Origin of the sequence: Mycolicibacterium lacusdiani (assembly GCF_021916785.1) — a bacterium.
GTDB lineage: Bacteria > Actinomycetota > Actinomycetes > Mycobacteriales > Mycobacteriaceae > Mycobacterium > Mycobacterium lacusdiani.
This window is the reverse complement of the sequence record NZ_JAKCFC010000003.1, coordinates 169,330-400,015: the sequence shown is the minus strand read 5'-3', so window position 1 is coordinate 400,015 and position 230,686 is coordinate 169,330. Positions and strand designations below refer to the sequence as shown.

Here is a 230,686-nt window from a genome sequence, read left to right as displayed (position 1 = left end):
CGTAGCGTTTAGCGGGTCGGGGTGACTCGGAGCGACCACTCCGGACTAGGGAGACTAGGGAGCAGTAACCATGAATCTCAAGAAAGCCGTTGCAGGCGTTGCCCTCGCAGGCGGAATGGGGCTGGCTTCGATCGCCGGCAGTTCGGGGGTCGCAATAGCGGCACCCGGAGGTGGTGGTGGAGGGTGCCAGCCGCCGTTCTGTGCCGGAGGACCGGGCCCTGGCGGGCCAGGTGGACCGGGTGGACAGCAGGGACCCCGTGGGCCAGGTGGACCTGGCGGCCCTGGTGGCCCAGGTGACTTCCGCGGTCCGGGTGGACCCGGCAACGACCGCGGACCCGGCGGTCCAGGCGGACCCGGCGGGCCCGGCGGCCCGGGTGATTTCCGCGGTCCAGGTGGACCCGGCAACGACCGCGGCCCCGGCGGCGCCGGCGGACCCGGCGAAGGCCGTGGACCCGAGAACACCCGCGGGCCGGATGGTCGCGACTGGGGACCACGACCCCCGAACGCGTTCAGCGGTTGGCGCGACGCCCCGTGGGGCGGCGGGCCCGCACCGTGGGGCTGGGGAGCACCGCCGCGGTTCAACTGGGATCGGCCGCTTCCGCCTCCCGGCGGGTACTGGAACTACGGCCCCATCAACTACTGGGGTTACGACCAGACGCCGATCTGGAACCCGGGCTTCAACGGCTGGGGCTTCTACTTCTTCGGAATCTGGATCCCGATCTTCAGCGTCTGACGAATGAGCAGCCGCCTCGCGACTATGCGAGGCGGCTGCTTCGTTCTGTGGCGTGCGCGGGCTACCGGCTCACGAACCGGAGGTCGCAGCGTCGATGGCGCTGAACTCCTCGTCGCTGAGTTCGATCCCGGCGGCGGCGACGTTCGGTTCGAGGTGGTCGACCCGCGAGGTGCCGGGAATCGGCACGATCACCGGCGAGCGCTTGAGCAGCCAGGCCAGCGCGAGCTGTGACGGGCTGGCGCCGTGGTCGGATGCCAGCGATCCGAGTGGGCCGTCGGTGTTGGCGAGCGGGCCGGCTGCCAAGGGGAACCATGGAATGAACGCGATGCCCTGCTTCTCGGCTTCGTCGAGCAGCGGTTCGGCGGTACGGGTCGTCAGGTTGTAGAGGTTCTGCACCGAGACGATCGGCGCCACCTTATGGGCCGCCGTGAGTTGGTCGACGTCGACCTCGGAGAGTCCGATGTGTCGAATCTTGCCCTCCTGCTGCAACTTCGCGAGTTCGCCGACCTGGTCCTCGAGCGGGAAGTTCGGGTCGATGCGGTGCAGCTGATGCAGGTCGATGCGGTCGACCCCGAGCCGCCGGAGGCTCATTTCGACCTCTTGGCGTAGGTAGCTGGGGTTGCCGAGCGGCACCCAGACGTCCGGCCCGGTGCGCAACAGCCCGGCTTTGGTGGCGATGACGACGTCGTCGGCGTAGGGGTGCAGCGCTTCCCGGATCAGCTCCTCGGCGACGTAGGGGCCGTAGGAGTCGGCGGTGTCGATGAAGTTGACGCCCAGTTCGACGGCGCGGCGCAGGACGCGGATGGATTCATCGTGGTCGTCGGGCGGACCCCAGACGCCCTTGCCGGTGAGCCGCATCGACCCGAAGCCGAGTCGGTTCACGGTGAGGTCGCCGATCGTGATGGTGCCGGCTGCCGCCGCGCTGGTTGCGTCTGTCATGGTGCTCCGTTTCCTCGGGTTCGGTCCACATCGAGCGTGGCACCGGTGTGTGCGGCTGTCCATGCTTGCGGCACGCACGAGTGGAAGGCGAGATGGGCTCCGCCGCGCGATGCTGCGTCAGAACTCACCCAGCAGCGCGTCGCAGTGCACGGGTAGGTCCCGCACCCGGATACCGGTGGCGTGGTGGATCGCGTTGACCACCGCGGCGGCCGAGCCCACGATGCCGATCTCACCGGCGCCGCGCGAACCCATCGGGTTGGCGTGCACGTCGGCGTCGTCGTCGAGCCAGATGGCCTCTAGAGCGGGCACGTCGGCGTGGCTGGCGAAGTGGTAGCTCGCGAGGTCCTGGGTCACGATGTGGCCGAAGCGGTGGTCGCGCACGCTCTCCTCGTGCAGCGCCATGGACAGGCCCATGGTCATGCCGCCGATCAGCTGTGAGCGCAGCGTCGTCGGGTTGATCGCCCGGCCGATGGAGAACACCCCGAGCATGCGGGACACGTGGACTTCGCCGGTGTACCGGTTGACCCGCGCCTCGACGAAGTGCGCGCCGAAGGAGTACATCCCGTACTTCTCGTCGGCGTCGTTCTCCGGTGGTTCGGCCGTGGTCGCGGCGCCCACTGCCGGGTTGTCGCCGTGGTCCTCTCGAAAGCGTTGTACGGCGGCGTGAATGGTGGCACCCCACGAACTCAGCCCCGAGGAACCGCCGGAGACGGACGCCGGTGGTAGGTCGGTGTCGCCGATCTGCAGGTCGACGGCATCGGTCTCGCAGCCGAGCATGTCGGCGGCGATCTGCGTCAGCGCGGTCCAGGTGCCGGTGCCGATGTCGGTGGCGCCGATCTGCACGGCGTAGCGACCGGGCGCGACGCACTCGATGCGGGCGGCGTTGCCGGGCATGACCATCGCGGGATAGACGGCGGACGCGACGCCGGTGCCGACCAGCCACTCGCCGTCGCGCTGAGTGCCCGGCTCGGGATCGCGTCCCTCCCAGCCGAACCGTTCGGCGCCGGTGCGCAGGCACTCGAGGAGGCGGCGATTCGACCACGGGTTGCCGGTTTCGGGGTCGACGTCGGGTTCGTTGCGGACGCGCAGTTCGATCGGGTCGAGGTCGCACGCGACGGCCAACTCGTCCATCGCGACCTCGAGGGCGAACATGCCGGGACATTCGCCGGGTGCGCGCATCCAGAACGGCACGGCGACATCGAGTTCGGCGAGCCGATGCGACGTCTTGCGGGCGTCGGCGTCGTACATCATGCGCGTTGGCGTGGCGGTCTGCTCGGCGTACTCCTTGACGGTGGCGGTCTGCTCGACGACCTCATGGCTGATCGCCGTCAGCCTCCCGTCGGCGCTCGCACCGAGTCGCAGGTGCTGGATCGTCGGGGTGCGGTAGCCGACCATGGCGAACATCTGCTGCCGCGTGAGCGCCAGCTTCACCGGATGGCCGGGAACGCGTTGCGCGGCCATGACGGCGAGGACGTTGTGCGAGTGCGGTGCACCCTTGGAGCCGAATCCGCCGCCGACGTTCTTGGCGACGACGCGAATCTGCTCGGGCTCGAGGCCGAACGTCTGCGCCAGCGTCTTGCGGACGACGTGCACGCCCTGGGTGGAGTCGTACAGCGTCAGCGCCGGCCCGTCGGGGTCCCAGGTGGCGATGGTGGCGTGCGGCTCCATCGGGTTGTTGTGCTCGTGCGGCGTGGTGTAGGTCTGGTCGACGGTGACCGCGGCCGCGGCGAGTGCGGCGTCGACGTCGCCCTCGGAGGTGTCGGTGGGGTAGTCGGGGTTGACCTGCTCGGGTGCGTAGAGGCTGGGGTGGTCGGTGCGCAGCGCGGTGTCGTGGTCGGCCTCGTCGTACGTGACGGTGACGAGAGCGGCCGCCTGGCGGGCGGTTTCGGCGGTGTCGGCGATGACGCCGCCGATGAGCTGGCCGCGGTAGTGCACCTGGTCGTCCTGCAGGACGGTGAGGTCACCGTCGTCGGCGTCCGCCAGGGCCGGCGCATTGAACACGGTCAGGACGGCATGGACACCGTCGAGGGCGTCGGCTGCCGAGGTGTCCATCGCGGTGATGGTGCCCTTGGCGATCGTGGCCTGGACGGGGTGCAGGTACAGCGGGGCGTCGACCTGGTACTCGAACGCGTAGGCCGCGGTGCCGGTGACCTTGGCGGGTCCGTCGAGGCGGGTGAGCTTGCTGCCGATGGCGTGGGGTTCGACGAGGGTCATCGCTGCCGTCCTTCCGCGAGGGTGGTCAGGGTGGCGACGATGGTGCGCTTGGTCAGCTCGACCTTGAACTCGTTGCCCTCCTGCGGTTCGGCCTGCGCCAGTTCGGCGTCGGCGGCCGAGCGGAACGAGGCCTCGGTGGCGGGCTGGCCGATCAGCGCCTGCTCGGCACGCGTTGCGCGCCAGGGCTTGTGGGCCACCCCGCCCAGCGCGATGCGGGCGCCGCTCACGGTGCCGTCGTCGACGACGAGTTCAGCGGCCACGGAGGTGACGGCGAAGGCGTAGGAGGCGCGGTCGCGGACCTTGCGGTAGGTGGATCGCGCGCCGTCGGGTGCCGGTGGGATCTCGACGGCGGTGATGAGCGCACCCCGGGGCAGGTTGGTGTCGACGTCGGGCCGGTCACCTGGTAGGCGGTGAAAGTCGGTGAGCGGCATGCGGTGTTCGCCATCCGCGTCGACGTAGACGACGTCGGCGTCGAGCACGGCCATCGCGACGGCCATGTCCGAGGGGTGGGCGGCGATGCACTGTTCGGAGGCGCCGAGGATGGCGTGGTAGCGGGTGTAGCCGCCGATGGCCGAGCAGCCGGCGCCGGGGGTGCGCTTGTTGCAAGGAGTGGTGAGGTCCTGGAAGTAGACGCAGCGGGTGCGTTGCAGGAGGTTGCCTGCGGTGGTGGCGAGGTTGCGTAGTTGACCGGAGGCGGCGGAGAGCAGCGCGCGGGCGAGCACGGGGTAGTGGCTGCGGACGAGTGGGTGGGCGGCGAGGTCGCTGTTGCGGACGTCGGCGCCGATGAGCAGGGTGCCGTCGGGCAGGCGTTCGACGTCGGTGAGGGGGAGGTGACCGACGTCGACGACGAGGCCGGGCTCGGCGATGCCGAGCTTCATGTGGTCGACGAGATTGGTGCCGCCGGCGAGGAAGACGGCGTCGGTGCGGTCGGCGACGGCGGTGACGGCGTCTTGCACGCTGGTGGCGCGGTGGTACTCGAAGGGGATCATCGGGCGGCCTGCTGGATCGCGTCGACGATGTTCGGGTAGGCGGCGCAGCGACAGAGGTTGCCGCTCATGCGTTCTCGGATCTCGGCGTCGGTGAGTTCGGGGCTGTCCTCGAGGTCGTCGCTGACGTGGCTGGGTGAGCCGGACTTGACCTCGTCGAGCATGCCGACCGCGGAGCAGATCTGGCCGGGGGTGCAGTAGCCGCACTGGAAGCCGTCGTGGTCGAGGAAGGCCTGGGCGACGGGGTGCAGGTTGTCGGGCTCGCCGAGGCCGGCGGCCGTGACGATCTCGGCGCCGTCGTGGGCGACCGCGAAGCCGAGGCAGGTAGTGGCGCGCCGGCCGTCGAGCAGCACGGTGCACGACCCGCACTGGCCGTGGTCGCACCCCTTCTTCGGGGCGGTGACGCCGAGGTGCTCGCGCAGCAGGTCGAGGAGGGTGATGCGGTTGTCGATGTGGACGGTGTGGTCGGTGCCGTCAACGCGCAGCGTGACGTCGGTGAAGTGGGCTGACTCCATGGGTGCGGCTTACCCCAGGGTGAGGTGGTGAAACCGGGGGCGAGGTGACACTGAAGTTGGGCCTCGGCGACCGCCTCAAATCGGTGTGCGTGACCATGCGGGCCCTACGGCAGAATGCATAAGGAGTGCGGAGGAGTGGCGACGTGCCGTTGTCGGTTGATACGGGTGGCTTGAGGCAGGGTGCTGGGACGAGCGCTGCCATCGCCACTAATCTCAGGGTGCACGACAACACCGTCTCGGGTGCTGGCAGTCAGCCAAGCCATGCTGGGGTAACGGCGCTCAATGCCGCCATTAGTAGCGTGCGCACACGTCAGGCGCATCGTGTCGAATATTCGGCATCCAAGATGCAGGCCGGCGCCGAAGCATATGACTCCTCTGACGAGCAGGCGAGCGGACGGCTCGCAGGTTCGCTGTGAGTGCGGCGGCGTCGCCGCTTCCGACCAAGTCTCAGCTCGAGCGGTGGCAGACCAGCCACCTTGTCGAAGCCGCGGCGCTGTGGCGTCAGTCTGCTGCCCGATCCGACGAACTTTTCGAGCAGCACCGCTTAACCGTCGCCTCGCCTGGTGGTACTGAGTGGACAGGAGACGCCAAAGACGCGGCGTTGAGACAAGCTGTTGCAGACATGGTTGTGGTCAGTCGGCAAGGGTCTGTCGAGCGTGACGCAGCCAAAATCGCGGACTCGGGCGCACATGACATCCGTTCGGCGCAGCAGGCTGTTACGGACGCGATCGCCGACGCCGAGGCGGACGGCTTTGACGTCGGCGAGGACCTAGCTGTGACTGATAGCGGCACATTCGATTCGGATACCGCTGCGGCCCGGGGTGCGGCCGCTGCTGAGCATGCCGAGTACATCCGGTGGCATGCGGAGCAGCTCGTTCAGACTGACACATTGGTCGGTAGGCAGCTCTCGGAAAAAGCTGCCGAACTTGAAGGCATTCGATTCGACGGAGAGGACGAGGGGCGCGTCGCCGACGGCGTCATCAAGGCGGTCGACTTCAAACAGGGGCCGCCCGGGCAAGTCGAGTCCGAGGCCGATCGACGCCAGAATGAGAAGGATGCCTTCAAAGAGGTATTCGGGCGTGAACCGGTTTCAGCAGCAGATTGGACGACCGCGGCGGCGCTCGATCCGAACAGCTACGACCCCAATACGCTGGGCCTTGGCCCAGAGATCAAGGTTGTGCGGATCGAACCCGTGCCGGGGCAAGGGGTAGTGCGCGCATCGCAATGGATTGAGCAGCGGGACGTCATCAGCGGGCCTTTCAAGCGCGATTTTGGTAACACGCGGGTGGCCGACCCAAACTTCGACCCTGCGGATACCAAGGTCACCACCTATATCGATTACGAAAATGGATTGCTCGTCATGCGGCAGAATCCGTCGATCGAGTTGAACGAGTCCGGGGGTCCTGGCCAGGTGAAGGTCGGTATCCCAGACGCCGTCGTACAACAGAGCAGCGATGGTGCGGTGCGCATCAAGTACGAGGCAGGCAATCCCTTCGCGCCCGGGATCGCGCAGGATCCGCCGTGGCCGCTCGATAAGAACCCGTGGACGGTCAACGGTGATCTCGTGTTCACTCCTAACGCGGACGGTGTCCGCGTCGACGGCACCCGGACCAATTACCCTTCAATGGAGGTTTACCAAGATCTGCCCGATGGTTCCACGCGGACCGTACTAATCGATCCGGCAGTGGCCGGTAACTCGACAGGCCCGATGGTCAACCTGCCAGAGCACCATGACGTCGGCATGGGTGGACGTGCCTTTGAACCGTTCGACACTGGAGCTTGGAATCCAAAGTACGATGTTCAGGTCCCTCTACCGGCTGCGGAGGCTGGGCCGGTAGACAGCCCGCCGGCAGTACCGCAAGCGCCTCGCCAAGGCACCCAGGTCTGACTAGAGAGTCGGGTAGCTACTCGGATGACATCTTCGCGGATGCGTGATTCGGATGCTTCGCTGTGGTCAGCGGCCACATGGGCGGCGCCCTTCGTCGTTCAGATTGTCGTGGGTATGGCTATCGCCTTTTCTTGGCTTGCCGGTAGGTACGTCCCTGAGGTGCATGGCTTCGCTCAATACCTCAGCGGTGCGGCCGCCACCCTCGTGCTTGCGGCTGCAGTGGGCGGCTTGTTGCTCGTGTCGACATCGTCACGAGGGCGCGGTATTGCCATCAGCATTTTCGGATCGCTTGCCGTCACCCTCATCGGCGGCCTCCTCTACGGATTTTGGGTCATCGGATGGTGACTGCGAGCGATGTGACTTCGACGAAGCGGCATGGCCCGTACGGGTTTTCGGCTGCGATGGTCAACATTCTTCTCATCGAATTCACTACCCTGGCGCTCCTGCCGTGGGTGTACCTCACCGTGTTCGTGGTTCCACTTCTGCTGTTGGACGTCGCCGTCTCGGTATATCTCAGAGGTCGTCCGGGCACGCTCGGAGAGATCGGCCGCGGAATGCTGATCGGCTGCATCGCCGGGCCGGCCGCTTTGGCCTTCTTCATCCCGCTGTACTTCCTCGCCGCGGCGACCGGCCTGATCTGAGTCTCGGCTGGGCGGCGTCATCAAATGTTGACGCCATCCAGCCGACAAGCGCCGTTCGGCTGCCCGTCCGCAAGCCGCGCACGACACAATCACCGGTATGACCGATGACGCACGCCGCGGCTTCCTGCGGTCGATCCGCAAGGAGGTGCCGCAGGCGCTGACGGGTGGGCCGGTCGACGGGCACGCCGAGGTCGCCGCGATGCTGCGGGAATTGGGCATCGCGCTGATCGAGTGCGAGCAGCCCACGCACCTGGTCGAGGCGCGGCTGTTGGCGATTGCGAAGAACTACACCGACGAGACCGTCCGCGTCGTCGTGTTCCCAACCGCGCTGGTGGTGCAGGTCGGCACTGTGGCCTATGAGGTCTCAACGGTCGTGAAGCCGACGACGCAGCTGGATCTCGCCGGCCGCGTCGACGCGATCGCCGAACTCGCCGAGGTCGGGGCCATCACCGCCGCCGACGCTGCGCGTGAGGCTGCCGAAGCCCGGACCATGCCGCCACGGTTCGGGCCGGTCGTCACGGTCATCGGCTACACGATCACGACGCTGGGGTTTGGCATGGTGATCAACCCGACGTGGGCGTCGCTGTGGGGGTACGTGTTCCTCGGGGCGGTGGTCGGCGCGATCGTCATGCTGGGCCGGCCCTTCCCGACGCTCGGCGCGGTGTTGCCGACCCTGGCCGCGGCAGTGGTCACGCTCCTGGCGACGTGGTTCGTCGCCGATGCTGCGAATGACGGGTTGCTGGCGGTGATCAGTCCGCCGCTGGTGGCCATGCTGCCGGGACTAGCGCTGACGATCGGCGCGATGGAGTTGGCCAGCTCGCAGATGATCAGCGGTGCGACCCGGCTGATCTACGGCGTGACCCAGCTGGCCTTGCTGGTCTTCGGCGTCGGCCTGGGCATCCATCTCGGCGACGACCTGGAGCCGCAGCAGCCGTCGGCGCAGATGGGCAGCTGGTCGCTGTACCTCGCCATCCTGGTCATCGCGGTCGGGCTGTACGTCTACCTGTCGGCGCCGAAGGGCTCGTTCGTGTGGCTGATCCTGGCCGTCGGGGTGGCGCTGATCGGCCAAAAGGTGGGTGGGCTGTTCCTGTCGCCAACGCACTCGGGGGCCGTCGGGGCGTTCCTGATGGTGCCGTTCTCGATGCTGGCGGCGCGGATCAAGACGTCGCCACCAGCGATCGTGATGATGCTGTCAGCGTTCTGGGCGCTGGTGCCCGGAGCGCTCAGCTTCGAGACGCTCGGCGAGGCCGTGGCGGGCGAGGGCGACGTGATGACGTTGGGCACGACCGCCGCGGCGATCTTCTCGATTGCGCTCGGCACGCTGATCGGGTGGAGTGTGTTCGCGACGATCAACGCGAGGTTGCCGCGCTGGCGATGAAAACGGTGCCGATGTCGTAGTTGCTGAGTACCGTTTGCTTCATGCCGTTAGGGGACGGCGCGAGGTTTGCGGGCTACACGATCGAGCGGCAGCTTGGCGCAGGGGGAATGGGCGAGGTCTACCTCGCCCATCACCCGAGGCTGCCCCGACACGACGCGATCAAGGTTCTCAAGACCGGCATCTCGTCCGACCCGGACTACATCGAGCGCTTCAACCGGGAAGCCGATCTGGCGTCGAAACTGTGGCACCCGCACATCGTCGGGATCCTCGACCGCGGCAAGTACCGCGGGCGGCTATGGATTTCGATGGACTTCGTCGACGGCACCGACGTCAGTCGCCTGCTGCAGGGCCACCCCGATGGGATGCCGGTCGACGAAGCGCTCGAGATCGTCAGGGCAGTGGCGTCGGCGTTGGACTACTCACACTCGAAGGGCCTACTGCACCGCGACGTCAAGCCCGCCAACATCCTGGTCGCCGACGTAGAGCACGGCGAGCGCCGAATCCTGCTCGGCGACTTCGGCGTTGCGCGCGACCTGTCGGACAGCACCTCGGGCGGGCTGACGGCGACGAACATGACCGTCGGCACCGCCGCCTACGCCGCGCCCGAGCAGCTGATGGGCCTGGCGCTCGACGGTACGGCCGATCAGTACTCGCTGGCGGCGACCGCCTATCACCTGCTGACTGGCAAGCAGCTGTTCCAGGAGTCGAACCCGGCTGTCGTCATCGGCAAGCACCTCAACGCCGAGCCGCCGTCGTTGGGTCGATCCGAACTCGCCGGGATGGACGCGGTGCTGTCCCGAGCGCTCGCCAAGGAACCCAAGGATCGATTCGCGACATGCGCTGAGTTCGTGGACGCGTTGGAAGCGTCCCTCGAAGCCCCCGACGAGTCGGCGACGACGCCGACCATCCACACCGCCGACACGATGCAGGCGCCGGTGGCGGCACCCGTCGTCCGTGAACCGGAGCCGCCGGCGCGACGTAGCCGCGGTCGGTTGGTCGCCATCGCGACGGGGGCGGCTGCGGTCGTTATTGCAATAGCTGTGGTGGCCTACCTCGCGCTGCAGCCCGCCGAGGCGCCGCCGTCCGGTGAGCCGTTCACGCTCGCGGGCACGTTGAAGGTGGTTGGCAACAACGTCAAGACCGTCGGGCTGCCCGCCGGCTACAAGTGCGCTGGCGCCAAGGAGTTCGGCGACATCGCGCCGGACGCGCCGATCACGATCGAGGACGAGTCGGGCACGCTGCTGGCCAAGGGAGCCTTCGAAGGCAGCACCAGCGGTCCCGACGGCTGTCGCATGGAGTTCCAGGTCGGTGACGTGCCGTCGGGCGCGCGGTTCTATCGCGTGCAGGTCGGCGAGGGCCACGAGCGGAACTTCACGGAGTCCGAGGCCAAGTCCGGCGTTGAGTTCCTGATGGGGACGGTCGACGATCCCACCACCACGCGGCCGAAGCCGGCACCGACGCCAACACCGACGCGCACGGTCACCGTCGCGCCCACCCCGGACATGGAGAAGGTCAGTCTGACGCGGCTGCAAAACATCGCCGACGGTGACCGCTCCGACGTGGCGGTATACCTCGCCGATCGCTGGATTCCGCAGATCAGCTCGAAGCGGGTGGGGCTCGTAGCGAAGGGCATCACCTGGGACAACCGGGCGATCCTCGACGAACACCTGCGGCTGCGCAGCATCTTTCCGGACGTGAAGCTGCTGTGGTCGGGTGATTGGTCGACGTACGACGGTCCCAATTTCTGGGTCACGGTCGTGGGTCTGCAGTCCTACAACCCGTACGACGTGCTCGACTGGTGCACGGAGCAGGGCTTCGACCGGGACAACTGCATCGCGAAGCTCGTCAGCACGACGCATCCGATCGAGGGCAGCACGAAGCTGAACCCCTGACGGTCAGGCGGGCGTTAGCCGGATCGCCGCGATCTTCAGCCGCTTGGTCGCCTCCAGGAACTCCTCGACCGACGGAACGGTGTCAGTGCCGAACTTGAGGCCCATCGAGCGCTGCGCCTTCTTCGCCCCATAGCCCTTAGCAAGGCGGTGCACAATGTCGGCGACGGCTCCGGGTTCCTTGATGAGCAGGCCGTGCATCGAGGTCTTCTTGCCGGCGTGCAGGACGGTGGCGGGCGCCCCGTCGGTGAAGTTGTGCTTCCAGCCGGCCGCGAGGATGACGTAGAGGTCGCCGTCGAGGTGGTGCGCGCTGACGGGCACGGAGAAGTGCCGACCCGACTTGCGACCGGTGAACTCGACGACCACGAAGTCCTTGAGCGACGAACCAAGCCCGGGAACGCGCAGAGCGAACCGCAGGGCGGGGTTGACGGCGCTCAGCAGCGCCTGCGGCGGATGAGACATCTCGATGGTGGTGACCATGTGGTCACAGTAGGCGCGGCGTGCGGTCCGGAAAGCGGTTCGGACGACGAAAGCGCAGGTGAGGCCGTCAGCCGATTGATCAAGGTGGAACGTGTACCGTGGCATGCGAGCAATTGGCTTGTGCTGCTGCGACTTCGGTGTCGCGGTGCGCCGCCTGCCGCGGGGGTGCGGGTTGAGCGCCTAGACATGCGGGAACACCGTCAGCGTCGACGGCGTGACCTGCGCCGTCACCAGAATCGCAGCGAAAGGGCGGAGGGATCGGACATGGGCTCGTCAGGGGTCAGCTCGCGTCTGGGCTCGCGCTTCGGGCCCTACGAGCTGCAGTCGGTAATCGGCATTGGCGGGATGGGCGAGGTCTACCGCGCCTACGACACCGTGCGCGAGCGCATGGTCGCGCTGAAGGTGCTGCGGCCCGACGTGGCCGCCGATCCCGTCTTCCAGGACAGGTTCCGCCGAGAGTCGCGGATCGCAGCGCGACTGCAGGAGCCACACGTCATCCCGGTGCACGACTTCGGCGAGATCGACGGTGCGCTGTTCATCGACATGCGCCTGGTCGAGGGCTCCAGCGTGAAGGAGGAGCTGCGGCATCACGGGTCGCTCCCGCCGGGTCGGGCGGTGTCGATCGTCGGTCAGGTGGCCTCGGCGCTGGACGCCGCGCACGCCAACGGGCTGGTGCATCGCGACATCAAGCCGGAGAACGTGCTGCTGACGACGGAGGACTTCGCCTATTTGGTGGACTTCGGCATTGCTCACGGCGGTGGTGAGGCGACGGTGACGAGGACGGGCCTGGTCATCGGGTCGGCTGCGTACATGGCGCCGGAGCGGTTGAACGGCGAGCCGGGTGGCCCGCCGTCGGACGTGTACTCGCTGGCGTGCCTGCTGTTCGAGAGCCTGACCGGTCGGGCGCCGTTCGAGGCGGGTGACTTGCGGCAGGTGATGAGTGCGCACCTGTTCTCGCCGCCGCCGCGGCCGAGCATCATGCGCCGCGGCGTTCCGGCGGCGTTCGACGACGTGGTCGCCAGGGGCATGGCGAAGAACCCGGCTGAGCGATACGGGTCGGCGGGGGAGTTGGCCCGCGCTGCGTTGGCGGCGTCGTCGGGACGGATGGCGCCTGTTGCTCCGCCGGTGCCACCTCCGGTCGGTCCGCCGCCGACGCGGCAGTTCGCGACGCCCGATCCGCGCCCGGCGTACGCGTCGCACCCGTCGCTGCCGGTGCCGCCGCCGGCGCGCAAGGCCGGGTTGAGCCGGACACAGAAGGCGCTGTTGCTCGGGACGTTCGCGATGTTCGCCCTGGCGGCGGTGCTGGCCGCGGTGGTGGTGGCGAGCGGCGGGGGTTCGGATGACTCGCCGGCACGGACGCCTTTGGCGGTGCCGCCGTCGACCGCGCCGTCCGCGGCGCCGACGACGACATCGGAGACGACGACGAGTACGTCTCCCTCCACGACGTCGTCCACTACTACTTCCACATCGCCGTCGACCACGACGTCACCGACGACGAGTGGGGCGCCGATCGCGGGAGTGTCCGGCGCGGACGCGCAGGGCTTCGTCGGTCACTCGGCGCGCTGTGACGCGGGGAGTTCACCGGCGGCGATGATCAGAACGGCGAACTCGCTGGCGATCGTGTGCGAGACGGGGTCGGGGAGCTACTACTACCGCGGCGAGCGGTTGAGCGACGGGGCGCAGCTAGTGCTGCAGAACGCGACGCCGGCTGGCGGTGGGTTCGACGTGGTGAACCCTGCGGACGGCTCGCGGTACCAGGTGCGGCCTGATCAGCTGACGATCTCGAGCAGTCGTGGGTCTGAGTCGGATCCTGCGTTGGAGTATGGGGCGCGGTAGAGGCGGCAGGGTTGTTCGCTGATGGCGGCACCGACGCGCAGGGGTCCGCCGGCAAGAGTCGTCTAACCCGGTGAGGGGCGGTTGCAGACAGCCGTGAGAGCCCCGAAAAACGCTCTGGCGAGGGATTGCAGAGGGCATGTCGGCCTGCGTGCTAAATCCCGTCGACTATCCGCAGGTAGGCGGCGCGGCGACCGAGATGGCTGCTCATTCGTTCCGGCATTTTGTGGCCGCCAAGCTGGGGTCAGTCGGAACCGCATGTACTGCAGCTAGGTGAGGCGGAGCGAACCTCCTCGAGCATGCCGATCTCCGAGCAGGTCTGGCCGGGCGCGCGATGCCCGCACCGAGATCCGACGCGGTGAAGGAGAGCTTGAGCGACGGAATCAGGTGGTTTGGCGCGTTCGTCTCCGCGGAGTAGGGGGGTTCGCCCCCGGTTCTGGAGTTGACGATCTTCAGGATGCTGGGCGGGATACCTCCCATTACGAACGCGGTGCCATCTCTTTACCGGTCCCGCACGTCCTCCAAGCGTGCCATCGCAGCCGTGACGTCTAAGTCCGGTGTTCCGATCCGGCCAATGTACCGCCCGAGCTTCTGCACTAATGCTTCAGCGTACGGACTGTCGAGCGTCGCGAGCCGTTCGTACTTGTCGCTGTCCGCGTGTGTCAAGTGTATGATTTGCTGTAAATCCACTACCAGGTCTGGAATGTTCCATGCGCTTGGTAAATAGAAGTCTCGGTCGGCATTGCGGCCCGACCTCTGTCTATTACGCATCGTGTTCTCAAGCTGTTTCCGCTGAGTCTGGTCGTTGTGGCGGTCGGCGTCACGCCACGCAGCGTACTCCCCGGTTTCAACCAAGGGAATGCAACGGGCTAAAACGACGAACTCAGCTTTCAGGCGCTCGGTAACGAGATCACACGCAGGCGTGAGTACTACATACCAACTATCTGGTCGTACGTCGCCATCCGCGTTGTTTTGAAACCCTATCAATGGTCCGTGAATGATGTCGCCGGTTGTCAACGATCCAACTGGTGGCATCACGTAGAACCGCATAGGATGCACTGAGTCAGTTTGCAGTTCTACACCGGGTATGTCGTTAAGCTTGCCATCGAGAAGTTCGCCTCCGCTAGCGAGCGACAAAGCCAGCCGCCGGAGCAGCAGATGCGCCACATCGCCCTTACGGGGCGGGCTTGCAAGGTCGTGCCAGTGGTGCTCGACGAATTCCATCATGAAATCCCGCATCACTCCTTCGACATGAGACAGTAATTCGGCGTGTAGGAGAGGCAGGGTCGAATCAAAGACGTCACGAACTTTGTTGCGTAGCTCTTCAGGCTCAGCTTGCTTGGAGATAATATCAACGAACGGCGAGCGGACAAGATCCTCGGCCAAATTTGGAACTGCCGTGTAGAAAACTACGGGAATAAACTTGCGAGATCGAACCTGTTGAAACACATCGAGTCCGAGGTCTCCAGCCGTCGAGTCATCATTATCTCGAACGTCTCCCAGAGGTTCGACCGCTGACTCGTCTCGTATATCTAGGACAACCAAGTCGTAACGCTGATCTTCAAGTCGTGTCAGCGCATCGGCGAAGCTCGTCGTGTAGTCGACGCTCGCCTTCTCGCCACGCGAAGAGATGGTGCCGCTCCGTAGCAGTTCCGCAGTTTGACTAGCAATGGTCTCTTCGTCGTCTACCACTAGGATGCGAAACAGCGTCACTGTTCGACCCGCTTCCTCAATGTTGCTCTAAAGTTGGCGCCGCCAAGGCTACCCGGCGGAAGTAGTTCAAGTGTTCCGCCGTAAAAGTCCTCTACTATTTCGCCTGCGATTGAGAGGCCCAAGCCAACACCACCCTCCCTAGTCGTGAAGTACGGCTCAAAAATGTGGTCTCGGGCTTCGTGATCGACGCCAGGTCCTGAGTCCTCCACCGACAGCGACACGCTGCCGTTTGAATTTCGCGCAACGTCAATTGCGATATGCCGATTTCCTTTAGGTACCCGCCGGATCCAGTGAAGGCTGTTCTTGAGAAGGTTGACAATTACTTCCTGGAGTTCCGTACCGTCGACGGTAACAGTTGTCGAACCTTCGGGCAGACTGACTGTTGCGCCAATAGTGTCCATTTCGCTTTGCAAGAGCCCGACCGCGTTCGCGACAGCGTCTTCGACCTTAAATTTGGGGGGTCTGCCGCGGCGACGACCCCCAAACGGCTCGACCCGACGCAACACATCTCCGGCAGCCTTCATCTGACCTCTGATGAGAGATAAGCGAGCCCGCACATCTTCGATATCCGCCTGACCGGCCAGCTCTGAACGGTCGATCCTCTCGATAGCTAGAGCTGCGGCTTGTCGCGCCGCAACAAGCGGCTGAGAGAGTTCATGAACGATGCGGTCTACTAGTTGGCCCAGGGTCGCCAAGCGATGATACCGGGCCAGCACTTCGCCGACTTGATCTTGCCGCTGATCCAGTTCCCGTTGTAGGTCGGTAATCATCACAGCGACTTTGTCGTCGCTAGGAATCCTTGCTGAGATCGCCGTCGACAACTCCGAAAGGTCAACACGGTCTAGGAGTCCCCCACGGCGTCGCTTCTCCCGTCGCGGCCGCTTGTTGTAACGAGCATTTTCGAGTTTCAAGAGAAGTTGCAGAACGGTGGTACGCAGGTCTTGGAGCGCAGGCCCATCGACCAAGCCCTCACGGTTGGTCTGGTCGATTAGCATGGGATTCGTATCCCGGCCGATCTGCAGGTAGCCGACGACCTGATTGTTTGAGAGTCTCTGCGTCGGCGAATTGACACGCCGTAGGTCTAGGCCCAGCCAATCATCTCCCTGCTCTCCGTACGGGAGGACGCGAAAGCCGTCGCGATAGATGCTGACGCCAGAAGCGGTATCCAAAATTGACCGAACCGAGCTGGGCGGTAGATCGCCGGCGATCTCCCGCAGGGATGCGACATCGCGATCCCAAGCGCGGAGACGAATAGTATACGGGCCGCACTTGAGCTGTTCATGATCCGATGGAACGTTGGATCCGGCGTCAACGAGCTGGGCATCGAAATCCATGGGTTCGTCGTCTTTCAACCTCATGGAGCCGACGGCGTGGCCAAGTGTGTCGACCGTTGCTTCGAGGGTGTAGTGAGGTGTCTTCAACTGCTCAGGCGGCTCGATCACTCCACTGAGACCCAGTTCGGGCGGGACTTCCAAGACGATAGTGAAGTCTGCATTGACGTCTCGGTCTAATGCGAAAGGACTCACTAGGCGCGACAGTGTGGTCTGCAGTTCGGCTACCGTCTCGGCGGTCCAATCAATGCGAGAGCTTTCCATGCGAAGAAGAGTTCCGTGTGTGGCCGTTGGTTGACTTGCAGGATCCGCCTCCTCCGAACCGCCAAGGTAGTCTGCGACTACTTGGCGCCATAGGTCCGCCACCTCACCTGTGCGGGTGAACAGCTTGGGTGGCATCTGCACCCAGTCGACGGCGATTTCGTCTAGGTATTTGTCCTCGTCCGCAAAATCAGTCCAATCGAGTTGCACCCGAACCTCAGAAGCATTCCCGGCACGGGAGGTTAGTTCCAGCTTCTCGGCTAATTTTGCCGCAGCGAATCGACCAACGCCCTTTTCGCCGAGCATTCTGCGGCCGCGGTTGCTTTGAGTGTGACGGCGACGACTCGAAGTGGCTGGCTCCAGCCATGTGCTGACGATCGTCTCCGAAGACATTCCAACTCCGTCGTCGAGCACCTCGATCATTCCGTTGCCCGCTTTGATCCGATTGCCTGATGCAGTTCCACTCAACCGAACTAGAACAAAATCCGCGTCGGCATCAAACGAGTTCTTCACGAGTTCAGTGACCGCGACGGTATCGCTGCTGATCAATTCCAGTCCGATAGTGAGCATTAAGCGGGCGCGCGGACGCATTCTCGCTGAAGTGTCGCCTCCGTCGGCGTTCATGTTTGGTTCCTCCTGGGCCTAGCATCATAAACGTAAATGTAGAAATGCTCCTCGCAACCCGTGGAACACGCCTGTGTCGCGCGATGCAGGTTGGGATGCAGACCTACGTCGAGCGCATAAACGTGGATATCCTATTCGGACAAATGGGCTTTATTCAGCGCGACGGGTGGCTCGAGGTAGCGCCTCACTGACCAGACTATGTCGTCGTTATCGTCGTGTTCCCAGAACCGCAACACCGTCCAACCTCGTTGCAGCAGGATGTCGGTGACCCGCCGGTCCCTGGCCCGGTTAGTTTGGATCTTGTTCTGCCACCACGCCGTGTTCGATTTCGGTGCGGTGTAGTGAGCGGGACACCCGTGCCAAAAGCAACCGTCGAGAAATACGACAAGCCGTCGGCCCGTCCATACAATGTCGCCGCGGAACGTGTGGTCAGCCAGCAGTTTCCGGTCAACGCGATAGCGGTAGCCGAGGGCGTGAAGCTGGCGCCGAACCCGCATCTCGAAATCGGTGCCTGCGGCCTTTTGCGCCTTCATCCGTTGCCGGACCTGCTCGGTCGGGGGTTTGACCGCTGTGGCAGGGCGTGAGTCTGCGTGGATTCGTGGGAGTGCTCTGTTGGGCGGCGAGCCTCGACTAGGCGTCACACACCTATCATAGTCTTGCCGCATGACGAAGGATGTGCACGCCGCCGCGACCGTCAGCTACGCCGTCAAGCAGATCCGAGGCCCGTTGCTGACGCTGTCGGCTCATGCCGCGCACACCGTCTCGGACAAGGGGCTCGCCGACCTGTGTTCCGAGTTGCGCGGCCTCGGCGTTCCCTTGGCCGCCGATCTCTTCAGCGGAGCTGGCGGAATGAGCCTCGGGTTGGAGGATGCCGGGTTCCGGGTTGTTCTGGGAGTCGACCACTATGGCTTCGCCGTGGAGACTCACAGGCACCATTTCGCCGGGATGTCTGTTTTGGAGGACCTGTCGGATCCCGCTACCGTGACACGTATCGCGAAATTGCTGAAACGCAACAAAGTCGAACTGCTAGCGGGTGGCCCGCCATGTCAGCCATTCTCGCGAGCGGGAAGATCGAAGATTCGGAACCGCGTTCTGACCGGGGCGGCCGATCCCCATGATGAACGACGTGACTTGTGGCGGTCATTCCTCGAGGTCGTACAGTTGTGCCGCCCGAAGGCGGTAGTGATGGAGAACGTGCCGGATATGGCCCTAGATCGCGAGATGTTCATTCTGCGCAGCATGACCGAAGAGCTTGAGCAGATCGGGTACTCGGTGTCCGCACGAGTGATTGACACATGGCGCTATGGTGTCCCGCAGATGCGGCAGCGTCTGTTGTTGGTAGCGCTCAAGGGCGCGATCAAGTTCAGGTGGCCGGATGAGTCACCTCGGCGGGTCACCCTTTGGAACGCAATCGGAGATATGCCTCCGGTGGAGGGGGGCTGGCGTCCAAAGGGCGGCGCGTTCGGATGGGCCGATTACGGCGGACCTCGAACCGAATATCAACGGTGGTTACGACGTCGAGTGTCGGAAGACGACGCCGAGCGGTTGTTCGACCACATCACTAGGCCGGTGCGCGAGGATGACCGAGCGGCCTTTGAATCGATGACGCACAAGACCAAGTACACCGATCTTGCACCGGAATTTCAACGTTATCGCAAGGACATCTTCGACGACAAATACAAAAAGCTCGACGAGAACGATCTATCGCGGACCATCACGGCCCACATCGCCAAGGACGGCTATTGGTACATCCACCCACGGCAGCCGCGAACACTGACTGTGCGGGAAGCGGCTCGGATTCAAACGTTCCCTGATGACTTCCGGTTCGCTGGTCCACCGTCGGTAGCTTTCAAGCAGATTGGCAACGCCGTACCTCCACTTATTGGGCAGGTGATCGGCGAGGCGGTGCGGTCGTCGTTCAATTCGGGGGTGAAGGAGAGGACATCGACCCGACAGGTCTCTGCGGAGCTGGCTCGTTGGTTCTCCGAACAGCCCACCATCGGCCCAATGCCTTGGTTGAAGACTACAAGCCGGTGGAAATTCGTTCTGGGCGAGATGTTGCTCGACCGCGCTACCCCCACGGTCATGAGTGCGGTCTGGAAAGTGATCGACACTGCCCAGGGCGACGTGTGCGCCAGTAACCCCCCACCGAAGGCAGGAATCGATCTGCTAGACGAGCTGATGTCAGGGATTGGCCGAGGGCAGCGGATGTCGGCCGTGCACCAGCTGGCTGAGCAGATGGCAGTCGCCCCGACTGCGCTTTGGCAGCCGAGCATCGACCGCGCTGCTCTGTCCGCCTTGCCGGCGGCTCTCTGCGACTTGGTGGAACTGGCGTTGCCCACCACAGCGGACGAGAAAGACACGGAAGAGCCTGTATTGATCACGAAGGGTGTTCTCCGCGTCGCGAGCCGGTTCCGAGGTAGTGATGCCGACAAGAGGAACGTGCAGACGGACGGTCGGATCGCAGTAGCCGGCATGGTTGGGCTCGGGGACCACTCTCGATCTGCACACCTAGCGCTGATCGCTCTGGCGGCCGCAACTTGCCTAGTGGACAGGCCCAAGTGTGGGGACTGCCCGTTGAATCGGTGGTGTACGGCTGCGCAGCCCTAGAAACCTAGTCCTCGAGCCAAGTCGGGGTGCTGCTCACTCATGACCCTCATGACGCTGCGGAACCCGTCGTATTCGCCGGACTGAATCGCCGCCGATTTCAGAGCCAAGCCGACCTCCGCTAGCGCGCCGCTGACCGGTGCTTTTTCATCGCGCTCAGCCACGTCGTCGTCAGCTTTATCGCCGACGTCGGCGTCTTGGCGTCGGTAAACCCGATCGGCAAGGATGCACAGCTCGCTGACCGGACGGTCAAGCATCTGCTTGAGCTGCGCGGGTACGGATACCCGCATCTTCGCGACGTTGATGTTGAACACTTCGTCGAGGTTGCTGTCGAAGTCAAGGCTCGCGCGTGCCAGCTTCGTATGCTCGTCGATGCCGCGGGTGCCTGCCCAACTGCCCCACTGCACCAGCCGATTCTCGCGGTAGATATAGAGACCTTGTTGTCTGTTCCAATTCAGAGGTCCCGCGGCTTCGTCGAATGCACTGAGGGTGCTGAACGTTTTCTTGCCGGGGAGAATGTAACGACGGAGTTCCACCGCCCCAACGCCCGTGGCACTCTCTAGCTCGAACTGCTGGTTGGTCAGCTGCTGGGTGCCTGGTTCGTGTCGGACGAACGGGTCCCATGCGTGCACTTTGTCGCCGTTGACGCGCATGGAGATTCTTGGAGCGCCACTCTCACCCGTGAGAAACCGGTGAAACACCATGGCGAGATGCTGTTTCGTCTTGTCCGCGAGGACCTCGAAACGCCGTTTTGCCCAACCTCCGTGGGCGCCAGAGGCGGGAAGCACTCGATCGAGGTTTTGCCAGACTACGACTGTGCCGGTGCCGGTACCGAGCATCTCCTCGCTCTTTTCGACGGCGTGGTCGCGGGGGTTCTCGGCTAGAACCCATTCGTCGAGTTGCGCGATCAGATCCAAGTCCAGAGATCGCCATAGTGGACGCTTGCGGTCGGCGGGCCTTGATACAACCGTCACGCATCTAGCCTGGGACAGCGATGCCGTTTTGAGACCGAGACCGTAGCGACCCAGATCGCCGGACCCGTAGGTGCGGCGGCTACCAAAACGCAGTGCCTCCATCATGCCGCGGGCGTTGAGGCCGGAGCCGTTGTCGGCGACATAGACCGCTGAGTCCGGGCCCGCGAACTCGATCTCCACTGCCACGTCGGTTGCGCCTGCCGAGATGCTGTTGTCGATCAGGTCGGCGACCGCGCTGACGAAGTCATAGCCGATGTCCCGCAGGGAGGACGTGAGCCGAGCCGCCGACGGGGCCGCAGTGGAAAGTTTCATTGCAGCAACGCTTTCAGTTCAGTGCTATTGATGGGCTCAAGTTAAGCAGCATGCTCGGACAATTACTGGCCGACTCGCGGCCACAGAGCCCTGCGCGGCCCGGTGCGTAAATTTGCAGCTGAAACCCGACGTCAAGCACTTCCAGGCATCAGAACGGTAGCCCGCATCGGCGGTGCGACAGCGCTTGGGGCCCTACCCGCCGTAGCCTCGCCCTGTGGATGGGGACACATCTGGGGATAACTTCGATCTCGCCGCGCCGGACCCGGCCGCCTTGGTGGAGTCACTGCGGGCGTTCGGCTACACGCCGCAAACTGCCGTGGCCGATCTGATCGACAACAGCATCACCGCGACGGCGGACCGGATCTGGATCGAATTCGACTGGGACGGTGCTGACAGCCGGATCGCTATCGGGGACAACGGCCTAGGCATGACCGAGGCCGAGCTGAAACAGGCGATGCGACCAGGCAGCATGAGCCCGCAGGAGAAGCGGGCCGTAGACGACCTCGGCCGGTTCGGACTCGGACTGAAGACTGCGTCCTTCTCGCAGTGCCGAGAGCTGACTGTGATCACGAAGACGAAGGCGGATGGCGTTCACGCTCGCCAGTGGGACCTAGATACCGTGGTGGCGACCCACGAATGGCGCCTTTTGCACGGCTATCCCGAGAACTGCGCCGACCTCGCCGAGCGCTTGGACGCGCAGCCTCGGGGGACGGTGGTTGTCTGGCAACATCTGGACAGGATCGTGGGTACTGCGGATGTCGACGACGAGGACGCACACCGAAGATTCCTGGAGTTGGCCAGGTCTGTGCGATCGCACCTGTCGATGACATTTCACCGTTTTCTGGCGCCGCGCGAGGGCCGGACCGTGACGGTCAACGACCATGAGGTCCCGCCCTGGGATCCATTTCTATCGCGTAGCAGGGCTCGTCAGGTTCTGGCGGCCGAGGAACTTCCGCTCGCGGGCGGCAAGGTGGTGGTCCAGCCCGTCGTGCTGCCTCACCGCTCGAAGCTGACCGCCGAGGAATTCGAACTTGCCAGCGGGGAGCGTGGCTGGAACAGCCTGCAAGGGTTCTACGTCTACCGGAACAAGCGCCTTCTAGTGGCTGGGGACTGGCTTGGGTTGGGTTTCCAGAAGGAGGAGCACTACAAACTCGCTCGGATCCAGGTCGACATCGCCAACGAAATGGATGCGCTCTGGCAGATCGACGTCCGCAAGTCGATGGCTCAGCCGCCAGGCGTGCTGCGCGCTGAGCTGCGCCGTGTTGCAAAAGTGACCCGGGTGCGCGCGGTGGAGGTGTACCGGCATCGCGGCAAGATCCTGACAAGGCAGAAGGAAAAAGGCCTAAGCCCGGCGTGGTTACAACTGGTGATGCACGGCAAGGTTTCCTACCAGGTGAATCGGGACCATCCCGCAGTGGTCGAGGCAATTGAACATCCGTCGGCGCAGAACGTGCGCAATCTGCTGAAGATCGTCGAGGGGACTATCCCGATTCCGTTGATCTCGATCGCCAGCGCCGAGCGGCCTGAGGAGCAGGCCGGACCCTTCGAGGGCGTTTCCTCGAATGAGGTATCCACTCTGGCGACCGCGCTGTACAAATCATTGCGTGGGCGCGGCGAAGACCATGTGGCGGCCCGCGACCGGGTGCTGACGACCGACCCGTTCCAATACTTCCCGGAGCTTTACGAGGTCTTGGACACCCATGACGAACAGGAGGCCGGTGCGTGAGTTTGACACCGTTGCAGATGGCTAGGCGGATGGCCGTGATGCTGTTGGCGCCTGTCGACCCGGTCACGAACGCGGCGGTGGTCGACGCCGTGGACCAAGTGCTCGCGATGGAGCCCATGAGTACGGTGCGACCAGAACGCGACCAGCTGATCCGCGAGGTTGAGTCGGACTGCAACGTCTATATCGCCGACTCCGGCGTCCTCGAGGGTCGGGAGGAGGATCACCTGGACTGGCTAGCCAACAGGCGCGGCGACATACGCTGGCCGCTCTGGCAGCGCTATCAGCGTTACCTGGAGGACGAGAAGGGCTGGATCGCGCGATCGACTGCCAGCCTTGGCAAAGTGACCGATCAGATCCTGGGTCAGCTGGAGGACCCTCACCGCCCCGGCAGGTGGGACCGGCGCGGAATGGTGGTCGGACAGGTCCAGTCCGGCAAGACCGCCAACTACACGGGATTGATCTGCAAGGCCGCCGACGCCGGTTACAAGCTGGTTGTCGTGCTGGCCGGTATTGACGACAGCCTGCGCAGTCAGACCCAGTTGCGATTGGATGAGGGCTTCCTCGGCTACGACACCCAGAAGCGAATGTTGTTCGACACATCTAACACCCGCCTGGGTGTGGGTCTGCTACCGGGGATCGAGTTCTACCTTGTGAACACGCTTACCAACAGCGCCCAGCGGGGCGACTTCAAGAAGAACATCGCCGAGAACGCCGGCATCAACGTGGGCGGCTCCGAGCCGCTGTTGCTGGTGGTCAAGAAGAACAAGAGCATCCTGGATAACCTCATCGCTTGGGCCACCACGACCCAACAGGTGCTGCAAAATGGAGAGACCAAGCCCAGGGTTCCCAATGTTCCGCTGCTGGTCATCGATGACGAGTGCGACCACGCATCGGTCAACACCCGGGACACGTTCGACACGCGGACCGGCGCATTCGACCCCGACACCGACCCGACGGCGATCAACGGGTGCATCCGAAAACTGCTGGACGGTTTCGAGCAGAGCGCCTACATCGGCTACACCGCCACCCCGTTCGCCAACATCTTCATCTATAGGAAAGCCAAGACGGCGGAGCACGGCGAGGATCTGTTCCCGCGAAGCTTCCTAGTGAGTCTGAAGGAGCCGTCGGACTACATCGGCGCGACCAAGGTTTTTGGGCTCACAGGTGACCCGGACGCCAACATCGAGGCAGTCGAACCCTATCCGATCACGCGCACCCTCGACGACGCCGACACCTGGATGCCCGCCAACCACAAGAACGGACACCAGGTACCTCCGAAGCTGCCGGGCTCGCTGCGTAAGGCCATCCTCAGCTTCGTATTGGTTTGTGCAGCACGCAGCGCGCGCGGTCAGTCGACCGAGCACAACTCAATGTTGGTGCACGTGACCCGGTTTAACGATGTACAGCAACAGGTGGCGGATGTGATCGGCTCCGAGCTGGCCTACATCACGAATCTGTTGGATTTCGGAGATACGCGTAAGAAGAACAATCTCGTCGATGAACTCAAGGGGTTGTGGGAGAAGGACTTCGTCACGACCAGTGCTGCGTTCGCCCACGACAAGAAGCTAGTTCAAGTCAGCTGGGACCAGGTGCACGCGGCGCTGCGCAAGGCCGCGTTGAAAATCGAGATCAAGATCATCAACGGCACCGCCAAAGACGCGCTGGACTACTTCGCCAAGCCCAACGGCGTGAGCGTCATCGCGATCGGCGGGAATAAGCTCTCCCGAGGCCTCACCTTGGAGGGACTGAGCGTCAGTTACTACCTGCGCGCCTCCAAGATGTACGACACGCTGCTTCAGATGGGTCGCTGGTTCGGTTACCGGCCTGGCTACCAGGACTTGTGCCGTCTATACACGACGGCGGAACTTCAACGATGGTACAAAAATATCGCCCTGGCAAACCAGGAGTTGCTGCTGCAGTTCGACGAAATGGCGCTGATCGGGGGAACGCCGGACGACTTCGGGCTGCGGGTGCGCCAGTCCCCGGACAACCTGATGGTGACCGCGGCGGCCAAAATGCGCACCGGTACGCCGATGAAACTGTCCTACTCAGGAAGCATCAGCGAGACGATCCTCTACAGCCGCGACGCGGCGGTCATCGCCGGCAATTTTGAGCGGACAAAACAACTGACCGCCCTGTTGCAGAACTCGGCGGTACGTCGCCCCGTCGACAGGAAGAACAACAACGTCGTGTGGGACGACGTGGACGGTCACATCGTGGCCAACTTCCTGGGTGCTTTCGAAACTCACCGAGGCGCTACCAAGGCGCAGTCTCGCGTAATGGCCGATTACATCCGAAAGCGGCTGCAGGATGACCCGGCGGAGCTGAGCTCGTGGACCGTGGCGCTGATGTCCAATCCTGGTCCGAAGCGGAACTGGCCCGGCTTTAATATTGGCTGTACGAAGCGGGCGAAGTTTCCGCTGAAGGATCCGTTAGGCGAGGAGTACGTCCTTCGCCCGGGCGAGGAGTACGTCATCCGTCGCCTGGTCAGCCCCTCGGACGAGAAGATCGACCTCAACAAGGGTGAACTGGCATCTGCGCTTCAACGCACCCGGCTGCTGTGGGACAAGGGGCTCACCAGAGGCACGACCCGGCCCGACACACCGAACGGCCCGTCGATCCGGGCGGCCCGGCCGCGCGGGCGGGGTCTGCTGCTGATCTATCTGCTTGATCCGGCGTTCGCCGAACTCGATGCCGACTCGGACCCGATAGTCGGGATCGCCGCAAGCTTCCCTAACAGCGACAACGCCGAGCCCATCGAGTACGTAATCAACAATGTCTACTGGGAGCAGGAGTTGGCGTCGGGGTGAACGTCTCACAGATCTGGGCGGAGCTGGACGCCGAGGCTGCGGCGGAGGGCCGGTTCAGGCGTCGTATCCATCAGGAGTCCGTCGCTGACCTCTACTTGGTCGTAGAGAAGCCCTCTAACACACGCGCGTTACTTATCGACGTCGACCTGTCCGGTGTTGAACTGGGAGAGCTACCCAGCGGCCGCGGGGTGGACCTATGCCGGGTGCCTGCAACGGCCAACGGTCAAGCGCTCGAGCTGGTGCTATCGAAACCGTCCTTCGCCGACCTATTTGACACGTTAGTCATCGACGTCGCCAAGGCCGCGGCAGCTGGGGTCGACAAGGCTGATGTGGCGGCCCGCGTCACCGAGCGTGTGCGGCGGTGGCAACGGTTCCTGCGCGGGAGCAGTGCCGGTCTTACACCGGAACGCCAGCGCGGGTTGTTTGGCGAGTTGTTCTTCCTGCGCACCATCCTGCTGGGTGCTGTACCGGCCTTTACTGCGGTGCAGGCGTGGGTGGGTCCACATGGGAGGCCGCAGGATTTTTCCTTCGGCGATGCTGCGGTCGAGGTCAAGACGACTATCGGTGCGCAGCCGCAGCTGCTGCGCATTGCCAGCGAACGGCAGCTCGACACGACGGCGTTGAAAAACCTTGCCTTATACCAACTTTCGCTAGACGCCCGCGAGGGGGCGGGGCAGACGCTACCCGACATGATCGCAGAGATCCGGAAGCGGTTGCAGGACCCAATGGCGACTGCCATGTTCGAGGATCGACTGTTCGATGCCGGCTACTTGGACGCCCAAGCGGGGCTTTACCGGGATGGTTACACGGTGCGCGCGGCAGGCATCTTCCTGATCGGTGATGGTTTCCCTCGACTGGTGGAGGCGGACTGCCCTCACGGAGTGGGTGATGTTGAATACAGCATCTCGGTCAGCGCACTAGGCCCGTTCATGGTGGACGCCTCTGCGTTGGTGCCGATCATTCGGGAGGCCACGGGTGCCTAACGACATCGATCAGTTTGCCGAAGATCTGCGTCAGGAGGTGCTCAGTGAGTCTCTGCTGGAGGGTGCGGAGATGCTGCGGGTGGAGACATTCACCGCCAGAATCATCCAAGAACTAACTGAGATAGGCGAACTCGATGACGGGCAGGTTGCGTACTTCCAAGACCGCGGGATGCGGGTCGGGGGATATTCGCTAGCTGACGAGGACCGCCGCTTGGACCTCATTTTGCCGATCTATACCCAGAGCGTCCCACCGCAGACGGTGCCGCGCGACCAAGTGGAAACCGGGTTCACCCGGATGCTTACATTCTTCGACAGGGCTAGGGGCGATCTGGTCCTGTCCATCGAGGAGAGCACCGCACAATTCGACATGGTGCTCAGCATCCGTGAGATGGCCGGACTCGAGAAAGTCCGGCTTTTCGTGGTGACGGACGGCAAGACCACAGTCAAGCAGCGTCCCCCAGAGACGCACGGCGGTTTGCAGGTCTCCTTCCATGTCTGGGACATCAGACGGTTGCACCGTGCGGTGACCTCAGGTCAACAGCAGGAGTCCATCAATATTGACTTCGTCCGCCGTTTCGGCGAACCGCTGCCGTGCCTAGTGGTACCGCACGAATGGAGCGACTATGCCGCGCACTTGGCGGTTGTCCCGGGATCAGTTCTTGCAGACATCTACGACGAGTACGGCACCCGGTTACTAGAGCGCAATGTCCGTGCGTTTCTACAGACCCGCGGGAAAGTAAACCAAGGAATCAGGAAGACTATTCTTAACGAGCCAAATCGATTCTTGGCCTACAACAACGGTCTATCGGCGACAGCGTCGGCAGTGAAGGTTGTCCCAATGGACAACGGAGGGTTCGGTATCGCCTCTGTGAAGGACCTCCAAATCGTGAACGGCGGGCAGACAACCGCTTCCATTCATGACGTGGCAAAGCGCACGAAGGCCGACATATCCCATATACAGGTTCCGGTGAAGTTGACCGTGGTTGCAGAGAACCAGCTGAGCGAGATCGTTCCACTCATCTCGCGATACGCGAATAGTCAGAACAAGGTCAACGAAGCAGATTTCGAAGCTAATGACCCCTTCCACGTCCAGATCGAGAAGTGGTCGCGTTCGGTGTGGGCACCAGCCGTCGGAGGCAGTCAGGTGCAAACCCGCTGGTTCTACGAGCGCGCACGTGGCCAGTATCAGGACGCGCTTGCACAGGAGAGCACCCCAGCACGTAAGCGCATGTTCAAGACGGTGAATCCAACTAGCCAGAAGTTCACCAAAACCGATCTCGCGAAGTTCGAAAACTCATGGGATCAGGTGCCTCATCTTGTGAGTCTGGGCGCCGAAAAGAACTTCAACCACTTCACGGTGCGACTCGCGCAACGTGGGCGCGCTCAGGCTACACAAGAATACTTTGAGCGTCTTGTGGCTATGGCGATCCTGTTCCGGCGGACCGAGCGGATCGTCTCCGATCAGCAGTTCGGAGGTTATCGCGCCAACATCGTCACATACACAATCGCTTACCTTGCGCACCGAACATCGCAACAAATTGATCTCGACCGTATCTGGTTGAATCAGAACATCTCTGACGCGCTGGCGCAGGCCATTGAGTCGACCTGCATTGCGGTCCGCGATGTTCTCATAGACGCACCTGGCAGCGGAAATGTGACGGAATGGTGCAAGAAGGCGGCCTGCTGGCAGCGGGTGCGGGAACTGAATCTTCCATTGCCGCGCAGGTTGACTCGCGAACTTACGGACGCCGTCCACGACGCCGGACGTATGGTGGAGTTAGTGTCGGATGCCCTCGGCGAGTCGACGCAACCGCTGGGTAAGCGGGAGATCTTAGACAGAACGGGCATTCCGGAGGAAATCTGGACCCAGACCATTCGCACGCTGCTGGCGCAGGGGCGAGTTGAGCAGTTTGGAAGCCGACGCCACGCCACATACGGGCTGACGGAAGTATCGACGGAAGCCTCTGCCTGATAGTTCGTATAAGGGCGAGCATGTCTTCGCGCCTTTATTCGGCTTGCCGTTCACAGCAGAACATTCATTCTAGGTCGTGCAGTGTCAGGATGCAGTATTTATTCTTCGACCCGTGGTCCAAGCCACGGATCTCAGGCGGAACAAGTGAGTCGAGCACCAATGGATCGGCGCGCCGGTATTTGGCGGCCACCGAAACTTCCAGCTCGAGGTACCCTCCGGAACAATGGATACGATGTGTGTACCCTGCCGCGATGAAGTATTTACAAGAGGTCGCGACACATCAAATCCCCGATGCTCTGATACGAAACTGTCACCCTGGTCCTGAGACATCACACGCATCACCGCCCCTCCCGCACCGCCAAGTAGTGCTCCGACACCGCCTCACCCTCGATCACCCTCTCCACGGCCTCCTCGATCAACCGGTCCTGCCCCGTGAGTCGTATGTAGTGCTGGTGCATGTGCTCGCCCCAGGACCGCACGATGAACGTCTCCACGAACGTCGACTCGTGTTCGATGCTGCGGAACAGCCGCCACTGCGACGCCCCGGTGCGTTGACGCGATCGTCCCAGTACCGCCATCGCCGACAGGAACGCCTCCTCGTCGGACGGCGCGACGCGATAGGACGTCAGCACCAGCACCGGGCCATCCAGCGGTTCGGGCTCGAACACCAGCGACGGCTCGGGCCAGTGCGAGGACGGCGACAGGTCCAGATCGCTGGTCTTCGCATGCAACGGCCACCACAGCGACGACAACCCGCACACCACCAGCAGCGCCGCGGCCACCAACAGGCTCGTCGAACTCGACGTCGCCCCGGCGAGCACGCCCCACACCACCGACCCGATGGCTTGTCCACCCATGAAGATCAGCTGGTACACCGACAGACCGCGGGCGCGCACCCACGCCGGCAAGCTCAGCTGCATCGACGCGTTGAGCGTCGACAGTGACATCAACCAGGACGCACCGCCCACCACCAGGGCCAGGAACACCGCCATGACGTTCGGCACCACCGCCAACACCACCGAGGCAACCGCGAAACCCGCTGCGCCGGCGGTCAGCAGCACGTTCTGCCCGAACCGCGCCCGCAGCCGTCCCAGCAGGAACGCCCCGGACACCGCGCCCAAACCGAGCGCACCCAGCAGCAGCCCGTAGCCCGCCGACGACAACCCCAGGTTGTTCGCCGCGATCACCGGAAGCAGCCCCCAGATCGCGCTGCCGGGTGCGATGAACAACGCCGCCCGCAGCAGGATCCGCCGCACGATCGGCGAGCTGCGGATGAACCGACCACCCGCACTCAGCGCGGCCAGCGCCCGCTCGGGCGGATAGTCGCTCACGACGCGCGGGCGGCGCCACCAGACGAGCACGAACACGATCCCGATGAACGACACCGCGTTGAGCGCAAACACCAGCGTCGGCCCCGACAGCGACACCAGCACGCCTGCGATCGCCGGCCCGATCGCCCGGGCACCGTTAATGCTCATGCTGCCCAGCGCAGCTGCGGCCGGGATCTGATCGGCTGGAACGAGATCCGGCTGGATGGCCTGCCACGCCGGCGCCGTCAAAGCTTGCCCGCAGCCGATGACGAACAACAACATCAGCAGCACAGCCGGCGTCGTCAACCCGAACCCGGTCAACGTCGCGAGCAGCCCCACCCCGGCGGCCATCGCCCCCTGCGTCGCGATCAGCAGTCGGCGCCGGTCGATCAGGTCGGCCAGCACCCCCGAGGGCAACGCCAGCAGCATCACCGGCAGCGTCGTCGCGGTCTGCACCAGCGGCACCAGCACCGCCGCGCGAGGATCGCCGACCAGCATCCACTGCGCCCCGACGGTTTGCATCCAGGTGCCAAGGTTGGAGACCAATTGCGCAATCCACAGCGCCCGATAGACCGGCGACCGCAGCGGCGCCCACGTCGAGGTGGACCGAGTCGCTTCGCCCGCCGATGTCATCCGCTGCTCCCGTGTCTGGCCCTCGGGCCACTCTAGGAGCCGTGGCCTCGTTCTGCGTCTGACCGCTCGGCGCCGCCTGAAACATCCGGTCGCGACAGGCTACGAACGACCACCATCCGTGCCACGATGAAAACCATGTCCGACGACGACGTCATGACCTCCGAGCGCGAGTTCAACAGGCGCAACATCGCGGAGTTCCGCGCCAACGACGGGAAGGTGGGCGGCCAGTTCGAGGGCTTCCCACTCCTGATCATGACCTCGACGGGCGCCAAGAGCGGCGAACCCCGCGAGAACCTGATCGGCTACTTCGACATCGACGACACGATCTACGTCGTCGGCTCGGCAGCCGGCCGCGACGCCAGCCCCGCCTGGGTGTTCAACCTGCGCGCCGACCCCACCGTCACGGTCGAGATCGGACCCAACCCGCCGACCCAGATGGTCGCCCGGGAACTGCCGAAGGCGGACCGGGACAACGTGTATGCGCGCATCGTCGAACTCGCTCCCGGCTTCGGCGAGTACGAGAAGCGGACCGACCGCGTCATCCCCGTCTTCTCGCTGACACCGAGCGCCTGACGTCCGCGTGACCCGGCCCTAGGCGAAGTGGCTCTTCGCGATCTGCGCGTGCACGCCGACGGTCTTGTCCACCACCTGGCTGATGGTGAAGTTCGCGGCGGCAGAAAGATAGGCGTATGCGGTGGGGCGGTCCATTCCGCGGTCGTCTTCGAGGAAGTTCAAGGCGTTGACGACTGCGCGTCGCATCGCGGCGTTCAGATCGCTGCCCTGGCCGTTGACCGCGCCGTCGGGATCTGACAGGCCGATCGGGATCCACGAGTCCTGGTTCTCGGCGAACGGATACATGTACGCGACGGAGGGAGCGTCGCCGCTGCCCTTCTTGCAGACCGTCAACCGGAACGTGCCGCGCAACGACCCCTCCATGGCCGTGAGGGCGACCTCGCCGTCGCCCATCGCCATGTGCGGATCTCCGACGTAGAACAACGCACCGTCGGCGAACACCGGCAGGTAGAACGTCGAACCCGGTCCCAGCAGCCCGATGTCGATGTTGCCGCCGCCCAGGGTGGGCGGGATCGAGTTGGCGTTCGGTGACGTCAGACCTGGAGCGTTCGCATACGCCACACCCATCATCCCCATGAACGGCCGCAGCGGAAACCGCACGGCGGCATTGCCGAACGGCATGACGCCATGTCCGTCCTCGACGGCGGTGAAGGTGGAGACGTTGCCGTACTTGGCCGGATCCTTCGTGTCCCTGCCGTCCGTCGCGCGAGGCGGCATCACCTCGTCCAGAGCTATCCCTGCCGGCGCCTCGCCCTGGGCGGTCACTCCGAGCGCACCCTTGCCGTGCCGGCTGGACACCACGCCGTAGGGGACGCGCGGCGTGGCTTCGAGCGTCTCGATCTTCAGGACGTCGCCGGACTGGGCGCCTTCGACGAAGATCGGGCCCGTGACGACGTGCGGCCCGTCGACGTCGAAGTTGCGCGGAGTGCGGTTGTATTCAGCCGCGATGTCCACCGCATCCTGCAGCACGTCCGATTCGGCGACGCCGTGAGAACCGAAGTACTCCCGGGGGTTTCGTCCCTGATCCTCCAGGATCCCCTCGTGGGACACCGCGTCGATGGTGACGGTTTGTCCCGAGCCCATGCGAAGCACCGACTGCGATTCGACTGTCGGGACGTAGCCCCACAACACCTGGTCCGGTTCGGAACTCAGGTAGTGGTCCCCGGGTCGGTCGCCCGTGCCCGGCTGCAGGATCGCGCCAGCACCCGGTATCGGAGTGCCCGACGACGTGGCACCGCTGCCGCCGCCTCCCGGTGAGGAGCACGCTGCCGTGCCGGCGATGCCGAGGCCCACCACACCGGCCACTGCCTGAGCGAACCCCCTGCGTCCGATGCCGCGGGCAAGGGTCTCGGCGGCGTGTTCGGCAAGCGGTTGTGACATGGTGCTCCCAGTTCGTTCGATGGACGGGACGTCGACCCGACCCCGCTGGGATTCCCGGAATGCATTTCTGACAGATTGCTGTGACGTAAAGGTTGCCGGCCCGGCCAGGCATCCCTGAAACCGGGACAACGATGAGTTTGGCCTGCCGCTCGGGTCTGCCTGACGTCATCACCCGTACCTTCGAAATGGAGCCCACCGTGCCCCGCACCAACCTCTCGATGTCGATCTCGGCCGACGGCTACGTCGCCGGCCCGAACCAGAGCGAGGAGCATCCGCTCGGCGTCGGCGGCCAGCTGCTGCACGGCTGGCACATGGGCCCCGACGCGGAGCACCCGGTCAACCGGCAGGTGATGTCGGAGATGCTCGACGGCATGGGCGCGACGATCATGGGCCGCAACATGTTCGGGCCGGTGCGCGGTGACTGGGGCGACTCGGACTGGACCGGCTGGTGGGGTGACGAACCGCCGTACCACTGCCCGGTGTTCGTCCTAACCCACCACGCCCACGACCCCATCGTGCTCGAGGGGACGACGTTCCACTTCGTCACCGACGGCATCGAGTCGGCCTACGCCCAGGCCGCCGAGGTGGCGGGGGATCGACCGATCAGCATCGCAGGCGGGGCGTCGTGCGGCCGCCAGGCGATCCAGGCAGGGGTGGTCGACGAGATCGATCTGCAAGTGAGCCCGGTGATCCTCGGGTCGGGGGAGCGGTTGTTCGAGGGCTTCGACGCGGGCACCCCGCGGCTGGAACTCGAGCGCGTGCTGGAGGCGCCCGGGGTGGCCCACCTGCGGTACCGCGTGCTGCGCTAGGCCGCCGGAGCCTCGCGAGGTCTACACCACGGTCGTGGCCACGCCCCGATTCACGACGCTGGTGTAGATCTCGCGAGATGCGCCCCAGATGCCGGCAACCTCCTGCCCAGCTGAGACTATTTTGCCGTGTCGGTCGTGGTCCGCCCTATGCCAGGATGGATGCCGTGGAGGGGGTGGGTCGTTGAGCGAGCTGCAGGTTTCTGAATCCGTGGTTATTGGGGTGGCGCAAGAGCTGCGCACGGTCGTGGACGACACCAGGTCGGGTCTGACGAACTTGGACGGGGAGCTGGGCCGACTCCTCGGCTCCGACTGGACCGGCGAGGCCGGCTCGGCCTTCGGCGAAGTGTGGAAGCGTTGGCACGACGGCGCCGAGAACCTGGTGAAGGGCTTGGAGTCGATGTCCTCGGCATTGGAGCAGGCGGCCCAGGGGTACGCCAGCGCTGACGCCGCGGGGCGCTCGGCGGTCGACTCGGCAGGAATGTAATGGCAGAGTTCTCGGTGGATCTCGACTCGCTGCTGACCGGTGTCGACCAGATGTCGGCCTTTCACTCCACACTCGAGCAGACGTTGGCGACGGTGCAGTCGTCGATGACCGCGCTAGGACTGAGCTGGCACGGCGACGCGGCGTCGGCGCAGGAAGTGGCGCAGCAGCAGTGGGACACGGGGGCCCAGCAGCTGCGCGAAGCGTTGGGGCAGTTGCGCGACATCGCCGAGCATGCCCACTCCAACTACTCGAACGCGGTCGCCACGAATCAACGCATGTGGGGCTGAGTTGGCGTGACGCGCATCGACGTCGACCCAGAGGCGCTGGCCGCAGCGGCACGGGCTGTCACCGGTATTGGTGACGAGTTCGCGGCAGCGGTAGGGACACTGTCGTCGGCCGTGAGCGCCGGTGCGCCCAGCGGGTTCGATCCCGCCGGGGTGGCTTTCGGCATGGTCTATCAGAAATCTGCGCAGGCGCTGCTGGATGCCGGCGCGGCGATGGTCAACGCATCCCGCAACGTCGGTTTCGGAATCGGCATGTCGGCGACGAACTACTCGCAGGCCAATGCGGCGTCGACCGTCGGGGGCGGCGCGGCACCCCTGCCCACACCCGAGAAGCCGGTGGAGTTCGATACCCCGTCGTGCCCGTCGTCGCTGGGCGGCGGCGTGATGCCGCCGTTCCTGTGGTCGCTATTGCAGACGTTCATCCCCGACACGTGGCCCGACGGCAATGCGGCACGGCTGCGCGCCTCGGCCGGGGCCTGGCAGACGTTCGCATCTGCGATTAGTGGTATCGCCGGTGAGCTGAGCGGGCCGTCCGGTGTCGTCGGCGCACAGCGGATTCCTGAGGGCGGCGCGATCAGTTCAGCGATGTCCGAACTGACGCAGTCTCTGTCGGATGTGGCGACCGAAGCCGGGAACCTTGCGACGCAGACCCGTGAGTTCGCCGACGACGTGCAGGCCACCCAGGACGCCATCCGCGATCTCTGCGACCGAATTTCGCCGTCGGGCGTCTTCGACGGCATCAAGGCGGTGTTCAGCGGTGACGCGCTCGACGAGATCAAGGAGGTCGCCGACGACGTCAAGCAGGTGCTGGAGAACTTCGGCCGGCAGGTCGACGGCCGCATCGCGTTAATGCAGGCGCTGATCACCGCACTCGATGGCGCGGTGGTGTCGTTGCAGCAGCGTGCGCGCCGCGAGTTCACGCACTACCTGGGCGAGGACGTTGGCGGTGCGCTGGCCACAGCCCTCGAGGTCCCATCGAATGTAAGCGAAGGCGTCGTCAAGGCGGGTTTGAACGGCATCATCGGCATTCAGCAACTCGACCCCACTCGCTTCGCCTCTGATCCCGAGGGGGCCGGGGCTGCGTGGGGTGGGATCCTCGACACTCTCAAGTACGCAACCCCGACCGGCGCGGCCATGGATCCGATCGGAGCGTTCGAGCATGGCAAGAACGTGCTCGGAGGCATTGCGCACGTTGAGGATTGGCGTGCCGACCGACCAGGACTGGGACTCGGCGGTGTCCTCTTCGAGGCTGGCTCCGCCGCAACCGGGATCGGGGCGGCGAGAACCGGGCTGCGGGGCGCGAGCGCGGCCGCGGAAGCAGGCGACGCTGGTCCCGCAATGCGCGCAGCAGGTAGTGCGGCGGAGGCCACCGCACCCATTGCCGGTCGGGCGTCTGAGATCGCCGCCAAACTGGACGACCTCACCACGCTTGCCGACGACATCCCCTCCGGTGCCGCGCCCGGCAGTCAAGGGCCGACATTGCCGACATTGCTCGCCGAGCCGAATGTTCCGAGGGTGCCGGAGGCGCCGCGGGTCCCAGAAATGTCGACATCGCAGGCTGTTCCGGACGGGGCTGGTCCGCGGTCGGAGTCGGACGCGCCCACCCCACACGTTGCGGATGTGCCCAGTCCGAATAGAACGGAGACCCATCCGTCTTACGGCCCTGACGACAGCCCATCACCTGTGCCGACATCAAGCGTTCCTGACGCCAGTGGACAAGGTGTGCCGACAACTTCAGCGAACACTTCACCGGACAGCGCACCGACGACAGTCTCCTCGTCGGACGGTGCAGGATCTCCGACTTGGTCGACGTCCGATCCTGAACCCACGATGCACGGGTCAGGCTCTGGCGCGACACCCGTCGGGGAGGTGCCATCGGCAGCCTCGAACGGTCCGTCGAGTAACTCGGCTTCCGCAGAGCCGGTGCATCCGAGATCGGACACGCCGCAGCCCCCCTCGGTCGGACCCCACGAGACGCAGCAGTCGGGCCACGGCGGTTCGCACACCGGTAGCGACACTGCCCCCTCGTCTTCGTCGGATGCTCACGGCGCTGATGACAGCCACGTTCCCCGTGAGTCGCTACTTCCGGGTGATACCGCCGGGGTTCCTGACCACGGTGCAACACTCAGGACCGACGACCTCGACCACCCGAATGCTGACTTGCTCGACGCTTCAGAATTAGATGCTGCGCGGGATAATCCGACGCGGTTGACCGACGCTTTGGCCGAAGGCTTGCCTAGTTCAGACCCCAGAGTGATGGACCTCGTTCCCGAGGATTTCGACAAGTACGGGGGCCTCGGCAAGGACGAATGGGAGAGGCGGTACTGGCCATCAGGCGAACTGGATGCCCACGGTAATCCGAAGTTGAACTGGCCGAATCCTGACCGCCACCCGGAAGGGTTCCTATCTCCTGAAGATCGACGGCCCGCGGTGCTTGAACCTGGGACGTCATTCGATCGGTTCGGCCCAGGGTTTGGTCGATTCGTCTCGCCTGAAGGCACCCCGTTCCCAGAACGGGGACTGCCCTTCCATAGCCTTGACGACGGGTATCACCAGTACGAAGTCGTTCGAGAACTTCCGGTGTGGGAAGGTCCGATCGCGCCTGCGATGGGGCAGTCCGGTGGCGGGATCCAGTACTACCTACCGTATTCAGTGGTCGACCTACTCATTGCCGGATATATCCGAGAGGTGACGTAATGAAGATGAACTTGGCAGAACTTGGTAAGGCGCTGGAGATGGTCGGCATGCCACCCCGTGTGCTCGCATTAGGAGGCGAAGCGGAAAACAGCTGGTGCGTCAATCAGGCCTCCGACGGGTTATGGGAAGTCTTCTGGATGGAACGCGGTAACAAGATCGATCTGGTTCGTTTGGCGACGGAGTCCGACGCCTGCTTCCAGCTCTTGGGCAGACTTGCGTACACCCAGCTTGCCGCGGGAGCGATTGGACGGCTGTAACGATCACGTCGATCGAGATGGCATGTTCTGGATACGAGTATCGAAAGGTGCTGGGCGGCGAGAGTTGCGAACTCACACATAGAGGTTGGTTCTAGCGCGTTGTGAGCATTGGGCGTGCATAGCAGTCGTTTCATTCGCTAGGCCGAGCCGACCGTGGATCTCAACAAACGCTGCTGCGACGCACCCTCAGTCCCCAACCCCCGCACCCCGCCGCAGCAACGCCATCGACCGCCCCATCGTCGCGCGCGTACGCGCCTGGTCGCCGACGTGGACGTGTTCGAGCACCGCCATGGCGAAGGCGCCGTAGTAAGCCTGCTCCAACGCCGCCGCGTCACCAGCGTCAGCCAGCGAACCGTCACTCACGGCATCCCGCACGATCCGCCGCAGCCGCGCCCGCAGCTCGACCACCTCGGGGAACGTCGACGTCGGATACCGCAGCAGCAGGCCGTAATACGCACCGACGTTGTCGACGTCGTCGAAGAACATCGTCAGGCAGTCGTCGTAGAACGCCTCGACGCGATTCAGCGGCGGCTCGCCCTCGGACGCTACGAGGAACGAATCCCAGCGCGCAGACAGTCGCTCGCCGAACACCCGCAGCAGCAGCTCGTCCTTGTTGGAGGCGTAGAGGAAGATCGTGCCCAGCGCAACCCCGGCCCGCTCGGCCACCTGCCGCATCGTGACCGCCGAGAAGCCCTGCGCCGCAACGAGGTCCCACGTCGCGGCGAACACAGCCTCCCGCCGGCGCCGGCTCTCATCCTGGCGGACCGCCATCGGCCGAGCTAGATCCGGTTGACCGGGTAGCGCGGCGCCTCGCCGCGCAGCACGCGGGCCACCTCGGCGAAGCTCTTGGTCATCGTCTCACCGAGCGACTCCCTGCTCCAATGCGCAGCATGCGGCGAGAGCAGGATTCCGTCCACCCCGAGCAGCGGACTGTCGGCCGGCAGCGGCTCCGTCTCGAACGTATCGAGCGCCGCGCCCCCGAGGTGCTTCGCGGCGATGGACTCAGCCAACGCCCCCTCGTCGATCAGGCCGCCCCGCGACACGTTGACGACGAACGCGCCGTGCTTCATCCGGGCCAGCGCGTCGGCGTCGATCAGGTGATGCGTGGCATCAGTCAGCGGAACGTGCAGGGAGAGAACGTCGGCCGCGGCGATCACCTCGTCGGCGTCCATCAGCGTCACGTCCAGCGCCGCGGCGTCCTCGGCCGAGACCGCCGGGTCGTAGGCGACGACGGAAAAGCCCACGGCCCGCGCCGCGACCGCCACCCGTCGGCCGATGCGGCCCAGCCCGATCAACCCGACCGTCTGCACGTCGGGCCGGTGCAGTGACATCCCCAGCCGCCCGTCGCCAAACCTGCCCGCGCGCACGCCGGCGTCCCACGCGACGAGGCGTCGGGTCAGGGCGAGGATGAACGCCATCGCGTGCGCGGCGACCTCGTGGAAGTTGGCATCCGGCACGTTGGTCACCTGGATGCCCGCTCGGGTGGCCGCCTCCACGTCCACGACGTCGACTCCGATGCCGCAGCGGTGAATCAGCTTGCACTGGGCCAACTCTGCGATCAGCGGCTCGCGAATCGGTTCGACGGCGACGATCAGCGCGTCGGCGTCGCGGGCGGCCTCGAGGAGTGCCTCGGGCGATCCGTCGGACACGGTGACGATGTCGGCGACCTCCCGCAGCGGCGCGGTGACCTCGTCCGGCGGCGTCATCGACGGGTTGGTGATCAGCGCCTTCACGAGTCGACCTCCGCAGTCAGTTCGTCGGTGAGCTTGCGCGCGGCCTTAGCGCCAGCGGCCAGCCACTGCCCGTCGGAGCCGTAGACCTGCAGCCGCACCCCCGCGCGGGTCATCGCACGGGCGTGATCGGGGGTAAAGACCGCGCCCGCGAGCACCTTGCCATGCGTGCTTGCTGCGGCTGCGACGGTGTCCACTGCGGCAAGAGTCTCCGAAGCACCGATTCCCTTGAGCACGTTGCCGTCCGGGACGGCGCCGATGCCCAGCGCGAGGTCGATGGGCCCGACGAACAGTCCGTCGACGCCCGGGGTCGCGGCGATCGCGTCGACCTCCGCCAGCCCCTGAGCGGTCTCGATCATGACGAGCAGCAGCGGTCCGTCACCGGGGGTGAAGCCGGCGCCGGGGGAGGGCCACACCGGTCCGTAGGACCGTTCGCCGTGCGGCGGGTAGAGCATCGCCGACGCGGCGATCGCGGCCTCGGCCGCGGTGTTGACCATCGGCACGATGACGCCGGCGGCGCCGAGGTCGAGCACGCGCATGATCTGCCACGGCTCGTTGGCGGGGACGCGGACGAGGACGGGCTTGTCGTGCAGGGCGGCGGCGCGCAGCATCGGGAGCAGAGCGCCGAGATCGGCCGAGCCGTGCTGACAGTCGATGACGAGGTAGTCCAAGTCGAGTTTCGCGAGCCCCTCCATGGCGTGCGGGTCGGCGAAGGTGACCCACGGCCCGGTGGTGACGGTGCGTTCAGCCAGCGCACGTCGGACCGGCGACTTGGGTTGTGGCCGTTCAGGTGTGGTCATCGGTGCGCTCCTTCGGGAGGGGTGTCGCGCACGCCAGCAGACGGGCCGGGGTGTCGACGAGGATCTGGTGCAGGTGGTCGTCGGAGACACCGGCCTCGCGCAGTGCGGGCACGACGGTGGTGGGGACGAAGGTCGGATCCCAGTCGGGGAACGCCGCGGTGTACCCGTCGTCGAGCCAGTCGGTGTGCAGCATCGCGTCGTGGGACACCACGATGCGGTCGGCGTAGCCCTGGTTGCACAGGTCGGCGATGACGGCGACGCGTTCCTGCGTCGTCGCCGTACCCGGCAGCGCGTAGCCGAATCGGTCCGAGGCGATCGTCGCGCCGGTGTCCATGACGGCTTTGAGGTAGTCGAGGTCGGTGGTGTCGCCGCTGTGGCCGATCACCACCCGGGTGAGATCGGTTCCCTCGGTGGCGAACAGCTCGAGTTGTTCGAGCCCGCCTCGCGTATGGGGGTCCGAGTGCGTGGTGATCGGCACGCCGGTCTCACGGGCGGCGATCGCGGCGGCGCGCAGCAGGCCCTTGGATCCGCGGGTTAGGCCAGCAGCGCCGGTGACGCACTTGATGATCCCGGCGCGGACGCCGGTGGTGCCGATGCCGTCGACGATGTCGGCCACGAACACGTCGACGAAGAAGTTCCCGCCGCGCTGCCGGGCCAGGGCCTGACGGATCTCGAAGGTCTTCGACGGCAAGTCCTCGGTGTAGAACCCGGTGGCGACGACGATGTTCAGGTCGACGCGCTCGTTGATGCGAACGAGGCTGGGGATGTCGCGGTCGTGGCCGAACACGGTGACGTCGACGATGGTGTTGATGCCGGCGTCCTTGACCCGTTGCAGTCGCGCGACGGCGTCGTCGAGTGCGGCGTGCTTGCCGTCGGGGAAGGCAATCTCGGGGCGGTCGTTGGCCAGCGCCGCGGACACCGCGAACACGTGCTCGTGCATCAGCGTGCGCCCGAGGTTGTCGCTGGACCGCTCACCCCGGACGGTGGCTACGGTCCCCGTGGTCACGACGGTTCCGCCGGTCGGCGGATGCGGACGGGCAGGACGTCCCAGCCCTTCTGGAAGCTGGAGGCGCTGCGTACCGCGGCGTCCTCGTCGAAGTCGAATTCGTCGACGGCGCTGAGGAATTCCTGCAGGATCACCCGGCCCTCCATCTTCGCAAGGTGGATGCCCATGCAGAAGTGGCCGCCGTGGCCGAAGGACAGCGTCCGCTTCATCCGCCGGTCCCACCGGAACGCGTCGGGGTCGGGGAACTCGCGTGGGTCACGCTGAGCGGACTGGATGAGGAAGATGATGCGCTGCCCCGGCGTCAGGTGGTGGCCGAGGACGTCGACGGGTGCGGTGACGGTTCGCGAGAACCATTGCGCGGGCCCGCAATAGCGGGACATCTCGTCGAACGCGACGGGCGTGTTGGCCGTCAGGTCGGCGCGGACGGCGGCGAGCTGGTCGGGGTTCTTGGTCAGCTCCCACAGCCCGTGGGAGGTCACCTTGGGCACGGTCTCGACGCCGCCGATCAGGGGGACCACGAGCTGGGCCGCGGCCTCGCGGTCGGACAGCGGACGTCCCTCGAACGATGCGTTGATGACCCTGTCGACGAGCGGGTGGGCCCCGTCGGCGCCGGCGTCGCGCCGGGTCGTGACGGCGAGGCGAGCGGCACGGCTGATTCGCTTGAGACCGTCGAGCGGGTCCAGGCCGAGCGCGGGGTCGCCGATGGCGGCCGAGGACTCGTTGATCGCGTCGCGCAGATCAGCCGCCATCTCGGCGGGCAAGCCCGCGAGGTGGCACATGGTGCGGGCCGTCCAAAGCCCAAAGACTGCAGGCAGATTGAACTCGCCCTGGGCGAGCACGCCGGGCAGGTCGGCGCGCACCATGTCGCGAAACCAGCCCTCCAGCGCCGACACAGAACGGGGCCGGAACGGCTGATTCAGGAACCCACGCAGTCGGCCCTGGTGGGGCTGATCCATGCGGGTGAATCCTGCGACGGGGTTCAGCGGGAGGGGCGGCACCGGGCCGTCGTTGCGCGCAAGCATCTCGGCGCGGGTCGGCACCGTGCCCTCGCGGGCCTCGAACGGCAGCTCCGGGTCGCCGAGCATGTCGTAGACGTCCTGGAACCGCGACACCACCCACATGTCGTAGTCCTCGACGTAGTACAGCGGGTGCTCGTCGCGCAACCACGCGTAGTACGGGTAGGGGTCGTCGAGGCACTCGGGTGAGAACGGGTCGTAGTGCGTGATCGCGGCACCGGCTGCGCGCATCGACGTCGACCTCCGTTTCACTGAACGTGTTCAGTGGAGTGTGTCGGACCCTGTCGGGCGAGTCAACCCCGAGCCTCGTCGGCGCGACCCGTCGTCGTCCTATCTAGTCCGGCTAGGTACCGTGTGACGGGTGACCACCGCCATGAAGCACGGAATCCTCGCTCTCGGGAGTGCGCTGGCGCTGGTGTCCGCGCCGGTGATCTTCGCGTCGTCCGCATCGGCCCAGACCTGCCCGAGTGGCACGTCACCCACCAGGTGGGAAGGCGTGTGCGCCAAGAGTGGCTCCAACGCGCCTGCGTTCCTCCCGCCGGGATCGACACCGGGTGGCGGTGTCGTGCAGCGACCCAATGAGCTGCCGTCGGTGGGCGGCATCCCCTGCACGCCGGAGCATTACGGCACGTGCCTCGCCCTGCAGCAGAACGGGGCGTAGACGTCCCCGACGGCATCGCCCCGCGCTGAACCCCATCGGCGATAGTCAACGTCCGCCGCCGCGTCGGTACCCCGCGCTAACCTCCCCGAGGGGTTGTTTGCAAGGGGGAGGACTCGAGTTCGGCCATGACCATCACCGTCACTGAGACGCCGCGTCTCAACAGTTCGGAGCGCAGCACCTGGCAGACGCTCGTCGCCCAGCTCGAACCCAATGACCTGCTCGTCCCGGGGCAGCGCGTCACCGACCACCTCAAGGACCACGAGGTCGACTTCGTCGTCGGCATCGAAGGCGCGGGAATCGTCTGCCTCGAGGTCAAGGGCGGCGACGTCTGGCACGACGGCGAGCGCTGGTGGCAGAAGCGGGGCGGCCGCGACAAGAAGATCCATCCGGTCCGCCAGGCCCGCGAGGCCTGCTACGCGCTGCGGGACTACGTCGAGAAGGACCCGCGCTGGACGCAGGAGCGGCAGCGCTGGGATCACGTCGTCGTGCTGCCCCACACCGAGTTGCCCGCCGACTTCGACCTGCCCGATTGCCCGCGCTGGAAGGTCATCGACCGCACCGATCTGCCGCATCTCGTCGACCGGCTGCGCGAGATCCTCGTCAGGCAGGAGCAGGACCGCCCGCTGCTGACCGACGATGGAGTGAGGCAACTCGCAACTGCGTTGAGCGGCAGGGGGTTACCGCAACGCGACGTCGTCGCTCGCGCACTGGCCAACAATGACGCCGCCGACGCGCTGACCGAGCATCAGGCCGTCATCCTCGACGCGATCCGTTTGCTCAACCGCGTCGAGGTCCGCGGCGGTGCGGGGAGCGGCAAGACGTTCCTTGCGATGGAGCAGGCCCGCCGGCTTGCGCAGCGCGGGCAGCGGGTCGCGCTGGTCTGTTACTCGCACGGTCTGGCGTCCTACCTCGAGCGCATCGCCGCCACGTGGCCGCGCAACCATCAGCCGGCGTACGTGGGCGAGTTCCACGATCTCGGCAAGAAGTGGGGCGCACCCGCAGGACCCGACGAGGCCCTGCGCACCGAGGACACCGTCAAGTTCTGGGAGCACGACCTCCCTCTCCAAATGGCAGAGCTGGCAGCGGGACTGGCCGTCGGCCACCGCTTCGACTCCATCGTCGTCGACGAGGCGCAGGACTTCGCCGACGCGTGGTGGGACCCGCTGCTCGCGGCGCTCAAGGACCCCGTTGAGGGTGGGCTGTACGTCTTCACCGACGAGGGGCAGCGCGTCTTCAACCGCCATGGCGCCCCGCCCGTGCCACTGGTCCCGCTCATCCTCGACCACAATCTCCGCAACACCCGCCAGATCGCGAACGCGTTCCAGCCGCTCGTCGACCATCCAATGCGCTTCCTCGGCGGCGAGGGCCCAGCCGTCACGTTCGTCGCCTGCGACCGCGACGACGCCATGGGGGAGGGCGACGACCAGATCGAGCTGCTGCTCGAACAAGGTTGGCGGCCAGAGGATCTCGCGCTGCTCACCACCGGCAGTCGGCATCCCGAGCAGGCCGAGCGGCAGAAGGACGGGCACAAGGCCTACTGGGACACGTTCTGGGATACCGACCAGGTGTTCTACGGCCACGTGCTGGGCTTCAAGGGCCTGGAGCGCCGCGCGGTCGTGGTCGTCGTCAACGAGGGAAGCAAGTTCGAGCGCTCCCGCGAACGGCTGTACGTCGGACTGTCGAGGGCTCGCGATCAACTCGTCGTGTGCGGTGACCCGGACTTCATCCGCGAGGTGGGTGGGCCGGATCTGGCGAGACGGCTGGGAGTGACCGCGCCGTAACGGCCGGCACGGGCTGTCATCAAATGATGACGGACCCCAGCGAAGACCGGCGCCGCAGAACGGTCGGCGGACGTCGGCGGGCCGCGCTAACATCGAAAACAGCTTCATGAGACACCGTCGCCAAGCTCCGACTTGACGGTGCGCCAACCCCACGCTCGTGGGTGGCTCGGATGACGAAGTGGCCGACGTCGACCGACGCCGGCAAGAGCGCCTCCCGCAGTGGAGGCCGGCGTGAGGACCGGACCATGACTGACGATGCGAAGCTGGTGCCCTTGTACTGGGGGCCGGGTGGGCCGCCGAGGATCAGAGAACTCGTCGACTCATGGACGCCAGGACGTGGTGACGATGCGACCTGGGGCCCGTACCACGCGGTGCTGTTTCCGCCGCGGCGGACGACGCCGTGGATCAACTACAAGATCATGAGTACCGGCCGTAACGTCGCGAGACGGCTCTGGGAGGAGCGCGAGGACAAGCGGCGCGAGTACGAGGCCGTGCACGCCGCCGAACCAGAGTTCTGGCCCACGCGTCATCCCGGGGTCGTCCTCGAGTCGGTGCTGTGGGTGGCGCACTCGGCATGCCTGGGCTGCCGGTGGCTGGATCGCAAGGGTACTCACATGAGGATCGACGGGTGGCGTGCGTTGGCTGCGGAAGTGGCACTCGGTCATCAGGAGTCGCCGCTATAGACAGGGACCTGCCCCTGTTCTCGGAGCGGCCCGTCCCCAAGCGCTGGGCGCAGCCCCCACCACTCGCATAAGCTTCTTTGGTCAACTCCTACCGTCTTCCAGGGTTCGGAACGGCGCAGACAACGAAGGATGCACTGAGCCCGTGGCAATCACCGATGTCGCCGAGTACGCCCATCTGAGTACTGCCGACGTCGACCGCCTCGGCGACGAACTCGACGCGATCCGCCGCGACGTCGAGGGATCCCTCGGTGAGCGCGATGCCGCCTACATCCGGCGGGTGATCAAGTTCCAGCGGATCCTCGACCTCAGCGCGCGTCTCCTCATCGGCGGCAGCCGCTCGCGGGCCGGCTGGTGGTCGGGCACGCTGGCGCTGACCTACGCGAAGTGCGTCGAGAACATGGAGCTCGGCCACAACATCGGCCACGGCCAGTGGGACTGGATGAACGACCCCGAGATCCACTCGACCACGTGGGAGTGGGACATGGTGGGGCCGTCGCACCAATGGCGGTACTCGCACAACTACCGCCATCACGTGAACAGCAACATCATCGGCGTCGACGACGACCTCGGCTTCGGCGTGATGCGGGTGACCCGCGATCAGCCGTGGCAGCGCCAGCACCTCTTCCAGCCGCTGCGAAACGTGTTGCTGGCAGCCACGTTCGAGTGGGGCATTGCGCTGCACGACTTCTACTCGGAGCGGGACCGCCGCGAGACCGCCGCAGAGAAGTCCACCGAGCGCAAGCTGCTGATCGCCAAGATCCTCCGCCAGACCGCCAAGGACTACGTGCTGATCCCCGCTCTGAGCGGCCGCCGCTGGCGCAGGACTCTCGGCGCCAACGTGACCGCGAACCTGCTGCGCAACGTCTGGACGAACGTCGTGATCCTCTGCGGCCACTTTCCCGACGGAGCGGAGAAGTTCGGCCCCGAGGTGCTCGACGACGAGACCCGCGGCGAGTGGTACCTCCGGCAAATGCTCGGTGCCGCCAACTTCAACGCAGGCCGCCTGTTGGCGCTCTCGACCGGGAGCCTGTGCTACCAGATCGAGCATCACCTCTTTCCTGACCTGCCCAGCAACCACTACCCCGAGATCGCGGAGCGCGTACGGGGGCTGTGCGAGAAGTACGATCTGCCCTACACCACCGGTCCGCTTGCGTTGCAGTACCTTTCGACACTGCGAGTCATTCACCAGCTGGCACTGCCGGACGACTTCCTGAGCGCGAAGCTGGGCAGTCGCTGGCGACGCCGGTCGGCTTAATCCGGAGAAGCCGCCGGCCACCCGACGAGCGCCATGTCCGCCACGGCGTGCAGGTCGGCGCGGCTGGCACCGCTGCGGGCCTGGATCGCGATGCCCTGGCACACGGCCGCGACCCAGCGGGCCAGCAGCAGGGGGTCGACCCCCGTCAGCTCGGGCGCCGCCTCGAAGCGCTCGGCCAGTTGGTGCACGGTCGCGTCGCGCATCTCGGGCAGCCCCGGGGCTTCTCCGACCGTCAGGCACCCGCGGATCTCGCCGCTAACCGTGTCCGCCGCTCCGTGCATCATCGCCTCGGCGACCTCGCGCGCGGTGGGTCGGGCCAAGGCGTCGTGCAGGTAGCCGCCGGGGCCGGCGAGGTAACGCCGCATCGCTCGTTCGAACAGCTGCTCCTTGGATCCGAACTCGTCGTAGACGCTGCGACGGTTCACGCCCGCCGCGGCGGTGACGTCGGAGATCGACACCCCGTCGAAGCCGCGTTCCCAGAACAGTTTCATCGCCGCGTCCTCGACCTGGGCGGGGTCGAATTCCCGTGGCCGTCCGACCGTCATCGCAGGCCGCCTTCCATGTGATGCCGGTCACAACTGGAATGCATTCAGCGCGACACGGCTTGACCTGAGCGTACTTAGTAACAAATCGGTTCGTAATTACGAGGAGGCCAAGCAGTGAGCACAGCACCCCTGACCGGACGTCGAGCAATCGTCACCGGAGGTTCCCGCGGCATCGGGGCGGAGATCGTCCGGCGCCTGACCGCAGAGGGTGCCGCGGTGGCGTTCACCTATTCGGCCTCAGGCGCTGATGCGGATAAGCTCGTCGCCGACGTCACCGCCAACGGCGCCAAGGTGGTCGCCATCCAGGCCGACGCGGCCGACCCGGCCCAAACTGCGAGCGCGGTCGATCGGGCCGTCGCCGAACTCGGCGGCCTGGACATCGTGGTCAACAACGCCGCGGTCGCGCACATGGCACCGATCGGCGAATTCCCCGGCGAACAGTTCGACCGGCTCGTCGCCATCAACGTCGGCGGCATGTTCTGGACGACCCGCAGCGCGATCAAGCACCTGGGCGAGGGCGCGCGAATCATCAACATCGGCAGCATCAACGCCGACCGGGTTCCCGGGCCCGGGGTCTCGGTGTACGCGATGACCAAGGGCGCGGTGTCCTCGTTCACCCGCGGGCTGGCCCGCGAACTCGGCCCGCAGGGCATTACGGTCAACAACGTGCAGCCGGGTCCAATCGACACCGACGCGAACCCCGACCACGGTGACTTCGCCGAGAGTCTCAAGCTCGTCACTGCGCAGGGCCGCTATGGACACACCACCGACGTTGCGTCCTTCGTGGCCTTCTTGGCCGGCCCAGAGGCCGGATACATCACCGGCGCCAACCTCAACGTCGACGGCGGCTTCACCGTCTAATCGCAGCACCCAAGTCATCACATCGAACTACTCAGGGAGACAACGAACATGACCACTACCAATCTGGCGGGACGGCGAGCACTGGTCACCGGAGGATCGCGCGGCATCGGCGCGGAGATCGTCCGCCGACTGACCGCAGACGGCGCCGCAGTGGCCTTCACCTACTCCGCCTCGGCGACGTACGCCGAGAAGCTCGTCGCCGAATTGAGCGCGACCGGAGCGACGGTCGTGGCCATTCAGGCTGACGCCGCCGACGCGGCTCAGACCGCGGCCGCGGTGGACCGGGCCGCAGCCGAACTCGGCGGTTTGGACGTCCTGGTCAACAACGCCGGCACTGCCACCCTGGCCCCGATCGACGAGTTCACCGCCGACCAATTCGACCGCATGGTCGCGATAAACATCGGTGGGGTCTTCTGGGCGACCCACAGCGCGATCGCGCACCTGGGCGAAGGGGCTCGGATCATCAACATCGGAAGCATCAACGCCGACCGAGTACCTGGGCCCGGGGTGTCGGTGTACGCCATGACGAAGGGGGCGGTGTCGTCGTTCTCCCGTGGCCTCGCCCGCGAACTCGGCCCGCGCGGTATCACCGTCAACAACGTGCAGCCGGGCCCAATCAACACCGACATGAATCCCGACGAAGGTGATTTCGCCGAGAGTCTGAAGGCGATCGTCCCGCTGGGTCGCTACGGGCGCACCAGCGACATCTCCGCACTGGTGAGCTTCCTGGCCGGCCCGGAGTCCGGCTACATCACCGGCGCCAACCTCAACGTCGACGGCGGTTTCACCGTCTGACGTCGACTGGCCGGTTGCAGGGTGATGACTCACTGGCACCGGGTTCGGATACGAGTAGACGGCGTGACCAGGATCGCGACTACCGGCTGATCGCGTCCAACCGCTTCGTCAGATGGGATACGCCCTTGATGTCGAGATCCAGTGCGAGTGAACCCAGATGGATGTCACCCTCGGCATGTCGAAGAAACCTCGGCAGCGCCTCGACCACGTCGACCAGCTCGGCGATGAAGTCGCGGTAGCCCAGCAGCAGGCGGTTGATCACCCGCGCGCACTCCGCGACGACGTCACGGTAATAGGAAGACGGAGTGACGCTTCGGCAGCGTTCCGACAACTCGAGTAGCCGGTCGTGGTAGTCCATCAATCGGTTGGCGACGTGCTCGATGGCCTCGGCGTCCCCGCCGTGCTCACCGCCGGGATTCAGCGTCGCCATGAATGCAGGTGCGGCCATGAAGTCGTCGATCTGCTGGGCTGTCGACAGCATCTCGTCGACGAACCCGAAGAGCATTCGGGCCAGTTCCGTCCCCGAGTACACGGGCAGCCCGGCTGATGGGCTGAACCCCAGCTCGCTATCTCGTAGGCGTGGCAGTACGGCGTTGCGCCGCTGAGCCAAGATCGACGCGAACAGCGCCCACGTCCACCCCGACGGCTTCTCCATCACCAGCGTTGCGAGTTCATCGGCGGTCGTGGCCATCGTCGCGACCGCGACCGAATCGTCGTCAGGGCCTTCGTCGGACTCCGGCAGCGTTGTTGGTGGCGACAGCGCGTGGGTGGCAGTTGCGCCCTCGGGCCCGTACACGGCGCGGCTGTCTCCGCTCATCGTCCACCGCATGTGACGGTCTGCCCGCAGGTTGAGTTCGACCTCGCGGGCGGCGGCCAACTCCCGGCGCTCCTCGGCCTGCCGGACGAGGGCTCGGCCGACGAAGAACAGCCCGACCAAGGCCGCGGCGCCAACGATCCACCAGATGTAGGTGACGACGAATCCAATCACCAGCATCAGTAGGAACACCGCAGCGAACCCGCTGCCGGAATCGGACTTCCCCCTTGCCATGGAGAGACGGTACGAGGGGGCACCGACAACGAGGCTGGCGCGGAGCAACCCTGGTGCTTGAGGTGGTCCATCGTTCGCGGATGCGGAGGGCACGTGTGTTCACTGCAAGTGTCACACGAGTCACTCCAGCCCCTGGCGGGATGGACGCAGACGATCGCCGAATGTTCCATCTGGCGCGCGAATTGAGCTGCGAACAGCGTCGCCCCACGACCAATTCGCTCGTCAGACGGGACACTTCGTGTACGGCCACGCGCTTCGTTCTAGCGACGCCTGTGGCTACAGTGACTTGCGCCCACCTGGTCCGCAGAACTGATTGACTCTGCTCATGGATCCACGGCACCGGATGCACAGCCCCGTCGCGCGCATGACGGGTAGTGCGCTCGTCGGGCTCGCGGCCACGGGCGTCGCCGCCTCGATGGACCTCCGCTGGTTCTCCCTGCTCATCGGGTGGGACATGCTCGCGGTGACGTACATGGTGTGGACGTGGGCGGTGGTCTGGCCGTTCAACGCAGCGCAGACTGCCTTGCACGCCGAGCACGAGGAGCCGGGGCGTCAGACGGTATTCGCGCTGATCCTCTCCGGCGCACTGGCCAGCCTCGTCGGCATCGGACTGCTGCTCACCAAGGCGCGACCGGACGACTTGGGCGTCATCGCGCCTGCCGTGGCCGTGGCCAGTGTCGTCATCTCCTGGCTCGCCGTGCATACGCTGTACGCGCTCACCTACGCCAAGGCCTACTTTCAGGAAAAGCCGGTCGGCGGAATCGATTTCAACACCGAGGAACCACCCCGCTACAGCGACTTCGCCTACGTCGCCTACACCGTCGGCATGAGCTTCGCGATCTCGGACACCAACCTGACGTCGTCGAGGATGCGGGCGATCGCCATCAAGCACGGTCTGTTGTCGTACGTGTTCGGGTCGGTCATCGTGGCTACGGTGGTCAACCTGATCGCGTCAGGTGTGTAGGCGGGTCTGAAAACGCCGAGTCGCAGTATGACGACGGCGGGCAAGATTCCTTTGGCAAATAGTGCGGGTGCTGGGCCAAATTGATTCATCGACATCGTCAATAATCGGCGGTACATTTCGGCTATGGCCTGCGAGAACGCCGATGTGCCCGCCGTGTTGCTGTCGCAGTCTCAAGCCGAGGCTGCCGTGCTCTGTCTCATCAACGAGCGTCGCGCCGATGAAGGCGTCCCGTCTTTGACCTTGAATCTGGCGCTCCGTACCGCCGCCCGCGAACACGCCACCGCCGCAGCGGCGATCAAGTGGTGGGACGGGGGAGGGTCCGTAATACACACCAATCCCGTAACGGGTAAGAACGAGCAGGAGCGCATCAGGGAGGCGGGATACTGCCCATTGAATCCCGATGGGGTGCCAAGGAACGAAAACGGTTACACCTCTTGGTATACCGGAGGTCAAGCTTATGCGGGCGACACCTCACCCGCAGCTGCGGTCGAATGGTGGATGAGCAGTCCTGGGCACCGTCAGACACTGCTTGACCCCCAGTATCGAGAGACCGGCGTCGGGATCATCCGCGGCACTGCGGTGTCCAGCGCACCCCCGGACGCAGACGGGGCGATCTTCGTTCAAACCTTTGGAGGATGCGACAAGACGGATCCACTCGTCGACACCGAGCTGTGGGGGTTCGGTGGGAACGGCCGCGGTCAAGTGGGCGACGGAAGTGGTGCACCCGAACACGATCGGCCGGTACACCCCGCCGACTTCGAGGAATTCATTGCCGTCGCCGCATCTCGCCACAGCGTCGGCCTGAAGGCCGACGGCACCGTGTGGACCTGGGGACCGCGCGAGAACAAGGGTCCCTTCCCGGGAGGGAGCGACGTACCCGTGCAAGTTCCCGGACTCAGCCAAGTTACGGCCATTGCAGCGGGATACGAACACAACCTGGCCATCACGAGCGACACCCGGGTATGGGCGTGGGGCGACAACAGGTACGGCCAGTTGGGCGACAACTCGGGCCAAGACCAAGAGACCCCGGTTCGCGTCCGCGGTCTGACCGGTGCAGTGTCCGTGGCGGCCGGTTGGGGCCACAGCATCGCACTCACTCATGACGGACGTTTGTGGGGATGGGGAGGGAATTATCACGGCCAGCTCGGCATCGGCTCGTACGACAACCAAAAGCTCGCAGTGCCGATACCGCATGTCTTCAACGCTCCCATCGCGTCGATCGCCTGCGGCGACGACCACACGCTGGCTATCGAACGTGGAACCGGCCAGCTGTGGTTGTGGGGCTGGAACAACAGCGGGTGCTTGGGCACCGGCACGCTGGCGATGATGGACAGCAAGGTGCCCCTTCAACCGGGGGCGATCGGCGAGTTCAGCGGTGAAGGCATCGTGTCCGCCGGCGGCGGTTTTGGCACGAGTTACGCCGTCGATTCCTCCGGCCGTGTATTTGCTTGGGGCGGAAACTGGTTCGACCAACTGGGCCCCGGCCACAGTCACATACTCGAGGATCCATCCGCTTATCGGATCGCTCGAATAGACGACGCGATCAGTCTGTCTGCGGGCAGTTTTCACTGCCTAGTGCTGCGGAGGGACAAGACGTTGTGGGGATGGGGCAGCAACTCGGTCGGCCAACTCGGGCAGGGGGTGCAAACTGGCCCCTCGCGACCACCCGGCCGTGTGGTGCAACTGAAGAACGTCACGGCCTACTCGGGTGGCTACGTGCACTCCCTCGCCATCGGTCAGGACGAGAACAAGGAGTGATGTCCGCGAGGGCTGTGCTTCTGCCGCGTCGGAAAAACCGGTAACCGAGTTCAGGTCAAAGCCGGGGTCTGACGACGCCGAACATGCCATCCTTCGGCCGGAGGCCGGTGCGGTGCATCGGCGAAATCTTGATGAGAAGGTTGTCGCGTGCGAGAAGCGCCGCCATTGCGGACTGTGTCGGCCGATCCATCGACGACTCGGAGTCGCCCCGTCGAATACGTCGGAGTGTTGTTGGGCTCCGCAGCAGCCGCGCTGATCTTCGGCGCAGGCGTCGCTCACGCCGACGAGAACGCTTCCACGCCGTCCGACCGAAGCAGCGAGTCGAGCGAGCAATCTGACACGTCGACGGCCACCGGACCGAGTGCGACGCAGAACGACACCACCTCGCCGATCGCAGCGTCAGACGACAGCTCGAAGACCGACGTCAGCGAGACGTCGCCCGCCGTCCGGAAGGACGATGACGAAGGCACCGGCAATGGCCGGACCCTGCAGAACCAAGCCCCGTCCGTCGACCAGCTGGACGCAACGCCAGCATCTCCGGCGCAGTCAACCGACGACGACACCACCGGCGCCCCCGAGGCCGAGCTGAAAGCGCCCGAAACCCCTGCCGCAGAACCCAAGTCGGAGCCCACGACCCCCAAGGTCCCGCAGCCGCCGACGCCCGTGGTCGCCCCCGCGGGCCGCCAGGAAGACGACGCCGACGTGCGCGCGCCGGCGCTGGCGCAGCCCGTGCCCTCGCGTTCAACGACAGCCACGGCCGTCCCACTAACGACGGTTGCCGCGCTCCCGCCCCTTCCGAACCTCCCGCAGTTGGTTCGGCAGCTCACCGGCCTCACGGTCGACGCTGCGGCGTTCAGCGCCTCGCTGGTTAGCGCCGTCGCCTATCAGGTCGCGCAGACGCTCGGCCCGAATTTCCTGGGCGGCGGGCCGCACTACGCCGCGCTGACCATCGCCAACTTCGCCGCCGACATCAGCAGGCAGGTCACCGGAACGCCACCGACCGCGGCGGCAGGTCCGTTCCCGGTGAACTACGGGGTGTTCAACCCGCTGGCGTGGCTCAACCCGTATGCCATTCCGCCCGGCGCCAACGATCCGACCATCACCGTCACCCCGGCCCACCCGCTGCCGATCATCCTCGTCAACGGCACGACGGAGACACAGGCCTACAACTGGAGCGTCGGGGCGCCGGTGCTCGCCAACGCCGGTTACAAGGTGTACTCGTTCGCCTACGGTGCCTCGACGACCATCCCGGGCTTCCCGTTCGGCGGCGTCGCCGACATCGCGCAGTCGGCCCAGCAGCTGTCCGCGCAGATCGACGCCGTCCTCGCCGAGACCGGCGCCTCGCAGGTCATCCTGGTCGGCCACTCACAGGGCGGCGGGATCCTGCCGGCGTACTACATGAACGTCCTCGGCGGCGCCGACAAGGTGTCGCAGCTGATCGGCATCGCCCCGAGCAACCACGGCACCGACGTCAACTACGCGGCATACGCGTTGACGCTCCCCATCCTGGGGTCGCTGCTCACCGGGCTCTTGAGCGCGACACTGCCTGCCCTCGAGCAGCAGAGCATCACGTCGCCGTTCCAGCAGATCGTCTACGGCAACGGGGACACCAGGCCCGGCGTTCTCTACACCACGATCGTGTCGACCTACGACGAGGTCTTGACGCCGTACACGCAGCAGTTCCTCGACGGCCCGAGCGTCACGAACATCGTCATCCAGGATCAGCATCCCGGGTTCATGGGTGGCCACCTGAGCGTGCTCGTCAACCCCGCGGTGTGGTCGTACGTGCTGGATGCGCTCGAAGCGAACCCGGCAGCCAATCCGCTGCTGGCGCCGCTGGCACAGATCGCCGTCTGAGCGACCAGCCCTACCGCTTGACCAGCGTGAACTGCCCCAACTCGCTGATCCCACGCTTGAAGAAGTCGCTGCACCCGGTCAGGTACTTCATGTAGCGCTCGTAGACCTCCTGCGACGTCGCGGCGACCGCTTCGTCGTGGTGGGCTTCGAGCGCCTCGGCCCAGATGTCGAGCGTCTTCACGTAGTGCTCGTCGAGCAGTTGCTTCTCCTCAAGCGAGAAGCCCGCGTCGGCCGAGAGCGAGATGATGTCCTCGTCGCACGGCACCGATCCGCCGGGGAAGATCTCCTTGGCGATGAACCGCATGAACCGCAGGTCGGTCATCACGATCGGGATGCCCATCTCCGGCCAGCGCTTCAGCGGGTGCCCCAGGATCGCCTGGATCAGCATCCGGCCGCCGCTGGGCAGGATGCTGCTGCAGAAGTGGAAGAACGGTGCGTACCGCTCCTGCGGGAACGCCTCGATCGCCTCGAGGCTGATGATGCGGTCGACGGGCTCGTCGAACTGCTCCCAGCCCATCAGCAGCACCCGACGCGACCGCTCGGTGTCGATGCCGTCCAGCAGCTCCTGAGCGAACTTGGCCTGGTTCTTGCTCAGCGTCAGCCCGATGACGTTGACGTCGTACTTCTCGAGGGCACGCTGCATGACCGAACCCCACCCGCAGCCGATGTCGAGCAGTGTCATGCCCGGCTCCAGGTTGAGCTTGCCCAGCGCGAGATCGATCTTGGCCATCTGCGCCTCTTCGAGCGACATGTCGTCTCGCTCGAAGTAGGCGCAGCTGTAGGTCCGCGAGGGATCCTGGAACAGCCCGAAGAAGTCATCGGAGAGGTCGTAGTGAGCCTGCACCTCTTCGAAGTGCGGCTCCATCTCCTTGCGCGCCTGTGGCGGCTTCACAGTGCTCTCAACCATTTCCCCGACCAACTTCCGTCCGACTTCTTCGGACTCTTCGTCTCTCGCGTGTCCTGCGTATGCGTGAAAGTTATTACAGCCCGGCTGATTACGCCTTCTCGAGCGTGAACTGCACGACGTCGGTGTAGCCCTGCCGGAACAGATCGGCGCAACCGTCGAGGTACTTCAGGAAGCGTTCGTAGATCTCCTCGTTCGTGATGGCAATCGCCTCGTCCTTCTTGGACTCGAGATTGCGCGCCCACGTGTCGAGGGTCTTGACGTAGTGCGGCTGCAGGTGCTGCTCACGGGTGACCGTGTAGCCGGCCTTGACCGCGTGGTCCTTGACCATCGACGCCAGCGGCAGACGGCCGCCGGGGTAGATCTCGTCCATGATGAACTTGATGAAGCGAACCCGCGACATCGTCAGCGGCAGCTTCTTTGCCTTGATCTCCTCATCCTCGGGGATGGTGATCGTGTGCAGCATTTGCACGCCGTCGTCGGGCATCCAGTCGAAGGTGTTCTTGAAGTAGTCGTCGTACTTGTTGAAACCGAAGTGCTCGAACGCGCCGATCGACACGATCCGGTCGACCTTGCCGCTGAAGTCCTCCCACGGCTGCAGCCGGACTTCCATCGTCCGGTCGCCCTTGTAGTTGGCGAGCCAGTGCTGCTCGATGTGCCGCTTCTGGTTCTCCGACAGCGTCAGGCCGATGACGTTGACGTCGTACTTCTCGACCGCGCGATTGATCGTGGCGCCCCAGCCGCAGCCGATGTCGAGCAGCGTCATGCCGGGCTCGAGACCCAGCTTGCCCAGCGAGAGGTCGATCTTCGCCATCTGCGCCTGTTCGAGGTTGTAGTCATCCTTCTCGAAGTACGCACAGCTGTAGACCTGGTTCGGGTCCTGCCACAGCTTGAAGAAGTCGTTTGAGATGTCGTAGTGGAACTGGACTTCCTTCTTGTCCGATCCGCGGGTCTGCGACGCAGACTTCGACAGCCACGCGGACTGCGCAGTCGGCGTTTCGGGCGTCGAGGACGTCGTGTCACTTGGAGTATTCATCCATCCCAACCTGTCGGCGATTCGTCGTTCTCATGGCCAATCAGCGGCTTCTTGACCGAGCCAGCATCCCGACCCTACAACTTGAACCACGCGTCGTTCGAGCGCTCCGGCGCGACGCTGCGGCGAGTCGTCAGCACCTCGTCGGGACCCAACTTAGCTGATCTTGAAAATTCCCGGTCGAGTCTGTCGGGGAGAGCCGCTCCAGCGGCTTTGCCAGCGCCTTCGGGTGTAAGCTGGCACTCGGTGGTACACCCAGCTAGGACGTATTGGACCAGCCTTCGTCGCTGATCTCCGACTAGCCGCTCACGCCGGATACGCCGGTGGCAACCGCCAGTCTGGATTACCTTGAATGCTCCGCCGATCGTTCAGTCATTGATTGCTCCCTTTGGGGTGCAACACTTCAACTACACCCCCCGCATGGGGATTCTGAGCACTTTCCCGCCTACGCCATGTGGCATCGCAACCTTCAGCGAAGCCCTGGCCAACGGTCTGAGAGCCCGCGGAACGACGGTCGACATCGTCCGCATCGCCGACGGTGAGGCATGCGACCGTGACAGCGTCATCGGTGAACTCGTCAACGACTCCGCGGCGTCGGTCGCCGCGGCGTCGGATCTGCTCAACCGCAGCGACGTGGCCGTTATCCAGCACGAGTACGGCATCTACGGCGGCACCGACGGCGACGAGGTCGTCGACGTCATGAAGGGCCTGCGCGTCCCGATCCTCGTCATCGCCCACACCGTGCCGAAAGAGCCGACGGCACACCAACGTTCGGTCCTCGAAGAGGTCGTAGCGCTGGCCGATCAGGTAGTCGTGATGTCCGACGTCGCCCGTCAGCGGCTGTGCGAGCACTTCACCGTCGACGCAACCAAGGTGGCAACCATCTCGCACGGCGCAGCGCTGCCCGCCGCCGAGGCCCCGCAGCCCGCCGGTCGGCCCACGATCCTGACGTGGGGGCTGCTCGGCCCAGGCAAGGGCATCGAGCGCGTCATAAACGCGATGATCTCGCTGCGCAACCTGCCCACCAAGCCCCGCTACCTCGTTGCCGGCCGCACCCACCCGAAGGTCCTCGCCCACAGCGGCGAGTCCTACCGCGAGGGACTGTTCGCCCAGGCCGGGCGCCTCGGCGTCGGCGATTCGGTGTCCTTCGACGCGGTCTACCGCGATTCCGGGGCACTGGCAGAACTCGTCCAATCCGCCGCCGTCGTGGTCCTGCCGTACGACTCGAAGGAGCAGGTCACGTCGGGTGTCTTGGTCGACTCGATCGCCAGCGGACGACCCGTCGTTGCCACCGCATTCCCGCACGCCGTCGAGCTGCTCGGCACGAGCGGCGCAGGCGTCGTCGTCGACCACGACGACCCTGCCGCACTGGTGGAGGCGCTGCGCAGCATGCTGACCGACCCCAACATCGCCGGATCGATGGCCTCCCGGGCGCGCGGGCTCGCCCCGACCCTGGCCTGGCCGGTCGTCGCGCAGGCCTACGCAACCCTGGCGCAGCGCGTCATGGCCGCCCGTCTGGCAGTCGCGTGATCGGCACCGAGCCCGGCTTCACGCATCTCCTGCGGATGACCGACCACCGCGCGACGTTCGAGCACGCCGACCACACCGAGCCGCGCCGCGAGCACGGCTACTGCACCGACGACATGGCCAGGGTCCTGGTGGTCACCACCCGCGAACCCGCGACGCCCGGCCCCCTGAACGGGCTCGCCGGCAAGGCGTTGACGTTCCTCAACGACGCGCAATCCTTCAACGGTGCCTGCCGCAACCGGATGACCGTCGGAGGGCACTGGGCCGACGAGCCGACCACCGACGACCACTGGGGCCGCATGGTCTGGGGCCTCGGCACCGCCGCCGCCAACAGCGACGTGAGCATGGTGCGCAGGCTTGCCGTCATCCAGTTCGAACGCGCCGCGCACGCCAGATCGCCATGGCCGCGGGCAATGGCCTTCGCCGCGATCGGCGCCGCCGAAATACTCACCGTCGACCCCAAGCACGCCGCAGCGTTGCAGCTGCTCACCGACTACGTCGCAACTCTCGACGAACCCAACGGCGACGTCGACTGGCCATGGCCAGAGCCCCGCCTGACCTACGCCAACGCAGTACTCGCCGAGGCGCGCATCGCCGCGGGCGTCGCACTCTCCGACGAGGCGCTGCTGAAATCCGGGCTCGACCTCCTGGAGTGGCTGCTCGCCGGCGAGACGCTCGACGGCCATCTGTCGCCGACGCCCGTCGCAGGCCGCGGACCGGGGGACACCCGGCCCGGCTTCGACCAGCAGCCGATCGAAGTGGCCACCCTGGCCGACGCGTGCGCACGGGCCGCGGGAGCAGACCCCCGGCCGCTGTGGCCCGAGGCCGTGCAATCCGCGGCAGCGTGGTTCCTCGGCGCCAACGACGCTGGAACGCCGATGTGGGATCCGGAGACCGGCGGGGGATACGACGGGCTGCACGCCGACGGGGTGAACCTGAACCAGGGCGCCGAGTCGACGCTGGCCGTCATCTCCACGCTGCAGCACGCACGCAGCTTCTCGACTGTCCCCCAGTGACGTCGACGGCGACCGGACTCGCCACCCGCAGCGCAGCACGGATCGCAGCCGATCCCGGCCGCGTCGTCACCCAGCTGTTCGTCCCCGGCCAGGAGGGCTTCGAGCACCAGGAATCCCGCGCGGGACTCGTAGTCAAACGCCTGCTCGCTCTCTCCGACGTGGACGTCGAGGCGTCGCTGAACGACGTCCTCGAGCGCTTCGACGGCCGGCACCGCGATCTGGCGGGCATCTTCTACCGGCACGCCGCCGAACTCGCCGACCGCCTGGACGGCCGATCCGAACTCTCGCATTCACGAAAGATGTTGCTGGGTGCGACGTTCACCAGTGAGTACGCCATCGAAGGCGCTGCGCTGTGCAACCCGAGCATCGTCGCGCACCCCGACCAGTCCGGCGTGGCAGCGGGCAGCCTGCGGTACGTCATGAGCGTCCGGGCGATCGGCGAGGGGCACCGTTCCTCGATCGGATTCCGGACCGGCGTCGTCGACGCGGCCGGCGAGGTCACGATTGACGAACCCGCGCCGTACGCGTCCACCGGGTACGTCAAGCCCGCACTGCTCGACGCCGCGGTCTTCCGCGCCGAACTCGACCGGCTGGGCAACGCCCGCGAGACCGCGCAATACGTGTTCGGGTCGCTGGGTGAGGTCTTCACCAGATCCGACCTGAACGAGCGGCTCGACACCCTGCGGTCGCATTCGCGCACCCGGGAGTGCGCCCACGGGACGATCGATCACATTCGGGCCATCGCCACCCGGTGCTACGGCGTCGAATTCCCCTACGAAACAGAGCTTTCCGAACGGGTGCTGTGGCCGTCGATGGAGGCCGAGCAGGCCGGCATGGAGGATGCCCGCATGCTGCGGTTCGTCGACGACGACGGAACGGTCACCTACTACGGCACCTACACCGCATACAGCGGCAGCCTGATCAGCCAGCAGTTGCTCGAGACCGCAGACTTCCGTTCGTTCACCTCGACACCGCTGGTCGGCCGAGCCGCCGCGAACAAGGGGCTGGCGTTGTTCCCCCGCCGGATCAACGGCCGCTTCGCCGCGATGTCGCGGTCGGATCGCGAGACCAACAGCATCGCGTTCACCGACCATCTGTCGGTCTGGCCCGACGCGTCGCCCTGTCAGCGACCCACCGAGTCGTGGGAAGTGCTGCAACTCGGCAACTGCGGGCCGCCCATCGAAACCGACGCGGGATGGCTCGTGCTCACCCACGGCGTCGGGCCGATGCGGACGTACAGCATCGGTGCACTGCTGCTCGACCTCGACGACCCGACGCGGGTGCTGGGACGGCTGAAGCGACCACTGCTTGGGCCGATACCGGGGGAGCAGGACGGGTACGTGCCCAACGTCGTGTACTCGTGCGGCGGACTCGTTCACGCCGACACGCTGGTGATCCCATACGGCATGTGCGACGCCGCAATCGGCATGGCCACAGTGCCTCTTGCGCAGCTGCTCGACGTCATCGTCACCTAGGACCGGGCACGCTACGACGCCGGCGAGCCGCAGGATGCTTCCTGCGGCTCGCGTGGGGTACTGCTGATGAGTGAGTGTTAGCGCTTCTTCTTGCCGTGCAGCAGGTCGTCGGTTTGCGACGACGAGTCGGCCTTGCTGCGCTTGTCCGCGCGTTTCTCCTTGAGTGACTTTCCGGTCTTCTTGGTCATGGTCTGGCGCGGCGACTTGTCGGTCATGGCTCACCCTCGATTGGGGGCCTGAATGGTCCCGATTCTTCGGACTCTACGCTGTGGGTGTCGGCTTGTCTGGAGCCGCGGGCTCGATGACGAGATACGTTGATTGGCAACGGATGTCGCGATCCGATCTTCAAGATCGTCGGAGACAGCCCGCTGGGCGACGGAATCGGGGTAGGCTGGGGTCATCGAGTAGCTCGGTTCCGGGTTGACATGCTCGAAATTGAGGATTCTCATGACCACGTCCGAACTCGTCCGCACGCCCTATGACCGCCGCGTCCAGCTGGTGCAGGACACCATCACGAGCCGCTCCAAGCTCACGGACGACGCCGCGAAGGAACTGGCCGTGCACGTCCTGCACGCGCTGGACTCCATCCCCGAGCGGGTGCGCTAAGAAGACCATGTCGGTGACGGTAACGCTTTCCGGCGGAGGCACGAATCAGTTCATGCTCGCTGGTGACACGTACGCCGAACTCGACGACGGATCTCTCAACGTGAACCGCAGCGGCGAGCGAGATCCCTGGAATTACGCACGTGGTTCGTGGAGCAAGGTCCGCGGCGACGAGCGACTGCCTGCCAAGAGACCATTCTGGGGCTGATTCCCGGCACGGGATGGAATGCCTCGCCACACCATTCTGTGAGGACCTTGATTGACTGCCTTATCCTACGGCCGGGATTCATCCGGCATCGTTGTGACGCAGGGGCGTTCGGCGCCCCTGCGCTTCGGCGTGCTCGCCTCGCACACCCCCACCATGTGCGGTGTGGCGAACTTCAGCGGAGCGCTCTGTGATGCGCTGCAGGCTACCGGCGCCACCGTCGAGGTCCTCCGCGTCGCCGACGGTCAGCACTCGGTAGCTTCGCGCGTCATCGCAGAACTGACCGGCGGGTCTACCGACTCCATCGCCGAGTGCGCCGCCCTGCTCAACCAGTGCGACGTCGCGATCATCCATCACGACGTCGGCGTCTACGGCGGCGACGAAGGTTCCGACCTCGTCGCCGTGATGCGCCTGCTGGAGGTGCCAACGATCGTGGTGGCCCACGCGGTTCCACGACACCCGTCGCACCAGCAGCGGACCGTCTTCGAAGAGGTCCTGCACCGTGCCGACCGCATCGTGGTCGTCTCGGATGCCGTCAGCGACCGGCTGCGTGCCCATTACGACGTGTGGCGCGGCAGGGTCAAGACCATCCCGCATGGCGTGACGCTGGCGCCGACGGTCTCGACGAAGCGTTCCGGCCGACCGACACTGCTGACGTGGGGATTACTGCGGCCCGGCAAGGGCATCGAGCGCGTCATCGACGCGATGGCCACGCTGCGCGAGGTGCGCGGCCAGCCGAAGTACGTCATCGCCGGCAAGACGCACCCCCGAACCCTTGCCACCGACGGCGAGTCCTACCGCACTGCGCTCTCCGATCAGGTGCAGCGTGCGGGTCTCGGCACGTCGGTGGGATTCGAACCGGACTACCGCGGCCCCGGCACGCTCGCTGCCCTCGTGCAGTCCTGCGCTGCCGTCGTGCTGCCATACGACGCGACCGACCAGGTGACATCCGGTGTGCTGGTGCAAGCCGTGGCGAGCGGCCGACCCGTGGTCGCGACGGCGTTCCCGCACGCGATCGACGTACTCGGCTCCGGCGCGGGCATCCTGGTGGCGCACGACGACACCGAAGGTCTCACCGCGGCCCTGCGCAGCGTCCTCACCGATCCACGGCTCTCCGGCGCGATGGCCGCTGAGGGGCGGCGGCTGGCGCCGTCGATGGCCTGGTCGGTCGTCGCCGAGGAGTACGCCATGTTGGCGACCAAGCTGGTCCGCGAGAAGCGCACGCACGCCTAGCTCGTCGTCGCCGCGTAGGTACTCAGTTCGTCGATGAAGCCCGCCGGGAACCGCAAGGTGCCCTTCCCGGTGCGGCTGAGGAAGCCGGTCGCCGCGCGTGCCGACAGAGGCTTGCCGGGGTGTGCGAGAAAGTTCTGCAACCGATCCCGCTTCGACCACACCGGCCACGGGCCCACGTCGGCCGCATGGACGATGCCGTCGCGATCCGCCCACGCCGCCTTGCGCGGCCACTTGGCTCCCCGCCACGGTGCGTCGTCGGTCGAGTCGTAGTCGCCGGGTGCGTCGAGCCGTCCGCCGATCCAGGCCGCGACGGGCACGCTGACCGAGTTGCCCACCATCCGCCACCGTTCGCCGGACCGGGCGACCTCCTCGGCCGGCGCGGTCCAGTCAGCCGGAAACCCCTGCAGCCGTTCGGCATCACGAATGTCCGGGGTGACGTACTGGCCGTCCGGCATTCGAATCGCGGGGGGAGAGGCGACGCCCACCGACGACCCGCACTTGATGGGTGGAACGGCGTCGACCGCCCAGCCAAACGACCGCATGCCCTCGGTCCAGTAGAAGCCGCACGCGACGTCGGGGTAGGTGTCGACGGGCGCGGGCTTCGCGTCGTCGTCGGCGAGCAGCACGTCGCGGGGATCGCCGTCCCGGCTGGCCACCAGGTACCAACGGTTGCGCCGCTGAGGCAGCCCGAACGCATTGGTGTCGACGACGCGGTAGGCCCACCGGTAGCCGAGGCCGGTGAGCGACTCGGTGACCAATCGCAGCGCCGCCCCTTGGTTCAGCGACATCAGGAACGGCACGTTCTCCAGCACCAGCCACGGAACGTCCGAGGTGTCCGCTAGCCGCAGCGCCTCACCGACGAGACTGCTTCGCGCACCGGTGATTCCGGACTTCCGGCCGACGCTGCTGAGGTCCTGGCACGGGAATCCCGCGACCAGCACGTCGGTCCCGGACGGCAGGGTCGCGACGTCGCGGACGTCGGCTTCGAGCTTGACGTCGGGGAATCGGCGGCGCAGCACGTGCATCGCCGGCGGAGAGTTCTCAACCATCAGCGTGGCGTGGTGGCCGCCCGCGGCCATGCCGAGTTCCAGGCCGCCGATGCCGGCGAACAGTCCCGCGACGGTGAGCGTCACCGAAGCCATTCCAGGGCAACGGCATACGAGAGACGCGACGGCACGGCGTTGCCGATCATCCGGGCCAACGCGGTGCGGTGCGTGACGCCGTCGAACGAGAACCAGTCGGGGATGTACTGCAGGCGCGCGGCCTCGTGGGCGGTGAGCGTGCGGCGCTGGCTTGGATGGACGTTGCGGCCCATGCACATGCTGTAGAAGCCGGTGGTGACGGTCTGCGCGGGCCGGTCCCACGCGAGGCGGCCATAGATGGACTTGTAGCTGTGCCCGCCGCCTGCATGGCAGGCGGGGCGCTGGCCGTCGGGCAGGTCGAACTGGCCGTGCTCGAAGAGGTAGTCGATGCGTTGCCGGGTGGCAGGTGCGGACCGGGCGGGTGCGTCGACGAGGGTGTCGCCCGACTGGGTCTCGAGGTCCTGGATCGCCCAGCCGACGGTGCGGGTGTTGCGGCGGTGCCGGTCGACTACCTCGGCCGGGGTGACGCGCCGCGTGAGGCTGGCCAGCATGACGAGGCGGCGGCGGGTCTGCGGCACACCAAGGTGGCTGAGGTCGACGATGCCCATGTCGACTTGATAGCCGAGGTGGTCGAGGGCGTCGGCGGTGCGCTGGACCACCGCGCGCCGGTCGTTCAGGGCTCCGGGTACGTTCTCGATCAGAATGTGCTGTGGTGCAAGCACTTCCGCCGCGCGCACCATGGTTTGGTACAGCTCGTTCTTGTCGTCGCTGTGGCGGGTGCGGTTGTTGAAGTCGCTGTGGCCCTGGCACGGCGGACCGCCGACGAGGACGTCGACGTCCGGGTACTGCTTGGACAGGCGCCGTTCGGCTGGTGTCAGCCGGGTGCAGGTACGGCCGGGCAGCAGGGCCGCGACGTCGTGGCAGAGCGCTGCGGCGGTGGGGAAGTTGGCGGCGTACGTGCGGGTCGCGATCGCGTCGAGGTCGACGGCGAGCAGCGGCTCGAAGGGCCGGTTGAGCGCGCGGGCGGCTTCGGCGAGGCCGATGGAGAGTCCGCCGCAGCCTGCGAAGAGGTCGACGACGCGGACAGAGTCGCGGGTCGAGGCCTGGGGTGGGGCGGTGGTGCTGCGGAGCCAGGCGCGCTCGGCGTCCTCGGCGGTCGCGGGCCCGTCCGGGATCGGCGCGGGGGCCAGCAGGCTGGTGGACGTGGTGCCGTCGCTGTGGGCGAGCACCCGCTCGAACGCGCCGTTGCGGGTGCGGAATCGCTCCAGCCCGGCGTCGGCGTGCGGCCGGCGTCGTTTCAGGGCTGGTTCGAGCATCCTCGGAATCGTATTCAGGTTGCGCGGACAGGTCCGGCGGCGCGCCGCTTCTAGGCTGGTGGCATGGCCGAGTCGTGGGCGTCGTCACCTGAGGCGCGGGCGCGGATGCAGTCGAACAAGAGCCGGGACACCAAGCCGGAGTTGGCGCTGCGCTCGGCGGTGCATGCGCTGGGGCTGCGCTACCGGGTGGATGCACGACCGTTGAAGGCGCTGCGGCGCAGAGCAGACCTGGTCTTCCCGCGGGCTAGGGTGGCGGTGTTCCTCGACGGTTGCTTCTGGCACGGCTGCCCGGTGCATCACACGGTGGCGGCGGCGAACGCGTCGTTCTGGGCGGAGAAGGTGTCGACGAACCGGGCGCGGGACTCCGACACCGACGCGAAGCTGGCCGAGGCCGGATGGGTCAGCGTGCGGGTGTGGGAGCACGAAGATCCCGTCGAGGCGGCCGAGCGGGTGCGGGCCGTGGTGCACGAACGGCGGGCGTCAACCGGCTGAGAACGGGCTCAGCGGGGGACCGATAGGGTGCCTTGCATGAGAGCAGTCGCAGCGACGTTGGCGGTCACGGCCGCGCTGTTCACCGCCGTGCCGGCCGCGGCCGAGGAGCCCGACGACTCATTCCTCGGCACGATCGACGTCATCGGCATCCCGATCACCGATCCGGCCGTGGCGATCTCCACGGCGCGCTCGGCATGCCAGGCCCTCGACGGGGGTGCGGAGGTGCCCGCGGCCGTCGACACCGTCGCCACTGACACCGGGATATCGCCCGACGACGCCGCCTACTTCGTCGGCGTCTCGATCGGGGCGTACTGCCCGCACCACGAGGGCCTGCTCGGCTGACCGGTGTTCGGCTGGGGGTCGTCATCAAGTGATGACGCCGCCTACTTCAGCCGCACCAACCGCGTCGTCGAACTCTCGTCCAACTCGACCACCTCGGTGCGCGAGCGCAGGAAGTCGCTGAACGACTTGAACCCCAGCGACTTCTCGCTGAATGACGGGTCCATGCGCTTCATCTGGGCCTTGACCGCGGAGTTGTGCAGCCAGTCGGCGTCGTCCTTCTCCAGGCCGATCTGCAAGGCGCGGGTGAGCAGCGCGGTGGCGGCCACCTGAGGGTCCGGCGGTTCCGGATCGTCATCGAGGGTCTGCGGCCGGGTGGCCCGGCGGCGCGGCGCGCGCTTCTTCGGCGCGGGTTCCGACTCTTCCTCCTCGGCCGCGGGGGCCTCCGGCGGCTCGAAGACCGGGACGCCGGGTAACGCGTCGTAGATGAGGAACTCGTCGCACGCGGCAGCGAGCGACCGGCTCGACGATCCGGCCACGCCGATCCCCACGACATACCGGCCGAGCCGCTTGCAGCGCTGAGCCAGGGCGATGTAGTCGGAGTCGCCGGCGACGATCACGACGTGGGTGAGGTCGGGCAGCCGGAACATGTCCTCGACGGCGTCGACGGCGAGCCGGATGTCGGCGCCGTTCTTGCCGTACGCGGCGGCGGGGAAGAGCTGGACGAGGTCGACGGCGCGGCCGACCAGCTGACCGCGGTACCCGGCGTTGACGTCGGCCGACCAGTCGGCGTAGGCGCGGGTCAGGACGAGCGTGCCGAATGACGAGGAGAAGTCGATGATGGCGCCGACGTCGACCGTGGCGCGCTGGAGCTTGTCCTCGTCCAGCCCCTTCTGCTTGTCGCGCTGGAACGAGCTGCGTCCGTTGACCTGGTCATACCGCGAGATCACGATGTTGTCGAAGTCGAGATAGACCGCGACGCGGGTGTGGGCAGGTTCCGTCATGGGTTCAGTGTGGTCGATGGGGCGCTGCCGAGCCACCAGCTGCCCCACCAGGAACATCTCCCGGGATTCGGGATGTGGTGATTGTCGATGAAAGCCTGATCTTGAGGCGGACGACGTGCCACAGTTCTGAGGGAACATCTATGCAGGGAGGCATGATGCCCACACCGACGATGCTGCATCGCATTGCCGCCGAACTCTTCGGCACCTTCTGGTTGGTCCTCGGTGGTTGCGGTAGCGCTGTATTCGCCGCGGCGTTCGTGTCCTCGGATGCGGTATCGCTCGGCATTGGCTTCCTCGGCGTCGCGCTCGCATTCGGGCTCACCGTGCTCACGGCGGTGTATGCATTCGGCACGGTGTCGGGTGGCCATTTCAACCCAGCGGTGACCCTCGGAGCGGCCATCGCAGGCCGCATCGAGTGGAAGGCATTGCTGCCTTACTGGATCGCCCAGGTCGTCGGCGGACTCCTAGGTGGTTTGACGATATTCGTCATCGCAAAGGGTCGGCCTGGCTTCGATCCCGTCGGAAACATGGCTGCCAACGGATTCGGAAGCCATTCTCCTGCTGAGTTTTCGCTATGGTCGGTCATCGTCGCCGAGGTCGTGTTGACCGCGGTCTTCTTGTGGGTGATCCTCGGTGCCACCGAGGACCGTGCCCCCAAGGGATTCGCGGGGTTGGCGATTGGACTGTGCCTCACATTGATTCACCTGGTGAGCATTCCGATTTCGAACACCTCGGTGAATCCCGCCCGTTCCACGGGCGTCGCGTTCTTCAATGCCGATGGTGCACCGGCTCAGTTGTGGGTGTTCTGGCTTGCTCCACTGGTCGGTGCGGCCATCGCGGGCGCGCTCTATCCGCTGATCTTCGGTCGGCGCGAGGCACTCGCCGAGCGGCCGGTACGCGAAGACGCACTCGACGCCGAGTAGTCGATTCAGCGCGATGACGATGCGCGGGACGGGCGGCCGATGACGCGTTCCATCAGCGTCACGATGTTCACGAGCCTCGACGGGGTCGTACAGGGACTCGGCCGCGCCGACGAGGACACCCGCGGCGGGTTCGGCCACGGGGGTTGGGGCCCGCAGTACAACGACGACGTCATGGCCCAGGAGATGGGCAAGGGCATGGCCGCAGCGGGTGATCTGCTGTTCGGGCGCAGGACGTGGCAGAACTTCCACGCCGCGTGGGGTCACTCCACCGACGGCAACCCGTTCACGGCGCTGATGAACGGCGCCACGAAGTACGTCGCGTCGAGGACGCTTCGGAGTGCCGACGAGTGGGAGAACTCGGTGTTGTTGCCGGGTGACGCTGCCTCGTCGGTGGCCGAGCTGAAGGCGCAACCCGGCAACGACCTGTCGATCAACGGCAGCGCGTCGCTGGTGCGAAGCCTGCACGCCGCCGGGCTGATCGACCACTACACGCTGCTGATCCATCCGCTGACGCTGGGCAGCGGTGCGCGCCTGTTCGAGGGCCCGGCGCCGCTGACCGAGTTCGACCTCACCGGCAGCGTGACGACGACCAAGGGCGTCATCATCGCGCACTACTCGCGACGGTAGGCGGCCTAGTCCGCGCCACACCCCCCCGCGAGCGTGCGCGAACTCGGGTCCGCGAGCGGCGTGTCGCCCGCAGACACGCACGCTCGCCGGGGACCCCCACCCCCGCATTTCGATCAGTGCGAATCAAATTCGAGGGGGGCGGGCGGGGGTGGCGCAATGCCGGGGTCGGGCCGGCAAAGCCCAGGTGACCCGGCCTGCGGACCGGCGCAATCAGCCGACCGCCCGGAGGCCCTCACCGCACGCAACTGGCAGGGCCTGACACCGCCGATACCGTTCCGCACCAGGTCAGTCACATACCGCCAGCCCCCAGGAGGTGACCATGGCCGCGACGAACGCCGACCGCGACGAGCCCACGCCCATCCGCCGACCCCGCGCGGACCAGGCGCGCCTCGTCGCCGACGTGCTGCGCCACCAGATCCACGCCGGCGGCTACGCCGACGGGCTGCCGCAGGAGCAGGAGCTGGCCGAGGAGTTCTTCGTCTCCCGCAACACCGTCCGCGAAGCACTCGCCACGTTGAAGGACGAGGGTCTGATCGACCGCGGCCCCCGCACCGGCACCCACGTCGCCATCCGCAAGTACGACCACGGTCTCGACGCGCTGGTTGGCCTCAAGGAGACGTTCAAGGGTTACGGCGAGATCCGCAACGAGGTGCGCGCCACCATGACCGTGTCCGCCCCGCCGAGTGTCGCCAACAAGCTCGCGCTCAACCCCGGCGAACCCGTCGTCTTCATCGAGCGCCTCCGCTACCTCGGCGACCTGCCGCTGAGCCTCGACATGACCTACCTGGCCCAGGACATCGGCGCCCAGGTCGTCGAGCATGACCTCGAGACCAACGACGTCTTCGCCCTCATCGAACACGTCACCGGCCAGCGCCTCGGCAACGCCACGCTCGTCGTCGAAGCCGTTCCCGCCGAACCACATTCGGCAGCCATCCTGCAGGTGCCCGACACCGCCAGCCTGCTGCTGCTCGAACGACTCACCCACCTCGACGACGGCCGGCCCGTCGACCTCGAGTACATCCGCATGCGCGGCGATCGAATCACGCTGCGCGGCAACCTAGTCAGAGGAGAATGACCGTGGCTCAAGTCAACCAGCGCGTCGACGTGCCCGTCACAATCGACGAGTCGCTGTGCATCGAGGGCTGCACCCTCTGCGTCGAGATCTGCCCCCTGGACTCCCTCGCCATCAACCCGGAGAACGGCAAGGCCTTCATGCACGTCGACGAGTGTTGGTACTGCGGACCCTGCGCAGCGCGCTGTCCCACCGGCGCCGTCACCGTCAACATGCCCTACCTCCTCCGATGAAGCCCCAGGACCACCCATGAAACGCACCGTCGCCGCCCTCCTGACCGCCGCCACCGTCACCTCACTGGCCGCCTGCTCCCTGGACTCGCAGACCCAGTCCGACGACACCGTGACCGTCGTCATCGGCTACCAGTCCAAGACCATCAACACCGTCACCGCCGGAACGCTGCTCAAGGCCAAGGGCTTCCTCGAGAAGCGCCTCGACGACCTCACTGCGTCCTCCGGTACCAAGTACGACGTCCAATGGCAGGACTACGACACCGGCGCTCCCATCACCGCCCAGATGGTCGCCGAGAAGATCGACATCGGCTCCATGGGCGACTACCCGCTGCTCATCAACGGCTCCAAGACCCAGGCCAACGAACGCGCCCGCACCGAACTCGTCTCCATCACCGGCTACAGCCCCACCGGCGCGCTCAACATGGTGGTCGTCCCACCCGATTCGCCGGCCCGCAGCATCACCGACCTCAAGGGCCAGAAGGTCTCCGCCAGTGTCGGTTCCGCAGGCCACGGCACCCTGGTCCGTGCGCTCGACAACGCCGGCATCGACCCCAAGACCGGCGTCGAGGTGCTCAACCAGCAACCGCAGGTCGGCGCGTCGGCACTCGAATCCGGCCAGGCGCAGGCACTCTCGCAGTTCGTCGCGTGGCCCGGGCTGCTCGTCTTCCAGGACAAGGCCAAGCTGCTCTACGACGGCGCCGAAGGCGACTACCCGACGTTCCACGGCGTCGTCGTCCGCCGCGACTACGCCGGCCAGCACCCCGAGGTGCTCGACGCCTTCCTGCAGGCTCAGCTCGACGCGACCGAGTTCCTCAACGACAACCCGCTGGAGTCGGCCAAGCTCGTCGCCGACGGCAGTGGGCTGCCGCAGGAAGTCGTCTACCTCTACAACGGTCCCGGCGGCACCAGCTTCGACACGACGCTGAAGCCGTCGCTCATCGAGGCGTTCAAAGGCGATGTCCCGTACCTGAAGTCGATCGGCGACTTCGCCGACCTCGACGTCGACGGCTTCGTCAACCCCGACCCGATCCAGAAGGCCTTCGCCGAGCGCGGCCAGGACTACACCGCCGCGCTGCAGAGCACCGCCAACCCGTCGGCGCTGCGCGGTCAGGACCCCGTCTGCAACGCCCCCGTCACCGACGCCACGCTCGCCGGCGAACTGTGGGTCGACGGCAGGGACACCACCCAGCCCTCGGCCAACCCCGACTGCCTGCTGCGCGCGATCCGGGAGGCCACCGCCGGCGGCGACACCATCCGCGCCGCCTACGTCCCCGACACCGAGTTCGGCACCCGCTGGTTCGCCGACAAGTCGATCTGGGTTCGCGACGGCCAGCGCCACCTGCCGTTCGACACCGCCGCGGGCGCCGGGCGCTACACCGCCGCGCACCCCGGCGCGACGATCGTCGACTTTCAGCAGGCCCTGGCTGGTGCGGTGTGACCGCCGCACCCGTCGTCCTGACCGCCGACGAACCGGCCGTCGCCAGCCCAGCGGCCCCGACGAGGAACGACCGCAGCCCGTCGTGGCCGTCCTGGCTGGTCCGCGTCGGCTCAGTCGCCGCAGCAATCGCACTGTGGCAGCTGTTGACCGCCAACGACGTCCGGCTGTGGTTGCGCTTCGACACCCTGCCCACCGTCGCCGAGATCGTGCACGCCTTCGGTAGTCGGCTCGGGACCCAGGACTACTGGCTCGACCTCGGCCAGTCGCTGATCCGCATCCTCACCGGCTTTGCCCTCGCTGCCATCGCGGGCGTCGTGACCGGCATCCTGCTCGGCCGCTCACCGAGGTTCGCCAACGTGTTCGGCCCGCTCACCGAACTCGCGCGACCCATCCCGGCGATCGCCATCGTGCCGGTCGCGATCCTGCTCTTCCCCTCCGATGAGGCAGGCATCGTCTTCATCACCTTCCTCGCCGCGTACTTCCCGATCATGGTCAGCACCCGGCACGCCGTGCGCGCGCTGCCCACGCTCTGGGAGGACTCCGTGCGCACCCTCGGCGGCAGCCGCTGGGACGTCATCGCGCGAGTCGTGTTGCCCGGCATCCTCCCCGGCGTCTTCGGCGGTCTCTCGGTCGGCATCGGTGTCGCGTGGATCTGCGTCATCTCGGCCGAGATGATCTCCGGACGCCTCGGCGTGGGCTACCGCACGTGGCAGGCCTACACCGTGCTCGCCTACCCGGAGGTGTTCGTCGGCATCATCACGATCGGCGTGCTCGGCTTCGGCACGTCGGCCGCCATCGAACTGGTCGGCCGCCGCGTCACGCGCTGGCTGCCCCGCGGGCAGGAGGCCCGACAGTGACGGGGATGAACCTGCGGCTACGCGACGTCGTACTCAGCTACGGCGGGGCGCCCGTCGTCGACCGCCTGAACCTCGACGTGCGGCCCGGCGAGATCCTCGTCCTCACCGGACCGTCGGGCTGCGGCAAGTCCACGGTGCTGCGTGCGCTCGCCGGTCTGCTGCCGCCCGATGGGGGAGAGGTGCTCGCCGACGGCGACCGCGTGACGGCCACGTCGCGCGACCGCGCAATGGTGTTCCAGGACAACGCCCTTCTGCCGTGGCGTACCGTGCGGTCCAACGTCGAGCTGGCGCTGAAGCTCGCCGGCCGACCGCGCCAGGGCCGCCGCGCCGAGGCGGCCAAGTGGATCGCCGACGTCGGCCTCACCGGCTTCGAGGACTACCTCCCCAAGAGCCTGTCCGGCGGCATGCGCCAACGCGTCCAACTCGCCCGCGGCCTCGCCGGCGCACCGCGTGCGGTGATGATGGACGAGCCGTTCGGAGCGCTGGACACCCAGACCCGCACCACGATGCAGCGCCTGCTCATCGACACCTGGCGTGCCCACCCCACCACCGTCGTCTTCGTCACCCATGACGTCGACGAGGCACTGTTGATCGGCGACCGCATCGCCGTCTTGGGCCGTGCAGGCCAACCGCTACGCGCGCTGCTCGACGTGCCCTCGCCCCGCACCGCCGACGTCGACCGGGCCGCACTGCGCGCCGACGTCATCGTGAATCTCTCGGAAGCCCTCGACCACTCATTTCCCGTCGCTTCGCTCGCCCCGACCCGGAGTTCGTAATCTGATGCAGATCCCCCCACTCGACGACGCCGTACGCCTCGACTGCGATGTGCTCGTCATCGGCGGCGGTACCGCGGGCACCATGGCCGCGCTGACCGCCGCCGAGAACGGCGCCCAGGTGCTGCTGCTCGAGAAGGCCCACGTCCGGCACTCCGGTGCGCTCGCCATGGGCATGGACGGCGTCAACAACGCCGTAATCCCCGGCAAGGCCACACCCGAGGATTACGTCGCCGAAATCACCCGCGCCAACGACGGAATCGTCAACCAGCGCACCATCTATCAGACCGCCACCCGCGGCTTCGCGATGGTGCAGCGGCTCGAGCGCTACGGCGTCAAGTTTGAGAAGGACGAGCACGGCGAGTACGCCGTCCGCCGCGTGCACCGCTCCGGCTCCTACGTGCTGCCGATGCCCGAGGGCAAGGACGTCAAGAAGGCGCTCTACCGCGTGCTGCGGCAGCGGTCCATGCGCGAGAAGATCCGCATCGAGAACCGGCTCGTCCCCGTCCGCGTCCTGACCGACGACGACGGGCGGGTCGTCGGTGCGGCCGCCTTGAACAGCCGCACCGGCGAATTCGTCGTCGTCGGCGCCAAGGCCGTCATCCTCGCCACCGGTCCCTGCGGACGGCTCGGACTGCCTGCCTCCGGTTATCTCTACGGCACGTACGAGAATCCGACCAACGCGGGTGACGGCTACTCGATGGCGTTCCACGCGGGCGCCGAACTCTCGGGCATCGAATGCTTCCAGATCAATCCGCTCATCAAGGACTACAACGGCCCCGCGTGCGCCTACGTGGCCAACCCCTTCGGCGGCTACCAGGTGAACGCCCTCGGTGAACGCTTCGTCGACTCGGACTACTGGTCGGGCGCGATGATGGCCGAGGTGAAGGAGGAGATCGAGTCCGCGCGCGGGCCCATCTACCTCAAGGTCAGCCACCTGCCCGACGAGACGCTGTCCACGCTCGAGGGCATCCTGCACACCACCGAGCGCCCCACCCGCGGCACCTTCCACGCCAACCGCGGTCACGACTACCGCACCCACGACATCGAGATGCACATCTCCGAGATCGGCTTGTGCAGTGGGCATTCGGCATCGGGAGTGTGGGTCGACGAGAACGCCCGCACCACCGCGCCCGGGCTCTACGCTGCGGGCGACCTGGCGTGCGTGCCGCACAACTACATGATCGGCGCCTTCGTCTACGGGGAGCTGGCCGGCTCGCACGCGGCGTCGACACTCGACGACGCTCCCGCGCCGGACACCCTGCCCGCCGACCAGATCGCCGCCGCCCACGAACTGATCTACCGCCCGCTGCGCAATCCGGACGGGCCGCCGCAACCCCAAGTCGAGTACAAGCTGCGCCGCTTCGTCAACGACTACGTCGCGCCACCCAAGACGGCCGCCAAGCTGTCGCTCGCGGTCGAGACGTTCGACCGGATGCGCGACGAGGTCGCCGGCATCGGCGCCACCACCCCGCACGAGCTGATGCGCGCCGTCGAGGTCTCGTTCATCCGCGACTGCGCCGAGATGGCCGCCCGCTCTTCGCTCACCCGCACCGAGTCGCGGTGGGGGCTCTACCACGACCGCAGCGACATGCCCGACCGCGACGACGTCGACTGGCGCTACCACCTCAACCTGCGCAAGACCGCCGACGGTGACATGGAGTTCCTCAAGCGGCCCGTCGCCCCGTACTTCGTGCCGGTACCCGGTCTCGACGACATCCCCAGCGGCGGAACCGAGCCCATCCACGCGCACCAACCACCACTGGTCGGCGGCCAGGCGCCCGCGTCGGAGGTATCGCGCATCGACAGCGGACCAGCAGCACAGCCGCCGTCACCGCGCATCGCCGCCGTGCTGGCACTCGACGAACCGTCGGTGGACGACCTCGCGCCCTATCTGCGCGACGACGACCCAGGCGTTCGGCGCACCGCGGTCGACGTGTTGACCGAGCACCTCTGCGACGGGTGGGGACCCGCGCTCGTCGCGGCGCTCGACGACCCGTCGGGAGAGGTACGTCGCGTCGCCGCCGAAGGCATCCGCGAACTCGTCGAGGTGTTGCCGAACCCGGCCGACGTGGCGCCGCTGATCTCGTCGACGGACGCCGGCGTCCGCGGCGCCGCGCTGTCCGTCGCCAGCTCGCGGCGAGTCGGCGACCCCGACCGGTACCGGCACGCGCTGACCGACGCCGACCACCGCGTCCGCATCGAGGCCGTCCGAGCCCTGGTGTCGGTCGACGACGCCGACGGAGTGGCCGCGGCACGGGACGACGCCAACCGCGAAGTGCGCATCGCGGTCGCCAACGGCCTCGGCACCCTGCGCGCGGGCATCGATTCCGTACGTGCGCTCACCGGCGACCCCGACCCGTTGGTCCGCGCCGCGGCGCTGGCCGCACTCGGTTCGGTCGGATGGGAGGACGCCGACGTCCCGACCGTCGAGGACGCGCTGGCCGCCTCGGCGTGGCAGATCCGGCAGGGTGCAGCGCGGGCCTTGGCGGGTGCGCCGTCGTCGGAGACCGCCGTGCTGTCCCTGTCGAGGGCGCTCACCGATCCGCACCTCGACGTCCGCAAGGCCGCGGTGCTGAGCCTCACCCGCTGGGCGGAATCGGAGTACGGCGCTCGGGAGGCTCTGGCGGGCGCGTTGGACGACGGGGACGCCGACGTCCGCGCCTACGCTCGGCAGGCGCTCGAGCATGTGACTCAAGTCACAACAGGCGTACGCTGAGGGCATCGCTCCTGGAAGGAGATGCCCATGAAGGGTGCATATCGAGATCCGGTCGATCACTCCCGCACATACCAGCCTCGCGCGGGTGAGTCGTTCATCGACACGCTTTGGTTGCCCGGGCTCGGGCTCATCATGATCGGCACGGTGATGATCGCCGGCACCGTCGCCGCGAGTGCCTACGGTCGCGGTGATTTGGTGATGGTGCTTGCGCTCGTCTCCGGCGCACTGGTGACCGCGGGCGCCATCCTGATTGCCATCGAGCATCACCGGGTGAAGCGCGTCGAGGCGAAGTGGACAGCGGACCATCCGGAGAGGAACCTCCGCGCCTAGCCAATTCGCTCGCTAGGTGGAACATTCGGCGGTCGATCACGTCGTCTGGCGCAGGTACGAACGTGACTCCTGTGACCAGCGAGCAGCTGTGGGTTGGGCCCGCGGCCAAGTGCTAGCGCGCCGCCATCCGCTCCCGTGCCAACGCGAGCGTCTCGCGCGTAGTCCTGTCGACGACGTCGCCGTACTCCGGGTGCTTGCCGACGAATGCCGCGACCATCGGACAGATCGCCACGATGCGCAGCCCCTCGTCGCGGGTCGCGGCCAAAGCCGCACTGATCACCACGGTTCCCAGCCCTCGTCCGCCATAGGCGTCGTCGACCTCGGTGTGGAAGAACACGCGTTGCCCGTCCCGGTCGGCAAAGGCGGTCAGGCCCACCGTCTTTCCGTCGACCGCTACCGCGAAGTCATCGTCACGCCGGATGACCTCCACGGGGGCGCCGGTCTTGTCCGTCAGTGCCTGGTCGCTGGCCATCTCGCTCCTGTCGGGGATGCGTACGATCGACCCGACCATACCGATCGGAGTGAGCGCCGTGAACGTCGACTACGTACACATCGACAAGCAGACCCCGCAGGTCTATCGCTCGATGGTCGGCGTCGCGACCGCGGTCGCCAAGGCTGCCGAGGACGCCGGTCTGTCGCGCGGGATCGTCGAACTCGTCAACGTCCGCGTCTCGCAGATGAATGGTTGTGCAACATGCCTCGACCTCCATCACCGCAAGGCGCTTGCCGCCGGCGTCACCGAGAAGCAGCTCTCGACGGTGTCGGTCTGGCGTGACACCGAGCTGTTCGACGAACGGGAGCAAGCCGCCCTGCGGCTCGCCGAGATGACCACGTCACTACTCGACCGTGACACCGCCGACCGCGAATACTCGCGCGCACGAAGGGTGTTCGGCGACGACGAGACATCCGCGGTCATCTGGGTGGCGACGACGATCAACGCCTTCAACCGCGTCTCAATCCTGAGCCATCACTCGGTCAGGCCGTAGACCGGGACCGGGTGCGGGGCGGTCAGGACTTCTTGGCGGCTTCCTGGCGCGCTTCCTGAGTCTTGGCCTCGGCGCGGGCGGCCTCGGCCTGCGCTTCCTTCTTGGCCACGTCCTTCTCGGCTTCGGCCTTGTCCTGCTGCGCCTTGCCCTGCTCTTCGAGACGGTTGTTGCCCAAGACGACGCCGAGGACCTGCTTGACGAGTCCGAACGCCCCGTCGACGACGCTCTTCACCAGGTTGATGGGTCCGCCACTGCTGTTCGACATAGTTGCCTCTCATCGGGTGACCCAGCGCCGGTGCGGCATGCCGGGTGCTTGTCCACCGAGTCTGACAATTCAGTGCTAGCTATAGCAAGCATCTTGTTAGCATGATCACTCGACGTTTGCCGACTGTGAATTTCGGGTTCGTCAGGCGGTAATCGGCCCATCCGTCGCCCCGCCGCGGGAGCGCTGCCACCGCAGCACCGCCACCAGGAGGACGGCGACCGCTCCGAAGGCGGCCGTCGAGGCCAGCATCGAATTGCCCCGCTCGGCAGCGCCTATCGCGATCGCCACCAGCGCCCACAGCACACCGACGACGTAGCCGATGGTGCCCCGCAGCATGACGGTCGTGACCACTGCGCTCACGGCCGCGAGTGCCAGCACGACGAACTGCCACGCCACGTCCGCAGACGACCAGCCGCCATAGATCAACGCGGCCGCGACGTTCGCGAAGATCGCGATGCTGCTCCAGCCGAGATAGAGCCCGAAGGTGACGGTGGCCAGCGTCCTGACCCGGGAGGGACACGTCACCTGATCGGGATGGCGCACCAGCTTTCGCATGACGTGCACCAGCGCTCCCGCCATCACGAGGAACACCACCACGCTCGTCCACAACCAGTCCTGCGCGGCGATCAACAGCCAGACGCTGAACCCGGTGAATACGATGCACAGGTCGATCAGCACGCCGAGTTCCCACCACGCGCCGAAGCCGTAACGCACGATCGCGAGCGCGGTGATCGCGCTGAGCACCGTGATGACGCCCCACAGTCCGAATGCGTAGCCCGCCGGCGTGATCAGAGCTTCGTTGGTGGCTCCCGAGGCGAGGAAGTCGCCCGCGACCGCGCTCGTGACCGCCGGTGCGGCGAGCTGACTGACCGCCAGCAGTAGCGTAATCCAACGCCATGTGACGACCGCTCGCGATGGCTTCGACGTCTTGTCCACGGTGGTCACGGTGATCCCTTCCTCGGCGGTCGCGGCCGACGGATACCCCGGGAGTTCGATGCCGACACCGGCGCCGACGCCGACGAGATCAGACCGATACCGGCACCGCGATCTCGTTGCGCCTGCGGAACGGCAGCGTCCACGGCGGATCGTAGAACCACGCCGACGGCTCGCCCGTGGCGTCGAATCCGTACGTCGCCAGCACGTCCATCAGCTCGGCGGTCCGCTTCGCGACCGCCTCGGGCCCCCGGTCGCCGCTGAACCGCAGCACCGCGAACGTCTCGCCGGGCACCTCGACCAATCGGACCCGCTCGTCGTTCGGTGTCGGCAGGGTCGCCATCGTCCACTCCGACGGCATGAAGAACCTGATGACCCAACTGCTTCCGACCTCTACGTCCTGAGCGGACTGAACGACCGGCGCCGTCATCGCGATCTTGCGGCCCTGGCGCGACTGCACGACCGGCGCGGTCATCGCGATGTCGTCCTTGCCATGGTTCTTGCCGAAGATGTACCCCGCCAGTCGGCGGAACCCTTCGCTGCGCGCCCCCTCTTCGTCCGTGGCGGTGATGGTCGTCTCGGCGGCGATCCGCGGCCCGTAAGTGCGCAACTCGACGTGATCGGCGATCGGCTTGCTGGTGTGGGAAGGCTCCTCGGTACCGATGCGAATGCCGACGATCGACAGCGCCGATTCACCGACCTGGCCAGCCACTGATGCAATGCGGTTCAGCACGTCATCCCTCCTCGTTCTCTGCACGTGGTCATAGCCTTAGCTTGCGCTCCGCACACGCGATCCGGAATGACGGAACCGTGACCATCGGCGTGCGCTAGTTTCGACGGGTCAACGCAGTCTGCGTTCGTCTTCACCCTGGAGGGTTCGTTGCGAGTACTCGTCACCGGTGGCACCGGCTTCGTCGGCGCCTGGACCGCCAAGGCCGCGCAGGACGCCGGCCATCAGGTGCGCTTCCTCGTCCGCAACGCCGACCGGCTACGCACCAGCGCCGAGAAGATCGGCGTCGACATCGGCGACCACGTCGTCGGCGACATCGCCGATTCGAAGACCACCGCGACGGCCCTGGATGGGTGTGACGCCGTGATCCATTGCGCGGCAATGGTGTCGACCGACCCGGCGCGCGCCGACGAGATGCTGTTCACCAACCTCGAGGGCGCCCGCAACGTCCTGGGCGGCGCGGTGAAGGCAGGTATCGATCCCGTCGTGCACGTGTCGAGCTTCTCGGCGCTGTTCCGTCCCGGACTGGAGACCCTGCACGCGGACCTGCCCGTCGTCGGCGGCTCCGACGGCTACGGCAAGTCGAAGGCCGTCGTCGAGGCATACGCCCGCGGCCTGCAGGACGCCGGCGCACCGGTCAGCATCAGCTATCCCGGCATGGTGCTCGGCCCGCCCGCCGGCGACCAGTTCGGCGAGGCCGCCGAGGGCGTCGAGGCCGCGGTCAAGATGTACGGCGTGCCCGGGCGCAGCGCCGCCTGGATCGTGATCGACGTGCGCGATCTGGCCGACCTGCACGTCGCGCTGCTCGAGCGGGGCAAGGGGCCGCGCCGCTACATGGCGGGTGGGCAGCGGGTTCCGGTGGCTCGCCTCGCGAAGCTGATCGGCGAGTCCGCCAACCGGCCACTCGTCGCAGTTCCGGTGCCCGACAGCGGATTGCGTGCGCTGGGCCGGCTGTTCGACGTCATCGGCGATCGCCTGCCATTCGACACGCCGATCGACTCGGCCGCCATGCAGTACTACACGCAGATGCCCGCGTCCGACGACGGGCCTGCCGAACGCGAGCTGGGCATCGTTCAGCGCGACCCGGCGGAGACGCTCGCCGACACCGTCGAGGGCCTGCGCAGCGTCGGCCGCCTGTAACGCCTAGAGCAGTCCGGTATCGGTTGGCTCTGCCAGGGCGAACAAGCCGGCATCGGTGAGCTGGAACGCCCCCGACGGTCCGAACGTCACCGCCGTGCTCGCTCTGCCAGGCACGGTGCGCACCGTCGAGGTGCCGTCCGGCGCGACGATCGTCACCGTCGTGTTCGTTCCCGACACCGACGTGAAGTAGGTCCGGCCCCTCTCATCGACGTTGAAGTCATTGATCGGCACCCCTGGGATCGAAATGCCGACCGTCGATCCGTCGTCACGCACGACTACCACGCCGGATGTGCTGCCAGCACGCACGCGAACGATGAAGGAGTTCTCGAGTTCGAGGACCGTCGGATTCATCGTGGTGCCCAGGGCGGCGGTGACCACGGTGCCGTCTGGCCGGATGGTGGCAATCGAGTAGGCGCCGTTGGTGCCCGGCGCCTTCACCACGGCCCGGATGACGCCGTCCTGTCCGGAGACGAAGGGCCCGTCGGTGAGCGTATTTGGCAGAGCTGCCGTCGTCGACGAGCCGTCGGCGGAGATGATCACCAGGGACGCCTGCCCGTTGGACGCCACGGCTTGGACGACCTTGCCGGACACCGGATCGACGACGTAGCCACCGACGGGAGTCCCGCCCAGCGGCGTCGTCTGCACCCTGCCGGTCGCGTCGACGGTCAAGAGCGCATACGTGCCTGCAGCATTGGTGACGACGCGCCCTACACCGCCGGAGACGAAGAATTCGGTCCGCGGGAACGTACCGTTCACCGGGATGGTGGTCGGCTCGTCATCGATGTTGAGCACGGTGATCCATTGATTCGTCAGGTCGTTGCTGACGATGAATGCCGTCCCACTGACCGGGTCGATGGCCGGGTCGATGCTGATTCCGCCGGGTAGCGCCACGGTCCTCGAGGTCAGCAGACGGGTGTCGATCACCGCGACGTAGTCCACCGGGTCGCCTCGATCCGGGGTGAGGGTCGTGAGCTGATAGATGGTGTGGGTATCGATGTTGGTGAACGTGGGTCGGAAGCGGTCGCGCTCGTCGAGAGGCGACCCGGGCAGGGCGAACCGACGAGTGAAGTCGCCGTTCTGCACGACGAGTTCGTAGCGGTCGGGATCATTGATCAGTGCCTTCGGAAGAAGCACTGTGTAGTACCGGGTCGAGGCGTCTTCGCCGAGGTGTCCGATTGTTCCGACCAGAGTCCCACCCAGATTCCGCGTATCGCCCTGCCGGACTTCGACGACGCCGTTATCCGAAATCGTGGTCGCGTAGTCGGTCAGTGAGTTCCCGTTCTGCCGAACCGACCGCACGGTGAGGAGGCCGCGATCGTTGGGGAAGGGCAAGGTGATCGCGGTACCCGGCACCACCGTGGTGCTGACCGTGCCGTCGAGACGCAACACCGTCACCGCCGACGTGCCGTCGGTAGCGCGCGTGAGGAAGGTCAGTAGGCCGGCCTTCCCCGGAATGCCCTCGGTCACCGGCGTACCGGGCAGCGGGGCGCTGACCGTGGTGGCGTCGGCGCGAATGACGACGACGGTGTGTTCACCGGTCGGGGACGTCGTCACGGTGTAGTAGCTGCCATCAGCGCGGGCGATCAAGTCGCTAGGCGTGCCGGGGAGGCTGACCGTGGACGATGCACCGGCGGTCGGGAGCAGCGTCACGGAGTGCACGCCGGTGATCGACTCGCTGACGACGTACACGGTGCCGGTGCGGCCGTCGACGAATTGATCGGTGGGGGATCCGGGCAACGCCGTCGTCGTCGCTCCGCCGGTGCGGATCACCGTGGCCGACACGGTGCCGTCGGTTGCGCGGCTGTACTGCAGGGCAGTTCGCCCGTCGACGTAAACGCCGTCGACCGGGGCGCCCGCCAGCGCGATGACGCGCAAAGCGGCACCACCGGGGGACGTAACCACGATCGCGTAATTGCCGTCGGCGGTGCGCACCCTCAAATATCCGACGCCGTTGGCGTCGACTACAGCGGAGCCCTGGGCCGTGGTCCCCGCCGGCAGCTGATACACCGCGGCGACGGTCGTGGGCGAGACCGACGGGTTGATCGTGACCGTCTGGCTGGTGACGCCATCGCTGACGCGGACCACGACGGTGTCGACGTCGTCGGCCGTGCTCGCGGTGCCGGCGGCCGCCACCCGTCGCACGGGATCCGGCGTGTACGTGAATGCACCGTCCGCGCCAATGGCGAAGGTGCCGAACCTGGGTTGGCCGGTCACCGTGAAGGAAACGCCCTGTTTGGTGGCGTTGATGGTGCCGGCGGACGCGCCGGTGGTGCCTGGCTGAAGATTCAGCGACACCGGCGTCTCGGGGTCGACGAGGACCGCACCCGCAGCGGGCGCGACGGGTACGTCGACGCTCACCGTGGAGGTGAGGGCTCCGTCGGAGATGGTGAAGGACAGGGTCTGCACGTCGTCACCAGGGGTCGCTGCTGCGGCTGTGCGGGCTGCGTCCGACGGGCGGAAGACGTACTGCGACACCGTGACGCCGTTCGAGGGCGCGCGCGAGACGAAGACGAGGTCGTACCGGGTGGGGTCGCTGGGTTCGGTGATCGTGACGGTGCCACCGTCGGGGTCGGTGCCTGTCACGATGATCCGGAGTTCCCCGGTGTCCGGATCGGTGACTCGCACCTCGACGGAGCCGGTCGGCGCCTGGTTGACCGGCTCGACGGTGACGTTGACGGTGCCCGTGGAGGTGAGCGCGCCGTCGGAGACGGTGAAGGTGAACGTGTCCGACCCCGAGACGTTCTGGTCGGGGGTGTACCGGAAGGTCCCATCGCCGTTGATGACGACCGTGCCCTTGGTGGTCTTGCCGCCGCCGGAGTAGGTCAGGGTGGTGCTGTCGACGTCGGTGGCGGTGAGGGTGCCCGACGCGGGGGTGTTCTGCGACGTCGTGAGTGACACGGTCCCTGCCACGGGGGCGTCGTTGATGGGATTGACGCCGATCGTCACGTACCCGCGCTCGCTCCGCTGCACGCCGTCGGAGGCGGTGAACGAGAACACGTCGATGCCGGCGTAGTCGCGACCCGGTGTGTAGGTGTAGGTGCCGTTGGGTGCCAGCACCAGCGTCCCGTGGGTGGGGTTCTCGGAGACTTCGAAGGTCAGCGGGTCACCGTTGGCGTCGGTGGCGAGCCCCACCAGCGTTCCGCTGAATACCGTGTCCTCGCGGGCGCTTTCGAAACCCACGCCGGCGACGGGCGCAACCGGCTGAGGCCGGATGGGCACGGTGACGTTGACCGTCGAGACGCCACCGTAGCCGTCGGTCGCGGTGACGGTGTAGATGACCTGCCGGTCTGCGGCGGTGGCCGCCACGGCGCCGGCGGCCAGCGTGGCGGCCTCCGTGGGGGTGAAGGTGAACGAACCGTCGGCAGCGAAGACGAGCTGGCCCCGAGGATCCGTCGTGGCCGACAAACCGAGTGGATCGTCGTCGCTGTCCGTGAACCGGACTGTGCCGGTCACGGTTCCGTTGGCGGCGGGTGCCGAGACCGTGGGGTTCGAGGCCAGGACCGGAGCCTCGTTCTGCGGGGCGATGCCGACCGTGACCGATACCAGGATGCTGCCGCCGTAGCCGTCGCTCACGGCGAAGTCTGCGCTGTCGTAGGTCGCGGAAGTCGCACCGAGCTTGGCCGCGGCGTGGCGCGCAGCATCGGTCGGCTGGTAGGTGAACCGTCCGGTGGCGTCGACGGTGAACGTGCCCTTGGTGGTGGTGACCGTAGTGGGCGTGAAGGTCAGCGTGTCGCGGTCGGCGTCGGAGACGTTCAGCGAACCGGTGATTCGCCCGGTGGCGGGGTCGGTGGTGTCGACGGTGACCCCGGTGGTGGCCGGGACGGCGTTGCGCCCGAGCACCGGTACCGACACCGTGGCGGTGGTCGAGGCACCGAGGCGGTCGGTCACCACGACGGTGATCGTGTCCGTGGTCGGGTGCAACGCCGCGGCGTGCCGCGCGGCATCGGTGGGGACGTAGGTCACCTGCGTGCCGCTCACCGCCACCGTGGCCGTCGGATCGGTGGCGGTTGCGCTGTAGCGCAACGGGTCTCCATCGGGGTCGGAGACGCCGAACGTGACGGTGACCGCACCGGTGGTCGGGTCGATCGCCGTGACGACCGGCCGGGTCCCGAACTCGGGCGCGCGATTGGTGCCGGAGACGTTGACGGGCACGGTGACCGTGATCGAGCGCTGGCTCAAGAAACCGAACAGGTGGAAGCCGGCGCCGTCGTCGATGGTGACGGTGAACGCATCGGTGATGCCGGCCTGCGCCGTGCCGGGTTTCGGCGTGTAGACGTACGTGCCGTCCGGCGCCACGACGACGGTGCCGGACGTGGGCTGGGTGATGACCTGGTAGCGCAGCGGATCGCCGTTCGCGTCGCTCGCGCCCAGCGTGCCCGTGACGATCCCCTCCGGGGTGGTCTGCCCGAGCTGTCGCGGATTGGCCGTCGGGGTCGCGTTGAACAGGAAGTTGTCGATGCGCCGGTAGAACGCCACCAGCAGTTCGAACACCGGACCCGGTGCCGCCGGGGACAGGGGAGATGCGGCAATCGGGCCGACGAGGAGGCCGAGCAGGCCGACGACGATGCGCGTCGGGGCGATCAGCAGGGTCTCGATGGGACCGGCCGGCTGAGTCGTGATCGCAGCAGGGGCCGTCTCCGACGTCACCCGGGCGGCGGCGAGAGCGGTCGGGGCGGCGGTTTGCACAGCGGGCGTGACCGTCGACGAATTCGCTTGCGGGTTCACCGTTCCGGTGACCAACGTGGCGCCGGCAATGGTCGACGACGGTGGTGTGGTGTCCACGGCCGAGGTGCTCCCGGCGTCCGACGCGGAGGACGGCTCGTCGGCCCGGAGCTGTTCGGGTGCGGGCGTCTCGTTCGTCCTCGGAGCCGGAGTCTCGGTCGGGATGGGCGCCGACGTCGGGCTCGGCGCGGGGATCGGAGTGGGTATGGGGGTGGGCGTTGCGGTGGGCGTTGCCCCGTCGTCCGTCGGTTCGGACGTCGTCGGCTCGTCGGTGTCTTCGGTGACCCGGGTGGAGGTGAGCGCACCGCCCGAACTGCTCACCGACGTCGACGGTCCACCGTTCGTCGCGGTCGTCGTCGAGGTCGAGGTCGCCGTGCCACCGGTCACCGACTCGGTGGCGGGGTCCTGGCCGAGGGTGGGACCGGCGCCCTGCGTGCTCGAAGCGTCCCGTGATGCCGAACTGCCGGCGTCGGTGGCCTCCGATCCCGACGATGCGCCTGCCTCGGGGTCGGCCGTCGCGACACCCGTTCCGACGGTCGCCGCCCACCCGACGCCCAGGGCCACAGCCAGTGCCCCGACTCGACCCACGTAGGTACTGCAACCCATGACTCCCCCAACCACGGCCGGTCCGCGCACAGCGGCCACAGCCCATGGTGGAAAGGGGTCGGATGCACTTCGAATGAATACGTTCGCGCAATGCAAACATGAACGTTCATGAACGTCAACGGCAAACTAGCAATGCCGTCAAATCAATGCGACTCCGCACGCGCAGGGCCAGGTCAGACTGACATCGACCGGCATTCGTCAGTCCATGCCATCTCTAGAGCTACTCCGTGGGTGGTACCGGCTCGGGACCAACGCCGATCGTGATCCGCGGGTTGGCCGACGGCGTCAACCACTGCAGCAGCGACCGCATCTCGTCGCGCTCGACGGCGATGCAGCCCCACGTCGGTTCGCCGTCGGTGACGTGCAGGAAGATCCCCGCGGACCGGCCCGGGATGCGCTGCGGGTTGTGCTCGACGAGGACGGCGTAGTCGTACATCTCGCCGGACGTGTAGAGATTCTCTGCATCCTCGGACGGCTTCGTGCGCGAGTTCACCAGCGTGTTGTAGGTGGGGGAGTCGACGTCCTCGTCCCACCAGTCGCTCCGCGTCACCCGCGTATAGGGCAGCGACGTACCCGGATTCGGTTCGCGACCAAAGGCCATGCCCAGCGGGTAGGTGCCCGTCGGGGTGCGGAAGACGTCGTCGGCGGGGGCGCCCACTCCGAGTTCGCCAAGGTCGGCGTCCATCGGCCCGCGCACCAGCGTCCACTCCGACCCGGTGCGCTCGTAGGCGGCGAGCCGGCCGACGTCTGAGTCCGCCGTGGGCGCGGTGACGACGATGAGCTGTTCGGCCGGGGTGGCCATCGGCTCGCCGTATGCCGACGGCGCCTCGGCCGCGGTGAGTGCGACGGCGATCAGGAGCGCGACGACCCTCACCGCAGCCTCGATGCCAGCCCGGTCGCGCGGACCGCCCGTCGCGAAATCGCCTCGCGCACTTCTTCGGCCGATCCGACCACCCGCACCTTCTCCTTCGCCCGCGTCACCGCGGTGTAGAACAGCTCGCGCGTGAGCAGCCGCGAGTCGACCGGTGGCATCAGCACCGTCACCTCCCGCGCCTGCGAGCCCTGGCTCTTGTGGATAGTCATCGCGTGCATCGTCTCGACGTCGGCCAGCCGACTCGTCGCCAGCGAGACGGTCGCGCCGCTGCCCGCGACGACCGCGCGCAGCCCGGCGTCGTCCACCAGTGTCACCCCCACGTCGCCGTTGTACAGCTGCAGCCCGTAGTCGTTGGCCGTGACCAGGATCGGTCGCCCCGCGTACCAGGCCGTCCAGATCGGCTCACCCGTCGCGTCGGTCAGCCAGCGCTCGACCTGACGGTTCCAGTGCGCGACCCCGTGCGGGCCGCGTCGGTGCGCGCACAGCAGGCGGTGCGCGTCGAGCGTCGCGAGCGCGGCCTTCCCGTCGCGCAGGATCGCCGCCCGCCGCAGGTCCATGGCCGGTGGCAGCAGCACCGCACGCAGTGCCGATGTCGGATCGTCGGCGTCGATCCACTCGACGTGGTCGCCGCCCGCGTGCAGCACCTCGATCGCGGCGTCCGCGTCGCCGTCGCGGATGGCGGCAGCCAGCGCACCGATCGCCGCGCCGAACCGGTGCGGGGTCTTCAGCTCCGCGATCCGGACGTCACCGCGTTCGCCGAGCCCGTCGACGAGGTCGGCCAGCACGGCGCCCGCGTCCACCGATGCCAGCTGGTCGGGATCGCCCACCAGCAGCAGCCGCGCCTCCGGGCGCACCGCCTCGAGCAGCCGCGCCATCATCGTCAGCGACACCATCGACGTCTCGTCCACGACCACCACGTCGTGCGGCAGCCGGTTGCCGCGGTGGTGGCGGAACCGCGACGAGTTGTCCGGCCTGCTGCCGAGCAGCCGGTGCATCGTGGTGGCCTGCAGTCCCGCGATGCGGCGCTGGTCCACGAGGTCGAGTTGATCGATCTCGGCCTGGACGGCCTCCTGCAGACGGGCGGCGGCCTTGCCGGTCGGCGCTGCCAGCGCGATGCGCAGCGGCGGCGCACCCGAGGCATGCGCGTGACCGGCCAGCAGGGCCAGCAGCCGGGCGACCGTCGTCGTCTTGCCCGTGCCCGGGCCGCCGGTGATGACCGTGAGGCGTTGCCGCAGGGCGAGTTCGGCGGCGGCGCGCTGTTCGGCGTAGTCCGGCGGGAACAGCCGGTCGACGTCGGTCGCGGCGGCCGTCATCGGGTCGGCCGATACCATCGCGAGGAGGTCGTCGGCCACCTGCTGCTCCTCGCGCCAGTACCGGTCGAGGTAGATGGCGTCGCCGCGCATCCGCAACACGTGCGGCGCCGTGTCGACCAATGGGCTCGTGCGCACGGCGTCCACCCACCCGTCGGCGTCGGGCCACGGCAGATCGGGCACGTCGACCTGCTCGGCCACCCCGGCCAGCTCCAGGCACACCGATCCGCCACGCAACGCCCGCACGGTGAGCGCGACCGCCAGCGCCACCCGGTCGTCTGCCTCCCCGCCGAGCGCGGTCACCCGTTGCGCGACCAGCACGTCGGAGGCGTCGAGCACTCCGGCGTCGTTGAACTCGCGCAGCAGCCCGGTGGCCCCGGCCGCGCGCCGCCAGTGCGCCTCGTCCACGACCGTCATGCCACCGCCCTCCCCGCGTCGAGCAGATCCGACATCGCCACGATCAGCGCCGCGGGCGGCTGCCAGTCGAATACCCCGGCCCGATGACCGTCCACCACCGGCGTCTCCGGCCCGCACATCCCGCGGACGTACAGGTAGAGGATGCCGCCGAGGTGGCGGTCCGGATCGTAACCGCGTTGCCGCCACCGTAGGAACCGGTGCAGCACAACGCTGTACAGCAGCGCCTGCAGCGGATAGTCGGAGTGCAGCATTGCCTCGATCAGGCGGGGTCGGTCGTAGTCGGCGGCGGTCAAGGGTTCGTCACCGTCGCCGAGCCAGTTGGTCTTGTAGTCGACTACGACGTACCGGTGCCCGCCGTGATCCTGTGAGGGCACGCGCAGTACGGCGTCGATCTGACCGCTCAGGTACCCGCGCAGGGTCTGGCCGGCGAGCGGCTCGCTGGTGAGCCGCCCCGCGTAGGACGCCATCGGGTCATCGGCGGGCAGGTGCTCGGTGAGCAGCCGCCCGACGTCGCGCAGCTGCACGTCAGGCGCGTCGGCGCGCAGATCGCCGCCGGCAAGTGGGAACTCGAAGTCCAACTCGCGCAACCTATCCGGCAGACCGATCTCGCGCAGCGTCAGGTCGTTCGCCAGCGGTCCCAGCGGAGTGTCGTGCATCGGGACCAGCGCGGCGGCCAGGTCGTCGGGCGGCACGTCGACCGGCCACCACACCAGATGCTCGCGGATCCGAACCGCGAGTTCGGCGCCGAGATCGGCCGCCGTCGGGTCGGCGGTCTCGAGCACTGAGTGCACCAGGGTGCCGAACTTCGCGCCCGTCGGCAGGTCCGCCATCGGCGACGGCACCGAGGGCCCGGCGGGTGGCAGAGCCAACGGGATCTCGGCGGACGCCTCGTCGTCCAACTCCGCGACCTCGGGTTCGCTACTGACGTTCGACGTCTCGGTAACGCGAATGAGGCCGGAGTAGGACGTGCGCCGCCACGACGTGTCGATGCCGCGGTGGAAGTGCCGGGCGCCGAGATCGGTGGGCCGCTGCGGCACCGGTGCCTTCGGTGCGGGAGTCAGCACCGACTGCTCGAGCACCGGTCCGCCCGCGTCGGCCCACGCCTGCAGGCGCGCCCACGCGTCGTCGTCGTTGGTCTTGCTGGGGACGCAGACGTCGGGCACCACCGCCTCGCCGGGGGCGCGGCCCCGCAGGATGCGAGACAACCCGCCGGTCGACTCGTTCGCCGCCGGCGCCCACCACGCCACCACCTGCGCCTGCGCCCGGGTCAACGCGACGTAGGTCAATCTGCTGTCGTCTCCGGCGTTCTCGGCACGGCCCTGCTTGGCGACGGCGTGGTAGTGGGGCCCGTCCTTGCCGCCGACGTACAGGCACCGTAGGTCGCCCTCGTGGTACAGGACGTTCTCGTCCTCGGGCACCCACCGGTTGAACGCGAACGGCAGGTACACGATCGGGTACTGCAGGCCCTTGCTGACCCAGACGGTCATGATCTGCACCGCGGCCACGTCGCTGTCGAGCCTGCGATTGCGTTCCGTGCGACCGTCGCCACGCTCGTCGCGTTCGGCGCGCAGCCAGTCGCGCAGCGCGGGCAGGGTGTAGCGCTCGCGGTGGGCGACGTCCTGCAGCATCTCGGTCACGTGTGCGAGGTCGGTCATGTGCCGCTCGCCGTCGGGCCAGGACAGCACGCGGTCGGCCATCCCGCGCACCTGCGCCGCCTCGAAGATGGCCGCGACGCCACGTTCCCGGGCGTGACCCGCCCACTCGCGCAACGTCTCCGACAGCTCGTCGGTCAGCTCGTCGCCACCAGCGACAAGCGACTCGGCGGTGTGGCCGAAGAAGACGGTCGCGGCCGCGGCCCGCACCACACCCGGGCGGTGCGGCTGGTCGAACGCCTCCAGCAGTGCAAGCCAGTCCTCGGCCGCCGAGGACTCGAAGATGTCGGAGTCGCCGGTGTAGACGCATGGAATGCCCGCGGCCGCTAGCGCTTTCTGACAGATCCGCGCGTCCTTGTGCTTCTCGACGATCACCGCGACGTCACGCGCCTCGATCCGGCGGCCGTCGAACGTGGCACCGCTCGCGAGCAGCGTGGCGACGTCGTTGGCCAGGTCGCGGCCGATGTGCCTGCGGATGTCGTCGATCGGAACGTTCTGAGTTCCCCTCTTGCCGAACGTCGGTCGCTGCACGACGCGGACCCGGAACGGGTCGGGATACGGGGCACCGGCCAGCCGGGTGCCCCGATGGGCGGCCTCGATCTCGTGCACGACGATGCGCGGGTCGCCGAGCTGGGCGCCCTTCAGGACGGCCTGCAACCGATCGACGAGGGCCGCGTCGCTGCGCCAGTTGGTCGCCAGCGTCATCTGAGCGCCCGCGCTCTGCGCCGCGCTCAGGTAGGTGACGATGTCGCCGCCGCGGAACGCGTAGATGGCCTGCTTCGGGTCGCCGATCAGGATCAGCGTCGATCGTCCGCTGAATGCCCGGTCGATCACCTGCCACTGCACGAGGTCGGTGTCCTGGAACTCGTCGACCATGACGATCGGCCAGCGCTGGTGCATCCGGGTGCGGGCGGGGGAGTCGAGCGCATCGAGTGCCTTTGCCAGCCGGGTCAGCAGGTCGTCGTAGCCGAGGATGGCCATGCGCCGCTTGCGGTTCTCCATCTCCGCCAACACATCGGTGGCGAAGCGGATGCACGTCTCGGCGCGCGAGCCCGGCTCGGGATCCAGCGGCCGAAGCTCCGTCGCCGGGTTGTGCACGACTTCGCGCGCCAGGCTCAGCGCGTCGGCGTACGTGAGCGCCGGATCCTCGCGCTCCTGTCCGAAGTGCGCCAGGTAGAGGTCGTCGACGACCTCGGTGACCAGGTCGGTGAGGTTCTCCACCAGCGTCACCGCGGTGTCTGAGTCGCCGGCTACGCCGAGCGAGCGCAGCACCAGCTGGCAGAACTGGTGGGTGGTCGCGATCGTTGCGGAGTCGAACGAGGCCAGCGCATCCCGCAGCCGCTGCCGTCGCTCGGTGCGCTCTTCGGCGGTGCCGTTCACCAGGTGGGCGACGAGCAGGTTGTCACCGATCAGTGACGGGTCGTCGAACGCCGCTGCGGCCTCCGCCATCTGGCGACGCACGCGGTCACGTAGCTCCTGGGTGGCGGCCCGGCCGAACGTGATGAGCAGCATCTGGTCGAGCGTCGCGACGCCCTCGGCGACGTAGCGGGTGACCAGACCCGCCAGTGCGAACGTCTTGCCGGTGCCCGCGCTGGCCTCCAGCACGGTGGTGGCGTTCTCGGGCGGCAACGTCCCGCACAGGTCGAAGGGCTTCATCGGGTGGGATCCTGACCGGCGCGCAGCATCGGCGACCACAGGCGGCTGGAGTAGGCGCCGAGGCGGTTGGTCTCGCCCTCGTAGTCCTCACCCGGGCGTAGCGGTTGCATCAGGTGCTTGAGCCAGGTGCCCTTCCCCCAGGCACGCACCTGGGCCGGGTCCTCCTCCTCGCCGGGGAACTTGTTCGACCGCCACCGGTAGCCCGCCGCGGTCTCCGGGTCGTCGCCGGTGTGCCGCGCGCTGGCCCACGCGTACGACGTCTTGATGGGCAATGGCAGCGGCTCGCGCCTGCCGGCGTCGTACATCCGCACCAGATCCCGCAGCAGGTCGACGGGGGAGTCGTCGGGACGGCCGAGACCCTCCTCCTCGGGGGTGGTCCCGCGCCGCCGACGCCCGATGCACACCGACGACCACTCCGTCGACGGGTCGCGAGCGTACAACGCCAGCAGCGGAATCCACGTTCCCAGCAGGTGCTTGCCTGCCAGCTTCGAGTACGTGACCGACACGATCCGATCGCCGAATACCGGGGACACCGTCCCGGTCAGGCGTCGGCCGCCGCCCAGGTCGACGTCCACGTCGAAGGCCCGGACAGTCGTGTTGCGGTAGCGCATGGCCGCCGCGGCCAGCAGGTGCGCCTGGTCGCGCAGTTCGGTGGCCTTGCGCCAGCCGAGCCGGCCGGGTGGCAGGGTGCCCCGCCGCCACTCCGCGTCACGCGCGTCCTCGGGCGTCATCCCGCCCAGCATGTCGGCGAGCATCCGATCGCCGACGCTCCACTCCTCGAGTGCGTCGATGTCGACGGGCATCTCGTCGTCGACGCCGTCGACGTCCCACGGCAGCGTGTACTGCAGCTCGCGGAAGAAGCCCTTGACCGGGTCGCGAAAGAATGCGATGAGTTCGGCGAGTTCCACGTCCGATGGCGGGGGCGCCGGCAGCGGGCCGCTGATGAACGGGTCCCGCGGGGCGCGGTCACCCGCTCCGGCGCGGGCCGCGCGCAACACCGTGGGGTCGAACGTGAACGGTACGTCGGGCACCAGCCTGCCCGGCTCGACGTTGCGAACGTCGAACGGCTGCAGCGGATGCCGGACGAGGATGTGGTCGCGAACCGGCTCGGGCGTAGTGCGGTCCAGCGCGTCGAGCAGCTCGGCGAGCGGGACGGCGGGCGGCCGCTGCTGACCCGACTTCGCGTCGGCGCCGGTGTAGGTGATCACCAACTTCTCGGTGGCCGCGCCAATGGCGTCGAGCAGCAGCTGGCGGTCCTCCGAGCGTGAGTCGCGCTCACCGGTCATGGGGTGGCGGCCGAGCACGTCGTCGCCGTCGATGATGCCGCGGCGCGGGAACACGCCGTCGTCGAGGCCGACGAGGCACACCACGCGGTGCGGCACCGACCGCATCGGGACCATCGTGCACACGGTCAGCGTGCCGGTGCGGAAGTTCGCGCGGGTCGGCCGTCCGGCGAGGCGGCGCTCGAGCAGCGCCTTGACGTCGGGTAGCCGAAGCACGGTGTCCGCTCGCGCACCGGCAGCGGCCAGCACGTCGGCGAACTCGCGTTCCATCTGCCCGATCTGCCACGCGTCGGCGTCGGTCGTGCGCGTGAGTAGGCCGATGCTCTCCGACATCGAGGTCAGCCAGTCGCGCAGCGGCTGTGCGTTGTCCAGCGCGTCCACGGTGCGGCGAAGGCGGTCGACGAACTCGGCGAAGCGCCCGGCGAGTTCGACGCGGTTGCTGCTGACGTCGTCGAGCGGCAGCGTTGAGTCGATCCAGGCGTGCGCATCGTCGGACATCGCCACCCCGGTCAGAACGCGGTCGATGCCGAAACGCCATGTGTTGTGCACGAAGTCGACGCCGTAGGGCTTGCGGTGCTCCTGGTCGAAGCCCCACCGGATGTTCGCCTGACGGACCCAGCGGGTGACGTCTTCCAGATCGTCGTCGGTGAAGTCGAAGCGGGCTCGCACCGGCGCGGACTGCGCGAAGTCGAGCACCTCGCTGGCCGTCACCCGGCTGCCTGCCAGGCTCAGTAGCTGCGTGGCGACGCCGAGCAGCGGGTTGGTCTGCACCAGCGCACGGTCGGCCAGCCGCATCCGCAGCTTGTGCGCCGGGTGCACGCCCGGCAGCACGTCGCCAAGACCGAAGTCCGCGTTGATGAGTGGCGCGTAGGTGTCGATGTCCGGACACATCACCAGGATGTCGCGGGGCTCCAGGGTGGGGTCGTCGGCGAGCAGCCCGAGCAGCACCTCGCGCAGTACGTCGACCTGGCGCGCGGGACCGTGGCCCGCGTGCACCTGTACCGACCGGTCGGCCTCGGTGTGCGTGCGGCCTTGCGGCGCAACGGCATTCGTGGCGATGTCGGCCTGCAGCCATCCGAGCAGGTGATCGCCGTGCGCGGTGCCGGACAGGTGCTCGTCGGTGGCGACGTCGACGGGCAGGCTGCGCTGCAGCTCCCGTAGGTCGCGGCCGAGCGTGGCGAGCAGCGGGTGGCCGACGGCGCGGTGGCTTTCGTCGGCGAGGCGCGGCACGGCGCCGTGGACGCCGCTCAGCGCCTGCCACAGCTCGTCGCTGGGGTGGGGCAACCAGAGGTGGAGGTCGTGGTGGGTGGCGAGCGCGGTGATCAGCTCGATCTCGGTGGTAGGCAGCCGCGTGTGGCCGAACATCGAGAGACGCTGCGGCAGATCCGGATTGGCTGCTGCCTGTAGGCCGGCGACGGTGGCCCGGTGCCGGACGTGTGGAGGATCGGCCGGGATGCGGGCCACCAGCTCGCGCCACAGCGGCGGCTGCCAGTCGAGGTCGACGGGAAGGCCGCCGGGAACGCCGTCCAGCCAGTCGACGAGCAGCCGAGGGCGCTGCCGGGCGTAGGAGGCGAACAGTCCGGCGATGCGCCGCGCCACCGCGTACCGGCGACCGAGACGCAGCTCCTTCTCCGCCTCACCGTCCTCGAAGTGGCCGAGGTGCAGCGCCAGCGCGCGGCACCACGGCTGGTCGAGGTTGGCGTCGACCACCTCGAGCAGAGGCCACACCATCGCGTCGGGCGACCACGGGTCGTCGTCGGCGGTGCCGGTCAGTTCGGCGATCAACGAGCGGGGATTGCGGAACTCGACGCCCGCGCACACGCCGTCGCTCCCGTCGCCGCGGCCGAGGACGTGCGACAACCGTTGCGACAACCAGCGTTCGACCCCGCGGGCGGGGACGAGCACCAGCTCCGTCGCGAACGGATCGGGCAGTGGGTCGGCGAGGAGGTCACCGAGGCCCGCGGCCAGCGCGTCGGTGCGCTCGGCGCGGTGAAGGTGAAGTCCCATCGACTCCACCCTAGGACCTGGGTCCGACGGCCAGCACCGTATTGCGTGGGCCGACCGTGCTGTCGTACCGCCGTGCCACAGTGAGGGTGTGTCGGACGACTAGAGACAGGGAGCCACATGGCAGCGGAGACCGCGGGAACCAATTCGAAGCCCAAGCTGACCACCCGATTCGACGACGCGCTCGCGTACGCCTCGGATCTGCACCGCACGCAGGAGCGCAAGGGCAGCGGCATCCCGTACGTCGGTCACCTGCTGTCGGTGGCGAGTCTCGTGATCGAGGGCGGTGGCACGGAGGATCAGGCAATCGCCGCGCTGCTGCACGACGCGGTCGAAGACCAGGGCGGCGCCCCAACGCTGGCCGTCATCCGCGAGCGGTTTGGCGACGACGTCGCCCGCATCGTCGAGGAGTGCAGCGACACCGACGAGGTGCCCAAGCCGCCGTGGAAGCCGCGCAAGCAGCAGTACGTCGACCACCTGGCGTACGCGTCGAAGGAGACGATCCTCGTCTCGCTGGCCGACAAGCTCGACAACGCTCGCGCCATCCTGCGCGACTATCGCACCGACGGCTCCGCGCTCTGGGAGCGGTTCAGCCAGAACGACCCGAAGGAACACCTCTGGTACTACCGGTCGCTGCTGAACATCTACCAGCGAGCGGACGGCACCTGGCTGGTCGGCGAACTCGAACGCGTGCTCGACGAACTCGAGGAATTGATCAACGCCGCAGAGGCGTAGCGCGGCCAGTCGGGGGTTCGGTGATGGCGAGCGGCGACCTCAGCCGCCGCTGGCGAACTCAGTGGGCAGACCGTCGATGCCGGCGCGAATGGCCTTGAGCGCCTCGTCGCGGGCCTTGAGCTTGCTGGCTCGATGCGCCTTGACGTGCAGGGTGGCGGCGAACTCGGCAGCGACCTCCTGGGCACGCGACAGGACGTTGCCTTCGTCGACGATCTCGTCGAGCCAGCCGGCTGCCACGGCGGTGTCACCGGAGAATGTGGTGGCCAGCGCCACCGCGCGCTGAAATGCGGCACGAGTCAGCCGCATCCGCATGATCTCGATCGCCGAGATGGGCAGCACCATGCCGATGGCGACTTCGTTGGCTTGGCAGCGGGACCGCGGCGATCCGATCCGGTGGTCACCGCTGAGCAGCAGGAAGGAGCCCATGGCGATGGCGGGGCCGGTGGCCGCGATGACGACGGGAACCGGGAACGTCAGCAGCCGGATGGACAGCTCGAATCCACCGGACAGCATGCCCAGCGCGGCGGCCGCGTCGCCCGAGTTGAACACCGACAGGTCGAACCCGGCGCTGAGCACCCGTGAGTTCCCGGCGATGACGATCGCCTTGATCTCGCCGTCCGCCGCTGCCTTCTCGGCACGGTCGAGTGCCTCGTTCACGTGCTGCTGCATCGTGGGGGACAGCACGTTGACCTTGCCGTCGTCGAGCGTGATCGTCACTACGGATTCGGTGCGCTCATACGTGACCGGGGTGCTCATCGACTCTCCCTGCTCGTTGGATGTTCGCCGCCGATGTTACTGAGGCGCCGTGGCCGTCCATCGGGCGCGGCGCTCAGCGTGCGTTCACCCGGTGCCGGCCGGCGTCTCCATTGTTGATCCACGGGAAGTCGAGTTCAGTCGTCTTGTCCAGTTGCGTTGTGCGCCAGCGATCTTGCGTTTCCTCAACCGCCTGCTTCATCCGTTCGATCTCGGCGCGGAACACGTCGGGCCGAGTCTCCTTCGACGCGTAGTGGAAGTAGGTGAGGACGTTGCGCAACAGTTCGAGCTTCTGCTTCTCGCGCTTCGCCAGGTCGTGGGACGTGAGCAGTTCGAGGCGCTGCACGGGCTGCAGGGTCGCCCAGTCCAGGCAGACCTTCGACTCGAACGTCTGCCGCGTCTTCCACGCCCGCGTCTTCTTGCCGCCGTCCGGACGGGGCCGGTCCGAGTACGTCACCGTGCCGTCGAAGCGTGACCGGATGGAGCCGCCGAGTTCCTCGCGGCTGATCGCCGAATCCCACACCGTTCGCCATTCCTGCCCGGGTGCGAGGAGTGGCAGTTCGCTGGGCAGCTCCAGTTCGGTGACTTCAGGCCGTCCGTCGTGGGGGTGGTCCTCGTACACCGCGACCGTCGGATGGTGGGCGAAGTCGAAGCGGACGTCATGGGCGGCCGTCTGGCCGAAGTTGCGGACCACCAGCTCGATCACGTGCCAGTCGGAGGGGTGCGGCTCCATGAACATGGCGACCTGTGGGCGGATTCGTTCGGTCTTGAGCTGCCGATTCTTGGTGAATTGCCGATGCGTGAAGATCACCACGGCGATACCGAACAGCAGTGCTGCCCACGCGGCGACGGCGAGCCACCCCTGCGATCCCAGGCTGGTTACGTCGGCCCAACTGATGGTCATCGGAGTCCCCATTGCCTTCGCGTGATCTTGGAATTCGCTCAGGACACTACTGCTTCGCTGGCGGCTTCGTAAACCGGTGGCGGAGGTGTTTGCTGTGAGTTCGCCCGGGGAGGGGCTTGGCCGGTTGGCCCGCGAGCAGCGCCTGCCCCGCGGGATCGCACGACGGACCGCTATCCGGCCGTCGCCCACCCCCGGCTCACGGGGTCTTGAGCAGTGGCGAGCCAGACCCGCCTTCGACCTTCTCGACCACGTGCGGACCTCCAGCTTCGCGGGCCCTGGCATGGGTTCGAAAACCCAGGAGGTACGTGCGCGGCGCGTCGGTACCCATCGTGGTCGGTGTCAATTACTCTGTGTGAGAGGGCAGTTCGAGTATTCTGGCGAGATCGGCCACCTCGCGTCGAAGGGCGGTCCGAGCGTCGCCCACGGCGGTGAGGTAGGCAGGTTCCGGGATCGACTCCGTCTGAGCGTCGAGCGCTGCAGCGTCTCGTGCGATGTCGTCGAGTCGTGGTGCGTTGTCGCGCACGGTTTCGAGGTGGAACCCTCCATCGCGGGTGAGCAAGCGTTCGGGGGAGACGTCCTTCGCCAACGCAACGGCCGGGCCCAGAACCCGTTCGGTCAGACCGAGCATCACGTCGGACATCTGCCGTTCGGTGTCCAACGGACTGCCCACCCAGGGGACGGCGGCTGCGATGCTCCACGACACCGAATGAGCGGAGCGATGGGCGTTCTCGGCGTTGGTCTGCGCTCGCTCGACCCACTCGGCGGCGGCGGCCGTGTCGCCTGCGGTGAGGGCATCCTTGGCGTGAACCACGCTCTCCTGGGCCGCGGCGAGATGGGACGTCGCTTCCGTGGCCTGGTAGACGAGACCCACGGTGAACGCGCCGATGGCCAGCAGCAGTGCCGCGAACGCCAATGCCCACTTCGGCCGGCGCGAGACGGAGGCCGACACGCGCCGGGGCTCGTCGCAGTTGCCTGATGTTTCAGCAATCCTCGACATCGGCCCCCCAGCCCGCCCCCCGGCGTGTCGCCTTCAGCGTCACAGACGGCATCTGCGCTGTCAACGGACGTTCGGGTGTTGGGTCGACGCGAGGATCGGACCCGGATCGTGTCGCCGGGTGCGATTTTCAGCGAAGGTTCAGTTCCGGAACTCCGTCGCCAATCAGGTCAGGACGAGATACAGCACCACGGCGAGGATCACCAGCAGGATGCCCGCCAGGCCCAGCCAGACGAGCCGGGCGCGCCCGGCGCCAGAGTTGGCGGGAGCGTTCGAAATGGCGGGCGCCGGACTCTCGCTGGGCTCGTGCCAGGTGACCTGCGGTTGCTGATGCGACTGCCCGTACGCCGCGTGCGTCGCCTGGGCGACGGGAGGCGGACTGGTGAACGCAGACGGCTCGGGGACCTCCGGTGCCGACGGCGGCTCGGGTGTGGCCGGTGCCTGTGCTTCGCCGGTCACCTCCGGGGACGGTGGCGGGGCGGGTGGTGTCTCGAACGAGCCCGAGGAGATGGACTCGAACGGTGGTGGCTCGAACGTCTCGAACGTCGGCAGTTCGAATCGTTCGGGTTCCGCGGGATGCGCCGCGTGCCCGGTCGACTCCGTGTCGTCGGGTTCGGGATGCCGGCCGGCCGGCGTCGGCGGTGTCGTCATCGCAGGGTCCTCCCCGTCACGCGTCTGTCAAGACGCTGCGAATCGGGACACTAGCGCAGGGTCTGATCTGCGGCCATTCACGAGGGGGCCGGGACGAGGCGTCAGGCACCCATCACGGTTCGCCATTGGCCGAGGTCGGTGGCCCGGTAGACGTAGTTCGTCTGCCGCACGTCGGACAGTGCGGCGCTCGGTTCGGCCGAATACCAGTGGCCGGGGAACACGGTCGGGTCGCCCGGCAGCTTGGCCAGCGCCTGAAGGCTGCGGAACATGTCGTCGACGTTGCCGCCGGGGAAGTCGGTGCGCCCGCAGCCCTCGAGGAACAGGGTGTCGCCCGCGATGAGCCTGCCGTCGAGCAGGAAGCACTGGCTGCCGGGGGTGTGGCCGGGGGTGTGCAGCAGTTCGATCTCGACGTCGCCGATGGCCACCTTGTCGCCGTGTTCGTGAGCGGTGAGGTCGCCCAGCGGGATGCCGGTGATGCGCGAGACCCAGTCCGCCTCGTGGGTGTTGACGTGGACCGGCAGCTCGACGCGCTCCAGGAGTTCGGCCAGTCCCTTCAACTCGAAGCCCATCATCGACCCGCCGACGTGGTCGGGGTGGTGGTGGGTGACCAGGACGCCGGACAGCCGCATGCCGTCGTTCTCGGCGATGTCGGCCAGCTCGTTGGCCGCGTAGGCCGGATCGACCACGAGGCACTCGCCGGTGTCGCGGTCACCGATGAGGTAGGAGAAGTTGCGCATCTGCTGGGCGATCATGTCGCCGGCCGCGAAGTCGCGTCCGGACAGCAGCTGCCGGAAGTACAGCCGGTCGTCCTCGTTCGGTGTAGAGCCCGCGGGACTCGGGACCCCTGGATTCGCCATGCCGACAGACTATTGCCGAGCGTCGGGAACTCAGGCGGGGTGTTCGGTGTTGAAGTCTTCGGCACCGCTGCGAGGTGGGCTAACGATCGGCGGTTTGGCGAGCGAATCGGCGAGACTGTACCCTCTTTAAGGCCCTCGACATGGACTCGATCCACGCCGTAGGCCACGCCCCCTTAGCTCAGTCGGTAGAGCGTTTCCATGGTAAGGAAAAGGTCAACGGTTCGATTCCGTTAGGGGGCTCGGCGGGATACCGGGCGAGCGGAGCTTGGCTGGTCAGTCGGCCTGGCATGGCGGTGTAGCTCAGCTGGTTAGAGCGCACGACTCATAATCGTGAGGTCGGGGGATCGAGTCCCCCCACCGCTACAAGTAGTGACCGAGTTTCATCGAGCACCATTGAACTAGAGACATTGAAAGAGGCACTGACGTGGCGTCGAGTACCGACGTACGGCCCAAGATCACCTTGGCCTGCGAGGTGTGCAAGCACCGTAACTACATCACCAAGAAGAACCGTCGGAACGACCCCGACCGGCTCGAGATCAAGAAGTTCTGCCCGAACTGCGGCCATCACCAGCCGCACAAGGAATCGCGCTGACGGTCGACCCGTGGGCCAAGCCCAGGGTCTGACCGGTTAGGTTCACTAACTGTGGCTTTGTCTTCGAGCATCGTCGGTAAGCACTTCCGCTATCCCGATCACTACGAGGTGGGGCGCGAGAAGGTTCGCGAGTACGCGATCGCGGTCAAGAACGACGATCCTGCGTTCTACGACGACGCCGCTGCCGCCGAACTCGGCTACAGCGCGATCCCTGCGCCGCTGACCTTCATCTCGGTCTTCGGCTACACGGCGCAGACGGCGTTCTTCGCCGACGCCAACATCGGCATCAAGGACGCCAAGATCGTCCAGGTCGACCAGGAGTTCAAGTTCCTGCGGCCGATCCACGCGGGCGACAAGTTGTACTGCGACGTCTCCGTGCACGCCGTTCGGCAGGCGCACGGCACCGACCTCATCGTGTTGAAGAGCGTCATCACGAACGAGGCCGGAGACGCCGTGCAGGAGTCTTATACGACCCTCGCGGGTCGTTCTGGTGAAACGGGAGAAGAGGGTTTCGACGATGGCGCTGCGTGAGTTCGATTCAGTGAAGGTGGGCGACCAGCTGCCCGAGAGGGTCATCCCCCTGACCCGTGGGGACCTGGTGAACTACGCCGGCGTGTCCGGCGACCTGAACCCCATCCACTGGGACGACGAGATCGCCAAGCAGGTCGGCCTCGACACCGCGATCGCCCACGGCATGCTGACCATGGGTCTCGGTGGCGGCTACGTCACCTCATGGGTCGGAGACCCCGCCGCGGTCACCGAGTACAACGTCCGCTTCACGGCCGTCGTCCCCGTCCCGAACGACGGTGTCGGCGCCGAAATCGTGTTCAACGGCCGGGTGAAGTCCGTCGACCCGGAGTCGAAGTCGATCGCGATTGCCATCTCCGCCACCACCGGTGGAAAGAAGATCTTCGGTCGCGCGGTGGCCACGGCGAAGCTGGCGTAAGCAGTGGCTCTCAAGAAGGACATCCGCGGGATGGTGTGGCGCTATCCCGACACGTTCGTCGTGGGCCGCGAGCAGGTTCGTCAGTACGCCAAGGCCGTCAAGGCGAACGATCCGGCGTCGATCGACGAGGACGCGGCTGCCGACCTGGGCCACGACACGCTGATCGCACCGCTCACCTTTGCGTCGATCTTCGCGATCATGATCCAGAACCACTTCTTCCAGCACGTCGACGTCGGGCTGGAGACGCTGCAGATCATTCAGGTCGACCAGAAGTTCCTGTTCCACCGGCCGATCAAGGTCGGCGACGCGCTGACCGGAACGATGCACATCGAGTCGGTCGACGAGCGGTTCGGCGCCGACATCGTGGTCACCCGCAACGTGTGCGCCGAGGAAGATGGAACGGTCGTCATGGAGGCGTTCACGACGCTGATGGGCCACGAGGGTGACAACTCGGTGTCGATGAAGTGGGACGCGGAGTCCGGCCAGGTCATCCGCACAGCGGCCGTGAGCGCGCCGAAAGCGGATTAGTAAGTCGTAGATGGGCCGATGTACACTCGGTCCTCGGGGTTTAGCCCAATCCAGCGCGCTGTCCGCCGGTCGCGTATCGACCGATCGGGGAGCGCGCGAATTGTGTGAGACCACGGACGCCGGTTGGCCTGCCAACCGCGAAGGGGCGTAGCTCAACTGGCAGAGCAGCGGTCTCCAAAACCGCAGGTTGCAGGTTCAAGTCCTGTCGCCCCTGCTCAATTGAATACTCGACAGGCGTGGACACTGGAAGGTGACCACCCGATGAACACGAAATCCAATAGAGGGAGCATGCGGTGAGCGACGAGCGCGACAGTGCCGGCTCCGCAGGCGACGGCACCGACGAGACCGCCAACGCTGACAGCGGCAAGACCGCCGTGGTGACCCCGCAGCGGCCGACCGGCAAGCGGACGCGGCGCGAGGTCACGGGTGACACCACGCCCGCCACCGAGACTGGCACGACCAAGAACGGTGACGGCAAGAAGCCGAAGACCACGAAGAAGGACGGCCCGGGGCGCAACCCCATCGCGTTCGTCTTCAACTACCTGAAGCAGGTCGTCGCCGAGCTCCGCAAGGTGATCTGGCCGAACCGCAAGCAGATGGTCAGCTACACCACCGTCGTGCTGGTCTTCCTGGCCTTCATGGTGGCGCTCATCTTCGGAGTCGACACCGGCTTCGCCAGGCTCATCGGCCTGATGTTCGGCTGACCAAGCCGGCCGCGTGATGAGCTGAAGAAACTTAGAGAGGACTGACAACAGTGACGAGCTTCGAAGGGGACACACCCGCGGGTGTGTCCGAGGCGCGCGTGGCGTCCGCCGACCCGGCGACCGTGATCGCCGACGAGGCTGCCGAGTCGCTGGAGCAGTCGACCGTCGAGGCCGTCGAAGGCGCTGCCGACGAGGTGCCGGCCGAGGTCGTCGACGAGCCTGCCTCGGACGACGAGCCCGCGGCCGCAGTGGAGGACGAGGTCGACGAGGACGAGGATCCCGCCGTCACACTCAAGAAGGACCTGCGCAGGCGCCCCGGCAACTGGTACGTGATCCACTCCTACGCCGGTTACGAGAACAAGGTGAAGGCCAACCTCGAGACCCGCGTGCAGAACCTGGACGTCGGTGACTACATCTTCCAGGTCGAGGTTCCGACCGAAGAGGTCACCGAGATCAAGAACGGCCAGCGCAAGCAGGTCAATCGCAAGGTGCTGCCCGGCTACATCCTGGTGCGCATGGAGCTGACCGACGAGTCGTGGTCCGCGGTGCGCAACACCCCGGGTGTGACCGGCTTCGTCGGCGCCACCTCGAAGCCCTCACCGCTGTCGCTCGACGACGTCGTGAAGTTCCTGCTGCCCCCGGCCGCGGCGAAGAAGCCCGGCAAGGCCGCGTCGACGTCCGCCGCCGCCTCGTCCGAGGCGACGCTCGAGCGTCCCGAGATCCTCGTCGACTTCGAGGTCGGCGAGTCGGTCACCGTCATGGACGGCCCGTTCGCGACGCTGCCCGCCTCCATCAGCGAGGTCAACGCCGAGCAGCAGAAGCTCAAGGTGCTGGTGTCGATCTTCGGTCGTGAGACACCCGTCGAGCTGACGTTCACCCAGGTCGCCAAGATCTAACCGGCGCCCGGCCCCAAGAGAAGACCCCAGAAGAAGAGAAGGAACACCACAGCATGCCCAAGAAGAAGAAGGTCACTGGGCTGATCAAGCTGCAGATCCAGGCCGGTGCGGCCAACCCCGCACCGCCCGTTGGTCCCGCGCTCGGCCAGCACGGCGTCAACATCATGGAGTTCTGCAAGGCGTACAACGCGGCGACCGAGTCGCAGCGCGGCAACGTCATCCCCGTGGAGATCACCGTCTACGAGGACCGCACCTTCACGTTCACGCTGAAGACTCCGCCTGCCGCCAAGCTGCTGCTCAAGGCAGCCGGTGTGCAGAAGGGCTCCGGCGAGCCGCACAAGACCAAGGTCGCCACGGTGACCTGGGATCAGGTGCGCGAGATCGCGGAGACCAAGAAGGAAGACCTCAACGCCAACGACATCGATCAGGCTGCCAAGATCATCGCCGGCACGGCGCGATCCATGGGTATCACGGTCAAGTAGTAGGCGGAACCCGTTGAGATTGCGCTGAGGGTCGTGAATCACCGTCCCGCACAGCCCTACGTGCAATCTCAACACCAGCAGTACCCGAGAAGTCGTGGGAGGGCCAGCTCCGGCCCGCCAACCACAACCAACGAAAACCGATTGGACATTCGATGAGCAAGACGAGCAAGGCATACCGCGAAGCCGCCGAGAAGGTGGACCGCGACAATCTGTACACGCCTCTGCAGGCCGCCAAGCTGGCCAAGGAGACGTCGTCGAAGAAGCAGGACGCCACCGTCGAGGTCGCGATCCGCCTCGGCGTCGATCCCCGCAAGGCAGACCAGATGGTCCGCGGCACCGTCAACCTGCCGCACGGCACCGGCAAGACCGCCAAGGTGATCGTGTTCGCCGTGGGTGACAAGGCCGAGGCCGCTCTGGCCGCCGGCGCCGACGAGGTGGGCAGCGACGACCTGATCGAGAAGATCCAGGGTGGCTTCCTCGACTTCGACGCCGCGATCGCGACGCCGGATCAGATGGCCAAGGTCGGCCGCATCGCCCGCATCCTGGGCCCGCGTGGCCTGATGCCCAACCCGAAGACCGGCACGGTGACCCCGGACGTCACCAAGGCGGTTCAGGACATCAAGGGCGGCAAGATCAACTTCCGCGTCGACAAGCAGGCCAACCTGCACTTCGTGATCGGCAAGGCCTCGTTCGAGGAGACCAAGCTTGCCGAGAACTACGGCGCAGCGCTCGACGAGATCCTCCGCGCCAAGCCGGCGTCGTCGAAGGGCCGGTACCTGAAGAAGGTCACCGTCTCGACGACCACCGGCCCGGGCATCCCGGTCGATCCGGCGGTCACCCGCAACTTCGCGGAGGCGTAGGCCGCCAGGCCGCAGCCGACCAGACTGCCGCGGAGGCATGACCTTTCTGCGTCTCGACGCACCGAACCCCCGCCACGCTCGCGTGGCGGGGGTTCTGCGTATGGGGGCGTCAATCGCGGCGCAGTTGAATCGTGGTCACGAACGCGCGGTGGTCGGTACCCGGGAGTTCGAGGGTGTGCGCCGAGGTCGCCGTGCAGTCGCGGGTCAGGACGTGGTCGATGCCCATGAACGACGGGATGCGACGGTTCGCGGGGTACGTGCGAACGAAGCCGGCGCCGGCCTGCTCCGCGGCGTCGCGGTACCCGTTCGCGAGCAGATCGCGGAATGGCTGCATGTCGGTGGTGGCGTTGAAGTCTCCGCCGACCAGGATGGCGCCCCCGTCCGCGTGATCGGCGACGTCGGCGAGGGTGGCAGGAAAGTCTGCGAGGTCCTTCTTCCAGTCGTCGATGGGCTGCGGCCAGGGTGCGGCCAGGTGCACCGATAAAAGGGTGGTGTCGCGGGCGACGCCGTCGACGCGGATGCGCGCGCTCACCATTGGGAGGGCATGGCGACCGATCCTTTCCTGCTGCGTGATCGGGTGGCGACTGTAGAGACCGATGCCCGTGGCCTCCGGCCGGGCATCGAGGAACTCGTAGGGGAAGATCTGCCGGATCCCTGCCGCCGCCAGGCCGTCGGCGGCTTCCTGGGTGAATTCCTGGACCATCACGACGTCGGCCTGCTCGTCGGCTGCACGAACGATCGCGACCGGGTCTGCGCGGCCGTAGAGCATGTTGATGGTCATGGCGCGCAGTGCAACGTGGTCCGCGAGGGGATCGGCGCGAACGAACCATGGCACCTGCGGGGCCACGAGTGCGGCCGAGACGACGGCGGCGACCACCGCGAACACCCAGCGGTGGCCCCACGCGAGCAGTGCGACGGCGAGCGGTCCGGCCGCAATGAGATACGGCGACGCGACGACGAGGTACAGCACGGGATGGCTGGGTATGGGGGTGTACCGGACGGTGAGCGCGACGGCGGCGATGACGACGAATGCGAAGCCCAGGATTGTGGCCAGTAGGCGAGCGTTGCTCAAGCTTCCCCTTCGGTGGGTGGTGTCGGCATTGCGAGTATCCCGAATGCGGCTGGGAGGTGGTGTGTTGCAGACTCGGAGCGTGACCATGCCCGTCAGGTGGAGCTTGAGCGTATTGGGCGTAGTGTGCGCCGCGATGATCAGTGTGCCGCCGGCTGGAGCCGAACCTCCGCCCGTGTCGCCGCAGGCGCGTGCTGCGGGCTTGGTCGACGTGCGCACGGTCGTCCCCGACGCCCGCATCGACCTGCGGTACGCGACGACGAACAACTTCGTCGGCGTCGCGTTGTACCCGGCCGACGCGCGGTGCCTGGTGCACGAGTCGCTCGCAGGTGGTCTCGAGATCGCGGCCTCGAAATTCCGCGAGCAGGGCCTGCGACTCGTGTTCTGGGATTGCTACCGACCGCACGACGTCCAGGTGCGGATGTTCGAGGCGGTGCCGAACCCGAACTGGGTGGCCCGCCCCACTGAGTTCGTGCGCAGCCACGAGGCGGGGCGCTCGGTGGACGTCACGCTCACCGACGGGCACTACGGCTGGCTGGTGGACATGGGCACGGACTTCGACGACTTCTCGCCGCGGAGCCTGGCGTATGCGACCGAGGACGTGACGCCGGAACAGCAGGCGAACCGCGAGGTGCTCCGAAAGGGCATGGAGGCAGGCAGGTTCGCGGTGTACCCCGGTGAGTGGTGGCACTTCGACGGACCGGGCGCGAAGGAGCCGCGGCCGATCCTCGACGTGCCGGTGGCGTGACCGCCGCTGCTACATCGCCGGCGCGGCGACCGGGGGCATGCCGTGGCAGCTCTTGAAGGTGGCACGACTCCCGCAGAAGCATGGATCCGTCCGCGGGACCGGCAGCATGTAGACGCGACCCTCCTCGATGATGGTCATCGCCTGCCGCAGCGTGGTGTCAGGAGCGGGTGTGCCGCGGTAAGTCCTCCAAGCAATCGACACCGCGAGCGTGCCCAGCAGCATCGCCAGCTTCGCCGACTCCGTGTGGTTCGCGTGGAAGCGCAGCCAGACGGCTACCTCGATGCTGTGGGCGCCTGCGGCCTTCGCGAGTATCGCCGTGGTCGGCCGACCCGTTCGAAGCTCATCGTGCAAAACCCGTTGCAGTGCAACGAGTTCCGCTAGTGCCATGCGTTCGAGTGCCGCTACCAGCTGCTCGTCGTCTCGGTTCGAAAACATGTATCCCCCAATACATGAAGCCGCGCCCCCAGCGCGGGTCAACCGATGATCCCAGCGGTCTTCGTCGGTCGCAATAGTGAACGGGCTAGTTCCTCGGCTGTCAGCCGGCCTTCCGCAGATCAGCACCGATGCAGAAGTGCATCGATTCGCCAAACGGGTGATCGCAGATGGAGCAGGCGCCGTCGTCGTCATTCACGAGCGGCTTCGATCCGCGGCCCGCGAAGATCCACGACGTCAACCATCCGACCGACGATTCGCGGAGTCGTACCAACATGTGTTCCCCCCAGAACGATCGAGCCGCGATGGCAGCTCCATGTCCACGACGGTAGAGGACGCGTCCGACAAACGAATCGGGGGAAACCCTCGTCGTCTATCGCAGAGCGCCATCCAAGGGTCTCAACCACCACACTCCACCAACCGCCGCGCCAGGAACGCCCGTGCCGGCTCCGGCCCGTTCAGTCGAAGCGCAGCCCGATACGCCTCGGCTGCCTCGGTGAACCGGCCCGATCGCCTCAGCAGATCTGCGCGAATTGCGGCTGACGACGACGATCGTGCGAGGCGCGGATCACCGGCCACTTCGTCGAGCGCGCGCAGTCCTGCCCGGTAGCCATCCCGGAATCCGATCGCCAACGCGCGGTTCGCCTCTGCGATAGGCGAACCCGTCAGGTCCACCACGCGGTCATACGCCTTGCAGATCAAACCCCAGTCGGTGTCGTTCCACGTCGGCGCCGTCGCGTGCGCGGCTGCGATCACTGCCTGCGGCAGGTAGGTGCCCGCCGCACCCTCGGCTCGGCGCAGGCGGCTCAGCCCGCGGGTGATCCGTCCGCGGTCCCAGCGAGTGCGGTCCTGTTCGTCCAGGGGCACCAGTGCACCGGTGGCGTCCACACGCGTCGCGCGACGTGAGTCATGTAGCAACACGAGTGCCGAGAGTGCCTGCGCATCCTCGGCGTCCGGCATCAGTGCGCACACCTCGTCGGCCAGCCGCACGCCTTCGTCGCACAGGTCGTCACGAATCGCCGACGGACCGGCCGTCGACCAGTAGCCCTCGGTGAAGACCGAGTAGATGCACGCCAGGACATGCGGGGTGCGCTGGGGCAGCAGGTCGACGGGAGGCACGCGCAGCGGTATGCGTGCGCCTCGGATCTTGCCCTTGGCCCGCGAGATTCGGCGCGCGACGGCATCTTCGGACTGCAGCAGTGCGCGGGCGATCTCGGGCACCGTGAGCCCCGAGATCAGGCGAAGCGTCAGCGCCAGCTGGGACGCCGGCTCCAAGGCCGGGTGCGCGCAGGTGAACATCATCCGCAGTTCGTCATCGCGGACGGGGCGCACCTCTGCCGAGTCCATCGTCGCCCAGCTTTCGTAGAGGGCCGCTTCGACCTCCCTGCGCGGCCTCGCCGACTCCCGTCGCATCCGGTCCAGTGCACGGTTGCGCGCCACACTGATCACCCACGCACCAGGCCGCTCGGGTAGGCCGTCGCGCGGCCAGGTCCGCGAAGCCTCGGCAAAGGCCTCCTGGACGGCGTCCTCGGCAATGCCGAGGTCGCCCGACCACCGGGCGATCGACGCAACGGCCGGTCCCCACTCGCGCCGGAAGACGCCTTCCAGGTCGGTCATCCGCCGGCGGTCAGAGTCCCCCGACGTCCGCGAGACGTCGCAGCTCGACAGTCGTCGCAGGGATCATCGACGCCAATTTCACCGCCTCGTCGCGATCTGCGGCACGAAGCACGTAGAAGCCGTTGGCCACCTCGGCCCCCTCTGCGTACGGCCCGTCGGTGAAGGTCGCCTGCCCGTCCCGCACCCGGACCGTCGTAGCGGTACTCGGCGGATGCAGCGCAGCACCGGCGACGACGTGGTCACCGGCGGTCCTGCCGAACTCCTCGTGCTGACGGGCCCCGCTGGCCCACTCGTCGGTGTCGGGCGCGCTCACCGTCTCCGCGGGTTCGAGGAGGAGGGCGAGCCAGTCGTCGCGGATCGGATCGGCCGGCTGGTTCCACTCCACCATGGGCCACACCTCGACTCCGCCAGACGTGCACGCGGGGATCTGACGAGCCAGCTCCACTGCGTCGTCGAGATTCTCGGCCTGCATGACGTAGTAGCCGCCTGCCACCTCGGCGCACTCGGCGAACGGCCCGTCGGTGACAGTGGGTGCGTCGGGTCCGCCGGTGATGCGCACCGCGGAGGATGCCGAGGTCAGCGCATCGCCAGCGAGGAGCGCCGGGCCGGCTGCGGCGTGGAACTCCACGTAGGCGCGCATGATCTCGGCTTCGGTGGCGGCGTCGGGTTGCTCGGTCGGCTCTGGGCCCAGCAGCAGTGCGAAGTAGTGCACGAGTCGTACCTCCGATCGGCGAGCGAGGCCTTGCGCCTCACTCTCTACACGTACGACGAACCGACGCGGAGGAATCGGACACGCCTCGCCAAATTCGTCGGTGAACTCTCGCCGTTTTCGTCACCATGTCGGGCGTGCGGGTGTAACCGTTGACGGATGCGTCAGACAGCCAAGGCGGTCGTTCTCGCCTTCATCGCGTTGCTCGGTTCGATCGCCCTCACCATCGGCTCCGCCTTCTCCGCCGCGCTCGCCTTCGGCGCCATCGGTCTCCTGGTCCCGGGGACGGGCACCCCGAACGGGAACACCGTCTCGGACTACCTGGAGAACGCCCGCGACTGGTACATGCAGGGCACCGCGTGCAATAGCGAGGCGAACTGCGGAACGGTCGCGGAGGGCAGCCCCGACCCCACGTTGGTCGGCATCGACTACCCGGCCTCGTTCTGGCCACTGAAGATCTTCCCGACCTGGTGCCGGTCCGGCCCGGACGGCTGCGACAAGTGGGACGTCTCCGTCGACAAGGGCGTGTTGGGTCTCTCGACCGGTCTGGACGCCGCGTTCGCCACCCCGGGAACCCCTGGCGTGCGCGACATCGTCGTCTTCGGCTACTCCCAGGGCGGTGCCGTGGTCTCCACGACGCTCAACGGATACGGGTTGACCGAAGAGCAGAAGGCCCGACTCGACGTCATCACCATCGGGGGCATCGAGAACCCCGACGGCGGCCTGTGGCAGCGGCTCGGGTTCCTGCGGTACATCCCCATCCTGGATCTGACCCTCGGGCCGCCGATGCCGGTCGATCCCAACATCAAGACGACGACCTTCGGCTTCGAATACGACCCGGTGGTCTACGCGCCGCGCTACTGGGGAAACCCGTTCGCGATGCTCAATGCCATTGCCGCATTCGACAACGTGCACGGTGAATACCTGTCGCCCAACGGCAATGGCCCCACCGACACGCTGCCGTACGGCTATACGCCGGCGACGTTGGCGCCTCACCTCGAGTGCAACGTGGGAGTGAACTGCCGTCTCGACAGCGCAGGCAACGAATACATCATGATCCCCGCGACGTCGTTGCCGATCATGAACCTGGTGATGTCGCTGACGCCGGGTGCGTTGAAGCCACTGGTCAAGCCGATCGTCGACCTGATCTCTCCGGCGTACAAGGTGCTCGCCGACCTGGGGTACGACTGGTCGGGCAACCCCGGCACCCCGACGCCACTGTCGATCCTGCCGTTCAACCCGTTCCAGAACTGGGGCGCGGTCGGCGTGAAGTTGTTCGCCGCGGTGATCCAAGGCATCCAGGACGCCATCAACGGTGGCCCGACCATCGCCACGCCTACGCCGCTCACGGACACGGCATCCACGTTGGCCGCGCGGTCGATCGCGCCGCAAGGCGTCGAGGAACCAGAGGTGGCCGAGGGGACGGCCGAAGCGTCCGTCACGGAACTGTCCTCCGCGAGGAAGTCGACACCGGAGGCACCCGCCGAAAGCACGCCGACTCCTTCGGTGGGCAGTGCAGAACCGGCGGCCGAGCCAGTCGTCGAAGCGGATCCGGTCGAGCAGTCCGAGACGAAGGGCGACGATCAGACGCCGGCCCAAGAGGCGGTCGAGGACGACGCGACGGCTGACGAGTCCGCCGGCACCAAAGACGATGACACCAGAGACGACGAGGAAGCCGGCACGAAGGACGACGACGTCAAGGACACGTCGACGGTCGCCAAGGACGACGAGAAGGATGCGAGCGAACAGTCCGAGCCGCAGAAGTCCGAGCCGAAGAAGTCGGATGACGCCAAGGACGGCGACGACGGCAGCACCGCCGGCTCGGAGGAGAAGAAGGCCGCCTGAGCGGCGTCAATCGCGAGGAACCAGCACGGTGGCCACCAACGCCCGGTGGTCGGTGCCCGGAATGGTGATCGTCGCGGTCGAGATGCCAGTGGCGTTTCGGGTGATTACGTGGTCGAGGCCCATTAGTGGTGGGAAACGCCGATTGCTCGGGAAGGTGAACTGCCGCCCGGCGCCCGCCTGCTCCGACGCGTCGCGGTAGCCACCGGTCAGCAGGCGGCGAAACGGACGCATGTCGACCGTCGCGTTGAAGTCGCCCGCAATGATGACCGAGCCATCGCCTGCCTGCGCCGAGAGCGTGGCCAGAACGCCGGGAATGGCGTCGAAGTCGCGATGCCATCCCTCGATCGGGCGTGGCCACGGTGAGTCGAGGTGGACGGCAGCGACGATGGGATCGATTCGCACACCGTCGATTTCGAGACGTGTCGTGACCATGGCGCGCTGCAACCCGAGGACCGGAGCGGAACCCGAGATCGGGTACCTGCTGTAGATGCCTGCCCCTGCGGCCATGGGGCGAGGCTCGATCGCGTGGTGCGGGAACACGCGGTCGACGCCCGCCCTCTTCAGTCGACGAAGTGCTTCCGGGGTGAGTTCCTGGACCATCAGGACGTCGGCTTCTCGGCTCGCGGTCGCGACGATCGACGCCGCGTCGGCGCGCCCGTAGAGCATGTTGATGGTCATCACGCGGACGGCGACCGCCGACTCGGGGGGTGGGTCCGATACGTAGAGCGGCACCTGCACCGCGATCGTGATGACGGTCAGGACGGCCGCCACTGCGGTGAGCGCCCAACCCCGAGCGAGCGACGACGCGACCAGTGCCACTGGCGCCGCGATGGCGAGGAACGGTGCCGCGACCGAAGCGAACACCAGCGGCTGGGTGGGCAGGGGTGCGTATCGGATGGCCAGCGCAGCGCAGGCGATGATCATCGACAGCACGCCGACGACGGTGGCGATCATTCGCCTCGCGGTCCCGCGACGCCCCATGCCTAGCCGCCCGAGGATGCGCGGTCCTCGATGTACCGTTTGACGTAATCCGACAGTGCCGCATCGGCATTCGCAGGAGTGAAACCCACCGCGGTGATCTTGGCCAGGTCCAATTCGCTGTTACCCGGCCGCGGGGCGACGGGGCCGGAGGCCTTCGCGAAGTAGTCCCGCGTGCTGACGCCGGTGACACGGCTGGGGTCGTGGCCGGCGAGCGCGAAGGTGGAGCGCGCGACGTCGGCCCAGGTCGTCGTCGCACCCGCTCCGGTCACGTTGTAGACGCCGTACGGCGCGGAACTCTCGGCGAGGTACCCGATGGCGCGGGCCAAGTCGGCGGTGAAGGTGAGCCGGCCCCGTTGGTCGTCGACGACGGCGGGGTCGATGCCGCGCTCCGCCAGCGACAGCATGGTCGAGACGAAGTTCCGACCATCGCCGATGACCCAGGACGTACGCACGACGTAGTGGCGGGGGACGGTTGCGACCACGTAGTCGGCGGCTGCCTTGGTCTGCCCGTACACGCTCAGCGGCGCGACGGGGTCGTCCTCGGTGTAGGCCCGCGTGGCGGTGCCGTCGAACACGTAGTCGCTCGAGACGTGGATCAACGTGATGCCGTGCGCGGTGGCGATGCGTGCCAGAGCGGTGGCGCCCGCGACGTTGACTGCCCAGGCCGCCGCGCGGCCTTCCGGTGTCTCCGCCGCGTCGACGGCGGTGTAGGCCGCGGCGTTGACGATGGTGTCGTAGTCACTCCAGCGGCGGGCGTCGACGAGTGAGGCGGACGTCAGGTCGATGTCGGCGCGCTCTGCGAACTCGACGTGTGCCGCACCTGCATGGGCCACGCGCAGCGCCCGGCCGAGTTGCCCTCCCGCACCGACGACGAGGGTTTTGCGTGCGAAATCACCGGCCACCGTCGGTCACTAGCCGCACGCTCACCGGCCCCTTTCCAACAGCTCCAGGAGATACGCGCCGTAGCCGGACTTCGGCGAGTCCGCAGCACGCGCACGCAGCTCGTCGTCGGTCAGAAAGCCCTGCCGCCAGCCGATCTCCTCGGGTACGCCGATCTTGAGTCCGGTTCGCCGCTCCATGGTGCGGACGAAGTCGGCGGCATCGGTCATCTGGTCGAACGTGCCGGTGTCCAACCATGCGGTCCCGCGCGGCAGCACCTCGACTCCGAGTCGGCCTTGCCGCAGATACTCACGGTTGACGTCGGTGATTTCGTATTCACCCCTGGCGCTGGGCGCCAAGTCGCGAGCAATCGCGATCACGTCGTTGTCGTAGAAGTAGAGACCCGGCACCGCGTAGTTGCTTCTGGGGCTCTTGGGCTTTTCCTCGATCGAGGTCACCAGACCACTCGCGTCGAAGTCGACCACGCCGTAGGCCGACGGTTCGGCAACCCAGTAGGCGAAGATCGCCCCGCCGTCGACGTCGGTGAAGCGCTTGAGTTGCGTGCCCAGCCCCGGTCCGTAGAGGAGGTTGTCGCCCAGGACGAGCGCAACCTTCTCCGATCCGATGAAGTCGGAACCGATGGTGAACGCCTGCGCGAGCCCGTCCGGAGAGGACTGCGTCGCGAAGGTGATGGAGATTCCGAATCGAGACCCGTCGCCGAGCAGCCGCTCGAAGCCCGCAGCGTCGTGCGGTGTGGTGATCACCAGGATGTCCCGGATGCCGGCGAGCATCAGCGTGGACAACGGGTAGTAGATCATCGGCTTGTCATAGACCGGGATCATCTGCTTCGACGTTCCCAGCGTGATTGGATGCAGTCGAGTCCCCGAACCCCCGGCCAAGATGATCCCCCGCACGGAGTCATCGTGGCATAGGTCGGTGGGAAACGCTCAAGGCCCGCGTTTGCAGATTTCGAGTATCGGCGCCAGGAGTTCGGCGATCCGAGCGCCGACGGTGGCGAAGACGTCGCTGTCTCGGCCGATCGGATCGGCGATGTCGGTGCGGTCGCCGGGGGAGAGCTGCGGTCGAAGCGCCGCGAGGTCGTCGACGTCGCGGGCACCGTGCTGGGACACGAGCGTAGCGGCTTCACTCATGGTGAAGGTCCTCTTGAGCTGACGTGGCGCGAGTTCGAGCACAGAGTCGCGGTGCGCCCTGGTCATGGTGAGGATGAGGTCGGCTTCGCCGGCTAATCGTGTGGTCAGTTGCCGTGCGGCGAAGTTCGACGTGTCTCCGCCGAGTCTCGACAACACGCGTGCTGCCTCGTCGTGGATCGGATGGCCAAGCACTGCACGGGTTCCCGCGCTCGAGGTTCGCAGATCCGTGATCCCCAACCGCTCACCGTAGGCAAGGGCGAGTCGCTCGGCTGTCGGTGAGCGACAAATGTTTCCAGTGCAGACGAATAGAACGTGCAGGAGATCCCCCTTGGCTAGGTAGCCAGGATATCGGGATCGGTGCGATCAGTAAGCGCCCTTGCGTGCGAACACGACGTGCGGTGTCTTGGCGATGATCCGGACATCCCACATCAGCGACCATGACCGGACGTAGACGGAGTCGAGGTGTTGCAGATCGGCATAGGTCAGGTCGCTGCGGCCGCAGACCTGCCAGAGTCCGGTGATGCCCGGTTTGACGTCCAGGCGCGCCAGCCCGGCACCGTCGATGCGGTCGGATTCCTCGGCAGGCAGAGGCCGCGGGCCGACCAGGGACATCTCGCCCCTGACGACGTTGATGAGTTGAGGGAGTTCGTCGAGACTCGTCTTGCGGATGAAGGCCCCCACCCGGGTGACCCGTGGATCGTTGGCCATCTTGAACAGCGGACCGTCCACCTCGTTGAGCTGAGCCACCGTGTTGCGCTGCTGCCACGCATCGGCCGTCATCGAGCGGAACTTGAAGATGCTGAACGGCCTGCCGCCGCGGCCAATCCGCTCCTGCCGGAAGAACACCGGCCCGGGGCTGTCGAGTTTGATGGCGGCTGCGATGACGAGCAGGACGGGACACGCTGCGATGAGCGCGCACGTCGCGAGTGTCATGTCGATGAGCCGCTTCATGATCCGCGCCCGCGGTCCGAGCGACGCCGTCGGCAGGTGCATCAGGGTCAGACCCTGAAGCTCCTCTGCTTCGCTGCGCCAGTTGTGCAACTCGAAGTAGCGCGGGATCTCCGATACCGGTACCTGGCCCTGCAGTTGGCGAAGCGCCTCGAGGACGATGGCGTCGCTGGTGTTCGGGAACCCGACGATCACGCGGTCGATCTGGTACGCCGCACACACCGCCTGCAGGTCCGCCAGACCGCCGAGCAGGGGAGTGCCCGGTGCGGCATTGTCGTCGACGTGTCCGACGACCAGCGTGTCCGGGCATCGTTGCAGCCGGGACGTCAAGCGCTCGGAGATGGGACCCGTTCCGATCACTAGGATTCGGCTCACGGCCGGGTCGAACATCCTGACGACCAGTCGACGTCCGAAGGGAACCAGGACACTGGCCGGCAGCGTCATGGCGACCGCTGCCGTGAGCGTCATCGAGCGCCCGCCGCCGAGGACGAAGGCGTCAGCGGCAAGGGCGAGTAGCGCTGCGGTCGGCAGGCATCGCGCGATGACTGCGGGTCGCCACCACTCGCTCGGCCGCAGCCGTGCCGCGGGGCGCCTGTACAGCCCATGGACGTGCAGCGCGACCGCCATCGCGATGGACGCGAGCACCACCTCTCGGACGCCGAGGTTGCCGGCACGCACCGCGCTGATGTGGCTAAGGGCGATTGCACCCAGGCACGCCGACGCGGTCACGGTGACGACGTCGGCGGCCTGCAGTGAGTAGCGATGCTGAAGGCCAACGTGTTGGGCCTGCTGGGTATCGCGGTTCGGCGCGTGTGCCGTCGACGAGAAGCGGTTGTTCGCAAACGACGTCTGCGGGTGTTTTGGTGGTAGCTCAATGGTCATGCGGCCCCCGAGGACTATCGAATTGCGTTGTCACCAGCCGAATCCGACCAGCCGTAGGCCCGATCCGACGAAACTGTGTTCTGGCAGGCAATTACGCCCGTCCACGACGAGATCGCCGCGCATGGCGCGACGCAGACTGTCGGGGTCGATGGCGCGGAACTCCGGCCACTCCGTCGTCACCACGACGGCGTCCACTCGGTCGGCCGCCTCGTAGACGTCGCGCGTCAGTCGGATCGCCGCGAACTCGTCCGGCAACGACTTCACCACCGGGTCGAACGCGGACACGACAGCGCCGACGGCGAGCAGTCTCCGGGCGATGTCGAGGGCGGGGGCGTCACGCAGATCGTCGGTGCCGGGTTTGAACGTCAAGCCCAGCAGTGCAATTCGACGGCCCTTCAGCATGTGCAGTTCGCGCTGCAGTTTGCGGACGGCACTCTCACGCTGCGCGGTGTTGATGCCCACGGTCGCCTGCAGCATCGATGGCGTGTAGCCGTACTCCTTGCTCGACGAGATGAGGGCTGCGACGTCCTTGCCGAAGCACGAACCGCCCCATCCGACACCGGGGCTGAGGAAGGCATTTCCGACGCGGTGGTCGGCTCCAATCGCAGGCAGCACCTGACGCACGTCAGCGCCGAACAGCTCGCACATCTGTGCCATCTCGTTTGCGAAGCTGATCTTGGTGGCGAGGAAGGCATTGGCTGCGTACTTGATCATCTCCGCCGATGCCAGTTCCGTGGTGATCAGGGCCGGATGGATCTCTCGCCGGCCGGCCTCGAACGACTGATCGAGCACCGGCTGGTAGAGCTCAGCCACCCGACTGACGTCCTCCGTCGCCCCGCCCAGCACGATGCGATCGGGGTACAGGAAGTCGTCGAGGGCGCAGCCCTCGCGAAGAAACTCCGGATTGGAGACCACGTGGAAGGAGAGTTCGCGGTTCCCATCGAGGGCGTCCTCGAGGATCGTGCGCGTCCAGTTCCCGGATCCCACGGGAACGGTGGACTTGTTCACGATGATCACGCCGGGGTGCAGGTACGGCGCCAACGACTGGATCGCACTCTCGAGCTGCGCCAGATCGGGTGACCCGTCGGGACCGGGAGGGGTTCCCACGCAGAGGAACACGAACTCCGCATCAGATAGGGCTTCGGCCGGGTCATCGGTGAAGGACAGCCGGCCCGACGACAACGTCGCCTTCAGAATCTCGGGCAGCCCCGGCTCTACGAACGGCGCCTGTCCGTTATTCAGCTGCCCCGCACGCACGGAGTCGCTGTCCAGGCCGCACACGTCGTGGCCGAGGAAGGCCAGACAGGTCGACGTGACGGCCCCGACGTAGCCGGTGCCGATCACCGCCACTTTGTGGCGGCGCTGGGTGACGCTGCCCGAACCGAGTGCCGCAGGGGAGTAGGTGGGCTGATCGTCGCCGGCCCGATCTCGGAACCAGGCGATGGTCTTCGTGAGGCCCGTGACGACGTCGACCTCGGGCTCCCAGTGCAGTTCGCTGCGCGCCAGAGTGATGTCGGGCTGGCGCTGCGAGGGATCATCGGTGGGACGGTCGACGAACTCGAGCGGGCTCGCGGAGCCCGTGAGTTCACGGATGAGCTTCGCCAGTTCGAGGATCGTCATCTCGTGCGGGTTGCCGATGTTCACCGGCCCGGCGAGATCGGAGAACAGCAGTCGCAGTGCCCCGTCGACGAGGTCTTCGACGTGGCAGAGTGATCGCGTCTGACTGCCGTCGCCCTGGACGGTCATCGGGGCGCCGGACAGCGCCTGCGTAACGAAGTTCGGGATGGCGCGACCATCGTTCGGACGCATCCTCGGACCATAGGTATTGAATATCCGCATGATGGCGGTGTTGACCCCGTGCATCTTGCGGTACGACACCGTGAGCGCCTCGGCGAATCGCTTCGCTTCGTCGTAGCAGGCTCGTGGCCCCACCGGATTGACGTTGCCCCAGTAGTTTTCAGGCTGCGGATGGACCAGCGGGTCGCCGTACGTCTCCGAGGTGGACGCCAGCAGGTAGCGAGCGCCCTTGTCCTTCGCGAGGCCAAGGGTGTGCAGCGTTCCGAGCGATCCGGCCTTCAACGTCTGAATCGGCAGCTCGGCATAGTCGACCGGTGACGCTGGCGACGCGAAGTGTAGAACGTAGTCAACGGAGCCGGGTATCGAAATGTAATCGCTGACATCGACTTTCATCAGACGGAATCCATCGTGCCCCTGAAGGTGGGCGACGTTGTCTGCGTTGCCGGTCACGAAGTTGTCGAGACACACCACGTCGATGCCTTGAGCGAGCAGGCGTTCGGCGAGATGCGAGCCGACAAACCCCGCGCCACCGGTCAGTACCGCACGTTTTCGCATGTCTCCCCTTATGATTCAGCGCTCGCAGCCACCTTTAGTGGTGGCATCGTCGCTCGGCCTGATACCTACGAGCGGCTTCGTTGGTGCTCGTAGCCCGCAGTGGTTAGCGGATCGAGGTCTCCGGTGACGGTCATGTCGTGCCCGCTCGCCCGAATACCACCTGAGACCCCCCCGTTTCCAAGTCACTGCGTGGAACCTCAGTGATTCGGCTCACGCCCCAGTGGCCCGAGGCTAGCACCGACAGAAGTGGCCAGCAACCGGAATTGTCTTTCTCGTCAAAACGGCGTCGACCTGCCATAACACGCGACTTCGGTACCTTCGGTATGTTGTAAAACCGCAGGAGAAACAGCAATTTACCGATAGCCGACAATATTTAGCGTCTGCGTGAATAAACGGCCCGGTGCGGTCGGTACAGCAAACTCCAACGCGCGAGGGAATCTGCCCGTGGTACCTCACGTGTGCTGCCTTGACATGTCACCGGAGATTCGTCCCGAGGCTTCATGCGCTGGAGGGCGGTCCGCGGGCGATATCGAGACGTGCACCAGCACAGAGCGGGAAGCCCGTTGTCGCAGAGCCTTTTTAGCGCCGAAATTGCGGTCGTTCACCAATCCCGGACAGAGCGTTGGTTGTACTGTCACGCCATGCCCGGTCATCGCGTGTCGATCCTGAGCTTGCACTACCCCCCAGATGCGACCGGTGTTGCGCCTTACGCCGGGGGGTTGGCGGCTGGCTTGCGCGCCCGAGCCCATGGCGTGACGGCTTACGTTGCGCACCCGTTTTATCCAGAATGGAAGATCCGCGATGGATACGGTGGTTGGCGCAGCGAGGAGTCCATCGATGGTGTCGCGGTACGTCGGTTGAGGCATTACGTGCCACGGCCTCCACGCGGGCTGCGCAGACTGCTGTCGGAAGTGAGCTTGGGCGCCAGGCTACTGTTCTGCAGATTCGAAGCCGACTCCGTCGTGGTCGCGGTCTCTCCCGCGCTGTTCGCAACCGCGATGGCGACGGCACGAATTCGAATGACACCGAGGCGGCCAGGTCTGGTCGTGTGGATTCAGGACATCTACACGCTAGGCATGGTCGAGACCAAGGAGGGAGGCGCATGGTCGACGGCAGTCACCAGGGCGGTCGAGAAGTTCGTACTTCGCGCAGCGGATAAAGTCATCGCGATTCACCCCCGGTTCGGCGACTACTTCATCCGCGAATTCGAGTTGAACCCCGCTCGCGTCGAGGTCATCCGCAACTGGACTCATCTCGAACCGGCACCCGTGATCGACAAGCAAGACGCGCGCCTCGCACTCGGCTGGCCGGCTGATTGTCTCCTCGCAGTTCATACAGGGAACATGGGTGCGAAGCAGGGTCTCGAGAATGTCGTGCAAGCAGCGCGTTTGGCGGATGAAAGGGGCGCGCCCATCAAGTTCATCCTCGTTGGGGACGGTGGTGAGCGCGAGAGCCTCGAACGGCTGGCCGACGGGATCGAGCGCATCCAGTTCGTCGATCCTCTCGATAAGGAGGCCTACAGGTACGCGCTGTCGGCTGCCGACTGTCTGATCGTCAACGAGTTGCCCGGGGTGTCCACCATGGCCGTACCGAGCAAGCTCACCTCCTACTTCGACGCCGCTCGACCGATACTCGCGGCTACCGACTTGGACGGTATCGCAGCGGGTGAAGTGCTACAGGCCGGAGCCGGCGTCGTAGTGGCTGCCGGTGACCCGTCAACGCTCCTCGATACTGCAATCTCCTTGTCGGGAGACGCCAAGAGGGCTGCAGCGTATGGCGAGGCTGGCCGCCGATACCGTACGGGGACGTTGAGCCCGGACGTCGCGATGGCAGCTTTCGAGCGTGTCATCGGTGAGGTCGCGGCCGAGCGTGGTCGCAGCGTCGCCCAGAGTCCCTCTCGTCTGCGGCGCTTGAGGGTCGAGCGCTAAAGAAGAAACGACTGTCCTAGGTCGCCTGCGAGACATTGGGCTGTGTGACAGCCGCGATCACTGCGTTCGCAGACGGGTGGTCACCTACATGACGCGGCCTTACCGGGTCACCTGATCCTTTTGACGAAATCACGCACCGGACGCTTCAGTGCCCCTGCGAAGGGAATCACCCGCTGAACGCGTGCCTCCCAGCAACGCTTGAGGAGATCAACTGCGAAGTAGTCGATTTCGTCTGCCTGCTGGAGTTTCGGAACGCGTTCGAGCAAAGGTGGTCGTGCGACTAGTCTTTCGTGCGGATTCAGGCGGCCACCGTGTGTGCCGCCGCTTATGCCGTAATTGTCTACGACACGTCTTGGTGGGAACACCGACCGGCCACCGTGCCGAACGATCGTGTAGAGCCAATGGACGTACCAACTGTCGACTCGGCCGGCGGCGGATTGGGCGAGCGTGAACCGGAACGGGTAGAAGCCGTTCATGTCCATTGCTTGGCGGAAGCTGGCGGCCCTCATGTTCTCGTCGCGCGGACGGGCATCGAGGTCGAACGACTCCCACGCTCGATCCCACGTCGCCCACCCCCAGCTGTGGGCATAGGGAAGTATCAGTGCACGCGGGTAGTTTCGCAGCGGCTTCACATCCGAGATGTAGCCCGAAACCGACCAGACCCGCCGGTCGTTCGCGTAGTAGTCCAATGCTTCGTTGAAGAAGTCCAACGCGATGGGGGATAGGACGAGATCGTCCTCTAACACGATGACACGACCGTGTCTTTCGATCATGGCCGAGACACCTTCGAAGACAGATCTACGCAAGCCGTTGTTCTTCTCGGCGAAGACGTACTCCAGGTTCGGGTATTGCAGTTTCGCGACGTATGCACGTACCGAATCGACCGACGATCGGTCTGATTCGTTAGCCGGGCCGTCCACGAAGATCGTGATTGAACTTCGTTCGAAGCCGTGACACAGTCGAAGGCTCTCCACCATCGCCTTCAGGCGATCTGGTCGGTTGTAGGCGAATACGGCCACGGGCGCGAGATCGAGCGAGCCGGTTCCGCATGTGTCATCAGTGCCCATTGGCGCTCCTTTCGGCTCGTCGACGTGTTCTCTGCACGACTGTTCGCGGACGGGACCGCCGCGCGTCCCGGTGCCCTACGGTTTCGCGGGAATTCTCTCGAATAGGACGTCCACTTGTGTCGGCCCGTACTCGGCCGTGACGACCTGGTTGAAGACGCCCATGATCCTGAAGCCACGTTGCTCGAGGTACCCGTTGACCTGGGAGAAGAGCGGCTGATCGTGGTAGAGCTCGACGAAGCTCAGTTCGACGTAGATGAAGTCGATCTCCGTCAGCGTGTCGCATCCTTCGAAGACGCCCTGCTCGCCACCTTGGACGTCCACCTTCAACATGATGGGATGCGCGAGAAGCGTGAAGTCGATTGACTCGTCGAGACGCTCGACCGGAACTTCGATGGTCGTCGCCTGCCTCACTCCGAAGGCTCGCTCCTGCGCGGCGCCCAGTTCCAACAACGAGGAACTGTCGGTCCGATCGGCAACGTAGAACTTCGCGGAGCCCGCGTTGGGCCCCAACGCCGTGCGCTCCAGACGGGTCAAGTCGTCCGTCGCGAATAGCTCTTCAAACGTGCCCGCGGCTTCGGGCAGTGGCTCGAAGGCAATGATGTGTGCCCGAGGCCGAATGGTGCGGAACGCCAAGCTGAACTGTCCCTTGTTCGCTCCAGCATCGATCAAGGTGTTCGCTGCGCAGAAGCGAATCGGCTTGAGATGTTCGACGGCTGCGACGACTCGGTGCTGGATGATCGCACGGACGAAAGCTGTTCGCGTGAGGAGGCTGAGCCCTTTGCGCATGGTTCGTGTCATGTTCGTTCCCGTCTGGCGCACGTTCAGGCCGATCGGCAGTGGATTTCGAATCGCCGTCTCGCGAACGTCGCCGGTGGCGGCCGTCCTTCGATTCTCCTCGAGCATCCTCGCCTTCGTTGCGCCACGACGCAGTGCTGAGCCGGTGGCGCGAAGGGGCCACCGCAGAACCCGGCGGGACTCGCCGCTAGGCGGCCGGTTCGTCCTCGACGAGACGGAAGAGATAGTCGTGGTAGGAAAGCTGTTCGACGAGTTCGTAACAACTGAGTGCTCGGCTGACGTCATCTACATGTGCCGTTTCTATGAGGATCCACCGCGGGCGATGCTTCTGTAGATTCAGCCCAGCCAAAACCGCCATCTCGTGTCCTTCGACGTCAACGGAAAGCAGATCAGGCGGTTGGCCATCCATGGCCCGATCTATGACAGTGGACAGCGTGGTGGTGGCCACCATGAGTCTGCTGGGGTCGAGCGACACGACGCTGGTCAAGTCTTGATCATCCATGCCTACGACGTCGCATCGCTCGGACGCCGAAACCACGGCACACACGACTGTCGTGCGCGGGCGGTTCCTCCTCGCTTCGGCGGCGAGTTCGGGAATCGCCTCGATGAGTACACCGTCCCAATCAAGTTCCCGCTCGAGAAGGTATGAATTTGACGCTTGTAAGCCGTCGTTGCCGCCGAGTTCGATGAAGGTTCCGCCCCGAGGCCATCCGAGGGCATTCGCCAGGTCGACGTCCATACCGCTGAGACCAGGTCGTCGCCACGGGCCGATGTGGGTCCTGGACGACATCCGCGTACGCATACTCTTGATGCGTCGAACACGACTGTCTCCCAGGGTGTTCCGAACCATCCGCTTCGCCTTTAGGACGTTCACGGCGTTACACTACCCAGCCCTCGTAAGCTGTGCACCTTGCGAAGCCGGTCGCCACGAGCCCGGTGCATCGCGGTACTTCTTCTCGAAGAGGCTGGCGCCGGCTCGCTGACTCGCAGGCAGGAAGGGCCGATGGGCAACACTATGCCGAAGCTTCTACGGCTAGCTGTGCTGGACCTTCATGAGTGCGCAATTCAAGACCGCTCAACGCGGAATGAGCACTCTGACCGGGTGCGCAGCGGACGGGGTCGTGGAAGCCCGCGTTCTTCAACTCGGCTGCAAGGGTCTCGAAGTCGTATATGTAGCCCGCATGATGCCCGAAGGACGCCACCGGTATTCGGACGAGATCAACCGGGTGTTCGACGTCGAGTCCGATGTCGCGGTAGTGCGCCGCGACGTCATTGCTCAGTGACTCTGCCCCGTGTAGATACATGTCGACGTGGGTGCGTAGATCAGGGGTGACGATCCGAATTGCACCGCCAGGAATCATGCACCTGCGAGCCTCCCTGAGCATGGCCCTGCCAGCTGCGAGCGTCAGATGCTCTATCACGTTGTCCGAGTACAGATACTCCACGGACCCGTCCTCGAGTGGCCATCTCCTCGTCGCGTCGAGGTACAGCCGCGTGACGGCGTTGACGTTGGTGACCACCCAGCGTTCACGTGGTGTGTGGCCCCCGATCTCGAGCCAGACGGGGCGTTCCGTACTGGCCAAGACTGTGTTCAGTCGGGCCTTCGCGAATGGCGAATTCACGATCTGCACGCCGGAACGGACGAATGACCGGGCGCCGGGGAGTGTCGACAACCAGCGGTCCAGTCGTCGGCCCACCGTCGCAGCGCTCGCAGGGAGTCCATCCGATTTCACGAGTTTGAGCATACGACTTCCTGGTCGGCATCGGCGGAAAAGCGTTGAGGCTAATGGATCTAGCGAAGTCGTTCTGGAGGCCAGGGTCGGCGTGGTGGTGTTCGTCTTGCCGCGATACGACTCGGCTCTGGTGGGCGCAAGGCGAGCGTCACACTGCTCGGGCGTAGACGCTTAGTATGTTGCGCGGCAGGAAACCGGCTCGCACTGCCAAGTCAAGAGTGGCGCCTATGGGTCTGGCGACCACTTCGGGAAGCCCCAGCGATCGCAGGTACTCCGCCATGTGAAGGCCATACCCGACAGTGGGCCGTACGGACTCTGGTGCGAAGTCATGCCGTCTCAGGAGTTCTTCCATACCGCGGCGCGTGTACTGACGGCGGTGGAAGTGGTTGATCCGGCGGTCGAAGAGTCGTCGATAACGATCGCCTGTTGCGCGGCGGAGCAACAGGGCAACGCGGTCGATGATGCAGTAACGGGGAGTCGAGAGGAAGAGGATTCCTCCCGGACGGAGCAGCGCCCGCGCGCCGGACAACAGTTCATCGGGGTCGTCGACGTGGGCGATTACGCACCACATGGTCGCCGCGTCGTATTTGGGAGCCTCACTGGCAAGTGCGAGGAGATCGTCGCTCAAGACGAGGTCAATGCCATGACGAGTTCGGCACTCATCGATCGCAGGCCTCGACACCTCGTTCCCCGCGATCCTGAACCCCCTGCTCCGTGCGAGCGCCAAGAAGTCGCCGCCGCCGGCGCCGATGTCGAACAGATGCGGTTGTTCCACGTCACGCAACCTGGATCTGAGTCGCCTCAGGGTTTCTTCGTAGCGACGCCTCATGGACGATTCGTTGGAGGTTTCGAGATACCGCTGGTAGTTGGCATCGACGTTGTACGCGTCGTTGTGACTGACTGCTCCGGCTGCCCCCGAGTGATAGAAGGCGGACCCACATGACGGGCAACGTTCTACGAACTGGGGACGAGGGGAACTCAGCACGCTCATTCCCACGCTGCCGCATGCGGGGCAGCAGTCTGTTGCGATCACGTTCATTCCCATCGCGGGGCTCCCCTCGGCTGGGCGGGTCGTGGGGCGATCATATCCCCGTGCTGCACCGGCGGGGCTGGTACTTCGATAGAGACGGAACAGCTCTATGCCCTAGCGCCGTGTGCGCTTGAAACGTCCCACCGACATGCGAATCAAGTTACCAATCCATCTGATTGGCGAACGAAGCAGTGCGACCCAATGTCACCGGAACGTTCGATTACAGCAACCGATGCGTGCGAGTCGAGGCGGACTCGATGGTCCCATAGCGCTGATCTCCGGTGTCATCTGATCGAGGGCTCGACGTTGCCAAGCCCTGCCCACATCGCGAATGAGCAATGGTCCCGTATGAGCCGTCGTTTCCCAGGACGTGTCTCGAAGGGGTGCGGCATGGCGCCTTGGTTGAACTACCTATACCGCAGCAGCACTCGTTATCTTGGTACGGAAATCAAGCACTTGGATGCCGATGCGGACGAGCATGCCCGCTATCGCACCGGTGAGAGCGCCCGGCGCCCCGAAGAGTACGGATCCGAGGGCAATCAAGGGGATTCCCGAGATGGTGCCCCAGACCGTGGCCCAGGCCACGACGTGGAGTCGGAAGAACGGCGCGAGAACGGCTTTGGAGACCACCTGGTCAGTCACGGCCAGTGCGGTCAGGACCCCGACGAGGATCGTCACGGTCAACGAGACACTGATTTCGGCATTGCCGAGCCAGTGAAAGAGACTTGGCCCGATGACGACGAAGACAGCGCACATGGCCCCCGTGAGTAAGCAGGACGCGTAGAAGGCCAGTCGCGCCCGTTTGATCCGCTCCTCTCCGAGGCCGCGCGGCACCCACGCCTGCAACACGGTGATCAACGGACTCATCGCGGCGATCAGCTGGTTCTTCACCCGATCCGCCAAGGCGAATGCAGGCTGAACCGTCGGTGCCACCAAGGCGATGATCGCTAGCGGCATCGCGAGATAGAGCCCCGTCATGGAGGCCGACACGACACCACTTCGTTGCTCGGCGAGGATGGTCGCGAGTGATCGCTTGGCTAACGGAACGCGAGCCGTAGACGACGTCGACCAGTAGACCCACACGGTGACGATGAGGAAAGCTAGCAACATGCCGCCGCTCATACAGGCCAATCCCGCCATTGCGCCACGGCCCTGATGCATCAGCACGACGCCGACCAGCATTCCTGCGACACGGGGGCATGTTTCAAGCAGCAGCATGGTGATTGGCCGCGATACGCCTACGAAATACCAGTTGCCGGTGAGGCCCGTCAGAGTGAACGACACGGCTCCAGCCATCGCGAATGTTGCTGAGTCGTGGTCCAACGACGCTGCGATCAAAGCCGATAACGCGCAACCGGGTACGAGTAGGACCAGCCTGACGCGTAGGGAATCCGCGTACTCCCGTCGCCTCGCGGCAGGGTCTGCGCGCGCAATCTTCGCAGGCCCCGACAAGGCCCATCCGTACCCGACGATGATGCAACTGACGTAGCCGACCGCTTGGCCGAGAGCTATGGCCCCCCAAGCCTCGGGACCATCTGCCGCGATCATTGCCTTGATCACTGCAAGCGACGCCACCGCCATCAACGCGACGGACACGCCGTAGGCGGCCAAGGCGCTGACACCGCTGCGAAGGTCATGGCTCCATTCCTTGAGCACTTCGCCCCCTAGCGTCCGCAAGTGTTGTGACCAAACCTATATCGTCGGTTCGGACACCGGGCGAACGATCAACGACTCCGTCGCGTGACGAATCTGGAGTTCGACGGCGGCGTCGTGACGGGACGGCATTGGCTGGCGTCGTGATGGCAGTTCACTCGAACTCCCAGCAGTGAGCTGTTGGTCTGAAACGGCCTTCTATGTGCGTCAGGCTGGCAAGATTGGCGCGACGATGAACTCGAGTTTCCGCACAGGGGCGCAATCGAATCGAGTGACGACCGGTGTGACAGGGAAGGCCGGCATGAAGACCGTGACAACTGGCCGAGGGTCGCGAAGCTCCTCCGCCACCAAATCGTCGTGCGCTCGGCCGTCGTGGCCGTTTACGACTGTGCTTTGGTGTGGCGTCGCCGCCGCCGTTCCCCTCAACTACGCGCTACCGGGCATCGCGAGGGCGCTGTGGTTCATCACGATCATGAGTTTGATCTGCGTGCCCATCTTGTTTCTACGAGTCGCGCGCCCGCTGTACCCCGTGATCTGGCTATTCGGAGGCTTCGCGTCGCTGCTCGCGATCGTGACGGCGACCAAGTCCGCTGAGGTCACTGAGAATCTCTTCGTAGGCGCTCAGCTGTTCATCCTGCTGGGTTTGGGTAGTTTCGTTCTGACTTATGAAGCGGTGCGCGATCCGCGTTTCGTCAATCGGGTCGCTGTAGCGTTCGTGATCGGACAGACTCTCTCTGCTTCGATTGCCGTAGTCCAACTCTCGGGCCTATCGATTCGCGTCCCAGGGTTCATCTACGGCGCCGTGTACGGCCGTGCATCTGGTTTGACCGAACACCCCAACACTCTTGGGATCATGGCGTGCATTGCCGTTCTCGTAACGCTGAAGATCAGTGTGAGCACCAGGAAATTGCGGGGCCTGGTGTTACTTGCGCTCGGGACGAACGTCCTCGGCATCGTTGCGTCGGGCAGCTTCACTGCAATGTTGGCACTTGGTGTAGGGCTTGCGGTCCTCGTCGTATGCATGAGGGACTCGCTGGGCAGAATGGCACTGTGGGGGGTCGTGAGTACGGCGTTCCTCGGCTTGGTAGTCACCGCAACCGGCGCCATTGACTACTTCCCATCGTTGAGTGCGCGATACGCGCAGGTGACCGGTAGTTCGGAAACCAGCTCGTGGGCTGCGCGCCAACTGACGTATGACTATGCGTGGCGCAGCATTGCGGAAAGTCCATTGATGGGCAACGGGCTTGGCGCTCAGACCAGTGGCACGTACAACGGGGTCATCACCGTTCACAACGTGATACTTCGAAGTTGGTTCCAGGGCGGTCCGTTTCTCGGAGTCGCCTTCGCGTTGATCGTCGTGGCAATGGGTGTTGGAATCACCAAGGCGATGCTTCGTAGGCGACATGGCACCGAGGCTGCGGTCATCGCGGCGGTCTTGACGTATGCCGCAGTGTCGCCGCTCTTCGAGCAGCGACACTTCTGGCTGCCACTTCTCGTGGCTTGGGCATCGATGTCGGCGCACGCCTATCACCGTCACCGGACGGCGGGGGCGGAAGGATCCTCAGGCGGGACGTTGATCGCTGGACGTAGTACGTCGACGACGCAACGTGCGGGCCGTCGCCGCCACGGTGACCGGTCCACGGCCGAGTGGCACCTCGTCGCTTCGACTGCCCGTAGCGGTCGTCAGTGACACCACGGCGTCGAGGGTTCTGAATCAAGCTTCATGCCGGCCAATCCACCTGGCCGACCGGCCGCGCGCAATGCCTAGAGAGCACCCAAATTCACGGGGCAGGCGAATGGGGTAGTCCGAATCGACCGCGGATCGTGACCGCATTCGGTTGGAGTCAAGAGATGGTGCCAAAACGGATGGCCCAGAGGCTCATCCGGCTGGCCAGTTCGTGCACTTGTCGGCGTACTTATCGCAGAACCAATTACAATTCTCGGGATTGTTCAGACAGTATTCGGGATGCGTATTGAAGTATTCGGCTGTTTCGTTGTTCTTGGCCTCGAGCCTACCCACCTCGGACTCGGCCGAATTACCGGGTTTCCCTGCCGTTGCGACCGCCGCATTGCAATTCAGGTTCACGTAGATGTTCGAGGTGCCCCGCTTGTTCCCGCTGGAGTCAAGGTAGGCCGACTTGTGCCACGACGTGACGATGCACGACTCTCGCTCCAGTAGGCTTCCGACTACCGATTCGACGACCGGGGTCGCATCCCAATTCTCCGACATCGTCGCAGACGCATCCTCCAACGTCTTGCCCACCAATGGGTCAGCGACCGCGGTGCCGGTACCGAGTACCAATGCGGCGGCTGCAGACAATGCGAGAGTGCCAAAGGCACGGGCTGCAATCTTCAAGAATCCCCCCGTTTCGGAAGTGAGCGCGTGAAGCGCTGCGTACCCCGGACCCGACTGAACGCTACAGGATTAAAATGTGTCGTGCGTCAATTTCGGTTCGTTTTCTGAAGGCGCATCGACACATTGGCCCTCGCTAAGCATTCCGAAGAGACCCCACGTGCCGGCGATACCAGGCGACTGTGCGATCGATTCCTTCGGTGAGCCCTATCTGCGGGGCCCACCCCGTACGTTTGAGTCGCGAGACGTCGAGCAGCTTTTGCGGAGTGCCGTCCGGTCGCGTGGTATCCCAGCGAGTTTCGCCGTCGAAGCCGACTACCGATGCAACGGTGTCTGCGATCTCTCGAATCGTTGCGTCGGTGCCGCTGCCGACGTTGACGTGCTCTGTCCCGTCGTAGTGCTCGAGCAGATGCAGGCACGCGTCTGCCATGTCGTCCGCGTGCAGGAACTCGCGTCGTGGTGAACCGCTGCCCCAGTTGGTGACGGTGGTCGAACCCGACGAGACGGCCTCGTCGTAGCGTCGGATCAAAGCCGGTAGTACGTGCGAATTCTCGTTCGAGAAGTTGTCGTTCGGTCCGTACAAGTTCGTTGGCATCGCCGAGATCCACGGGAGGCCGTACTGCCGGCGGGACGCCTGAACGTGCACCATGCCTGCAATCTTCGCAATCGCGTATGCGTCGTTGGTGGGTTCGAGCCGGCCGGTGAGCAAGGACTCCTCGCGGATCGGTTGATCGGCGAGCTTCGGATATATGCATGACGAACCCAAGAACAGCAGGCGCTCCACTTCTTGGATGCGGGCCGAGTCAAGGACGTTCACCTGGATCCGCAAGTTGTCGCTGATGAAGTCGACTGGGTACGTGCTGTTGGCCATGATGCCGCCCACCTTCGCGGCGGCCAAGACGACATACCGCGGCCTGATCCGCGCGAAGAAGTCGGATACGGCGTCGCGGTCCGTCAGGTCTAGTTCGCTCGATGTCACGCCTACTACGTTCGTGAACCCGGCGGCGCGGAGCTTGCGCACGATGGCCGAACCGACCAGCCCGCGGTGTCCAGCAACGTAGAACGTTGCATCGCGGTCCAATTCACCCGGCGTGTAGTGATCGCGCACGGTCATCACATGACCGCCTCCACTCGGATCGCGGTGTTCCAGGACTCGAGTCGCACCTTGTCGATCCAGGACGTCCCCTCGTGCGCGAGCGCCTCCACATCGGCGTCGACCATTAGACGCGCCAGTTCGCGGCCGTGCACGGTAGGTACCCACCCGAGCCTCTCCCTAGCGCGTGATGCGTCGCCGATGAGGGAGTCGACTTCGGTTGCGCGCAGGTATCGTTCGTCGAACCGGACGTGGTCTCGCCAATCGAGGCCGACGTGGCCGAAGGCGATCTCGAGGAACTCTCGCACCGTGAATCCTTCGCCCGTGGCCAGCACGTAATCGTCGGGTTCGTCGACCTGCAACATGCGCCACATGCCCTCGACGTACTCGGCGGCGTAACCCCAGTCGCGGACCGCGTCCAGATTGCCCATGTAGAGGTATTCCTGCTTGCCGGCTCTAATTGCCGCTACTGCCCGGGTGATCTTGCGGGTCACGAATGTCTCACCTCGACGGGGTGATTCGTGGTTGAACAGGATGCCGTTGGCAGCGAACAAGCCATAGGCTTCGCGGTAGTTCCTGGTGATCCAATAGCTGTATAGCTTGGCCGCACCGTAGGGCGAACGCGGGTAGAACGGCGTGTTCTCGTTCTGCGGTGGTGGTGTCGCTCCATACATCTCGGACGACGATGCTTGATAGAACCGGGTCTTGATCCCCGACAGCCGAACTGCTTCGAGCATTCTTATCGTCCCAGATCCGGTGGTATCGGCCGTGTGCTCCGGTTCGTCGAAGGACACCCTGACGTGAGATTGCGCGGCGAGGTTGTACACCTCGTCCGGGTCGATCTCGGCGAGCAAAGTCACCAACCGGACGCCATCGCTCAAGTCGCCGTAGTGCAGGAACAGCTTGGCGCCGGGCGAGTGGGGATCGACGTACAGATGATCGATCCGCGATGTGTTGAACGTCGAAGCGCGGCGAATGACGCCGTGGACTTCATAGCCCTTGCTCAACAACAGCTCCGCGAGATACGAACCGTCCTGGCCTGTGATGCCGGTTATCAGCGCACGTTTGGTCATGGCTACCTCGGGTCTGCTAGATGGATGAGGCTGATTTGATGCTGGAGGAGCTGACTATTCCGACGGCCCATTCCCGTGCCTACCGGTTGGTTGCGGGACGTCGTCATCATTGGCCGTACTCGCCACCTCGGGCGCGACTGCGTGCGGGGGGCGATCGGTCGAGTGCGAGGATGCATCCTCGCCGTAATACGTGTAGCTGTATGACGACTTCCCACGCTCGGGAGTCATCGTGAAGACCGCACCGAGCAGGCGGGCGCCGACGTCGTCGAGGTTTCCTACTGCGTGCTCGAGCTGATCGCGCTTCGTCTGTCCGAACCGAGCCATGATCAAGACACCGTCGGACCCAGCGGCCAAGATCGCGGCGTCGGTGACGGCTAGCAGCGGGGACGAGTCCACGATGACGAAGTCGAACTTGGCGCGCAGTTCGCTGAGAACGTTCTTTGCAGCCATCGAACCGAGCAGCTCGCTGGGATTGGGCGGTGTGCCCCCCGAAGTCAGCACCGACAACCCCGAGTACTTCGTCGTCTGCAACACCTCCGACAACGACGCTCTGCCGCTGAGTACCGTGCTCAGGCCAACCTTGCCAACCAGGTCGAGGTAGCTGTCCAGCTTGGGACGCCGCATGTCGCCATCCACCAGCACGACGCTGTGGTCGGCTTCTGCCAAGGCAAGTGCAATGTTGATCGCTGTAGTGGATTTACCCTCGCTCGGCATCGAACTGGTGACGACGATGACGCGTGGTGGATCGTCGACCGCCAAGAACTGCAAGTTGGTTCGTAGCTTGCGGAAAGCTTCGGCGATCGCCGAGTTATCGCTGGCGAAGGGAATGGCTGGTTCCGCTCGACGTTCCTTGTTCACGGGAATGCTGCCGACTAGTCCGACCCCGGTCGTCTCTTCGAGGGTTTGTCGATCCTTGACTGTGTTGTCGAGTTGATCGCGAAGCACTGCGAGGCCAAGTCCAACGACCAAACCCGCCGCGAGCCCGACCAACAGGTTCAAGAGCATGTTCGGAGATACGGGTTCTGCAGGAAGAGAGGCGCGTTGCTCGACGACTACACGAGCATCCGGCATCGATCCATCCTCGGGTGTCTCCAATTCGCGCACCATCACGACGAATTCGTTCGAGAGTGCATTCGCGACGTCACGCGCCTGCACGGGTGACTCGTCGAGCACGTGAACGTCGAGTAGCACGGTGTCGGGCTTCGCGCTCGCGTTCACGTTCTCGCGCAGTTCCGCTGCGGGCATGTCGAGACCGAGCTTGTTGATGGTGCGTTGGGCCAACGTTTCGCCCATGAGCAATTCCGAGTAGGAGAGAACGCGCTCCTGCGACAGGCGATTGCCTTGGTACAAGTCGGTTGCCGATGCACCACTCGTCGTAGTCGAGACGAACAATCGAGTCGATGCCTCGTAAAGCGGGGTAGTAAGCAACGTGACTGCGAGCGCTGCCAGCACTGCGATGATCGATGTGACCGCGACCGTAATCCAACGATTGCGTACGAGTTTGGCGAAATCCCGGAGATTCATTGCCACCCTTTCACCGACAGTTGACCCAGCGCGGTGGGCTCCGCCAGACAACCTGGCAACGATGAGGAGCGTACCGCTCGGACGGTCTTGATCACGTGCGAAAGCGGCAGTCTCGCAACCAGTTTCGATGAACTCCCGCAGCGACCGATCGGCATTCTTGACGGCACGAACTTCAGCTTCCGCACTCGGGCACCGAGACAACCGGAACAACGTTGTCCAGCAACGGTTGCACGGGTACGCGGGCTGCACCCGGGGCCGTCGGCTCAGAGAGTCGGAAAGTCAGAACAGCAGTTTTTCCCGGCTCTATTGCCACCTGCGCTTCGAAGCTCGGGTGGCCGCGCTCAGTCGCGCCGAAGACACGGATCCTCGTGTCATTGGCAACTACGCCAATTACTTGCGCACCCTGAGTTGCGAGAAGCCGGACCGATGTGAGCATTGCGCCCCTTGGGATGTTATCTGCGAGTCCAGTGAAGAACCCCAGCTGCCCTGCGACGTAGTCCGACAATGGGTTCGCATCTGCGAGGGTATTGGTTAACCGAACCGTGACGGTCGACAGTCGTGTATCACCATCGCACCCGTCGGCAACGTACTCGATCTTCCGCTCCAAGTAGTAGTCCATCTTGTTGCCGCCGAGGTTGTTGATGACGACTCCCGCGTATGGCGCCGGATCGTCGGGGACCACGTGTGCCAGCGGAGTTTCCTCCAGAAGTTTCTGGTTGGCGGGCGACGAACTCCATACCAAGATTCGACGCTCACTGACCGCTCGACCCAAGGCGTCGAACAACGTGCGAGGAGACTTCACCGGGCCGCTGATCTTCTTGACCACCTCGCTGGCAACATCCTGCAGATACTGCTTACGCGCGGATTGGTCTGTGGGGAACCGGCTGTACACCGTCGACTCGGTGAGTTCGACGACATTGCTCTCCGTGACCGTCTCGCCACCTGGCATCACGACGGGTCCGGTAGCGCCAAGGATGTAGCTCAAGGCGACCGGGTCAATGGCGATGACTCCATCGACGTCCATCCCTGACTGCTGGGCCCACATCGACTTCCAGATTTGTGCCGCATACGGGAAGTGGGAACTCTGATTGCTGTTCCTGATATCAGTGCTCGGCTTCGTAAACCCGTACTGCTGGTCGAAATCTGGGCCGAGACTGATGGGTGTGAACGACTTGTCGAACTCGGTGTTTCGCCCCAGCGTGTCCACAGTGGGCTTGCCATCGTCGAATCGTAGGATTCCGAATCCTCCGAGCAAGCCCCCAGTGCCCCGTGCTTCGGCGTTGGTCTGAAAACCCATGAAGTAGCTGCGTGGGCCGTCGGCACCCATCATGGACGGCGCCAGCCGGGCCGCGATAGCGGTGCCGCCCAGTATGTGGGCGACGTCCGACGTCTGGGCTTGTAGTAGTGATCGGGCTTCGCCGAGCACGGAGAGATAGCGTGGATCCGAAATCGCCTTGGCGTTAGCGTCGACACGGGCCGCGGCTGCTGCGATCTTGCTCAGCGCTGGCTCTTCCCGGCGCAGTGCTTCCACATCCAGCCCACCGTCAGCCAACAGCTGACTCGGCGCGATAGTCGTGCCGGCGTCCGCAGCGGGCTTCAACACGTCCGCGGTCAGGCCGAGCACCACGTTCGATATTTGTTGGCCGGTCGTGAAGGGGCTGCCCAACCACGGCACTACGGAGATGATGTTCCACGGCAGGCTGTGCGTCGCGTCCCGAGCCGCCTGCGCGTGAGATTGCGCATCACCTGCGAAGCGGGAGGCATCAGCCGTATTGCCCTGCAGCAGGGCATCTTTAGCTTGCTGCGCGCTGGCACGCGCTTGTTCGAGGTTTGTCTTCGCTGCCTGCGCTCGGAACCCGAGCCAACAGCCCAACCCGATGACGACGACTAGCACCGCGAGCCCCGCCCAAGCGAGATGGCGGCGCCGGAGCCAAACCCGCCCCTCGCGGTCGTCTTCGCCGGTCAGAGTCGTATCGTCGGTGATCGAACCGTCGCTAGATCGGCGCCGTGAAAATGTGCCCACTCAGTACAATCTCCGTGCTCCGGTTGCAGTCTGCGCCAGCAGGGCAGCACAAAAGCTGACTATGTGGGACAACTCGCTCGCTACCTATCGGCATCCACTGGCGAGTGCTGCCGTACCTATCCCTACTTATCCCTACTGGGCGGTCTGGTAAGGGCCGACCTGGAGGTTTTGAGCGATCGTATTGGCGAAGGCGCTGACCCCGTTGCCTACGTTCGTGAAGAAGTCGCCGAGCGCTCCGGGGAGAATGTTGCCGATGAATTTAAGGAGTTCACCGGTTGCCGCGACCAAGACATAGGCGGTCGTTCCGGCATAGACGACGAATCCCCTCACGATCTGTTGGGTTCCGGCGACGGCTCCTTCGACCGCGTAGCAGCCCAATGCGAAGTCCGCGGTGGCGCACGAACTCGCGGCGGCCGCAGCAGCCATGGGGTAGACGACCGGATCAACGAGCGATGACACCGAGCCTCCGATGCCCTCCATGAACGGTGTGAGGGTCGGCGTCGCCTGGGCGAGCGTCGGCGTCAGCGTTGCTGCCGCAACGACCGCCACTGCAGCGGTGCCTACCTTGAAGTTCGTCGTGAAGCCCGAGAATCTGGTGGCAACGGTAGTCATTGTCTTCCCCCCTGCATTGAGGTTCCTGAATAGAACCTGAGAGTAATGGGAAGCATGGCAGCTTTTGTCATGGGCGTCAATACTAAAACCGCAGGTCAAACTACGTTTCAAAGGTATGAAACGCGGCGGGCGGAACTAGTGACCGTCGACGTCGAGGATTCGCGCGCGCCACCATGCACAAAGAGATCGCTTCAGTGGGCACAGCAAACAAAACCCCGGCACCAATTGGTGCCGGGGTTTCGGAGGCTTGGGCTTAGGTTGCTGCGCCCGGCTTGAGGTAGGTGACCAAGCTGACGTCGATGGCCTCGTCGACGAAGTAGAACTGGCACCCGGTGAGGTACTTCATGTACCGCTCGTAGTTCTCGACACCGGCTGCGGCGATCGCCTCGTCCTTGTGGTGCTCCAACCGCGCGGCCCAGATGCCGAGGGTCTTGATGTAGTGGTTGCGCAGCGAAATCGGCTCCGGCACGACGAAACCGGCCTTCTCGCCGTGCGCGACCATCATCTTGGTGCTGGGAATGCGGCCACCGGGGAAGATTTCGGTGATCATGAACTTCACGAAGCGTGCCAGCTCGAAGGTCAGCTTCTTGCCGCGTGCCTGGAGGTCGTCGGGATGGAAGCCGACGCTGCTCTGCACGGTCATTCGGCCGTCGTCGGGCATGACGTCGAAGCACATCTTGAAGAAGTCGTCGTACCGCTCGAAGCCGAAGTGCTCGAAGGCTTCGATCGAGACGATGCGGTCGACGGGGGAGTGGAACTGCTCCCACCCCTCGAGCCGCACGTCGAACGTGCGCTCGCTCTTCACGCCGGAGAGCAGCTGGCTGCAGTACGCCTGCTGGTTCTTCGACAGCGTCAGACCGATGACGTTGACGTCGTACTTCTCCATCGCGCGCAGCAGGGTCAGACCCCAGCCGCAGCCGACCTCGAGCAGCGTCATGCCCGGCTTCAGGTCGAGCTGATCGAGGTGCTGATCGACATTGGCGATCTGGGCCTCGGAGAGCGTGACGTTCGGGCCGGTGAAGTAAGCGCAGCTGTACTTGCGCGTGGGGTCCTGGAAGACGCCGAAGAAGTCGTCCGACAGGTCGTAGTGAGCCTGGATGTCCTCGAAGTGAGGAGTCAAGTCCTTGAGGCCGGTCGTGGTGTCTGCCATGTCTCTCCTGATGGCCCTTTCCTCGCATGCGCTGCGAGCAGCCGAATGTTCGATTTACCTGCGCAACCGCACCCTACGGGCACATCGGCCACGTCAGGCGCAACTAGGCAAACACCCTAGCGTTTCGCCTGTGTTCGGCCCTAATTCGCCGTGCCCTTGCGCAGGGTGAACTGGTTGACGTCGATGTAGCCGCGCCGGAACATGTCGGCGCAGCCGGTGAGGTACCGCATGTACCGCTCGTACACCTCTTCGGACTGGATGGCGATCGCATTGTCCCGTCGTGACGACAGCGCCTCCGCCCACAGGTCCAGCGTGCGTGCGTAGTGCAGCTGCAGCGACTGAACGCGCTCGACCGAGAAACCGACGTCGGACGCGTGCGCCTCGACGTCCTCGATGGCAGGCAGCTGACCGCCCGGGAAGATCTCCCTGGCGATGAACAGCGTGAAGCGGGCGGCATCCATCGTCAACGGGATACCGCGTCGCTTGACCTCGGCCATCATCAGCCGGGTGATCGTGTGCAGCAGCATCACGCCGTCGTCGGGCAGCACGCGGTTGGCCATCTCGAAGAACGGCACCCAGCGGTCGGCGCCGAAGTGCTCGAACGCACCGATCGACACGATGCGGTCAACCGGCTCGTCGAACTGCTCCCAGCCCTGCAGCAGCACCCGCATCGACCGGGGGCTCGCCGAGGACTCGAAGGCCAATCGGACGTGTGCGAACTGGTTCTCCGACAGCGTCAGCCCGATGACGTTGACGTCGTACTTCTCGACCGCGCGCAGCAGCGTGCCGCCCCAGCCGCAGCCCACGTCGAGCAGCGTCATACCCGGCTCGAGTCCGAGCTTGCCCAGCGACAGGTCGATCTTCGCCTTCTGTGCCTCTTCGAGCGTCATGTCGTCGCGTTCGAAGTACGCGCAGCTGTAGGTCTGGGTGGGGTCCAGAAACAGCCGGTAGAAGTCGTCGGAGAGGTCGTAGTGCGTCTGCACGTCCTCGAAGTGGGGCGTCAATTCGGACACGAGCAAAGTCCGCCTTCCAGTGGTGCGCCGCCCCTCCAGCTAAGTGGAGGATGCGGGATACGGTCGCCTCAGTCGCGCTCACGCTACCCGGGCGGGAGGTGACCGACGGACGCGCCTACTTGACCAGAGTGAACTGGCAGACGTCGATGTACCCGTCCTTGAAGCCCTGCGCGCATCCGGTCAGGTAGTGCATGTAGCGCTCGTAGACCTCTTCGGACTGGATGGCAATCGCCTCGTCCTTGTGCGCTTCCAGCGCAGCCGACCAGTGATCCAGCGTCCTGGCGTAGTGCTTTTGCAGGGACTGCGTGCGGGTCAGCTTGAAGCCGGCCTTCTCGGCGTGCTCACCCGCCAGCTCGGTGGTCGGCAGGTACCCGCCAGGGAAGATCTCGGTGAGGATGAACTTGACGAACTTGGCGATGGAGATCGTCAGCGGCAAGCCGGCCGCGGTCATCTGCGGCAGCGTGAGGGCCGTGATGGTGTGCAGCAACATGACGCCGTCGTCGGGAAGCACCTTGTAGGCCGTCGCGAAGAAGTCGTCCCAGCGATCGCGGCCGAAGTGCTCGAACGCGCCGATCGACACGATGCGGTCCACGGGCTGATCGAACTGCTCCCAGCCCTGCAGCAGGACCTGCTTCGAGCGAGGGCTCTCCGACTCCGCGAACACCTTCTCGACGTGGGCCTTCTGGTTCTCACTGAGCGTGAGGCCGATGACGTTGACGTCGTACTTCTCGATCGCACGCAGCATGGTCGAACCCCAGCCACAGCCGACGTCGAGCAGCGTCATGCCCGGCTCGAGTCCAAGCTTGCCCAGCGCGAGATCGACCTTCGCGAGCTGAGCTTCCTCGAGCGTCATGTCGTCGCGCTCGAAGTACGCGCAGCTGTAGGTCTGACTCGGGTCCAGGAAAAGCCTGAAGAAGTCGTCGGACAAGTCGTAGTGTGCTTGGACGTCCTCGAAGTGCGGCTTCAGCGCGCCCTTGCGGGTACTTTTCGTCATGTCAGTCGTGCCTTTCTGGGCAGTTCAGTGGCTCGTCGACGTCGGCGATGACCCGGCAAGCCCCCCGCTGCGGTCTCGGGGTGACTCTACGCCGAAGCCCTGATGGTCCGATAACGGCGAACTACGCCGCTTCGACGAACGTCTTCTGCAATTCGGTGACGATGTCGTCCCACAGGGGCTCGGGCAGCTCGTGGCCCATCCCGTCGAACAGCACCAGCCTTGCGTTCGGGATCGCCTTGGCGATCGCCTTGCCGCCGGACGGGCGCATCAACTTGTCCGCCTTGCCGTGGATGACGACGGTGGGTGCGGTGATCCGGCGGTCATGGTGCAGCAGGCTGCCGCTGCCGGTGATCGCGTTGAACTGCCGCGCGATGCCCTGCGGGTAGTGCGCGCGGTCGTAGAACGCGATCGCATCGGCGCGCAGCCTGTCGTCGGTCGCCGGGTAGCCGGGACTGCCGATGATCCGGCTGACCCTGATCGAGTTCTCGATGATCACCTCGCGCGGTGAATCCGGCGAGGGGCCGGTGACGACGGCGAGCAACTGCTGGGGTCCCGGCGGCGGCAGAAGAGCCTGGTTGTTCGACGAGAAGATGATGCCGAGACCCCGGGTCCGGGCGGCATGCCGGGCGGCGAAGACCTGCGCGATCATGCCGCCCATCGACGCACCGACGACGTGCGCACGATCGATGCCGAGGTGGTCGAGCAGCGCGGCCGCGTCATCCGCCATGTCCTCCAGCCGGTAGACCGACGGGCTTCGCACGCCCAGGAGCGAGCGCGCCATGTTCCCGACCTGAGAACCCTTGGTGCGCCGGCCGTCCAACTTTCCGGAGAGGCCGACATCGCGGTTGTCGAAGCGGATGACGCGCAGCCCCTGATCGATCAGCTTCTGGCAGAACTCTTCTCGCCAGAACACCAGCTGCGCGCCCAGACCCATGACAAGCAGCACGGCCGGGTCGTCGACGTCACCCATGTCCTCGTAGTGAATCGTCAGGTCACCCGACGGTGCCTTGCCCTCGCGGACGTCCACGCGGTCAGACCCCCAGCTCGTCGTTGTCATGCTCCTCGCGCAAGCGCTCGTCGACGTCATGCTCTTTGTGTTCCCGACTCACGTCCACCATGAAGTTGGCGAAGTAACCGGTGAGCTGCGGATCGCTCATCATCTGCCACTTGGGCGCCAGCAGCTTCATGTAGCGCTCGACGTAGAGGAACTGCTTGCCGATGAGCACCAGCTCGCGGGGCAGCTTGACGTCGTAGGCGTCGGCGAGCGCCGACAGTTGCTTGCCGATCTCGGCGTAGCCGAGGTCCCCGAGCGACTTGGTGGTGAGTGGCGTCGCGAACTTCTCCAGGTCCTGCGCTGCTTGAGCTTCGGGTTTCATGGTGCCGACGGCGCCCATCAACACGACGATCTTGCCGGCGGCGGCGTGGTCCTTCTTCACCAGCAGCGCGTAGACCAGTTCCCGCAGCAGCCAGCGGGTGCGCGGATCGACGCGGCCCATGATGCCGAAGTCGAAGAACACGATCTTGCCGTCGTCGTCGACGTAGAGGTTGCCCGCATGCAGATCACCGTGGAACAGGCCGTGGCGCAGCCCACCCTCGAACACGCTGAACAGCAGCGCCTTGACGAGTTCGGTCCCGTCGAAGCCCTTCTTGCGGATGGTGGCGACGTCGTCGATGCGCGTGCCCTGGATGCGCTCCATCGTCAGGACGCGTTCACTCGTCAGGTCCCAGTACACCTGGGCCACGCGGATGTTCTCGCCCAGCGGTGAGGCGTGCATGTGGGCCACCCACGCGTCCATCGACTGCGCCTCGAGCCGGAAGTCGAGTTCCTCGGCGAGGTTGGACGCGAAGTCGGCGACCACGTCCTGGGCGGACAGTCGCTGCCCGAGCTTCGCGAACTCCACCAGCCGCGCGCCACGCTTGAGGATCTGGAGGTCGGCCGCGACCCGACGGCGAATGCCGGGCCGCTGGATCTTGACCACGACCTCCTCGCCGGAATGCAGTGTGGCGTAATGCACCTGGGCGATCGACGCCGAGGCGAACGGCTCGTCCTCGAAGTGCTTGAACAGGTTCGCCGGGTCGTCGCCCAGTTCCTCCTTGAAGAGCGCGTGCACCTCGTCCTTCTTGGCGGGGGGCACACGGTCGAGGAGGCTGCGGAACTCGCGGCTCAGCGGCTCTCCGAACGCGCCGGGGCTGGACGCGATGATCTGGCCCAGCTTGACGTAGGTGGGACCCAGATCGGCGAACGTCTGGGGGACCTGTGCGACGATCTTCTCCTGCAGGGATCCGCGGCCGGCCAGCTTGGTGACGACCCGCGCGCCCGTCCGGGCGATCTGCCACCCAGTCGCGCCGACGCGGGCGGCCTCGACCGGCAAGGGCACCCGGTCCAGCTTGGCAACCTCGCGGTGCTTAGTCGTAGTCATGAATGCAGTGTCTCAAAAGTGTCCGGAGCACGGAAAATGCGTGTGCATCAGGTCACACCCAGGCGCGTCACGCGAAAGTGAACTCGACGTCGTCCCGGGTCCGCACCGGATCGCTGCCGAGGACGTAGCGGGGCTCGGTGTGCGGCGCCAGCGCGGGGTCGACGCCGTCGGCGACGCGGGCCTGCGCCTGGGTGAACTCCGGGATCTGGCCCGCCGCGGTGTGCAGGCCGTTGATGACCGTCCAGACCGCCGCCCGGCGCGCGGTCCGCTCGATCACGTTGGGGGAGCGGTGGCCGATCAACTGCTTGGCCCACGTGGGCATGGTGTCGCGGATGGCCCAGTCGACGGCGCTCTCCGGCATCGGCAGGTGGTGGCCGGTCGCCATGGCCGCACCGTGGGTGAGTGCCAGCTTGGGCAGGTAGGACTTCAGGCAGTCGTGCGTCTCGGCCTTCGTCGTCGGCAGGTCGGTACCGCCGAGCGCGTGACCCACCCGGACGAACTCGCCGTAGTAGGCGTCAAGCTTCCTGCCGCGCAGCGGACGCGGGTGGTACATCTCGTGCGCGGTCGCCAGGCCCCACACCACGGTGGCGTAGTTCCAACGCAGCCAGTCCGGGTCGTCGGCGTCGTACGAAGCGCCGTCGGGCCGGGTGCCCTTGATGGTGTGGTGCATGGCGCGCACGGTCTGCGCCAGCCGCTCGGCGGTCTCGGTCGTGCCGTAGGCGGTGCCGATGAAGAACGCGATCGAGTGGCCCAGCCGGACGGCGAGGCCCTTGGGATCGATGCGCGGCGGTGTTGCGGGGTCCTCGGAGCGCTCGACCAGCCGCGAATGGTGCACGCCCATCCAGTAGATCGACGGGTCGAGCCGCTCCAGGTACGCCGCACACTGCAGGCCGAAGATCAGCGTCTCGAGATGCGAGTGCACGTGCCAGACCGCACTGCCAGGGCCGAACCACCCGGGGTCACCCGCCGGCTCGGCGAACTCCATGCCGCGGAAGTAGTGCTGCCGCACGTTGCGGTCGAAGTGGTTCTGCAGCGACTGCTCGACGATCTGATGCGGCAACAGCACGGTGGCTCCCCAGGTTTGGCAACGTCTGTTGTCACCTTACCGGCGTCAACTGGCCGGCCGCCACCGCTTGATGAAGTCGGTCTCCGGCCATTCCTCGTGCGCGGCCATCAGCTCGTACATCGTTGCGCGATCGATCGACTCGCGAATGATGTCGGCGTGCCCGGCGTGCCTGGTCAACTCCTCGATCAGGTGCAGTGCCACCCAGCGCACCGGCCAGCTCTCGACGTCCTTCGGGAACCAGGGCACGTCGCCCGGCACCGGAACCTGGGTGTCGAGATCCTTCTCGGCGAACACCGCGAGGACCTCGTCGTTGGCCTTGCGGAGGTCCTCGAGCAGATCGACCAGGTTCTCGTCGTCACGCATGACGTGCTGGTCCTGGTATCCGGCCATCTGCTCCTGGAACGGGCGAGGATCCGGCGGCGGGAACTCGGGCGCGCAGGCGGCGCGCTCGGCCCACCCACGCTGGACGAAGGCGGCGTGCTTGATCAGCCCGCCGATCGACAGGGCGCTCACCGACGGCGTGGACCGGGCCTGCTCGTCGGTCAGTCCGTGCGCGACCGAGAAGAACGCGTTCTGGTTGAACGCGAGGAACTCGATGAGCGTCTGGCGCTCGCCGTCGGCGGGTGGGGGCATTCCGGGCATCAGTGGTTCTCCTCGGTGTTGGTGTTGGTGTTGGTGTTGCTGCTGTGGACGTACAGGTCGCGCAGGAGCGCCATCTCGGCGCCGTGATGGATCACTTCGCGGTTGATGTGCAGGACCAGCGCGCTCATCGGATGGTCGGCGTACGGACCCTCGGCAGGCCCGCACGGCCGGGCCAGGCCGTCGTCGTCGAGGCTGCGCACACCCGAGATCCAGCGGGCGTACTCGTCGTCGAGCTGCTGTAGTGCCGTCGCGGCATCGGTGGCATACGGCCACGACTCGTAGGACGCCGGCGGGCCGCCGAAGTGGGAATGGCTGCGCATCGCGAATACCCCGACGATGACGTGGGCCATCCGCCACGCGATCGTGGTGAACGGCTCCGGTCGAGGTGGCGGATAGCTGAAGTCGATGCCGCCATCGGGATGCACCGTCCAGCAATCGCCGACCGGCTGCCAGAAGTACTCGTCGTCGGAGAGGCCGTCGAGCCGGGGGCGCAACTGTTGCGTCCAGTGGAACTCAAGCTGATCCGTCAATTGCGAGGTGAGGGTCGTCGTGTCGGGCATGGCATAAGCGTCGCACCCGCATAGGACAGTTTCGGTCCTATGAGTTCGGATTGCATGAACCGGCGTGCCGCGGGCATGCGGTGAACGTGAATCAGATGCCGTCGAAGGCTCCCGGTCTGCTGCTCGGCCTCGGGCTCGGCGGCTTCGTCGACGGCATCGTGCTGCACGAGATCCTGCAGTGGCACCACATGATCAGCAGCACGCGATCGCCGGACACGCTGGCAGGCCTCGAGATGAACGTCGTGGCAGACGGCCTCTTCCACGTCGGCACGTGGCTGCTCGTCATGGCAGGCTCCACCATGACCGTCGTGTCCTGGCGGCAACGCCGACTGGCGCCCAACTGGTCGTTCCACTTCGGGCTGCTACTCGCGGGCTGGGGCGTGTTCAACGTCGTCGAGGGTCTGATCGACCACGTGCTGCTCGAAGTGCACCACGTACGCGACGACCTCGGCGGCCCCCTGGCATGGGACCTCGGCTTCCTGGCGTTCGGCCTCGTCCTGATCGGCTTCGGCTGGCTGCTGCACCGCCGAGGCGTGCGGCAGTTGGAGACCGTCTCGAGTTAGAGGACCGGAACGGTCCGCTATGTCTGGCACGCTGGGGCCGTGTCCGAGACCACCGGCCGTGTCCTGCAGTTGCTCGGCCTGCTGCAGTCACGACGGGTGTGGACGGGTGAAGAACTCGCCGAGCGCCTCGGCGTCACCGGACGCAGCGTGCGCCGCGACGTCGACCGCCTCCGCGACCTGGGCTATCCCGTACACGCCAGCAAGGGCCACGGCGGCGGCTACCAACTCGGCGCGGGCGCCGCTCTGCCACCCCTGCTGCTCGATCCCGAGGAAGCCGTCGCCATGGCGGTCTGCCTTCGCGTGGCCGCAGGTGGCAGCGTCGCAGGCGTCGGCGAATCGGCGCTGCGCGCACTGTCCAAACTCGACCAGGTGATGCCAGCCCGCCTGCGGTCGCAGGTCGCCGCGGTGCACGACGCCACCGTCACCCTGACGTCCGGACAGGGAGACACCCCGGTCGAACCCGACGTCCTCATGACCCTGGCCCGCGCCAGCCGCGACCACGAACACGTCACCGCCGGCTACGTCGACGTCCGGGGCAACGCCACGCAGCGCCGCCTCGAGCCCTATCAACTGGTCACCACCGGCAGGCGCTGGTACGTGCTCGCCTTCGACCGCGACAAGGACGACTGGCGCAGCCTGCGGCTCGACCGGATGGCCGACGTCAAGGCAGTCGGCAGCACGTTCACCCCGCGCGAGGCGCCCGACGCGGCGGACTACGTACGCCGCGCCGTCAGCACGTCGTCCTACCCCTATGTCGCCCGCATCCGGTACTTCGCGTCGGCCGACGTCATCGCCGCCGCGTTCCCTGCCACCGCAGTACAGGTCCAACCCGACGGACCCGCGCAGTGCATCGTCACCACGGGCGCCGACGACCCCGCGCACATGGTGCCGTGGCTGGCGATGCCCGGCATCGACTTCGAGGTCCTGGAGCCACCCGAGGTCGCCGAGGCCGTGACCGTGGTGGCCGAACGCCTACGGCGCGCGGCTCAGGGGTGAGTGCTCGACGCGCGACGGGACTTGCGGCGGGTACTGGTGGCGTGGTGCAGCCGTAACCGGAGCAGCAGCAGTCCGCGATGCGCCTCGAAACCCAGCGAGAGCGGATCGCGCCTCTTCGGCGTCGGCCCGGGTGCCGTGTCGTATTCGTTCACAATGACACCACTGTGACAGATTTCGACCGACCCGGCACGTCACGAAATGCACACGTCGGCTGACGGTGAAATGAATTGCTGCCCAACGCCGGCGCACGGTTCTCTCGCGAGGAAGCGGACGCCGACCGTACAGTGCGCTCATGGCCGTCGTCCCCGAGGTGTCAGCCGAGTCGACCGACCTGTTCGTCGGGCCCGAGGACGCGCTTCGGCAGGTGGTGCGGGTCCACCTGCCGCCGGGTTCGGCCGCCGCGGCCGTGCGCATCGACGGTGACGGTCTCACGTGCGATGACGTACCCGCGTCGTCGGGCGCAAAATTCCTTGAAGTTGGGGTCACCGTCACGGATCCGACGCCCGGCCGTGCGCGGGATGCACGGGTGGTGGTCGGCGACGCCTCCGCCCCGTTCACGTTCGTCGACGCCGAACCCGGCTGGACGATGTACATGATCAGCCACTTCCACTACGACCCCGTGTGGTGGAACACCCAGGCCGCCTACACGAGCACCTGGACCGAGGACCCGCCGGGACGCTGCCGCCAGACCAATGGCTTCGACCTGGTGGCCGCCCACCTCGACATGGCCCGCCGCGAACCGGAATACAAGTTCGTGCTCGCCGAGGTCGACTACCTCAAGCCCTACTGGGACGCCCGACCCGAGGACCGCGCGGAGCTGCGCCGCATGATCGCCGACGGTCGCGTCGAGGTGATGGGCGGCACCTACAACGAACCCAACACCAACCTGACCAGTCCCGAGACGGCCATCCGGAACTTCGTGCACGGCATCGGCTTTCAACGAGACGTGATGGGCGCCAATCCCGCCACCGCATGGCAGCTCGACGTTTTCGGGCACGACCCGCAGTTCCCCGGCATGGCCGCCGACGCGGGTCTCACGTCCAGTTCGTGGGCGCGTGGTCCGCACCATCAGTGGGGACCGATGGCCGGTGACGGCGATCCCGAGCGAATGCAGTTCGCCAGCGAGTTCGAGTGGCTCGCCCCGTCGGGACGCGGCCTGCTGACCCACTACATGCCCGCCCACTACGCGGCAGGCTGGTGGATGGACTCATCGCCGACGCTCGCCGAGGCGGAGGCCGCCACCTACGCGTTGTTCGCCGGACTCAAGAAGGTCGCGCTGACCCGCAACGTGCTGCTCCCCGTCGGCACCGACTACACGCCACCGAACAAGTGGGTCACCGAGATTCACCGCGACTGGAACGCCCGCTACACATGGCCGCGCTTCGTCTGCGCGCTGCCCAGCGAGTTCTTCGCCGCCGTCCGGACCGAACTCGACGAGCGCGGTGCTGCTCCCGCCCCGCAGACCCGCGACATGAATCCGATCTACACCGGCAAGGACGTCTCCTACGTCGACACCAAGCAGGCCAACCGCGCTGCCGAACACGCCGTCCTGCAGGCCGAGCGGTTCGCGGTGTTCGCCGGCCTGATCGCCGGAGCGGCCTATCCGCATTCGGCCCTGGCCAAGGCGTGGGTGCAACTGGCGTACGGGGCGCACCACGACGCGATCACCGGCTCGGAGTCCGACCAGGTGTACCTCGACCTCCTGACCAGCTGGCGCGACGCGTGGGATCTCGGCCGAGCGGCCCGCGACAGCGCACTGGACGTGCTGACCGGCGCGGTCGAGGGCGACGTCGTCGTGTGGAACCCATTGGCGCACAACCGCACCGATGTCGTCACGGTCCACTTCGGCGAGCCGTTCACCGGCGCGATGATCGACACCGACGGCACCGTGGTGCCGACGCTGATCGAGCACGGCGGCCACACCGTCAGCTGGCTCGCACGCGACGTGCCGTCGATGGGGTGGCGCGCCCACCGGACGGCCGGCGGAGCGCCGTCTGCGTGGGAGACGATGCCAGGCAACGAGATTCACAATGCGCACCACCGGATCCGGGTCGACGCCGCGCGCGGCGGTGGCGTGACGTCCTGGACGGCCGCGGGCCGGCAACTCATCGCCGAGGGCAGGGTCGGCAACGAGCTGGCCGTCTACGACGAGTACCCCGCCCACCCGGAAGCGGGGGAGGGGCCGTGGCACCTGCTGCCGAAGGGCCCACTGCGCACGTCGTCGAACGGCACCGCGGAGGTCCGGGCCGAACGCTGCGCGCTGGGAGAGCGGCTGACCGTCCACGGCCGGATCGAGGGCGTGCTGCGCTACACGCAGACCATCACGCTGTGGCGTGACGTCGACCGGGTGGACTGCCGCACCACGGTCGACGAATTCACCGGGCAGGACGCGCTGCTGCGCCTGCGCTGGCCGTGTCCGGTGCCCGGCGCGATGCCCGTCAGCGAGGTCGGGGATGCCGTGATCGGCCGTGGCTTCGGACTGATGCACGAACCCGGCGATCACGCGCACGCAGTGGACAGCGCCCAACATCCCTACACACTCGACAACCCGGCCTACGGGTGGTTTGGCCTGTCGTCGGCGCTGCGCATCCGGGTTCGTGGGGCGGGTACCGGCGGGGGCGGCGTCCGCGCGATATCGGTGGCCGAGATCGTGACACCGGTCGGTGCGGAGGCGTCGTCGGCGGTGCGGGACCTCTCGGTCGCGCTGGTGCGCGCCGGAGTCACGACCACCTGCAGCCACGCCGACAAACCGCGCTACGGCGACCTCACCGTGGACTCCAACCTGCCCGATGCGCGAATTGTTCTGGGCGGGCCCGACGTCAACGCCTTCACCGCGGCCGTGCTAGCGGCTGCCGACCCCGCCTACGCCACCGAGGTGCGGCGCCAACTCGACGAGTCCGGCGTGGCGCGAGTGTGGGTTCCGGCGTCACGCGCGCTGGCCGAGTGCTGGGTACCCGGTGCCGACCTGCGCGACGTCAGGGCACTGCCCGTCCTGGTGCTGGCCGGGGACGAGTCGGTGATCGCCGCGGTGGTCGACGACCTCGCCGACGCGGAGATCACCGTCGCGCAGCAGACCCCCCACGGCATCGGCGAATTCGACGCACGGACGGTCGCGGTCATGAACCGCGGCGTGCCCAGCTTCGCCGTCGACTCGGACGGCACACTGCACACGTCGCTGATGCGATCGTGCACCGGCTGGCCGTCCGGGACGTGGATCGACCCGCCCCGCCGCACGGCGCCCGACGGCTCGAACTTCCAGCTACAGCACTGGACTCACGACTTCGACTACGCGCTGGTGGCCTCGGTGGGCGACTGGCGCGACGCCGGCCTGCCCGCCCGCAGCGCGGAGTACTCCCAGCCACTGCTCGGGGTCGTCTCGCGACACCGGGACGGCGCGGGCGGATTGCCTGCGTGGGGCTCGATGCTCGAGGTCGAACCAGCAGGCCAGGTCGCGCTGGCCGCGTGCAAGGTCGCGGGCAACGCCATCGCCCACGGCAACAGCAGACACGTCGAGCCCGAGGACGGCATCACGCTGCGCCTGGTCGAGACCCACGGCCGGTCGACCGAGGTGTCGTTGCGGTCGGGGCTGCGCTCGGTGTCCGCGGCGCAACGGGTCGACCTCCTCGAGAGTCCCTTGACCAGTGCGGCCGGGGCGGCGCTGCACGGCTACGAGATCGCCAGCATTCACGCCGAACTGAACCTGCCGCGGCTCGACAGCAGCGGGCCGGTCGTCCTCGTCGCGGAAGCCGAAGCGGCGCAACCGCTCTACGCCAGGTACTGGCTGCACAACCGCGGTCCCGCCCCCATGGGTGGGCTGCCCGCCGTCGCGCACCTGGACCCTCAACGCGTGACCGCGGCGCCCGGCTCGACCGTCGCGCTGCGGCTCACCGCGGCCAGTGATTGCACTGACGCCACCCTGCACGGCCACGTGCGGTTGGTGTGCCCAACCGGTGTGTCCGCGACGCCCGACGAACTCCCGTTCCTGCTGCCGCCCGGCGAATACCTGGAAACCGCCGTCTCCATCGACATTTCGGCGGATGCCGCCCCCGGCCGCTACCCAATCCGCGCGGAACTCGCCGTCACCGGCCACTCCGACATACCCCCGTCGTGGCGGCAACTCGTCGAGGACGTCTGCTGGATCACCGTCGGCGACGTCACCGATGACGTGCTCCGCCTCGTCGATGGCCCCGAGCCCATCGACGTCGCGGCGGGCGGCAGCGCCACCCTGAGCGTCACCGTGGGAACCGACGCGAGGGCCGACCTCTCCCTCGAAGCGCACCTCATCAGCCCATGGGGTACCTGGGAGTGGGTCGGACCATCGGCCGTCGGCGCAGAACTGCCCGCCGGTGGAACGGCTCGGCTGAACTTCGACGTGTCGCCGCCGGCCTGGGTGCGACCCGGCCAATGGTGGGCGCTGGTTCGAGTCGCGTGCGCAGGCCACCTGCTCTACACGCCCGCGGTCGCGGTGACGGTGCGATGAGTACGCCCGTCGCTGCCACTGTCGCCGGCCGAGTCGTCACCGTCGCCGAGGTGGACGATCGCGAAATCGAGCTGCGCGCAACGGTATTGGCGTCAGCGCTACCCAGGCCCGACACCAGCGAGGGGCGACAGCTGCGCCGCTGGCTGACCCAGCTCATCGTCGCCGAACGCGTCGTCGAGGCCGAACCCGTAAACGTCACACCCGGCGACGTGCCCGCCGAGGACGACCTCCTGCCCGACACGGCGGCGCGCCTCGAGATCGGCAGCATCGCCGCGTCTGTGCTGCGGGCTCGGCGCGCGCGTGCGGTGTTCGTGCGCGTCACCGCAGACGTCCGGATCGACGACGCCGAGGTCGCGGAGTACCACGCGCGCAACCCGAGTCGGTTCAGCACTCCGGTCGTCGTCGACGGCAGGTGGCATCATCCCCCCGTGCCCCAAACCCTCGACGAGGCCCGGCTCGCGGTGGCCGCACACCTGCTGGCATCCGCCCGACGGCGGCGGTTCCGCCTGTGGCTAGACGCCAAGCGGGCCGAACTCGTCGCGCTCGCACCGGGCTACGAACACCCCGGCGACCCCCGCCAGCCCGACAACACGCACAAGCACTGATGGCCGCCTCCTCCGCGGGTGGACTGACACTCGCCGTCGACGTGGGTGGTACCAAGATCGCCGTCGGACTCGTCGACCCCGACGGCACCCTTGTGCACCGCGAGCAGCAACCCACACCCAAGACCGATGCGCAGGCGATATGGGCGGTCGCCGAGGCGCTCATCGTCGACGCACTGCGCATCGCGGGCGGCTCGGTCGACGGGGTCGGCATCTCGTCGGCAGGACCCATCGACCTGCCGACCGGGACGGTGAGTCCCATCAACATCACCGCGTGGCAGCAGTTCCCGATCGTCGAACGGGTGGCCGCCGCCACCGGTGTTCCGGTCCGGCTCGGCGGTGACGGACTGTGCATGGCGCTGGGCGAGCGGTGGCGCGGGGCGGGCAGGGGAGCGGACTTCCTCCTCGGCATGGTCGTCTCGACCGGCATCGGCGGCGGACTCGTCCTCGACGGCGCACCGTACGACGGCCGCACCGGGAACGCGGGCCACGTCGGCCACGTCGTCGTCGACCCCGACGGCGGGCCGTGCACGTGTGGCGGCAAGGGCTGTGCCGAGACCATCGCATCGGGACCGAACCTCGCCCGCTGGGCGCGCGCCAACGGGTGGGACGCCCCGCCCGAGGCCGACGCCAAGGACCTCGCCGATGCCGCCACCGCTGGCGACGCCATCGCGCTGCGCGCATTCCGGCGTGGCGGCACAGCCGTCGCAGCGACCATCGCGTCGGTGGCTGCGGTCTGCGACCTGGACCTCGTGGTGATCGGCGGCGGGGTGGCCAAGTCCGGACCGCTGCTCTTCGACCCGCTATACGAGGCGCTCGACGACTACGCCGGGCTGACCTTCATCCGCGACCTGCGCGTTGTCCGCGCCGAACTCGGTGGTGACGCGGGCCTGGTCGGCGCCGCCGCCCTCGCGATTTCGGCGCGCTGACCCGCGCTCATCGCGGACATCCGCGCCGAAATCGCACGGGGTGAGGCCGCGTTTTGGCTGATGGGCTGCCGATCCGCTACTCTTGGCCCGTTCCACCGAAGACCGTCGGTCACCGAGAAATCGGTTGAAGGTCCTGGATTGCCAGGCGGCCCACGCAGGAGGACGAGGTAGACGTCAACACGTGCGCCCCGACCTGTCTGTGTCGGGGCGCTTTTCGTTTCCAGGCTCCCCAGCCCCTCGCGCCCCGTTGGTCGGTGGACATCCACCCAACACGAGGAGGCAAGCATGGCCAAGGCTGACAAGGCCACAGCGGTCGCCGACATCGCCGAGAAGTTCAAGGAGTCGACGGCCACCGTCGTCACCGAGTACCGCGGCTTGACGGTTGCCCATCTTGCCGAGCTGCGCAGGTCGCTGGGAGACGGCACCACCTACACCGTCGCCAAGAACACCCTGGTGAAGCGGGCGGCGAGCGAGGCCGGCGTCGACGGCCTCGACGACCTGTTCACCGGACCGACCGCGATCGCGTTCATCAACGGTGAGCCGGTCGACGCCGCCAAGGCGATCAAGAAGTTCGCCAAGGACAACAAGGCCCTGATCGTCAAGGGCGGCTACATGGAGGGCCGCGCGCTCTCCGTGGACGAGGTCAACCGCATCGCGGACCTCGAGTCGCGCGAGGTGCTCCTGTCCAAGCTGGCAGGCGCCATGAAGGCCAAGCAGTCCCAGGCCGCGGCGCTGTTCACTGCGCCCGCGTCCCAGATCGCACGTCTGGCCGCAGCTCTGCAAGAGAAGAAGGCCGGGTCGGAATCGTCCGACCCCGCCGCATGACCCGTACACCACCACAAACAGCACACAAGTAAGGAAGGACCATTCACATGGCCAAGCTCAGCACCGATGAATTGCTCGACGCCTTCAAGGAAATGACCCTGCTCGAGCTCTCCGAGTTCGTGAAGCAGTTCGAGGAGACCTTCGACGTCACCGCGGCCGCCCCGGTCGCCGTCGCAGCTGCCGGCCCCGCCGGTGGCGCGCCCGCCGAGGCCGCTGAAGAGCAGAGCGAGTTCGACGTCATCCTCGAGGGTGCCGGCGAGAAGAAGATCGGCGTCATCAAGGTCGTCCGCGAGATCGTGTCCGGCCTGGGCCTCAAGGAGGCCAAGGATCTCGTCGACAGCGCCCCCAAGGCACTGCTCGAGAAGGTCGCCAAGGAGGCCGCCGACGACGCCAAGGCCAAGCTCGAGGCTGCCGGCGCCACGGTGACCGTCAAGTAGCTCACCGCGCACGTCGGCGGAGCCGACAAGCGCATCCTGTGGGGTCGACCTGGCAAACAGGTCGGCCCCACAGTTGCGTTTACGGGAGTACTGCGGCCGACCGGCCCATACGGTGTTGCCGGTTTCGCTCGTAGGCTACAGTGACTCAAGCCACAGGCAGGTGTCGTGGTGGAACGAAACAGTGGCGGAAGGATCGCGCGTGGGCATCGGCATTCAGGTTGAGGGACTGACCAAGTCCTTCGGTTCCCAGCGAATCTGGGAAGACGTCACGTTCGACATTCCCGCCGGCGAGGTCAGCGTTCTGCTCGGCCCGTCGGGTACCGGTAAGTCGGTGTTCCTGAAGTCGCTCATCGGCCTGCTGCGCCCCGAGCGCGGCAAGATCATCGTCGACGGCACCAACATCATCGAGTGCTCCGCCAAGGAGCTCTACGAGATTCGCACGCTGTTCGGTGTGATGTTCCAGGACGGCGCGCTGTTCGGCTCGATGAGCCTTTACGACAACACGGCATTCCCACTTCGTGAGCACACGAAGAAGAAGGAATCCGAGATCCGTCAGATCGTGATGGAGAAGCTCGACCTGGTCGGTCTGGCCGGCGACGAGACCAAGTTCCCGGGTGAGATCTCCGGCGGTATGCGCAAGCGCGCCGGGCTGGCCCGCTCGCTGGTGCTCGACCCGAAGATCATCCTCTGCGACGAGCCCGACTCGGGTCTGGACCCGGTGCGTACGGCGTATCTGTCTCAGCTGTTGATCGACATCAACGCCCAGATCGACTGCACGATCCTGATCGTGACGCACAACATCAACATCGCTCGCACGGTGCCCGACAACATGGGCATGCTGTTCCGCAAGCACCTGGTGATGTTCGGCCCGCGCGAGGTACTGCTGACCTCCGACGAGCCGGTGGTCAAGCAGTTCCTCAACGGTCGCCGCATCGGCCCCATCGGCATGTCCGAGGAGAAGGATGAAGGCACGATGGCCGAGGAGCAGGCCATGGTCGACGCGGGTCACCACGACGGTGGCACCGACGAGATCGAAGGCGTGCCGCCGCAGGTCATGGCCACCCCCGGCATGCCCGAGCGCAAGGCCGTCGGTCGCCGCCAGGCCCGTGTGCGCGAGATCATGCACACCCTGCCGCCGGCTGCGCAGGAAGCCATCCGCGACAGCCTCGACGGAACCGACAACCGCGACCGCAACGGCAACGGCCACGGGAACGGCTCCTACGCCGCGGACGACACCACGTCGCGCCACCGCACCGACGAAGAGGCGCCCACCGCGTCGATCCCGGTGCAGCGCGAGGCCTAGCCTCCGGTACCCCTACTGATGCCCGACGCCGAACACTCGGCGGCGCTCACTCGCGTGCGCGCGCTGCTGTCCGAACCCGCGTCTGTCGTGGACGGATACCTCGACGTCATGGGCGCGGACCGCGTGCCCCAGTCGACGGCTCAACGCGTCATGGGTTCGACGCTCCTGCCGCGCATCTACGAGCGGTTGTGGCGCCCCGTGCTGTTCTTCGGCTTCACGTTGCGCAATACCGCCGACGAAGACCGGCTGAAGCTTCGACTGCTCGACATCCATGCCGGCGACTACGTGCTCGACGTCGCCTGCGGACCCGGCAACACGACGCGCACGTTCGTCGGCCAGGTGGGATCCGACGGTCTGGTCGTCGGGGTCGACAGCTCACCGACGATGCTGGCTCGCGCCGTCTCCGATACGCCGCCGGGGGATCCCCTGGCGTACGTGCGGGCCGACGGCTCGGAACTACCGTTCGGCGACGCCACCTTCGACGCGGTGAGCTGTTACGGCGCGCTGTACCTGATGGACGACCCGTTCGGCTCACTGCGCGACATGATCCGGGTGCTCAAGCCCGGCGGGCGCATTGCGGTACTCACGACGTGCGCCCGCGGCCCCGCACCGGTGCGCCAGCTCGAGGTCGCTGCCTCGCGGATCGCGCCGCTACGCCTCTTCGACGCCGACGAGATCACCGACGCGATGCGCGACGCGGGTCTGGTCGACGTCGCGTGTCGGGTGACCGCCGCGTCTCAGACCGTCAGCGGTAGACGCGGGCTCTGAGCCGCAGCCGGGGGAGCGGCGTCGGTCGCGGGCGCGTCATCATTGGATGACGGGCGCGGGAGCGCACACCCATCGGGCCGCGGACTCCATGTCGAAATTCTGACGTAGGCGGCAATTGGATCCCGCCACGTCGTTGGCAGGGGCTATGGTCCGGCCGTGACGTCGACGAAGATGCTGCGTGCGCTGTGGATCGCTGCGGCGGGTGCATGCGTCGCGCTGAGTGCAGGCAACGGAGTGGCCTCCGCGGAGTCCGATGCTTCCGACGGCGGGGCGGCCGCGTCGTCGGCCGACTCCACGACGGGTGCGCAGCCCGGTTCGGAGCCTGGTTCGCAACCGGATGCGCAGCCCGACGCCAGCGAACCCTCATCGATCCCGGAACTCGTTGACCACGGGGGTGATTCGAGTACCGGGCCGACGAGCAGCGACAAGCCGGTGAGCACCATCAGTGCGTCCACGGTGACAGTGCGGCGCGACGACGCCACGACCGTCGAGGCTGCACCGAAGGTCGAATCCGTCACCGCGACCGACGACGAGACCTCGACCGACGCCGAGCCTCCGGCGTCCTCCCCGGAGAACGTGCCGTCGGCGCCTGTGCAGCCAGCCGTCGTCGAGCCAGCCGAAGTCGAGCCAGCCATCGTCGAGCCAGTCATCGTGAAGCCCGCCGTGGTCGAGCCCGCCGTGGTGACCGAGGAAGCCCCGGCCGTTCCCGTCGCCGCTCAAATGACAGGTGATAGTCGCAGCCTGGCGGCCCCCACCGCCTTCGCCGCACCCCTGCGAACCAATCCAGGGCCGCTGGCCACGGTGGTGATCAGCCTGCTGTCGGCATTTGGGTTGATGCCGAACCTCCCACCGGCGCCGGTCTACGTCGTGGGCGTGCCGGCCGTACCCGTGCCGGGCGCATCGTCGATCAACGGCGTGACCGGCGTCAAGGTCGGCAGCTCGAGCCTGGCGATCCCGGTCGGCGGCTCTACCTATACCGGTGCGGCCAACTGGTACTTCCCGACCCAGGCCGACGGCACCGTTCAGGCCCAGGGCGTGATGCTGCTGCAACACGGCTTCCTGGGCTCCAACTTCTGGTACTCGGCCCAAGCGCAAGACCTGGCGCAGCGCACCAACAGCATCGTGGTGGTGCCGAACATCCCGTCCTTCGGTTTCTTCACCTGCGCTGGCTGCACTCTCAGCGCAGTCCCGATGCAGCAGGGCGTGGCCGCGCTGTTCGTCGACCCGAGCCGGACGTCGCTGACCGCCAGCGCGCTGGCTGCGGGCTACCACGGCGTGCTCCCGGAGAACTTCGTCCTCACCGGGCACTCGGCGGGCGGAGGACTGGCCACGGCCGCGGGCGGCTTCTACGCCGACGCCGTCGGGCCCGGGAGCAACGATCTCCTCGGCGTGGTGATGTTCGACGGCGTCTCGTCCAACGGCACCTTCGCTGACGCGTTGGCGAGCCTGGAAGCGCTCGACATCCCGGTGTACCAGGTCGCGGCGCCGCCACAGCCGTGGAACGCCAACGGCCAGACGACGGCCGACCTGGTCGCGCTCAAACCCGGCGAGTTCGTCGGCGTCACGCTGGCGAACGGCTCGCACGTCGACTCCTTGATCGGCGGGTCGCCGCTCATCGACTTCGTCAGCCAGCTGTTGATCCGGCGGTCTCCCCCCGGCAACACCCAAGCCGTGTACACGCTCTCCGACGGCTGGATCAACGACATGTACGCCGGCCTCGGGCCGACCAACGGCATCTACGGCATCTACGGTGCGCCGGACGAGTACATCATCCTGGGCCAGGCCGCCGGCGTCGTGCTCGGACCGCCGCCGGTCGTGAACCTGAACGACTACCTGGGGACCTGGTACGAGGTCGGCAGCGTGAAGCAGTTCTTCTCGATCGGTCTGGTGAACACGACCGCGGTGTACAGCCTGAACGCCGACGGATCCATCCGGGTCGTGAACTCGGGCAACTACTTCTTCGACGGTGGGCCCGAATCGCGCATCGTCGGCACGGCGCTGCCGGTCAATGCCACCAACGACAAGCTGAACGTCACCTTCTTCGGGTCGCCGTCTGCGGCCCCGCCGGGCAACTACTGGATCGTCGACCTGGCGCCGGACTACAGCTGGGCGGTCGTGAGTGATTCACGCGGCCGTACCGGGTTCTTGCTCAGCCGCACCCGCGTGGTCTCCGACGAGCTGTACCGGGAGCTGCTAGACCGAGCGTCCGTCGACGGTGTCAACGGCTGGATCACCCGTACTCGTCAGCCAGCAGCGGTCTCAGAGCCGAATGTCGCCGTCTCCGTTTGACGACGGCGCCTACCGGCAATCTGCCGGGGGTAGGAGCCGGATCGAGATCGAGAAATCCACAGCCGACACGGCTCTATCTCTTGACGAGAGGCGGCAAACGGGCCAATCTGTTGGTCAGCATGGATGCACGAGTTAGGAACGCCAGCCAGCGTCTTGTTCGCCGCTGCATGCGTTAGTTGAGGAATGCGCCGTCCTGCGCTATCGTTGGACGTTGCGCTGGCTGCATCCTGCCCACCTCACTCGCACACCGTCTAGCCTGAGCCCTTGCTCAGCATCTAGACGCGTGCCGTGCTCCGGGAAGCCTGATGGAGCCAGCCGAACCGACGCAGATATAGCGGCCACGGTCCGGTTCTCCGGCATCGGAAGTCGCATGAGGTGCTGGAAGGACTCATATCTTGGCCTCTCGCCAGATCAGTTCAGTAGATCCCAATAACTCCGTTCCTGGAGCACCCAACCGAGTCTCCTTCGCGAAGCTCCGCGAACCTCTCGAGGTTCCGGGGCTTCTCGACGTTCAGACGGACTCCTTCGATTGGTTGATCGGCGGCGAAGGATGGCGCGCCAAGGCCATCGAGCGCGGCGAGCCGAACCCCAAGGGTGGCCTCGAAGAGGTCCTCGAGGAACTTTCGCCGATCGAGGACTTCGCAGGCACGTTGTCGCTGAGCTTCTCCGACCCGCGGTTCGACGAGGTGAAGGCACCCGTCGACGACTGCAAGGAGAAGGACCAGACCTACGCAGCCCCGCTGTTCGTCACCGCTGAGTTCATCAACAACACCACCGGTGAGATCAAGAGCCAGACGGTCTTCATGGGCGACTTCCCGATGATGACCGAGAAGGGCACCTTCATCATCAACGGCACCGAGCGTGTCGTGGTGAGCCAGCTGGTGCGTTCGCCGGGCGTGTACTTCGACAAGTCGAAGGACAAGGCCACCGACAACGACCTCACCAGCGTGAAGGTCATCCCCGGTCGCGGCGCCTGGCTCGAGTTCGACGTCGACAAGCGCGCCACCGTCGGCGTGCGCATCGACCGCAAGCGTCGCCAGCCGGTCACCGTGCTGCTGAAGGCACTCGGCTGGACCAGCGAGCAGATCGCAGAGCGCTTCGGCTTCTCCGAGATCATGATGTCGACCCTCGAGAAGGACAGCACCGCCGGTCCCGACGAGGCCCTGCTGGACATCTACCGGAAGCTGCGCCCGGGCGAGCCGCCGACCAAGGAGTCGGCGCAGACCCTGCTGGAGAACCTGTTCTTCAAGGAGAAGCGCTACGACCTGGCTCGCGTCGGCCGCTACAAGGTCAACAAGAAGCTGGGCCTCAACCCCGGCGTGCCGATCACCAGCTCGACGCTGACGCCCGAGGACATCGCGGCCACCATCGAGTACCTGGTGCGCCTGCACGAGGCCCCGCAGGATCAGATCACCTACATGACCGCCCCCGGCGGCATCGAGGTTCCCGTCGAGGTCGACGACATCGACCACTTCGGCAACCGTCGTCTGCGTACGGTCGGTGAGCTGATCCAGAACCAGATCCGCGTCGGCCTGTCCCGCATGGAGCGCGTCGTGCGTGAGCGCATGACGACCCAGGACGTCGAGGCGATCACGCCGCAGACCCTGATCAACATCCGTCCCGTCGTGGCGGCGATCAAGGAGTTCTTCGGCACCAGCCAGCTGTCGCAGTTCATGGACCAGAACAACCCGCTGTCGGGTCTGACCCACAAGCGCCGCCTGTCGGCGCTGGGCCCCGGCGGTCTGTCCCGTGAGCGCGCCGGCCTCGAGGTCCGCGACGTGCACTCGAGCCACTACGGCCGCATGTGCCCGATCGAGACCCCGGAAGGTCCGAACATCGGTCTGATCGGCTCGCTGTCGGTCTACGCCAGGGTGAACCCGTTCGGCTTCATCGAGACGCCCTACCGCAAGGTCGTCGACGGCAAGGTCACCGACGAGATCAACCACCTCACCGCCGACGAGGAGGACCGCCACGTCGTGGCGCAGGCCAACTCGCCGATCGACGAGGACGGCAACTTCACCGAGACCCGAATCCTGGTCCGACGCAAGGGCGGCGAGGTCGAGTACGTGTCGTCCGCCGAGGTCGACTACATGGACGTCTCGCCGCGCCAGATGGTGTCGGTCGCGACGGCGATGATCCCGTTCCTCGAGCACGACGACGCCAACCGCGCCCTCATGGGTGCCAACATGCAGCGCCAGGCGGTTCCGCTGGTGCGCAGCGAGGCACCGCTGGTCGGCACGGGCATGGAGTTGCGTGCCGCGATCGATGCAGGCGACGTCGTGGTGTCCGCGAAGTCCGGTGTCGTCGAGGAGGTCTCGGCCGACTACGTCACCGTGATGGCCGACGACGGCTCCCGGCACACCTACCGGATGCGCAAGTTCGCCCGCTCGAACCACGGCACGTGCGCCAACCAGCGCCCGATCGTGGACTCGGGGCAGCGTGTCGAGTCCGGTCAGGTCATCGCCGACGGTCCGTGCACCGAGAACGGTGAGATGGCGCTGGGCAAGAACCTGCTCGTCGCCGTCATGCCGTGGGAGGGTCACAACTACGAGGACGCGATCATCCTCTCGCAGCGCCTGGTCGAGGAGGACGTCCTGACGTCCATCCACATCGAGGAGCACGAGATCGACGCGCGCGACACCAAGCTGGGCGCCGAGGAGATCACCCGGGACATCCCGAACGTCTCCGACGAGGTGCTGGCAGATCTCGACGAGCGCGGCATCGTCCGCATCGGCGCCGAGGTCCGCGACGGCGACATCCTCGTCGGCAAGGTGACGCCGAAGGGCGAGACCGAGCTGACCCCGGAGGAGCGCCTGCTGCGCGCCATCTTCGGCGAGAAGGCCCGCGAGGTCCGCGACACGTCTCTCAAGGTGCCCCACGGTGAGTCCGGCAAGGTCATCGGCGTCCGCGTGTTCTCACGCGAGGACGACGACGAGCTGCCCGCCGGCGTCAACGAGCTGGTCCGCGTCTACGTGGCCCAGAAGCGCAAGATCTCCGACGGCGACAAGCTCGCCGGACGCCACGGCAACAAGGGCGTCATCGGCAAGATCCTGCCGATCGAGGACATGCCGTTCATGCCGGACGGCACGCCGGTCGACATCATCCTGAACACGCACGGTGTGCCGCGACGGATGAACATCGGCCAGATCCTCGAGACGCACCTGGGCTGGGTGGCCAAGGCGGGTTGGAACATCAACGTCGCCGAGGGCACCCCGGAGTGGGCCGCGAACCTGCCGGAGAGGCTGCTCACGTCCGAGCCGGACAGCATCGTCGCCACCCCGGTGTTCGACGGTGCCCGCGAGGGCGAGCTGGAGGGTCTGCTGGCCTCGACGCTGCCCAACCGCGACGGCGACGTCATGGTCAACGCCCAAGGCAAGTCGCAGCTGTTCGACGGCCGCAGTGGCGAACCGTTCCCGTACCCGGTGACGGTCGGCTACATGTACATCCTGAAGCTGCACCACTTGGTCGACGACAAGATCCACGCCCGCTCGACCGGCCCGTACTCGATGATCACGCAGCAGCCGCTGGGTGGTAAGGCGCAGTTCGGTGGTCAGCGGTTCGGCGAGATGGAGTGCTGGGCCATGCAGGCCTACGGCGCGGCGTACACGCTGCAGGAGCTCTTGACGATCAAGTCCGACGACACCGTCGGTCGCGTCAAGGTCTACGAGGCGATCGTCAAGGGCGAGAACATCCCCGAGCCGGGCATTCCCGAGTCGTTCAAGGTGCTGCTCAAGGAGCTGCAGTCGCTGTGCCTCAACGTCGAGGTGCTCTCCAGTGAGGGCACTGCGATCGAGATGCGCGACACCGACGACGAGGACCTGGAACGCGCTGCCGCGAACCTGGGAATCAACCTGTCCCGCAACGAGTCCCCGTCGGTCGAAGATCTCGCATAGAGACCTCCGTCCAGCCACTTCTTAGTAATTTGATTCGAAATCCCGCAAGGGGAAAGGGAGTTACGTGCTAGACGTCAACTTCTTCGATGAACTCCGTATCGGTCTCGCGACCGCGGACGACATCCGCAACTGGTCCTACGGCGAGGTCAAGAAGCCGGAGACCATCAACTACCGCACGCTCAAGCCAGAGAAGGACGGCCTGTTCTGCGAGAAGATCTTCGGACCTACTCGCGACTGGGAGTGCTACTGCGGCAAGTACAAGCGCGTCCGCTTCAAGGGCATCGTCTGTGAGCGCTGCGGCGTCGAGGTGACTCGCGCCAAGGTGCGTCGTGAGCGGATGGGCCACATCGAGCTGGCCGCACCCGTCACGCACATCTGGTACTTCAAGGGCGTGCCGTCGCGGTTGGGCTACCTGCTCGACCTGGCACCGAAGGATCTCGAGAAGATCATCTACTTCGCCGCCTACGTCATCACCGCGGTGAACACCGAGATGCGCCACAACGAGCTGTCCACGCTCGAGGCCGAGATGGTCGTCGAGAAGAAGGCCGTCGAGGACCAGCGCGATCTGGACCTCGCCGAGCGTTCGCAGAAGCTCGAGAACGACCTTGCCGAGCTGGAGAAGGAAGGCGCCAAGTCCGACGTTCGCCGCAAGGTGCGCGACGGTGGCGAGCGCGAGATGCGCCAGCTCCGCGACCGGACCCAGCGCGAGCTGGACCGGCTCGACGAGATCTGGACGACGTTCACCAAACTCGCTCCCAAGCAGCTGATCGTGGACGAGGTGCTCTACCGCGAGCTGCAGGACCGCTACGGCGAGTACTTCGAGGGCGCCATGGGCGCGGAGTCGATCAAGAAGCTCATCGAGAACTTCGACATCGAGGCCGAGGCCGAGAGCCTGCGCGACACCATCAAGAACGGCAAGGGCCAGAAGAAGCTTCGCGCCCTCAAGCGTCTGAAGGTCGTCGCTGCGTTCCAGCAGTCGGGCAACTCGCCGCTGGGCATGGTCCTCGACGCCGTGCCGGTGATTCCGCCGGAGCTGCGTCCGATGGTTCAGCTCGACGGTGGCCGCTTCGCCACCTCCGACCTGAACGACCTGTACCGCCGCGTCATCAACCGCAACAACCGGCTCAAGCGACTGATCGACCTCGGCGCGCCCGAGATCATCGTCAACAACGAGAAGCGCATGCTTCAGGAGTCGGTGGACGCGCTGTTCGACAACGGTCGTCGTGGTCGTCCCGTCACCGGGCCGGGCAACCGTCCGCTCAAGTCGCTCTCGGATCTGCTCAAGGGCAAGCAGGGTCGGTTCCGCCAGAACCTGCTCGGCAAGCGCGTCGACTACTCGGGCCGTTCGGTCATCGTGGTCGGCCCGCAGCTCAAGCTGCACCAGTGCGGCCTGCCGAAGCTGATGGCACTCGAGCTGTTCAAGCCGTTCGTGATGAAGCGTCTGGTCGACCTGAACCACGCGCAGAACATCAAGAGCGCCAAGCGCATGGTGGAGCGTCAGCGCCCGCAGGTGTGGGACGTCCTCGAAGAGGTCATCGCCGAGCACCCCGTGCTGCTGAACCGTGCACCAACGCTGCACCGCCTGGGCATCCAGGCCTTCGAACCGCAGCTGGTGGAGGGCAAGGCAATTCAGCTGCACCCGCTGGTGTGTGAGGCGTTCAACGCCGACTTCGACGGTGACCAGATGGCCGTGCACCTTCCGCTGTCCGCGGAGGCGCAGGCCGAGGCACGCATCCTGATGCTGTCCTCGAACAACATCCTGTCGCCGGCGTCGGGCAAGCCGCTCGCCATGCCGCGTCTCGACATGGTGACCGGGCTGTACTTCCTGACCACCGAGATCCCCGGCGACCTGGGCGAGTACACGCCCGCCGCCAAGGATCAGCCGGAGACGGGTGTCTACAGCACGGCCGCCGAGGCACAGATGGCCGTCGATCGCGGCATGCTGTCGGTCCGCGCCAAGATCAAGGTTCGGCTGACGCACCTGCGTCCGCCTGCCGACATCGAGGCGCATCTGTTCCCCGAGGGCTGGAAGCTCGGCGACGCCTGGATCGCCGAGACGACGCTGGGCCGCGTGCTGTTCAACGAGCTGCTCCCCAGGGGCTACGCGTTCGTCGACGAGCAGATGCACAAGAAGGTCCAGGCCAGGATCATCAACGACCTGGCCGAGCGCTACCCCATGATCGTGGTGGCGCAGACCGTCGACAAGCTCAAGGACGCCGGCTTCCACTGGGCCACCCGCTCGGGAGTCACCGTGTCGATGGCGGACGTTCTGGTGCCGCCGGACAAGGAAGGCATCCTCGAGCGTCACGAGGCCGAGGCAGACCGCATCGAGAAGCAGTACCAGCGCGGCGGTCTGAACAAGGAAGAGCGCAACGGCGAACTGGTGAAGATCTGGCAGCAGGCCACCGAAGAGGTCGGCAAGGCGCTGGAGGAGTACTACCCCGAGGACAACCCGATCATCACGATCGTGAAGTCCGGTGCCACGGGCAACCTGACCCAGACCCGCACGCTCGCGGGCATGAAGGGTCTGGTGACCAACCCCAAGGGTGAGTTCATCCCGCGTCCGATCAAGTCCTCGTTCCGCGAGGGCCTGACCGTGCTCGAGTACTTCATCAACACGCACGGCGCCCGCAAGGGCCTGGCGGACACGGCTCTTCGTACCGCTGACTCGGGTTACCTGACCCGTCGTCTGGTGGACGTCAGCCAGGACGTCATCGTCCGCGAGCACGACTGCGACACCGAGCGCGGCATCAACGTCGTGCTTGCCGAGCCCGACGCCAACGGTGCCCTCATCCGGGACCCGCACGTCGAGACCGCGGCGTTCGCACGCACGCTCGCCAGTGACGCCGTCGACTCGAACGGCAACGTGATCATCCAGCGTGGCCACGACCTGGGCGATCCGGCGATCGACGCACTGCTCGCCGCCGGCATCAACTCGGTTCGCGTGCGCTCGGTCCTGACGTGCGCGAGCGCGTCCGGCGTGTGCGCCATGTGCTACGGCCGTTCGATGGCGACGGGCAAGCTCGTCGACATCGGCGAGGCGGTCGGCATCGTTGCGGCGCAGTCGATCGGTGAGCCCGGCACGCAGCTGACGATGCGTACCTTCCACCAGGGTGGCGTCACCGGTGGCGCCGACATCGTCGGTGGTCTGCCCCGCGTCCAGGAACTGTTCGAGGCCCGCGTGCCGCGCAACACTGCGCCGATCGCGGACCTGTCCGGACGGGTTCGCCTGGAGGAGACCGAGAAGTTCTACAAGATCACGATCGTGCCGGACGACGGCAGCGAAGAAGTGGTCTACGACAAGATCTCGCGTCGCCAGCGGCTGAAGTCCTTCAAGCACGAGGACGGCGAGGAGCGGTTGCTCTCCGACGGCGATCACGTCGAGGTCGGTCAGCAGCTCATGGAGGGTTCGGCCAACCCGCACGAGGTTCTTCGCGTGCAGGGTCAGCGGAGCGTTCAGCAGCACCTCGTCAACGAGGTGCAGGACGTCTACCGCGCCCAGGGTGTGTCGATCCACGACAAGCACATCGAGGTGATCGTGCGGCAGATGCTGCGCCGCGTCACGATCATCGACTCGGGTGCTACCGAGTTCCTGCCCGGTTCACTGACCGAGCGTGCGGAATTCGAGTCGGCGAACCGTCGCGTCGTGGCCGAGGGCAACGAGCCCGCGGCCGGACGTCCGGTGCTCATGGGCATCACGAAGGCATCGCTGGCCACCGATTCGTGGCTGTCGGCGGCGTCGTTCCAGGAGACCACTCGCGTGCTCACCGATGCGGCGATCAACTGCCGCAGCGACAAGCTGCAGGGTCTGAAGGAGAACGTGATCATCGGCAAGCTGATCCCGGCCGGTACCGGCATCGCCCGTTACCGCGACATCCAGGTGCAGCCGACCGAGGAAGCTCGGGCTGCTGCGTACACGATCCCGTCCTACGAGGATCAGTACTACAGCCCGGACTTCGGCCAGAGTTCCGGCCAGGCCGTGCCGCTGGACGACTACGGATTCAGCGACTACCGCTAGTCAGCACGACGGAGAAGCCCCCGCTTTCGAGCGGGGGCTTCTTCTTTTCCCGCCGAGCAGACGCTAAAGCCCCTGATCCCGGCCACTTAGGGGGTTTTTGCGTCTGCTCGCGGAGGGTCGTTGGCCGAGTTATCCCCAGATCGTCAACCGGGGTGTGTCGAGATCGTCGTCGCAGCGGCAGCCTTGAAGCGTGTACGTACACGACCTGATCGACCAGGCGGGCGGCTTGGTGACGACGTCCCAACTCACAGCGGTGATGTCGCGGAAGATGCTGGCCACCCACGTTCGTACCGGGGACATCGTGCGGGTGTGCCACGGCGTTTATGCCCGGAGGCCGCCGGACGTCATGGGAACGCTGGCGGCACTGGACTTGATGGTTGGCCAGCCGCTCGTCGCCTGCATGGGTACCGCGGCATGGCTGTACGGATTCGACACCGAGCGCGACGGCCGAGTCCACGTGCTCGACCCCGCGGTTCGACTGCGCCCCACCACGGGCGTCATGGTTCACCAACGCGCGGGCGCCCCGCTGCGCCGAGTCAAGGGTAGGCTGACGACAGCGCCGGCATGGACCGCGGTCGAGGTGGCGCGGACCTTGCGGCGGCCGCGCGCACTTGCCACGCTCGACGCCGCACTGCATGTCGGGGCGTGCACGGTGGCCGAGCTCGAGGCGGCGGTGCACGAGCAAAAGGGGCGGCGAGGGATCGTCGGTGTGCGGGACTTGTTGTCGTACGCGGACGGTCGCGCCGAATCCCCGATGGAAAGTGAAGCACGCCTGGTCTTCATCGATCACGGTCTGCCGCGACCGGAACTCCAGTTCGAGATCGTCGATCATTGCGGCGACCTCTGGCGAGCCGACTTCGCCTGGGTCGACGCGATGGTCGTTGCCGAATACGACAGCATGGAGTGGCACGCGAACCCGCAGGCGTGGAAGCGCGACCGGATCAAAGCCGAGCGGTTACGCGATTGCGGATATACCACCGTTCCGATCGTCGTGGACGACGTCCGATGTCAGCCCTACGAGTTGGCGAGCCGGATACGCCGCCTCGTCACGTGAACGAGGTCGGCGAGCAGACGCAAAGTCCCCTGAGTCAGCCGAAAGGAGGGGCTTTTGCGTCTGCTCGCGGGAGGAAGCGGGCCCGCCGCGGCACCGGCGAGGGCGTCGGTGACACGACCTAGACTGGCGGCGTGTTGATCGGCTCACATGTCCACAACGACGATCCGCTGGCCGCCGCGGAGGCGGACGGCGCAGACGTCGTCCAGTTCTTCCTCGGCGACCCGCAGAGCTGGAAGAAGCCCAAGCCCCGCGAGGACGCGGAGGTACTCAAGGCGTCGACGACGCCGCTGTACGTGCACGCGCCCTATCTGATCAACGTGGCGTCGGCCAACAACCGCGTCCGTATTCCGTCGCGCAAGATCCTGCAGGACACCTGCGACGCCGCAGCCGAGGTGGGCGCCACCGCGGTGATCGTGCACGGCGGGCATGCCGACGACAAGGACATGGAGGCCGGCTTCGAGCGGTGGGTCAAGGCGCTCGACCAGCTCAAGACCGACGTGCCCGTCTACCTCGAGAACACCGCGGGCGGCGACCACGCGATGGCCCGGCACTTCGACACCATCGCCCGGCTGTGGGACCGCATCGGCGACATGGGCATCGGCTTCTGCCTCGACACCTGCCACGCGTGGGCCGCGGGGGAGGCGCTCATCGACGCCGTCGAGCGGATCAAGACCATCACCGGACGCATCGACCTGGTGCACTGCAACGACTCTCGCGATGCCGCCGGGTCGGGCGCCGATCGGCACGCCAACTTCGGCATGGGCCAGATCGACCCGCAACTGCTCGTCGCCGTGGTCGAGGCCGCCGACGCGCCGGTCATCTGCGAGACGTCGGACGAGGGTCGCAAGGACGACATCGCGTTCCTGCGGGAGAACCTCGGCTGACGTCTCTCAGACGCCGGCGCCGTCGACCTAGAGGGCGCTCGCGTTCTTGGCGGCTTCGATGGCGTCGTTCTCCGCGATCACCGTCACCACCGTCGACACGACGGGCTTCGGGGTCCAGTCCGGCCGGAACAGGCCGAACGAACCTTCCACCGCATCACCGTCGGCCCTGTCGACCAGGGTGTGGATGAACGCCGGCCCCGCGTAGGACAGGGCGCGCCAGCCCCGCAGGAAGTCGCCGATGTACGCCGCCTGGTTGGCGTCGGACGCCTCCGACGACGGCTGCCCGTATTCCGTCGCCCAGATCTTCTTGTGACCGTCGCCGTTGGCGACCATCAGGGCGTAGATCCGGTTGGCCTGGCTGATCGGCGACTCGAACATGTACCCGCCCTGGGAGAACGGCGTCGTGTACTGGTACGGGTGGAAGGACAGGGCGTCGAAGTAGCCGGCCGCCCCGGCCTTGTACATCTCGTCGACGAATCGCACCGGGTTGACCGTGAGGTTGAACCAGTCGAGCGTCGCACCTACCGACGCCGCCACGACGACCGCGTTGGGGTCAGCGGCTTTGATGGCGGGGTAGGCGGCCTTGAGCAGCGCGGTGTACTGGGCGGCGTTGGGCCCGGGTTGCCAGAACATGATCGCGTTGGGCTCGTTCCAGACCTCCCATGCCGTGACCTTTCCCTTGTAGCGCGCGGCCGCGGCGCCTGCGAATGCAGCGAATTGTGCGTTATTGGCGGGCATTCCGGCCAGCGGTGTCGTGTTGGCCACCGACGCCCACACCGGCGGCGAGTTCAGGATGCCCAGCACCTTGATGTTGCGCGCCGCAGCACCGTTGATCACGCGGTCGACGGCACTCCAGTCGTTCCAGCCCGGTAGGGGTTGGACGGCGGCCCACGGCACCAGCACACGGAGGTCGGTGATGCCGACGGACTGCAGCTTGTCGAGCGCAGTGTTGAGGTCGGCTTGGGAGTAGAACAGCAGATCCGGCACGTGGATGGCGACGCTGGTCGGGCGTTGATCGATGGCGTTCGCCACCGGCGGCACGATGGTGACCGACACCGTCGTGGTGGTGGCCGCTCCCAGCGCATCCCTCACCGTCACGGTGAACACGTCGGTGTCGACTCCAGGCGTCACCAGAGCGGTGTAGCGGGCGTCCACGGTGGGGGTGTAGGTGTACGCACCGGTGACGGCGTCGACCTTCACGACACCCTTCTTGGGTCCCGTGACGACCGTGTAGGTGAGTGCGTCGCCCTCGGGGTCGGTCGCGGTGACGGTGCCCGTCACGGTTCCAATCGCCGACGACGAACTGCCAACGGTCGCACCGCCGGTCACGGGGGCCTGGTTGCCGGCCGGGTACGCCGTGATGGGTGCGCTCAGGGTGAACGTCGCCGTGCCGCCGTAGCCGTCGGAGACGGTGATGGTGAGCGCCTCGACCTTCGCGGCGGCGGTGGCGCCAGGCGCCGATGCGGCGTCGCGGGCGGCGGTCGACGGGGTGTAGGTGAAGCTGCCGTTCGCTCCGATGACCAGCGTGCCCTTCAGCGGTGTGGTCGAGGTGAACGTCAGCGGGTCGCCGTCGGGGTCGACGGCCGTCAGGGTGCCGCTCACGACGCCCGTCTTGCCGTCGGTCTGAGTCACGGTGGCCGAGCCGCCGGTGGGCTTGGCGTTGGCGGGGCTGACGGTCACGGTGATCGCCGTGGTCACGACACCGCCGTGTCCGTCGCTGACGGCAACGGTGAAGGTGTCCTGCTTGTCGGCGATCGTGGCGCCGAGCTTCTGGGCGGCGTGGCGTGCGGCGGCGGTGGGGGTGTAGGTGAAAGCGCCTGTTGCCGTGAGCGTCACGGTGCCCTTGCCGGGCGCGACGGACGTCGAGTAGGTGAGGACGTCCCGGTCCGTGTCCGTGCCCGTGACCTTGCCGGTGACCACACCCGTCGAAGTGTTGGGCGCGCCAACGGTCTTGGTGATCGTGGGCACCGCGTTCTTGGGGCTGATGTTCACCGTGACGGTGGTCGTGACGACGCCACGCCTGCCGTCGGTCACCGTCACCGTGAACGTGTCGGTGGTGACGCTGGCCGGCGCGCCGACCGTTGAGGCGTTGTGCCGGGCGGCCGCGGTCGGCGTATAGGTGTAGCCACCCGTGGCCGTGAGCGTCAGGGTCCCCTTGGTCGGGGCACCGGATACGGTGTACTTCAGCGGATCTCCGTTCGGATCGGTCACCCCGAGGGTGCCGGTGACGGCGCCGGTCGTCGCGTTCGGTGCGCCCTTCGTCGGGGTCCCTGCCACCGGAGCCGCGTTCGGCGCAGTCAGCGTGACGACCCGCACCACGCCTGCCACGCGGTCCGTCACGTACATCTCCGTGCCGTCGGGGGTGACGAAGGAGGCCGGGCGTTGTGACGCGTCGGTGGTCGGCACGGTGGCGACGGCACTGATCAATGCGCCCGTCGCAGCCGCGAACGACCCGACGCGACCGGCGGCATCGGTCACGAACAACGTGGTGCCGTCTCGGCTCACGGCCAGCGCGGTGGGCGGTAGGCCGCCGATCGAGAAGTTCCCAATGTTGACGCGGGTCTTGGTGTCGACGACCGACACGGCCCCGTCTTCGGTGCCGACGTACAGCCTTGAATTGTCGGGGCTGACGACCAAAGACGTTGCCCTGGTGGTCAATCGGACGACTTGCGTGGTCGTCGTCGACGTCGGGGCAAAGGACAGGATGGCGGTGCCGCCGGTGGGCGTGTCCGTCGCGACGTAGACGCGCGTGTTGTCGGGGCTGGGCGCGATGGCGGTCGGGCGGAAGCCGCCCGGCATGGTGGTCGTGGTGGCGACCAGGTTGGTCGAGGTGCTGATGCGCACGACCTTGCCCGCGTCGTAGCTCAACACGTACGCAGACCCGCCGGTCGGGCTCATGGTGATCGAGGTCGGCTTGGCGACGGCGATGGTCGCCACGCGGGCTCCGGTCACGGCGTTCAGCACGGTCACGGTGTTGCCGGTCGAGCTGGAGACGTAGATCCGCGTGCCGTCCTGCTTGACGGCGATGCCGTCGGGTGCGACACCGGCGGCGTAGGTGCCCAGCACCTTGGCGGTGACCGTGTCGATGATCGTGACGGTGCCCGCCTCGCGGTTCGTCACGAAGGCGCGAGTGTTGGTGGCGGCGATGGCGCCGGCCCCGGTCACTCCACCGATGTCGGTGCGGACGCCCATCGGGATGGCCGCGATCGGCACGTTGATCTGAACGGGCACCTTGTTGACCCCGTCGGACACGGTGACCGTCATCGCGATGGCGCCTGCCCCCGAGGGGTTGATGCCGGCGAGGAGTCGCTGCGCCGTGGTGGGCGTGTAGGTGAACGTCGCGGTGGTGGCGTTGTAGACGATCGTCCCGACGGCGGGCTTGGTGGTCAGGGTGATCGTCGGCTTCACGCCTTCGGGGTCGGAGGCGACGATCGTGCCCGTCACGGCGCCGGTCAGCGGGTTGGGCACGAGGAACGTTGCCGTCGCCGTTGGCGCTTGGTTCACGACGGCCGTGGCGACGACCTGGGCCGAGGCCAACCGCATGGCCGTCGGTGCGGGTTCGGTCACCGCTGCGGTTCCGATCTCGCGGCGGGCCGCCGCGAGGAACATCCACGCCAGCGGCGATTCCGTCCAGCCGCGCTGCATTGCCGACAGCCATGACGTCAGTGCGGGCGCCACGACATTGCTCAGGACCATCGACACGACGTTCTGCACCGGAGCGACGGCGACGGCGGGTGCCGGGGGAGTGGGCGTCAGCGACACCGGGGCGATGGTCCTGGACGCGACCACCGGCGCTGCCGGTGCGGTCGTGGCCGACGGGGACTGCGCCGTGGTGGCCCGCGTCGCGGACGACGTCGTCTCCGTGGCGGTCGAGGAGGTGGCAGCCGATCCGCTGATGGTCGCGACGGGAGTGGTGTCGCGGGATGCCGTGTCGCCGTCGTCGTCGTTTCGCGGCTTGTTGGTGCCGGTCGGCTCCGCCGCGTTGGAGCCGTACGTCGACGTCTGCGCCCCACCGGAGTGGGAGACGATCACGCCGGGCGCCACGTCCACTGTCGTGGCCGAGCCGGTAGTGGCCGAGCCGGTGGTGGGCGTGGGTCCGGTGGGCACGGCGTCGTTCGTCACGGGCGAGGTCGTCGCGGAATCGGTCGTCTGCGACGCGGTCGTGTCGGCAGGCGACGGTGAGGAGCCGGCGGCGGTTGCGCCATCGCCAGTTTCCTGGCTCGCAGCAGTCGTCGAGTCACCGGCGGCTTCTGGGCTCGCCCAGGCGACGCCTGCCGGTGTGGCGATGGCGGTGCCGACGCCCAAGGCGACCGCAAGGGCGCCCACTCGACCTACGAAATTGCTGTATTGCATGACGCACGACCCCAAATGCTCAGGACGAAGCCCCTCGTGCGCAGTAGTGCGCACGAGGGAATTCGGAGAAACGATAAATGGTTTGACGTCGTCGTCAGTTTAGCTGATGAAATACGTTGCTGCACCCCGGTTCAACTAATTTGCTATAGCCGCGATAATGGTATGAATGTCCAGTTGAGATGGTATCAAACGTCATAGCCATCGGTGTCTGATCTTGTTTGCTTGCCAAATCGGGTAAATGGTACGTGAAAGTGAGAACATCGGCCTCGTTACGGAAGTGGCGAATGGTTCGACCAATCAAGATCGAGTAACGGGCGTGTCATCTCAGCGCGGATCCACCGGTGAATGGCAACTCGCCGCGGCCGACCACGGGCGTGATGAACGCGCCTCGAACTGTGGATGGCCGAGCGGTTAACTAGTCTGACTCGGGGAATGGCGGTACCGGCGCCGCAATCCCGAGTCCCTTCGCGCGAGCGGCTCGCACGATGTCAGCTCCGGCGAAAGGTCGATGTGTCTGCGATTGACGATGGACCGTCGATCGGTTTCGCGCGTGTCCTGGATCCGCCCGCCGCCCGGGACCGGCGTGGTGAACGGCTGCGGATCCTGCGGTGGCTGGCAATCGCGGCGTGGGCGTTCGTCATCGTCTACCGCACCGTCACCGACGGGTTCGCGTTCAACCGGGAACTGCTTCTCCTCTACATCGCGACGGGCTTGCTCGTCGCGAGCATCGGTCGCGGCCGCCGCATGTTCTACGTCGTCCGCGACTGGCTGCCCTTCGCGGTGGTCCTGCTTGCCTACGACCTGAGCCGCGGCGCGGCGACGCTCGTCGGCAGGCCGACGCTGTGGCACTGGCAGGCCGACGCCGACCGGTGGTTGTTCGGCGGGACGATGCCCACGGTCTGGCTGCAGGAGCGCCTCAAGGTGCCGGCCACGCCGTGGTGGGAAGTGGTCATCAGCACCGTCTACATGTCCTTCTTCATCCTTCCGTACGTGGTTGCGGCGGTCCTGTGGCTGCGCAACCGCGAAGAGTGGAAGGCCTTCGTCAAACTCTTCGTTGGGCTGTCGTTCGCGGCACTGGTCGTATACGCGCTGGTGCCCGCGGCGCCGCCGTGGGCAGCCGCCCGGTGTACCGCTGCCGACGTCGCCGCTGGTCCGTCCGGACCGAGGTGCATGTTCCGCTCCCCGCGCGGCGTGCCCGACGGCGGAATCCTCGGCGCAATGCAGACCAGCCAGGACGGCGCGAATCCGTGGATCGAGCGGATCGTCACGCGCGGCTGGGGGAAGCTCAACCTGCACTCAGCCGGAGCGCTCATCGACCAGGGGCAGGCGAACGTCAACCTCGTCGCCGCCATCCCGTCGCTGCACGCCGGGATGTCCGCCGCCATCGCCGCGTTCCTCTGGCACCGCGTCAACAAGAAGTGGCGCCCGGTGTTGGTGGCCTACGTGCTCATCATGGCGTTCACGCTCGTGTACACCGCCGAGCACTACGTCGTAGACATCCTGCTGGGCTGGGCCTTCGCCGCCGTGGTCGCTCTGGCGATCAACTGGCACACCGCGTGGCGGCGCCGGCGGTCACAGGCCCGTGAGATAGACCTTGCGCAGGGTCTCGGTGACCGTCCAGACGGTCTCGGCGCCGGCCGCGAGCCGGACCACGTCGCCAACCTGCAGATGCAGGGTGGGGCTGTCGTCGGCGAACGCGACGGTGGCTGACCCCGCGAGCACCACGAACACCTCCTCGGCCTCGACGTCGCTCATCTGGCCTGGCGTCATCTCCCACACGCCGACTTCGAGCCCGGCGAGTTCGGTCACGGGGTGAACTGCGGTCGTCGGCGCACCGTCGAGCGACTGATCGGCCGGGACCGGCGCGCGGTCGAGGTCGATGGTGGCAGCATGGACGACGGTGTTCGGTTGCACCCAGACACTGTGCCGCCTGGGCCCACGCGTGTCACGTAGGGGAAACGACCGTATTACGCATCTTGTGCGATTGTCGGCAAAATGTAACAGTGGGGGCATGGCTGATACCCACGTCGTCACCAATCAGGTTCCGCCGCTGGAGGAACACAACCCGGCGACCTCGGAGGTGTTGGCCGAAGCCCTCGTTCGCGAGGGCGGCGGATGGGGTGCCGACGAGGTCAACGAGTTGGGCGCGCTATGCGGCACCGCGCAGGCGCAGCGCTGGGGTGAACTGGCCGACCGCCACCGTCCCGTGCTGCACACCCACGACCGCTACGGGAACCGCGTCGACGAAGTCGAGTACGACCCCGCCTATCACGAACTGATGACCGTCGCCGTGAGCCACGGCCTGCACGCGGCGCCGTGGGCCGACGACCGGCCGGGCGCCCACGTGGTTCGCGCGGCGAAGACGTCGGTGTGGACACCCGAGCCCGGCCACCTATGCCCCATCTCCATGACCTATGCGGTCGTGCCCGCGCTGCGCTTCAACCCCGAACTCGCCGCCGTCTACGAGCCGCTGCTCAGCAGCCGCGTCTACGACCCGGAGATGAAGATCCCCAATCGCAAACGCGGCATCACCGCAGGCATGTCGATGACGGAGAAGCAGGGCGGTTCCGACGTTCGGGCGGGAACCACCGAGGCCGTGCCGAACGGTTTCGGCACCTACAGCATCACCGGGCACAAGTGGTTCACGTCGGCGCCCATGTCGGATGTCTTCCTCGTCCTCGCCCAGGCGCCCGGTGGGCTCACCTGCTTCCTGCTGCCGCGCGTGCTTCCCGACGGCACCCGCAACCGGATGTACCTGCAGCGACTGAAGGACAAGCTCGGCAACCACGCCAACGCCTCCAGCGAGGTCGAGTACGACGGCGCGATCGCCTGGCGCGTGGGCGAGGAGGGCCGGGGCGTACCGACCATCATCGAGATGGTCAACCTCACCCGGCTCGACTGCACGCTCGGCAGCGCCACCAGCATGCGCACCGGCCTGACCCGTGCGGTGCACCACGCGCAGCACCGAAAGGCGTTCGGCGAGTATCTGATCGATCAGCCGCTGATGCGCAACGTCCTCGCCGACCTCGCCGTCGAGGCCGAGGCGGCGACGATGCTCGCGATGCGAATGGCCGGTGCCACCGACAAGGCGGTGCACGGTGATCAGCGCGAGACCTTGCTGCGGCGCATCGGGCTGGCCGCGGGCAAGTACTGGGTGTGCAAGCGCGCCACCCCGCACGCGGCGGAGACCATGGAGTGCCTCGGCGGCAACGGCTACGTCGAGGAGTCCGGGATGCCCCGGCTGTACCGGGAGGCCCCGCTGATGGGCATCTGGGAGGGCTCGGGCAACGTCAGCGCGCTGGATACGTTGCGCGCCATGGCCACTCGGCCGGAATGCGTCGAGGTGCTATTCGACGAACTCGCGACGGCCGCGGGCCAGGATGCCCGCTACGACGCGCACGTGACGGCGCTGCGCCAGACGCTCGGCTCCGCGGACGACGTGGCGACGATCCAGTACCGAGCGCGCAAGGTGGCCGAGGACATCGCGCTGGCGCTGCAGGGCGCGCTGCTCATCCGGCACGGGCACCCTGCGGTGGCCGAGGCGTTCCTGGCCAGCAGGCTCGGCGGGCAGTGGGGCGGTGCGTTCGGGACTTTGCCGACCGGGCTGGACCTGGCGCCGATCATCGAGCGCGCGCTGGTCAAGGGATGACGGCCCGTCGCGAGCGTGCGCGAACTCGGGTTTTGGCGCGGCGTGTCGCCCGCAGACACGCACGCTCGCCGAGGGTGGTGACGACCTCGTGACGCATGCGATCCGGCCGGTCGACTTCGACGACCTCAAGACGATGACGTACGAGGTGACCGACCGCGTCGCTCGGATCACCTTCAACCGTCCCGAGAAGGGCAACGCGATCGTCGCCGACACCCCGCTCGAACTCTCCGCACTCGTCGAGCGCGCCGACCTGGATCCGGCAGTGCACGTGATCCTGGTGTCCGGCCGGGGCGAGGGGTTCTGCGCGGGATTCGACCTGTCCGCGTACGCCGAGGGTTCGTCGTCGGCCGGTGGCGGCAGTCCCTACAAGGACACCGTGCTGTCGGGCCGCACCCAGGGCATCAACCACCTGCCCGATCAGCCGTGGGATCCGATGATCGACTACCAGATGATGAGCCGGTTCGTCCGTGGGTTCTCCAGCCTGATGCACGCCGACAAGCCGACCGTGGTCAAGATCCACGGCTACTGCGTGGCGGGCGGCACGGACATCGCACTGCACGCCGATCAGGTGATCGCCGCGTCGGACGCCAAGATCGGTTATCCGCCGATGCGTGTCTGGGGAGTGCCCGCTGCGGGCTTGTGGGCGCACCGGCTCGGCGACCAGCGCGCGAAACGCCTTCTGTTCACCGGTGATTGCATCTCGGGAACGCAGGCGGCCGAGTGGGGCCTGGCCATCGAGGCGCCCGAGCCCGCCGACCTCGACGAGCGGACCGAGCGCCTCGTGGAGCGGATCGCGGCGATGCCGGTCAACCAGTTGATCATGGCGAAGCTCGCGCTCAACACCGCGCTGCTGCAGCAGGGCATCGCCACCAGCCGGATGGTCAGCACCGTCTTCGACGGCGTGGCCCGGCACACCCCCGAGGGTCACGAGTTCGTCGCCCGGGCACGCGAACACGGCTTCCGCGACGCCGTGCGCGGTCGCGACGAGCCCTACGGCGACGCGGGACGCCGCACCTCCGGGGTATGACCGATGTCGCCGCCGCGCAGGGACCACGGCCCTCGCGCGCGGACGCGTCGACGGCGCTGGCCCGCATGACCGCGCGATCGGTGGTGCTGAGCGTCCTCCTGGGAGCACACCCCGCGTCGGCATCGGCGGCCGAACTCATCCGCCTCACAGCGGACTTCGGGATCCGCGAGTCGACTTTGCGGGTGGCGCTGACCCGGATGGTCGCGGCCGGTGACCTGATCCGGTCGGCCGACGGGTACCGGCTGTCGTCGCGCCTGCTGGCACGGCAACGGCGACAGGACGATGCGCTGGACCCGAAGCCAAGGCGGTGGGACGGGACGTGGACGACACTCGTCGTCACCAGCGTGGGCACCGATGCCCGCAACCGGGCTGCACTGCGAACCGCGCTGTGCGAGATGCGGTTCGCCGAACTGCGGGAGGGCGTCTGGATGCGCCCGGCGAACCTCGACCAGGTCGTGCCCGACGCGCTGCGTGACCGGGTGCGCGTGCTGACGGCGCGCGACGACGATCCCGCCGGCCTCGCAGGCCGCCTGTGGAACCTGTCGGGCTGGTCGGCGACGGGGCACCGGCTCCTCGACGAGTTGTGCTCTGCGCCAGACGTACCCGGCCGCTTCACCGCCGCGGCCGGCATCGTGCGTCACCTGCTGACCGACCCCGTGCTGCCCGACGAGCTGCTGCCTGCCGACTGGCCAGGCGCCGCACTGCGGTCTGCCTACCTCGACTTCGCCGCCGATCTGACGGCGCGACGCGACGACACCGAGCTGATGGAGGCGACATGAGTGGTCCGGCGGGCAGGAGCGCAGCGACCGGGGGAATGGTCCCGGATGGTGGGAGCGCAGCTGCAGGCCGAGGCGGCGTGCGGGTGGAGCGCAACGGCCCGGTGACCACGGTGATCATGGATCGACCTGCGGCACGCAACGCCGTGAACGGTCCGGCGGCCGCCGAGTTGTACGCCGCGTTCGACGAGTTCGATCGCGACGACGATGCCTCCGTCGCCGTCCTGTGGGGTGACAACGGAACATTCTGCGCGGGAGCGGATCTCAAGGCGTTCGGCACGCCGGACATGAACCCGGCGCACCGCACGGGCCCCGGCCCGATGGGACCGACGCGCATGGTGCTGTCCAAGCCGGTGATCGCGGCGGTCAGCGGGTACGCCGTTGCCGGCGGGCTCGAACTGGCGCTGTGGTGCGACCTGCGGGTGGCCGAGGAGGACGCCACCTTCGGCGTGTTCTGCCGGCGTTGGGGCGTGCCGTTGATCGACGGGGGCACCGTGCGACTGCCCCGGCTCATCGGTCAGAGCCGGGCGATGGATCTCATCCTCACCGGCCGCGCGGTCGGGGCGCAGGAGGCGCTGCAGATGGGTCTCGCCAACCGGGTCGTCGGCAAGGGCGACGCTCGCCGGGCGGCCGAGGAGTTGGCAGCCGAACTCGCTGCGCTGCCGCAGCTGTGCATGCGGTCCGATCGGCTGTCGGCGATGGGGCAGTGGGGCATGTCGGAGGCCGAGGCCATCGACACCGAGTTCGCCAGCCTGTCCCGGGTCTCGTCCGAATCCCTGGCTGGCGCACGGCGTTTCGCCGACGGCGCCGGGCGGCACGGCACCCAAGCTTGATCGCGTGGGCTCAGCCCTTGTCGACCTTGTTGCCCGAGCCGCGGTCCTCGACCTTCGGCTCACCCTCGCGGTAGCTGACCGTGTTGTTGAGGCCGACCACGGTGAGGCTGTCGTCGACCCTGTCGAACGTGATCTTGTTGTCCGCTCCGCCGATGTTCACGCTGGCGCAGGTGCCCTTGACGGTGAGGGTGTTGTTCGAGCCACCGACGTTGAGCGACTTGCCATCCGAGCAGTCGATGTCCGCGGTGGTCCCGAACGAGCCGTAGTTGATGGTGTTGCCGATCTCGACCTGCGCGCCCGAGCTGCCCGCAGATCCGGAGGGGGAGTTCGTGTCGCCGCTGTTGGCGCCGCAGCCGGTGAGTCCCCAGGCCGCGGCGGTGATGCTCAGCGCTGCGATCAGGATCCGGGAGTGGGCGCGCATGCAGTCCCTCGCTTCGTCGTCGGCGGCGTCAATTCGACGCCGCCCCAAGACTACGCGGGGACGCGGTCGATCCGGTTGGTCATGCCGAGTTCGCGGCCGCGGTCCCAGACCTTCGGCGCGCCGGTGCGGTAGTACACCGTCTGATCGAACCCGTAGACCGTGATGTCGTTGACGACGTTGTCGGCGATGACGGTGTTCGAGGAACCCTGCACCGAGACGCCCCAGCACGAACCCTTGGCGGTGATGAAGTTGCTGGTGCCCACGATGATCAGCGCCGCATCGTTGCAGTCGATCGTCTGGGAGATGCCCTGCCCGGTGATGTGGGTGTCACCGTTCTTCGCCGCGGCCGACGGCGCACCGGCGATCAGCCCCGAGGCCACCGTCACCGAGACCGCGGTCATCGCGACCGCGAGCGTGCCCGCCGACTTCGGCCCGCACGGCGCCTTGATGCTCATGGTGCTCCCCTCGCGAACAGCGATTCCGATCGTCGCAGCCTACGTTGCCCGACCGCGCCCGCGTCGGCGGTTCGCAGCAACCAATCCGGGTCGACCGGTGATCCCTGCCGACGGCCAGGTGAACGGTTAGAGTCATTAGTTGGTCCACGCCACGGCGGCGACCGATGAACCGACCACCGACCGAAGGACGCGTGACTCATGGCAGCTCGGTCGGAGGCAGTCTCCGCGGGCGGCCGCACGAAGAGTCCCACCAGAACCACCAAGCTGAGCCGCGACGCCATCGTCAACGCCGCCCTGACGTTCCTGGACCGCGAAGGCTGGGACGCACTCACGATCAACGCCCTGGCCAACCAGCTCGGCACCAAGGGGCCGTCGCTCTACAACCACGTCCAGAGCCTCGACGACCTGCGCCGGACCGTGCGGATGCGGGTCATCGACGACATCATCGGCATGCTGAACAACGTCGGGCAGGGGCGCACGCGCGACGACGCCGTGGTCTCCATGGCCAGCGCCTACCGCAGCTACGCCCATCACCATCCGGGTCGGTACTCGGCCTTCACCCGGATGCCGCTGGGGGGCGACGACCCCGAGTACACCGCGGCCACCCGCGCCGCGGCAGGACCGGTCATCGCGGTGCTCGTCTCCTATGGGATCGACGGCGAGAACGCGTTCTACTCGGCGCTCGAGTTCTGGTCGGCGCTGCACGGTTTCGTGCTGCTGGAGATGACCGGCGTCATGGACGACATCGACACCGACGCGGTGTTCACCGACATGGTGCTGCGCCTCGCTGCCGGCATGGAGAGACGATGAGCGCTTGCGCGGCGCACCGTGTCAGCGCGTCGCCGCACGTCGGCCGGGATCGTCGTCTAACGTCGCTGGCGTTCACCGTGACGCGGTGACCCGCCCGAACGAACGCCGGGTGACGGGTCCCCTAACTTCGACATCGACGAAGTGGACCCATGTCACCTGCAGCGATGGCGCCATGGCGGCGCTTTGACCTGCGCCATGCGCGACGGGTATCGTGGACGCTCGTGCCTGGCCAAGGCGCTTGCGAATGAAGTAGTACCTGCAAGCATGCCTGCACGCCGGGCCAATTCGCATGTTCACCGCGCATCGAACCAATGATGCGCGCGAGCGCGCGACACGCCCGGTCGCGGGGGACGCGGCAGGACTGAAACCGCAGTACAGAGACTTGAAGCACCACCCGAATACAGCAAGCAGCACCACGGAGAGACACAGAAAGCCGGTACATGCCAACCATCAACCAGCTGGTCCGCAAGGGCCGCCGCGACAAGATCGCCAAGGTCAAGACCGCGGCCCTCAAGGGCAGCCCGCAGCGCCGCGGTGTGTGCACTCGCGTGTACACCACCACCCCGAAGAAGCCGAACTCGGCACTTCGCAAGGTGGCGCGCGTGAAGCTGACCAGCGCGGTCGAGGTCACCGCCTACATCCCGGGTGAAGGTCACAACCTGCAGGAGCACTCGATGGTGCTGGTGCGTGGCGGTCGTGTGAAGGACCTCCCCGGTGTGCGCTACAAGATCATCCGCGGCTCGCTCGACACCCAGGGTGTCAAGAACCGCAAGCAAGCCCGCAGCCGTTACGGCGCCAAGAAGGAGAAGAGCTAATGCCGCGCAAGGGGCCCGCGCCGAAGCGCCCGCTGGTCAACGACCCGGTCTACGGATCGCAGCTCGTCACCCAGCTCGTCAACAAGGTGCTGCTGGACGGGAAGAAATCCCTCGCCGAACGCATTGTCTATGGTGCGCTCGAACAAGCTCGCGAGAAGACCGGCACGGACCCCGTGGTGACGCTCAAGCGCGCCATGGACAACGTCAAGCCGGCCCTCGAGGTTCGCAGCCGCCGCGTCGGCGGTGCCACCTACCAGGTGCCCGTCGAGGTCCGTCCGGAGCGTTCGACGACCCTCGCCCTGCGCTGGTTGGTCGGGTTCTCCAAGCAACGCCGCGAGAAGACCATGGTCGAGCGCCTGGCGAACGAACTCCTCGACGCCAGCAATGGCCTGGGCGCAGCAGTCAAGCGCCGCGAGGACGTTCACAAGATGGCCGAGGCGAACCGGGCCTTCGCGCACTACCGCTGGTGATCTCCGGCCCGCGGTCGTGCTGACCGCAGGGCGCTACACACACCTAACTAGCAAGCGAAAGAGTGGGATTTAGCCGTGGCACAGGACGTGCTGACCGACCTCACGAAGGTCCGCAACATCGGCATCATGGCGCACATCGACGCCGGCAAGACGACGACGACCGAGCGCATCCTCTACTACACCGGTATCAGCTACAAGATCGGTGAAGTTCACGATGGCGCGGCCACGATGGACTGGATGGAGCAGGAGCAGGAGCGGGGTATCACCATCACCTCCGCTGCCACCACCTGTTTCTGGAATGGCAACCAAATCAACATCATCGACACCCCCGGGCACGTCGACTTCACCGTCGAGGTGGAGCGTTCGCTGCGCGTGCTCGATGGCGCCGTCGCCGTCTTCGACGGCAAGGAGGGCGTCGAGCCCCAGTCCGAGCAGGTGTGGCGCCAGGCCGACAAGTACGACGTTCCGCGCATCTGCTTCGTCAACAAGATGGACAAGCTGGGCGCCGACTTCTACTTCTCGGTCCGCACGATGAAGGAGCGCCTCGGCGCCAACGTCATCCCGATCCAGCTGCCGATCGGCTCCGAAGGCGACTTCGAAGGCGTCATCGACCTGGTCGAGATGAACGCCAAGGTGTGGCGTGGCGAGACCAAGCTCGGTGAGACCTACGAGACCATCGAGATCCCCGCCGAGCTGCAGGACAAGGCCGACGAGTACCGCAACTCGCTGCTCGAGGCCGTCGCCGAGACCGACGACGCGCTGATGGAGAAGTACTTCGGTGGCGAGGAACTCTCGATCGAAGAGATCAAGGGCGCGCTGCGCAAGCTGACGATCTCGTCGTCGGCCTACCTGGTGCTCTGCGGCAGCGCGTTCAAGAACAAGGGCGTGCAGCCCATGCTCGACGCCGTCATCGACTACCTGCCCTCGCCGCTGGACGTCGAGTCGGTCAGTGGACACGCCCCGGGCAAGGAGGACGAGATCCTCGTCCGCCGGCCGTCGACCGACGAGCCCTTCTCCGGGCTGGCGTTCAAGGTCGCGACGCACCCGTTCTTCGGCAAGCTGACCTACGTCCGCGTCTACTCGGGCACCGTGGAATCCGGCAGCCAGGTCATCAACGCGACCAAGGGCAAGAAGGAGCGTCTGGGCAAGCTGTTCCAGATGCACTCCAACAAGGAGAACCCGGTTGAACGGGCCTCCGCCGGGCACATCTACGCCGTGATCGGTCTCAAGGACACCACCACCGGTGACACCCTGAGCGATCCGCAGCACCAGGTCGTGCTCGAGTCGATGACCTTCCCCGATCCCGTGATCGAGGTCGCCATCGAGCCCAAGACCAAGAGCGACCAGGAGAAGCTGTCCCTGGCCATCCAGAAGCTCGCCGAAGAAGACCCGACCTTCAAGGTGCACCAGGACGACGAGACCGGCCAGACCGTCATCGGCGGCATGGGCGAATTGCACCTGGACATCCTCGTCGACCGCATGCGTCGCGAGTTCAAGGTCGAGGCCAACGTCGGCAAGCCGCAGGTCGCCTACAAGGAGACCATCAAGCGCGCGGTCGACAAGGTCGAGTTCACCCACAAGAAGCAGACGGGTGGCTCCGGCCAGTTCGCGAAGGTCCTCGTCAGCATCGAGCCCTTCTCGGGCGAGGACGGCGCGACCTACGAGTTCGAGAACAAGGTCACCGGTGGCCGCATCCCGCGCGAGTACATCCCGTCGGTGGATGCCGGTGCGCAGGACGCCATGCAGTACGGCGTGCTGGCCGGCTACCCGCTGGTGAACTTGAAGCTGATCCTGCTCGACGGCGCATACCACGACGTCGACTCCTCGGAGATGGCCTTCAAGATCGCTGGATCCCAGGTACTGAAGAAGGCTGCCGCGCAAGCGCAGCCGGTCATCCTGGAGCCGGTCATGGCCGTCGAGGTCACCACCCCGGAGGACTACATGGGTGAAGTGATCGGCGACCTGAACTCCCGCCGTGGCCAGATCCAGGCCATGGAGGAGCGCAGCGGTGCGCGCGTCGTCAAGGCGCAGGTGCCGCTGTCCGAGATGTTCGGCTACGTCGGCGACCTCCGGTCGAAGACCCAGGGCCGGGCGAACTACTCCATGGTGTTCGACTCGTACGCCGAAGTTCCGGCGAACGTGTCGAAGGAGATCATCGCGAAGGCCACCGGTCAGTAGTCCGGTACTTTGCAGACCACACAACTGAACACATCAACACACCTGCTTTAAGTAAAAGCACCAACAAGTCCAGGAGGACACCACAGTGGCGAAGGCGAAGTTCGAGCGGACGAAGCCGCACGTCAACATCGGGACCATTGGTCACGTTGACCACGGCAAGACGACGCTTACGGCAGCAATCACGAAGGTTCTGCACGACAAGTACCCCGATTTGAACGAGTCGCGCGCATTCGACCAGATCGACAATGCGCCCGAGGAACGTCAGCGTGGTATCACGATCAACATCTCCCACGTGGAGTACCAGACGGAGAAGCGCCACTACGCGCACGTCGACGCACCTGGTCACGCTGACTACATCAAGAACATGATCACCGGTGCCGCCCAGATGGACGGTGCAATCCTCGTGGTCGCCGCCACCGACGGCCCGATGCCGCAGACCCGTGAGCACGTGCTGCTCGCCCGCCAGGTCGGCGTGCCCTACATCCTGGTCGCGCTGAACAAGGCCGACATGGTCGACGACGAGGAACTCCTCGAGCTCGTCGAGATGGAGGTCCGCGAACTGCTGGCCGCCCAGGAGTTCGACGAGGACGCCCCCGTCGTGCAGGTCTCGGCGCTCAAGGCCCTCGAGGGTGACCCGAAGTGGGTCGAGTCCGTGGCCAAGCTCATGGAGGCCGTCGACGAGTCCATCCCGGACCCCGTGCGCGAGACCGAGAAGCCGTTCCTCATGCCCGTCGAGGACGTCTTCACGATCACCGGCCGTGGCACCGTGGTGACCGGTCGCGTCGAGCGTGGCGTGATCAACGTGAACGAGGAAGTGGAGATCGTCGGCATCAAGACGACCACCACCAAGACGACCGTCACCGGTGTCGAGATGTTCCGCAAGCTGCTCGACCAGGGTCAGGCCGGCGACAACGTCGGTCTGCTGGTTCGTGGCATCAAGCGCGAGGACGTCGAGCGCGGCCAGGTCGTCGTGAAGCCCGGCACCACGACGCCGCACACCGAGTTCGACGGCAGCGTCTACATCCTGTCGAAGGACGAGGGTGGCCGTCACACGCCGTTCTTCAACAACTACCGCCCGCAGTTCTACTTCCGTACGACGGACGTGACCGGCGTGGTGACCCTCCCCGAGGGCACCGAGATGGTGATGCCCGGTGACAACACCGACATCTCCGTCAAGCTGATCCAGCCCGTCGCCATGGACGAGGGCCTGCGCTTCGCGATCCGCGAGGGTGGCCGTACCGTCGGCGCCGGCCGTGTGACCAAGATCAACAAGTAGTCGTTGGTCTGAACCAGTACCGCTGAAGCGGCGCTCACCTTCGGGTGGGCGCCGCTTTCGCGTCAGCGGGCTCGCAACCCGCTACGCTGCGCTGATGACTGAACCCCCGGTGGCCGCGGCGTCGGATGCCGGCGGCGGGGTCGCGGGCGCTGCGCGGGCGCGGTTCACCGTGCACGCCTTCACCGACGTCGGTCTGCGGCGCCGCCGCAACGAGGACGCCGTACTCGTCGGCGGCTGGCTGTGCCAGACCCACGACGGCACCCTGGTCACCATGGACTTCGCGCCAGCGCCACCGTTCGTGTGCGCCGTGGCCGACGGCATGGGCGGTCACGCAGGCGGCGACCTGGCCAGCCGGGTCGCGATGAATCTGGTGGCGGCCGCGTTCCGGGACTGGCGCGGTGCCGACGACGTCGCGGATGCGCTGCTCGCGATCAACGATCAGGTCCGGGCGGTCGGGATCGAGACGGAGCTGCAGGGGCTGGGCACGACCATCGCCGGATTGTGCTTCCTGGCCGATCAACTCGTCGTCTTCAACGTGGGGGACAGCAGGATCTACTCGATCACCGACGGCATTCTCGAGCAGCTGTCGGTCGACGACTCCGTCTTCGACACCAACGGCCGACCGACGAACATCGTGACCCAGTCGATGGGGCAGGTCGCGCCGGTACGCCCGCACGTCCTCGAACTCCCGCTGCGGCAAGGCACGTTCCTGCTCTGCTCGGACGGCGTGAGCGGGCTGATGAGCGACGACGAGCTGCGCGACGCGGTGCAGCCTGCCGACGTCGCCGACTGGGGTGCCGGGATCGTCGAGACGGTGCGGGCCAACGGTGCCGACGACAATCTCTCGTTCGTGATCGTCGAGGTCGCGGCGACCTAGCCGCCTGTCGAGTTTGGGATCGGTAGCCGACGCGCCGGCGTTAATCTGACCTGCGAATAGGCCAGTCGACGCGAGGAGCAACTCATGTTGTGGCGTTACGTGAAGGCACAGCTGATGGTGCTGCTGTGCGGCGGGCTCGTCGGCCCGATCTTCCTGGCGATCTTCTTCGCCACGGGCCAGGACCCGTTGTTCAAGTGGATGTTCTGGACGGGACTGCTCGTCACCGCCATCGACGTCCTGGTCGCGCTGGCGCTCGCGAGCTACGGTGCGAAGCGGGCCGCCAAGACCGAGATGCTGGAGTCCAGCGGCGTCGTGGCGCTCGCGCAGATCACGGGGATCACCGAGACCAACACCCGCATCAACGACCAGCCGCTCGTCAAGCTGGACTTGCGGATCGAGGGTCCGGGCCTCACGCCATTCACGGCCCAGGACTCCGTGGTGGCATCGATCTCGCGGCTCCCGATGATCACCGGCCGCAGGCTCGTCGTGCTCGTCGACCCCGCCACCAATACCTTCCAGATCGACTGGAACCGCAGCGGATTGATCAACGGTCTGGTTCCCGCACAGTTCACACTCGCCGAGGACAACCGCACCTATGACCTGTCGGGGCAGGTGGGTCCACTCATGGAGATCATGCAGATCCTCAAGGCCAACGGCGTTCCCATGAACGGCATGATCGACATCCGGTCCAACCCGGTCGTGCGCCAGCAGGTGATGAGCGTCGTGCGTCGCGCCGCGGCCCAGCAGACGCCGCCCGAGCGGATGGCCGCGCCCATGGCGGCAGCCCCGCCGCCGGCGGCGTCCTTCGGCGCCCCGCCGGTGTCGGTCTCGCAGCGCCTGCAGGAACTCGAGACGCTGCGCGCCACCGGCGCGATCACCGATTCGGAGTACGCGTCCAAGCGACAGGAGATCCTCGCCGACCTCTGATCGAGGCGAGAATTCTCGGCCTCGACCTTTACTAGAACACGTTTCAGTTCGGCTGCTAGCCTGAGCGCGCGGGTTTGACGAAAGGACTGGCGATGGCGGCAGGCAACGGAACGCTCGAGGGGCGCGTGGCATTCGTGACCGGGGCTGCGCGCGGCCAGGGTCGCGCCCACGCGGTGCGGCTTGCCCAGGAGGGCGCCGACATCATCGCCATCGACATCTGCGCGCCGGTGTCCGACACGATCACCTATCCCGCCGCCACCAGCGAGGAACTCGCCGAGACCGTGCGGGCCGTGGAAGAAGCCGGACGCAAGGTGCTGGCCCGTGAGGTCGACATCCGCGACCTCGCTGCCCAGCAGCAGGTGGTGGCCGACGGCGTCGAGCAGTTCGGCCGACTCGACATCCTCGTCGCCAATGCCGGCATCCTCAGCTGGGGCCGCATGTTCGAGATGTCCGAGGAGCAGTGGGACACCGTCATCGACGTGAACCTCAACGGCACCTGGCGCACCATCCGTGCCGCAGTGCCCGCGATGATCGAGGCGGGCAACGGCGGGTCGATCATCGTCGTCAGCTCGTCGGCAGGGCTGAAGGCGACACCCGGCAACTCGCACTACGCGGCGTCCAAGCACGGCCTGACCGCGATCACCAACTCGCTCGCGCTCGAGGTGGGCGAGTTCGGCATCCGGGTCAACTCGATCCACCCCTACTCCATCAACACGCCCATGGTCGAACCCGAGGCCATGATGGAGGTCTTCAAGAACTACCCGACCTACCTGCACAGCTTCGCGCCGATGCCGCTCAAGCCCGTCAATCACGACGGCAAGCCGGGTCTGCAGGAATTCATGTCACCGGAAGAGGTTTCGGACGTGGTGGCGTGGCTGGCAGGCGACGGCTCGATGACCATCTCGGGATCGCAGATCGCCGTCGACCGCGGGACGATGAAGTACTGAGCGCTTCGCACGACGAGGTCGTGAGCGCGGATACGCGCTGAGCGAAAGGCATTCCGCCCTGCCATCGCCGGTGGGTACGTTCGCGACATGACTTCGGAGTCCTTCGACTACACCCTCGATGGCGTGGACTTCGACGGCGTTCTGGTGCCCGCAGGCCCTGGTGCGCCGACGGTGCTGGTGTTCCACGGCATGGAGGGTCGCAGCGACGCCCAGGTCGAGTTCTGCCACCGGGTCGCCCAATTGGGGTATCAGTCCGTCGCCGTGGACCTCTTCGGCACCGAGGCGACCAAGGGCGGCATCGACGCCACCGCGGCCGAGATGAACCGCTTCCTCTCAGATCGTGCCGCGATGGGCGATCGGCTGACCGCCGTGGTCGACCACCTGAGTGCGCTACCGGGCGTCGACCGAGATGCCATGGCGGCGATGGGGTTCTGCTTCGGCGGCCTGTGCATGTTGGACCTCGCGCGCCACGGCACCCACTTGCGGTCGGTCACGGCGTTCCACGGGTTGCTGACCGCTCTGCCGGACGCGCCGAGCAGGCCGATCGACACCCGCATCAGCGTGCACCACGGCTGGGACGATCCGTTCGCGCCACCCGCCGACGTGCTGGCCCTGACCGCCGAACTGACCGGGCGGCAGGCGGATTGGCAGCTGCACGCCTACGGCAACACGGTTCATGCGTTCATGGCGCCGTTCGCCAACTCGCCTGAACGCGGAATCCTGTTCAGCGAGACTGCTTCTCGACGGGCATGGGTCGGCTTCGTGGACTTCCTCGGCGAGACGTTCGACGGGTAGCGGGCGGCTCAGTTCGGCAGGACCAGCACCGGCACGGGGCTGTGCCGGACGATCTTGGTGCCCTTGGAGCCGAGGAAGACCCGCGCGATCGGCCCCTGCGGCGACGTACCGAGTGCCAGCAGCTCCCCGTCGACCCACTCCGCCGCGTCGAGGGCCTGTGCCCACCCGTTGCCCGTCACGACCTGAAGCTCAACGTCGTCACCGACGACGCCGTCGGTCCGCAACGCCTGCAACGTCTCTCGCGCCTGCGCCGCCCACGACTCGAGGATCGAGTCCTCTGCATGCAGCCCCACCTCCGGCGGGAACATGGTGCGCCCCCTGACGGCGAAGGTGATGACGCGCATGGGCACGCCGAGCCGGGCCGCCAGGGTCGTTACGCGTTCGACGAGCTGAAGCGACCCTGGTGTGCCGGGGTAGGCGCACGTGATCCTGGTCAGGCCATGGGTCTTCGAGCCCCGGTAACCCCGTGGGCTCACGGCCAGCGGCACCGGCGACGAATGCAGCAGCCGGTCTGCCGTCGACCCGATGACCACCTGGCCGAGTTGTCCGTCCGAGGCGGACCCGAGCACCAGCAACTCGGCGCCCAATTCGTCGACCGCGTCGACGAGTCCGCCTGACGCGGAGCGGTGCGCGAACTTGTGGAACGTCACCTCGAGTTGGGGATCGATCGTGCCGATGCAGTCGCGGGCCTGGGCGGCGGAGTCGGCGGCCAGGCGGTCCGCGTACTGCGCGTACTCGGCGTCGATGCGTGCCGGCGAGGGCGTAGTCCACGGCTTCGGAACCACGGTGACGACGGACAGCGACGTCTTGAGCGTCCTGGCTGCCTCCGCCCCGAGGTGCAGTGCGGACCGACCGGCCTTGCCCGCGAGATAGCCGACTATGACGGTCATCGCTCGTCCCTCGGCATCACGACGTCCACACCGGGTGCCGCGGATTCGATGATGCCGTCACCGCCGTCGTTGAGCGCACTGTGGTTGCGCCCCCAGACGAAGTAGAACGCCAACACCACGGCCACCCACGCACCGAACGCGATCCACGTGTACCAGTGCAGGCTGTAGAGGATGTAGGCGCAGGCGAGGATCGACAGGATCGGCGTCACCGGGTACAGCGGCACCTTGAAGCCGCGCGGCAGATCGGGTTCGCGCCTGCGCAGGATGATAACGCCGATCGACACCACGATGAAGGCCGTCAGCGTTCCGATCGAGACCATGTCGGCGAGCTTGTCGAGCGGGATGAACCCGGCCAGCAGGCTCACCACGATCGCCACGATGATCGTGTTGTTCACCGGCGTCATCGACCGCGGGTTGACCTTCGCGAACATGGCGGGCAGCAGGCCGTCGCGGCCCATGGCGAACAGGATGCGGGTCTGGCCGTACATCGTCACCAGTGTCACCGAGAAGATCGAGATCACGGCGCCCGCAGCGATCACCGTGCTGGCCCATCGACTTCCGGTGATCTCGTCGAGGATCACCGCGAGGCCGGCTTCCTGACCCTCGAACGCCTCCCACGGCTGGGCGCCGAGCGCGGCGAACGACACCAGCAGATAGAAGCCGGTGACGATGAGGAGCGCGGCGATGATGGCGCGCGGCATCGTGCGCTGGGGATCCTTCACCTCGTCCCCGGCCGTGGAGACGGCATCGAGACCGATGTAGGAGAAGAAGATCGTGCCCGCGGCGAGGCCGACGGCCGCCGAGCCCATCGGGGCGAAGTCCGCGAACCGGTTGGTCTGGAAGGCCGTGAACGCGATGACGATGAACATGGCCAGCACGCTGAGCTTGATGATCACCATGATCGTGTTGGCCCTTGCGGATTCCGATGCGCCGCGGATCAGCAGCAGCATGCACATGACGACCAGGATGATCGCAGGCAGGTTCACGATCCCGGGCTCGGCGTCCCACGGCGCGGCGGTGATCGCCTGCGGCAGGCTGAACCCGAACAGGTTCTCCAACAACTTGTTCAGGTACTGACTCCACCCCACCGCGACCGCCGCCGTCGAGACGCCGTACTCCAGCAGCAGGCACGCGGCGACGCCCATGGCGACCAGTTCGCCCATCGTCGTGTAGGCGTAGGAGTACGTCGAACCCGATACCGGTACTGCAGAGGCCATCTCGGCGTAGCAGATGGCGGCGAGCCCGGCGGCCACACCGGCGAGCAGGAACGACAGTATGACCGCAGGACCTGCCTCGGGCACCGCTTCGGACAGGACGAAGAAGATGCCGGTGCCGACGGTGGCGCCGACGCCGAACATCGTCAGCTGGAAGACGCCGATCGTGCGCTTGAGGTGATCGGAGGCGCCATGGGCGACCGGAGCCCCGAGGACGGGACGGCGCCGCAGCATCTGTTCGGTCAGCTTCACCGGCGGGGATGTCATGCTGCCTCCATGTCGGGGAGATTCAGGCGGGTGCCGACGTGACATGCCCCTCGGCCAGTACGGCGGCGAACTGGTCGACGGCCCAGTCGATCTCCTCTTCGGTGATCACCAGGGGTGGTGCGAAGCGCAAAGTGGAACCGTGAGTGTCCTTAACGAGAACACCGCGGGCGGCCAGGCGCAAGCTGACGTGCTTGCCGGAACCGATCGCCGGATCGACGTCGACGCCCGCCCACAGCCCCAGGCCGCGCACGGCCAGCACGCCGTGGCCGATCAACCCGTGTAGGCGCGCGTGGAGCCGCGCACCGAGTTCGGCGGAGCGGGACTGGTATTCGCCGCGTCGCAACATCTCGACCACGGTGGTTCCGATCGCAGCCGCCAGCGGGTTGCCCCCGAACGTCGACCCGTGCTCGCCAGGATGCAGCACCCCAAGGACGTCGCGGTCGGCGACCACGGCCGACAGCGGGACCACGCCGCCGCCGAGCGCCTTGCCCAGCAGGTACACGTCGGGCACGACGTCCCAGTGGTCGCACGCGAACGTGCGCCCGGTGCGGGCGAGACCCGACTGGATCTCGTCGGCGATCATCAGGACGTTGCGATCCGAGCAGAGTTGGCGGACCCGGGGCAGGTAGTCCTGCGGCGGCACGACGATGCCCGCCTCGCCCTGAATCGGCTCGATCAGCACGGCGACCGTGTGGTCGTCGATCGTCGCGGCCATCGCGTCCGCGTCACCGAACGGCACGGAGCGGAATCCTGGCGTGTACGGCCCGAATCCGCGCCGGGCGGTCTCGTCGTCGGAGAAGCTGATGATCGTGGTGGTGCGACCGTGGAAGTTGTTGCGCGCCACGATGACGTTGCCCTCGCCTGCCGGTACGCCCTTGACGTCGGTGCCCCACTTGCGGGCCACCTTCAACCCACTTTCGACGGCCTCGGCGCCGCTGTTCATCGGCAACACGAGGTCCTTGCCGCACAGCTCGGCGAGCGCGGCGCAGAACGGTCCGAGTCGGTCGGAGTGGAAGGCGCGGCTGACCAGCGTGACGGCGTCGAGCTGTGCGTGGGCGGCGGCGATGATCTCGGGATTGCGGTGACCGAAGTTCACCGCGGAGTACGCGGCGAGACAGTCGAGGAAGCGCCTGCCCTCGACGTCGGTGATCCACGCGCCGTCGGCCGTCGTGGCGACGACGGGCAGCGGCGAGTAGTTGTGGGCGGCGTAGCGGTCGTCGAGGGCGATCGCGGCCGCGGTGCGCGACGGCGCCTCGTTGCCCGTTCGCTCGCTCACCGCAGGGGGCATGTCGTCCAGGATGCTCATCGATATACCTCCAGCGTGCAGCATTTGACGGATCCGCCGCCCTTGAGCAGTTCGGACAGGTCGACGCCAATGGGCTCGAAGCCGGCGTCGGCGAGTTGCGCGGCGAACCCGGTGGCGGCAGCGGGGAGCACCACGTGCCTGCCGTCGGAGACCGCGTTGAGGCCGAGGACGAAGGCGTCGGCGCTGGCGACCTCGATGGCGTCGGGGAACAGGTGCTGGATGCGCGCTCGCGCGTCGTCGCCGAATGCAGGCGGGTAGTAGGCGATGGTCGTGTCGTCGAGCACCGCCAGCGCGGTGTCGAGGTGGTAGAAGCGCGGGTCGACGAGTTCGAGACTCACGACGGGTAGTCCGATCGCGCGCTCGACCTCGGCGTGGGCGCGGTGGTCGGTGCGAAATCCGTAGCCCGCCAACACCATCGATCCGGCGACTAGAAGGTCGCCCTGTCCTTCGTTGACGTGCTCGGTGTGCACCGGGTCGAAGCCGTGCGCCGCCATCCACCGTGCGTACGACGCGGCCTCACCCGCCCGCTGGGGGTAGGCGAAGCGTGCGACCACGGCCCTGTCGCCGACGACGAGACCACCGTTGGCGGCGTAGACCATGTCGGGCAGGCCGCCGAGGGGCTCGACGAGGTCAACGGTGTGGCCGAGCGAGAGGTAGGTCCGGCGCAGTTCGTCCCACTGACGTACGGCCAGGTCCGCGTCGACCGAGGCGGTGACGTCCATCCACGGGTTGATGGCGTACTCGACGGCGAAGTGATTCGGGGCGGTCATCGCGTACCGGCGCAGCGACGCGGTGCGTGAGCGCGGGGTGGTGGCTTCGGGTGTTGGTTGGCTGGCGACATCGGCGATCGTCATGAAAGCAACGATATTGACCGGGCTGCGCGCAATCAATCGCCACTCATTGCGCGTCGACCATCGATCCGTTGCTTCACGGTTATGCTGGCGGCGATTCGTTGCATGGAAGCGGAGGGCTGCGGAGATGGACCGTCTGGACGAGACCGACGAGGCGATCCTCGCCGAGCTGACCGAGCACGCCAGGGCGACGTTCGCGGAGATCGGTGAGCGGGTGAACCTGTCCGCACCCGCGGTCAAGCGGCGGGTGGACCGCATGCTCGACAACGGCGTGATTCGCGGATTCACCACCGTCGTCGACCGCAGCGCCATCGGCTGGGGGACCGAGGCCTACGTGCAGGTGTTCTGTCACGGCACGATCGCGCCCGACGAGCTGCGGCGCGCATGGGAGGACATCCCCGAAGTCGTCAGCGCCGCAACGGTCACCGGCACGTCGGACGCGATACTTCACGTGCTCGCCCGCGACATGCGGCACCTCGAGGAGGCGCTCGAACGCATCCGCGCCAGCGCCGACATCGAGCGCAGCGAGAGCATCGTCGTCCTGTCCAACCTCATCGAGCGCGCGCATCCCTGACCGGCACCGATCCGGGGTGGGGCACGACAGTCGGGCCCCATCGTGTAAGAAAGCCACCGTGAGCAACAGTGCAGGCATCGTCATCGTCGGTGGTGGTCTGGCGGCCACGCGAACCGCCGAGCAACTCCGTCGTGCCGAGTACACCGGCCCGATCACGATCGTCAGCGACGAGGACCACCTGCCCTACGACCGGCCGCCGCTGTCGAAGGACGTGCTGCGCGGCGAAACCGACGACGTGCTGCTCAAGCCCGCCGAGTTCTACTCCGAGCACGACATCACGCTGCGGCTCGGCTCCGCGGCGACCGCGCTGGACACCGCGGCGCAGACGGTGACGCTGGCCGACGGCGACGTCGTCCCCTACGCCGAACTCGTGATCGCGACGGGGCTGACCCCCAAGCGCATTCCGTCGCTGCCCGACCTCGAAGGGGTGCGCGTCCTGCGAACCCTCGACGAGAGCCTGGCGCTGCGCCGCCATGCCGGCTCGGTGCAGCGGGCCGTCATCATCGGCGCGGGCTTCATCGGCTGCGAGGTCGCGGCCAGCCTGCGCAAGCTCGGCGCCGAGGTGACCATCGTCGAACCGCAGCCCGCGCCGCTCGCCTCGGTGCTCGGCCGGCAGATCGGCGAACTCGTGGCCAGGCTGCACCGCGCCGAGGGCGTCGACGTGCGCTGCGGCGTCGGCGTCGCGGGCGTCACCGGCTCCGGACACGTCGAGAAGGTACAGCTGTCCGACGGCACCGAACTCGACGCCGACGTCGTCGTGGTCGGCATCGGCTCCCGGCCCTCCACGGACTGGCTCGAGGGCAGTGGTGTCGAGGTCGACAACGGCGTGGTGTGCGACGTGCACGGCAGGACGTCGGCACCAAACGTGTGGGCGGTCGGCGACGTCGCCTCGTGGCAGGACGCCACGGGACACCAAGTGCGCGTCGAGCATTGGAGCAACGTCGCCGAGCAGGCCCGGGTCATCGTGCCCGCGATGCTCGGCGGCGACCCGCCCGACGTGGTCGTGGTGCCGTACTTCTGGAGCGACCAGTACGACGTCAAGATTCAGTGCCTCGGCGAACCCGAGGCCGACGACGTCGTGCACGTCGTCGAGGACGACGGCCGGAAGTTCCTGGCCTACTACGAGCGCGACGGCGTCGTCGTGGGCGTCGTCGGCGGCGGCATGCCCGGCAAGGTCATGAAGGCGCGCAGCAAGATCGCCAACGCCGCCCCGATCGCCGACGTCCTCCCCGCTTCCTAGCTGCGGATTGTGGAGTATTTCCAGCGCGCACCGCGGGAAATGCTCCACGAATCGCTAGAACTGGCCGAGGTAGAACCGGCTGCCCTGGTCGTCGGTGCACAGCGCCGATAGGCCGTAGGACTGCCGAGACGGCTCCTCGATCACGGTCCCGCCGGCCTCCCGCACCCGGGCGACGGCGGCCTCGACGTCGTCCACCGTCCACATCGGGACCGTGACCGAGCGGTCGCTTCCCCCGGCTACGCCCGCCATCGGGTGGGTGTCCTCGATCGCCCAGCCGTCGTCGACCCGGCCCGGTTCGAACGACCAGAACAGCAGCCGGCTGAAGAACGCCTTGAACTGCCCGGCGTCGGGCACGTGGTAGGTGATGTACGAGAGTTCGCCAGGGCCAGCACCGTTCAGCTCGGGGCGGGGCAGTCCCGGCCGGGGCTCGAACACCGCGAACGGTGCGCCTGCCGGATCGGTGGCGTCGAGCACGGTGCCGAAGTCGAACTCGATCGTCTGCCCCACCTGGCCGCCGCCGTCGGCGATCGACCGCCTGGCGCCCGCCAGGTCTCCGACGGCATAGCAGCACAGCATCGTCGGGGCGCCGGGCACGGAGAACAGCCCGATCGGCGCGACGGTGTTGGTGACGCGGTTCGTCGCGGCGTCGTAGACCCAGCCCAGGACCCGGCCGTAGAACGTGGCGGCGCGGTCGGCGTCGGGGGTCCACAGCGAGACGAAGCCGACGTCGCCGTGCTGGATGGGCGTCGGTGCGCCGGTGGCAGGCCCGGTCAGCATCCAGCGGTGTCCGAAGGGGTCGACGATGGTCGCGTTGCGTGACCCGTGCCCCTCGCCGACGTCCTGCACCACGGTGGCGCCTCGCCCACGGACGCGGGCCAGCGCGTCGTCGGTGTCGGGCACGGCGAGCATCATGCTGACCGAGACGTTCTGTGCGGCAGGCGCTTTGAGGCCGAGTTCAGGGTACTCGTCGGCCAGGTAGAGGATGCCGCCCGACAGGGCGAGTTCGGCGTGGCCGATGCGGCCGTCGTCCATCACGAATGGCTCGCCGACGACCTCGGCTCCGAAGGCGTCGACGTACCACTGGAGTGCGGCCCGGGCGTCGGGGACCGCCAGGTAGGGGATCGCGGCGCTTCGTGGGCTGGTCGCGTCGCGGGTCTCGTTGAGTTCGGCAAGCGCAGAATCGGTACCACTCATGACGACGTCTCCTGTTCGATTGGGCAGTGCGACTGCGGATTCCAGCCGTGACCGCAGGCGTGCGGCGAAGCCGGGATCCGGATCGACCGGAAGGTCACCGTCACGCAGGACGGTCAGGGGGTCGTGGCCGTCGGGATGGTCGAACCTGGTCATCGCGCCCCTCCTTCCGGGTAGTGCTTCTTGAAAGCGCGTCGGGCGCGCACCAGCAGTGCCTCGGTGGCATGCACGGTGCGGCCGATCAGCTCGGCGCACTCCGGCACCGAGCGGTCGTCCATGTATCGCAGTGCCAGCACCGTGCGGTGGTGCTCGGGCAACCGGGCGAGCACGCTCTCGGCGACGATGCGATCGACCTCTGCGTCCCACCGGTCCTCGCCATCGGGTTCGGGAACTTCGGCGACGGGGTCGGTGAAGCGGTCGTGCCTGCGGCGGTAGTGGTCGGCCAGCTTGTGTCGTGCCACGCCGATGAGCCACGGCACGTTGATCGGCGGCGGGCTGGCCTTCCGTGCGGCGTCCATCGCCGCGAGGAACGTCTCCGACGTCAGATCCTCGGCCGTCGCGCGGTCGGGGCACCTGCGCACGAAGTACCCGTACACCGACGGCAGCGCCTCGTCGTACAGCGTCAGCAAGGCACGGGGGGCGTCGTAGCCTTCCGCTTCGTTGCTCACACCCTCATCGTCGCCGTTGGCGCCCGAACTCCGACGCCCCATTCGCGAATTCGGCGCGCGGATCCGCGACCAGGGCGGAGAAGCGCGCCGAAGTCACAGGTCGCCGAGGCCCGCGCTTACGGTGTCGAAGGCGTCGGTCAGCGCGCCGGGCAGGGACGCCGACTCGTCGGCCAACCAGTGCCCGTACGCCGCCAGCGCGACCCCGAGCATCGTCCACGCCACGGTCTGCGGAACCAGGTCGGTGATCCGGGCGTCGAGCCTGCGTGCGACGAACGCCGCGACGACGGTGCGCCATCCCGCGTACATCGTCATCGAGTGCGCCTGCAGTGCGTCGGTCTCGAGGATCACCCGCATCCGCTGCCGGTGCCGTGCGGTCTCGGCGTCGTCGAACTCGTTGAACGCCAACAGTGCCGCGCGCAGGGCGGCGCGCAGGGGAACGTCGTCGGGGACGGCGTCGAGCAGGTCGCGCAGGTGACCGAGGTGAGCGTCGAAGTCGCCCCAGGGAATGGCGTTCTTGGAGGGGTAGTAGCGGAACAGGGTGCGGCGCGCGATGCCTGCGGCCTGGGCGACGTCGTCGACGCTGACCTCGTCGAAGCCACGTTCGGCGAACAGATCGAGAGCGACGTCGGCGATGTGGTCCTGCGTGGTCGAGCGGCGCCTGCCCACGCGCGGCGCGACGTCGCCTGCGGCGGGGGCCCGGCGTTCCGATGCACTCGTCACGAATCGCCCTTCCGTTTCGGCACTCGATGCCATATTCTTGCGACCTGGGTCACAATTGTCGAGACCCACGACGCGAAAGGTACACATCATGGAGCAGGCGCAGCAGGCACCCGTGCAAGATCACGTCCAGGATGAACTCGTCACCGAGAGCCTCGTCGAAGAGGTGTCGATCGACGGCATGTGCGGGGTCTACTGACCATGTCGGCATCCACCGCGGCCTTCGAGTCAGGGTCGGAGTCGACCGTGCCCGATGGCCCGGTGGTCCCCGCACCGAGGTTCGACCCCGACGCCGGCTGGCGGCTGCACCATCAGGTGGCAGTGCGGCCCGAGCCGTTCGGAGCGTTGCTCTATCACTTTGGCACCCGCAAGCTTTCGTTCCTCAAGAACCGGAAGATCGTCGAGGTAGTCAACGCGCTGGGTGACCACCCCGATGCGCGCGCAGCCCTGCGCGCCGCTGGTGTCGACGACGACGAGCAGGCGCCCTACGTGCACGCGCTGGGCGTGCTCGTGCAGTCCAAGATGCTGGTTCCCAAGGAGACTTCATGACCACGATGCAGCCCGTACCCCGGCTCGTCGACCAGTTCGAGAAGGGTCTCGACGCGCCGATCTGCCTGACGTGGGAACTGACCTACGCGTGCAACCTGTCGTGCGTGCACTGCCTGTCCGCATCGGGCAAGCGCGACCCTCGCGAGCTGAGCACGCAGCAGTGCAAGGACGTGATCGACGAACTCGAGCGCATGCAGGTGTTCTACGTGAACATCGGCGGCGGTGAACCCACTGTGCGATCGGACTTCTGGGAACTCGTCGACTACGCGACCGAGCATCACGTGGGCGTCAAGTTCTCCACCAACGGGGTGCGCATCACGCCGGAGGTCGCGGCGAAGCTGGCAGCCAGTGACTACGTCGACGTGCAGATCTCGCTCGACGGCGCGACCGCAGACGTCAACGACGAAGTGCGCGGACCCGGGTCGTTCGCGATGGCGATCCGCGCGCTGGAGAACCTCGCCGCCGCGGGCTTCCGCGATGCCAAGATCTCGGTGGTCGTCACGCGGCACAACGTCGACCAGCTCGACGACTTCAAGGATCTCGCCGACCGGTACGGCGCGACCCTGCGCATCACGCGCCTGCGTCCGTCGGGCCGCGGCGCCGACGTGTGGGACGAACTGCACCCCACCGCTGCGCAGCAGGTTCAGCTCTACGACTGGCTGGTGGCCCGCGGTGAAGGCGTGCTCACCGGCGACTCGTTCTTTCACCTGTCCGGCCTCGGCGAGCCCGGCGCGCTGGCCGGGCTCAACCTGTGCGGAGCAGGCCGCGTGGTGTGCCTGATCGACCCGGTCGGCGACGTCTACGCCTGCCCGTTCGCCATCCACGAGAAGTTCCTTGCCGGAAACATCCTGACGAGCAACGGTTTTCAAGACGTGTGGCAGAACTCGCAGCTGTTCAACGAGCTGCGCGAACCGCAGTCGGCCGGTGCCTGCAGCGGATGCGGCCACTACGACGCGTGCCGCGGCGGATGCATGGCGGCCAAGTTCTTCACCGGTCTGCCACTGGACGGGCCCGACCCGGAGTGCGTGCAGGGTTACGGCGAGCCTGCGCTCGCGGCCGAACGCAGCAAGCCGAAGTCGAGTGTCGACCACTCGCGTTCCGGCGGGCGCAAGGGGCCGATCCCGCTCAAGCTCCTGACCGTCCCACCCGCAAAGCCCCCCAAGTCGTTCTGCAACGAAAGTCCCGTCTGACATGGCCCGTGACATCTGGTTCGAAACCGTGGCGATCGCGCAGCAACGCGCGAAGAAGCGTCTGCCCAAGTCCGTCTACTCCTCGCTGATCTCCGCGAGCGAGAAGGGCGTGACTGTCTCCGACAACGTCGAGTCGTTCTCCGAACTCGGCTTCGCGCCGCACGTGGTTGGTGCTGCGGAGAAGCGCGACTTGACGACAACGGTTATGGGACAAGAGATCTCGATGCCCGTGATCATCTCGCCGACCGGTGTGCAGGCGGTGGACCCCGAGGGGGAGGTGGCCGTCGCGCGCGCAGCCGCGGCGCGTGGCACGGCCATGGGCCTGTCCTCGTTCGCCAGCAAGCCCATCGAAGACGTGGTGGCGGTCAACGGCAAGGTCTTCTTCCAGATCTACTGGCTCGGCGGTCGCGAGGCGATCTTGGAGCGCGCGCAGCGCGCCAAGGAGGCCGGCGCGGTGGGTCTGATCACCACCACCGACTGGAGCTTCTCGCACGGCCGCGACTGGGGCAGCCCGAAGATCCCCGAGCAGATGAACCTGCGCACCATGATCAAGATGTCGCCGGAGGTGCTCACCAAGCCCCGTTGGCTCTGGGACTTCGGCAAGACTCTGAGCCCGCCCGACCTGCGGGTTCCCAACCAGGGACGGCGCGGAGAGCCCGGACCGGCGTTCTTCCAGGCGTACGGCGAGTGGATGGGCACCCCGCCTCCGACCTGGGAGGACATCGCGTGGCTGCGCGAGCGGTGGGACGGCCCGTTCATGATGAAGGGGATCGTCCGGGTCGACGACGCGAAACGTGCTGTCGACGCTGGCGTTTCGGCGATCTCGGTGTCCAATCACGGCGGCAACAACCTCGACGGCACCCCGGCGGCGATTCGCTGCCTGCCTGCCGTCGCGGCAGCGGTGGGCGATCAGGTCGAGGTGTTGCTGGACGGTGGCATCCGGCGCGGCAGCGACGTGGTCAAGGCCGTTGCCCTCGGCGCCCGTGCGGTGATGATCGGCCGGGCCTACCTGTGGGGTCTGGCGGCCAACGGCCAGGCCGGCGTCGAGAACGTACTGGACATCCTGCGCGGCGGAATCGACTCGGCGCTCATGGGCATGGGCCACTCCTCGATCCACGACCTCACGCCGGACGACATCCTGGTACCCGAGGGATTCACCCGCACGCTCGGGGCCTGACCTCGGCGTGCGCCAGGCGCCGCCGCACCTGATTGGGGCTGGCGTGGCTCACGGGGCTGACGTGGTAGCCCATCGGGTGCCGACTCGCCCGAGGTGAAGATGGATGTAGTTCAAACGCCAACAATCGGCGCACGGCAGGTGAATTCGGCCTACCATCGGCGGGTGGCTTTACCCGGGGGGCTTGGGAACTCGACGTCGAGGCAGCTGAGCAATCTGACGCCCGCGTTGATCGTCCCCATTGGTGCGCTGGAGCAGCATGGGCCACACCTGCCACTCGACACCGACACCCGCATCGCCGTCGCCGTGGCCGCGGCGGTTGCTGGCCGGTTGTCGGGCGACTGGACGCTCGCGCCGGCCGTCAGCTACGGCTCCAGTGGTGAACACCAGGACTTCGCGGGCACCATCTCCATCGGTACGGCTGCGCTGCGACTTCTGCTCCTGGAGTTCGGCCGATCGGCGTGTCAGTGGGCCTCGCGCGTGGTGTTCGTCAACGGCCACGGCGGGAACGTCGCGGCGCTGCGGGAGGCGGTTGGTTTGCTGCGCGACGAAGGGCGCGATGCCGCCTGGTGCTCGTGCACCGTCCGCGGCGGCGATGCCCACGCGGGCCACACCGAAACGTCTGTATTGCTACATATTTCGCCGGAAGACGTGTGGCTCGACGAACGCGTTGCGGGAAACGGCGCGCCACTGGCCGAACTGCTGCCCCGGATGCGAGAGGGCGGCATCGCCGCGGTGAGTCCCGTCGGAGTGCTCGGCGACCCGACCACCGCCACCGCGGCCGACGGCGAGGCGTTGCTGGGGGAGATGGTGAGCGGCGTCGTCAACGCCATCTCGGCCTGGGCTCCGCGGCCCGACGGGATGCTGAGGTGACGGGGCCGCGCCTGCCCGACGGCTTCGCGGTACAGGTGGATCGGCGTGTCAAGGTGCTGGGTTCCGGTGCGGCGCTGCTCGGGGGTTCCCCCACGCGACTGCTGCGGTTGGCCCCGGCCGCCCAGACCATGCTCCGGGGTGGCAGGCTGGAGGTGCACGACGCGCAGAGTGCCCAGTTGGCACGCACGCTCCTCGACGCCACCGTTGCGCACCCCCGGCCCGCATCTGGCCCCTCGCATCGGGACGTCACGGTCGTGATCCCGGTGCGCGACAACACGATTGGTGTCCAGCGACTGGTGCGGGCGCTGCGCGGGATGCGAGTGATCGTCGTGGACGACGGCTCGGCCGTGCCGATCAGGCCGTCGGACTTCGATGCCCAACGGTGCGAGCTCCAGGTGCTGCGCCACCCCTCCAGCAGGGGTCCGGCGGCGGCTCGCAACACCGGCCTGCACGCGAGCGGTACCGACCTCGTCGCGTTCCTGGACTCCGACGTGGTGCCGCGCCGCGGATGGCTCGAAGCGCTACTCGGGCACTTCTGCGACCCCGCCGTGGCGCTCGTCGCCCCCCGCATCGTGGCGCTCCACGAGCCGGACAACCTGGTCGCCCGCTACGAGTCGGTGCGGTCGTCGCTGGACCTCGGCCAGCGGGAGGCGCCCGTGGTGCCGTTGGGCACGGTGTCCTACGTGCCGAGCGCCGCGATCGTCTGCCGTCGGCAGACCCTGACCGACGTCGGCGGCTTCGACGAGACGCTACGGTCGGGCGAGGACGTCGACTTGTGCTGGCGGTTCATCGAAGCCGGTGCCCGACTGCGCTACGAGCCGATTGCCCTGGTGGGGCACGACCACCGCACCCACCTCCGAGAATGGTTCACGCGCAAGGCGTTCTACGGGTCGTCGGCCGCACCGCTGGCCGTTCGGCACCCGGGTAAGACGGCCCCACTGGTGATCTCCGGGTGGACGCTGCTGGCGTGGCTGCTGCTCGCCATGGGCTCGGGCATCGGCTACCTCGCCTCCACACTGGTGGCCGTGCTGACCGGGCGGCGCATCGCCAGGGCCCTCAGCTCGGTCGACACTGCGCCCAAGGAGGTCGCCGCGGTGACCGCCCACGGCCTGTGGGCCGCGGCGTTGCAGTTGGCGTCGGCGATCTGCAGGCACTACTGGCCGCTGGCACTGGTCGCCGCCGTGCTGTTCAAACGGTGCAGGCAGGTGGTCCTGGTGGCCGCCGTGGTGGACGGCGTCGTCGACTGGGCCACCAGGCATGCCGACGCCGACGGAGACGCCCACCGCGTGGGGCTACTGAGTTACCTGCTACTCAAGCGTCTCGACGACATCGCCTACGGTCTCGGCCTGTGGACCGGCGTCTTCCGCGAGCGTCACCTCGGCGCCCTCAAGCCGCAGATCCGGACCTGAGAATCCACGCGAGAAGGATCGACACCGTTGCACGCTGATGTGCTCGTCGTCGGCGCGGGCAGCGCAGGCTGCGTTCTGGCCGAACGACTCTCGGCCGACCCCGATTGCCGCGTCGTGGTCGTCGAATCCGGGCCGGGGCCGTCCGATCCGCGGGTCATGGCGCAGATCAGCGATGGCCTACGACTGCCCATCGGTGACGCCAGTTCGGTGGTCCGCCGCTACCGCACGACACTGACCGATCATCCGCCGCGATCGACGACGATCATGCGCGGCGCCGTCGTCGGCGGCTCCGGCGCCGTCAACGGTGGCTACTTCTGCCGCGGGCTGCCGGAGGACTTCGACGCCTGGCAACTGCCCGGGTGGAGCTGGGACGACGTGCTGCCGCACTTCCGCGCCATCGAGACCGACCGCGACGTCGACGGCCCGCTGCACGGCACCGACGGCCCGATGCTGATCCGCCGCGTGCACGAATTCGAAGTGGGGGCAAGCGCTTTCGTCGATGCCGCGCGCGAACTCGGTTATCCCTGGCTCGAAGATCTGAACGGCTCGTCGCCCGGCGCGCCGCTGGAGCCGGGTGTCGGCGCGGTGCCGCTCAACATCGATCGAGGCACCCGCGTGGGTCCCGGCGGCGCCTTCCTCGGTCCGGCGGCGGTTCGCCCGAACCTGCGGGTGCTCGACGGGACGGACGTCACCCGGTTGCGCATCGAGCGGGGCAGGGTCGTCGGCGCCGAGTGTCGCGGGCCGGACGGGGACGTCTTGGTGACCGCCGACCGTATCGCGTTGTGCGCGGGGGCGATTGGATCGGCGCACCTGCTGATGCTCTCGGGCGTCGGTCCGGCGCGCACGCTTACCGACGCGGGCGTACCCGTGGTGGCCGACCTTCCCGTAGGGGCCAGGTGCGCCGACCACCCCGAACTGGTGCTGCCCGTCGACTGGCCCGCGGCGCCCGGGCGGCCGCCGCTCGAGGCGGTGCTGGTGACCGAGGACGGTCTGGAGATCAGGCCGTACACGACGGGCTTCGGCGCGATGACGGGCGGGCCCGGCGACGATCCCGAGGATCGCCCACATCTCGGCGTGACGCTGATGCGGCCCCGGTCGCGTGGTGTCATCACCATCGTGTCCGCCGATCCTGCCGTGCCGCCGCTGATCGAGCACCGCTACGACGCGGAGCCGGCCGACGTCGCCCTACTCGAGGCCGGTGCCGAGCTGGCCCACGACCTTGCAGGCACCGGATATACTGCGCGGCAATCGTTCTGGTCCACGTCGCAGCATCTGTGCGGGTCGGCGCCGATGGGCACCGACGACGACGCCGTGCTCGACCCGCAGTGCCGGGTGCGTGGCGTCGAGGGGCTCTGGGTGGTGGACGGTTCGGTCATGCCGAGCATCACCGGGCGGGGGCCGCACGCGACGATCGTCATGATCGGCCACCGCGCAGCCGAATTCGTCAGTCGCTGAGCGGCGCGAGCCCCTCCGCCTCGGGGGCGCTCCGTCGCCGCGTGACCCGCTGCACTGCCTTGAGCTGACGCCCGTCCCGGCCTGGCGCCCACAGTCCCACCAACACCGCCGCGACGGTGATCACCGACGCGAGGACCAACAGGGAGGCGTTCATCGACTCCACGAACGCCGACTGCGCGACCTCGGCCAGCCGGGCGCCGGAGGGTCCCATCTCGTCGGCGACGGCCAGTGCCTGGGCCAGCGAGTCCGTCGCGGGCGCCCGTACCTGCTCGGGCAGACCGGCGAGTCGCGGTCCGATCAGGTTGCCGTACTGCGCGGCCAGGATCGAGCCGGCCACTGCAATGCCGAGGGCGGCGCCGATCTCGCGGGTCGCGTCGTTCACCGCCGATGCGACGCCTTGCTTCTCGTCGGGTACCGCTCCCATGACCGCAGACGTCGTTGGTGCCGTGCACAATCCGATGCCGGTGCTCATGACCAGCAGCGGCCATGCCAGCTGCAGGTAGGGCGAGTCGATCTCGAGGAGGCGCATCGACATCAGCCCCGCGGCGATCAGAATCAGTCCGACCGTGAGGACCAGCCGCAGCCCCAACCGGGGCAGGTACCAGTTGTTCGTCGCGCTGAGGATCAGCACCGGTCCGATCAGCGGGGCGACGGCGACCGCGGTCTTCAGTGCGCTGTAGCCCATCACCAGCTGGATGTACTGAATGGAGACGAAGAAGAAGCCGAAGTTGGCGAAGAACAGGATCGTGATGCCGACGGCGCCGGTGGCGAAGTCCGGCCTGCCGAACAGGCGGACGTCCAGAAGTGGATGGGGGAGGCGCAGTTCGACCACGGCGAAGGCCGCGGCCAGCACGAGGCCCGCGGCCATGCAGCCGTAGACCAGCGGGTCGGTCCATCCGCGGACGGGTGCCTCGACGACGCCGAACACGAAGACCGCTACCGCGCCACCGATCAGGGCTGCGCCGCGCCAGTCGAGCGGCGTGGCGTTCTCGTCGCGCGAGGACGAGACGGTCAGGGTCAGGACGAACAGGACGGCGGCAGCACCGGCGAAGCACCAGAAGATCGACTGCCAGGCGAAGAAGTTCAGCAGCAGCCCCGAACCCAGGAAGCCCAGCACGGCACCGGAGCCCACGATACCCGCCCAGATGCCTACGGCCTTGTTGCGCTCCGACTTCGGGTATGCGGCGGTCAGCAGTGACAGCGTGGCAGGCATGACGAACGCCGCGCCGGCGCCGGCGACCGCCCTGGCCACGATGATCTGCATCGGGCTGTCGAAGATCACCGGCGCGAACGAGGCCACGGCGAAGATCGCGAGGCCGATTTGCAGCGCGCCGCGCCGGCCGTACCGGTCACCGACCGCACCGGCAGGTAGCAGCAGGCAGGCGAGCACCAAGGTGTAGCCGTCGACGACCCAGGTGAGTTGGGTCTGCGTGGCGGAGGTGTCGACCGCAATGTCGCCGAGTGCGGTGTTCAGGGCGATCATCGACGAGACGACGAGGCTGACGTCGAGGCAGGCGACGATCAGCAGCCAGACGCGGGCCCGAGATGACATGGCGGCCATGGCGGCGTCGGTAGGCTGATCTGGCCGGGCGAGAGCGTCGACCACGCGCGACTCCCTCCGGATGGGATATTTTCAAGACATTCCGTCTTGATGCGAGACTAACAGTCTTGTTTCCCGCGTTGGAGGTGACTCAAACCGATGACAGCTGGACGCACCGACCCCAGGCCGGCTCGGTCGCGGGCCCGCTTGCTCGACGCGGCCACGGCGCTGCTGAGGGCGGGCGGCCCCACGGCGGTGACCGTCGACGCCGTCACCCGCGCATCCAACGTCGCGCGCGCCACGCTCTACCGTCACTTCCCGAGCGGCAACGATCTGGTGGCAGCCGCGTTTCACGCCCTGATCCCGCCTGCGCCCATCCCGCCCGACGAGGGCTCGCTGCGCGACCGCCTGGTGGCCATGGTGCAGGCCCAGGCCGAACTGATCGCGGAGGCGCCGGTCAGCATCGCCGCGATGTCGTGGCTGGCGCTCGGCGGCGACATGGAACAGCTGCCATGGGGCCGCAACAAGGGTTCGGCCGAGAGTCAGGAGGTGCAGACCCTGCGCGAACGGGTGGCCGAGCAGTACGCGGCGCCATTCGACGCCGTGCTCGACAGCGACGTCGCGATCGCCGCGCTCGGCGAGGTCGACCGGACCCGGGCCGCCGCGCTGCTACTGGGGCCCATCGTGCTCGGCAAGCTGAGCACGCTGCCCGACTTCGACTACCGGCAGATCGCCGAGGTTGCCGTCGACGGCTTCCTCGCCACGCACGTGATGAACCGCGAAACTACCTGAGCGAGTAGCGAATCGGCAGGTGCTTGAGCCCGCCGACGAAGGTCGTCGCACTCAGCTCGGCGGTGCCCGTCAACTCGATCGACTCCAACCGCGGCACCAGTTCGGTGAACAGGCTGGTCATCTCCATCCGGGCCAACGCGGCGCCCAGACAGAAGTGGACTCCGTACCCGAAGGCGACGTGCTTGTTCGGGTCACGCCCGACGTCGAAGCGGAACGGGTCGTCGAACACGTCCTCGTCGCGATTGCCCGAGACGTAGGCCAGATACACGGAGTCGCCCTTGGCGATGTCGACCCCGCGGACCGTGGTGTCCGCCGTCGCCGTCCGCATGAACTCCTTGACCGGCGTGGACCAGCGGATCATCTCCTCCACCGCGGTGCCCATCAGGCCGGGGTCGGATCGCAGCCGGTCGAGTTCCCCTGGATTCTCGATCAGGGCGAGCAGGCCACCGGAGATCGCGTCCTTGGTCGTGTCGTGGCCGGCGCTCGCCACGATCACGTAGTACGACGCCGTGTCGATCTCCGACAGTGGCTCCCCGTCGATGCGGCCGTTGGCGATGGCGGACGCCAGGTCGTCGGTCGGGTGCTCCCGCCGCGCCGCGGTCAGCTTCGAGAAGTAGCCGAAGAAGTCGAGCAGGACGGCCATCTGCTCCTCGGGCGTCGTGCCTCGCTTGTACTCGTCGTCGTCGCCGCCGAACATCTCCTGGGTCAGCATGTGCATGCGTCCGTAGTCCTCCTCGGGCAGGCCGAGCAGCGACATGATCACGTACAGCGGGAACTGCACGGCGATGTCGGTGACGAAGTCGCATTCCGGTCCAATGTCCCGCATGTGGTCGACGTAGCGCTTGGCCAGTTCGTCCACCCTGACCTTCAGGTCGCGCATGGCCTTCGGCCGGAACCAGTCGGCGCCGATCGCGCGCACCTTGCGGTGGTGCGGATCGTCCATGTGGATCAGCGTGCGCAGTCCCATCCCCGCGTCGAGCTGCGCCTTGGCGTAGTCGTCGGCTGCGGCGGTCGAGAGCAGTGGTCGTGGTTCGCTGATGAACAGCTCGTTGTCCCGCTCGATCGCCATGATGTCCGCGTGCTTCGTGATCGCCCAGAACGGCCGGTACGGCGGATTGTCAACCCAGGCAACGGGATTGTTCGCCCGCAGGTGGGTCAGTGCGGTGTGCAACCGCTCGTCGTCGGCGTATGCCTTCGGGTCCGCGAGGACCTTCGCTGCTTCGTCCATTGTGGGCGTGCTCATGTGACTCCTCGCTTGCGGGCTGCGCAGTTGACGGGTGTCAACGGAGTCTAGGTGCGTGGGCGGGCGGCCACGGCCGGTTTGCGCGGATCGACTCCGAGCGCATCAGTACGCTCGGCGATCGTGGTGTCCCTCCGGCGGTGTCGTCCGATCGCATTGCTCGCCGTCGCACTCCTGATCGGGGGTTGTGGGGGAGCGGGATCGTCGACGGACCCCTCGGCGGCGCCAACGGATCCGGCGGTCGTGAGCACTGTGCAGGGCGACGTGCGCGGTGTCGTCGCACCCGATCACCGGTTCTTCGGTGGCCTGCCATACGCTGCGCCGCCCGTTGGCGGGCTGCGGTGGCAACCGCCCGCACCCGCGCAGGCCTGGACCGGACTGCGCAAGGCCACCCGCGTCGGGCCACGCTGCATCCAGGACGTCGGCGATCCCGAGATCGGGCGCCAGACCGACGAGGACTGCCTGACGCTGAACGTATGGACTCCGCCGGCGAACCAGGACGAGCGCAAGCCGGTGATGGTGTGGATCCACGGCGGCGCGTTCATCAACGGCAGCAGCGGCATCTACGACTCGAAGTGGCTCACGACGCGCGGTGACATCGTCGTCGTCACCCTCAACTACCGGCTCGGCACACTCGGGTTCCTCGCGCACCCATCGCTCGGGCCCGCGGGTGCGGTCGGCAACTACGGGCTGGCCGACCAGCAGGCCGCACTGCGCTGGGTGCACGACAACATCGCCGCGTTCGGCGGCGACCCCGACAAGGTCACGATCGCGGGGGAGTCCGCGGGCGGCATGTCGGTGTGCGACCACCTCGTCGCGCCCGGTTCGAAGGACCTGTTCGACGGCGCGATCATCCAGAGCGGCCCGTGCCAGGCCCAACTGGCGCTGCCTGAGGCGGAGCGGATCAGCGTCGACTACGCCCGCGACGTCGGGTGCGGTGACCCCGCGGCGGCAGCCGCATGTTTGCGCGCCCTGCCTGCGAAGCAGCTGCGTAACCCCGTGGAGTACTTCCGGATCGGCGACGACGCCCTCAGCGGTCCCGTGACCGGCACGACGACACTGCCCGTCGACCCGATGGCCGCCTTCGCCGCTGGGGACGCCGCGCGCGTGCCGCTCCTGATCGGTAGCAACCGCGACGAGTTCACCCTCTTCCTCGCGCTCGAATACCTCCGCGGCCAGGACCTGCTGTCCGCCGAGTATCCGGGCGTGCTGGCCCAGACCTTCGGCCGCGGTGCGAGTGCGGTCGCGGCCCGGTATCCGCTGGACCGCTACGGCGGCAGCGCACCGCTGGCCTACTCGGCTGCCGTCACCGACGGCGAGTTCGCGTGCGTCGATCAGCGCATCACCGCCGACCTCTCCCGCGAGTCGCCGGTGTACGCCTACGAGTTCAACGATCGCGAGGCGCCCACCCCCGAGCCGTTCCGGACATTGCCCTTCCCGGTCGGCGCGAGTCACTCACTCGAGCTGCGGTACCTCTTCGACGTCGGCGGGGCGCCGCCGCTGGACCGTGCCCAGCAGACGCTGTCGGACCAGATGATCGACTACTGGAGCGAGTTCGTCCGCACCGGAGCGCCCGAGGTCGAGGGTCTACCCGAGTGGCCGGAGGCCGGCGACGACCCCGCGCGCAGCGACCGGCTGTCGTTCGTACCCGACGACACCCGCGTGGCCGACGACTTCACCGAGGTGCACCAGTGCGACTTCTGGGCCTCGCTTCAGCGCTGACGGCGTGCCGAGTCTGCTGCCAGATCGCGATCTGGAGGGAAAACGCGATCTGCCCGCAGTCTCGGCGGGTTTGGTTGGCCTCTGGGGCGGCCCGGTAAACTCGCCCTGACCGCACGTTGAACGTGCTCGCATGGCTTCGCCGGGGGATTTGGACGACGCCCGGATCTGAGGCATACTGTTCGGGTTGCCTCGAGCCGGGACGGGGACCTTCGGGTCTGCCTGGCAGAGGCATGCGACCAGTGTCCTCAGGGATGCATCCGGTCCCAACCTCGAGCGTGACGAAATCAGTCGCGGGCGAGTGTGCGTGAGGGCGACACACCCGACCGCGGGGGTCGGTGAACCACAGATACGTAAACAGCGGCGGCACAGCCAGCGCGCGCACCTCGGGGCGACCCGGGGGCGGCGCAACAGACCAGGCCCTGACGGGGCCCGTTAGTAGTGAGGTAGGAGAAGCGTGGCGGGACAAAAGATCCGCATCAGGCTGAAGGCCTACGACCACGAGGCCATTGACGCCTCTGCGCGCAAGATCGTCGAGACGGTCACCCGTACGGGCGCCAGTGTGGTCGGCCCGGTGCCGCTGCCGACCGAGAAGAACGTGTACTGCGTCATCCGGTCTCCCCACAAGTACAAGGATTCGCGGGAGCACTTCGAGATGCGCACCCACAAGCGTCTCATCGACATCCTCGACCCGACGCCGAAGACCGTTGACGCACTCATGCGCATCGATCTGCCGGCCAGTGTCGACGTGAACATCCAGTAGGAGAACCAGAAACCATGGCACGTAAGGGAATTCTGGGCACCAAGCTGGGCATGACTCAGGTGTTCGACGAGAACAACAAGGTCGTTCCCGTCACGGTCGTCAAGGCCGGCCCCAACGTGGTGACCCGCATCCGCACCCCCGAGCGCGACGGCTACAGCGCCGTCCAGCTCGCATACGGCGAGATCAGCCCGCGCAAGGTGACCAAGCCGGTCACCGGTCAGTTCGCCGCGGCGGGCGTCAACCCCCGCCGTCACCTCGCCGAGCTGCGGCTCGACGACGAGGCAGCTGCGTCGGAGTACGAGGTCGGTCAGGAGCTGACCGCCGAGATCTTCGTCGACGGCGCCTTCGTCGACGTCACCGGCACCAGCAAGGGCAAGGGCTTCGCAGGCACCATGAAGCGGCACGGGTTCAAGGGTCAGGGAGCCTCCCACGGCGCCCAGGCCGTGCACCGTCGTCCCGGCTCGATCGGTGGCTGTGCCACCCCCGGCCGCGTCTTCAAGGGCACCCGGATGTCGGGCCGCATGGGCTCCGACCGGATCACCACGCAGAACCTGAAGGTCCACAAGGTCGACGCCGAGAACGGCGTCATCTTGATCAAGGGCGCCATCCCCGGCCGCAACGGCGGACTCGTCGTGGTTCGCAGCGCGATCAAACGAGGTGAAAAGTAATGGCAGCGAAGAGCATTGACGTTCGGACCCCGGACGGCAAGACCGACGGCAGCGTCGATCTGCCCGCCGAGCTGTTCGACGTCGAGCCGAACATCGCGCTGATGCACCAGGTCGTCATCGCGCAGCTGGCCGCCAAGCGGCAGGGCACGCACTCGACCAAGACGCGCGGCGAGGTCTCCGGTGGCGGCAAGAAGCCGTACCGCCAGAAGGGCACCGGCCGCGCCCGCCAGGGTTCGACCCGCGCGCCGCAGTTCACCGGCGGTGGCGTCGTGCACGGCCCGCAGCCGCGCGACTACAGCCAGCGGACCCCGAAGAAGATGATCGCCGCCGCACTGCGCGGGGCGCTCTCGGACCGGGCTCGCAACGACCGGATCCACGCGGTCACGGAGCTGATCAGCGGACAGACGCCGTCGACCAAGGCGGTGAAGACGTTCCTCGGATCGCTCACCGACCGTCGCAAGGTGCTGATCGTGATCGGCCGCAGCGATGAGATCGCCGCGAAGAGCGTGCGCAACCTGCCCGGTGTGCACGTGATCTCGCCGGACCAGCTCAACACCTACGACGTGCTCGACGCCGATGACGTCGTGTTCAGCGTCGAGGCCCTGAACGCGTACATCTCGGGCGCGAAGACCAAGAGCACTGAGGAGGTGTCTGCCTGATGGCTACCGTGACCGATCCCCGCGACATCATCCTGGCCCCGGTCATCTCGGAGAAGAGCTACGCCCTGATCGAGGACAACGTGTACACGTTCATCGTGCACCCCTCCTCGAACAAGACGCAGATCAAGATCGCGATCGAGAAGATCTTCGACGTGAAGGTCGACTCCGTGAACACGGCCAACCGGCAGGGCAAGCGCAAGCGGACCCGCACCGGCTACGGCCAGCGCAAGGCCACCAAGCGCGCCATCGTGACGCTGGCCGCCGGCAGCAAGCCGATCGATCTGTTCGGAGCACCGGCCTAACCGGCCGGGAGTTAAGGATTTACTAGACATGGCTATTCGCAAGTACAAGCCGACGACCCCCGGTCGCCGCGGTTCGAGCGTCTCCGACTTCGCCGAGATCACCCGATCGACGCCGGAGAAGTCGTTGGTCCGCCCGCTGCACGGCACCGGCGGTCGCAACGCCCACGGTCGCATCACCACCCGGCACAAGGGTGGCGGCCACAAGCGCGCCTACCGCGTCATCGACTTCCGTCGTCATGACAAGGACGGCGTCGACGCCAAGGTCGCTCACATCGAGTACGACCCCAACCGCACCGCGAACATCGCACTGCTGCACTACCTGGACGGCGAGAAGCGCTACATCATCGCGCCGCAGGGACTGAAGCAGGGCACCATCGTGGAGTCGGGCGCCAACGCCGACATCAAGCCCGGCAACAACCTGCCGCTGCGCAACATCCCCGCCGGTACCGTCATCCACGCCGTGGAGCTGCGGCCCGGTGGCGGCGCGAAGATGGGCCGCTCCGCCGGTGTCAGCATTCAGCTGCTCGGCAAGGAAGGCACCTACGCGACGCTGCGCATGCCCAGCGGTGAGATCCGCCGCGTCGACGTGCGCTGCCGCGCCACCGTCGGCGAGGTCGGCAACGCCGAGCAGGCGAACATCAACTGGGGCAAGGCCGGCCGCATGCGCTGGAAGGGCAAGCGCCCGACCGTCCGTGGTGTCGTCATGAACCCCGTCGACCACCCGCACGGTGGTGGCGAGGGCAAGACCTCCGGTGGTCGTCACCCGGTGAGCCCGTGGGGCAAGCCAGAAGGCCGCACCCGCAAGAACAAGCCGAGCGACAAGCTCATCGTCCGACGCCGGCGCACCGGCAAGAACAAGCGCTAGGCCGGGAAGGAAAGAGCTATGCCACGCAGCCTCAAGAAGGGTCCGTTCGTCGACGACCATCTGTTGAAGAAGGTCGACGTTCAGAACGACAAGAATACGAAGCAGGTCATCAAGACCTGGTCGCGTCGATCGACCATCATCCCTGACTTCATCGGTCACACCTTCGCCGTCCACGACGGTCGCAAGCACGTGCCGGTGTTCGTCACCGAGTCGATGGTCGGACACAAGCTGGGCGAGTTCGCCCCGACGCGAACGTTCAAGGGTCACATCAAGGACGACCGGAAGAGCAAGCGGCGCTAATGACCACTGCAATCACTGAATACCCGTCCGCGACGGCGAAGGCGCGCTTCGTGCGCGTCTCGGCGTCCAAGGCACGCCGGGTGATCGACCTGGTACGCGGCAAGTCCGTGTCCGACGCGCTGGACATCCTGCGGTGGGCACCGCAGGCCGCCAGCGAGCCGGTGGCCAAGGTCATCGCGAGCGCCGCTGCCAACGCGCAGAACAACGATGGGCTCGACCCGTCGACGCTCGTCGTCGCCGCCGTCTACGCAGACGAGGGCCCGACCGCCAAGCGCATCCGGCCGCGTGCCCAGGGCCGCGCCTTCCGGATCCGCAAGCGCACCAGCCACATCACGGTGATCGTCGAGAGCCGCCCGTCGCGGGACCAGGGCTCGAAGGGTGCCGGATCGGCTGCCGCAGCGCGTGCACGTCGTGCGCAGGGCAGCAAGGCCAAGAGCACGCAGGGACAGGCTCCGGCCAAGGCGTCCGCCAAGAAGGCCGAGACCACCAAGGCTGATACCAAGGCCGACACGACTACCGAAGCGTCTGACGCGAAGGGAGGCTCGGAGTAGTGGGCCAGAAGATCAACCCCCACGGCTTCCGGCTCGGCATCACGACCGACTGGAAGTCCCGGTGGTACGCCGACAAGCAGTACTCGGACTACGTCAAGGAAGACGTCGCGATCCGCAAGCTGCTAGCCACGGGCCTCGAGCGCGCCGGCATCGCCGACGTCGAGATCGAGCGCACCCGTGACCGCGTCCGCGTCGACATCCACACCGCGCGTCCCGGCATCGTCATCGGTCGCCGCGGCACCGAGGCCGATCGCATCCGCACCGACCTGGAGAAGCTGACCAAGAAGCAGGTCCAGCTCAACATCCTCGAGGTGAAGAGCCCGGAGTCGGTGGCGCAGTTGGTCGCCCAGGGTGTCGCCGAACAGCTGAGCAACCGCGTGGCCTTCCGCCGCGCGATGCGCAAGGCGATCCAGTCGGCGATGCGCCAGCCCAACGTCAAGGGCATCCGCGTGCAGTGCTCGGGCCGCCTCGGCGGCGCCGAGATGAGCCGCTCGGAGTTCTACCGCGAAGGCCGGGTGCCGCTGCACACGCTGCGCGCCGACATCGACTACGGCCTCTACGAGGCCAAGACCACCTTCGGTCGCATCGGTGTGAAGGTCTGGATCTACAAGGGCGACATCGTCGGTGGCAAGCGCGAGCTGACCGCCGCGGCGCCTGCAGGGGCCGACCGTCCCCGTCGCGAGCGTCCGACGGGTGCTACCCGTCCGCGCCGCAGTGGCGCCTCGGGCACCACGGCGACGAGCACCGAGGCCGGTCGCGCAGCGTCCGGCACCGCCGGTGACGAAGCGCCCGCCATCGCCGAGGCGACGGTTGGCACCGAAGCTGCCGCAGGCGCAGCCGAGAGCACTACGCAAGAGTCAGGGAGCTAGCACATGTTGATTCCCCGCAGGGTCAAGCACCGCAAGCAGCACCACCCGCAGCAACGCGGCATTGCCAGCGGTGGCACCTCGGTGAGCTTCGGTGACTACGGCATCCAGGCCCTCGGCCATGCCTACATCACCAACCGGCAGATCGAGTCCGCTCGTATCGCCATCAACCGGCACATCAAGCGAGGCGGCAAGGTGTGGATCAACATCTTCCCGGACCGCCCACTGACCAAGAAGCCCGCCGAGACCCGCATGGGTTCCGGTAAGGGTTCGCCGGAGTGGTGGGTCGCGAACGTGAAGCCCGGCCGCGTGCTGTTCGAGCTGAGCTACCCCGACGAGAAGGTCGCGCGCGAGGCACTCACGCGCGCCATCCACAAGTTGCCGATCAAGGCACGCATCGTTACCAGAGAGGAGCAGTTCTGATGGCAGTGGGAACTTCGCCTGGCGAACTGCGCGAGATGACCGACGACGAGCTGACCGGTCGGCTCCGGGAGTCGAAGGAAGAGCTGTTCAACCTTCGCTTCCAGATGGCCACCGGCCAGCTCTCGAACAACCGTCGGCTCCGCACGGTGCGACAGGAGATTGCGCGCGTCTACACGGTGTTGCGCGAACGTGAGCTGGGTCTGGCGTCCGGACCCGTTGGTGAGGATTCGTAATGGCAGACAACGGCAGTGAAACCAAGAGCGGCGCAAAGGGTCCGGCGTACACGCCGAAGACCGAAAAGCCCCGCAACCGTCGCAAGACCCGTATCGGCTACGTGGTGAGCGACAAGATGCAGAAGACCATCGTCGTCGAGCTCGAGGATCGCAAGAGCCACCCGCTCTACGGCAAGATCATCCGCACGACCACGAAGGTCAAGGCGCATGACGAAGACGGCGTCGCCGGCGTCGGCGACCGGGTGTCCCTGATGGAGACCCGTCCGCTGTCGGCCACCAAGCGCTGGCGTCTGGTCGAGGTCCTCGAAAGGGCCAAGTAACACACGTCTCAACGCACACGCCCGGTCCGTACCACGGACCGGGCGTTTTGCGTCGCCATCCGTCCCGGGGGGATATGGTGAGGATGGCTAATTGTCACGTGTGTCAAAAATAGGGGGCATGTCCGGTGGACAAGCGCGCATACGGCATGAGCGGGGTGGTGGCCGCTGCGGGCATCGGGCTGGCTCTGGTGACCGGTCCGGGTATCAGCGCGGCAGAGCCGTCGGCATCGGATGCACCTGGGCCCAGTTCGTCGTCGCCCTCGGCCGGCGCTTCGAAGACCGATGCCTCGTCGTCGAACACCTCGTCGTCGAATTCGGCGTCCTCCCAAGGCGCTTCGGCCGCGGGCCCTGCCCGCGACGGTAGCGGCGCGTCCGACACCTCCACCGACTCCGAACCGGCCACCGCCCCGGTGGCCGACCGCGACGAGTCCGACGATCCCGTCGACCCGGAACCCGAAGTTCCGTCGGATCCGGACGGGGATGCCACGGGCGAAGGGCCGGTCGAACCCGACGACGAGGACGTGACCGAACCAGAGGGAGCGGAACCCGTGGGCGGCGGGGACGAAGAAGCCGACCACGGATCGGACACCGCCGAGTCGACATCCCCACCGGCGCAGCCCCAGCCCACCCCCGCGAACGACGCCGACGTCCCGGCGACAGAACCAAAACCCGCCTCCGGCACGGACATCGAGACCGAACAGCCGACGCAACCGGAGTCGCCATCGGTCGACATCGTGGTGATCGCCGAACCGGTCGACTCCAGCCCGGTGCCGGAGACACCGACACTCGAAGTCGCCGTGGCGGCTGCACCCGATGCGCCAGAACGGGTCTCGGCGCAGCCCGCCGGCATCGTCGCAGCCGTGCTGGGTGCGATCGACGCCACCGGTGCGCCGGGGCCCGTCGAATCACCGTCACTGTGGGCCGTCCTGGCATGGGTGCGCCGCCAACTCGGCGTCTCGGAGATCTCCCATACCGGCGCTCAGTCGACGACGTCTGCGGCGACGTCGGCCACCGCACCCGTCACCACCATCAACGTCAAGGACTACGGCGCAGTCGGAGACGGAATCACCGACGACTCGGCCGCCATCAAGGCCGCGCAGGCAGCGCTGTCGTCGGGCGCGCGGCTGTACTTCCCGGAGGGGAACTACCGGTTCGCCCAACAGCAGCCCGCAGGCAACGCAGCGATCCTGCTTCGGGGACTGTCGAACGTGACGGTCGAGTTCGCTCCCGGTGCCCGGCTGGTGATGGACAACCTCGACGCCGCCGGGCACGGCACGAGCCACGGCATCCGGGTCGAGGGCTCGGCGTCTCACGTCGCCATCATCAATCCCACCATCGAGTGGGTCACGCGGCCATCCGCACGAAGCTTCGGTGACGGGATCTCAGTGCTCGGGTGGCCATCCGACTCCGCGCCGCCTGCGGGCTGGACCGGCTCCACCGGCACCGTGCAGTACGTGTCGATCGTCAACGCTCGCGTGGTCAACGCACCCCAAACCGGAGCGGTCGTGATGGGAGCGTCCGACGTGACCGTCACGAACTTCACTGCCATTGGCACGCTGGCCGACGGGCTGCACTTCAACGCGAACCGTCGGGTCACCGTTGACGGGCTCGTCGCGCAGAACACCGGCGACGACGGTCTGGCCTTCGTGACCTACTACGACCCGACTCAGCCATGGACCTACGGCCCGGGCGACGGTCCGTTCAATCAAGCCGGCCTCGGCGACTGGAACAACGGCGGTTCGGTCGCCACCCACATCACGGTGACCGGCGGTTCCGCCAGCGGCGTCCGGGTCCAGGGCGGCTACGACATCACCATCAGCGACGTCACGGTGACCGGCAAGGACTACGGCATCCAGCTCAACTCGGCCAAGGCGGTCGGCCCCGGCGACTGGACGAGTCTCGCGTCGCGCGACATCCACGTCTCGGACGTGACGATCGACGGCGCCCAGACCGGAATCGTGTTGGCCACCAACAATATCGACGGCACCGAGAACTCCATGTGGTGGGACTTCTCGGGCTCGTCGATCACCGACGTCGTCATCCGCGGTTCGAAGAACTGGTCGCTCGCCGTCGAGACCCCCGCGGTGGCGACGAGCAGGTTCGCGGGCATCACGCTGCGCAACGTCTACGCCGAGAACCTCGCCGCCAGCGGGCCGACGTCAGGCGGCAACGGTGGCATCCTGCTGGCCTCGCTGCACGACTCCGTGATCGACGGCGTACGACTCGTCGCCGACCACCCCAGTGACGTCATCGTCACCGGCGCGGGCGCGATCCGCGGTGGACTCGACGTCGCGGACCTGCCGTCGGCGAACCTGACGATCGACGACCTGGTGCTCGAGGGCCCCGGACGGATCCTCGTCCAGGACATCGCCGGGGTGTCGTTCGGGAACGTGTCGTCCAGCGGCGCGGATGGCAGCGCCGTCGTGTTGTACCGGGTCAAGGACGCGTCCTTCGAGAACATCACGGCGTATCTGCCGGGACGGGGCACCGGGTCAGGCTTCGGCGTACAAATCCTGCAGGTCTACGACCTCGACATCGCGAACATCACGGTGACCATGGACGACCACGTCGGAACGTCCTTCTGGGCAGTGGAACTCGGCGGCGGGAACCCGGATCAGGACGTCGCAGGCCAAGGCGTCCGCATCGAGAACGTCACGTATGTCAGCGGGCGCGACGACGTCGATTCCGACATCGTCGTCCAGGGTGGTCCCTACGGGCCCGTCGACTGGTACATCAATGCGCAGTGGCGCCACGAGGGCGAGACCCTGCCGCAGTGGCGATCTGCGACGTACGGCGACACCACCCCGCTCTGAAACGCCTCGGAACCCGCGGGGCCCAGCCGCTACTTCCGAACGCCGGTCTCGTGATGCCCGCGCTCGGTGTTCACCCGCCACGGGTCGGCTTCACCTCCGAAGTATCGATCGACGCTGTGGATGGCGCTCAGCATCGCGTGGTCCTGGTTGTCGTAGCGGTGCATGCCGTTTCGGCCGATGGGGTGCAGCGACGGATGACTCTTCCGCAGGTAGTCCCGGATGCGAGAGACGTTCCGTTCGCGCGTGGGATCGTAGACCGGATAGGCGAACCGAGACCGGACGATCATCAGGTGGTCGATCACCGGGTCGTCGAAGCCGAGCGCACGCAGGTCCTGCTCGACGATCGCGCCCAAGCCCGCGTCGCTCGCCACCCACGTGTCTTCGTCGGGCAGGGTGAAGTACTCGAGACCGAGGTAGCTGCCCGTCCAATCGTGCGGAGCGAGCGCACGGGACCAGTACCCGTAGTTCTGGATACGTCCGACCCGGAACTCCTTGCCGGGGGTGTAAACCCAGTTGTAAGGCATGTCGTACTGCTGCCGCAACGCAACGGCCACCGTAATGACCGCGCGATGACGCAGCGCCGCTGCGACCGCCCTGATGTGCCTGGGCGGCGGCGGGTCCAACGTCTCGACGAGCAAGCGCAGTGGCATGCTCGAGAACACCGCATCCCCGGACACGGTCTGGCCGTCGTGCAGTTCCAACGTCCACCCCCGGCCGTCGTACCGCACCGCGCAGACCTGGGAGTCGAGGTTCGGAATGGTGCCGGACTCTGCCAGTCTCGCCGCCGCCGCCTCCCACAGTTGGCCAGGGCCGAACCGGGGATAGCGAAACACGTCCTGCTCGGCGGGATCGTCGGCGCGGGGTTTGCGCCACGCGATCGGCTTTATGCGTTGATTCGCCCAGTCGCTGGCGATCTCCGCGGGATCGGCCAGCCAGGTCTTTCGCACGTAGCCGTCGAAGAACTTGGTGTACCAGTGCCTGCCGAATTCGTGGGTGCCCCACTCACGGAAGCTGGCCGTGCCCGGAGTCGGGACGTCGTGCCAGAGCCGGGACCACAGCAGGCTGCCTGCGCCGCGCATGCCCTTGCCGATGCCCATCTGCGTCAACAGATCACGCCCGAGCAGCGGGTACCGGACGAAATGACCGTCGACGAGCATGGCCGAGCGTCGGGGCACCGAGATCCACTCATCGGCTGGGAGCAGTGACTTCCAGAGGTCGAGGATCTCCTCGCTCTGGGTGAAGAACCTGTGACCGCCGGGGTCGACGCGCCACTCTCCGTCGGTCGGCGTGCGGGCCAGACCGCCGACGTGGCTCGTCGCCTCGAAGATCCGCGGCGCGGCTCCCCGTTCGACCAGCTTCAGGGCCGCGGTGAGCCCCGCCGGGCCCGCACCGATGATCAACGGGTTCCCGTTGGACTCCACGGTTGCTACCGACCCCGGAGTCGAGGCAGGCGTCGGTAGTCGGCGACGATGTCGTCGATACGGCTGCCCGTGAGGTCGTTCAACGGCGTCGTCAGGAAGATCAGCTGCGCGTACTGACTCTGGAACGGCAGGAACCCGCTCAGCAGGGGCTCGGGAGTGGTCCGGATGACCAGGTCGACCTCATCGATCTCGAACGCTGCCGAGATGTCACACCCGTCGCGCTCCGCTCGACGGTGAGCGGCGCGGAGCTCGTCGGCTGCGTCATAGGCGGCGAGCACGTTGATCCGGAACTCCTCGCCGGTCATCGTGGCCTCGAGATGGTCTGCGGCCTCGACGTACTCGGCAGGCAGTACCGTGCGGTCGCCGTGCAACCGCACGCTGCACGCGGATCCGTGGAAGTGCTTGGGGATCAACGTGGTGAGGAAGTGCAGCGACGCCGAGTACACCGCTTCGAGTTCGTCGTCCCGGCGGCCCAGGTTTGCCCGACTGAGGTTGTACACCGACACCGTCCGAACGTCGTTGCGCTGCAGGGCCAGCAGGATCTCGACGACCTTCTCCGCGCCGCGCAGATACGCCGCGGACAGTGACGTCCCACGGGTCTGCGCCCACCGCCGGAGACCGTCGGGGATCACGCCTACGTGGGCCGGGTGAGCGGTGATGCTCAGTCCTCCGCACTGCGGAGCACTGCAAGGACGGTGAGGATCAGGATCTTGAAGTCGAGGTTCAGCGACCAGTTCTCGATGTAGTAGTTGTCGAACTCGGCGCGGTCGGCGATCGACGTCTGACCCCGCAGTCCATGCACCTGAGCCCAGCCGGTTATGCCAGCCTTCACCCGGTGCCGATCGCCGTAGCGCCGCACCTGCATCTCGAACAGCTCCACGTACTCGGGCCGTTCGGGACGCGGGCCGACGAGGCTCATGTCGCCGCGCAACACGTTGACCAGTTGCGGTAGTTCGTCCAGTGAGGTCTTGCGCATGATCTTGCCGATCCGCGTGCGCCGGTCGACGCCCTCGACGCCGCCGGGCGCGGCTCCGGCCGCCAACTCGAAGCCGGCCTTGGCAGGGTCGAGGGGGCGCATGCTCCGGAACTTCAGGCAGCCGAAGACCTTGCCGTCACGGCCGATCCGGTCCTGGCTGAAGAAGATCGGCCCCGGCGAACTGAGCTTGACGAGCAGCGCCAGCCCGAGGAACACCGGTGAGATGAGGAGCAGGCCCAGGCCCGCAGCCGTGCGGTCACACGCGTGCTTGACCGCGAACTGCCAACCCTTCGGGTCGACCCGGCAGAGGACCATCAGCGGTACGCCACCCAGGTGCTCGACCCAGGCGCCACCGCTGACGGCGTCCATCACCCTGGGCACCACCCGAACCCGCATGCCGAGGTTCTGCGCCTCGTGCGCGGTACGTGCGAGGCGCTCGTCGGACACCGTCGAGGGCGCCAGGATGAGTTCGGCGGCGCCGGTTGCGCGAGCGGCGATTTCGAGGTTGTCGGTGGTGCCGAAATACGGCACGTCGAACCCCTCGGCGTCGGTCGGCCGGGAGTCGTCGAGTAGGCCGACGGGGTGCAGTCCGTAGTCGGGCACCTGACGCATCCGCGTGACGAGTTGGTGGGTGATCGGGCCCGACCCAATTATCAGCGCGGGCGTGCCGAAGTGGTACTTCCGCCGCAGGTAACGCTGCGCAAGGGACCTGACGAGCCGAACGCCAGGGATGAGAACCGCTGCGCACAGCCAGATCCGGATCATCACGTCGCTGGGGCGGACGTACTCGCCGATCACCTGACCCGGCGAGAACGGTGGCACCAACAGCAACATGATCGTCAGGGTTGCCAGCGTGGCTACGGCCACGGACGTCTCGACCGGTTCGAAGTCGTCGAGGAAGCGGTGGTCGAGCCGTCGGCGGTACATCGAGCGCGTACCGAGGATGGCGATGACGACCGGCACGAAGATCCACGAAAACAACGCGATGTTGCGATCGTGGACGGGCCCCGGGGTCAACCACTGCGCCAGCAAAACCGCCCACATGGCCGCCCAGATGTCGAGCGCCACGGTCAGGGCGACGTAGCCGGACTCCGAGCGAAGACGTTCGGCGAGGCCGCGCGGCGCAGGGGCGGCGTGGCCGGGCGAAGCCGGCACGGCGTTCGTCGGCGGCGCGGTGCGCTGCCGACTCGGCCCAGCATGGGCCTTCGCCTTCACGTCCATCTGCATGCAGCACATCCCCTGCCGGCTTCGAGATAACCAACCTTAGGGGTGCCGGGCCTACTCCGCAGAGTAATTAGCGGCTGTGTCAAGAAATTTGTTCAGCATCGTAAAAAAGCGGGCGCACCCGATGTAGCTGGACCGCTGTTCCTCAGCGACCGGAGCCGGCGTTGGCGCCGAAGATCCGTTCGGTCGCCAGCGCCGCGAGGTCACTCAGCACCTGGACGTGTCCGGTGCCCCACAAACGCGGCTTGGTGTCGAATACACACAGCGTGCCAATGGCATTTCCATCGCCATCGATGAGCGGTATGCCCAGGTAGGCCACCAGGGTGCCATCGCGGACGGCAGGGTGATTCTTGAACACCGGGTCCGCCCGCGCGTCCTCGAGGATCAATGGCGCGCGGTTTGCCACGGCGTATTGGCACATCGATCGGTTGAGCGGCGTCTGCCTTTCCTGCGGAGACGTGATCTCCATGCCAGCCGCGCTCTTGAAGAACTGACGATCGGAATCGACCAGCGACACCAGAGCGAACGGTGCGTCGAGTGCATCGGCCGCTGCGCGGGTGATCCGGTCGTAGATCTCCTCCGGCGGCGAATCCAGCAGTCCGGTGGCATACAGGGCGCGTAGCCGACTCGGGTCGCTTATCGAGGCGGTTACGCTCGGCATCGTCGATTCGGCAAAGACGCCGGCGGCGGACAGGTGGGTCAGCAAATCGTCGATGACCGGGCTGTCGACACGTCTCTGGTCGGCGATCATGCGCGACGCCACCGCGCGGACGACGTACTGATCGACGTCCTCGCCGGCCTCTCGAGCCCGCTCCGCGAGCAGCCCGTTGAGCCAATCGTCGAATGCCTCGAGCCCGCTGGTCACTCGCTCACGGTAACCGAACATCGGTGATCTGGTGTACTGCTAAGCACTTCACCATCTGAGCGTGACCAGGCACGTGGTGCGGCTGCGGTAGAAGTAATCGACAGCACCGTAACCTGGGACCGTCCGATCGAGATCAGGAGGCGATGTGCCGGAAGCCCGAACCAGCGGCCGCCCCGTCGATCTCCTCTTCGATGCACGGCACGTGCATCAGAGCGGCATCGGTACCTACATCCGTACCCATCTCCCGCATCTCGAGGACGCCGCGGCCCGCCACGGTCTCTGCCTGGCAGTCCTGGCCGGTCAGGACTCACTGCCCGACCTGCGCCCGGACACCGACGTCGTCGTAGCGTCGGATCCGGCCGCGCCCATGTACTCCGGGGCGGAACAAGGGGTGTGGCGGCACGCGTTCGACCAGATCCGACCGCGGGCGGTGTGGCTGCCGCACTACCCATACCCGATAGCCAGGCTGCAGCCCCGCAACCGCCGGATGCTGACCTACGTCACCGTGCACGACACCATCCACGTCCTGCCGCAGAGCATCAGCGGCCAGAGCTTCGCGTACCGCATGTACGCGCAGCTGATGCTGCGCGCCGACGCGCGGTCGTGCCGGCGAATCTTCACGCCGTCGGAGGCCACCGCAGCGGCGGTGCGGAGCATCGCGTCGTCCGCGCGCGTGCAGGTGGCACCGATCCCGGTCGACGAGGTGTGGCTGGAGCCGGTAGATCCGAGCCTGTCCCCGGTCGACGGCCGCTACCTGCTCTACGTCGGAAACACCAAGCGGTACAAGAACCTACCGCTGTTGCTCGAGGCGTTCTCCGACGTGGCAGGCGCCGTTCCGCACAAACTGGTCATCGCCGGGGGAGGCGCCACGGTGCGGACCATGGACGAACGGGTCCGCCGACTCGCCGAGGACCACGGCGACCGGGTGGTGTTGATCGGGCAGGTCGAGTTCGCGGTACTGCGGGCACTGGTCGCAGCCGCCGAACTGCTGGTGATGCCGTCCCTGCACGAAGGCGCCGGGCTGCCCCCGCTGGAGGCCATGGCATCCGGTACGGCCGTGCTGTCGTCGAACATCCCGGTGCTCCGCGAGACGTGCGGTGACGGCGCCGAGTACTTCGACCCGCACGACCGCGCGGGTCTTGCCGAGCTGATGCGCCGATACTGCGAAGACGACGTGGCGCGCGCCGAACTCGCGGTGCGGGGACTCTCCCACGTCACCACGCGTCAGCAGCGGATCGACCCTGCACTGGCCGCCGACTCGATCTGCCGGGAACTGGCCTCGAGCACGCGGTGAGCACCACGAGGCGCCGTCTTCTGGCCGGCCTGCCCGCCGCAGCCGCCGTCACCCTCGTGGCGGGATGCCGGGGAGGCGGCGGCCCGATGGTCGACGTCAGGAGCCACGGTGCCGTGGGCGACGGGATCGCCGACGATTCACGGGCCGTCCGCGCGGCCGCGGCGGCGGTCCGATCAGGCGGCACACTTTACTTCCCGTCGGGCACCTATCGGTTCGCGCAGCGTCACCCACCGGGAACCGCGGCCATACTGATCGCCGGCGTCTCCGACGTCGCGGTCGTCTTCGAACCCGATGCCGAACTGTTCATGGACAACCTCGACCCGGCCCTGGGCGCCGGGACCAGCCATGGCCTCCTGGTCCGAGGCCCGGCCTGGCGAATCACGTTGCGCAACGTCAACATTCGCTGGGCACCGGGTGCCCGCCGATCCCTGGGGGACGGGATCAGGGTCGTGGGCTGCCCTGCTCCCAGTTCCGCCGCGCCGCACCCGTGGTCGAGGCCGAGGGCGCCCGTGGCCGGTGTGACGTTGACGGGTTGCGCCGTGCGGTCGAGCCCCCAGGCCGGCGTGATCATGATGGGGGTATCCGGCATAGCGATCACCGGCCTACGCGTCTCCGACAGCCGGGCCGACGGCCTGCACTTCAACGCCTGCCGTCGGGCAGTGATCAACGGATACGCCGCGCGCGACACCGGTGACGACGGACTGGCCCTCGTCACCTACTTCGCCGATCGGTTCGCCATTGACGCTGCAGCACATACCTTTTCGTTTCCGAATCTGACCGATTGGTCCAACGCCGACTTCGCCATCGCCAACGTCAGCGTAACCGGGGGCACCGCGAACGGCGTCCGCATCGCGGGCGCACAACGGGTCGCCATCGGCGCCCTCGCGGTCACCGGGGTGCGCGGCGGATCCGCCGTCATGGTCGACTCCGCGGCACCGGGCACCGACGTGGGATGGAACTACGTGGCCAGCCGTGCGGTGCGCGTCGCCGACGTCACCGTAACCGACTGTGACACCGGCATCCACCTACTGGCACGGCCCAGCGACACCGGCGACCCGCGCTTCACCGACTTCGACGTACACGTCGACGACGCCGAACTCGACGGGTGCAGCAATTGGGCGGTGCGCGCGGAGACGTTGAGCGGACGGGAAGTCAGTGGCCTCGCGATCGACGACTGCAGCATCTCGTCGACGTCGACGACGGGCGGCAGCGGGGGCGTCGGGATCGACGACGCCCGGGGAATCACACTTGGAAGATTGAAGATTCGGCACACGACACCGGTCACCGTGTTCTCGGTGGGCAACGCCGATTCGCTCGCCGTCGACCAGATGACCGTCGTGATCGATCAGACCGAGGCGCCCGCGGCCACTCCGGCGCCCTGCATCGTCCTCGACTCCAGTGCGGGCTTCATCGACGAGCTGCGCGTGCGCTGGCCGGCTGCGCCGGCTCCATGGGTGCCCGTGCGGATGTCCCCCGCCGACCACTGCGGCAGTGGCGATCTCCGCGACGCGGCCGTTGGCATCGGCACTCTGGAGATCACCCCGCCGGTGGTCGAGTCGACGGTCGGGTGCTCCTAGCGGCTAGACCCGTTCCGACGGCTCTCGCGGTGGCCGGATCCGCGCCGCGAGCACGGCACTTCCGGCCGTGAGCAACAGCAGGAAGACCACGATGCCGTAACTCAGGATCTGCACGCGCCACACCTCGAGGAAGCAGTACGCGACCACGCCCGACGATGCGGCGATCACGGGGCTGAAGCTGAATATTCGGGCGAACGCGTATCCGGCGAAACCGTAGGCCACGATGGTGTAGAGCCAACCCCAGCTCCCGTACTCGGAGTAGATGTCGGCGAACACCGAGTTGGTGAAGAAGTTCCCGGCGAACGACACCGAATAGCCATACACCGACGCCTGTTTCCAGCTGTCGTCCTTGGCCACCTTGTTGAATTGCAGGAACGTGGGCTGAATGGCGTCCAGTGACGTCACCGCACCGCCCTGGTTCTCCCACGCACCGCTCATCACCGCCGTGGAGACGCCGAGCTGTACCTGCGCGGGCACGGCCAGGTAGGCCCCGGTCTGATACAGGTTCATCGCCACCGGGTTCGACACGCCCGCTTCGCGGTAGTAGTTCGCGTTGCGGAAGTAGTTGAGTGCCGTCAGCACTGCGAATCCGGTGAGCACGATCAGTGCCACCGCCACCCACGTCCGCGCTCGCGAACCGCTCGTCTGACGCCGTGGTTCCCGGCTCCTGACCCACGCGGCGAGGTAGACCGCGCAGGCCATCATCAACGCCAGCCGGGAGGCGATCATCGCGTTGGCGACCAACAGCAGGACCGCGGCGACCATGTAGGGCCACCCGATGACCTTCTTGCGCCAGAGATGAACGCCGATGGGAGCAGCCAGGATAGTGGCGTAGCGCAGTGTCTGCGGACCGGCGAAACCCGACAGTGCGTTGCTGAAGTCGTTGGCGGTCTGTTCACTCAGCGATTCGACGATCGCGGCGATGCCGCCCACCCTCATGAAGGAGTAGCCGACGCCGACCACACCGGCCGCCAGCAGGATGAAGAAGTACCGCCGCTCGAACCAGGAGGTGTTGGTCCGCTCGGTGCCGAGCAGCGGACGCGTCCGCTGGGCGCCCAGCCAGAAGCCGACCGTCGACACCATCACGATAGCGCCGTACCACAGGAGGAGCAGGGCAATGCCTCCGCCCGTGGCGTTGGCCGGCGTCGAAAAGCCGTTCAGCGCTTCGGACATCGTGCCTGCGAGTCCGAGTTCGCGGGTGGCGACCAGACCCCACCACGCGAGGAACGACGCGGTGACCGGGGCCAGAATGAAGACCGCCGGCCGGAACCACGCCGGCGCAAGACGCGGCGCGTCGGCGCCGCCCACGACGGGGTCGAGGCCGGCCGTCGTGGTCGTCACCGGGCGAACCGTTCGCGGACCCGGCGGGAGCCGAACGAGGCGGCATACTCGGGTGCCCCTCGGACCGCGGCGCAGTGGTAGACGACGGCGGTGATCGTCTCGGACACGACGAACGCGAGGAAGATCGCGGAGATGTTCTCCCACACCAGCAGGAAGCCGACGCTCACTGCGAGGTAGACCACCGTGCTGGCTCCGCGAATCCAGAACACCAGCACCGTCTCACCCGCCTTGCGGAGCGCGGCGAACGGCACGGTCGAGACCAGGGTGACGACCTTCCAGAGACACCCAAGCAGCATGGCGACGGCTCCCACGGCATGCCACGCAGGTCCGAAGACCAGGCTGCCGAGACCCCCGAACGCGGCCATCAAGACCACGGCCATGCCGACGGCGAACACGGCGACGAACGCCTTGAGTTCGCCGCGATGACCGTGTGCGAGCAGCCGGTACCTGCCGTACGCCAAAATCGGCTCCACCGCCCCGGCGACCGTCGTGATGACGCGGAAGGTCACCGACGCCACCGGCCCGACCATGACCAGCAGGACCGAGGTGATCGCCGGTTGCACCGCACCCACGACTGCGGTCTCGCCGGTGACCCAGCTCGACCGCCGAACGTCCGGCGGGAATCCCATGTGCGGCATCGATCGTCGGGGGTGATAGCGCACCACCACGGCCAGGAACGCGCCCAGCGCGAGAACCCGCACGCAATGCGGGTTCTGCTGAGCCGAGAGCAGGAGCGCGACGACGCTGCTGACGATCAACGCCCCGGCGCCGAGCCCTTCGCGCTTCCAATCGCCGGTGACCACGCCGATGGAGCGGGACATCAGCAGACCCGTCATGATGCCGATGGAACTGGCCATCAGCACCGGCGAGGAAGCGACCGCGGGCCCGACCGCCAGCAGACCCGCGGCGGCGAGGGCGACGGCCACCACCCAGGCGGGCAGGCCCAGCGTTCCCTCGGCGTCCGGCGTCGCCAACCGACCCTCCACGACGAAGGCGTTGAAGAGCTGGGCGACGTAGACGCCGACGGCGAGGGCCAGCGCGAGGAAACCCTGCGTCTCGATGGGGGCGATGCGCGCATAGATCGCGATGAAGATCGCCGGAAACACGTTGAGCGCCAAGCCGGCGCCGACCTGAACGGCCGTGTGCAGGTGCCGGGTGTCAGGCATCGCTCCACCACCCAGCCTGCCGACGCGGTGGCATCCTGGCTCTCACCGGGAGGTCGGCCGTCCGCCCGCGCCGTCCGAGACCAGCTGCGAATCAACGGCTTCCGTGCTCGGCCGCCGCCTCCCTAACCCTTGGCGCTGGGACCGGTGGTAGGTGAAGACCGCGACCGCCGGCGCAGAACTGGACGCGGTGGCCGATCGCAGCGCCAGGGCCGCGGGCACGGTGTCGGCGTCGAGTCGTGCCACCAGCACGATGTCGGTGGCCGACCCGATGACGTCGGGTGACAGCGTCGAGTCACCGACGGCGCCGCCCAGGACGACCCGCGTCGACGGCGACGTCTCCGAGGCAGGGCTCGAGTGCTGCCCCAACGGGGTCGTCGCATCTGCGAGCGGCTGACTCTCGGCGGCAGCGAACTCCAGCAGCGACGCCACGACGGGCGCCCCAGAGGATTCCGAAGCCCCGATCACCAGGACGACGCGACTCGGCCCGGGGGAGGGGCACTGCGCGTAGAGGGTGCGTGCCAGCCGCCTGTGGTCGTCTGCCCAGTCGTCGTTGGCCGGCACGTCGAGGTCCACCGCAGGCAACAGCACGCCGTCGACGCCATCGGTGATCGTCTTGACCAACGAACCCCGACCCGAACGTCGTCGCCGCGCAAGCAGGAAGGCCATCACGACCGAGCCGCCGAGGAGTGCACCGAGGAACACCCCGATGACCCACTGAGCAGTACTCGGGCGATTGGGCAGGGGCGGTTGAACGACCATCAACGTGGCGGCCTCCACGGATTGGAGTTCTACGCTCTCGCGCACCTGCGCGAGCTGCTCCCGACGCAGCGGATCCGTGGAATCGCGCTGCTGCCACCGCGTCAGTGTCGGCAGGATCGTGCGGAGCTGCACGTCGGCCCGCCGCTCGAGGTCTTGTCGGTAGAGGTCGATGGCCGTCTGCACGGTTCTGATGGCGTCGGAACTGGAATCGGCGCTATAGCTGATCGTGATCACCGCGGACTCGCTGGCCTGTGCGACGTTGAGCTCAGCCGGACCGTCCATGGCCATCTTCCTGGCCACGGCGTCGCTGAAACCCTCCCCGGAGAGGTATGCGATCTCGCCGGCCACGAAAGTCGCTGCATTGCCCTGGTTGTCAGGCGTGATCTGGTCAGCCCCTCCCGCGATGGCAATGAGGTCCGCCGGATTCTTCAGGCGTAGGAACGCCGTCGCGGTGGTGTCAGACGCCAGGGTGCCGAACGCCAACCCGCCGATGAGCCCGCCGATGCAGGCACCGATGATCGCGGCCAGGATCAGCTTGGTCATCGCGAAGCGGGTTTCGAGTGACGTCATCGTCGCGATCGCGGGCGCGGGCACTTTCGACACGCTTGCAGACAACTTCTCGGCGCTCCGTCCTGGGCCTCACAGTGCGATCAACATCGTAATCGAGGCCGTGCGCTGCGCCGGTCGAACACTTCGACGATGCGCACATGCGCGTGCGGCTCAACGCGTCTCCTCCGCAACGCATGTCGCCGCCGTGCAGATACAGCAAATTCGTGGTTGCCCGCTTGGCTCTCAATGCCACCAATGCTAACGAACTCGACGCCGGCTGCGACCCATTTGCGCAGGTCTCGAAGCGGAGCGGTGACGAGTGAATTGTCCGCCGCGCGTTCTCCACCGCGGTACACCGTTTGCCGGTATCGTCCGACGCCGGGAATGAGATTCGCAAGCCCACTCACCGAAACTGGAGCGGCAGTGTCTCTTGAGTTCAGGCCACCATTCCGGCGGCGCAAGCGTGACAACGGCATTGGCGTGGCACTGTCCATGCTCCTGTCGATGCTGCTCGTCACCGCACTCGGCGCACCCCAGGCGGCGCACGCCGACCCGCTGAACTCGAACCTCGAGCCCGGTGCCGAACTGTCCCTGCCATGGACCGGACTCGGCTTGCCGTCGGAGATCACCCTCGCCGGGGCCAACACCAACCAGGACTTCACCGTCCCCGTGCCCTCCGGTTTCGCGGTCACCCGACTGCGCGGTCTCATCCACTCCCCGGTGGACTTCGGCGCGGGCTTCGTGGAGATCGTCGACGGCAACGGACGATTCCTCGCAACCGTGGACCTCCCCGCCGTCACGCCGAGCCAAGCCGTGGTGCCGTTCGACGTCGACGTCTCTGCCGCCGCGGTGACCGATGCGCGGCTCGCGCTCTCCCTGACGGTGCGAGAGCCCGGACGTCCAGCCCAGGAGCGATGTGGCCTCGGCGAGCGGGTGCTCATCAGCGATCTCACGGCAGTGTTCGCCGGGACCGAGCCCGCACCGACCACGATCGCGACGTTCTTCCCGTCCGTCCTGCAGCGCGTCGTGATCCATGCCCCTGTCGACGCCGACGATGCCGAACGGCAGGCGGTGCTGACACTCGCTTCGGCGATCTCCCGCATGTACCGGCCGCAAGCGGTGGCGATCACCGTGGTCAACCAGCCCCGCGGTGCCGCGCCACCGCCGGCACCCCAGCTCACCCGTGCCATCGTGGTCGAGCGGGGCGATGCAGGCCTCGATGTCGTCAACGCCGACAGGGCCAACGTCTTCCTCAAGGTGACCGGTCGCGGTGACCAACTCGCCGATCAAGCGTCCCTCGTGGTCAACGAGTTGCAGTCGCTGGCGCAGGTTCCGAACGCGCGGGTCGACAAGGCGGGCTCGGTGACTGCCTCCAGCCCGCAGGCCGACGAGATGACCTTCGGCGCTCTGGATCTCGCTGGCGAGACCGCCGTCCTGCGGACCGGCAAGCTCACGGTGGGTGTGGACCGAGCGGCGCTGGGTGCCCGCGTCGACGGTGTGAAGGTGCATCTGATGGCCACCCATACCCCCGTCTCGGCCATGGATTCCGCGACGCTGATGGTCAGCGTGAACGGGCAGGCGGTACACGCCACTCCGCTCAACGACAGCGGGCGCGTCGACGCGACGTTCGAGGTGCCTGGTGAATTCCTCAGGCAGCGGGTCGGTTTCGAGTTCGACCTGACGTTCAGCCCGCGCCAGCTGTGCAGCCCGACCATAGCGCCGATGGCATTCCAGCTCGACCCCAGATCGACCATGACGGTTCGGCGTGACGGCCCACCGCTGGGCGGCTTCGACGCCGTGCCATCGGAGCTGACCCCCGAGTTCCTCGTGGCCCTCGACGGAAGCAACGCCAACCAGCTCGACTACGCGACTCGGGTCGTGGCCGAGATCGCACGGCAGTCCGGCAACGACCTGGCGCCCCGCGTCGTCGACGTCAAGGCCGCGGCCGACGCCAGCACCGGCGCGCTGATCGTGGCTAACGCCGCCACGATCAAGCAGACCTCGATGCGCCCGCCGATCGGTGGCGAGGGCAGCGACGTGCAGGTCGACCTGCGGGACGAACTGCGCGCCGACATCGATCGCGGCTTGGCGTCGGTTCAGGTGTTCGCCGACGAGCCTCGCGAACGCACGGTGGTCCTCGTCACCACCAGCGGGGCGTGGTCACTGGTGGAGCCGTTGTTCTCCTACCTCGATCAGCTGCCCGGGGGATGGGCCGGTGTCGACGGGAACGTGCTGGCAGCCGGCACCGACGGGACCGTCACCGCCCTCTCGATCCAACCGGGCGACACCCCGCAGGCGGCGACGCCCGAAGGTGGGACCGACCGCTCGGCGTGGCTGGCGATCGGCGCCGGAGTACTCGTACTCGCCGCGCTCGCGGTGGGCGCCGCGCTGTTGTGGCGCCGTCGGCGCACAACTCCCACGGACTGAGCGGCTCGGCACGAAACCCGTTGAACCGAATGTGGTTCGGCGTCTCGAGTGTGGACTGTGCACGAGCGCCCGACGCCCCCGTCAATTCACCCGCAGGGCAGTGACCCGGCGGGGTAGTCTCCTGACGTCGGCGAGGGCAGGCAATCCACCCATCTCAGGACGAGGCGGCATGACTTCGGAATTCAGCGGACGCATAGAACTCGACGTCCGCGACTCGACACCGGACTGGGGCCCCTACGCCGCGCCCACCGCACCGCCGGGCTCACCCAACGTGCTCTACCTGGTCTGGGACGACATCGGCATCGCCACCTGGGACTGTTTCGGCGGACTGGTCGAGATGCCCGCCATGAGCCGGCTGGCCGAACGCGGCGTACGGTTGTCGCAATTCCACACTACCGCACTGTGTTCGCCCACCAGGGCATCGCTGCTGACCGGACGCAACGCCACGACGGTCGGCATGGCCACCGTCGAGGAGTTCACCGACGGCTTCCCCAACTGCAACGGCCGCATCCCCGCCGACACCGCACTGCTCTCGGAGGTGCTCGAGGAGCGGGGCTACAACACCTACTGCGTGGGCAAGTGGCATCTGACCCCGCTCGAGGAATCGAATCTGGCTGCCACCAAACGGCATTGGCCGCTCGCGCGCGGCTTCGAGCGGTTCTACGGGTTCATGGGCGGCGAGACCGACCAGTGGTATCCCGACCTCGTGTACGACAACCACCCGGTCACGCCGCCGGCCACCCCGGAAGACGGCTACCACCTGTCGAAGGATCTCGCGGACAAGACGATCGAATTCATCCGCGACGCCAAGGTGATCGCACCCGACAAGCCGTGGTTCTCCTACGTCTGCCCAGGCGCCGGGCACGCGCCGCACCACGTCTCCAAGGAGTGGGCCGACAGGTACGCCGGTACGTTCGACATGGGCTACGAGCGCTACCGCGAGATCGTGCTCGAGAACCAGAAGGCGCTCGGCATCGTCCCGCCCGACACCGAGCTGTCGCCGATGAATCCCTACCTCGACGTGACCGGTCCGAACGGGGAACCGTGGCCGCTGCAGGACACGGTCCGGCCGTGGGACGGACTCGACGACGACGAGAAGCGACTCTTCAGCCGCATGGCCGAGGTGTTCGCCGGGTTCCTCACCTACACCGACGCCCAAATCAGCCGAATACTGGACTATCTCGAGGAATCCGGGCAACTCGACGACACGATCGTCGTGGTGATCTCCGACAACGGCGCCAGCGGTGAGGGCGGGCCGAACGGCTCGGTCAACGAGGTCAAGTTCTTCAACGGATACATCGACACCGTCGCCGATGGCATGCGCGTCTACGACCAGCTGGGAGGTCCGGAGACCTACAACCACTACCCGATCGGGTGGGCGATGGCGTTCAACACGCCCTACAAGCTGTTCAAGCGCTACGCATCGCACGAGGGCGGCATCGCCGACACCGCAATCGTGTCCTGGCCCAACGGAATCAAGGCTCACGGTGAGGTTTGCGACGCCTACGTCAACGTCTGCGACGTCACGCCCACCATCTACGACCTGCTGGGCATCACTGCGCCCGACGAAGTCAACGGAATCCGGCAGAAACCGCTCGACGGCGTCAGCTTCAAGGCGGCGCTGAACGATTCGGCCGCGGACACCGGAAAGCACACGCAGTTCTACACGATGCTCGGCACCCGCGGCATCTGGCACGACGGCTGGTTCGCCAACACCGTGCACGCCGCCAGTCCAGCGGGCTGGTCGCACTTCGACTCCGACCGATGGGAACTGTTCCACATCGCCTCCGACCGCAGCCAATGCCACGACCTGGCAGCCGAGCATCCCGAAAAACTCGAGGAACTCAAGCAACTCT

202 protein-coding genes, 3 tRNA genes, 1 pseudogene and 1 riboswitch (1 of these 207 cut by a window edge) are annotated in these 230,686 nt (G+C 66.8%); of the genes and pseudogenes, 117 read left to right on the top strand and 89 right to left on the bottom strand.

Annotation, left to right across the window (positions count from 1 at the left end; translation table 11 throughout):
• Window positions 1-70: 70 nt before the first annotated feature.
• Window positions 71-733: a chitin-binding protein gene (locus tag LOK44_RS11575; RefSeq protein ID WP_237570113.1), complete on the top strand. Its 663-nt coding sequence runs from the start codon at window positions 71-73 to the stop codon at window positions 731-733.
• 69 nt (window positions 734-802) lie between these two features.
• On the opposite strand, the gene LOK44_RS11570 is transcribed toward LOK44_RS11575, so the two are convergent.
• From LOK44_RS11570 to LOK44_RS11555, 4 genes are all read right to left on the bottom strand, one after another.
• Window positions 803-1,672, bottom strand: coding sequence for an aldo/keto reductase (locus LOK44_RS11570; RefSeq protein WP_237570112.1), 870 nt, complete (start codon window positions 1,670-1,672; stop codon window positions 803-805).
• A 117-nt stretch (window positions 1,673-1,789) separates the two neighbouring features.
• Window positions 1,790-3,886 carry a xanthine dehydrogenase family protein molybdopterin-binding subunit gene (locus tag LOK44_RS11565; protein WP_237570111.1) on the bottom strand — a complete coding sequence of 699 codons (2,097 nt, stop codon included), beginning with the start codon at window positions 3,884-3,886 and terminating at the stop codon, window positions 1,790-1,792.
• On the bottom strand, window positions 3,883-4,875 hold the full coding sequence (locus LOK44_RS11560) for an FAD binding domain-containing protein (protein WP_237570110.1): 993 nt from the start codon (window positions 4,873-4,875) through the stop codon (window positions 3,883-3,885). The genes LOK44_RS11565 and LOK44_RS11560 overlap by 4 nt, the downstream gene beginning before the upstream one ends.
• Window positions 4,872-5,387, bottom strand: coding sequence for a 2Fe-2S iron-sulfur cluster-binding protein (locus LOK44_RS11555; RefSeq protein ID WP_237570109.1), 516 nt, complete (start codon window positions 5,385-5,387; stop codon window positions 4,872-4,874). Before LOK44_RS11555 ends, LOK44_RS11560 begins: the two co-directional genes overlap by 4 nt.
• 412 nt (window positions 5,388-5,799) lie before the next feature.
• On the opposite strand from LOK44_RS11555, the gene LOK44_RS11550 reads away from it, so the two are divergent.
• The 5 genes from LOK44_RS11550 (at window position 5,800) to LOK44_RS30105 (ending at window position 11,186) form a co-directional block, all read left to right on the top strand.
• Entirely contained in the window at window positions 5,800-7,275 is a 1,476-nt protein-coding gene (locus tag LOK44_RS11550; protein ID WP_237570108.1) for a hypothetical protein, read from the top strand.
• 39 nt (window positions 7,276-7,314) lie between these two features.
• Complete coding sequence (locus LOK44_RS11545; RefSeq protein WP_237570107.1) at window positions 7,315-7,620, top strand: hypothetical protein; 306 nt, start codon at window positions 7,315-7,317, stop codon at window positions 7,618-7,620.
• Entirely contained in the window at window positions 7,614-7,916 is a 303-nt protein-coding gene (locus LOK44_RS11540; RefSeq protein ID WP_237570106.1) for a hypothetical protein, read from the top strand. The genes LOK44_RS11545 and LOK44_RS11540 overlap by 7 nt, the downstream gene beginning before the upstream one ends.
• 97 nt (window positions 7,917-8,013) lie before the next feature.
• Window positions 8,014-9,294 carry a threonine/serine exporter family protein gene (locus LOK44_RS11535; protein WP_237570105.1) on the top strand — a complete coding sequence of 427 codons (1,281 nt, stop codon included), beginning with the start codon at window positions 8,014-8,016 and terminating at the stop codon, window positions 9,292-9,294.
• 41 nt (window positions 9,295-9,335) lie between these two features.
• Entirely contained in the window at window positions 9,336-11,186 is a 1,851-nt protein-coding gene (locus LOK44_RS30105) for a serine/threonine-protein kinase (protein ID WP_237570104.1), read from the top strand.
• 3 nt (window positions 11,187-11,189) lie between these two features.
• On the opposite strand, the gene LOK44_RS11525 is transcribed toward LOK44_RS30105, so the two are convergent.
• Window positions 11,190-11,663: a hypothetical protein gene (locus LOK44_RS11525; RefSeq protein ID WP_237570103.1), complete on the bottom strand. Its 474-nt coding sequence runs from the start codon at window positions 11,661-11,663 to the stop codon at window positions 11,190-11,192.
• A gap of 264 nt (window positions 11,664-11,927) precedes the next feature.
• Between LOK44_RS11525 and LOK44_RS11520 the strand changes: the two genes are divergently transcribed.
• Window positions 11,928-13,499 carry a serine/threonine-protein kinase gene (locus tag LOK44_RS11520; RefSeq protein ID WP_237570102.1) on the top strand — a complete coding sequence of 524 codons (1,572 nt, stop codon included), beginning with the start codon at window positions 11,928-11,930 and terminating at the stop codon, window positions 13,497-13,499.
• Between the two features lie 498 nt (window positions 13,500-13,997).
• Here the strand turns inward: LOK44_RS11520 and LOK44_RS11515 are convergent, their stop codons facing one another.
• From LOK44_RS11515 to LOK44_RS11505, 3 genes are all read right to left on the bottom strand, one after another.
• The gene (locus tag LOK44_RS11515; RefSeq protein ID WP_237570101.1) at window positions 13,998-15,209 is read right to left on the bottom strand and encodes a DNA-binding transcriptional response regulator; all 1,212 of its coding nucleotides are present in this window, start codon (window positions 15,207-15,209) and stop codon (window positions 13,998-14,000) included.
• The gene (locus LOK44_RS11510) at window positions 15,206-17,425 is read right to left on the bottom strand and encodes a sensor histidine kinase (protein WP_237570100.1); all 2,220 of its coding nucleotides are present in this window, start codon (window positions 17,423-17,425) and stop codon (window positions 15,206-15,208) included. The genes LOK44_RS11515 and LOK44_RS11510 overlap by 4 nt, the downstream gene beginning before the upstream one ends.
• A gap of 131 nt (window positions 17,426-17,556) precedes the next feature.
• Complete coding sequence (locus tag LOK44_RS11505; RefSeq protein ID WP_308192742.1) at window positions 17,557-18,021, bottom strand: very short patch repair endonuclease; 465 nt, start codon at window positions 18,019-18,021, stop codon at window positions 17,557-17,559.
• A gap of 67 nt (window positions 18,022-18,088) precedes the next feature.
• Between LOK44_RS11505 and LOK44_RS11500 the strand changes: the two genes are divergently transcribed.
• Window positions 18,089-20,035: a DNA cytosine methyltransferase gene (locus LOK44_RS11500; RefSeq protein WP_237570098.1), complete on the top strand. Its 1,947-nt coding sequence runs from the start codon at window positions 18,089-18,091 to the stop codon at window positions 20,033-20,035.
• On the opposite strand, the gene LOK44_RS11495 is transcribed toward LOK44_RS11500, so the two are convergent.
• Window positions 20,032-21,318, bottom strand: a complete 1,287-nt coding sequence (locus tag LOK44_RS11495; protein ID WP_237570097.1) for an ATP-binding protein — start codon at window positions 21,316-21,318, stop codon at window positions 20,032-20,034. The genes LOK44_RS11500 and LOK44_RS11495 overlap by 4 nt on opposite strands.
• 214 nt (window positions 21,319-21,532) lie before the next feature.
• Between LOK44_RS11495 and LOK44_RS11490 the strand changes: the two genes are divergently transcribed.
• The 4 genes from LOK44_RS11490 to LOK44_RS11475 are packed head-to-tail and all read left to right on the top strand — an operon-like array spanning window position 21,533 to window position 28,809.
• Complete coding sequence (locus LOK44_RS11490) at window positions 21,533-23,044, top strand: ATP-binding protein (RefSeq protein WP_237570096.1); 1,512 nt, start codon at window positions 21,533-21,535, stop codon at window positions 23,042-23,044.
• Between the two features lie 29 nt (window positions 23,045-23,073).
• Window positions 23,074-25,854, top strand: a complete 2,781-nt coding sequence (locus tag LOK44_RS11485; protein ID WP_237570095.1) for a Z1 domain-containing protein — start codon at window positions 23,074-23,076, stop codon at window positions 25,852-25,854.
• Window positions 25,851-26,837 (top strand): PD-(D/E)XK motif protein, encoded by a 987-nt coding sequence (locus LOK44_RS11480; protein WP_237570094.1) that lies wholly within the window; start codon window positions 25,851-25,853, stop codon window positions 26,835-26,837. The genes LOK44_RS11485 and LOK44_RS11480 overlap by 4 nt, the downstream gene beginning before the upstream one ends.
• Window positions 26,830-28,809: an AIPR family protein gene (locus LOK44_RS11475; protein WP_237570093.1), complete on the top strand. Its 1,980-nt coding sequence runs from the start codon at window positions 26,830-26,832 to the stop codon at window positions 28,807-28,809. Before LOK44_RS11480 ends, LOK44_RS11475 begins: the two co-directional genes overlap by 8 nt.
• A 338-nt stretch (window positions 28,810-29,147) precedes the next feature.
• Here LOK44_RS11475 and LOK44_RS11470 read toward each other — a convergent pair whose 3' ends face one another.
• On the bottom strand, window positions 29,148-30,752 hold the full coding sequence (locus LOK44_RS11470) for an MFS transporter (protein ID WP_237570092.1): 1,605 nt from the start codon (window positions 30,750-30,752) through the stop codon (window positions 29,148-29,150).
• A 135-nt stretch (window positions 30,753-30,887) separates the two neighbouring features.
• On the opposite strand from LOK44_RS11470, the gene LOK44_RS11465 reads away from it, so the two are divergent.
• Window positions 30,888-31,325, top strand: a complete 438-nt coding sequence (locus LOK44_RS11465) for a nitroreductase/quinone reductase family protein (protein ID WP_237570091.1) — start codon at window positions 30,888-30,890, stop codon at window positions 31,323-31,325.
• 18 nt (window positions 31,326-31,343) lie between these two features.
• Here the strand turns inward: LOK44_RS11465 and LOK44_RS11460 are convergent, their stop codons facing one another.
• Window positions 31,344-32,705, bottom strand: a complete 1,362-nt coding sequence (locus tag LOK44_RS11460; RefSeq protein ID WP_237570090.1) for an acetamidase/formamidase family protein — start codon at window positions 32,703-32,705, stop codon at window positions 31,344-31,346.
• Between the two features lie 197 nt (window positions 32,706-32,902).
• Here LOK44_RS11460 and LOK44_RS11455 point away from each other — a divergent pair, with 197 nt between their 5' ends.
• From LOK44_RS11455 to LOK44_RS11435, 5 genes are all read left to right on the top strand, one after another.
• Window positions 32,903-33,514 carry a dihydrofolate reductase family protein gene (locus tag LOK44_RS11455; RefSeq protein ID WP_237570089.1) on the top strand — a complete coding sequence of 204 codons (612 nt, stop codon included), beginning with the start codon at window positions 32,903-32,905 and terminating at the stop codon, window positions 33,512-33,514.
• Between the two features lie 88 nt (window positions 33,515-33,602).
• Window positions 33,603-33,998 (top strand): WXG100 family type VII secretion target, encoded by a 396-nt coding sequence (locus tag LOK44_RS11450; RefSeq protein WP_249783330.1) that lies wholly within the window; start codon window positions 33,603-33,605, stop codon window positions 33,996-33,998.
• Window positions 33,998-34,285 carry a WXG100 family type VII secretion target gene (locus LOK44_RS11445; protein ID WP_237570087.1) on the top strand — a complete coding sequence of 96 codons (288 nt, stop codon included), beginning with the start codon at window positions 33,998-34,000 and terminating at the stop codon, window positions 34,283-34,285. Before LOK44_RS11450 ends, LOK44_RS11445 begins: the two co-directional genes overlap by 1 nt.
• A gap of 6 nt (window positions 34,286-34,291) precedes the next feature.
• Window positions 34,292-36,979 carry a TNT domain-containing protein gene (locus LOK44_RS29950; RefSeq protein WP_237570086.1) on the top strand — a complete coding sequence of 896 codons (2,688 nt, stop codon included), beginning with the start codon at window positions 34,292-34,294 and terminating at the stop codon, window positions 36,977-36,979.
• Window positions 36,979-37,236 carry a hypothetical protein gene (locus LOK44_RS11435; protein WP_237570085.1) on the top strand — a complete coding sequence of 86 codons (258 nt, stop codon included), beginning with the start codon at window positions 36,979-36,981 and terminating at the stop codon, window positions 37,234-37,236. The genes LOK44_RS29950 and LOK44_RS11435 overlap by 1 nt, the downstream gene beginning before the upstream one ends.
• Window positions 37,237-37,422: 186 nt before the next feature.
• On the opposite strand, the gene LOK44_RS11430 is transcribed toward LOK44_RS11435, so the two are convergent.
• From LOK44_RS11430 to LOK44_RS11410, 5 genes are read right to left on the bottom strand one after another with little or no spacing between them, the layout of a single operon-like run.
• A complete protein-coding gene (locus LOK44_RS11430) occupies window positions 37,423-38,007 on the bottom strand; it encodes a TetR/AcrR family transcriptional regulator (protein ID WP_237570084.1) in 585 nt (194 codons plus the stop codon).
• A gap of 8 nt (window positions 38,008-38,015) precedes the next feature.
• The gene (locus LOK44_RS11425) at window positions 38,016-38,969 is read right to left on the bottom strand and encodes a C-terminal binding protein (RefSeq protein WP_237570083.1); all 954 of its coding nucleotides are present in this window, start codon (window positions 38,967-38,969) and stop codon (window positions 38,016-38,018) included.
• Entirely contained in the window at window positions 38,966-39,766 is an 801-nt protein-coding gene (locus LOK44_RS11420; protein WP_237570082.1) for an HpcH/HpaI aldolase family protein, read from the bottom strand. The genes LOK44_RS11425 and LOK44_RS11420 overlap by 4 nt, the downstream gene beginning before the upstream one ends.
• Window positions 39,753-40,772, bottom strand: coding sequence for a phosphotriesterase family protein (locus LOK44_RS11415; RefSeq protein ID WP_237570081.1), 1,020 nt, complete (start codon window positions 40,770-40,772; stop codon window positions 39,753-39,755). Before LOK44_RS11415 ends, LOK44_RS11420 begins: the two co-directional genes overlap by 14 nt.
• Window positions 40,769-42,019 carry a cytochrome P450 gene (locus LOK44_RS11410; protein ID WP_237570080.1) on the bottom strand — a complete coding sequence of 417 codons (1,251 nt, stop codon included), beginning with the start codon at window positions 42,017-42,019 and terminating at the stop codon, window positions 40,769-40,771. The genes LOK44_RS11415 and LOK44_RS11410 overlap by 4 nt, the downstream gene beginning before the upstream one ends.
• Before the next feature lie 130 nt (window positions 42,020-42,149).
• Between LOK44_RS11410 and LOK44_RS11405 the strand changes: the two genes are divergently transcribed.
• The 4 genes from LOK44_RS11405 to LOK44_RS11390 all read left to right on the top strand — a co-directional run bounded on the left by LOK44_RS11405 (window position 42,150) and on the right by LOK44_RS11390 (window position 46,168).
• Window positions 42,150-42,449, top strand: coding sequence for a hypothetical protein (locus LOK44_RS11405; protein WP_237570079.1), 300 nt, complete (start codon window positions 42,150-42,152; stop codon window positions 42,447-42,449).
• A 125-nt stretch (window positions 42,450-42,574) separates the two neighbouring features.
• On the top strand, window positions 42,575-44,230 hold the full coding sequence (locus tag LOK44_RS11400; protein ID WP_237570078.1) for an ATP-binding domain-containing protein: 1,656 nt from the start codon (window positions 42,575-42,577) through the stop codon (window positions 44,228-44,230).
• A 102-nt stretch (window positions 44,231-44,332) separates the two neighbouring features.
• Window positions 44,333-44,444: riboswitch (SAM riboswitch) on the top strand.
• Between the two features lie 31 nt (window positions 44,445-44,475).
• The gene (locus LOK44_RS11395; RefSeq protein ID WP_237570077.1) at window positions 44,476-44,913 is read left to right on the top strand and encodes a hypothetical protein; all 438 of its coding nucleotides are present in this window, start codon (window positions 44,476-44,478) and stop codon (window positions 44,911-44,913) included.
• 142 nt (window positions 44,914-45,055) lie between these two features.
• A complete protein-coding gene (locus LOK44_RS11390; RefSeq protein WP_237570076.1) occupies window positions 45,056-46,168 on the top strand; it encodes a fatty acid desaturase family protein in 1,113 nt (370 codons plus the stop codon).
• Here the strand turns inward: LOK44_RS11390 and LOK44_RS11385 are convergent.
• On the bottom strand, window positions 46,165-46,713 hold the full coding sequence (locus tag LOK44_RS11385) for a TetR/AcrR family transcriptional regulator (RefSeq protein WP_237570075.1): 549 nt from the start codon (window positions 46,711-46,713) through the stop codon (window positions 46,165-46,167). The two genes, LOK44_RS11390 and LOK44_RS11385, sit on opposite strands and share 4 nt — an antisense overlap.
• Before the next feature lie 114 nt (window positions 46,714-46,827).
• Between LOK44_RS11385 and LOK44_RS11380 the strand changes: the two genes are divergently transcribed.
• Window positions 46,828-47,574, top strand: a complete 747-nt coding sequence (locus LOK44_RS11380) for a 3-oxoacyl-ACP reductase family protein (protein WP_237570074.1) — start codon at window positions 46,828-46,830, stop codon at window positions 47,572-47,574.
• A gap of 48 nt (window positions 47,575-47,622) precedes the next feature.
• Window positions 47,623-48,369 (top strand): SDR family oxidoreductase, encoded by a 747-nt coding sequence (locus tag LOK44_RS11375; protein ID WP_237570073.1) that lies wholly within the window; start codon window positions 47,623-47,625, stop codon window positions 48,367-48,369.
• A 79-nt stretch (window positions 48,370-48,448) separates the two neighbouring features.
• Here LOK44_RS11375 and LOK44_RS11370 read toward each other — a convergent pair whose 3' ends face one another.
• Complete coding sequence (locus LOK44_RS11370) at window positions 48,449-49,417, bottom strand: hypothetical protein (protein ID WP_237570072.1); 969 nt, start codon at window positions 49,415-49,417, stop codon at window positions 48,449-48,451.
• A gap of 325 nt (window positions 49,418-49,742) precedes the next feature.
• Here LOK44_RS11370 and LOK44_RS11365 point away from each other — a divergent pair, with 325 nt between their 5' ends.
• The 3 genes from LOK44_RS11365 to LOK44_RS11355 all read left to right on the top strand — a co-directional run bounded on the left by LOK44_RS11365 (window position 49,743) and on the right by LOK44_RS11355 (window position 53,996).
• Window positions 49,743-50,381, top strand: coding sequence for a DUF1345 domain-containing protein (locus tag LOK44_RS11365; protein ID WP_237570071.1), 639 nt, complete (start codon window positions 49,743-49,745; stop codon window positions 50,379-50,381).
• A 123-nt stretch (window positions 50,382-50,504) separates the two neighbouring features.
• Window positions 50,505-52,139: an RCC1 domain-containing protein gene (locus tag LOK44_RS11360; RefSeq protein WP_237570070.1), complete on the top strand. Its 1,635-nt coding sequence runs from the start codon at window positions 50,505-50,507 to the stop codon at window positions 52,137-52,139.
• 231 nt (window positions 52,140-52,370) lie between these two features.
• Window positions 52,371-53,996, top strand: coding sequence for an alpha/beta fold hydrolase (locus tag LOK44_RS11355; RefSeq protein ID WP_237570069.1), 1,626 nt, complete (start codon window positions 52,371-52,373; stop codon window positions 53,994-53,996).
• 10 nt (window positions 53,997-54,006) lie between these two features.
• Here LOK44_RS11355 and LOK44_RS11350 read toward each other — a convergent pair whose 3' ends face one another.
• Both LOK44_RS11350 and LOK44_RS11345 read right to left on the bottom strand, forming a co-directional pair.
• Window positions 54,007-54,903, bottom strand: a complete 897-nt coding sequence (locus LOK44_RS11350; RefSeq protein WP_237570068.1) for a cyclopropane mycolic acid synthase family methyltransferase — start codon at window positions 54,901-54,903, stop codon at window positions 54,007-54,009.
• Window positions 54,904-54,991: 88 nt separating this feature from the next.
• Window positions 54,992-55,936, bottom strand: coding sequence for a cyclopropane mycolic acid synthase family methyltransferase (locus LOK44_RS11345; protein ID WP_283817797.1), 945 nt, complete (start codon window positions 55,934-55,936; stop codon window positions 54,992-54,994).
• Window positions 55,937-56,353: 417 nt separating this feature from the next.
• Between LOK44_RS11345 and LOK44_RS11340 the strand changes: the two genes are divergently transcribed.
• The 3 genes from LOK44_RS11340 to LOK44_RS11330 are packed head-to-tail and all read left to right on the top strand — an operon-like array spanning window position 56,354 to window position 59,951.
• On the top strand, window positions 56,354-57,463 hold the full coding sequence (locus LOK44_RS11340; protein ID WP_237570067.1) for a glycosyltransferase: 1,110 nt from the start codon (window positions 56,354-56,356) through the stop codon (window positions 57,461-57,463).
• A 35-nt stretch (window positions 57,464-57,498) separates the two neighbouring features.
• Window positions 57,499-58,476 (top strand): glycosyltransferase, encoded by a 978-nt coding sequence (locus LOK44_RS11335; RefSeq protein ID WP_237570590.1) that lies wholly within the window; start codon window positions 57,499-57,501, stop codon window positions 58,474-58,476.
• Complete coding sequence (locus tag LOK44_RS11330) at window positions 58,473-59,951, top strand: glycoside hydrolase family 130 protein (RefSeq protein WP_237570066.1); 1,479 nt, start codon at window positions 58,473-58,475, stop codon at window positions 59,949-59,951. Before LOK44_RS11335 ends, LOK44_RS11330 begins: the two co-directional genes overlap by 4 nt.
• Window positions 59,952-60,028: 77 nt before the next feature.
• Here LOK44_RS11330 and LOK44_RS11325 read toward each other — a convergent pair whose 3' ends face one another.
• Window positions 60,029-60,166: a hypothetical protein gene (locus LOK44_RS11325; protein ID WP_237570065.1), complete on the bottom strand. Its 138-nt coding sequence runs from the start codon at window positions 60,164-60,166 to the stop codon at window positions 60,029-60,031.
• A gap of 232 nt (window positions 60,167-60,398) precedes the next feature.
• Between LOK44_RS11325 and LOK44_RS11320 the strand changes: the two genes are divergently transcribed.
• On the top strand, window positions 60,399-60,557 hold the full coding sequence (locus LOK44_RS11320; RefSeq protein ID WP_237570064.1) for a DUF6307 family protein: 159 nt from the start codon (window positions 60,399-60,401) through the stop codon (window positions 60,555-60,557).
• 256 nt (window positions 60,558-60,813) lie between these two features.
• Window positions 60,814-61,992 (top strand): glycosyltransferase, encoded by a 1,179-nt coding sequence (locus LOK44_RS11315; RefSeq protein WP_237570063.1) that lies wholly within the window; start codon window positions 60,814-60,816, stop codon window positions 61,990-61,992.
• On the opposite strand, the gene LOK44_RS11310 is transcribed toward LOK44_RS11315, so the two are convergent.
• On the bottom strand, window positions 61,989-63,134 hold the full coding sequence (locus LOK44_RS11310; RefSeq protein WP_372481224.1) for a DNA cytosine methyltransferase: 1,146 nt from the start codon (window positions 63,132-63,134) through the stop codon (window positions 61,989-61,991). The genes LOK44_RS11315 and LOK44_RS11310 overlap by 4 nt on opposite strands.
• Window positions 63,122-64,390: a DNA cytosine methyltransferase gene (locus LOK44_RS11305; protein ID WP_237570062.1), complete on the bottom strand. Its 1,269-nt coding sequence runs from the start codon at window positions 64,388-64,390 to the stop codon at window positions 63,122-63,124. The genes LOK44_RS11310 and LOK44_RS11305 overlap by 13 nt, the downstream gene beginning before the upstream one ends.
• 63 nt (window positions 64,391-64,453) lie before the next feature.
• Here LOK44_RS11305 and LOK44_RS11300 point away from each other — a divergent pair, with 63 nt between their 5' ends.
• Complete coding sequence (locus tag LOK44_RS11300) at window positions 64,454-64,882, top strand: very short patch repair endonuclease (RefSeq protein ID WP_237570061.1); 429 nt, start codon at window positions 64,454-64,456, stop codon at window positions 64,880-64,882.
• Window positions 64,883-64,918: 36 nt separating this feature from the next.
• Window positions 64,919-65,224 carry a DUF732 domain-containing protein gene (locus LOK44_RS11295; RefSeq protein WP_237570060.1) on the top strand — a complete coding sequence of 102 codons (306 nt, stop codon included), beginning with the start codon at window positions 64,919-64,921 and terminating at the stop codon, window positions 65,222-65,224.
• A gap of 41 nt (window positions 65,225-65,265) precedes the next feature.
• On the opposite strand, the gene LOK44_RS11290 is transcribed toward LOK44_RS11295, so the two are convergent.
• Window positions 65,266-66,165, bottom strand: coding sequence for an NYN domain-containing protein (locus tag LOK44_RS11290; protein WP_237570059.1), 900 nt, complete (start codon window positions 66,163-66,165; stop codon window positions 65,266-65,268).
• 155 nt (window positions 66,166-66,320) lie between these two features.
• On the opposite strand from LOK44_RS11290, the gene aqpZ reads away from it, so the two are divergent.
• From aqpZ to usfY, 9 genes are all read left to right on the top strand, one after another.
• On the top strand, window positions 66,321-67,088 hold the full coding sequence (aqpZ, locus tag LOK44_RS11285; protein ID WP_237570058.1) for an aquaporin Z: 768 nt from the start codon (window positions 66,321-66,323) through the stop codon (window positions 67,086-67,088).
• A 39-nt stretch (window positions 67,089-67,127) separates the two neighbouring features.
• Window positions 67,128-67,715, top strand: a complete 588-nt coding sequence (locus LOK44_RS11280; protein WP_237570057.1) for a dihydrofolate reductase family protein — start codon at window positions 67,128-67,130, stop codon at window positions 67,713-67,715.
• 319 nt (window positions 67,716-68,034) lie between these two features.
• Window positions 68,035-68,790, top strand: a complete 756-nt coding sequence (locus tag LOK44_RS11275; RefSeq protein ID WP_237570056.1) for a GntR family transcriptional regulator — start codon at window positions 68,035-68,037, stop codon at window positions 68,788-68,790.
• Window positions 68,791-68,792: 2 nt separating this feature from the next.
• A complete protein-coding gene (locus LOK44_RS11270) occupies window positions 68,793-69,020 on the top strand; it encodes a 4Fe-4S dicluster domain-containing protein (protein WP_163919079.1) in 228 nt (75 codons plus the stop codon).
• Window positions 69,021-69,036: 16 nt separating this feature from the next.
• On the top strand, window positions 69,037-70,458 hold the full coding sequence (locus LOK44_RS11265; protein ID WP_237570055.1) for an ABC transporter substrate-binding protein: 1,422 nt from the start codon (window positions 69,037-69,039) through the stop codon (window positions 70,456-70,458).
• A gap of 95 nt (window positions 70,459-70,553) precedes the next feature.
• Entirely contained in the window at window positions 70,554-71,315 is a 762-nt protein-coding gene (locus LOK44_RS11260) for an ABC transporter permease (RefSeq protein WP_237570588.1), read from the top strand.
• 5 nt (window positions 71,316-71,320) lie between these two features.
• Window positions 71,321-72,091 (top strand): ABC transporter ATP-binding protein, encoded by a 771-nt coding sequence (locus LOK44_RS11255; protein WP_237570587.1) that lies wholly within the window; start codon window positions 71,321-71,323, stop codon window positions 72,089-72,091.
• A gap of 4 nt (window positions 72,092-72,095) precedes the next feature.
• Window positions 72,096-74,807, top strand: a complete 2,712-nt coding sequence (locus LOK44_RS11250; RefSeq protein WP_237570054.1) for a fumarate reductase/succinate dehydrogenase flavoprotein subunit — start codon at window positions 72,096-72,098, stop codon at window positions 74,805-74,807.
• A gap of 27 nt (window positions 74,808-74,834) precedes the next feature.
• On the top strand, window positions 74,835-75,137 hold the full coding sequence (usfY, locus tag LOK44_RS11245; RefSeq protein ID WP_237570053.1) for a protein UsfY: 303 nt from the start codon (window positions 74,835-74,837) through the stop codon (window positions 75,135-75,137).
• Between the two features lie 112 nt (window positions 75,138-75,249).
• Here usfY and LOK44_RS11240 read toward each other — a convergent pair whose 3' ends face one another.
• On the bottom strand, window positions 75,250-75,609 hold the full coding sequence (locus LOK44_RS11240) for a GNAT family N-acetyltransferase (protein WP_237570052.1): 360 nt from the start codon (window positions 75,607-75,609) through the stop codon (window positions 75,250-75,252).
• A 16-nt stretch (window positions 75,610-75,625) separates the two neighbouring features.
• On the opposite strand from LOK44_RS11240, the gene LOK44_RS11235 reads away from it, so the two are divergent.
• Complete coding sequence (locus tag LOK44_RS11235) at window positions 75,626-76,123, top strand: carboxymuconolactone decarboxylase family protein (RefSeq protein ID WP_237570051.1); 498 nt, start codon at window positions 75,626-75,628, stop codon at window positions 76,121-76,123.
• Between the two features lie 22 nt (window positions 76,124-76,145).
• On the opposite strand, the gene mbp1 is transcribed toward LOK44_RS11235, so the two are convergent.
• From mbp1 to LOK44_RS11220, 3 genes are all read right to left on the bottom strand, one after another.
• Window positions 76,146-76,388: a microaggregate-binding protein 1 gene (mbp1, locus tag LOK44_RS11230; protein WP_237570050.1), complete on the bottom strand. Its 243-nt coding sequence runs from the start codon at window positions 76,386-76,388 to the stop codon at window positions 76,146-76,148.
• Window positions 76,389-76,529: 141 nt separating this feature from the next.
• Complete coding sequence (locus LOK44_RS11225; protein WP_237570049.1) at window positions 76,530-77,333, bottom strand: TspO-related membrane protein; 804 nt, start codon at window positions 77,331-77,333, stop codon at window positions 76,530-76,532.
• A 79-nt stretch (window positions 77,334-77,412) separates the two neighbouring features.
• Window positions 77,413-78,054 carry an SOUL family heme-binding protein gene (locus tag LOK44_RS11220; RefSeq protein ID WP_237570048.1) on the bottom strand — a complete coding sequence of 214 codons (642 nt, stop codon included), beginning with the start codon at window positions 78,052-78,054 and terminating at the stop codon, window positions 77,413-77,415.
• Between the two features lie 147 nt (window positions 78,055-78,201).
• On the opposite strand from LOK44_RS11220, the gene LOK44_RS11215 reads away from it, so the two are divergent.
• Complete coding sequence (locus tag LOK44_RS11215; RefSeq protein ID WP_237570047.1) at window positions 78,202-79,191, top strand: NAD-dependent epimerase/dehydratase family protein; 990 nt, start codon at window positions 78,202-78,204, stop codon at window positions 79,189-79,191.
• Between the two features lie 3 nt (window positions 79,192-79,194).
• On the opposite strand, the gene LOK44_RS11210 is transcribed toward LOK44_RS11215, so the two are convergent.
• Complete coding sequence (locus LOK44_RS11210) at window positions 79,195-83,877, bottom strand: cadherin-like domain-containing protein (RefSeq protein WP_237570046.1); 4,683 nt, start codon at window positions 83,875-83,877, stop codon at window positions 79,195-79,197.
• Window positions 83,878-83,884: 7 nt separating this feature from the next.
• Here LOK44_RS11210 and LOK44_RS29945 point away from each other — a divergent pair, with 7 nt between their 5' ends.
• On the top strand, window positions 83,885-84,505 hold the full coding sequence (locus tag LOK44_RS29945; protein WP_237570045.1) for a hypothetical protein: 621 nt from the start codon (window positions 83,885-83,887) through the stop codon (window positions 84,503-84,505).
• Between the two features lie 234 nt (window positions 84,506-84,739).
• Here the strand turns inward: LOK44_RS29945 and LOK44_RS11200 are convergent, their stop codons facing one another.
• The 4 genes from LOK44_RS11200 to recC are packed head-to-tail and all read right to left on the bottom strand — an operon-like array spanning window position 84,740 to window position 93,718.
• Entirely contained in the window at window positions 84,740-85,393 is a 654-nt protein-coding gene (locus tag LOK44_RS11200; protein ID WP_237570044.1) for a L,D-transpeptidase family protein, read from the bottom strand.
• The gene (recD, locus tag LOK44_RS11195; protein WP_237570043.1) at window positions 85,390-87,120 is read right to left on the bottom strand and encodes an exodeoxyribonuclease V subunit alpha; all 1,731 of its coding nucleotides are present in this window, start codon (window positions 87,118-87,120) and stop codon (window positions 85,390-85,392) included. Before recD ends, LOK44_RS11200 begins: the two co-directional genes overlap by 4 nt.
• Window positions 87,117-90,428 carry a UvrD-helicase domain-containing protein gene (locus tag LOK44_RS11190; RefSeq protein ID WP_237570042.1) on the bottom strand — a complete coding sequence of 1,104 codons (3,312 nt, stop codon included), beginning with the start codon at window positions 90,426-90,428 and terminating at the stop codon, window positions 87,117-87,119. The genes recD and LOK44_RS11190 overlap by 4 nt, the downstream gene beginning before the upstream one ends.
• Window positions 90,425-93,718, bottom strand: a complete 3,294-nt coding sequence (gene recC, locus LOK44_RS11185) for an exodeoxyribonuclease V subunit gamma (RefSeq protein ID WP_237570041.1) — start codon at window positions 93,716-93,718, stop codon at window positions 90,425-90,427. Before recC ends, LOK44_RS11190 begins: the two co-directional genes overlap by 4 nt.
• A 117-nt stretch (window positions 93,719-93,835) precedes the next feature.
• Here recC and LOK44_RS11180 point away from each other — a divergent pair, with 117 nt between their 5' ends.
• A complete protein-coding gene (locus LOK44_RS11180; RefSeq protein ID WP_237570040.1) occupies window positions 93,836-94,450 on the top strand; it encodes an HD domain-containing protein in 615 nt (204 codons plus the stop codon).
• 39 nt (window positions 94,451-94,489) lie between these two features.
• Here LOK44_RS11180 and LOK44_RS11175 read toward each other — a convergent pair whose 3' ends face one another.
• The 5 genes from LOK44_RS11175 to LOK44_RS11155 all read right to left on the bottom strand — a co-directional run bounded on the left by LOK44_RS11175 (window position 94,490) and on the right by LOK44_RS11155 (window position 98,609).
• Window positions 94,490-95,206, bottom strand: a complete 717-nt coding sequence (locus LOK44_RS11175; RefSeq protein WP_237570039.1) for a crotonase/enoyl-CoA hydratase family protein — start codon at window positions 95,204-95,206, stop codon at window positions 94,490-94,492.
• Between the two features lie 73 nt (window positions 95,207-95,279).
• The gene (locus LOK44_RS11170; RefSeq protein ID WP_372481222.1) at window positions 95,280-96,107 is read right to left on the bottom strand and encodes a DUF8453 domain-containing protein; all 828 of its coding nucleotides are present in this window, start codon (window positions 96,105-96,107) and stop codon (window positions 95,280-95,282) included.
• Window positions 96,108-96,450: 343 nt separating this feature from the next.
• On the bottom strand, window positions 96,451-97,056 hold the full coding sequence (locus LOK44_RS11165) for a hypothetical protein (RefSeq protein WP_237570037.1): 606 nt from the start codon (window positions 97,054-97,056) through the stop codon (window positions 96,451-96,453).
• A 210-nt stretch (window positions 97,057-97,266) separates the two neighbouring features.
• Window positions 97,267-97,752, bottom strand: coding sequence for a hypothetical protein (locus LOK44_RS11160; RefSeq protein WP_237570036.1), 486 nt, complete (start codon window positions 97,750-97,752; stop codon window positions 97,267-97,269).
• Between the two features lie 101 nt (window positions 97,753-97,853).
• Window positions 97,854-98,609, bottom strand: coding sequence for an MBL fold metallo-hydrolase (locus LOK44_RS11155; protein WP_237570035.1), 756 nt, complete (start codon window positions 98,607-98,609; stop codon window positions 97,854-97,856).
• Between the two features lie 167 nt (window positions 98,610-98,776).
• Between LOK44_RS11155 and LOK44_RS11150 the strand changes: the two genes are divergently transcribed.
• From LOK44_RS11150 to rplA, 11 genes are all read left to right on the top strand, one after another.
• Window positions 98,777-98,849 (top strand) — tRNA-Thr (locus LOK44_RS11150).
• 49 nt (window positions 98,850-98,898) lie between these two features.
• Window positions 98,899-98,972, top strand: a tRNA-Met gene (locus LOK44_RS11145).
• Between the two features lie 61 nt (window positions 98,973-99,033).
• Window positions 99,034-99,201 carry a 50S ribosomal protein L33 gene (gene rpmG, locus LOK44_RS11140; protein ID WP_023985310.1) on the top strand — a complete coding sequence of 56 codons (168 nt, stop codon included), beginning with the start codon at window positions 99,034-99,036 and terminating at the stop codon, window positions 99,199-99,201.
• Window positions 99,202-99,252: 51 nt separating this feature from the next.
• Window positions 99,253-99,732, top strand: a complete 480-nt coding sequence (gene hadA / locus LOK44_RS11135) for a (3R)-hydroxyacyl-ACP dehydratase subunit HadA (protein ID WP_237570034.1) — start codon at window positions 99,253-99,255, stop codon at window positions 99,730-99,732.
• Window positions 99,719-100,147, top strand: coding sequence for a (3R)-hydroxyacyl-ACP dehydratase subunit HadB (gene hadB, locus LOK44_RS11130; protein ID WP_237570033.1), 429 nt, complete (start codon window positions 99,719-99,721; stop codon window positions 100,145-100,147). The genes hadA and hadB overlap by 14 nt, the downstream gene beginning before the upstream one ends.
• A gap of 3 nt (window positions 100,148-100,150) precedes the next feature.
• The gene (hadC, locus tag LOK44_RS11125) at window positions 100,151-100,675 is read left to right on the top strand and encodes a (3R)-hydroxyacyl-ACP dehydratase subunit HadC (protein ID WP_237570032.1); all 525 of its coding nucleotides are present in this window, start codon (window positions 100,151-100,153) and stop codon (window positions 100,673-100,675) included.
• Between the two features lie 141 nt (window positions 100,676-100,816).
• Window positions 100,817-100,889 (top strand) — tRNA-Trp (locus LOK44_RS11120).
• A gap of 79 nt (window positions 100,890-100,968) precedes the next feature.
• Entirely contained in the window at window positions 100,969-101,379 is a 411-nt protein-coding gene (secE, locus tag LOK44_RS11115; RefSeq protein ID WP_237570031.1) for a preprotein translocase subunit SecE, read from the top strand.
• 50 nt (window positions 101,380-101,429) lie between these two features.
• Window positions 101,430-102,275 (top strand): transcription termination/antitermination protein NusG, encoded by an 846-nt coding sequence (gene nusG / locus LOK44_RS11110; protein WP_237570030.1) that lies wholly within the window; start codon window positions 101,430-101,432, stop codon window positions 102,273-102,275.
• A 53-nt stretch (window positions 102,276-102,328) separates the two neighbouring features.
• Window positions 102,329-102,757, top strand: coding sequence for a 50S ribosomal protein L11 (gene rplK / locus LOK44_RS11105; protein WP_237570029.1), 429 nt, complete (start codon window positions 102,329-102,331; stop codon window positions 102,755-102,757).
• A 152-nt stretch (window positions 102,758-102,909) separates the two neighbouring features.
• A complete protein-coding gene (rplA, locus tag LOK44_RS11100; protein WP_237570028.1) occupies window positions 102,910-103,617 on the top strand; it encodes a 50S ribosomal protein L1 in 708 nt (235 codons plus the stop codon).
• Window positions 103,618-103,726: 109 nt separating this feature from the next.
• Here the strand turns inward: rplA and LOK44_RS11095 are convergent, their stop codons facing one another.
• Entirely contained in the window at window positions 103,727-104,689 is a 963-nt protein-coding gene (locus tag LOK44_RS11095; protein ID WP_237570027.1) for an endonuclease/exonuclease/phosphatase family protein, read from the bottom strand.
• An 85-nt stretch (window positions 104,690-104,774) separates the two neighbouring features.
• On the opposite strand from LOK44_RS11095, the gene LOK44_RS11090 reads away from it, so the two are divergent.
• The gene (locus LOK44_RS11090) at window positions 104,775-105,434 is read left to right on the top strand and encodes a M15 family metallopeptidase (protein WP_237570586.1); all 660 of its coding nucleotides are present in this window, start codon (window positions 104,775-104,777) and stop codon (window positions 105,432-105,434) included.
• Window positions 105,435-105,443: 9 nt separating this feature from the next.
• Here the strand turns inward: LOK44_RS11090 and LOK44_RS11085 are convergent, their stop codons facing one another.
• The 3 genes from LOK44_RS11085 to LOK44_RS11075 all read right to left on the bottom strand — a co-directional run bounded on the left by LOK44_RS11085 (window position 105,444) and on the right by LOK44_RS11075 (window position 108,195).
• The gene (locus tag LOK44_RS11085; RefSeq protein ID WP_237570026.1) at window positions 105,444-105,869 is read right to left on the bottom strand and encodes an SEC-C domain-containing protein; all 426 of its coding nucleotides are present in this window, start codon (window positions 105,867-105,869) and stop codon (window positions 105,444-105,446) included.
• A 396-nt stretch (window positions 105,870-106,265) separates the two neighbouring features.
• On the bottom strand, window positions 106,266-107,483 hold the full coding sequence (locus LOK44_RS11080) for an RNA polymerase sigma factor (protein ID WP_237570025.1): 1,218 nt from the start codon (window positions 107,481-107,483) through the stop codon (window positions 106,266-106,268).
• Window positions 107,484-107,493: 10 nt separating this feature from the next.
• A complete protein-coding gene (locus tag LOK44_RS11075; protein WP_237570024.1) occupies window positions 107,494-108,195 on the bottom strand; it encodes a YciI family protein in 702 nt (233 codons plus the stop codon).
• Between the two features lie 156 nt (window positions 108,196-108,351).
• Between LOK44_RS11075 and LOK44_RS11070 the strand changes: the two genes are divergently transcribed.
• On the top strand, window positions 108,352-110,037 hold the full coding sequence (locus tag LOK44_RS11070; protein WP_237570023.1) for a PE-PPE domain-containing protein: 1,686 nt from the start codon (window positions 108,352-108,354) through the stop codon (window positions 110,035-110,037).
• A gap of 6 nt (window positions 110,038-110,043) precedes the next feature.
• Here LOK44_RS11070 and LOK44_RS11065 read toward each other — a convergent pair whose 3' ends face one another.
• Genes LOK44_RS11065 through LOK44_RS11040 form a run of 6 tightly spaced genes read right to left on the bottom strand, consistent with a single transcriptional unit; the run spans window position 110,044 to window position 117,230 of the window.
• Window positions 110,044-110,991: an endonuclease/exonuclease/phosphatase family protein gene (locus tag LOK44_RS11065; protein ID WP_237570022.1), complete on the bottom strand. Its 948-nt coding sequence runs from the start codon at window positions 110,989-110,991 to the stop codon at window positions 110,044-110,046.
• Between the two features lie 29 nt (window positions 110,992-111,020).
• A complete protein-coding gene (locus tag LOK44_RS11060; RefSeq protein ID WP_372481221.1) occupies window positions 111,021-111,920 on the bottom strand; it encodes an SDR family oxidoreductase in 900 nt (299 codons plus the stop codon).
• A 21-nt stretch (window positions 111,921-111,941) separates the two neighbouring features.
• Window positions 111,942-112,811, bottom strand: coding sequence for a glucose-1-phosphate thymidylyltransferase RfbA (gene rfbA / locus LOK44_RS11055; RefSeq protein ID WP_237570021.1), 870 nt, complete (start codon window positions 112,809-112,811; stop codon window positions 111,942-111,944).
• Window positions 112,812-112,844: 33 nt separating this feature from the next.
• Window positions 112,845-113,366, bottom strand: coding sequence for an arsenate reductase/protein-tyrosine-phosphatase family protein (locus tag LOK44_RS30200; protein WP_237570585.1), 522 nt, complete (start codon window positions 113,364-113,366; stop codon window positions 112,845-112,847).
• A 45-nt stretch (window positions 113,367-113,411) separates the two neighbouring features.
• Window positions 113,412-114,878, bottom strand: coding sequence for a sugar transferase (locus LOK44_RS11045; RefSeq protein ID WP_237570020.1), 1,467 nt, complete (start codon window positions 114,876-114,878; stop codon window positions 113,412-113,414).
• A gap of 30 nt (window positions 114,879-114,908) precedes the next feature.
• On the bottom strand, window positions 114,909-117,230 hold the full coding sequence (locus LOK44_RS11040) for a UDP-glucuronate decarboxylase (RefSeq protein WP_237570019.1): 2,322 nt from the start codon (window positions 117,228-117,230) through the stop codon (window positions 114,909-114,911).
• A 500-nt stretch (window positions 117,231-117,730) separates the two neighbouring features.
• Between LOK44_RS11040 and LOK44_RS11035 the strand changes: the two genes are divergently transcribed.
• Window positions 117,731-119,158 carry a glycosyltransferase gene (locus tag LOK44_RS11035; protein ID WP_308192731.1) on the top strand — a complete coding sequence of 476 codons (1,428 nt, stop codon included), beginning with the start codon at window positions 117,731-117,733 and terminating at the stop codon, window positions 119,156-119,158.
• Between the two features lie 107 nt (window positions 119,159-119,265).
• Here LOK44_RS11035 and LOK44_RS11030 read toward each other — a convergent pair whose 3' ends face one another.
• The 6 genes from LOK44_RS11030 to LOK44_RS11005 all read right to left on the bottom strand — a co-directional run bounded on the left by LOK44_RS11030 (window position 119,266) and on the right by LOK44_RS11005 (window position 125,439).
• Complete coding sequence (locus LOK44_RS11030; protein WP_237570017.1) at window positions 119,266-120,225, bottom strand: glycosyltransferase family protein; 960 nt, start codon at window positions 120,223-120,225, stop codon at window positions 119,266-119,268.
• Between the two features lie 75 nt (window positions 120,226-120,300).
• Window positions 120,301-121,128 (bottom strand): FkbM family methyltransferase, encoded by an 828-nt coding sequence (locus LOK44_RS11025; protein WP_237570016.1) that lies wholly within the window; start codon window positions 121,126-121,128, stop codon window positions 120,301-120,303.
• Between the two features lie 79 nt (window positions 121,129-121,207).
• The gene (locus LOK44_RS11020) at window positions 121,208-121,759 is read right to left on the bottom strand and encodes an FkbM family methyltransferase (protein WP_237570015.1); all 552 of its coding nucleotides are present in this window, start codon (window positions 121,757-121,759) and stop codon (window positions 121,208-121,210) included.
• A 274-nt stretch (window positions 121,760-122,033) separates the two neighbouring features.
• Window positions 122,034-122,540, bottom strand: a complete 507-nt coding sequence (locus tag LOK44_RS11015; RefSeq protein ID WP_237570014.1) for a class I SAM-dependent methyltransferase — start codon at window positions 122,538-122,540, stop codon at window positions 122,034-122,036.
• A gap of 361 nt (window positions 122,541-122,901) precedes the next feature.
• Window positions 122,902-123,582, bottom strand: a complete 681-nt coding sequence (locus tag LOK44_RS11010) for a class I SAM-dependent methyltransferase (protein ID WP_249783327.1) — start codon at window positions 123,580-123,582, stop codon at window positions 122,902-122,904.
• 612 nt (window positions 123,583-124,194) lie between these two features.
• Window positions 124,195-125,439 (bottom strand): polysaccharide biosynthesis protein, encoded by a 1,245-nt coding sequence (locus tag LOK44_RS11005; protein WP_237570012.1) that lies wholly within the window; start codon window positions 125,437-125,439, stop codon window positions 124,195-124,197.
• Between the two features lie 298 nt (window positions 125,440-125,737).
• Between LOK44_RS11005 and LOK44_RS11000 the strand changes: the two genes are divergently transcribed.
• Window positions 125,738-127,126: an O-antigen ligase family protein gene (locus LOK44_RS11000; RefSeq protein ID WP_237570011.1), complete on the top strand. Its 1,389-nt coding sequence runs from the start codon at window positions 125,738-125,740 to the stop codon at window positions 127,124-127,126.
• A 189-nt stretch (window positions 127,127-127,315) separates the two neighbouring features.
• Here LOK44_RS11000 and LOK44_RS10995 read toward each other — a convergent pair whose 3' ends face one another.
• From LOK44_RS10995 to LOK44_RS10930, 14 genes are all read right to left on the bottom strand, one after another.
• A complete protein-coding gene (locus LOK44_RS10995) occupies window positions 127,316-127,792 on the bottom strand; it encodes a hypothetical protein (protein ID WP_237570010.1) in 477 nt (158 codons plus the stop codon).
• A 133-nt stretch (window positions 127,793-127,925) separates the two neighbouring features.
• On the bottom strand, window positions 127,926-128,903 hold the full coding sequence (locus LOK44_RS10990) for a GDP-L-fucose synthase family protein (protein WP_237570009.1): 978 nt from the start codon (window positions 128,901-128,903) through the stop codon (window positions 127,926-127,928).
• Window positions 128,903-129,955: a GDP-mannose 4,6-dehydratase gene (gene gmd / locus LOK44_RS10985; protein WP_237570008.1), complete on the bottom strand. Its 1,053-nt coding sequence runs from the start codon at window positions 129,953-129,955 to the stop codon at window positions 128,903-128,905. The genes LOK44_RS10990 and gmd overlap by 1 nt, the downstream gene beginning before the upstream one ends.
• A gap of 54 nt (window positions 129,956-130,009) precedes the next feature.
• Window positions 130,010-131,479: a tyrosine-protein kinase domain-containing protein gene (locus LOK44_RS10980; protein WP_237570584.1), complete on the bottom strand. Its 1,470-nt coding sequence runs from the start codon at window positions 131,477-131,479 to the stop codon at window positions 130,010-130,012.
• A gap of 172 nt (window positions 131,480-131,651) precedes the next feature.
• On the bottom strand, window positions 131,652-133,502 hold the full coding sequence (locus LOK44_RS10975) for a DUF4012 domain-containing protein (RefSeq protein ID WP_237570007.1): 1,851 nt from the start codon (window positions 133,500-133,502) through the stop codon (window positions 131,652-131,654).
• Between the two features lie 132 nt (window positions 133,503-133,634).
• Window positions 133,635-134,114 (bottom strand): hypothetical protein, encoded by a 480-nt coding sequence (locus LOK44_RS10970; RefSeq protein WP_237570006.1) that lies wholly within the window; start codon window positions 134,112-134,114, stop codon window positions 133,635-133,637.
• Between the two features lie 253 nt (window positions 134,115-134,367).
• A complete protein-coding gene (locus LOK44_RS10965; protein ID WP_237570005.1) occupies window positions 134,368-135,264 on the bottom strand; it encodes a cyclopropane mycolic acid synthase family methyltransferase in 897 nt (298 codons plus the stop codon).
• 140 nt (window positions 135,265-135,404) lie between these two features.
• On the bottom strand, window positions 135,405-136,277 hold the full coding sequence (locus LOK44_RS10960; protein ID WP_237570004.1) for a cyclopropane mycolic acid synthase family methyltransferase: 873 nt from the start codon (window positions 136,275-136,277) through the stop codon (window positions 135,405-135,407).
• Between the two features lie 115 nt (window positions 136,278-136,392).
• Window positions 136,393-137,271: a cyclopropane mycolic acid synthase family methyltransferase gene (locus LOK44_RS10955; protein WP_237570003.1), complete on the bottom strand. Its 879-nt coding sequence runs from the start codon at window positions 137,269-137,271 to the stop codon at window positions 136,393-136,395.
• Window positions 137,272-137,392: 121 nt separating this feature from the next.
• Complete coding sequence (locus tag LOK44_RS10950) at window positions 137,393-138,298, bottom strand: alpha/beta fold hydrolase (protein WP_237570583.1); 906 nt, start codon at window positions 138,296-138,298, stop codon at window positions 137,393-137,395.
• A 4-nt stretch (window positions 138,299-138,302) separates the two neighbouring features.
• The gene (locus LOK44_RS10945; protein WP_237570002.1) at window positions 138,303-139,691 is read right to left on the bottom strand and encodes an ABC1 kinase family protein; all 1,389 of its coding nucleotides are present in this window, start codon (window positions 139,689-139,691) and stop codon (window positions 138,303-138,305) included.
• 67 nt (window positions 139,692-139,758) lie between these two features.
• Window positions 139,759-140,757, bottom strand: coding sequence for an oxygenase MpaB family protein (locus LOK44_RS10940; RefSeq protein WP_237570001.1), 999 nt, complete (start codon window positions 140,755-140,757; stop codon window positions 139,759-139,761).
• Between the two features lie 45 nt (window positions 140,758-140,802).
• A complete protein-coding gene (locus LOK44_RS10935) occupies window positions 140,803-141,399 on the bottom strand; it encodes a DinB family protein (protein ID WP_237570000.1) in 597 nt (198 codons plus the stop codon).
• Window positions 141,399-141,959 carry a DinB family protein gene (locus LOK44_RS10930; protein WP_237569999.1) on the bottom strand — a complete coding sequence of 187 codons (561 nt, stop codon included), beginning with the start codon at window positions 141,957-141,959 and terminating at the stop codon, window positions 141,399-141,401. The genes LOK44_RS10935 and LOK44_RS10930 overlap by 1 nt, the downstream gene beginning before the upstream one ends.
• 95 nt (window positions 141,960-142,054) lie before the next feature.
• Between LOK44_RS10930 and LOK44_RS10925 the strand changes: the two genes are divergently transcribed.
• Together LOK44_RS10925 and LOK44_RS10920 are read left to right on the top strand one after the other, a co-directional pair.
• On the top strand, window positions 142,055-142,522 hold the full coding sequence (locus tag LOK44_RS10925; protein ID WP_237569998.1) for a DUF2243 domain-containing protein: 468 nt from the start codon (window positions 142,055-142,057) through the stop codon (window positions 142,520-142,522).
• Window positions 142,523-142,561: 39 nt separating this feature from the next.
• On the top strand, window positions 142,562-143,518 hold the full coding sequence (locus LOK44_RS10920; RefSeq protein ID WP_237569997.1) for a helix-turn-helix transcriptional regulator: 957 nt from the start codon (window positions 142,562-142,564) through the stop codon (window positions 143,516-143,518).
• Here LOK44_RS10920 and LOK44_RS10915 read toward each other — a convergent pair.
• Window positions 143,509-143,670 carry a hypothetical protein gene (locus LOK44_RS10915; RefSeq protein WP_237569996.1) on the bottom strand — a complete coding sequence of 54 codons (162 nt, stop codon included), beginning with the start codon at window positions 143,668-143,670 and terminating at the stop codon, window positions 143,509-143,511. The genes LOK44_RS10920 and LOK44_RS10915 overlap by 10 nt on opposite strands.
• Window positions 143,671-143,810: 140 nt before the next feature.
• On the opposite strand from LOK44_RS10915, the gene LOK44_RS10910 reads away from it, so the two are divergent.
• The 12 genes from LOK44_RS10910 (at window position 143,811) to LOK44_RS10855 (ending at window position 165,000) form a co-directional block, all read left to right on the top strand.
• Complete coding sequence (locus tag LOK44_RS10910) at window positions 143,811-147,998, top strand: glycoside hydrolase family 38 N-terminal domain-containing protein (protein ID WP_237569995.1); 4,188 nt, start codon at window positions 143,811-143,813, stop codon at window positions 147,996-147,998.
• Window positions 147,995-148,603, top strand: a complete 609-nt coding sequence (locus LOK44_RS10905) for a DUF7158 domain-containing protein (protein ID WP_237569994.1) — start codon at window positions 147,995-147,997, stop codon at window positions 148,601-148,603. Before LOK44_RS10910 ends, LOK44_RS10905 begins: the two co-directional genes overlap by 4 nt.
• Window positions 148,603-149,529, top strand: a complete 927-nt coding sequence (locus LOK44_RS10900) for an ROK family protein (protein ID WP_237569993.1) — start codon at window positions 148,603-148,605, stop codon at window positions 149,527-149,529. The genes LOK44_RS10905 and LOK44_RS10900 overlap by 1 nt, the downstream gene beginning before the upstream one ends.
• A gap of 285 nt (window positions 149,530-149,814) precedes the next feature.
• Window positions 149,815-150,354 (top strand): 50S ribosomal protein L10, encoded by a 540-nt coding sequence (rplJ, locus tag LOK44_RS10895; protein ID WP_237569992.1) that lies wholly within the window; start codon window positions 149,815-149,817, stop codon window positions 150,352-150,354.
• Window positions 150,355-150,401: 47 nt separating this feature from the next.
• Window positions 150,402-150,791 carry a 50S ribosomal protein L7/L12 gene (rplL, locus tag LOK44_RS10890; protein ID WP_237569991.1) on the top strand — a complete coding sequence of 130 codons (390 nt, stop codon included), beginning with the start codon at window positions 150,402-150,404 and terminating at the stop codon, window positions 150,789-150,791.
• A gap of 199 nt (window positions 150,792-150,990) precedes the next feature.
• The gene (locus tag LOK44_RS10885) at window positions 150,991-152,094 is read left to right on the top strand and encodes an ABC transporter ATP-binding protein (protein WP_237569990.1); all 1,104 of its coding nucleotides are present in this window, start codon (window positions 150,991-150,993) and stop codon (window positions 152,092-152,094) included.
• Window positions 152,095-152,112: 18 nt separating this feature from the next.
• Complete coding sequence (locus LOK44_RS10880) at window positions 152,113-152,862, top strand: class I SAM-dependent methyltransferase (protein WP_237569989.1); 750 nt, start codon at window positions 152,113-152,115, stop codon at window positions 152,860-152,862.
• 156 nt (window positions 152,863-153,018) lie between these two features.
• Window positions 153,019-155,151 carry a lipocalin family protein gene (locus LOK44_RS10875; protein ID WP_237569988.1) on the top strand — a complete coding sequence of 711 codons (2,133 nt, stop codon included), beginning with the start codon at window positions 153,019-153,021 and terminating at the stop codon, window positions 155,149-155,151.
• 392 nt (window positions 155,152-155,543) lie between these two features.
• Window positions 155,544-159,044 carry a DNA-directed RNA polymerase subunit beta gene (rpoB, locus tag LOK44_RS10870; protein ID WP_237570582.1) on the top strand — a complete coding sequence of 1,167 codons (3,501 nt, stop codon included), beginning with the start codon at window positions 155,544-155,546 and terminating at the stop codon, window positions 159,042-159,044.
• A gap of 64 nt (window positions 159,045-159,108) precedes the next feature.
• Window positions 159,109-163,062 (top strand): DNA-directed RNA polymerase subunit beta', encoded by a 3,954-nt coding sequence (locus LOK44_RS10865; RefSeq protein ID WP_237569987.1) that lies wholly within the window; start codon window positions 159,109-159,111, stop codon window positions 163,060-163,062.
• A 190-nt stretch (window positions 163,063-163,252) separates the two neighbouring features.
• On the top strand, window positions 163,253-164,116 hold the full coding sequence (locus LOK44_RS10860; RefSeq protein WP_372481218.1) for a type IV toxin-antitoxin system AbiEi family antitoxin: 864 nt from the start codon (window positions 163,253-163,255) through the stop codon (window positions 164,114-164,116).
• 131 nt (window positions 164,117-164,247) lie between these two features.
• Window positions 164,248-165,000, top strand: a complete 753-nt coding sequence (locus LOK44_RS10855) for a deoxyribonuclease IV (RefSeq protein WP_237569986.1) — start codon at window positions 164,248-164,250, stop codon at window positions 164,998-165,000.
• A 27-nt stretch (window positions 165,001-165,027) separates the two neighbouring features.
• On the opposite strand, the gene LOK44_RS29940 is transcribed toward LOK44_RS10855, so the two are convergent.
• Window positions 165,028-169,326, bottom strand: coding sequence for a cadherin-like domain-containing protein (locus LOK44_RS29940; RefSeq protein WP_237569985.1), 4,299 nt, complete (start codon window positions 169,324-169,326; stop codon window positions 165,028-165,030).
• A gap of 537 nt (window positions 169,327-169,863) precedes the next feature.
• On the opposite strand from LOK44_RS29940, the gene LOK44_RS10845 reads away from it, so the two are divergent.
• Window positions 169,864-171,063 carry a phosphatase PAP2 family protein gene (locus tag LOK44_RS10845; RefSeq protein ID WP_372481217.1) on the top strand — a complete coding sequence of 400 codons (1,200 nt, stop codon included), beginning with the start codon at window positions 169,864-169,866 and terminating at the stop codon, window positions 171,061-171,063.
• Here the strand turns inward: LOK44_RS10845 and LOK44_RS29935 are convergent.
• Window positions 171,001-171,366, bottom strand: a pseudogene (locus tag LOK44_RS29935) (cupin domain-containing protein); the annotation flags it as partial. The gene LOK44_RS10845 and the pseudogene LOK44_RS29935 sit on opposite strands and share 63 nt — an antisense overlap.
• Between LOK44_RS29935 and LOK44_RS10835 the strand changes: the two are divergent.
• The 4 genes from LOK44_RS10835 to LOK44_RS10820 all read left to right on the top strand — a co-directional run bounded on the left by LOK44_RS10835 (window position 171,365) and on the right by LOK44_RS10820 (window position 175,638).
• Window positions 171,365-173,002 carry an acyl-CoA dehydrogenase family protein gene (locus LOK44_RS10835; RefSeq protein WP_237569983.1) on the top strand — a complete coding sequence of 546 codons (1,638 nt, stop codon included), beginning with the start codon at window positions 171,365-171,367 and terminating at the stop codon, window positions 173,000-173,002. The pseudogene LOK44_RS29935 and the gene LOK44_RS10835 sit on opposite strands and share 2 nt — an antisense overlap.
• A gap of 88 nt (window positions 173,003-173,090) precedes the next feature.
• The gene (locus LOK44_RS10830; RefSeq protein ID WP_237569982.1) at window positions 173,091-174,029 is read left to right on the top strand and encodes a crotonase/enoyl-CoA hydratase family protein; all 939 of its coding nucleotides are present in this window, start codon (window positions 173,091-173,093) and stop codon (window positions 174,027-174,029) included.
• 56 nt (window positions 174,030-174,085) lie between these two features.
• On the top strand, window positions 174,086-174,808 hold the full coding sequence (locus LOK44_RS10825; RefSeq protein ID WP_237570580.1) for a PaaX family transcriptional regulator C-terminal domain-containing protein: 723 nt from the start codon (window positions 174,086-174,088) through the stop codon (window positions 174,806-174,808).
• 35 nt (window positions 174,809-174,843) lie between these two features.
• A complete protein-coding gene (locus LOK44_RS10820; RefSeq protein WP_237570579.1) occupies window positions 174,844-175,638 on the top strand; it encodes a crotonase/enoyl-CoA hydratase family protein in 795 nt (264 codons plus the stop codon).
• Between the two features lie 10 nt (window positions 175,639-175,648).
• Here the strand turns inward: LOK44_RS10820 and LOK44_RS10815 are convergent, their stop codons facing one another.
• Together LOK44_RS10815 and LOK44_RS10810 are read right to left on the bottom strand one after the other, a co-directional pair.
• Window positions 175,649-176,059 (bottom strand): DUF3060 domain-containing protein, encoded by a 411-nt coding sequence (locus LOK44_RS10815; RefSeq protein ID WP_237569981.1) that lies wholly within the window; start codon window positions 176,057-176,059, stop codon window positions 175,649-175,651.
• Window positions 176,060-176,109: 50 nt separating this feature from the next.
• Window positions 176,110-176,460 carry a DUF3060 domain-containing protein gene (locus tag LOK44_RS10810; protein ID WP_163924804.1) on the bottom strand — a complete coding sequence of 117 codons (351 nt, stop codon included), beginning with the start codon at window positions 176,458-176,460 and terminating at the stop codon, window positions 176,110-176,112.
• Between the two features lie 252 nt (window positions 176,461-176,712).
• On the opposite strand from LOK44_RS10810, the gene LOK44_RS10805 reads away from it, so the two are divergent.
• From LOK44_RS10805 to LOK44_RS10765, 9 genes are all read left to right on the top strand, one after another.
• Window positions 176,713-177,324, top strand: coding sequence for a TetR/AcrR family transcriptional regulator (locus tag LOK44_RS10805; RefSeq protein WP_163918993.1), 612 nt, complete (start codon window positions 176,713-176,715; stop codon window positions 177,322-177,324).
• 440 nt (window positions 177,325-177,764) lie between these two features.
• Window positions 177,765-178,139 (top strand): 30S ribosomal protein S12, encoded by a 375-nt coding sequence (gene rpsL, locus LOK44_RS10800; RefSeq protein WP_135126427.1) that lies wholly within the window; start codon window positions 177,765-177,767, stop codon window positions 178,137-178,139.
• Window positions 178,139-178,609 carry a 30S ribosomal protein S7 gene (rpsG, locus tag LOK44_RS10795; RefSeq protein WP_048630016.1) on the top strand — a complete coding sequence of 157 codons (471 nt, stop codon included), beginning with the start codon at window positions 178,139-178,141 and terminating at the stop codon, window positions 178,607-178,609. The genes rpsL and rpsG overlap by 1 nt, the downstream gene beginning before the upstream one ends.
• A gap of 75 nt (window positions 178,610-178,684) precedes the next feature.
• On the top strand, window positions 178,685-180,787 hold the full coding sequence (gene fusA / locus LOK44_RS10790) for an elongation factor G (protein ID WP_308192730.1): 2,103 nt from the start codon (window positions 178,685-178,687) through the stop codon (window positions 180,785-180,787).
• An 85-nt stretch (window positions 180,788-180,872) separates the two neighbouring features.
• A complete protein-coding gene (gene tuf / locus LOK44_RS10785; RefSeq protein ID WP_163918991.1) occupies window positions 180,873-182,063 on the top strand; it encodes an elongation factor Tu in 1,191 nt (396 codons plus the stop codon).
• Between the two features lie 94 nt (window positions 182,064-182,157).
• Window positions 182,158-182,940 carry a PP2C family protein-serine/threonine phosphatase gene (locus LOK44_RS10780; RefSeq protein ID WP_237569980.1) on the top strand — a complete coding sequence of 261 codons (783 nt, stop codon included), beginning with the start codon at window positions 182,158-182,160 and terminating at the stop codon, window positions 182,938-182,940.
• An 84-nt stretch (window positions 182,941-183,024) separates the two neighbouring features.
• Complete coding sequence (locus LOK44_RS10775) at window positions 183,025-183,867, top strand: SHOCT domain-containing protein (RefSeq protein WP_237569979.1); 843 nt, start codon at window positions 183,025-183,027, stop codon at window positions 183,865-183,867.
• A 92-nt stretch (window positions 183,868-183,959) separates the two neighbouring features.
• A complete protein-coding gene (locus tag LOK44_RS10770) occupies window positions 183,960-184,814 on the top strand; it encodes a mycofactocin-coupled SDR family oxidoreductase (protein ID WP_237569978.1) in 855 nt (284 codons plus the stop codon).
• An 87-nt stretch (window positions 184,815-184,901) separates the two neighbouring features.
• The gene (locus tag LOK44_RS10765; protein WP_237569977.1) at window positions 184,902-185,609 is read left to right on the top strand and encodes a dienelactone hydrolase family protein; all 708 of its coding nucleotides are present in this window, start codon (window positions 184,902-184,904) and stop codon (window positions 185,607-185,609) included.
• A gap of 8 nt (window positions 185,610-185,617) precedes the next feature.
• On the opposite strand, the gene LOK44_RS10760 is transcribed toward LOK44_RS10765, so the two are convergent.
• From LOK44_RS10760 to ddaH, 4 genes are read right to left on the bottom strand one after another with little or no spacing between them, the layout of a single operon-like run.
• The gene (locus LOK44_RS10760; protein WP_237569976.1) at window positions 185,618-186,499 is read right to left on the bottom strand and encodes a universal stress protein; all 882 of its coding nucleotides are present in this window, start codon (window positions 186,497-186,499) and stop codon (window positions 185,618-185,620) included.
• A complete protein-coding gene (locus LOK44_RS10755) occupies window positions 186,496-187,980 on the bottom strand; it encodes an amino acid permease (RefSeq protein ID WP_237569975.1) in 1,485 nt (494 codons plus the stop codon). The genes LOK44_RS10760 and LOK44_RS10755 overlap by 4 nt, the downstream gene beginning before the upstream one ends.
• A gap of 22 nt (window positions 187,981-188,002) precedes the next feature.
• Window positions 188,003-189,268, bottom strand: a complete 1,266-nt coding sequence (gene rocD / locus LOK44_RS10750; RefSeq protein WP_237570577.1) for an ornithine--oxo-acid transaminase — start codon at window positions 189,266-189,268, stop codon at window positions 188,003-188,005.
• 14 nt (window positions 189,269-189,282) lie between these two features.
• Window positions 189,283-190,140: a dimethylargininase gene (gene ddaH, locus LOK44_RS10745; protein ID WP_237569974.1), complete on the bottom strand. Its 858-nt coding sequence runs from the start codon at window positions 190,138-190,140 to the stop codon at window positions 189,283-189,285.
• A gap of 124 nt (window positions 190,141-190,264) precedes the next feature.
• On the opposite strand from ddaH, the gene LOK44_RS10740 reads away from it, so the two are divergent.
• Together LOK44_RS10740 and LOK44_RS10735 are read left to right on the top strand one after the other, a co-directional pair.
• Window positions 190,265-190,711 carry an Rv2324 family transcriptional regulator gene (locus LOK44_RS10740; protein ID WP_237569973.1) on the top strand — a complete coding sequence of 149 codons (447 nt, stop codon included), beginning with the start codon at window positions 190,265-190,267 and terminating at the stop codon, window positions 190,709-190,711.
• Between the two features lie 58 nt (window positions 190,712-190,769).
• Window positions 190,770-191,951 (top strand): FAD-dependent oxidoreductase, encoded by a 1,182-nt coding sequence (locus LOK44_RS10735; RefSeq protein WP_237569972.1) that lies wholly within the window; start codon window positions 190,770-190,772, stop codon window positions 191,949-191,951.
• Window positions 191,952-192,005: 54 nt separating this feature from the next.
• Here the strand turns inward: LOK44_RS10735 and LOK44_RS10730 are convergent, their stop codons facing one another.
• The 3 genes from LOK44_RS10730 to mftR form a co-directional block, all read right to left on the bottom strand.
• Window positions 192,006-193,298: a VOC family protein gene (locus tag LOK44_RS10730; RefSeq protein ID WP_237569971.1), complete on the bottom strand. Its 1,293-nt coding sequence runs from the start codon at window positions 193,296-193,298 to the stop codon at window positions 192,006-192,008.
• Window positions 193,295-193,810 carry an RNA polymerase sigma factor gene (locus LOK44_RS10725; protein WP_237569970.1) on the bottom strand — a complete coding sequence of 172 codons (516 nt, stop codon included), beginning with the start codon at window positions 193,808-193,810 and terminating at the stop codon, window positions 193,295-193,297. Before LOK44_RS10725 ends, LOK44_RS10730 begins: the two co-directional genes overlap by 4 nt.
• Window positions 193,811-193,903: 93 nt before the next feature.
• Window positions 193,904-194,530 carry a mycofactocin system transcriptional regulator MftR gene (gene mftR, locus LOK44_RS10720; protein WP_237569969.1) on the bottom strand — a complete coding sequence of 209 codons (627 nt, stop codon included), beginning with the start codon at window positions 194,528-194,530 and terminating at the stop codon, window positions 193,904-193,906.
• Between the two features lie 88 nt (window positions 194,531-194,618).
• Between mftR and mftA the strand changes: the two genes are divergently transcribed.
• The 7 genes from mftA (at window position 194,619) to mftG (ending at window position 201,177) form a co-directional block, all read left to right on the top strand.
• A complete protein-coding gene (gene mftA / locus LOK44_RS10715) occupies window positions 194,619-194,726 on the top strand; it encodes a mycofactocin precursor MftA (RefSeq protein WP_237569968.1) in 108 nt (35 codons plus the stop codon).
• A gap of 2 nt (window positions 194,727-194,728) precedes the next feature.
• The gene (gene mftB / locus LOK44_RS10710; protein WP_249783321.1) at window positions 194,729-195,076 is read left to right on the top strand and encodes a mycofactocin biosynthesis chaperone MftB; all 348 of its coding nucleotides are present in this window, start codon (window positions 194,729-194,731) and stop codon (window positions 195,074-195,076) included.
• Window positions 195,073-196,266: a mycofactocin radical SAM maturase gene (mftC, locus tag LOK44_RS10705; protein ID WP_237569967.1), complete on the top strand. Its 1,194-nt coding sequence runs from the start codon at window positions 195,073-195,075 to the stop codon at window positions 196,264-196,266. Before mftB ends, mftC begins: the two co-directional genes overlap by 4 nt.
• Window position 196,267: 1 nt before the next feature.
• Window positions 196,268-197,443 (top strand): pre-mycofactocin synthase MftD, encoded by a 1,176-nt coding sequence (gene mftD, locus LOK44_RS10700; protein WP_237569966.1) that lies wholly within the window; start codon window positions 196,268-196,270, stop codon window positions 197,441-197,443.
• Window positions 197,444-197,581: 138 nt separating this feature from the next.
• Window positions 197,582-198,313 (top strand): mycofactocin biosynthesis peptidyl-dipeptidase MftE, encoded by a 732-nt coding sequence (gene mftE, locus LOK44_RS10695; RefSeq protein WP_237569965.1) that lies wholly within the window; start codon window positions 197,582-197,584, stop codon window positions 198,311-198,313.
• On the top strand, window positions 198,310-199,722 hold the full coding sequence (gene mftF, locus LOK44_RS10690) for a mycofactocin biosynthesis glycosyltransferase MftF (RefSeq protein ID WP_237569964.1): 1,413 nt from the start codon (window positions 198,310-198,312) through the stop codon (window positions 199,720-199,722). The genes mftE and mftF overlap by 4 nt, the downstream gene beginning before the upstream one ends.
• 27 nt (window positions 199,723-199,749) lie before the next feature.
• Window positions 199,750-201,177, top strand: coding sequence for a mycofactocin dehydrogenase MftG (gene mftG, locus LOK44_RS10685; RefSeq protein WP_237569963.1), 1,428 nt, complete (start codon window positions 199,750-199,752; stop codon window positions 201,175-201,177).
• On the opposite strand, the gene LOK44_RS10680 is transcribed toward mftG, so the two are convergent.
• On the bottom strand, window positions 201,167-202,783 hold the full coding sequence (locus tag LOK44_RS10680; protein WP_237569962.1) for an MFS transporter: 1,617 nt from the start codon (window positions 202,781-202,783) through the stop codon (window positions 201,167-201,169). The two genes, mftG and LOK44_RS10680, sit on opposite strands and share 11 nt — an antisense overlap.
• A 93-nt stretch (window positions 202,784-202,876) precedes the next feature.
• On the opposite strand from LOK44_RS10680, the gene LOK44_RS10675 reads away from it, so the two are divergent.
• Complete coding sequence (locus LOK44_RS10675) at window positions 202,877-203,509, top strand: TetR/AcrR family transcriptional regulator (protein WP_237569961.1); 633 nt, start codon at window positions 202,877-202,879, stop codon at window positions 203,507-203,509.
• On the opposite strand, the gene LOK44_RS10670 is transcribed toward LOK44_RS10675, so the two are convergent.
• Entirely contained in the window at window positions 203,502-204,752 is a 1,251-nt protein-coding gene (locus LOK44_RS10670; protein WP_237569960.1) for a cytochrome P450, read from the bottom strand. The genes LOK44_RS10675 and LOK44_RS10670 overlap by 8 nt on opposite strands.
• A gap of 120 nt (window positions 204,753-204,872) precedes the next feature.
• Between LOK44_RS10670 and LOK44_RS10665 the strand changes: the two genes are divergently transcribed.
• The 13 genes from LOK44_RS10665 (at window position 204,873) to LOK44_RS10605 (ending at window position 215,231) form a co-directional block, all read left to right on the top strand.
• A complete protein-coding gene (locus tag LOK44_RS10665) occupies window positions 204,873-206,471 on the top strand; it encodes a carboxylesterase/lipase family protein (RefSeq protein WP_372481216.1) in 1,599 nt (532 codons plus the stop codon).
• A 454-nt stretch (window positions 206,472-206,925) separates the two neighbouring features.
• On the top strand, window positions 206,926-207,231 hold the full coding sequence (gene rpsJ / locus LOK44_RS10660) for a 30S ribosomal protein S10 (RefSeq protein ID WP_003883485.1): 306 nt from the start codon (window positions 206,926-206,928) through the stop codon (window positions 207,229-207,231).
• Window positions 207,232-207,245: 14 nt separating this feature from the next.
• Window positions 207,246-207,899, top strand: a complete 654-nt coding sequence (gene rplC / locus LOK44_RS10655) for a 50S ribosomal protein L3 (protein ID WP_163918968.1) — start codon at window positions 207,246-207,248, stop codon at window positions 207,897-207,899.
• Complete coding sequence (gene rplD / locus LOK44_RS10650) at window positions 207,899-208,558, top strand: 50S ribosomal protein L4 (RefSeq protein WP_163918967.1); 660 nt, start codon at window positions 207,899-207,901, stop codon at window positions 208,556-208,558. The genes rplC and rplD overlap by 1 nt, the downstream gene beginning before the upstream one ends.
• A complete protein-coding gene (gene rplW / locus LOK44_RS10645; RefSeq protein WP_163918966.1) occupies window positions 208,558-208,860 on the top strand; it encodes a 50S ribosomal protein L23 in 303 nt (100 codons plus the stop codon). Before rplD ends, rplW begins: the two co-directional genes overlap by 1 nt.
• Before the next feature lie 28 nt (window positions 208,861-208,888).
• The gene (rplB, locus tag LOK44_RS10640) at window positions 208,889-209,725 is read left to right on the top strand and encodes a 50S ribosomal protein L2 (protein ID WP_163918965.1); all 837 of its coding nucleotides are present in this window, start codon (window positions 208,889-208,891) and stop codon (window positions 209,723-209,725) included.
• 18 nt (window positions 209,726-209,743) lie between these two features.
• Window positions 209,744-210,025, top strand: coding sequence for a 30S ribosomal protein S19 (rpsS, locus tag LOK44_RS10635; protein WP_163797122.1), 282 nt, complete (start codon window positions 209,744-209,746; stop codon window positions 210,023-210,025).
• A complete protein-coding gene (gene rplV, locus LOK44_RS10630; RefSeq protein ID WP_237569959.1) occupies window positions 210,025-210,576 on the top strand; it encodes a 50S ribosomal protein L22 in 552 nt (183 codons plus the stop codon). The genes rpsS and rplV overlap by 1 nt, the downstream gene beginning before the upstream one ends.
• Window positions 210,576-211,445 carry a 30S ribosomal protein S3 gene (gene rpsC / locus LOK44_RS10625; RefSeq protein ID WP_237569958.1) on the top strand — a complete coding sequence of 290 codons (870 nt, stop codon included), beginning with the start codon at window positions 210,576-210,578 and terminating at the stop codon, window positions 211,443-211,445. Before rplV ends, rpsC begins: the two co-directional genes overlap by 1 nt.
• 3 nt (window positions 211,446-211,448) lie before the next feature.
• The gene (gene rplP, locus LOK44_RS10620) at window positions 211,449-211,865 is read left to right on the top strand and encodes a 50S ribosomal protein L16 (protein ID WP_163918962.1); all 417 of its coding nucleotides are present in this window, start codon (window positions 211,449-211,451) and stop codon (window positions 211,863-211,865) included.
• Entirely contained in the window at window positions 211,865-212,098 is a 234-nt protein-coding gene (gene rpmC / locus LOK44_RS10615; protein WP_163918961.1) for a 50S ribosomal protein L29, read from the top strand. The genes rplP and rpmC overlap by 1 nt, the downstream gene beginning before the upstream one ends.
• Window positions 212,098-212,418: a 30S ribosomal protein S17 gene (rpsQ, locus tag LOK44_RS10610; protein ID WP_163918960.1), complete on the top strand. Its 321-nt coding sequence runs from the start codon at window positions 212,098-212,100 to the stop codon at window positions 212,416-212,418. Before rpmC ends, rpsQ begins: the two co-directional genes overlap by 1 nt.
• Before the next feature lie 125 nt (window positions 212,419-212,543).
• Window positions 212,544-215,231, top strand: coding sequence for a glycosyl hydrolase family 28-related protein (locus LOK44_RS10605; RefSeq protein ID WP_237569957.1), 2,688 nt, complete (start codon window positions 212,544-212,546; stop codon window positions 215,229-215,231).
• Window positions 215,232-215,260: 29 nt separating this feature from the next.
• On the opposite strand, the gene LOK44_RS10600 is transcribed toward LOK44_RS10605, so the two are convergent.
• The 4 genes from LOK44_RS10600 to LOK44_RS10585 all read right to left on the bottom strand — a co-directional run bounded on the left by LOK44_RS10600 (window position 215,261) and on the right by LOK44_RS10585 (window position 219,717).
• Window positions 215,261-216,652, bottom strand: coding sequence for an NAD(P)/FAD-dependent oxidoreductase (locus LOK44_RS10600; RefSeq protein WP_237569956.1), 1,392 nt, complete (start codon window positions 216,650-216,652; stop codon window positions 215,261-215,263).
• A gap of 5 nt (window positions 216,653-216,657) precedes the next feature.
• The gene (locus LOK44_RS10595; RefSeq protein ID WP_237569955.1) at window positions 216,658-217,284 is read right to left on the bottom strand and encodes an undecaprenyl diphosphate synthase family protein; all 627 of its coding nucleotides are present in this window, start codon (window positions 217,282-217,284) and stop codon (window positions 216,658-216,660) included.
• 29 nt (window positions 217,285-217,313) lie between these two features.
• Window positions 217,314-218,855, bottom strand: a complete 1,542-nt coding sequence (locus LOK44_RS10590) for a sugar transferase (RefSeq protein ID WP_237569954.1) — start codon at window positions 218,853-218,855, stop codon at window positions 217,314-217,316.
• A gap of 142 nt (window positions 218,856-218,997) precedes the next feature.
• Window positions 218,998-219,717 (bottom strand): GAF domain-containing protein, encoded by a 720-nt coding sequence (locus LOK44_RS10585; protein WP_237569953.1) that lies wholly within the window; start codon window positions 219,715-219,717, stop codon window positions 218,998-219,000.
• A gap of 145 nt (window positions 219,718-219,862) precedes the next feature.
• On the opposite strand from LOK44_RS10585, the gene LOK44_RS29930 reads away from it, so the two are divergent.
• Window positions 219,863-221,011: a glycosyltransferase family 4 protein gene (locus tag LOK44_RS29930; protein WP_237569952.1), complete on the top strand. Its 1,149-nt coding sequence runs from the start codon at window positions 219,863-219,865 to the stop codon at window positions 221,009-221,011.
• On the top strand, window positions 221,008-222,588 hold the full coding sequence (locus LOK44_RS10575; protein ID WP_237569951.1) for a right-handed parallel beta-helix repeat-containing protein: 1,581 nt from the start codon (window positions 221,008-221,010) through the stop codon (window positions 222,586-222,588). The genes LOK44_RS29930 and LOK44_RS10575 overlap by 4 nt, the downstream gene beginning before the upstream one ends.
• 3 nt (window positions 222,589-222,591) lie before the next feature.
• Here the strand turns inward: LOK44_RS10575 and LOK44_RS10570 are convergent, their stop codons facing one another.
• From LOK44_RS10570 to LOK44_RS10560, 3 genes are read right to left on the bottom strand one after another with little or no spacing between them, the layout of a single operon-like run.
• The gene (locus LOK44_RS10570; protein WP_237569950.1) at window positions 222,592-223,929 is read right to left on the bottom strand and encodes an O-antigen polymerase; all 1,338 of its coding nucleotides are present in this window, start codon (window positions 223,927-223,929) and stop codon (window positions 222,592-222,594) included.
• Window positions 223,926-225,095: a hypothetical protein gene (locus LOK44_RS10565; protein ID WP_237569949.1), complete on the bottom strand. Its 1,170-nt coding sequence runs from the start codon at window positions 225,093-225,095 to the stop codon at window positions 223,926-223,928. The genes LOK44_RS10570 and LOK44_RS10565 overlap by 4 nt, the downstream gene beginning before the upstream one ends.
• A gap of 42 nt (window positions 225,096-225,137) precedes the next feature.
• Complete coding sequence (locus LOK44_RS10560; protein ID WP_237569948.1) at window positions 225,138-226,457, bottom strand: hypothetical protein; 1,320 nt, start codon at window positions 226,455-226,457, stop codon at window positions 225,138-225,140.
• A gap of 369 nt (window positions 226,458-226,826) precedes the next feature.
• On the opposite strand from LOK44_RS10560, the gene LOK44_RS10555 reads away from it, so the two are divergent.
• Both LOK44_RS10555 and LOK44_RS10550 read left to right on the top strand, forming a co-directional pair.
• Complete coding sequence (locus LOK44_RS10555) at window positions 226,827-228,830, top strand: cellulose biosynthesis cyclic di-GMP-binding regulatory protein BcsB (RefSeq protein WP_237569947.1); 2,004 nt, start codon at window positions 226,827-226,829, stop codon at window positions 228,828-228,830.
• Between the two features lie 169 nt (window positions 228,831-228,999).
• Window positions 229,000-230,686 carry the 5' portion of an arylsulfatase gene (locus LOK44_RS10550; RefSeq protein WP_237569946.1) on the top strand. Its footprint extends 665 nt past the window's final position, so 1,687 of the gene's 2,352 nt are visible here — the first part of the coding sequence; the start codon lies at window positions 229,000-229,002; its stop codon lies beyond the right edge, outside the window.

What these genes read in the sequence shown, in the direction of transcription:
- LOK44_RS10755 (WP_237569975.1), bottom strand. Translation starts at nt 187,980, where the DNA reads ATGACATCCCCGCCGGTGAAGCTGACCGAACAGATGCTGCGGCGCCGT.
- LOK44_RS11155 (WP_237570035.1), bottom strand. Translation starts at nt 98,609, where the DNA reads ATGGCGAATCCAGGGGTCCCGAGTCCCGCGGGCTCTACACCGAACGAG.
- rpmC (WP_163918961.1), top strand. Translation starts at nt 211,865, where the DNA reads ATGGCAGTGGGAACTTCGCCTGGCGAACTGCGCGAGATGACCGACGAC.
- LOK44_RS11385 (WP_237570075.1), bottom strand. Translation starts at nt 46,713, where the DNA reads ATGACGGTCGGACGGCCACGGGAATTCGACCCCGCCCAGGTCGAGGAC.
- usfY (WP_237570053.1), top strand. Translation starts at nt 74,835, where the DNA reads ATGAAGGGTGCATATCGAGATCCGGTCGATCACTCCCGCACATACCAG.
- rplC (WP_163918968.1), top strand. Translation starts at nt 207,246, where the DNA reads ATGGCACGTAAGGGAATTCTGGGCACCAAGCTGGGCATGACTCAGGTG.
- LOK44_RS11035 (WP_308192731.1), top strand. Translation starts at nt 117,731, where the DNA reads ATGCGCTGGAGGGCGGTCCGCGGGCGATATCGAGACGTGCACCAGCAC.
- LOK44_RS10760 (WP_237569976.1), bottom strand. Translation starts at nt 186,499, where the DNA reads ATGACCGTCATAGTCGGCTATCTCGCGGGCAAGGCCGGTCGGTCCGCA.
- mftA (WP_237569968.1), top strand. Translation starts at nt 194,619, where the DNA reads ATGGAGCAGGCGCAGCAGGCACCCGTGCAAGATCACGTCCAGGATGAA.
- recD (WP_237570043.1), bottom strand. Translation starts at nt 87,120, where the DNA reads ATGACGGTCGTGGACGAGGCGCACTGGCGGCGCGCGGCCGGGGCCACC.
- LOK44_RS11080 (WP_237570025.1), bottom strand. Translation starts at nt 107,483, where the DNA reads ATGACCGACCTGGAAGGCGTCTTCCGGCGCGAGTGGGGACCGGCCGTT.
- LOK44_RS11485 (WP_237570095.1), top strand. Translation starts at nt 23,074, where the DNA reads ATGGCCGTGATGCTGTTGGCGCCTGTCGACCCGGTCACGAACGCGGCG.
- LOK44_RS11545 (WP_237570107.1), top strand. Translation starts at nt 7,315, where the DNA reads ATGCGTGATTCGGATGCTTCGCTGTGGTCAGCGGCCACATGGGCGGCG.
- LOK44_RS11430 (WP_237570084.1), bottom strand. Translation starts at nt 38,007, where the DNA reads ATGGCGGTCCGCCAGGATGAGAGCCGGCGCCGGCGGGAGGCTGTGTTC.
- LOK44_RS10925 (WP_237569998.1), top strand. Translation starts at nt 142,055, where the DNA reads ATGCCGTCGAAGGCTCCCGGTCTGCTGCTCGGCCTCGGGCTCGGCGGC.
- LOK44_RS11300 (WP_237570061.1), top strand. Translation starts at nt 64,454, where the DNA reads ATGGCCGAGTCGTGGGCGTCGTCACCTGAGGCGCGGGCGCGGATGCAG.
- LOK44_RS11310 (WP_372481224.1), bottom strand. Translation starts at nt 63,134, where the DNA reads ATGGCTTCGGTGACGCTCACCGTCGCGGGACTGTTCGCCGGCATCGGC.
- LOK44_RS11375 (WP_237570073.1), top strand. Translation starts at nt 47,623, where the DNA reads ATGACCACTACCAATCTGGCGGGACGGCGAGCACTGGTCACCGGAGGA.
- LOK44_RS10740 (WP_237569973.1), top strand. Translation starts at nt 190,265, where the DNA reads ATGGACCGTCTGGACGAGACCGACGAGGCGATCCTCGCCGAGCTGACC.
- LOK44_RS10905 (WP_237569994.1), top strand. Translation starts at nt 147,995, where the DNA reads ATGAGTACGCCCGTCGCTGCCACTGTCGCCGGCCGAGTCGTCACCGTC.
- LOK44_RS10970 (WP_237570006.1), bottom strand. Translation starts at nt 134,114, where the DNA reads ATGACTACCGTTGCCACCAGATTCTCGGGCTTCACGACGAACTTCAAG.
- LOK44_RS11395 (WP_237570077.1), top strand. Translation starts at nt 44,476, where the DNA reads ATGACTGACGATGCGAAGCTGGTGCCCTTGTACTGGGGGCCGGGTGGG.
- LOK44_RS30105 (WP_237570104.1), top strand. Translation starts at nt 9,336, where the DNA reads ATGCCGTTAGGGGACGGCGCGAGGTTTGCGGGCTACACGATCGAGCGG.
- LOK44_RS11190 (WP_237570042.1), bottom strand. Translation starts at nt 90,428, where the DNA reads ATGAAGCCCTTCGACCTGTGCGGGACGTTGCCGCCCGAGAACGCCACC.
- LOK44_RS11010 (WP_249783327.1), bottom strand. Translation starts at nt 123,582, where the DNA reads ATGAGGCGTCGCTACGAAGAAACCCTGAGGCGACTCAGATCCAGGTTG.
- LOK44_RS10730 (WP_237569971.1), bottom strand. Translation starts at nt 193,298, where the DNA reads ATGACCAGGTTCGACCATCCCGACGGCCACGACCCCCTGACCGTCCTG.
- LOK44_RS10675 (WP_237569961.1), top strand. Translation starts at nt 202,877, where the DNA reads ATGACAGCTGGACGCACCGACCCCAGGCCGGCTCGGTCGCGGGCCCGC.
- LOK44_RS10780 (WP_237569980.1), top strand. Translation starts at nt 182,158, where the DNA reads ATGACTGAACCCCCGGTGGCCGCGGCGTCGGATGCCGGCGGCGGGGTC.
- LOK44_RS11345 (WP_283817797.1), bottom strand. Translation starts at nt 55,936, where the DNA reads ATGAATACTCCAAGTGACACGACGTCCTCGACGCCCGAAACGCCGACT.
- LOK44_RS10935 (WP_237570000.1), bottom strand. Translation starts at nt 141,399, where the DNA reads ATGCCCGGAATGCCCCCACCCGCCGACGGCGAGCGCCAGACGCTCATC.
- LOK44_RS11290 (WP_237570059.1), bottom strand. Translation starts at nt 66,165, where the DNA reads ATGACGGAACCTGCCCACACCCGCGTCGCGGTCTATCTCGACTTCGAC.
- aqpZ (WP_237570058.1), top strand. Translation starts at nt 66,321, where the DNA reads ATGCCCACACCGACGATGCTGCATCGCATTGCCGCCGAACTCTTCGGC.
- LOK44_RS10565 (WP_237569949.1), bottom strand. Translation starts at nt 225,095, where the DNA reads ATGCCTGACACCCGGCACCTGCACACGGCCGTTCAGGTCGGCGCCGGC.
- LOK44_RS10880 (WP_237569989.1), top strand. Translation starts at nt 152,113, where the DNA reads ATGCCCGACGCCGAACACTCGGCGGCGCTCACTCGCGTGCGCGCGCTG.
- LOK44_RS11560 (WP_237570110.1), bottom strand. Translation starts at nt 4,875, where the DNA reads ATGATCCCCTTCGAGTACCACCGCGCCACCAGCGTGCAAGACGCCGTC.
- gmd (WP_237570008.1), bottom strand. Translation starts at nt 129,955, where the DNA reads ATGACCAAACGTGCGCTGATAACCGGCATCACAGGCCAGGACGGTTCG.
- LOK44_RS11435 (WP_237570085.1), top strand. Translation starts at nt 36,979, where the DNA reads ATGAAGATGAACTTGGCAGAACTTGGTAAGGCGCTGGAGATGGTCGGC.
- rocD (WP_237570577.1), bottom strand. Translation starts at nt 189,268, where the DNA reads ATGCCCCCTGCGGTGAGCGAGCGAACGGGCAACGAGGCGCCGTCGCGC.
- rpsL (WP_135126427.1), top strand. Translation starts at nt 177,765, where the DNA reads ATGCCAACCATCAACCAGCTGGTCCGCAAGGGCCGCCGCGACAAGATC.
- LOK44_RS11460 (WP_237570090.1), bottom strand. Translation starts at nt 32,705, where the DNA reads ATGTCACAACCGCTTGCCGAACACGCCGCCGAGACCCTTGCCCGCGGC.
- LOK44_RS10820 (WP_237570579.1), top strand. Translation starts at nt 174,844, where the DNA reads ATGGTCCCGGATGGTGGGAGCGCAGCTGCAGGCCGAGGCGGCGTGCGG.
- LOK44_RS11250 (WP_237570054.1), top strand. Translation starts at nt 72,096, where the DNA reads ATGCAGATCCCCCCACTCGACGACGCCGTACGCCTCGACTGCGATGTG.
- LOK44_RS11370 (WP_237570072.1), bottom strand. Translation starts at nt 49,417, where the DNA reads ATGGCAAGGGGGAAGTCCGATTCCGGCAGCGGGTTCGCTGCGGTGTTC.
- LOK44_RS11020 (WP_237570015.1), bottom strand. Translation starts at nt 121,759, where the DNA reads ATGGACGTCGACCTGGCGAATGCCCTCGGATGGCCTCGGGGCGGAACC.
- rplK (WP_237570029.1), top strand. Translation starts at nt 102,329, where the DNA reads ATGCCCAAGAAGAAGAAGGTCACTGGGCTGATCAAGCTGCAGATCCAG.
- LOK44_RS11160 (WP_237570036.1), bottom strand. Translation starts at nt 97,752, where the DNA reads ATGACGACACCGCCGACGCCGGCCGGCCGGCATCCCGAACCCGACGAC.
- LOK44_RS10990 (WP_237570009.1), bottom strand. Translation starts at nt 128,903, where the DNA reads ATGACCGTGCGCGATCACTACACGCCGGGTGAATTGGACCGCGATGCA.
- LOK44_RS11235 (WP_237570051.1), top strand. Translation starts at nt 75,626, where the DNA reads ATGCGTACGATCGACCCGACCATACCGATCGGAGTGAGCGCCGTGAAC.
- LOK44_RS10980 (WP_237570584.1), bottom strand. Translation starts at nt 131,479, where the DNA reads ATGAATCTCCGGGATTTCGCCAAACTCGTACGCAATCGTTGGATTACG.
- LOK44_RS11255 (WP_237570587.1), top strand. Translation starts at nt 71,321, where the DNA reads ATGAACCTGCGGCTACGCGACGTCGTACTCAGCTACGGCGGGGCGCCC.
- LOK44_RS10965 (WP_237570005.1), bottom strand. Translation starts at nt 135,264, where the DNA reads ATGGCAGACACCACGACCGGCCTCAAGGACTTGACTCCTCACTTCGAG.
- mftB (WP_249783321.1), top strand. Translation starts at nt 194,729, where the DNA reads ATGTCGGCATCCACCGCGGCCTTCGAGTCAGGGTCGGAGTCGACCGTG.
- LOK44_RS11420 (WP_237570082.1), bottom strand. Translation starts at nt 39,766, where the DNA reads ATGACCACACCTGAACGGCCACAACCCAAGTCGCCGGTCCGACGTGCG.
- LOK44_RS11275 (WP_237570056.1), top strand. Translation starts at nt 68,035, where the DNA reads ATGGCCGCGACGAACGCCGACCGCGACGAGCCCACGCCCATCCGCCGA.
- LOK44_RS11410 (WP_237570080.1), bottom strand. Translation starts at nt 42,019, where the DNA reads ATGCGCGCAGCCGGTGCCGCGATCACGCACTACGACCCGTTCTCACCC.
- ddaH (WP_237569974.1), bottom strand. Translation starts at nt 190,140, where the DNA reads ATGACGATCGCCGATGTCGCCAGCCAACCAACACCCGAAGCCACCACC.
- LOK44_RS10930 (WP_237569999.1), bottom strand. Translation starts at nt 141,959, where the DNA reads ATGCCCGACACGACGACCCTCACCTCGCAATTGACGGATCAGCTTGAG.
- mbp1 (WP_237570050.1), bottom strand. Translation starts at nt 76,388, where the DNA reads ATGTCGAACAGCAGTGGCGGACCCATCAACCTGGTGAAGAGCGTCGTC.
- LOK44_RS11280 (WP_237570057.1), top strand. Translation starts at nt 67,128, where the DNA reads ATGACGCGTTCCATCAGCGTCACGATGTTCACGAGCCTCGACGGGGTC.
- rplA (WP_237570028.1), top strand. Translation starts at nt 102,910, where the DNA reads ATGAGCAAGACGAGCAAGGCATACCGCGAAGCCGCCGAGAAGGTGGAC.
- LOK44_RS11565 (WP_237570111.1), bottom strand. Translation starts at nt 3,886, where the DNA reads ATGACCCTCGTCGAACCCCACGCCATCGGCAGCAAGCTCACCCGCCTC.
- LOK44_RS11180 (WP_237570040.1), top strand. Translation starts at nt 93,836, where the DNA reads ATGGCAGCGGAGACCGCGGGAACCAATTCGAAGCCCAAGCTGACCACC.
- LOK44_RS11540 (WP_237570106.1), top strand. Translation starts at nt 7,614, where the DNA reads ATGGTGACTGCGAGCGATGTGACTTCGACGAAGCGGCATGGCCCGTAC.
- LOK44_RS11520 (WP_237570102.1), top strand. Translation starts at nt 11,928, where the DNA reads ATGGGCTCGTCAGGGGTCAGCTCGCGTCTGGGCTCGCGCTTCGGGCCC.
- LOK44_RS11525 (WP_237570103.1), bottom strand. Translation starts at nt 11,663, where the DNA reads ATGGTCACCACCATCGAGATGTCTCATCCGCCGCAGGCGCTGCTGAGC.
- rplV (WP_237569959.1), top strand. Translation starts at nt 210,025, where the DNA reads ATGACCACTGCAATCACTGAATACCCGTCCGCGACGGCGAAGGCGCGC.
- LOK44_RS11535 (WP_237570105.1), top strand. Translation starts at nt 8,014, where the DNA reads ATGACCGATGACGCACGCCGCGGCTTCCTGCGGTCGATCCGCAAGGAG.
- rplW (WP_163918966.1), top strand. Translation starts at nt 208,558, where the DNA reads ATGGCTACCGTGACCGATCCCCGCGACATCATCCTGGCCCCGGTCATC.
- LOK44_RS10910 (WP_237569995.1), top strand. Translation starts at nt 143,811, where the DNA reads ATGGCCGTCGTCCCCGAGGTGTCAGCCGAGTCGACCGACCTGTTCGTC.
- rpsS (WP_163797122.1), top strand. Translation starts at nt 209,744, where the DNA reads ATGCCACGCAGCCTCAAGAAGGGTCCGTTCGTCGACGACCATCTGTTG.
- LOK44_RS10810 (WP_163924804.1), bottom strand. Translation starts at nt 176,460, where the DNA reads ATGACCGCGGTCTCGGTGACGGTGGCCTCGGGGCTGATCGCCGGTGCG.
- LOK44_RS10955 (WP_237570003.1), bottom strand. Translation starts at nt 137,271, where the DNA reads ATGACGAAAAGTACCCGCAAGGGCGCGCTGAAGCCGCACTTCGAGGAC.
- LOK44_RS11045 (WP_237570020.1), bottom strand. Translation starts at nt 114,878, where the DNA reads ATGACCATTGAGCTACCACCAAAACACCCGCAGACGTCGTTTGCGAAC.
- LOK44_RS10765 (WP_237569977.1), top strand. Translation starts at nt 184,902, where the DNA reads ATGACTTCGGAGTCCTTCGACTACACCCTCGATGGCGTGGACTTCGAC.
- LOK44_RS10670 (WP_237569960.1), bottom strand. Translation starts at nt 204,752, where the DNA reads ATGAGCACGCCCACAATGGACGAAGCAGCGAAGGTCCTCGCGGACCCG.
- LOK44_RS10815 (WP_237569981.1), bottom strand. Translation starts at nt 176,059, where the DNA reads ATGCGCGCCCACTCCCGGATCCTGATCGCAGCGCTGAGCATCACCGCC.
- LOK44_RS11360 (WP_237570070.1), top strand. Translation starts at nt 50,505, where the DNA reads ATGGCCTGCGAGAACGCCGATGTGCCCGCCGTGTTGCTGTCGCAGTCT.
- LOK44_RS11025 (WP_237570016.1), bottom strand. Translation starts at nt 121,128, where the DNA reads ATGCTCGAGGAGAATCGAAGGACGGCCGCCACCGGCGACGTTCGCGAG.
- LOK44_RS11575 (WP_237570113.1), top strand. Translation starts at nt 71, where the DNA reads ATGAATCTCAAGAAAGCCGTTGCAGGCGTTGCCCTCGCAGGCGGAATG.
- LOK44_RS10805 (WP_163918993.1), top strand. Translation starts at nt 176,713, where the DNA reads ATGGCAGCTCGGTCGGAGGCAGTCTCCGCGGGCGGCCGCACGAAGAGT.
- LOK44_RS11240 (WP_237570052.1), bottom strand. Translation starts at nt 75,609, where the DNA reads ATGGCCAGCGACCAGGCACTGACGGACAAGACCGGCGCCCCCGTGGAG.
- mftD (WP_237569966.1), top strand. Translation starts at nt 196,268, where the DNA reads ATGGCCCGTGACATCTGGTTCGAAACCGTGGCGATCGCGCAGCAACGC.
- LOK44_RS11570 (WP_237570112.1), bottom strand. Translation starts at nt 1,672, where the DNA reads ATGACAGACGCAACCAGCGCGGCGGCAGCCGGCACCATCACGATCGGC.
- rplB (WP_163918965.1), top strand. Translation starts at nt 208,889, where the DNA reads ATGGCTATTCGCAAGTACAAGCCGACGACCCCCGGTCGCCGCGGTTCG.
- rplP (WP_163918962.1), top strand. Translation starts at nt 211,449, where the DNA reads ATGTTGATTCCCCGCAGGGTCAAGCACCGCAAGCAGCACCACCCGCAG.
- LOK44_RS11265 (WP_237570055.1), top strand. Translation starts at nt 69,037, where the DNA reads ATGAAACGCACCGTCGCCGCCCTCCTGACCGCCGCCACCGTCACCTCA.
- LOK44_RS11030 (WP_237570017.1), bottom strand. Translation starts at nt 120,225, where the DNA reads ATGGGCACTGATGACACATGCGGAACCGGCTCGCTCGATCTCGCGCCC.
- LOK44_RS11470 (WP_237570092.1), bottom strand. Translation starts at nt 30,752, where the DNA reads ATGACATCGGCGGGCGAAGCGACTCGGTCCACCTCGACGTGGGCGCCG.
- LOK44_RS11295 (WP_237570060.1), top strand. Translation starts at nt 64,919, where the DNA reads ATGAGAGCAGTCGCAGCGACGTTGGCGGTCACGGCCGCGCTGTTCACC.
- LOK44_RS10945 (WP_237570002.1), bottom strand. Translation starts at nt 139,691, where the DNA reads ATGACTACGACTAAGCACCGCGAGGTTGCCAAGCTGGACCGGGTGCCC.
- LOK44_RS10900 (WP_237569993.1), top strand. Translation starts at nt 148,603, where the DNA reads ATGGCCGCCTCCTCCGCGGGTGGACTGACACTCGCCGTCGACGTGGGT.
- LOK44_RS11500 (WP_237570098.1), top strand. Translation starts at nt 18,089, where the DNA reads ATGACGAAGGATGTGCACGCCGCCGCGACCGTCAGCTACGCCGTCAAG.
- LOK44_RS11555 (WP_237570109.1), bottom strand. Translation starts at nt 5,387, where the DNA reads ATGGAGTCAGCCCACTTCACCGACGTCACGCTGCGCGTTGACGGCACC.
- LOK44_RS11340 (WP_237570067.1), top strand. Translation starts at nt 56,354, where the DNA reads ATGGGGATTCTGAGCACTTTCCCGCCTACGCCATGTGGCATCGCAACC.
- LOK44_RS11365 (WP_237570071.1), top strand. Translation starts at nt 49,743, where the DNA reads ATGGATCCACGGCACCGGATGCACAGCCCCGTCGCGCGCATGACGGGT.
- LOK44_RS11445 (WP_237570087.1), top strand. Translation starts at nt 33,998, where the DNA reads ATGGCAGAGTTCTCGGTGGATCTCGACTCGCTGCTGACCGGTGTCGAC.
- LOK44_RS11350 (WP_237570068.1), bottom strand. Translation starts at nt 54,903, where the DNA reads ATGGTTGAGAGCACTGTGAAGCCGCCACAGGCGCGCAAGGAGATGGAG.
- LOK44_RS10590 (WP_237569954.1), bottom strand. Translation starts at nt 218,855, where the DNA reads ATGCAGATGGACGTGAAGGCGAAGGCCCATGCTGGGCCGAGTCGGCAG.
- LOK44_RS11175 (WP_237570039.1), bottom strand. Translation starts at nt 95,206, where the DNA reads ATGAGCACCCCGGTCACGTATGAGCGCACCGAATCCGTAGTGACGATC.
- LOK44_RS11040 (WP_237570019.1), bottom strand. Translation starts at nt 117,230, where the DNA reads ATGCGAAAACGTGCGGTACTGACCGGTGGCGCGGGGTTTGTCGGCTCG.
- LOK44_RS11450 (WP_249783330.1), top strand. Translation starts at nt 33,603, where the DNA reads ATGCCGGCAACCTCCTGCCCAGCTGAGACTATTTTGCCGTGTCGGTCG.
- LOK44_RS11495 (WP_237570097.1), bottom strand. Translation starts at nt 21,318, where the DNA reads ATGAAACTTTCCACTGCGGCCCCGTCGGCGGCTCGGCTCACGTCCTCC.
- LOK44_RS11325 (WP_237570065.1), bottom strand. Translation starts at nt 60,166, where the DNA reads ATGACCGACAAGTCGCCGCGCCAGACCATGACCAAGAAGACCGGAAAG.
- rplL (WP_237569991.1), top strand. Translation starts at nt 150,402, where the DNA reads ATGGCCAAGCTCAGCACCGATGAATTGCTCGACGCCTTCAAGGAAATG.
- LOK44_RS11305 (WP_237570062.1), bottom strand. Translation starts at nt 64,390, where the DNA reads ATGCTCGAACCAGCCCTGAAACGACGCCGGCCGCACGCCGACGCCGGG.
- LOK44_RS11170 (WP_372481222.1), bottom strand. Translation starts at nt 96,107, where the DNA reads ATGACCATCAGTTGGGCCGACGTAACCAGCCTGGGATCGCAGGGGTGG.
- hadB (WP_237570033.1), top strand. Translation starts at nt 99,719, where the DNA reads ATGGCGCTGCGTGAGTTCGATTCAGTGAAGGTGGGCGACCAGCTGCCC.
- recC (WP_237570041.1), bottom strand. Translation starts at nt 93,718, where the DNA reads ATGGGACTTCACCTTCACCGCGCCGAGCGCACCGACGCGCTGGCCGCG.
- rpsQ (WP_163918960.1), top strand. Translation starts at nt 212,098, where the DNA reads ATGGCAGACAACGGCAGTGAAACCAAGAGCGGCGCAAAGGGTCCGGCG.
- LOK44_RS11510 (WP_237570100.1), bottom strand. Translation starts at nt 17,425, where the DNA reads ATGAACGCCGACGGAGGCGACACTTCAGCGAGAATGCGTCCGCGCGCC.
- LOK44_RS11070 (WP_237570023.1), top strand. Translation starts at nt 108,352, where the DNA reads ATGCGTCAGACAGCCAAGGCGGTCGTTCTCGCCTTCATCGCGTTGCTC.
- rpsG (WP_048630016.1), top strand. Translation starts at nt 178,139, where the DNA reads ATGCCGCGCAAGGGGCCCGCGCCGAAGCGCCCGCTGGTCAACGACCCG.
- rplD (WP_163918967.1), top strand. Translation starts at nt 207,899, where the DNA reads ATGGCAGCGAAGAGCATTGACGTTCGGACCCCGGACGGCAAGACCGAC.
- LOK44_RS11000 (WP_237570011.1), top strand. Translation starts at nt 125,738, where the DNA reads ATGAAGACCGTGACAACTGGCCGAGGGTCGCGAAGCTCCTCCGCCACC.
- LOK44_RS11335 (WP_237570590.1), top strand. Translation starts at nt 57,499, where the DNA reads ATGACCGACCACCGCGCGACGTTCGAGCACGCCGACCACACCGAGCCG.
- LOK44_RS11090 (WP_237570586.1), top strand. Translation starts at nt 104,775, where the DNA reads ATGCCCGTCAGGTGGAGCTTGAGCGTATTGGGCGTAGTGTGCGCCGCG.
- LOK44_RS10775 (WP_237569979.1), top strand. Translation starts at nt 183,025, where the DNA reads ATGTTGTGGCGTTACGTGAAGGCACAGCTGATGGTGCTGCTGTGCGGC.
- LOK44_RS10835 (WP_237569983.1), top strand. Translation starts at nt 171,365, where the DNA reads ATGGCTGATACCCACGTCGTCACCAATCAGGTTCCGCCGCTGGAGGAA.
- LOK44_RS11320 (WP_237570064.1), top strand. Translation starts at nt 60,399, where the DNA reads ATGACCACGTCCGAACTCGTCCGCACGCCCTATGACCGCCGCGTCCAG.
- LOK44_RS11085 (WP_237570026.1), bottom strand. Translation starts at nt 105,869, where the DNA reads ATGTTTTCGAACCGAGACGACGAGCAGCTGGTAGCGGCACTCGAACGC.
- LOK44_RS11065 (WP_237570022.1), bottom strand. Translation starts at nt 110,991, where the DNA reads ATGATCGCCACCGTCGTCGGCGTGCTGTCGATGATCATCGCCTGCGCT.
- LOK44_RS11400 (WP_237570078.1), top strand. Translation starts at nt 42,575, where the DNA reads ATGACCATCACCGTCACTGAGACGCCGCGTCTCAACAGTTCGGAGCGC.
- LOK44_RS10770 (WP_237569978.1), top strand. Translation starts at nt 183,960, where the DNA reads ATGGCGGCAGGCAACGGAACGCTCGAGGGGCGCGTGGCATTCGTGACC.
- mftC (WP_237569967.1), top strand. Translation starts at nt 195,073, where the DNA reads ATGACCACGATGCAGCCCGTACCCCGGCTCGTCGACCAGTTCGAGAAG.
- LOK44_RS11465 (WP_237570091.1), top strand. Translation starts at nt 30,888, where the DNA reads ATGTCCGACGACGACGTCATGACCTCCGAGCGCGAGTTCAACAGGCGC.
- rplJ (WP_237569992.1), top strand. Translation starts at nt 149,815, where the DNA reads ATGGCCAAGGCTGACAAGGCCACAGCGGTCGCCGACATCGCCGAGAAG.